This is a genomic window from Cupriavidus sp. 291-E7 (assembly GCF_057798835.1).
Genome location: NZ_JBYOJV010000002.1, coordinates 338,003 through 563,342, shown reverse-complemented (window position 1 = coordinate 563,342; position 225,340 = coordinate 338,003). Strand labels below are relative to the sequence as shown.

Genomic DNA, 225,340 nt, shown 5'->3' with positions numbered 1-225,340 from the left:
CGCGGCCGCGAGGGTCAACAAAGGAATAAGCGTCATGAAAACTGGCGATTCAAACCCATCAACGGCGGCTGGACATGACCTCGGGATTGATCACGGTCGGCGGATGGCCAGCCTGCGGCCCGACGTCGAGCGCGGCAATCAGATTGTCCGCAGCCAGATTGGCCATCGCCCGGCGCGTCTTCTCCGACGCGCTGGCGATGTGCGGGGTCAATACTACGTTCGGCACGGTCAGCAGGTCTGGATGCACGCTCGGCTCGCCTTCGAAGACATCGAGGCCCGCCGCGAAGATCTTGCGATCGCGCAGCGCCGCAGCCAACGCGCCGTCGTCGACAATACCGCCACGCGCGAGATTGATCAGTGTGGCCGTTGGCTTCATCAGCGCCAGTTCCGCCGCGCCAATCGCATGATGGCTTTCCGCGCTGTAGGGCAGCACCAGTATCAGGTGGTCAGATTGTTGCAGCAGCTCGGCCTTGCTGACGTAGCGCGCATTCAATGACTGCTCGGCATCGGCCGGCAGCTGGCTGCGATTGTGATAGAGCACCTGCATGCCGAACCCCGCCGCACGGCGCGCAAGGCCCTGCCCGATCCGCCCCATGCCAAGGATGCCCAGCGTGCTGCCATAGACGTCCATGCCAACGAGCATGTCATAGCTCCACCGCTCCCACTTGCCCGCGCGCAGGTAATGCTCTGACTCGGTCACGCGCCGCGCGGTGGCCATCAGGAGCGCCCAGCCGAAATCGGCCGTGGTCTCGGTCAGTACGTCGGGTGTATTTGTCGCAACAACGCCGGCCGCGGTCAGCGCGGGCACGTCGAGGTTGTTGTAGCCAACGGCCATGTTGCAGACCGCCCGCAGTTGCGGCAACGCGGCAACCAGGTCGCCATCGATCCTGTCGGCCGCATTCGCAAGCACTCCCGCCTTGCCCGTCAGGCGCGCACGCAGCGCAGCCGCGTCGAGCACTAAGTCCTCCTGATTGGCGTCGACTTCAAAATACTGCGCAAGGCGCTCGATTACATCCGGAAAGATGGCTCGCGTGACAAGAATGGGGGGCTTCATGGCAGTCATACGTGGAAAAAGAGGAACGTCATCACCAGGAACAGCGGCACCAGCACGGCGCAAGACCATGCCATATAACCGAAGAAGCTCGGCATACGTACGCCACGGCTCTCCGCAATCGCCTTCACCATCAGGTTGGGCGCATTACCGATATAGGTATTGGCGCCCATGAACACGGCGCCCGCGGAAATGGCAGCCAGCGTCGACGCGTCTCGCGTCATGAGCGTTGCCGCATCGCCACCGGCCGTATTGAAGAACACCAGATAGGTCGGCGCATTGTCCAGGAACGACGACAGTATGCCGGTAGCCCAGAAATACATGCTGTCGATCGGCTGCCCGTTGCTATCGCTTACCGCGTGGATCACGCCCGCGAACGCGCCCTCCGTACCGGCCTTGAGCATGGCGATCACGGGAATGATCGTCAGGAAGATGCCGGCAAACAGCTTGGCCACCTCGAGCATCGGCTCCCAATTGAATTCGTTGCCACTGCGCGCGGTACGCGGCGTTAGCAGCAGCGAGGCCAGGGTCACCACGACAAGCAGCACGTCGCGCGCCAGCGCGGGCAGCGGCACCTCGGTGCCCATCACGTCGTACACGATGCCAGGCTTCCACAGCCCGCTCATCAGGACGAGTCCGATTACGGCCAGCAGCAGAGCGAAGTTGACCTTGCCTTCAATCCGCAGGCCCCTGGAGTCTGGCGTCGGGTCCTGCGCCGCCGGCAGCTCCTCTTCACGATTGAGGTAATAGTGCCTGTCGACGAAATAAAAAAGCGCCAGCAGTACGACCCAGATGAAAAGCGTTTCAGGAAAGATGTTGCGCAGTGTCCAGGAGAACTCCACGCCTTTCAGGAAACCCAGGAACAGCGGCGGATCGCCCAGCGGCGTCAGCGCACCACCGGCATTGGCAACAAGGAAGATGAAGAAGACCACGACATGCGCCACGTGGCGACGGTTGTCGTTGGCCCGCAGCAGCGGACGAATCAGCAGCATGGCCGCACCCGTGGTGCCCATCAGGCTGGCCAGGACGGTGCCCAGCGCGAGGATGCCCGTGTTGAGTTTCGGCGTGCCATGCAGATTGCCGCGCACGCAGATGCCGCCCGCCACTACATAGAGCGCGGTCAGCAGGACGATGAACGGTACGTACTCGGCCAGAAGCGCGTGCACGGTGTTGGCCACGGCCGTGTGCACGCCGAACCGGGCAGCGAATGGCGCCAGGAACAGTACACCCCAGGCCGCCGCGATCTTGCCGTAATGGTGGTGCCAGAATTTCGGTGCGACGAGCGGAAACAAGGCAATCGAAAGCAGGATGCCGGCGAACGGCACACCCCACAAAGGCGAAAGCGTGGCGCCATCGAGGTCGGCTGCCCGCGCCCATGCGGGACACAGCAACATCGTGGCAAACAGCATTTGAGGTAGCAGCGTGACGACACGTCGCATCAGACGGGGATCTCCTAAATCGCAACACGCGCCGCCACGCAGCAGGGCGTGGAGCCGTGGGACCGACGACAAGGCGCGCGCGTCAGGGGCATAGCCCAGGGCTTCGGGACGTCGGCACGCGGCGAAGGACCCAGTTTAAAGCAAAGCCCTTTGAGAAAGGTCTGAAAGTGCGCCAATCCGGGCGCTACAGCTAACCCTGGCGGTCAGTCCTGATCGACCAGAATCACATGCACGCGATATGGGCCGTGCGCGCCGAGCACGATGGTCTGCTCGATGTCCCCGGTGCGCGAGGGACCGCTGATGATATTGGTGGCGCGTGGCAGTTGGCCGTGTTCTGCGCGCATGCGCGCGAACGCTTCCTCCAGGTTGGCGACAATGCGCGAAACCGGCACCACGGCAATATGGGTTTCTGGCAGCAGCGCGGCCGATGCGAAGGTGTCCGGCCCCGAAAGCAGCATCAACGAACCGGTCTCGGCAATGGCCACGAAGCAACCAGTAATGCCAACGAGATCGCCGTGCTCGCGGTCAGCCTGCGGATCTCGCACCGGCGGGCGGCACGCCACGTCCAGCCCCTGATCGGCCCACGGCAGATCGCGCAGACTCGTCCACGTGACTGCGCGCCGCTCCAGCTTGAGGCCGTCCAGATAGCGCGATACCGCGCCCGGCACCTCGGCCAGCGTCGCCACACGATCCACCGTCGAGGCCATCTTCCGCGCCTGCACGCTGAACGCTTCGGCACGGTCTTCCGGCACTTCGGGCTGCGGACCCTGCGGATGCCGCGTCAAATAGTCGGCCACCGCATCGCGCTCGCCCGGCGTTACCTCGGCACCCCTGCCTTGGGCGGCACGAATACGGGCAAAGATACGGTCACGGGCTGCGTTCGTTTCCATAGTGTCGGCGAGGAGAGTGGCGGGCTGGGCGATTATAAGAAATCTACGATGAGCAACACGTGAATCCTGTTAAGCGGGCTGCTGAACGTCGAACACCTGCCTCAGGTATGCGAGGTAACCGGGGTCGTCGCACATGGTCTTCTCCGGCGTGTCCGACAACTTGGCAACCGGCTGGTCATTGCAGCGAACCATCTTGATGACGATCTGCAACGGTGTGTAGCCCAGGTCGTTCGTCAGGTTGGTGCCCACGCCAAAGGCCAGCTTGCAGCGACCACGGAAACGCTCATAAAGCTCGATGACCTTCGGGATGTTCAGGGCATCGCTGAAGATCAGCGTCTTGCCGCGCGGATCGACGCGGTTGGCGGCGTAGTGGGCAATCATCCGTTCGCCCCATTCGAAAGGGTCACCGGAATCGTGCCGCACGCCATCGAAGAGCTTGCAGAAATACAGATCGAAGTCGCGCAGGAATGCGTCGAAGCCGTAGGTATCGGACAGTGCGATACCCAGGTCACCGCGATATTCGCGCGCCCAGTTCTCCAGCGCATAGACCTGCGAGTCGCGCAGCCGAGGCCCCAGCGCCTGGCAGGCCTGCAGGTATTCGTGCGCCATCGTGCCAAGCGGCGTCATGTTGTGCAGACGCGCGAAGTGGACGTTGCTGGTGCCGGCCAGCTGCGGCCCGAGTACGGTGCGCATCGACAGCAGCACCTCTTCCTGCCAGTCACCCGAGAAGCGGCGGCGAGTGCCATAGTCCGCAATCACGCAATCGCTGTATCGCGACGATTTCAGCAGGGCCAGCTTGGCCTCCAGCCGGCGGCGGCCCTCGTCCAGGTCGGGCTTGGGCTGCGTGCGGCGGAAGTACACCTCGTTGACGATTGCCAGCAGCGGGATCTCGAACAGGATCGTATGCAGCCACGGACCGCGGATCGTGATGTCGATTTCGCCGTTGCCCTGCGCGGACGGCTGCACCTCCACGTATTTCTCATTCAGGTGGAACAACGCGAGGAAATCGACGAAATCGCTCTTGATGAAGCGCATCCCGCGCAGGTACTCCAGTTCCTCGTCGGAAAAACGCAAGTCGCACAGCTGCCTGAGTTCGTCGCGGATCTCGTCGACATACGGCGTCAGGTCGACCCCGGCATTGCGGCACTTGAAGCGGTATTCGACCTGGGCCTGCGGAAAGTGGTGCAGCACCACCTGCATCATCGTGAACTTGTACAGGTCGGTGTCGAGCAGGGAACGGATGATCATAGCGAAGCCAATGCTGGGGCGCGGCGAAGTCAGGCCATCATGCTAACCGAAAGTCACGCGCCCCATGCGCGGACGGCCGGCGCATGGATTCAGCCACCGTCGAGACCGCGCAGTGCGGGTGTCGCCGGTCGCGCCGGCCGTTGCGACTGCAGGCACCAGAGCCGCTGGCCCCGGTCGTCGTCGCATGTCACCAGCGTCGCCTGCGTGCGCGGTACCGCCGCCGGCAACGGATCGGCGAAAATGCCGGATGCCACCATGATGCGTTCCTGGTAGACCGGCTGCCCCGCGCGATCGAAGCGCAGCACCTGGATCAGCGTGTCGGGCGCGGGCTGCAAGTCCTTGTCGCAAGGCAGAAAGCCATCGCGATTGCAGTTGGCCAAGGCCAGGCCCGCTGGCGTGCGGATGACACTGAAGCTGTCCCAATCGAAAGCGGTCAGCGTGGTCAGGGCAACGGGCTGGTCGGTCCGCGCGCGCCACGCCACCAGGCGCGACACCACGCTGTCGGCCATTTTGTCGGGCCGCGGCGGCGCGGGCTGGGCGAGCGCGCCGGTGCCCAGCAGGACACAAACCATCGCGGCGCTGGCCAATCGGCCCATTAAGCTGGCTGACATGAGGAAGTCCCTTGCAAGATTGCCCCCGATCAAAGAGTGGGAACCGCGCGAAAATGGCACGCAAAGCGCCTGGAGCGGCACTCATCGGCCCGAAAAGCCACGAATGACACAGGGGAATAGTAGTCCGACGGCACGCGGCGCGGATACCGATCCGCCCCAAAACCGGGGCTGCAGGCCGTTCCAGCGCCTGTTTTGCACCGAAAGTACATAAAGAAATAAGAAAACTATCTGACCCGGCTATATAGACTGGCTATCCTTGCGAGAAGGCTCAGCTACAATATCGGTCTTTGAAAGGCCTCGGCCCTCGCTCGCCCCAAGTTATCCCGATTGACACGCGCGATGTTTGACGCGTAGCGGGCAACTCGCAGAGCGGCTGGCAAGAATCCGGCCCTGGACAATATCCCCATCGAAGACCGATCCGTTTTTCTGGAACCGAAATGACTCACGTTGTCACCGAATCCTGCATCCGTTGCCGTTACACCGACTGCGTTGATGTGTGTCCGGTCGATTGTTTCCGCGAGGGCCCGAACTTCCTGGCCATCGATCCCGACGAGTGCATCGACTGCGCCGTGTGTGTGGCCGAGTGCCCGGTGAACGCGATTTACGCCGAGGAAGATGTTCCCGGCGACCAGCAGCAGTTCATCGAGCTGAACGCCGACCTGGCCCGTAACTGGCCGTCCATCACCAAGACCAAGGCCCCGCTGGCCGAGGCCGAGGAATGGAAGGACGCCACCGACAAGCTGCAATACCTGCAGCGCTAAGAAAAGACTGACGCCACAGGTGGCCACTCCCGGCAGCCGCTGCCGGGACGCGCCAGCCAGCGTCACAGAAAGCCGTCCCCACGCGCTTTCCCGTAATACCGGGCACGACCATGCCCACAACGTATCAGGACGAATATGGACTTGAGCATTCCAAATCCCGTGGCCGACGCGACTCAGCAGGCTGGCGGCAACAACGGCGGCCAGCCGCTGGAAATCGACGCGCTGATCGTTGGCGCGGGCCCCGTTGGCCTGTTCCAGGTGTTCGAACTCGGCCTGCTCGAAATCAAGGCGCACGTGATCGACTCGCTCAAGGTGGTTGGCGGCCAGTGCGTGGAGCTGTATCCGGACAAGCCGATCTACGACATCCCGGCCGTGCCCATCTGCACGGGTCAGGAACTGACCGACAACCTGCTCAAGCAGATCGAGCCGTTCTCGCCCACGTTCCACCTGGGCCAGGAAGTCAGCGTCGTGGAACGCCGTGAAGACGGCCGTTTCTTCGTGGAAACGTCGCTCGGAACCCGTTTCATCACCAAGACCATCTTCATCGCTGCCGGCGTGGGTTCGTTCCAGCCGCGTACGGTCAAGGTGGAAGGCATCGACAAGTTCGAAGGCAAGCAACTGTACTACCGCGTGAAGGATCCGAGCCGTTTCCACGGCCGCAACCTCGTGATCGTCGGCGGCGGCGATTCCGCGCTGGACTGGGCACTGGACCTGCACGGCAAGGCCGAGTCGATCGTGCTGATCCATCGTCGCGACGGCTTCCGCGCCGCACCGGCCTCGGTGGCCAAGATGCGCGACCTGTGCGAACAGATGGAAATGCAGTTCATGGTTGGCCAGATCGGCGGCTATGAAGAGAAGGACGGCGTGCTCACCGAGATCAAGGTGACCGGTGGCGATGGCGTGACCCGCCGCATGCCGCTGGACGACCTGCTGGTGTTCTTCGGCCTGTCGCCGAAGCTCGGCCCGATCGCCGAGTGGGGCCTCGAGCTCGAGCGCAAGCAGATCAAGGTGGATACCGAGAAGTTCGAAACGAACATCCCGGGCATCTTCGCCGTGGGTGACATCAACACCTACCCGGGCAAGAAGAAGCTGATCCTGTCGGGCTTCCACGAAGCTGCCCTGGCAGCATTCGGCGCCGCGCCTTACATCTTCCCAGACAAGAAGATCCACATGCAGTACACGACGACTTCGCCGAAGCTGCATAAGGTGCTGGGCGTCGAAACACCGGTATTCGACTAAATCGTCGACGCTCGAACAAAAAAGCCGCCTTTGAGGCGGTTTTTTTGTTTGCACAAACCAAAAAGCTGGCTATAATGCGGCCTCGCTGTTGAACACGGCAACGCGGCAAAAGGCGGAAACGCCCACTGCTGGCCGGTTTCAAGGCGAACCAGAGTTTTACCAACAGCTTCTGACGAAAATAAAACGTTAAAAAGTTGTTGACGAAACGAAGAGAAGCTGGTTATAATTTCTTTCTCAGCTGTTCCCCGATAGCTCAGTTGGTAGAGCGCCGGACTGTTAATCCGTAGGTCCCTGGTTCGAGCCCAGGTCGGGGAGCCAACCAATAAAAGATGAAGGCCGATGCGAAAGCATCGGCCTTTTTCTTTTTCCGCTCCGGTTTCGTCTCTCCCCTCCCCGCACAAACGTTCCAGAAAGTCCGCATCGATGTGGCTATGATGAACAGCCGCAGACACCGAACCAGGACACCGCAGTGAGCCCCCAGAGCTGGATCGACCTCAAGCAGGATGCCGAGACCGGCATCGAGACGATTCGCGCCCACTTCGAAGGCCACGCCTACGATCCGCACTGGCATGACAGTTACCTGATCGGCTACACCGAGCAGGGAATCCAGCAATTCCACTGCCGCCGCGAAATCCAGCGCAGCGTGCCCGGCAAAATCTTTACGCTTGAGCCGGGCGAGATTCACGACGGCTACGCCGTGGCGCCGGAAGGCTTTACCTATTCGATGCTGTATCTCGATGCCCAGTGGATGGAGCGCGAACTGCGCGCACTGTTCGAGAACACGCCCGCCCACTGCCGTCCATCCTTCGCGCAGACGCTAAGCGAAGACCCCCAACTGATTGACGCTATCGACCGCGCATTCACGGTACTGCAGCAGCCCGAACTGCGCATCGTGCGGCAGTCCGCGCTCGACAACCTGCTGGCGCGGCTGACGGAGAATCTGCGCTGGCGCACGCAGCACGCCATCGATCCGCGCCTGCCGCTGGTTGCCCAGCGCGCACGCGATTTTCTGCACGACCGTGTGGACGAAGACATCGGACTCGATGATCTGGCGGCCGCCAGCGGCGTGGACCGTTACCGGCTGACACGCGCCTTCAAGGCCGCCTTCGGGATTGCGCCACACGCTTATCTGGTCCAACTGCGCCTGGCCCGTGCCCGCCATATGCTGGCACATGGCGCCACGCCCGCTGACGTGGCCACGGCGCTCGGTTTTGCCGACCAAAGCCATCTCGGCCGCTGGTTCCGCCGCGCTTATGGCCTGACTCCAGCGCACTACCGCAGACGCTGCTCAAATCTTCCAGACGCATAGGCCCTGCGGCCGCAACAATGGCCGCATGCCCGATACCCTGCCCTTCCTCCCCTTTCTGATGTTTGCAGTCGTCGCGTCGATCACGCCAGGCCCGACAAACGTCATCGTGCTGAGCCACAGTGCACGCCGCGGCGTGACAGCCACGTTGCCGATCATCCTTGGTGGCTGCGGCGGCGCGGCGCTGCTGGTGCTGACGGTCGGCATCGGCGTTGGCGACGCACTATCGACACACCCCCTCCTGCAGCGCGTCATGGCCTGGACTGGCGTGCTCTGGTTGTCCTGGCTTGCGTGGCAGATCTGGCGCAGCCCCGCCGCCGGCATTGAGGCCGACAACGACGGAGATGCCGGCCGCCGCAAACCGCTTGGCCTGATCGGCGCCGCCAGCCTGCAGGTTGTGAATCCGAAGACCTGGATGATGGCGCTGGCCGTAGTCAGCGTCTTTGCCGGTCACGACACCGAACAGTCGCATCAGGTGATGTTGCTGTCACTGATCTTCTTTATCGTGTCGCTGCCCTGCATGGGAGCATGGGGCCGTACTCGGCGCAGGGGCCGCCCGTATCATCCGCTCGCCGGCACATATGAAGCGCTTCGAACGCCTCATGGCGCTGGTACTGCTGGCTTCCGCCTGGAGCAGCCTGTTGCCGTAAAGCAAAACCGGCGATTGCTGGTTCCCGCGCACATTTTCTGGTGTATAGTCTTGGATTGCCCTGAATAGCTTGACTCCCGTTCGGTATACCTGTAAAAGCTTACCGGCGTATTTCTTGCGCAATATCCACGGAAACAGGTAGTCGCCAAGTTTTTACCTAGCTAGGAAAATTTGGCCCGTCACCCCTGACACAGGCAGTATGGATTTCGGTCCGCAGCAGGTTCTAGGGGGCGCACCACGGCAACAGCCGCAGCGTGCGATACCACCGTCACCGAAGGCTCCGGAGCCCGACGTGGCAAGTTTCCCTCCTATGAACCCACCGCCTCTGGCGGTTATTCCTGAAGGACTGAATTGACTAAGATCGTTCTGAAACCGGGCGAGCCCGTTGAAGTTGCAATGCGTCGTTTCCGTCGCGCCATTCTGCAGACTGGCCTGATCGTGGAACTGAAGAGCCGCACCGCCTACGAAAAGCCGACGACCGAGCGCAAGCGCAAGAAGAAGGCTGCCGAGGCCCGCCTGCGCAAGCGTCTGCGCATGCAAATGCTGCCGAAGAAGCTCTACTGATTCGCGCATTGCCAAGAAAAACCGCCAGTTCACTGGCGGTTTTTTTTCGCCCCGGCTCCGGGCGTCCTCAGGCGCGTGTGGCGATCAGCGCCCCGGCCCCGATCAGCGTGATACCCCCGGCGCGCTGCGCATTGGCCTGCGCGCGCTGCGACGTCAGCCGCGTGGCCAGCGAGCGCGCGAGCAAGGCGTAGACCAGAGCGTTGGCCGTCGCCAGCACCACGAATGTCGGGATCAGCACCACGGCCTGCGGCCAGAAGGCCAGCTTGGCGTCGATGAACTGCGGCACGAAAGCCACGAAGAACACGATGCTCTTCGGATTCAACGCTGTGACGAGCCAGGCCTTGGCAAAGCGCTGGCCACCGCTGCCCGACTGCGACGCCACATCGAGCGATCGCGCGCGACTGGCCGTGCGCAGCGCCTGAACGCCCAGATACACGAGGTAGGCCGCCCCCGCCCACTTCAGGGCCGTGAACAGCGCGGCAGACGCTGCCAGGACGGCGCCCAAGCCCGCCATCGACAGCGTGAAGGCCGTCAGGTCACCTGCCGCCACGCCGGCCACCGTGGCGTAAGCGCTGCGGCCGCGATGCGCCAGTGCGTCGCCAATCACCAGCAGGATCGTGGGTCCCGGAATGATCAGCAGGACCACGCTGGTCAACACGAACGCGATCCAGTGCTCGAAGGACATGATGTCTCCTCTTCTTTATCGTTCTGAAACGGTGAGCGTACCCCTGTCCACCCCACTCCGCCACCCCGCCGATACCCCTTGCAATTGGAATGGTCTTGCTGCGATGCGCCAACAATGCGTCACGCGATGGCCTGCATAATGGCGGATATCGCTTGCAAGGACACCCGCCTTGACTGCCATCCTTCAGCTGCGCAACGTGCGCAAACTCTATGGCGACCAGGTTGTCGTCGACAACCTCGACCTGGAAGTCCAGCCCGGCCAGTGCTATGGCCTGCTCGGCCCCAACGGCGCTGGCAAGACCACCACGCTGCGGATGCTGCTGGGCCTGACCACCCCCGCGTCCGGCACGCTGACACTGTGTGGCGAACCGATTCCGCAGCGCGCCCCGCAGGCGCGTATGCGCGTGGGCGTGGTTCCGCAGTTCGACAACCTCGATCCGGATTTTTCCGTGATCGAAAACCTCCGTATCTTCGGCCGCTACTTCGGGCTGTCCTCTGGCGAGATCGCGGAGCGGGTGCCCAGGTTGCTGGAATTCGCACGACTGGAAAACAAGGCCAACGCCCAGGTGCGCGACCTCTCCGGCGGCATGCGCCGCCGGCTGACCGTGGCGCGCGCGCTGATCAACGACCCCGACCTGCTCGTGATGGACGAGCCGACGACCGGCCTCGACCCGCAGGCGCGCCATCTGATCTGGGAACGGCTCAAGTCGCTGCTTGCCGCAGGCAAGACCATCCTGCTGACCACGCACTTCATGGAAGAGGCAGAGCGGCTTTGCAACTACCTGTGCGTGATCGATGCTGGCCGCAAGATTGCCGAAGGCAAACCGCATGAATTGATCGACCGCGAGATTGGGTGCGATGTCGTGGAGGTTTATGGCGACGAACTGGAACCGCTGCGCGACACGCTGACGCCGCTGGCGGATCGCTGCGAAATGCGCGGCGAGACGCTGTTCTGCTACGTGCGCGATCCAGACCCGCTGCTGACCGCGCTGCATGGCAAGGGTGGCGTGCGCTATCTGCACCGGCCCGCCAATCTTGAGGACGTGTTCCTCAAGCTGACCGGCCGCGAAATGAGAGACTGAGACATCGACATGAGCGAACAGGACCCACGCAATCCCGACGTCGCAATGGCATCCAGACCCGCGGCGCCGGTCCCGCACCAGCACTATCCGCAACCGCTGCTGCCGCGCAACGCGCGCAACTGGATGATGGTCTGGTACCGCAACTACATGGTCTGGAAGAAGCTGGCCATCCCGTCGATGATCGGCAACCTTGCCGATCCCATGATCTACCTGTTCGGTCTGGGCCTTGGCCTGGGTCTGCTGGTGGGTCAGGTGCACGGCGTGTCGTACATCGCCTTCCTGGCGGCCGGTACCACGGCATCGAGTGTGATGATGTCCGCCAGCTTCGAATCGATGTATTCGGCCTTCTCGCGCATGCATGTGCAGCGCACGTGGGAGGCGATCATGCATGCGCCGCTGACGCTTGGCGATGTGGTACTGGGAGAAGTGCTCTGGGCAGCCAGCAAGGCAGTGCTGTCCGGCGTGGCCATCATGCTCGTGGCGGGCCTGCTTGGCTACGCGCAGTTTCCGGGAGCGCTTGCCGCCCTGCCCGTGATCGTGCTGGCCGGCATCGCATTCGCAAGTCTGGCGATGATCGTCACGGCCCTGGCACCGAGCTACGACTTCTTCATGTTCTATCAGACGCTGGTGATGACGCCGATGCTGCTGCTGTCAGGCGTGTTCTTCCCGCTGGAGCAATTGCCCGAAGGCGCGCAGAAGGCCACGATGGCACTGCCGCTGGCCCACGCCGTGGCATTGATTCGTCCGTTGATGCTGGGAAGGCCAGTGGAGAACGTCACGCTGCATGTGGCCGTGCTGGCCGTCTACGCGGTGGTGGCGCTGATGGTGGCGCTGGTGTTGCTGCGCAAGCGGATGCTGCGCTGAGGATAGATGCCTGCCGAGAGGCAGCCCCCTCTCCCACACCGTGGGCGAGGGGGACACAACAAAACTTACTGACCCAGGCCGCGTAGCAGATCGGCTTTCAGGTCTTCCACCGATTCCAGGCCCACGGCCAGGCGGATCAGCCCTTCCGAGATCCCTGCGGCGGCTTTCGCTTCCGGCACCACGCGACCATGCGTGGTCGTGTACGGATGCGTGATCGTCGTGCGCGTATCACCAAGATTGCCCGTGATCGAGCACAGCTTCGTGTTGTCGATCACGCGCCAGGCGTTGGCACGCATCTGCTCCGGCGTGCTGCCCTTCAGCTCGAACGACACGATCGCGCCACCACCGCTTTGCTGGCGCTTCGCCACTTCGTATTGCGGATGCGACTTCAACGCCGGATGGAACACGCGATTCACAGCCGGATGCGACTCCAGGAATTCGGCAAGCGCCAGCGCGCTTTGCGAATGGCGCTCCATGCGGATAGCCAGCGTTTCCATGCCCTTGAGCATCACCCATGCGTTGAAGGCCGACAGCGTCGGGCCAGCCGTGCGCACGAACGGAAACACCTTGCCCATGATGAAGTCATGCTTGCCCACCACGGCACCGCCCAGCACGCGGCCCTGCCCGTCGATATGCTTGGTGGCCGAATGCACCACCACGTCGGCACCGAACTTGATCGGCTGCTGCAGTGCCGGCGAGCAGAAGCAGTTGTCCACCACGAACAGCGCGCCCGCGTTGTGGGCAATCTCGCCGACGGCCGCGATGTCCGAAATCTCGGTCAGCGGGTTCGACGGCGTTTCCAGGAAAAACAGCTTCGTATTGGGCTTCACAGCCGCACGCCAGGCCGCCAGGTCGGTGCCGTCGACGTAGGTCGTCTCGACGCCGAACTTGGCCAGGATCGTGTTGAACAGCGTCATCGTCGACCCGAAGATCGAGCGCGAGCTGACCAGGTGATCACCAGCCTGCAGCGTCGCCAGCGCCACCGACAGGATCGCGCTCATGCCCGATGCCGTGGCCATGCAGGCCTCGGCACCCTCCAGCGCGGCCAGGCGCGACTGGAACATCGACACGGTCGGATTGGTGAAGCGCGAGTACGTGTAGCCCTCTTCCGAGTTGGCAAAGCGCTCGGCGGCCTCGGCGGCGCTGTTGAAGCAGAAGCTCGAGGTCAGGTACATCGCCTCGGAGTGCTCCATGAACTCGCCAGTACGCAGCGTGCCGGCGCGCACGCCGAGGGTGTCAATGCCGTAGGACTCGGGTTGGTTCGGATCGCTCATGCTGCTGTGCTGCCCAATGGGTGTAGTTGTTATTCGTTGCCGCCCGAGCGCTGCAGGTGCAGTTGCGAACGCTCGGTCTCGCCGCCGTTGTTGCCTTCGCGGTCAGCCTGGCTGCGCGCCGTTTCCAGGCGGTCCAGATAGGCTTCGTCGATATCGCCCGTGATGTACTTGCCATCGAAGCACGAGGCATCGAAGTCGCGCAGGTTCGGGTTGATGTCGCGCACGGCCTGCTTCATCGCTTCCACGTCCTGGTACACGAGCTGGTCCGCGCCGATCATGCGCGCGACTTCCTCGTCGGTGCGGCCGTGGGCCACCAGTTCGGCGCGCGTGGGCATGTCGATACCGTACACGTTCGGGAACTTCACGGGCGGCGCGGCCGAGGCGAAGATCACCTTCTTGGCACCGGCGTCGCGGGCCATCTGCACGATTTCGAACGACGTGGTGCCACGGACGATCGAGTCATCCACGATCAGCACGTTCTTGTCCTTGAATTCCACGCCCATCGCATTGAGCTTCTGGCGCACCGACTTCTTGCGCACCGCCTGGCCCGGCATGATGAACGTGCGGCCCACATAGCGGTTCTTGAAGAAGCCTTCGCGATAAGGCACGCCCAGTGCGTTGGCCACCTGCATGGCGGCGGGGCGGCTCGAATCGGGAATCGGCATGACCACGTCGATGTCGCCAGCCGGCACTTCGCGGCGGATCTTCTCGGCCAGGTAGTCACCCATGCGCAGCCGCGCATCGTAGACCGGCACGCCATCGATGCACGAGTCCGGACGGGCCAGGTACACAAATTCGAAGATGCAAGGCGTCAGTTGCGGATTGTCGGCGCACTGCTTGCTGTGGAACTTGCCGTCCAGGTCGATGAAGATTGCCTCGCCCGGTGCCACGTCGCGCTCCATCGTGTAGCCCATGCCTTCGAGCGCCACCGATTCCGAGGCAATCAGGTATTCCTTGCCGGTCGGCGTATCGACGCTACCGATGCACAGCGGGCGGATGCCGAACGGATCGCGCACGGCAAGCAGGCCGTAGCCCGAAATCTGCGCGGTGATGGCATAGGCACCCTTCACACGGCGATGCATGCCGCTGACGGCCGTGAAGATGGTTTCCGGTACCAGCGACTTGCCGTTGCTGGCACGTTGCAGTTCGTCAGCCAGCACGTTCAGCAGCACTTCGGAATCCGAATGCGTGTTGATGTGGCGACGATCGCGGCGGAACATCTCCTCGCGCAGCTGATCCGAGTTGGTCAGATTGCCGTTGTGGGCCAGCATGATGCCGTACGGCGCGTTCACATAGAACGGCTGGGCTTCTTCCTCGCTGGAGGCGGAGCCGGCGGTCGGGTAACGCACCTGGCCGATACCGGACGTGCCCGGCAGGCCGCGCATGTTGCGCGTGCGGAACACGTCGCGCACCAGGCCATTGGCCTTGTGCATGTGGAAGGTGCTGCCGTTCGCCGTGGCGATGCCGGCTGCATCTTGTCCGCGGTGTTGCAACAGCAGCAGGCTGTCATAGATCAGTTGGTTGACAGGGCTGGTGGAAACCACGCCGACGATACCGCACATGCCGAACTCCCAGGAAAGGCAAATTGATTCAGGGGCGCAATTCCGTCATGTACGCGACGGAATCTGCGTTGATACTGCGCCGCGCGCGTGGGTTCGTCCAGCGCTTGCGGATTCAATCCAGTCAGGCCCGAGACAAGGTCAGGCCTTCACATACTTCGCCAGGTCGGGCGGCAGCCAATGCCGCAGCTCGTCCATAGCCTGTATCACATACGGACGCGACACCGCGTCACGCCAGAAAGGCTCGTCGGGCAGCTTCGTGAGCCCCGCCAGCACGACGATCAGCATCACGATCAGCACACCACGCGCCAGCCCGAACACCATGCCCAGGCCCCGATCCGCGGGCTTCAGCCCCGTGGTTTCCAGCAACTGGCCCAGAATGGCACCGGCCAGCGCGGAAACGATCCATGTGCCAAAGAACACGGTCAGGAAACCAAGCGCGCTGCGGGTCAGTTCACCGCCTGGCAGCGTCTCCGGCATCCACTTCGCGGCAACGCCACCGAAGTGATAGGCCAGCACGAAAGCCACCACCCAGCCCACCAGCGCCAGCACCTCGCGCACCAGGCCACGCAACACGCCAATCAGCGCCGACGCCACCAAAATGAAGGCCACGCCGTAGTCAAAGAAAGTAAAAGCCATGCGTGCGACGCCGGTTCCTGTCAGATGGGGCCAAATTGCCGCCCTGCAATCGTCTTCGATCGATCCGTTACTGCTCGATGACCTTCGAGGTCAGTCCGATCGACTTCACCTTCTTGTCCGCTGCATCGGCCGCATCGCGGCTGCTGAACGGACCCGCGCGCAGCAGGATACGGTCACCATCGGCCAGCGTCTTCTTTTCCACAAACGCCGGTACCTTGCTCTCCTTGAGCTTGGCCAGCCAGTTCTTCGCGCGCTCTTCCGAGGAGAACGCGCCGATCAGGATCAGGTATTTGGTATTGGCAGCGGGCTTGTCAGCCGCTTTTGCTTCCGCGGGCTTGGCGTCGGCCACCTTGGTGTCGGCCTTGGCATCCGGCTGCTTGGCGTCGGCCTTTGGCTTGTCCTGAGCCGGCGTGTTGACGATTTCCTCGCCGGCGTCGAGTGCCGCGTCGTTACGGCCGGCGTTGGCCGACGGCGGCAGCGCCTGCGCCTTGCGCGCCTCGACCTTGGGCTTTTGCGCGCCCTGGCCGTTGGCCACGCTGACCGCCACGTCGTCGGAGACGGGACGCGGCTTATGCTCGAACACGATCGGCAGCACGATGACCGCGGCCGCAAGCAGCACCACGGCGCCAATCAGCCGGCGGCGTGCGCGTTGTTTCTGAGGGAAGTCGGGATCGAGGGTATCGTCCGCGTATTCCTCGGCAGGCCGGCGCGATGCGCCGATGCCGGCGCCCGGCTCCGCGCGGGTGCGGCGACCGCGTTCGGGTGCCGGATCAGTGCCCTTGCGGGACGAGAACAGCGAAAGCAGGCCCATAGATGCCCAAAGAGTGGTGTTCGGGGTGATGTCGTTCCGGCCCGGGAGTTCAGCCAGGAATTCAGTTGGCCTGCGTGGCACGATATGCCATCACGCCTGCAACGGTATAGAACGATCCGAAGACCAGGATTCTATCATTCTCGGTTGCACGCTCGACAGCATCGCGATACGCCAGTTCCGGACTTGAAAAGCACGCTGCAGTGTTGTCCGGCCCTTCGTGAAAGCCCGTTGCATCGAGTGCCTCGCGCAGTTGGCCAGCCGTGGCGGCGCGCTCCGTCGGCAAGTCGCACAGGCACCAGTGGTCGACCTTGTCGGCCACATGCTGCAGCACGCCGGCGATGTCCTTGTCCGCCATCGCGCCGAATACCGCGTAGGTGTAGCGGAAAAACCCCATATTTTCGAGGTTCTGACCCAGCGTGGCCGACGCATGCGGATTGTGCGCCACATCGAGGATCACGGCCGGACGCCCCGGAATCACCTGGAAGCGGCCCGGCAGCTCCACAAAGGCCAGCCCGTTGCGCACTTCCTGCGCGCTGACGGGCAGGCGCGGCCGCATGGCCTGCAGCGCGGCCAGCGCCGCCGAGGCGTTCAGCAACTGGTTGGCACCGCGCAGTGCCGGGTAGCCCAGGCCATTGAGTTTGCGGTCGCGGCCGGACCAGTCCCATTGCTGGCGTTCCTGCCCCGGCGCGGCCTGGTGGCGGAAATCGCGGCCCACCAGCCAGAGATCCGCGCCGATGGCTTCGGCATGGTCGATGACCGATTGCGGCGGCAGTGGGTCGCCGCAAATGGCCGGGACGTTCGGACGGAAGATACCGGCCTTTTCGTAGCCGATCTTCTCGCGCGTATCGCCCAGGTACTGGGTATGGTCGATGTCGACGCTGGTGATGACCGCGCAATCCGTGTCGATCACATTGACCGCGTCGAGCCGGCCGCCCAGGCCCACTTCCAGAATGATCGCGTCGAGCCCCGCCGACGCGAACATGTGAATGATGGCCAGCGTCGTGAATTCGAAGTACGTCAGGCTGACCGGATCGGCAAAGCTGGTGCGGGCGCGCTCCACGGCTTCGAAGTGCGGCAGCAGCTGCGCATCGGTGGCCTGCTCGCCATTCAGCCGGGCGCGCTCGTTAAACGTGATCAGGTGCGGCGAGGTATGCAGGCCAACCTTGTAGCCGGCCTCGAGCAGGATGCGCTCCAGGATCGCGCAGGTCGATCCCTTGCCGTTGGTGCCGCCGACGGTAAATACCACCGCGTCGATGCGCAACCCCAGCGCTTCCTTGACGCGCGTGATGCGTGTCAAACCCATGTCGATGCCCACGGGATGGGCGGTTTCCAGGTGTTGGAGCCAGTCGGGGAGATTATGGAAGATGGGCATGCTGGTTGACGACACTTCAAAAGCAAAAATGGCGCGGGTGTTTGCGCACCCGCGCCATTGTCCTGCAAATCACGCTACCGCGTCAGGCCACCGCATCGGCCGGCTGCTTCTGCAGCAGCGCCAGCAGCTGGGCCAGTTCCGCGCGCAGGCGGCGACGGTCGACGATCATGTCGATGGCGCCCTTCTGCAGCAGGAACTCGGCGCGCTGGAAGCCTTCCGGCAGCTTCTCGCGCACGGTCTGCTCGATCACGCGCGGGCCGGCAAAGCCGATCAGCGCCTTCGGCTCGGCGATCACGACATCGCCCAGGAACGCGAACGAAGCGGACACGCCGCCCATCGTCGGGTCGGTCAGCACGCTGATGAACGGCAGCTTGGCATTCGACAGCTGGTTCAGCATGGCCGTGGTCTTGGCCATCTGCATCAGCGACAGCAGGCTTTCCTGCATGCGCGCGCCACCGGTGGCGGTCACGCAGATAAACGGCACCTTCTGCTCCAGCGCGGCTTGCGCGCCGCGGGCGAAGCGCTCACCCACCACGGAGCCCATCGAACCGCCCATGAACTCGAACTCGAAGCAGGCCACGACCACCGGAATGGTATGGATCGCGCCACCCATGACCACCATCGCATCGGTTTCGCCGGTATCTTCCATAGCGACCTTGATGCGGTCCGGGTACTTCTTCGTGTCCTTGAACTTCAGTGCGTCCACCGGCACGATTTCCTGGCCGATCTCGAAGCGGCCTTCGGCGTCCAGCATCTTGTCCAGACGCTCGCGCGAGCGAATGCGCATGTGGTGGTCGCACTTCGGGCAGACGTGCAGATTGGCTTCCACGTCGGTGCGGTACAGGGTGGACTCGCACGACGGGCATTTGACCCACAGCCCTTCCGGAATGCCCTTGCGGGTGGAGGGGTCGGTCTGTTGAATCTTCGGAGGCAGGAGTTTATCCAACCAGCTCATGAAAGCTCCTTTCGGATAGCTGCCGCTCGCGCATCTACACCCACTTCTGAGAGGGCGGATACAGGAACGGCAGGGAATCAGGCCGCGAATTTACCACGCCGGGCAATGACTCGCCTAAGCAAAACGCGTAAATTGAGCCTTATGGATCACAATTTGCGCTGATTTTTTCAGCAAGCGTCACACGGCCGAAGCAACTCAGGCGTCCAGCGCCTGGCGAATTTCGGCAATGAACGCCCGCAAGGCCTCGACGGCGCGCTCGCGCGGCGCATCTTCCAGCAATTGCACCAGCCGGCTGCCGATCACCACGGCGTCCGCCACGCTGCCAATGGCGCGTGCGGTCTGCGCGTCACGGATGCCGAAACCGACGCCCACGGGCAGGTTGGCGTGCTGCTTGATCAGCGGCAGGCGGGCCGCCACGCTGTCCAGGTCGAGCGTGGCCGAGCCGGTCACACCCTTGAGCGACACGTAATAAAGATAGCCGCTCGCAACCTTCGCCACGGCAGCAATGCGGGCATCGGTGGAGGTAGGCGCCAGCAGGAAGATCGGATCCATCTGGTTGGCGCGCATCAGTGCGGCAAACGACTCGCACTCCTCGGGCGGGTAATCGACCACCAGCACGCCATCCACGCCGGCCTCGGCCGCGGCCTTGGCAAACTTTTCCTCGCCCATGCGCTCGATGGGGTTCGCATAGCCCATCAGCACCACGGGCGTGTTGGCGTCGGTCTTGCGGAACTCCGCCACCCAGCCCAGCACCTGCGCAAGCGTCACGCCTTGTGCCAGTGCACGCTCCGAGGCGCGCTGGATGACCGGACCATCGGCCATCGGGTCCGAGAACGGCACCCCTAGTTCGATGACATCGGCACCGCCCTCCACCAGCGCGTGCATCAGCGGCACGGTCAGGGCGGGCGCGGGATCGCCGGCGGTGATGAACGGAATCAGGCCCTTCTTGTTCTGCGCGGCAAGCGCCGCGAAAGTCTTCTGGATACGGGACATGTCGTTGGCCTTGCTGCTATCAGATCAGGCGCTGCACAGCCGATGCATCGTCATTGGCATCGTCGTTGGCAGCGGCCTGGGTCGTTTCGGGAGTATCGGGCTGGATCTGCGCGTACACCGGTTGCGCGGCGGTCACGCGGTCGCGCACCAACGCGGCGTACTGCGGATTCATCTCAAAGCCGACAAAGCGCCGGCCGTGGCGCACGCATGCCACCGCCGTGGTGCCGCTGCCCGTGAACGGGTCCAGCACGATGCCGCCCGGCGGGCAGCTCGACAGCACCATGCGCTCGACGATTTCCAGCGGCTTCTGCGTCGGATGATCGGCGCGCTCGGGGTCTTGCCGGTGGATACGCGGCACGCTCCACAAGTCCTTGGGGTTGTAACCCACCTCGAGCCACTTCTTGCCCTCGAATCGCGGCCGGCTACGCGCCTTCTTGGTCTCGGCGTCATACGGAATACGCACCGGGTCCAGGTCGAAGTAGTAGTCGCGCTGGCGAGCAAAGAAACCGATGTTGTCATGCACCGACGAGAACTTGCGCGTGGTGCCGCCCATGCTCGGCACACGGCGATCCCAGATGATCTCGTTGATCATCGTCAGCCGCTTCTTGAGCATGACAAACAGCTCGGGCGAGTACTGCCACGTGCAGAACAGGTACAGCGTACCCTTGGGCGCGAGCTTCGGGATGATGGCGTCCATCCAGCGCTCCGACCACTCCAGGTACGCATCGCCGGACAGCAGGTCCGAATCGTTGCCGTAATCCTTGCCAAGGCCATAGGGCGGATCGGCGACGATCAGGTCGATCGAACCATCGGGAATGCGCTTCACGCCTTCGAGCGCGTCTTCCTGGTACAGGCGGGCCACGTCGGTATCGAGGATGTCGAACGGCGCCGCGGCGCCGCCCTCTTCCACCTGCGACGACGAAGTTTCAGGGGGCAGCGCGCGCATTACAGCTTCAACCCCGCACGTTCGGCCACCGTGTGCATGTCCTTGTCGCCACGGCCGGACAGGTTCACGAGCAGCAGCTTGTCCTTGGGCAGCGTCGGCGCCAGCTTGCATGCGTAGGCGATGGCGTGGCTGGACTCCAGCGCCGGGATGATGCCCTCGATCCGGCAGCAGTCGTGGAATGCCTTCAGCGCTTCTTCATCGGTGATCGGCACATACTGCGCGCGGCCGATGTCCTTGAGCCATGCGTGCTCGGGCCCCACGCCGGGGTAGTCCAGGCCGGCCGACACCGAGTGAGTCTCGATGATCTGGCCGTTTTCGTCCTGCAGCAGATAGGTGCGATTGCCGTGGAGCACGCCCGGCGAGCCGCCGGTCAGCGACGCCGCGTGACGGCCAGTGTCCAGGCCGTCGCCGGCCGCTTCCACGCCAATCAGTTGCACGTCCTTATGCTCGATGTACGGGTAGAAAATCCCCATCGCGTTCGATCCGCCGCCCACGCAGGCGATCACGGCGTCCGGCTGACGCCCGGTCAGCTCGGGCATCTGCACCTTCGACTCCTCGCCGATCACGCACTGGAAGTCCCGCACCATCATCGGATACGGGTGCGGGCCAGCCACGGTGCCGATGATGTAGAACGTGTTTTCGACATTGGTCACCCAGTCGCGCATCGCCTCGTTGAGCGCGTCCTTGAGCGTCTTCGAGCCGCTTTCCACTGGCACCACGGTGGCACCCAGCAGCTTCATGCGATAGACGTTGGCCGCCTGGCGGCGCACGTCCTCGGAACCCATAAAGACCACGCATTCCATGCCGAAGCGCGCGGCAATCGTGGCCGTGGCCACGCCGTGCTGTCCGGCGCCCGTTTCGGCAATCACGCGCTTCTTGCCCATGCGCCGGGCCAACAGCGCCTGGCCGATCACGTTATTGATCTTGTGGGCGCCGGTGTGGTTCAGGTCTTCGCGCTTGAAGAAGATCTGCGCGCCGCCAAGCGTCTCGCTCCAGCGCTGCGCGTGGTAGATCGGCGACGGACGGCCGACGAAGTGTTTCAGCTCGCGCTGGAATTCGGCGTTGAAGTCCGGGTCCTGCTGGTAATGCGCATAGGCCTCGCGCAATTCGTCCAGCGCGTGGACCAGGGTTTCGGAAACGAAGCTACCGCCATAGGGGCCAAAATGGCCTCGGGAATCGGGCAAGTCGTACATGTCCAGGCTCTCAGGTGGCGCTCCGCGCGCGGCGCGGCGGAACGCATCAAATTCGGAATCGGGCAGCCGGCGGCGAGGGAGGCAGTGCCGGCCCCAGGTTAGTGGCCGGCCAATCCTGCATCCGCCATGCGCACGGCGCGCACGAAAGCGGCAATGCGGGCGTGGTCCTTCACACCCTTGGCAGCCTCCACGCCACTGCTCACATCCACGGCGTAGGGGCGCACGCGTTCAATCGCACCAGCGACGTTTTGCGCGTTCAACCCACCACTCAAAACGATGCGAGGAGCGTCGCTTGCGGGCGGGCTGGCAGGATTGGGCGGAAGCCATTGAGCAGGAATCAGGGTCCAGTCGAAGACGTGGCCGCCACCGCCATAGCCTTCCACGAAGGCGTCGAGCAACAGACCGGCGGCGTCACGGTATTGATCGGCGAATTCTACCAAATCAAGCCCCCCCTGGACACGGGCGGCGCGCACAAACGGCAGCCGGCAGCGGCGGGCGATCTCCGTGCACTGCTGGGGGGTTTCGTCGCCGTGGAACTGAAGCAACGTCAACGGCACACGCTCGGCCACGTGGGCCACCTCTTCGGCGTCCGCATTGACGAACAGCCCCGTCACGGTCACGAACGGCGGCACCTGTTCGGCCAGCGTCGCGGCCCGCGCCACATCGACAAAGCGCGGACTCTTGCCGTAAAACACCAGGCCAATGGCGTCGGCGCCGGCATCGACGGCTGCGCGGACGTCTTCCTCCCGTGTCAGGCCGCAAATCTTGATGCGCGTGCGCGGGGCTACGTGACCGGAATCAGACACCGTCATCGGCAAACACTCCGTGGAAGAAACTGGCGGAGGCGTCCGCCCTGGGTAGCTGGTACGGCTCAGGATACTTCACGTCGACCAGGTAGAGGCCGTCGGGCATGAACGTCGGCGCCGCCTTCTGCCGATTGCGCCCCTCCAGCACCTCGGTCATCCATTCCGCCGGGTAGCGACCCCGCCCCACCGCCACCAGGCAGCCCATCAGGTTGCGGACCATGTGGTGCAGGAAGGCGCTGGCGCGAAAACGCAGGAAGACCCAATTGCCGTCGTCCCGGATCGTCACGTCATACATGGTCTTGACCGGCGACTTGGCCTGGCACTCGGCGGCGCGGAACGCGGAGAAATCATGCTCGCCAAGCAGGCAGGCGGCGGCGGCGCGCATCGCGTCGACATCGAGCCGCTGGCCCGGTGGCAGCATCTGGTACCCGGCCCGGCTGTGGATCATCGGCACGCGGTGCGGCCCGGTATAGAGCGCGTAGTAATACATCCGCTCGTAAGCCAGAAAGCGTGCGTGGAAGCCATCGTCGACCGGTTCGGCCCATTGCAGCGCGATGGACGGCGGCAGAAAGGCATTTACGCCCCGCACCCATGAGAACTTGTCGCGATCGAGCTCGGTATCGAGGTGGATCACCTGACCCAGCGCGTGCACACCGGTATCGGTCCGCCCCGCCACCGTGGTCAGCAGGCGCGTCCCGGCAAAGCGCTCGATGGCGTCTTCCAGTTTGTCCTGCACGGTATTGCGATGGGGCTGCGACTGCCAGCCGGAAAAGGCCGAACCGTCGTAGTGGAGTCCGATGGCGATGCGATTCATGAATATGGCGATGCGCAAAAACAAAATGCGCCGGAAGGGACGCTTCCGGCGCATCGCTTCGGGCCTCGGCAGACCGTGTTACCGGCGTGCCGCAAACCCTGCATCATACCGGCCTTTGGGTCGAAACCCGCAGGCCATCCCGCATCAGGCCACGTCGCGCAGCAGCGTGCGGGCTTCGCTTTGCAGCGGATCTTCCGACTGCTCCACTACTTCCTGCAGCAGTTCGCGGGCACCTTCCTTGTCACCGATCTCGATGTAGGCACGCGCCAGATCGAGCTTGATCTGCATGTCGCGGCTGCCATCCATGCCGGTGGCCGACAGCGTGCTGGCCGAAACGCCATGCGTCGAATCGCCCAGGCCTTCCGACGTCACGCGGCTCAGGTCGATCGGCTCAACCAGCCGGCCGTTCTGGAGCATCGTCGGTGCCGGCAACGGCACGGTGGATTCCGCCAGCGACGGGGCGTCATACGCTGCCACCGGGGCCGGTTCCATCGCGGCTACCGCTTCGGACTTCGCGGGATTCAGGTCCAGCGACAGGCTGGACATGTCGAACTCCAGCGGACGCGAACGCGTCGGGGTGTCGAGCGCCGGCACCTCGGCCAGGTGGCGGTCAGAGCCATCCGCCGACAGATCCAGACCGGCATCGTGGCGCTCATCCAGGACGTCGTCGAGACGTGCCACCGGTTCCGCCTGGTTTTCGTTACCGAATACCAGCGAGGCCGACTCCGGTGCCACGATGGGCTCCCCCGGCGCGGGCGCCGGGAAAGCGTCGAGCGGCAGCGCCAGGTCCGGCATGGCCGATGCCTGGGGCTTCTGCTGCAACGTCTGAGCGGGGTCCTGCGTGCGCCATTGGTCGGCCGCCGGCGTGGTCGTGTCGGCTTCCGACAGCGCATCCGGCGCCACCGACAGGTACAGCGCATTACTCGGGTCCAGCTTGCGGCCCATTTCCGCGACCTGTTGCCAGTCCGCGCTTTGTCCGCCTACCTGGGCGAACATTTCTTCTGCAATCACCCGGAAACCTTCCACATCCTGACGAGTGTTGTAAATCTCCAGCAGCTTCAGGCGAATGGCCTGGCGCTCCGGATTCTGTTGCAACGCTTCGCGCAGGATTTCCTCGGCCTGCACGTCGCGTCCGTACGCGATATACACCTCGGCCTCGGCAATCGGGTCTACTTCCGTTGCTTCGGGCGAGTTGTTGCCGATGCGGAAGTCGGCGCCGAACACGCTGTGCTGCGACGTGTCGACGCTCTGGCCACCAGCGGTGCCGAACAATGAATGTCCGCCCGCCATGACCGTGCTTTCCTGCGACAGGATGCTGTCACCGAAACCGGTGTTTTCGCCTGCCTTCTGCTTCTGGCGGCGGCGATAGTACGCATATCCGCCAAGCAACGCAACCAGCACACCCGCGCCGGGCAGCAGCATCGGGTTGGCGAGCAGCTCGTCAAGGAACGAAGGCTCGGCAATCGGTTGGACCACCGGCGGTGCCTTCCTGGCGGTTGCCGGGGCCGAAGCCGGGGCTGCGACAGGTGCCGACGCGGCGGCTTGCGGTGCCGAAGCGGCCGCCGCTGCCGTGGCGGCTGCGGCCGTGGCCTCGGGCGCCGATGCAGCAGCGGTGGCGGCCGGTGCCGGTTCCGGCGTGGCAGTGCTCGGTGCATCCGCGGGCTTGGCCGGCTCGGCCTGCACCACGGTCGGGGCAGGCGCAGCGGCCTCGGCGGCCTTGGTGGCTGCCGGCGCGGCAGCTGCCGTCGCGGCGGCTGCCTTGGCTGCCTGGTTGCCCTGATTCAGCTTGGCGATCTCCGAATTCTTCAGCTCCATCAGGCGCTGCATGTCGGAGATATTCTTTTCGAGATCGGCAACGCGCGACTCGGCATCCTTCAGCTTTCGCTGGCTTGCCACGTCGGCTTCGGCCTTGGCCTGCGCGCCCTTCTCGGCTTTCGACAGTTTGAGTTCGTCACGCGGACCCGCGCTCGGCACCGTAGTGTCCTGCACGCGCGCCGTCACGTTACCCGACTGCTCGCGGCCCGAGCCGGCTTCCACCGACTTCGCAGCCGCTGCCGCGGCCAGGCGGCTGCGGTAGCTGTCAAAGCCCTGCGTACGCGCCACCACTTCGCGGCGCGCCTCGCGTGGGCTTACGGACTGGGCTTGCTGGGTGCTCGGCACCTTCAGCACGGCGCCGGACTTGATCCGGTTGATATTGCCGCCGATAAACGCGTTGGGATTATTTCGATAGAGCGCGAGCAGCATCTGCTCGAGCGACACCGAGTCCTGACCTTGCGCGGCGTCGCCGGCGATGCCATAGAGCGTGTCGCCACGCTGGACGGTGTAGTTGCCGTTGGCGGAAGCGCCATCGCTGACGGCGGCCGGCGCGGGCGCGGCGGCGCGGCGCGGCTGGCGGGCCGGGGCGGGCGTCGGCGCCGGTGCGGCGGCGGCGGCAGGCGCGGCAGCCACCGGTGCCGGAGTCGGCGCCACGGCCGGCGATGCGTCGGGCGTGGCTGCCTGCACCACGGTGGTCGGCGCGAACGTCTGGTTCGACGGCCGGGCACCCGCGGGGTCCAGCAGGAACGTATACGCACGAGTGATCTTGCCGCTCGACCAGCTCATGTCGATCAGGATGTCGACAAACGGTTCGCTGAGCGGCTGATTGGACCGGACGGTCGCCACATAGCTGCCGTTCGGACGCTTCTGTACGTCAAGCTTCACACCCGCAATGGCCGACTGATAGGTCAGTCCGGCACGGGCATAGGCCGACGGCGGTGCCAGCTTGACAGCCAGGCTGTCCGCTTCCTCAGCCGTCACGCCGGTGATATCGATTTCAGCCTGGAGCGGCTGCCCCAGGTTGGACTGTACCCTTAGTTGTCCAAACCCCGCGGCATACGCGGCCGGCTGCGCAAGCAGCAGACCGAAAGCCGTGACGGCCAGCGTTGACCAGCGCTGACGGACAGTAGGCGCATCTTTCCGGCGATGTAGGCTCACACTCACCTCGTGCTCCGTTTATGGTTTTAGTAGCAAAAGTTAACCCGATCCCAACAAAATGGCTGGCTGGCGAGCGCTGAACCGGGTGGCTTATTGCCGACCCTGGTCGCGCCCATGTCGCTGCTGTCCGTCACAGACGTACGGCGGCGATGACCCCGTGGCCATGCGCATGCCGGCTGTATTGTGACCCAAGCCTGCGAAAAATAGGGTTCCGGATGCGACAACGCCGCGCTAAGGCGCGGCGTTGCTGATAAAGCGGCAGATTCTGTTGCCTCCCTGCAACGAAAGCAGCGAGGCTAACCGAGGGTCAACCCTCGATCAGAATGCGCAGCATACGCCGCAGAGGTTCGGCGGCGCCCCACAGCAGCTGGTCACCCACCGTAAAGGCCGACAGGTACTCGCCGCCCATCTGCATCTTGCGCAGACGGCCAACCGGAATCGTCAGCGTGCCCGTCACGGCGGCCGGCGTCAGGTCCTTCATGCTGGCTTCACGCGTGTTTGGCACAACCTTGGCCCACTGGTTGTTGGCCGCCAGCATGCCTTCGATTTCGTCGAGCGGCACATCCTTGCGCAGCTTGATCGTGAGCGCTTGCGAATGGCAGCGCATCGCGCCAATCCGCACGCACAGGCCATCCACCGCGATCGGGCTGGCACCGGTGGCGCCGACAAAACCTTCGCCACGACCCAGGATCTTGTTGGTTTCGGCGCCGCCCTTCCACTCTTCCTTGGAAACGCCGTTGCCCAGGTCCTTGTCGATCCAGGGAATCAGGTTGCCGGCCAGGGGCACGCCAAACTGCTTGGTTTCGTCAGCGGACAGACCGTGCTGGGTCGACAGGATCTGGCGGTCGATTTCAAGAATCGCCGATGCCGGATTGTCCAGCAGCGGCTTGACCGCGGCGTTCAGCGTGCCGAACTGCGTCAGCAGCTCGCGCATGTGCTGGGCACCGCCACCAGACGCAGCCTGGTAGGTCATCGAGGTCATCCACTCGATCAGGTCGTGCTGGAACAGGCCACCCAGGCCCATCATCATGCAGCTGACCGTGCAGTTGCCGCCGATGAAGTTCTTGACGCCCTTGGACAGCGCGTCCTTGATCACACCGAGGTTGACCGGGTCCAGGACGATGATCGCGTCGTCCTTCATGCGCAGCGACGAGGCGGCGTCGATCCAGTAGCCATTCCAGCCGGCGGCGCGCAGGCGCGGGAACACATCGTTCGTGTAGTCACCGCCCTGGGCGGTGAGCACCACGTCGCACTTCTTCAGTGCTTCGATGTCGTTCGCATCTTTCAGCGTGGTTTCGTTCTTGGCCACAGCCGGGGCCTTGCCACCAGCGTTGGACGTGCTGAAGAAAACGGGCTCGATATGGTCGAAATCACCCTCTTCCTGCATGCGCTGCATCAGGACGCTGCCGACCATTCCTCGCCAACCGACGAGACCTACAATCATGACTTACCTCGGATGTGATGTGAACTTCCCCGCCATTTTCCTCGCCCGGCGTGGCTGCGCGGGGAAGACGGGCAGGCACGACGAACGATCTAGGGGATCGTTTTGGTAATGGTTTTAATCGTCGTTGCGGTCAGGCCGAGCGAATCCACACCGATCGTGCCGCGGATAGCGGTGCGAGCAGCGGAGGCAGTCAGGAAGGACTGGTGGAATCGGGCCATAGCGGAAGAGTCTACACGAATTTGCGGCAGTGCCGCAGGGGAAATAATAGGCGTTTTGTAGCTTGCCGAGCGTTTTCTCCGCTCGCTCCCAAGCAGGCGCGGGGTCGGGGGAGAGGTCGGGAGGCAAAAAATTGCGATTTCGCACCTTTAGCCGGCCGCCCCACTTCCCCGCCCCTCTCGCGCAATGCGGGAGAGGGGTCCCACGCACCCTCGGCGCCTGAATTACAGTGCCGCCAGCACCGCCTCGCCCATTTCCTTCGTGCCGACCTGCTTGCAGCCCGGCGTCAGGATGTCGCCAGTGCGATAGCCCTGGGCCAGCACCTTCTTCACGGCGCTTTCGATGCGGTCGGCCTGTTCGGCGCGATTCAGCGAGTAACGCAGCATCATCGCGGCGGAGAGGATCGTAGCCAGCGGATTGGCCACGCCCTTGCCGGCGATGTCCGGAGCCGAGCCGTGCGACGGTTCGTACAGGCCCTTGTTATTGGCATCGAGCGAAGCCGACGGCAGCATGCCGATCGAACCGGTCAGCATCGCGGCCTCATCCGACAGGATGTCGCCGAACATGTTGCCGGTGACGATCACGTCGAAGCTCTTCGGTGCCTTCACCAGTTGCATTGCGGCGTTGTCCACGTACATGTGCGACAGCTCCACGTCCGGATATTCCTTGCTGACATCGATCATGATGTCCTTCCAGAACTGGAACGTTTCCAGCACGTTGGCCTTGTCCACGCTGCACAGCTTCTTGCCGCGCTTGGCGGCGGCCTGGAAGGCCACATGAGCGATGCGGCGGATTTCCGGCTCGCTGTAACGCATCGTGTCGAAGCCTTCGCGGGCGCCCTTGAACAGGCCGTCCGGCGCATCGCGCACGCCACGCGGCTGGCCGAAGTAGATGTCGCCGTTCAGCTCGCGCACGATCAGGATATCCAGACCGGCCACGAGTTCGGGCTTCAGGCTCGACGCGCCGGTCAGCTCCGGATAGCAGATCGCCGGGCGGAAGTTCGCGAACAGCTGCAGATGCTTGCGCAGGCCCAGGATGGCCTGCTCGGGGCGCAGCGGACGCTCCAGGCTGTCGTACTTCCAGTCGCCCACGGCGCCGAACAGGATGGCATCAGCCTCCTTGGCCAGCTTCAGCGTGTTTTCCGGCAGCGGATGGCCCTCGGCCTCGTAGCCGGCACCGCCCACCGGGGCGGTTTCCATTTCGAATTTTTCGCCCAGTGCGTTGAGCACCTTCACGGCTTCGGCAATGATCTCGGGACCGATACCGTCGCCCGGCAGGACTGCAATCTTCATGTGTCTTCCTAAGAGTTTGTGACCCGACCCGGCTTAGCCAACCAGGCGGTTGCCCAGCCACGGCATCTTCGTCAGGCGCTCGGCCTCGTAGGCCTTGATCTTGTCCTTCTGGCGCAGCGTCAGGCCGATGTCGTCAAAGCCGTTCAGCATGCAGTACTTGCGGAACGGGGCGATGTCGAACGGATAGCTGTCGCCACCCGGCGTGACCACGACCTGGCGATCCAGGTCGATCGTCAGCTTGTAGCCCGGGAACGCGACGGTCTCGTTGAACAGGTGGTCGACCTGCAGGTCGGTCAGCACCACCGGCAGCAGGCCGTTCTTGTAGCAGTTGTTGAAGAAGATGTCGGCAAAGCTCGGCGCGATCACCGCGCGGAAGCCGTATTGCGTGAGTGCCCACGGGGCATGTTCGCGCGAGCTGCCGCAGCCGAAATTGTTGCGTGCCAGCAGGATCGACGCGCCCTGGTAGCGCGACTGGTTTAGCACGAAGTCCGGATTCAGCGGACGCTTGCTGTTGTCCTGGCCCGGCTGGCCAACATCCTTGTAACGCCATTCGTCGAACAGGTTCGGGCCAAAGCCCGTGCGCTTGATCGACTTCAGGAACTGCTTCGGAATGATCGCGTCGGTGTCGACGTTTTCGCGGTCGAGCGGCGCCACGAGGCCGCTGTGTACGGTGAACTTGTCCATGATGATGTCCTTACTTCCGGGCGGCGTTCTCGAGCGCCTGCCCGGCAGCCTGCGTGTCCTTGCCCAAACCGGCCACCGTGTTGCAGCCAGCCAGTTGCAGCATGCCCAGGCATGCCAGCAGTGTGATCACGATCTTTTTCATGTTCTCTCTATTCGAAAGTCGTGGTTGACCAGTTGACCTGGTTGCGCTTGTGCCGGCGTTCAGCCGAGCCTGCGGACGTCGACGAAATGCCCTTCGATAGCGGCGGCGGCTGCCATTGCCGGGCTGACCAGGTGCGTACGGCCACCGGCGCCCTGACGGCCTTCGAAGTTACGGTTCGACGTGGACGCGCAGCGCTCACCCGGCTCCAGGCGGTCGGCATTCATCGCCAGGCACATCGAGCAACCCGGTTCGCGCCATTCAAAGCCGGCGGCCTTGAAAACCTTGTCCAGCCCTTCGCGCTCGGCCTGTTCCTTGACCAGACCCGAACCCGGCACCACCATCGCCAGCTTCACGTTGGACGCCACCTTGCGGCCCAGCTTCTGCACTACCCAGGCAGCGGCGCGCATGTCCTCGATACGGCTGTTGGTGCATGAACCGATGAACACCTTGTCGACGTTGATCGACTCCATCGGCGTGTTCGGCTGCAGGTTCATGTACTCCAGCGCGCGCTCCATTGCGTTGCGCTTGTTCGAGTCCTTTTCCTTCTCGGGGTCCGGCACGCGGTCCTCGATGCTCACGACCATCTCGGGCGACGTGCCCCAGGTGACCTGCGGACGGATGTCCTCGGCACGCAGTTCCACCACCTTGTCGAAGTGCGCGCCAGCGTCCGAGTGCAGCGTGCGCCAGTAGGCCACGGCCTGATCCCATTCCACGCCCTGCGGCGCATACGGACGGCCCTTCACGTATTCGAGCGTGACATCGTCGACGGCTACCAGGCCGGCACGCGCGCCTGCCTCGATGGCCATGTTGCAGACGGTCATGCGGCCTTCCATCGTCAGGTCGCGGATGGCGGAGCCGGCGAATTCCATCGTGTAGCCGGTACCGCCGGCCGTGCCGATCTTGCCGATGATGGCCAGCACGATGTCCTTGGCGGTGCAGCCGCGCGGCAGCTTGCCTTCCACCTTGATCAGCATGTTCTTGGCCTTCTTGCCCAGCAGCGTCTGGGTGGCCAGCACGTGCTCCACTTCCGACGTGCCAATGCCGTGCGCCAGCGCGCCGAACGCGCCGTGCGTGCTGGTGTGCGAGTCGCCGCAGACCACGGTCATGCCAGGCAGCGTGGCGCCCTGCTCCGGCCCGATCACATGGACGATGCCCTGGCGGTGATCGTTCATCTTGAACTGGGTGATGCCGAAGGCGTCGCAGTTGATGTCCAGCGTGTCGACCTGCAGCTTCGAGATCGGATCGGCGATGCCTTGCGTGCGGTCGGTGGTCGGCACGTTGTGGTCCGACACGGCCAGGTTCGCGCTGATGCGCCATACCGGACGCTCCGCCAGCTTCAGGCCTTCGAATGCCTGAGGGCTGGTCACTTCATGCAGCAGATGACGGTCGATGTAGAGCAGCGTGGTGCCGTCTTCCTCGACGTGGACGGTGTGGTCATCCCAGAGTTTGTCGTAGAGCGTCTTTGCCATGATGCGGGGGGGCAGACCGTCCGTTCACGCCCTTTGGCGCGACCGGCGCGAATCCGCGCGTTGGTTTGCAGGGGAATTTGTTTTCCGGATGCCTTCGCGGGCAAGCAGGTTATTTTGCTGCTTTTCCGGCAAAGCCGGTGATTGCTTGACATCGCAAGCGATTATGCCATGTGGCTCCGCCGCCGAAGGGCAGGCCGGACCGCCCGGGCGGCGGTCATTGGCGAAAGGGGGATTTCGTGGATGGCGAAGGCGTTGGACCGCGCCTTCGGCTTGCTCCCCCCACGCTCGCGCAAGAGGGAAGCAAGCAACAGCACCTTAGCCGCCCAGATAGGCCGCGCGGATGCGGTCGTTGGCCAGCAGGTTGGCGCCGGTGTCGGCCAGCACCACCTTGCCGGTTTCCAGCACGTAACCGCGGTCGGCCACCTGCAGCGCCTTGTTGGCGTTCTGTTCCACCAGGAACACCGTGACGCCTTCCTCACGAATCGTGCGGATGATGTCGAAGATCTGCGCGATGATCAGCGGCGCCAGGCCGAGCGTGGGCTCGTCCAGCAGCAGCAGGCGCGGGCGGCTCATCAGCGCGCGGCCGATGGCCAGCATCTGCTGCTCGCCGCCGGACATCGTGCCCGCGCGTTGGCTGGCCCGCTGGTTCAGACGCGGGAACAGCTTGAACACGTGCTCGATGCCGGCCTCGATCTCATGACGGCTGGCAAAGAAGCCACCCATCTTGAGATTTTCGAGCACGGTCAGGCTTGGGAACACGCGCCGGCCTTCGGGCGAAATTGCCATGCCCATGCGCATGATCTCGTGCGTGTTGCGGCGGGTGATCTCCTGCCCTTCGAACAGCACGCGGCCGCTCGATGCACGCGGCGTGCCGCATACCGTCATCATCAGCGTCGTCTTGCCGGCGCCGTTGCTGCCGATCAGGGTGACGATCTCCCCCTTGTTCACTTCGATCGATACGCCAGACAGCGCCTCGACAGCACCGTAGTGGGTATGGACGTTTTCCAGCTTCAGCATCAGTCCTCTCCCAGATAGGCCTTGATCACGCGCGGGTCGTTGCGCACCTCATCAGGCTTGCCGATCATGATCGGCTTGCCGTGCTCCATCACCAGGATGCGGTCCGACACGCCCATCACCAGGCTCATGTCGTGCTCGATCAGCAGCACCGAGATGTTGAACTCGCGGCGCAGGCGGTCGATCAGTTGCTGCAGCTCGATCTTTTCCTGCGGATTCAGGCCGGCCGCCGGCTCGTCCAGCATCAGCAGGCGCGGCTTGGTAATCATGCAGCGCGCGATTTCCAGCCGGCGCTGGTGACCATAGGACAGCGTGCCCGCCTCGCGGTTAGCCACGCTGGTCAGGCCCATGCGTTCCAGCCATTCGGCCGCGCGGCTCAACGCCTCGCGCTCCGAGCGGCGGTACGCCGGCGTAGCCAGCAGCCCGCGCAACAGCCCTGCCTTCACCTGCAGATGCTGCGCAACCATCAGGTTTTCGACGACGGTCAGTTGCTTGAACAGGCGGATGTTCTGGAACGTACGCACCAGGCCGTGACGCGCCACCACATGGCTAGGCTTGCGCGCGATCGAATGGCCGTCCAGCAGCACCTCGCCCGCGGTAGGTTTGTAGAAACCGCCCACGCAGTTGAACACCGTGGTCTTGCCGGCGCCATTCGGGCCGATGATGGCAAAGACCTCGTCCCGACGCACATCGAACTCGATGCCGTCCACGGCCAGCAGACCACCGAAGCGCATCTGCAGGCCCGATACTTTCAGCATTTCAGTGCTCATCGCGGCAGCTCCACGTGGGGACGGCTAGCGGGCAGCAGGCCCTGCGGACGCCACATCATCATCAACACCATCACCAGGCCGAAAATCAGCATCCGGTATTCGGCAAAGTCGCGTGCCACCTCGGGCAGGATCGTCAGCAGGATTGCCGCCAGGATCACGCCCAGTTGCGAGCCCATGCCGCCGAGCACCACCACGGCCAGGATCAGCGCCGATTCGATGAACGTGAACGATTCCGGATTGACCAGCCCTTGGCGCGCGGCAAAGAACGCACCGGCCAGGCCGGCGAACGACGCGCCCAGCGTGAACGCCGACAGCTTGATGCGCGTCGGGTTCAGACCCAGCGAACGGCAAGCGATTTCGTCTTCGCGCAACGCTTCCCACGCACGGCCCATCGGCATGCGAATCAGTCGACTCGTGACGAACAGCGTGAAACCCACCAGCACCAGCGCCAGCAGGTACAGGAAGATCACCATGTGCTGACCGGCATACGGCAGGCCGATCAGGTCATGGAACGTCTTCGCGCCTTCCACGCTGGCGCTACGCGCCATTTCGATGCCGAACACGGTCGGCTTCGGAATTCCCGACACGCCGTCCGGACCACCGGTCAGGCTGGTCAGGTTGTTCAGCAGCAGGCGGATGATTTCACCGAAGCCCAGCGTCACGATGGCCAGGTAGTCGCCACGCAGGCGCAGCACCGGAAAGCCGAGGACGAAGCCGAACGTGGCAGCCAGGCCGGCAGACAGCGGCAAGCATTCCCAGAACGTCAGGCCGAAGTACTGGTTCAGCAGCGCATAGGTGTAGCCACCCACGGCGTAGAAACCCACATAGCCCAGATCGAGCAGGCCCGCATAGCCAACCACGATGTTCAGGCCAAGGCCCAGGATCACGTAGATCAGAGCGAGCGTGGCCACGTCCACCGCGCCGCGCGAGCCGAAGAACGGGAATACGAGGCCCACGGCCAGCAACACCCAGATGGCCGACCGCTGTTGCTTCGCACCCATCGCCGGTACCGACGGCAGCTTCACGGCGCTGCGCGCGCGCAGGAGCATCGGCTTGCATAGCTGGAACAGGAACACCAGCGCCACGGCAATCCACACCGGACGCCAGTGCGGTTCCAGCACCACCTTGTAGCCATCGAGCTTGAGCTGCAGGCCCAGCACCGGGATGGTCAGGATGGCAGTCAGCACGGCGGCCGTGACGGCATTCTTGAGCGTGTCGGAGACCGACGTTTGCGGGACCGATGCCCGCGAAATCGAAGTCGCTTGAGTCATGTCGCCCTCCCCTTACACCTTTTCCACATCGGGCTTGCCGAGCAGGCCCGTGGGACGGAACAGCAGCACCAGCACCAGCAGGCCGAACGCCACCACATCCTTGTATTCAGCCGGCATGTACCCGGAGGCAAACGTTTCGGCCAGGCCCAGCAGCACACCGCCGAGCATCGCGCCCGGAATGCTGCCGATGCCGCCCAGCACCGCCGCCGTGAAGGCCTTGATGCCGGCGATGAAGCCGATGAACGGATTGAGCTTGCCGATCGTGAGGCCGATCAGCACGCCGCCAACGGCGGCCAGCATCGCGCCGAGCACGAACGTGAACGAGATCACGCGGTTCGTATCGATGCCCAGCAGGTTGGCCATGCGCATGTCTTCGGCGCAGGCGCGGCAGGCACGGCCCATGCGCGAATGGCCGATGAACAGCGTCAGCGCGATCATCAGCACCAGCGTCACGCCGACGATCAGCAGGCGCGAATACGGCATGGTCACCGTAAAGTCGCCGCCCATCTGGAATTCAATGGCGCCCGAAATCAGGATCGGCACCGACACGTCGCGCGCGCCCTGCCCGATCTGGACATAGTTCTGCAAGAAGATGGACATGCCGATGGCCGAGATCAGCGGCACCAGCCGCGGCCCGCCACGCAAGGGGCGATAGGCCACGCGCTCCACGGCAAAGCCGTAGCAGCCGGTCACGACAACAGCAACGATCAGTGCCGCGCCCAGCACCAGCGGCAACGGATAGCCGGCCTGCGCGCCAATGGCGGTCAACGTGACCAGACCCACGTAGGCGCCGATCATGTAGATCTCGCCGTGGGCGAAGTTGATCATGCCGATGATGCCGTAGACCATCGTGTAGCCGATGGCGATCAACGCATAGATCGCACCCAGCGTCAGGCCGTTGATCAGCTGCTGGGTGAACTGTGGAAGAAATTCGTTCATGCGGGGGACCTTGTGGATCGGATGAGTCCGATGCGCGATGTCGGCGCCTTTATGTGGCGGCTAATCGACATCGAACCGATACCAAAACGCCCCGCTCGCCGGATCGGCAGCGGGGCGTTTCGCCAGAGTGGCGCCGGGTTTAGTTGGCGGCGGTCTTCGTGGCGTCCTTGTGCCACGTGTAGACGACGAACTTGAACGACTTCAGGTCGCCCTTGGCGTCGTACTCAACCTTGCCGATCGGCGTGGTGAACGCGTTCTTGTGCATGTAAGCAGCCACCTTCGTCGGGTCCGTGCTCTTGGCACCTGCGATGGCGTCGCCGATGATCTTCACGGCGGCGTAGGCGGGCATCTGGAACGGACCGTTGGCGTCACGCTTCTTGTCGGCAAACGCCTTCACCAGGCCGGCATTGGCCGGGTCGGCCGAGAAGTCGGCCGGCAGCGTCACGAGCATGCCTTCCGAAGCCGGACCAGCGATGGCCGTCACGTCCTTGTTGCCCACGCCTTCGGGACCCATGAACGTAGCCTTCACGCCCTGCTCGCGCGCCTGGCGCAGCAGCAGACCCATTTCCGGGTGGTAGCCGCCGAAATAGACGAAGTCCACGCCTTGCGACTTCAGCTTGGTGATGACGGCCGAGTAGTCGGAATCGCCGGCGTTGATGCCTTCGAACACCGCCACGGGAATCTTGGCCGCTTCCAGATCCTTCTTCACCGAGCTGGCGATGCCCTGGCCATACGACTGCTTGTCGTGCAGCACCGCAACCTTCTTGGGCTTGACCTTGCCGATGATGTACTGGGCGGCAGCCGGGCCTTGCTGGTCGTCACGGCCGATCGTGCGGAAGATGAAGTTGCGCTTCTTCGTTTCGGTCAGCTGCGGCGCGGTGGCCGACGGCGTGACCATCACGATGCCTTCGTTTTCGTAGATGTCCGAAGCCGGGATCGTCGAACCCGAGCACACGTGACCGATCACGTAGTGGATGCCCTGGCTGACGATCTTGTTGGCCACGGCCACGGCCTGCTTCGGCTCGCAGGCATCGTCCATCAGAACGGCTTCGAACTTGTTGCCGTTGGCGCCGCCAGCTGCATTGATCTGCTCGATCGCGGTCAGGGCACCGGCCTTGACCATGTCGCCGTACTGGGCAACCGAACCGCTCATCGGGCCGGCAATGGCGATCTTGATGGTTTCGGCGTTGGCCGAGGTGAAGGCAGCGAGACCGGCAGTGGCAAGCACGGCGGCCAGGGCAGTGGACGTGAGACGGGACAGCGTCATCAGGAGCTCCTCGATTATGTATTGGGTCATTCCGGGCAGAGTCGGCATGACCGGCGCAATCGAACAACACCCGCGAGGAAGAAGCGCCGCCTGACGTGGCGAACGGTACGGCCCAAAGCGGAAGTCGGGCCTGCGGTGAAGACAGTGAAGCGAATGCGGGGCCCGGCATGTGTCGGCGCACGCTCATCGCAAGGATGCGGCGGTCGCCGTAAGTTCGGAAAGACAACGTTGATGCGTTCTCTATTGCGCAAGCGCTTCGCCTGCCCCGCTTCTCCAACGCGGCTGGCCGGAAGGGTGGCCCGGCTGCCGGTCGGCAAAGCAGCCCGCATTATAGGGGGAAAGTTGCACCCTGATGAAGTGAACTTGGTCTGGTTTGGGGAAAATCCGACAACTAATGAAGCCCGTTGCAACCTCGTCAAGGCATGAATCGCCGCCAAAATGACGTTTCCCAACAGTTGTGCATAGCCGCATTTGTGATGCGCGGGTTGCTTTGCGCTACCTTGCGCAACCTCGCCTCCACCTGGCACAAGCTCCTGGCGCAAGCCCCGGATGGCTGCGGGCAAAAAAAACGCCCCGGCAAGCCGGGGCGTTCTTCATGCTTCGGTCTGACTGGCAGCTTAGCGCTTGGCCATGTCCGGCACGTCGCGAGCGGCCGAGCCGTTGAACAGTTGGCGCGGACGGCCGATCTTGTATTCCGGATCGGTGATCATCTCTTCCCACTGCGAGATCCAGCCCGGCGTACGTGCCAGGGCGAAGATGCAGGTGAACAGCGAGGTCGGGATACCCAGCGCGCGCTGCACGATACCCGAGTAGAAGTCCACGTTCGGGTACAGCTTGCGGCTCACGAAGTATTCGTCTTCCAGCGCGATCTTTTCCAGTTCCATTGCCAGCTTGAACAGCGGGTCGTTGTGCAGGCCCAGTTCGTTCAGCACTTCGTGGCAGGTTTCGCGCATCAGCTTGGCACGCGGGTCGTAGTTCTTGTACACGCGGTGGCCAAAGCCCATCAGGCGCACGCCCGAGTTCTTGTCCTTGACCTGCTTGATGAACTCGTTGATGTGGTCGACGCTGCCGATTTCTTCCAGCATCTTCAGCGCGGCTTCGTTCGCGCCGCCGTGGGCCGGACCCCACAGGCAGGCCACGCCAGCGGCGATGGCGGCGAACGGGTTCGTGCCCGACGAACCGGCCAGGCGCACGGTCGACGTCGACGCGTTCTGCTCGTGATCGGCGTGCAGGATGAAGATGCGGTCCAGCGCGCGCTCGAGCACCGGGTTCACGGTGTACGGTGCGCACGGCGTGCCAAACATCATGCGCATGAAGTTGCCCGAGTAGGACAGGTCGTTCTGCGGGTAGACGTACGGTTGGCCGATGTTGTACTTGTACGCCATTGCGACCAGCGTCGGCATCTTGGCGATCAGGCGGATGGCCGAGATCTCACGCTGGTGTGGATCATCGATGTCCATCGCATCGTGGTAGAACGCGCTCATCGCACCCACCAGGCCCGTCAGCACGGCCATCGGGTGAGCGTCACGGCGGAAGCCACGCAGGAAGAACTGCAGTTGCTCGTGAACCATCGTGTGGTTCATCACCGAGTTCACGAACTCTTCCTTCTGCTTGGCGTTGGGCAGTTCGCCCTTCAGCAGCAGGTAGCAGGTTTCGAGGTGGTCGCACTTCTGCGCGAGTTGCTCGATCGGGAAGCCGCGATACAGCAGTTCGCCCTTGTCACCATCGATGTAGGTGATCTTGGAGTTGCACGAAGCAGTCGACATGAACCCCGGGTCATAGGTGAACTTGCCGGTTTGACCGTACAGCTTGCGAATGTCGATCACATCCGGGCCAACGGTGCCCTTGTAGATCGGCAGCTCAACGCTGGGGGAACCATCGGAAAACGATAGCGTGGCTTTCACATCGGACGGCGTCATGTCGGTTCCTTCAAATACTGTGAATAATAGTGTTGACCAAACTCAGACCGAACGCAGCAGGCTGAGTACCCGTTGCATCGGGGGCGTGTCGAGCTCACCGTCCAGCTCCTTGCGGGCAAGCAGCAGGTCCATCAACTCGTTGTCGCTGAGTTCGAACAAGTCGCCCAGCGATGCCACGTCCTCATCGGACAGGCTCTCCTCGTAACGGTTGAAGAAACGTTCGACGATGATGTCGTTCTCCAGGAGGCCGCGGCGGGCGCGCCAGCGAAGGCGGGCACGCTTGTGCGGGTCGGCCTGATGGGAGAATGTGGTGGAAAGACTCATGGTCAGCCTTCTTTGACCGGTGCTCCAGCCCGACTTGATACCGCATCGGGCTGACGCACCGCTTACATCAATTGCTTCAACTGCAGACTGCCTGTCTGCGCAGATCCTGCGGGGGCGCAGAAGGCAGTTTATACCGGCAGATTAAACAGCGCGGCGAACCATCAGTTCCTTGATCTTGCCAATCGCCTTCGTCGGATTGAGGCCCTTCGGGCACACGTCGACGCAGTTCATGATGCTGTGGCAACGGAACAGACGGTACGGGTCGTTCAGGTTATCCAGACGCTCGCCAGTGGCCTGGTCGCGGCTGTCCGCGATGAAGCGGTAGGCTTGCAGCAGGCCGGCCGGGCCGACGAACTTGTCCGGGTTCCACCAGAACGACGGGCACGACGTCGAGCAGCTGGCGCACAGAATGCACTCGTACAGGCCGTCGAGCTCGTCACGTTCCTGCGGCGACTGCAGACGCTCTTTCTCGGGCGGCGGCTCGTCGTTGATCAGGAACGGCTTGATCGAGTGGTACTGCTTGAAGAAGTTCGTCATGTCGACGATCAGGTCGCGCACCACCGGCAGGCCGGGCAGCGGACGCAGCACGATGCGATCGGGCAGCTCACGCATGTTCGTGAGGCAGGCCAGACCGTTCTTGCCGTTGATGTTCATCGCGTCCGAGCCGCACACGCCTTCACGGCACGAACGGCGGAACGAGATGGTCTCGTCCAGCTTCTTCAGCTTGACCAGTGCGTCCAGCAGCATGCGCTCGTGACCGTCGAGCTCGACCTCATAGGTCTGCATGCGGGGGGCTGCGTCCTTATCCGGATCGTAGCGGTAGACTTCAAAAATACGCTTCATTTCTGTGGGTCCTGTTTTCTCTGGCGCCGCTTAGAACGTACGGGCCTTCGGCGGAACCGATTCCACCGTCAGCGGTTGCATCTTCACCGGCTTGTAGTCGAGGCGGTTGCCTTCGCTGTAGAACAGCGTGTGCTTGAGCCAGTTCTCGTCGTCGCGGTTCGGGAAGTCGCTGTGCGCGTGCGCACCGCGCGATTCCTTGCGGGCCGCGGCCGAGATCATCGTGGCCTTGGCTACTTCCACCAGGTTCGACACTTCCAGGGCTTCCACCAGTGCGGTGTTGAAGACCTTGGACTTGTCCTTCAGGTGGATGTTGTCAGCGCGCTCCGCAACTTCCAGGATGCGCTCGACGCCTTCGTCCATCAGCTTCTGCGTACGGAACACGCCGGCATGCGACTGCATGTTGCGACGGATGTCGTTGGCCACGTCCTGGGTGTATTCGCCCGAAGTCGTCGCCTGCAGCTTGGCCAAGCGGGCCATCGCGCGGTCAGCGGCATCGGCCGGCAGCGGCTTGTGTTCCTTCTGCTTGCTGGCGTTGGCAGCGATGTGGTTGCCGGCGGCGCGGCCGAACACCACGAGATCCAGCAGCGAGTTCGTGCCCAGGCGGTTGGCGCCGTGCACCGACACGCACGAGCATTCGCCGATCGCGTAGAAACCGTTGACCACTTCGTTCGGGTTGCCGTTCTTCGGCACCACGACCTGACCGTGGAAGTTCGTCGGAATGCCACCCATCTGGTAGTGGATGGTCGGCACGACGGGGATCGGTTCCTTGATCGCGTCGACGTTGGCGAACTTCATGCCGATTTCGCGGATCGACGGCAGACGCTTCATGATGGTCTCGGCACCGACGTGAGTCAGGTCGAGCAGCACGTAGTCGCCGTTCGGGCCGCAACCACGGCCTTCCTTGATTTCCTGGTCCATCGAGCGCGACACGAAGTCACGCGGCGCCAGATCCTTCAGCGTCGGGGCGTAGCGCTCCATGAAGCGCTCGCCATCCTTGTTACGCAGGATGCCGCCCTCGCCACGCACGCCTTCCGTGATCAGCACGCCCGCGCCGGCCACGCCGGTCGGGTGGAACTGCCAGAATTCCATGTCTTCCAGCGGAATGCCGGCACGTGCCGCCATGCCCAGGCCGTCACCGGTATTGATGAAGGCGTTGGTGGAAGCCGCGTAGATCCGGCCGGCACCGCCGGTCGCGAACAACGTGGTCTTGGCTTCGAGGATATAGACTTCGCCGGTTTCCATTTCCAGCGCGGTCACGCCCAGCACATCGCCTTCTTCGTCACGAATCAGGTCCAGTGCCATCCACTCCACGAAGAAGTGGGTCTTGGCGCGCACGTTGCGCTGGTACAGCGTGTGCAGCAGCGCGTGACCGGTACGGTCAGCCGCGGCGCAGGCGCGTTGCACCGGCTTTTCACCGTAGTTGGCGGTGTGGCCGCCGAACGGGCGCTGGTAGATCGTGCCGTCGGCGTTACGGTCGAACGGCATGCCGAAGTGTTCGAGTTCGTACACGACCTTCGGTGCTTCACGGCACATGAACTCGATGGCGTCCTGGTCGCCCAGCCAGTCGGAGCCCTTGATGGTGTCGTAGAAGTGATAGTGCCAGTTGTCTTCGCTCATGTTGCCGAGCGAAGCACCGATACCGCCCTGTGCCGCAACCGTGTGCGAACGGGTCGGGAATACCTTCGACAGCACGGCCACACTCAGGCCGGCTTCCGCGAGCTGGAGGGATGCGCGCATCCCAGCGCCGCCCGCCCCGACGATGACCACGTCAAATTTGCGACGCGGCAATCCAGTCTTGACTGCGACCATTTATTACACCCTCCAGAGAATCTGAGCAGCGTAGCCCGCACAACCGACGAGCCACAGAATCGTAAGAACTTGCAGCAGGAGGCGCACGGCCATCGGCTTCACGTAGTCCATCCAGATGTCACGAATGCCGATCCAGGCATGGAACAGCAGCGACAGGATGGTCAGGAACGTCAGGAGCTTCATCCATTGATTGGCGAAGAGACCCGACCAGCCTTCGTACGAAGGATTGCCGAAGGCGAGATACACCACGGCCAGCACCACGGTGAACACCACCATGACGACTGCAGTAACGCGTTGCGCGAGCCAGTCTTTCAGACCGTAGTGCGCACCGACGACAAGACGCTTGGGACCGATATTATTGTTTGCCACTTGACTCTCCTCAGAACAGGCCGAATAGCTTCAGCCCGAAAATCAGGGTGAGCAGCAGGCTGACCACCAGCACGAGCTTGGCCGAGGTGGCCGAGGCAGGCTTCGAGACGCCGACGTGCACGTCCAGCAGCAGGAAGCGGATACCAGCGCAGAAGTGATGCAGATAACCCCAGATCAGAGCCAGGATCACCAGCTTGACGAAGCCGTTGGACAGCAGGGCCGAGAACTTGGCGAAACTCAGTTCGGAGGTGACGCTCTGTTCGAACAGATACAGAACGAAGGGAAGGAGGAGAAACATCATCCCACCGCTTACGCGATGCAGGATGGATACCTTGCCGGCCCAGGGCAACCGGTAGCGCGAGATTTGCGCGATACCGATGTTCCGGAACTCCGGCCTGGCTTGTTTGGCGGCTTCAGCCATGCGAGACCCCATTTGCGATGAAAAGAAAACAGCAAAAGAACGACACTGCAATTACTCCCGATTGCATTGGCGCGGCACAGCGGTTACCGTGCATGCACCGGATTGCATCAAGTGTGTGGGTCCACTGAATGCAAATGGATGCAGGGGAGCAAATCGACGTGATTTTAGCGCCTTTGTTGCGCGGCGCACCAATAATTTTCGCCTATCGCGCACCAACGTGAGGTGCCCGACAATCGCACGCGACAATGCGCGCACCATTCCAGACACGAAACATCCGACGATTCCATTCATGATCGACAATGGTCGGCGCACGTCCCATATACGCACGACAATAGTCAGCGTACTGGACAGACTTTCCATCGTCATGACGTTTCAGCTCAGGTCGTTCTGATAATAGTGTCGCGTCGTGACATACAAACCACGACGGACTTCCACCGGGCGGTCGCCGTAAGTAAACGACACACGCTCCACCGACAGAAGCGGCGAACCGGTTTCCACGGATAACAGCTCGGCAGCCGTGTTATCGGCAGCCACTGCCCTGATCTTTTCCGTGGCGCGAATCATCCGCGTGCCGAACTCGGCTTCGAAGAGCGCATACATCGGGCCCTTCCACTCATTGAGCTTCTCGGCCGTTAGACCCTTGAAGTTGGCGCCGAGCAGCCAGATTTCGTCCAACACCGTGGCTTCATTGGAAAACGTGAGCACCCGGCGGATCTGCACGACGCTGTCGCCCGTGCGAATATCGAGCAACCGGGCAATCTCGGCCGGCGCGCGCAGCCGCTTGCATTCGAGCACGCGGCTGGCGCCATAATGGGGTTCACCCTCGTCGGGTACCAGGCGAAGGAAGCGGAACTTGACCACATCCTCGTGATGGGTCGTCACAAACGTGCCCTTGCCCTGCCGGCGCGCCACCAGATTATCGGCGGCCAGCTCGTCGATGGCCTTGCGCACGGTGCCCTGGCTGACTTTGTAGCGCGCGGCCAGGTCCATCTCGCTCGGGATCATTTCGCCCGGCTTCCATTCGCCGGTCTGCAGGCTCTGCATGATAAGAGCCTTGATCTGCTGATAAAGCGGGCTGAACGTCGGCGATGGCGCGGCAGCGGCGGCGGGTGAATTCGCGGGCGGCTGCGTCCCGGCGCCGCTCTGGGAGGCGCCAGACTCCGGCGAGCCATTGGCGGCAGCGGCGGGTGGGGACGTAGGCAGGGATGACATAGGCCGGATTCAACCACAAAAGCGAGAATCGCGTCCAGCGCACTATGAAATGTCATATGTCTTATATAAGACATATGAATTGACATCAATCAGTGCTCACCCTACACTCGCGCAAGTCCGCGCCGCCGCCCCCGCCAGGTCTCTCCCTGGGCTTCCCTGCCGCGAGTTGAACCTTCCGGATGCGACGCACCACTCAGCAGTAGTAGACTTACGCCTTGTCGCCCTCGACGCCTGCCACGGCCCGCGCGCTCCTCGTCGCCGGCCGGATGCAAGCTGCGCGGGCTCCCGGCGGATGCCCGCCTGCCCCGTGGCGACACGCGAACCAGCACCCGGTGGCGCTCCGGCCCGCTCCATACCCTGGATGGCCAGTAGCCACCGACCGGTTACCCCCTCTTTTCGTTTGGAGACTTACTCATGGCTAAAGCCCCAATGCGCGTCGCAGTCACCGGCGCCGCTGGCCAGATCGGCTATTCCCTGCTGTTCCGCATCGCCAACGGCGACATGCTCGGCAAAGATCAGCCGGTCATCCTCCAACTGCTCGACCTCCCGCAAGCCCAGGCCGCCGTCAAGGGCGTGGTGATGGAACTGGAAGACTGCGCGTTCCCGCTGCTGGCTGGCGTGGTCATCACCGACGACCCCAAGGTTGCCTTCAAGGACGCCGACGTTGCCCTGCTGGTGGGCGCCCGTCCGCGTAGCAAGGGCATGGAACGCAAGGACCTGCTCGAAGCCAACGCCCAGATCTTCACGGTGCAGGGCAAGGCGCTGGACGAAGTGGCCAGCCGCGACGTGAAGGTGCTGGTGGTGGGCAACCCGGCCAACACCAATGCCTACATCGCCATGAAGTCGGCGCCGAACCTGAAGCGCGAGAACTTCACCGCCATGCTGCGCCTGGACCACAACCGTGCCCTGTCGCAGATCGCCGCCAAGACCGGCAAGCCGGTGGCATCGATCGAGAAGATGTTCGTGTGGGGCAACCACAGCCCGACGATGTACGCCGACTACCGCTACGCAACCGTCGACGGCAAGAGCGTCAAGGACATGATCAACGATCCGGTCTGGAACAACGACGTGTTCCTGCCGACCGTCGGCAAGCGCGGCGCCGCCATCATCGAGGCTCGTGGCCTGTCGTCGGCCGCCTCGGCTGCCAACGCCGCCATCGACCACGTGCACGACTGGGTGCTGGGTTCGAACGGCAAGGTCGTCACGATGGGTATCCCGTCGAACGGCGAATACGGCATTCCGAAGGATGTCATGTTCGGCTACCCGGTGACCACGGCCAACGGCAAGTACGAAATCGTGCAAGGCCTGGAAATCGACGCCTACAGCCAGGAAAAGATCAACATCACGCTCAAGGAACTGGAAGAAGAGCGTGCCGGCGTGCAACACCTGCTGGGCTGATCTTTAGAGCCTTCCGCTCATGAAACCGGGGTCCGCATCGATCGAAAATCGGCGCGGACCCCGGTTTTTCATTGGGCCGCCGCGTTGTCTTCACAATAACCCCCTGCTCCATACGTAAATCAACGTGCATCCATCCGAGGTCTTGTTCCAGGGCGAAGCCATTCCGGTACAACTGCCGGTCTGTGACCACTATGCCGGCAGCGAAAAGCTCATGCGCAAGTCGCTTGCCCTGCAGCAAGCGCTTGGGCCCGTGTTCGACATTACTTTCGACTGCGAGGACGGCGCTGCCGTCGGCCTCGAGCGCGAGCATGCCGCACTTTGCGCACAACTGATCAACAGCACCGACAACGCGCACAACCGCGTGGGCGTCCGCATCCACGATCCCGCGCATGTCAGCTGGCGCGACGATGTGGATATCCTGGTGTCCTCCGCCGGAACCCGGCTGGCCTACGTTGTGGTGCCCAAGGTCACCGACGTGGTCGAAGTGGCGCGCGTGACCGATCACGTGAACCAGGTGGCGCGGGCGGCCGGCATCGCCCGGCATATCCCGATTCATGTGCTGATTGAGACGCATTCGGCCCTCGAGCAAGTTTTCGACATCGCGTCGCTGGTCCAGGTGGAATGCCTGAGCTTCGGGCTGATGGACTTTGTCTCGGCACACCACGGCGCCATTCCCGGCGATGCGATGCGCTCGCCGGAGCAGTTCGAGCATCCGCTCGTCCGCCGCGCCATGCTGGAGATTTCGGCGGCCTGCCACCGCCACGGCAAGGTGCCTTCACACAATGTGAGTACCGACGTGCAGCACCCGGACCGGGCCGGCAACGATGCCCTGCGCGCCCGCGCCGAATTCGGCTACCTGCGCAAGTGGAGCATCCATCCGGGCCAGGTCGAGCCGATCGTGGCCGCATTTCGGCCGAGTGACGCCGAAATCGGCGCCGCCAGCCAGATCCTGCTCGCGGCCCACGAGAACAACTGGGCGCCGATCCGCCACGACGGTCAGCTGCATGACCGCGCCAGCTACCGCTATTACTGGTCTTTGCTGCAGCGCGCAAATGCCACGGGCACCCGCTTACCCACGCCGGTGGCCGATCTCTTTTTTGACTGAACGCAACAGAATGTCATCGCGCACATGGGCGGCTCATTTTTTCCACCAAGTGGCCGATGACAAACCAGCCGTGCGGGATTGTGTAACCAATATCTGACGTGCTTCGCCCGCTTCGGCAAATCGTAGAGAATAGCGGCGGAAAGTTGCCGGGACGTCCCGTGACACGTGCACGGAACGGTTTCCCGGACTGTTCACCACAACAAGCCCCCTTTGACTACCCAAGCAATCCGGAAGGAAACCACATGAAACAACTCGTGCTGGCTGCCTGCTTTGGCGCCCTGACCCTGACCACCGCCGGTGCCGTGCAGGCCCAGGAACCCGCTACGAAGCCGGCCGCCACCAAGAAGGCGCCTGCCAAGAAGTCCACCAAGAAGACCGCCGCCGCCGCGCCCGCTCCCGTGGAGCCGTCGGGTGTGAAGTGGCAGTGTGAACTGGGCCACGCCATCTGGATCAACGGCAACATGCTGCGCGATGAAGTGATTACCGTGCATTGGGATGGCAGGAACTACCGCCTGCCGCGCCAGAGCACCGTTACCGGCGCCGATCGCTACTTCGACCAGAGCTCCGGCCTGGACCTGGTTGTGATCCCGAGCAAGGCAATGCTGTTCAACAAGAACCTGGGTCAGCGCCTGGCCGACGAATGCCAGAACGCCGACATGCAAGCTGGCGGTTCGGCTCCGACGCAGGCCGGCGCGCTGCGCGCACCGGTGGCCACGCCGCTGCTGATGGCACCGTCGCAACCGGCCGATGCCGCCCAGCCTGCTGCACAAGCCGCGCCGAAGCAGTAAAGTTTCACCTTGCCTAAACATCCGCGCGGCATGATGGTCGCTCGCCGCGCGGATACTGGCTGCACCGAATCGTTGTAACGGTGCGCGTCCGGGGTCTGCCGGCCGCGCCGCGAAGCATTGCGGCGGAACCCTTTCGCGCACCGGGGTCTGAAAAACAAACTTCCAGAAGCAGAGTCCCGCGTCATCCCTCGATTGGAGTCAGGCAATGCCCCACAATCTCAATAACACCCTTAAAGAATTCAAGCTCGCCACAGGCGGCAGCGGCCAGTACTACTCCCTGCCCCAACTGGGGAAAGCGCTCGGCGTGAAAATCGAACGCCTGCCGGTATCGATCCGGCTGGTTCTGGAATCGGTGCTGCGCAACTGCGACGGCAAGAAAGTCACCGAAGAACACGTCCGGCAACTTGCCAACTGGAAACCCACGGCTGACCGCGTCGACGAAATTCCGTTCGTGGTGGCACGCGTGGTGCTGCAGGACTTCACGGGCGTGCCACTGCTGGCCGACCTGGCCGCCATGCGCAACGTGGCCGAGAAGATGGGCAAGAACCCGAAGAAGATCGAGCCGCTGGTCCCGGTGGATCTGGTGGTCGACCACTCGGTGCAGATCGACCATTTCCGCGAGAAGAAGGCGCTCGACCTGAACATGCAACTGGAATTCCAGCGCAATAACGAGCGCTACCAGTTCATGAAGTGGGGCATGCAGGCGTTCGACACGTTCGGCGTGGTGCAACCGGGCTTCGGCATCGTGCACCAGGTGAACCTCGAATACCTGGCGCGCGGCGTGCACAAGAAGGACGGCGTCTACTATCCGGACACGCTCGTCGGCACCGATTCGCACACGACGATGATCAACGGCATCGGCGTGGTGGGCTGGGGTGTGGGCGGCATCGAGGCCGAGGCCGGCATGCTGGGCCAGCCCGTGTACTTCCTGACCCCTGACGTGGTCGGCGTGGAACTGAAGGGCCGCCTGCGCGAAGGCGTGACCGCCACCGACCTGGTCCTGACGATCACCGAAATGCTGCGCCGCGAAAAAGTGGTGGGCAAGTTCGTCGAGTTCTTCGGCGAAGGCACCGCTAGCCTGACCACACCGGACCGCGCCACCATCGGCAACATGGCCCCGGAATACGGCGCCACGATGGGCTTTTTCCCGGTCGACGAGAAGACCATCGACTACTTCCGCGGCACCGCCCGGACGGAAGAGGAAATCGCCGCATTCGAAGGCTACTTCCGCGCGCAGGGCATGTTCGGCGTGCCGCAGGCGGGCGACATCGACTACACCAAGACGCTGACGCTGGATCTGGGCACGGTTGCCCCGTCCCTGGCCGGCCCGAAGCGCCCGCAGGACCGTATCGAGATCGGCCATGTGAAGAGCACGTTCGCGTCGCTGTTCTCCAAGCCGGTGGCCGAAAACGGATTCAACAAGGATGCGGCCGACCTGGACAAGGAATTCGTCAACGCCGACGGCGTCAAGGTCAAGAGCGGCGACGTGCTGATCGCGGCCATCACGTCGTGCACCAACACGTCAAACCCGAGCGTGCTGCTGGCCGCCGGCCTGCTGGCCAAGAAGGCCGTGGAAGCGGGCCTGAACGTGGCGCCGCATATCAAGACGTCGCTGGCCCCCGGCAGCCGCGTGGTAACCGAGTACCTGACCGCCACCGGCCTCCTGCCCTACCTGGAAAAGCTGGGCTTTGGCGTAACCGCCTATGGCTGCACGACCTGCATCGGCAACGCCGGTGACCTGACCCCGGCGCTGAACGACACCATCGTGCAAAACGACGTCGTGGCCGCCGCGGTGCTGTCGGGCAACCGCAACTTCGAAGCGCGTATCCATCCGAACATCCGCGCCAACTTCCTGGCCTCGCCGCCGCTGGTGGTGGCCTATGCCATCGCCGGCACCGTCACGCGCGACCTGATGACCGAGCCGGTTGGCAAGGGCAAGGGTGGCCGCGACATCTGGCTGGGCGACATCTGGCCGACCTCGGAAGAAATCCATGCGCTGCTGAAGTTCGCAATGGACGCCAAGACGTTCAAGGGCAACTACGAGCAGGTGAAGAAGCCAAGCAAGCTCTGGGCGAACATCAAGGGCACCAAGGGCCAGGTGTACGACTGGCCGACGTCGACCTACATCGCCGAGCCGCCGTTCTTCCAGGACTTCACGATCGAGCCGAGCACCGAGGCCGTGACGGTCCGTGGCGCCCGCGCGCTGGGTGTGTTTGGCGACTCCGTGACGACCGACCACATCTCGCCGGCCGGTTCGATCAAGGACACGTCGCCGGCGGGCAAGTACCTGCTGTCGCACGGCGTGCTCAAGGCCGACTTCAACAGCTATGGCTCGCGCCGCGGCAACCATGAGGTGATGATGCGCGGCACGTTCGCCAACGTGCGCATCAAGAACCTGATGATTCCTCCGAAGGCCGACGGCTCCCGCGTGGAAGGCGGCATCACGCTGCACCAGCCGACCGGCGACGAGATGTCGATCTACGACGCCGCCATGAAGTACATCGCCGAAGGCACGCCCACCGTGGTGTTTGGCGGCGAAGAGTACGGCACCGGCTCGTCGCGCGACTGGGCAGCCAAGGGCACCCAGCTGCTGGGCGTGAAGGCCGTGATCGCGCGCAGCTTTGAGCGCATTCACCGTTCGAACCTGGTTGGCATGGGTGTGTTGCCGCTGCAGTTCAAGGGCAGCGACAGCGTGCAGTCGCTGGGCATCATCGGCAACGAAACCTTCGACGTGGAAGGCATCGAAGGCGATCTGAAGCCCCAGCAGGACGTGGTGCTGGTGATCCACCGCGCCAACGGCGACACGCAGCGCGTGCCCGTGCTGCTGCGCATCGATACGCCGATCGAGGTGGACTACTACAACCACGGCGGCATTCTGCCGTTCGTGCTGCGTCAGCTGCTGGTGGCGTAAGCTGCCCCGCCGGTGACACGAACCGCCGCTCCCGCTCACGCGGGGCGGCGGTTTTTTTCTGGTCACCCGGGTCGCCACGTTCCGGGTAATCCCCACCCCGGCACGTAAGTTTTGCGCAAGCCTGCGCTGCCAGACTGGTTTCCACGCCTTGCAGCGTTACCTATACCTACAGACTTGGAGACAACAGATGGTCAAGATCCTGATCGCATTCGTCGTCATCGCCGGCGCGGCGCTGTACCTGCTGACCAAGGGCGGCGGTGACGTGTCGATGGGCGGTGAATCACACAGCACCGAATCCCACGCCCCGGCCACGCAGAAGTAACGCGCCAAACAAGGGTGACAAACAAGGGTTCTAGAGAACTGCACCTGTCAACGCAGCGGGTAGAATACCGTTTTACGTAAAAACGGACGCTTGATATCTATGGCAGGTTTTCGCCCCAAGTCTTCTACCCGACTCTCGCCCGACGCAGAGCGACTCGTGGCCGACGCGCTGGCCCTTGACGCTTCTGGCAGCCGCATGGAGGACGGATACTGGGAGCGGCGGCTGTCCCAGCGGCTTTATCGCCTGCTGAAGAACGGCAGCCAGACCGCCCTCGACGCGGCGCTCGAACACCTGTTCAAGCACAACGCCGATGCGTCCGACGTGCTGGCCGAGCAGGCCGAGACGCTGGCCGAATCGGCCACGATCGAGATCGACGGCGTCAAGCATGACGCCCTGCTGATCGCCGCGCCCATCCTGGCCCACACGCGCTATGCGATCCCGTCCGGTGCGCTGAAGCCCGAGCTGGCCCAGACGCTGGCCGTGCATCTGCAAGCCCACGTCCTGGCCACCAATACCAAGGTGGCCCTGTCGCCCTACCTCTACAGCATCGACCAGTTGCCGCGCAGCCACAGCGACACGTTCGCGCTGACGCACAAGCTGGCCGCCGCCGCGATGGCCGGTGCGATGCCGAAGGTGGACCTGCGCGACCTGCCCGAGACCGCCCCGATCCTGGCCGATCCGCGCTATCTGCTGGCCGTGGTGGTTGCCCCGCACGAAGGCGCGCTGTTCCGCTGGCAGGAAGACGCCAAGGAACACCACGCCGAGCGTTCGGTGTGCCTGGAGCAATGGCGTAATCAGGTGCAGCCGACCGTCGCCGTGCTGCTGCCGGGCTGCGAGTTCGAACTGCTGCTGCCCGATGCGTTCTTCCTGTCGTGCCGGGAATCGGACAAGAGCATCCGTCCGCTGACCGTGCGTGCGGCCGTGAACTACCTGTGCGGCACGCTCGATATCCCGGCTGGCCAGCTGGCTGCCGTGGTGGCGGGCTTTGGCGAGGAAGTCGTCGAGGAATATCGCGTCGGCTTTACGATGCGCGGCGAGAAGGAAGTGATCTACGGCATCGTCTGGCCCGTGTACGGGCGCGAGTCCGGCGAGATCGACGCCGAGGAGAAAGGCAACCCGGTGGAGCAGATCTGCGAGGAACTTCGCAACGCCGGTGTCGAGGACATCTTCCGCCATGCCGCGCTGTTCGATCCCGAATACTGCGAGGACTGCGGCACGCCTCTCTATGCCGACCGCTCCGGCGAGATCGTCCACGCCGAACTGCCCGAGGATGCCCCGACGCAGCAGCCGCTGTTCCATTGAGGCATCGACGCTCCAATAAAAAACCCGCCGCAACCGGCGGGTTTTTTTCATGCCCAGCGCGTGCTCACGCAACGCCAGAGGCCATGCCCCGATGCCGCGTACTTGCGTTCGAACGGCGTCATCGGCGCCTCGGGCAGCCAGGCTTCGGCCTGTGCCGGCCGCCCGACCATCGTCAACGCCGCCGCGAATTCGTCGATATAGATCTTCCAGTTGCTGCGGCATTCTAGGTAGTCGCCACACGCGGCCAGCGCGGGAAATACCGCGTGCCCCTGCCAGCGCCGGCCCAGGTGGCCGATCTTGGGCCACGGATTGGGATACAGCACGTAATGGCGCACCACATGCACGTTGCCCTGCTGCAGCAATCGCCAGAAGTCGACCAGATCCGCACGCGCCCAGTGATAATTCACCGGCATCTCGGCATCCCACCAATCCTTGCCGGCGGTCAGGCGCTTCTCCGACTGGTCGATGCCAATCACGTAGTGATCCGGGAATTGCGTCGCCAGCCGCAACGTACTCTCGCCAATCCCGCATCCCGCGTCGATGATCAGCGGCTTGCCGCCGGCCCGCTGCCAAGCCTCGATGGCGTGGTCGAACGCCTGTTGGCTCGGTGCGCCGACGGGCTTGCGGAACGGCTCGGCCAGATGGCGCTGTACGCGCGCGGCCAGGTGCTCATGGATATCGGTCTGCGCCGACGAGATGGTGCGTGAATTGGCAAACATGGGCGCGATTGTACCGGCCCCGGATCGCCCGCTGACATGGTGCAACCATGCCTCGGACATGGATGTACATTTGACGGCACAATACGCCCCATGCCTTCCAAACAGACCGCGCAAGGAGCCCACCCATGATCCGCCGCACACTGCTGCAAGCTTCCCTGTCGATCGCCCTGAGCGCGTCCGCGCTTACCCTGCTGCCCGCTCAGGCTGCCCACGCGGAGGACCTGCGCATCGGCCTGGCGGCCGACGTGACCTCGATGGACCCGCACTGGAACAATGCCGGCCCGAACAATGCCATCGCGCTCCACGTTTTCGAGTCGCTGGTGTTCATGGACAAGAACGCCCGCTACATTCCGGGCCTGGCGCTGTCGTGGAAACCGGTCAACGCCATCACCTGGGAAATCAAGCTGCGCCCGAACGTGAAATGGCATGACGGCTCGCCGTTCACGAGCGAGGACGTCAAGGCATCGTTGGAGCGGCCTGAAAAACTGACCAACGCACCGGGATCTTTCACGAGCTACACCAAGCCGATCGCCCGCATCGACACGCCGGACGCACTGACCGTCCGCCTGACGATGAGCGTGCCGAACTACGCCAACCTGGCCAACGACCTGAACAGCGTGCCGATCATGCCGAAGAAGATCGCCGCGGACCTGAACCAGGCCGACTTCGATTCCGGCAAGTCCATGATCGGCACCGGCCCCTACAAGTTCGTCAGGTTCGCGCGCGGCCAGGAAATCGTCATGCAGCGCAATCCCGACTACTGGGGGCCGAAGCCGGAATTCGACCGCGCCATCTTCCGCATCCTGACCGACAACGGCGCGCGCACCGCCGCCTTGCTGGCCGGCGATGTCGATGTCATCGAAAGCATTCCGGCCGCCGATGTGGCCAAGCTCAAGCAGAACCCGAAGTTCAGGATCGAGCAGACCACGTCCTGGCGCACGATCTTCTGGCAGATGGATCAGTCGCGCGACAACCCGCCCTTCGTCACCGACAAGGCCGGCAAGCCGCTGGGCAAGAATCCGTTCAAGGATGCGCGCGTGCGGGCGGCGATCAGCAAGGCGCTGAATCGCGACGCCATCGTCAGCCGCATCATGGAGGGTCTGGCCGTGCCGGCATCGTCGATCGTCTCGCCGCAGATCTTCGGCCATCCCGGCACCAAGCCCGAAGCCTACGACGTCGAAGGCGCGAAGAAGCTGCTGGCGCAGGCCGGATATCCCGATGGTTTTGCGCTGACGCTGCACGCCACGAACAACCGGTACCTGAACGACGCGCAGGTGGCCCAGGCAACGGCGGGCATGCTGACGCGCATCGGTATCCAGACCAAGGTGGAGACGATGCCGGTTGCCGCCTACTTCACGCGGGCGCGTCAGGGTGAATTCGCCTTCGAGATGCTGGGCTGGGGTTCGGCCGCCGCCGACGTGGCGCTACGCTCGATCACCGGCACGCCAAACCCGAAGACGGGCTACGGCACGTGGAACTGGGGCAAGTACAGCAACCCGAAGCTGGATCAACTGATCGAGAAATCGCTGACGACCGTATCGAGCGACAAGGACCGGGAAGCCAATGCCCGCACGGCCGCGAAGGTCGCGCTCGACGATCACGCGATCATTCCGTCGCACAGCCAGCTGGCGATGTGGGCAATGCGCAAGGGATTGAAGTACGAGGCGCGCACCGACGAATGGTCACTGGCGCAGTTCTTTCACAAGGAATAACACGGCCGAAATTGCCGCTTGTTGGCATCCCTCTCCCACAACGCGGGAGGCGGATGCCGGTTCCACGCAAACTCAGATCACCAGCCGCTCTTCCTGCCGCGCATTCGCCGCGCGCAGTTTCTTGACCCAGTCCTTGGCCGGCAGCTTGGTCGATTCCTCGATCACCGCGGCCCGCGCTTCCAGCGTCTCCCATGACACGTCAATCGCCGGGCCATTGAATGCCAGCGCGATGACGTTGCCATCGTGCACCTCCGGGAACACCAGCACGCGATTATCGAAGGCATCGCAGATCCGCACGATGTTCTTCGGAAAACTCTCGTGGTCACCGAACAGGTTGATCGTCATCACGCCGGGCGCCTTCAGCACACGGCGGCAGGCACGGTAGAACGCCGTGGTGTCCAGCACCGGGCCACGCGCCGTGGCGTCGTACAGGTCAACCTGCAGCGCATCGATCGCAGCGGTGCTGGCGCCATCCATCACGTAGTCCCAGGCATCCTGCTCGCGCACGGTCAGTCGGGCATCGTCCTCGCGCAGGCCGAACATGCTGCGGCCTGCCACGATCACGGCCGGGTTCAGCTCCACCGCGGTGACCTTCGCCTTTGCGAAATGACGATGGCAGAACTTGGTCAGTGCCGCCGCGCCCAGCCCAAGCTGCGCCACGTGGAAATCGGCGGACGACGGCGACAGGAACAGCAGCCAGGCCATCATCTGCTGCGCGTATTCGAGTTCGATGGCCTCGGGCTTGCGCAGGCGCATGGCGCCCTGCACCCACTCGGTACCGAAATGCAGATAGCGCACGCCATCCATTTCGGAGAACGTGACCGGCGCGAAACGCGGGGTCATGCGCTTTTCATCGGCGTCTTTGGAAAGGTTCTTGCGCGAGGACTCACGGTTGCCGCGCGGGGGGCGGCGCGAGGCTACGGCCTCGATCGATTTACGTTTCAGAAGCGTCATGGAAGAAAGAAGTGCGCCCAGGGCGCGGATCATTGGCCCAGCGCGGTTTGCGCGCGCTGCAGCCATTCGCGATTGTGCTCGCGGGCATGACGCGGCCAATGGCGCGCGTCATGAACGATTTCGGAATACAAGGACTTGGCACGCTCACGGTCAGCCGTATCGGACTGCTTGGCCAGCCAGTCGGCATACAGACAGCGCGCGGCCACGTCGCTGGCATTGGTCAGCGCGCGCTCGAAGGCATCGCGCGCACCCGGCGCGCCCAGCGCCGCCAATGTCCGCGCATACAGCAGCGACGGCTCGGACTGATCGCGCGCACGCGGGTTGGCGGCGAACAGCTTTTCGAGCGTGGCCTGGGCTTCCGCATGGCGGCCCGTTGCCAGTTGCGCGCGGGCCAACCCCTCCAGCAACGCCGGATCGGAGGCAAATGGGCCATTGGCGGCGGCCTCGTAGTGTTCGAGCGCCTCGCCCGGGTTGCCAGCATCGAGCAAGGCCGCACCCAGGCGCATGCGGTGCTCGACGGTCGGCGCGCGGTCGAACGCCTGCCGCGCCTCGCGCACGGCGCGACCCGGGTCGACGATCTGGTTGATCGCGCGCTTTGCCACCTGCGCGCCGCGCGTCTGACGCAGGCCGGGCAGATAAATGGCGAAGAAGTAGACGACGCTGCCGAGTCCCGGGAAGAGGAACAGCAACAACAGCCAGTACATGTTCTGGTGAGTACGAACGGCATGCACAGCGAAGAAGATCGCGACGATGACGTGCAGGCCAATGCCGCCGATACCGCCGATACCGAGGGAGGACAACATGGAATCCGATCCTGTGAGGGGCGTCCGAAAGCCGGACAGCCGCGATTGTGACAGAAGCCAGTATGACTTCGCCCGTCGCGCTAAAGTTTTCAGGACCTCCGGCCGAAGAAGGATGTGGGCTCTCTCTTCGATCGGACTCCAACAATGACATCCATCAGCAGCGTTACGCCACAAGTCATGGTGGCCAGTGACGCGACGGTCACCAACAACCGCCGCTTCACCCAGGGCACTGACGACGCCACGGCACAGACCGCCGACGGCCAGGCATCCGGCTCCACCGGCTTGGCATCGGCATCTTCCTCGTCGGCCACCGGCGCGGGCGGCAAGATTACGGCACCCGCCGGCACCGGCAAGGCAGGCGGCGCGGGCGGTGCGGCCGGCGCCGACAGCAGCAGCCAAGACAGCGAATCCGCGGTCATCAAGGCCCTGAAGCAGCAGATTGAAGCGCTGCAGAAACAGTTGGCCGCCCAGATGGCCCAACTGCAGTCCGCGCAAGCCGCGCCGACGGACGACCAGACCAAGGCCAGCACGGTCGCCACGCTGCAGGCTGGCGTGACCGCCACCCAGGCGGCGCTGTCCGCGGCAATGGCCAAGCTGTCGGAGGCGTACCAAGAAGCCACGGGCAGCAGCACCGGCAACATCGTCAATACGACGGCCTGAACGGCCGCTTCCCTTCTCTTTCGAGACGCCCAACGCCCGGCCGGACTCGCTCCGGCCGGGCACTTCCCTCCTCCCCTTTCACCGCCCGGCACTTGTAACAACCCTTGATCTTCATTTAACCAATGAGTTAAATGAGCGCATGCCCAATACCGCCGATCCGCTTTCGACTGTCTTCGCCGCCCTGGCCGATCCCACGCGGCGCGCCATCCTGGCGCGTCTGTCCGAGGGGGAGGCGCCGGTCAGCGAACTGGCACGCCCGTTCGACATGTCCGCCCCCGCCATCTCCAAGCACCTCCGGGTGCTGGCCGACGCCGGCCTGATCGAGCGCGAGATCAACGCCCGTTGGCGCATCTGCCATCTGCGGCCGGGTGCGTTGCGCGATGCGCACGGCTGGCTGGAGACCTATCGGCAGTATTGGGAAAGCAATCTCGACAGGCTCGTGGCCTTTGTCGAGCAGGCGCAATCAGACACCGATGTCACATCAGACAAGGGGATCAAGTCATGAGCGAAGCGGCTACCTTTCAACTGGAATTGACCCGCCAGATCCGCGCGCCGCGCGAGCGGGTATTCGATGCCTTTACGGACCAGTCGGCATTGGCCGCCTGGCACTGCCCGCGTGGCATGAAGGTACTGGAAGCGCGTGCCGACGCGCGCGTGGGTGGCAAGTACCGGATCGCTGTCGGGGCGCGCGATGGCGAGCAGCATATCGTCGGTGGCGAATACCAGCGCATCGACCGTGCCGACTTCCTGGCTTACACCTGGCAATGGGAAGGCGGCGCGGAATTGCCCGCCGGCCTGCGCACGCTGATCGAAGTTACGCTGACCGACAAGGACGGCGGCACCCATCTTCATATGCGGCACAGCGGATTTCCGGACGCCGCGATGCGCGACTCCCATGTCAGCGGCTGGCAATCGGTCTTCAACAATCTGAGCGATTACCTGGACCCGGAAGGCAGCGCGGGCACGCTGACCGTCTATGGCGATGGCCGCAGCACCTATGTCCGCACGGTACGTCTGGCGCTGGAGGAAAAAGGCCTCCGCTACACACTCAAGCCGCTGACACCACGCGATGACGAACTGCTGGCGCACAACCCGTTCGGACGCATTCCAGCATTCGCCGACGGCCCGATCGAGTTCTACGAAACGCGCGCCATCCTTAGCTACGTCAATGACGTCTTCGACGGCATCAACCTGATCCCGCAGACCGGCCCCACCGCGCGTGCGCGGAACGAGCAGTGGATCAGCCTGATCAACTGCCACGCCTATGACGCAATGGTGCGCCGCTACGTGCTGCAGTACGTGTTCCCCAAGGGAGAGAACGGCCAGCCCGACCGCCAGATCATCGAAGCAGCCGTGCCTGAGATGGCAAAACAGCTCGATGCGTTGGAGCAGGCGTACGACGGCCGGGACTTCCTGGTTGGCAATGCGCTATCGATGGCGGATCTGTTCTTCGCACCGATCGTCGAGTACCTGGGAATGTTCCCCGAGAGCCAGGCGCTGCTGGAGACGCGCCCTAACATCCGCCGCGGTCATGCCGTGATGCGTGCGCGGCCCAGCTATGCGGCAACGCAGCCGAAATTCGATTGACCGATTAACCGATTGATCGATTGACTGGGCGCCGCGTTAATCCAGCCACTCGCGCAGCGCCTGCCACGCGATCAGTTTTTCCGCATACGCGAGGGTGTAGGCCGGACTGCTCGAAGGCAGTTTGACGATGGCATGCTGGTCGCCATGATCGCCCAGCGCTTTTTCACCAATCTTGGCCGCCTTGCCGCCGTTGAAAGCAATCGCTCTCAGCTTCGGTTGGTTTTGGTCAATTTGACACCCTGACCGCGAGCCGGGCACCTACTACGTCGAGAGCCCAGAGACCAGTTGGAGGATCACGCCCATCAGCATCTCGCGCTTTTCATCCGACAAGCGCCCAAGCGGCTCCAGAATTTTTCGAACCTGGCAGCTAGACCCCATTGCCGGGACATGCACTCGCATCAGGCGCCGACGCGCCCGACGGAATCTTGAAGCGGTTGTAACCTCACAGATACTGCAGTGGAAACCGTCGGATCATCTCTTCCATCTCGGCGTTGATCCATGCCGCCTGCGCTTCAACGGTCGATGGGAGTGGCCCATCCAGACGCTTCACATGCATGCGCCAGCCACGCCCTCCGGGCAAGCGCTCGCCAGCAGCAATAATGAGAGGCGCGCCGGTTTGTGCCGCGAGCTTGCCCGGTAGCGTCATGGTGTACGCCATGCGGCCAAAGAATGGCACCCATACCCCATCGCCCTTGGGCGCGTGATCCGGCAACAGCCCGACCGCCCCGCCCTGTCGCAGCGCGCGCACGAAACAGCGTACACCGTGGGAAGTTGCAGGGACTGCCTTCAGGCTCGAAGTATCACGTACCGCTTGAAGCAGATTTTGCAACTGCGGCTTGCGATGCGGGCGAAACATGATGGTCAGCGGGATACGCTCTGCGGCATAACGAGCTGCCAGTTCAAAGCATCCAAGATGCGGCGTCAGCATGATGAGCCCACGACCTTCCGCCAGCGCGCGCTCAATCACATCCCAGTCATCGCACACGACCTGGTCCAGACTGACCCGGCTGCGATACCACACGCGTGCCAGTTCGATCATCATGGCACCGGTCTCGCCTGCGGCCTGGCGGGCGAAATCCGGCTCGGCAAAGCCGGCTTGGGCCGCATTCTGCCGTAGATGGTGCCGGTACCGTCCCGGAAAGGCATAGACCATTCGCCCCAGAATGCGTCCCGCCGAGTGTGCGACAGGCAATGGCAGCGCAGCAAGCAGCCGTACCACCTTGGACAGAAGACTGCTCAGGAGAATTGGATGCGGATGCATAGTCAAGGATGGAAGCTTGCCGATTCAATCGCCAACGGAGCGCAACACTACACGCCGGGCGTCTTGCGCTGAGTGGCAAATCTAGCATATTCCGCTGACGGAACCGATCTCTTCGCACACCTCTTTAGAACCCAAGGCAGCGGATTCAAGTCGCAGCAAGAAGGCAAAAAGGGGCCGGCAGCCACCAGGATCGAGCCGATCTGAGCCTTGAGTCAGTCAAAAAAGCTCCGCAAATGCGGGGCTTTTTTCGTCGGCTGCGCGGTCACACTGCCTTGGCGAGCCATACCTCCAACTCGCACCAAGCCTGCAGCTTTTCCCGATACGACATGGTATGGGCCGGACTGCTCGATGGAAGCCTGAGAATATGATGATGACCGCCATGTCGCCCGAGAGCCTTCAGGCCCATGCGCTCGGCCGTGCCGCCATTGAATGCAATCGCACGAAGCATCGGCAGCGATTCGACCAAACCCACCAGATCATTTCCGGCATGATCGCGGATGTTGCTGTCCAAGCTACCTTCACGCTTCGCTTCCGCCACCACATCCCATAAACCGATGTTGTGATCCAGCAGCGTTTGCAGGCGTGCCGGATATTCCATCCCGACGAGATCCTCGCCGACGACATCGCCAACCAACCGCCAGAACTGATTCTGCTTGTGCGCGTAATACTGCGATTGTGCGAGGGAAACTTCGCCCGGCAGGCTGCCGAGCACGAGCACGCGGGTGTGCTCGTCGACGACCGGAGGGAAACAACGTTTGGTGGTCATCGGATTGGCGTGGTGAGACATGGAACGGATTGCCCTCCCCCCCGCCCCTCTCCCGCTCGCGGGAGAGGGGAGAAAACCACGGGCATCGCCAAGGTCTGCGGGTTGCTCCCCTCTCCCGCCTGCGGGAGAGGGGCCGGGGGAAAGGGCAGACGCATCAAACTGCGACAACGAGGATCAGGCCAACAGCCGGTTCACTCGCTGCACATACGCAGCCGCATCGTCGAGCATGCCGCCTTCGGCCAGCAGGGCCTGATCGAACAGCACGCGCACGCGGTCGCTGAAACCGTCGCCCTCGGGCAGGTCGCGCAGCTTCTTCACCAGCGCGTGCTCGGGGTTCAGTTCCAGAATCGGTTGCGCGTCGGGCGCCTTCTGGCCGGCCTGCTTCAGCAGGCGTTGCAGATACCCGCTCATGTCGCCGTCGTCGGACACCAGGCACGATGCCGAATCGGTCAGGCGCAGCGTCACGCGCACGTCCTTGGCCTTGCCTTCGAGCACGGTCTTGGCGCGTTCCACCACGTCCTTCCATTCGGTCGCGGCCTTCTCCTGCTCGGCCTTCTCGGCTTCGTCAGCCAGCGCACCGAGGTCCAGGTCGCCGCGCGCGACGGATACCAGCTCCTTGCCGTCGAATTCGCGCAGGTAAGACAGCATCCATTCGTCGACGCGCTCCGTCAGCAGCACCACTTCGATACCCTTCTTGCGGAACACTTCCAGATGCGGGCTCGACTTCGCGGCGGTCCACGTATCAGCCGTGACGTAGTACACCTTGTCCTGCCCTTCCTTCATACGGCTTGCATAATCCGCCAGCGACACCGACTGTTCGGCCGTGTCGCCGTGCGTGGTCGCAAAGCGCAGCAGCTTGGCGATGCGCTCGGCATTGGCGTGGTCCTCGCCCATGCCTTCCTTGAGCACCTGGCCGAACTGTTCCCAGAAGGTCTTGTACTTGGCGCGCTCGGCTTCATCCTCGCTGTCCGCCAGCGTCTCCAGCATCGACAGCACGCGCTTGGTGCAGCCCTCGCGGATGGCCTTCACGTCGCGGCTTTCCTGCAGCAGCTCACGCGAAACGTTCAGCGGCAGGTCGGCCGAATCCACCACGCCCTTGACCCAGCGCAGGTACGCCGGCAGCAGTTGGTCCGCGTCGTCCATGATGAACACGCGCTTCACGTACAGCTTCAGGCCGGCCTTGTGGTTGCGGTCCCACAGGTCGAACGGCGCGCGCGCCGGGATGTACAGCAGCTGCGTATATTCGCTGCGGCCTTCCACGCGGTTGTGCGTCCAGGCCAGCGGCGCCTCGTGGTCGTGCGCGATGTGCTGATAGAACGCCTGGTATTGCTCGTCGGAGATATCGGACTTGTTGCGGGTCCAGAGCGCGCTGGCCTGGTTCACGCTTTCCCACTCGCCAGTCAGCTTCTGCTGCTGCGCCTCGGCATCCCACTCTTCCTTGGGCATGCGGATCGGCAGCGAGATATGGTCCGAGTACTTGCGGACGATGTGTTGCAGGCGGTACGACGACAGGAAATCGTCCTCGCCGTCGCGCAGGTGCAACGTGATTGTGGTGCCACGCTCGGTGCGGTCGATCGCATCGATCGTAAATTCGCCGTCGCCGGCGCTTTCCCAACGCACCGCTTCGCTGGCGCTCAGGCCCGCACGGCGCGTTTCGACGGTGACCTTGTCCGCGACGATGAAGGCCGAGTAGAAGCCCACGCCGAACTGGCCGATCAGCGCGGCGTCCTTCTGCTGGTCGGCGGACAACTGCTGGAAGAATTCCTTGGTACCCGAACGGGCGATGGTGCCCAGATTGCGGATCGCCTCGTCACGGCTCATGCCGATGCCGTTGTCGGTGATCTTCAGCGTGCGTGCGGCCGGGTCGGCTTCGATCCGGATCGCCAGATCGGCATCGTTCTCAAGCAAGGCCGGATTCGCAATCGCCTCGAAGCGCAGCTTGTCGGTGGCGTCCGAAGCGTTCGATACCAGCTCGCGCAGGAAAATTTCCTTGTTGCTGTACAGCGAGTGGATCATCAGGTGCAGCAACTGCTTCACTTCCGCCTGGAAGCTCATCGTCTCGTGCGGTGCGGTCATGGTTCTCCTCTTGAAAACGAATCCGTGAAACTGGGGTGCCCTGCTCCGTCTGTTCCGAAGCAGGATCGATGGGGCTGGAAATAGGGTCGGAGGGGTGGGATTTCAAGCCCCTATCCAGACCCGAGGCGCGTCTCAGGTGGCCGATGCCGCCGGCTGGCCCGACAGGCGCTCCATCTGACCGGCCAGAAAGCGCAGCATGCCCGGATCGCTGCTGCTGGCCACGTTGAAGCGCGTCCACGTGGATGGCATCTGCGATGGCGAAAACAGGCTGCCCGGTGCGAACAGATAGCCTTCCTCGTGCCCGGCCGTGGCAATGACGTTGGTATCCACGCCCGTATCGGCCCACAGGTACATGCCGGCCACCTGGCCCGGGAAGATGCGGATGCCCAGCCGCTCCAGCTGCTCGCGTGTTTCGTCACGGGCGCGGTCGAGCCGCACCCGCACACGCTCGGTGTGCTTGCGGTAGTGCCCTTCCGTCAGCACCTTGTAGACCACGCGCTCGTTGATCTCCGGCGTGGCCATGCCCGTCACCAGCTTGCTGTCGGTCAGACTCTCCGCAAGATCCGGGCTGGCGGCAATAAAGCCCACACGCAGGTTCGCGGCCAGCGTCTTCGAAAAACTGCCAAGGTAGATCACCCGCTTGAGCTGGTCCAGGCTGGCCAGTCGCGTGGCGGCATGGCCGGGCGGGCAGAGGTCGCAATAGATATCGTCCTCGACGATCGTGAAGCCGTACTGCTCGGCCAGTTGCAGCAGGCGGAACGCCCGGGCGGCGGAAAGCGAGGTGCCCGTGGGGTTGTGCAGCACCGAATTGACCACCAGCAGCTTGGGCTTGTGCGCCTGCGCAATACGCTCCAGCGCCTCCAGATCTGGGCCGTCGGCGGTATAAGGCACGCCAATCACATTGGCACCCTGCGTGGCAAAGCGGGCAAACATCACGAACCAGGCGGGATCGCCTACCACCACGGTGTCTCCCGGATGCAGGAACTGCCGCGCGATCAGGTCGAAAGCCTGGGTAATGCCCGACGTCATCACGATCTGATCGGGCGTGACGCCAATCTCCAGTTCCTCCAGCCGGGTACGCAACTGCTGCCGCAGCGGCAGAAAGCCCAGCGGCGTGCCGCTGGACAGGAAATGCCCGCCCGGCTGCCGGCCCAGGCTGCGCATGGCCCCCGACAGCAACTCGCCATCGAGCCATTCGTTGGGCAGGAATCCCCAGCCCGGCGCCTTGTGGCTCTCGGCCGAGTGGAACATGCTGCGCAGCAGCCAGGTGACATCGACATTGCGGATGGCGGGCGAGGCCACGGGCGCCACCACGGACGGATGCGGCAGCCGGTCTCGCACATAGAAGCCCGAACCGCGCCGCGACTCCAGGTAGCCCAACGCCACCAGCCGCTCATAGGCTTCCACCACGGTAAAGCGCGAGATGCCTTTTTCCGAGGCCAGCTGGCGGATCGACGGCATGCGCATGCCGGCCCGGAAGACGCGCTCGTCGATGCGTAGCCGCGCCCATTCGGTCAGCTGCTCGACCAGCGTCATCTGCGCGGACGGGATGGGATCGGGTAGCTGGGGATGGCCGGCCGGCGGCATCACCAGCCGCAGCGGCCGAGTGCCTCCTGGCGTGGCGCCCGCGGCCCCGTCATTTCCGTCCCGATTGTTCTTCTGGCTGCCTTCCATGTGGCGCTCCCGCAACTGTACTGAAGACGACTTGCTCAACTGTATCGGTACTGTACCGACTACCTTGACTACCATCAACCCACAATGAAACTTGCCATCGATCATCTCGTGATTGCCGCGCCTGACCTGGAGTCGGGTACCCGGCATGTCGCCGCCCTGCTCGGCATTGCCCCGCAGGGCGGCGGCGCCCACCCGCGCATGGGCACGCACAATCGCGTGCTGGGCATGTTCGGCGGGATGTACCTTGAGGTGATCGCCATCGATCCGGCCGCCCCAGCGCCAGAGCGCCCGCGCTGGTTTGGGCTGGACAGCGACCTGACGCAGCAGCGTCTGCGCGACGGGCCGTTCCTGGCGCACTGGGCCGCCCGCGTCGAGCGTCCGGCCGATCTTTCGCGCTGGCAGTCGCAATATCCCGACAAGATCGCCCCCGCCATTCCGATGGACCGCGGCACTCTGCACTGGCGGCTGACCGTGCCTGATGACGGCAGCCTGCCCACGTGGCACGGCGATGCGGCCAGCGCGGGCGACGGCCTGTTCCCGACGCTGATCCAGTGGGACGTGCCCAACCATCCCGGCAACAGCCTGCCGCGCCAGGATCTGGCCCTGCGCAAGCTGCGCGGCCAGCATCCGCATGCCGAACTGCTGCGGCAGGGCCTGGCATGGATCGGCGCCACGTACCTGATCGAAATCGAACAGACCGACGGCCCGCCATTGCTGACGGCCGAGATCGAAACCCCAGCGGGCATCAAGACCCTGCGCTGAACGACAAAAACCAGACACACCCAAGGAGCCCCCGATGCCAGCTGCCACGCAAAAGCGTTTCGACGACGACGCTTACCTCGATCACTGTCAGGCCACGGTACTGGCGGTCAGCGATGCGGGCATCGAGCTGGATCAGACCGTCTGCTACGCGCGCAGCGGCGGGCAGGCCGGAGACACCGGCACGCTGACCACGGCCGATGGCCGAGCGATCACGCTGGCCGATACGGTCTATGCCGACGATCGCACGCGCATCCTGCACGTTCCCGCACCCGACATGCCCGCGCTGAAGGCCGGCGACCGCGTCGAGGTGAAGATCGACTGGGCGCGGCGCCATCGGCTGATGCGCCTGCACACCTGCCTGCATCTGCTTGGTTCGCTGATCCCGGTGCCGGTCACGGGCTGCGGCATCTCGCCAGACTCCGCGCGCATCGACTTTGACCTGCCCGAATCGACGCTCGACAAGACCGTGCTGACCGAACAACTGAACGCGCTGATCGATGCAAAGACGCCGGTCAGCATCGATCGCATCACGCCCGAAGAACTGGCCGCGCAGCCGGACCTGGTACGCACCGTGGGCGCGGCGCCGCCGGCCGGCACCTCCACCATCCGCATCGTCGAGATTCCCGGCGTCGACCGCCAGCCGTGCGGCGGCACGCACGTGGCCAATACGGGCGAGATCGGCGCGATGGTCGTGACCAAGATCGAGAAGAAGAGCCGCACCAACCGGCGCGTGGTCGTCAACTTCGCATGACCGGCATGGAAACCTGGCTGACGGGCCTGTCGATGGCCCAGTTTCTGGCATTGGTCACGCTGCTCGCGGTGGGCGCGTTCACGCCCGGACCGAACACGACTGTCGCGGCCGTCACCGGCGCCAATTTCGGCCTGCGCGCCACCCTGCCCCATTGCATCGGCGTGTCGGTAGGCTTTGCCAGCATCATCGCGCTCTGCGCCACGGGCATCGGTGCGCTGATCCTGGCCAGTCCGATGCTGGCCACGCTGATCCGCGTGGCGGGCGTGCTGTACCTGCTCTGGCTGGCCTTGCGCATTGCGCGCAGCACATCGCTGGCCGAAAAGAACGTGCTCAAGCCGATGAACGTCTGGCAATCGATCGCCATGCAGTACGCGAACATCAAGGCGTGGATGCTGGCGCTGGCCGTGGCCGCCTCGTATATGGAAGGCGCGCCGTCGCTGGGCCAGCGCGTGTTGCTGGTGAGCGTGCTGTTCGCGTCGTTCGGGTTCTGCAGCAATGGCGCCTATGGCGTGCTGGGTGCGTCGCTGCGGCAGTGGCTGATGCATGGCAGCCGCGTGCGCTGGTTCAATGGTGCGATGGGGCTGGCGCTCGCGCTGACGGCCGTGTGGATCGCCATCGCCGGACAACCTCACTGAAAGTCATGAGTCAGAACTCCCACCCTCACTCCGGCGGTATGCTGCTGGGCTTTATCGGCGTGGCGATCTTCAGCCAGACGCTGCCGTTCACGCGCATGGCCGTGGCCGAGCTTGATGCGACGTTCGTGGCGCTGGCCCGCGCCGTGATCGCCGCCGCGCTTGCGCTTGCACTGCTGGCCGCGCGCGGCGCCCTGGTGCCGTCGAAACGCCCGCGCGGACGCCAATGGCCGAGACTCGCGGTGACCGCGATTGGCGTGGTCGTCGGATTCCCTGTGTTTTCGTCGCTCGCCATGCGCGAGGTGCCGGCCGCGCACGGCGCCATCGTGATCGGCCTGCTGCCGCTGGCGACGGCGGTGTTCGCCGCATGGTTCGGCAACGAGCGGCCATCGCTCGGATTCTGGCTCTCCGCGCTGGCGGGCAGCGCCCTGGTGGTGGGCTTTGCACTGTGGCAGGGTGCGGGCGGCCTGCAGCATGCCGACTGGTTCCTGTTCCTGGCCGTGGTGCTCGGGGCACTCGGCTATGCCGAAGGTGGCAAGCTGTCGCGCGAGCTGGGCGGGCTGGAAACGATTAGCTGGGCGCTGGTGGTGTCTCTGCCGGTGCTGGTGCCGGTGGTGGCGTGGCTGGTACTGCGGCACGCACCGGAAATTGCCGCCGCATCGCCGCGTGCATGGATCGGCATGGCCTATGTTTCGGTGTTTTCGATGTTCATCGGCTTTCTGTTCTGGTACGCCGGCCTGGCAAAAGGCGGCGTGGCCCGCGTAGGCCAGATACAATTGCTGCAGCCGTTCCTCACGCTGGCGGGCGGCGCCGTGATTCTGGCCGAGCCTCTCGATGCCGCCACCGTCGCTTTCGCAGTGGCGGTGATCGCCGTAGTGGCCCTCGGCCGGCGCGCCGCCGTGCGCAACACCGCACCCGCCACGCCATCCGCCCCCGCGGCTGGAGAAACGCCCCCCATCCTCCCAGGACGCATTCACTGACAGGAGTCACCGCATGTCCGTCTACGACACCCTTGCCAAACTCGGCGTGGAACTGCCCACCGCCGGCGCCCCCGCAGCCGCCTATGTGATGGCAGCGACCACTGGCAACACCGTATTCCTGTCGGGCCATATCGCCCGCCGCGACGGCAAGCCGTGGGCCGGCAAGCTCGGCAAGGACATCGACACCGAATCCGGCAAACAGGCCGCGCGCAGCATCGCCATCGACCTGCTGGCCACGCTGCACGGCCATATCGGCGACCTGAACCGCGTCAAGCGCATCGTCAAGGTGATGAGCCTGGTGAATTCCACGCCGGAGTTCACCGAGCAGCACCTGGTGACCAATGGCTGCTCCGAATTCCTGGCCGAAGTGTTCGGCGAGAAAGGCAAGCATGCCCGCAGCGCCTTTGGCGTGGCGCAGATCCCGCTGGGCGCCTGCGTCGAGATCGAAATGATCGTCGAGATCTGATCGTCGGAATCCGACCGCCCGATACCAATAGAGACATTGCCAGGCCCACGGGCCTGGCACACGAACTTACCCCCACCACGAGACCAATCATGAAATGGGCCATCTCCCGCCGAGCACAGCAACTGACCAGCTCGGCCATCCGCGAAATCCTGAAAGTCACCGAGCGTCCGGAAGTCATTTCGTTCGCCGGCGGCCTGCCCTCTCCGGCGTCGTTCCCGGTAGCGGCAATGGAAGCGGCGGTGGCCCGTGTATTCGCCGATAACCCGCAAAGCGCGCTGCAGTACGCCGCCACCGAAGGCTTCCTGCCGCTGCGCGAGTTCGTGGCCAAGCGGTACAACGTCGGCGTCGAGCGCGTGCTGATCACCACGGGTTCGCAGCAGGCGCTGGACCTGATCGCCAAGGTCATGATCGATCCGGGCAGCCCGGTGCTGGTGGAAACGCCTAGCTATCTGGGCGCGCTGCAGGCGTTCTCGCTGTTCGAACCGGAATTCGTGTCGATCCCGTCCGACGAAAAGGGCCTGATCCCCGAAGCGCTGACCGCGGAGCTGACCGCCGGCGCGCGCTTTCTGTACGCGCTGCCGAACTTCCAGAACCCCACGGGCCGCCGCCTGCCGCTGGAGCGTCGCCAGGCGCTGGTCAAGCGTGCGCAGGAACTGGGCATCCTGCTGGTGGAAGACGATCCGTATGGCGAACTGAGCTACACCGGCAACACGCTGCCGACGCTGCTGTCGATGAACACGGACGGCGTGATCTACATGGGTTCGTTCTCGAAGATCCTGGCACCGGGCATGCGCCTGGGCTTCGTGATCGCTCCGCCCGAACTGCATTTCAAGCTGTGCCAGGCCAAGCAGGCATCGGACCTGCACACGCCGACCTTCACGCAGCGCATTGCCTACGAGACGGTCAAGGACGGGCTGCTGGAAACCCACATCCCCACCATCCGCGAGCTGTATGGCAAGCAATGCGCGTACATGCTGGACGCGCTCAAGCGCCACATGCCGGCCGGCGTCACCTGGAACGCGCCCGAAGGCGGCATGTTCATCTGGGTGGAGCTGCCGGAAGGCCTGAACAGCATGACGATCCTGGAAGAAGCCGTGCGCCGTAACGTGGCCTACGTGCCGGGCGCGCCGTTCTACGCCGGCAACCCGCGCATGAACACGCTGCGCCTGGCCTTCGTGACGGTACCGCAGGAGCGCATCGAACAGGGTGTGTCGATCCTGGGCGAGCTGTTCCGTGAAGCCATCGCCAAGGGCGCCCCGCAGCCGCGCGCGGCCTGATGGCCATCCACGACATGGAAGCCGGAGAGCCACACACCATGCTGCGCATCTGGGGCCGCCTGTCGTCGATCAACGTGCAAAAAGTGGTCTGGTGCGCGCGCGAGCTGCACCTGGACCATGAACGCATCGACATCGGCAACCAGAAGGGCGAACTCGACGCCGAAGCGTATGTGCGCCTGAACCCGAACCGGATGATTCCGGTGATCGAGGATTTCCGCGACACCGACGTGGCCGGCGAACCGTTCGTGCTGTGGGAGTCGAACGCGATCGTGCGCTACCTGTGCGCGCGCTATGGCGAAGACACGCTGTGGCCGTCCGACGTCAAGCAGCGTGCCTCGGCCGACCGCTGGATGGACTGGCAGACCACGACGTTCAGCCCGGCGATGGTGCAGGCCTTCCTGCAGATGGTCCGCACGCCGGAGGACCAGCGCGACCAGGCCATCATCGACAAATCGTGCGAGCGCACTGAGCCGCTGGCGAAGATGCTCGACGATGCGCTGACGAACCGCGAGTTCATCGGCGGCGACCGCTTCACGATGGCCGACATCTCGCTGGCCTGCGCCGCGCACCGCTGGATGGGCACGCCAGTGCCACATGCGCCGCGGCCAAACCTGGAGCGCTGGCTCGCCGCCATGCGCGCCCGCCCGGCGGCCACCAGCATCCTGGTGCTGCCGTTGAAGTAGTAATCGCGGAAGCTGCTTGTTTGCGCCCCCAGTTGCTTTCGGGGGCGCATGCTTGCATACCTCTACACCAGCCCCAGCAGCCCTGCGCCCGCGCCCAGGGCCACCAGCAGCAGCGGGTGGATCTTGGTCTTCAGCATCAGCCCCACCGTCACAAGCGTCACCGCCGCGGCCGTCCAGCTATGGTCGACGCTGGTGGCCAGCACCCATCCCGTGGACATCAGCAGGCCGATGGTCAGCGCCGACAGGCCCCGCTTGATCAGCACCGGCCAGACCGCATGCGGCGAGCGTCCGGCGAAATATTCGAACCCGAGCGCGATCACGCTGGATGGCCCGCAGATGCCGAGCATCGATGCGAACGCGCCGGCCGCGCCGGCCACCTGCCATCCGAACAGCGCCACGAACAGGATGTTCGGCCCCGGCGACGCCTGCGAGATGGCGTACAGCGCGGCAAACTGCTCGTCGGTCATCCAGTGATTGGCTTCCACCAGGTAGCGGTGCATGTCGGGAATCACCGTGCCGCCCCCGCCCACCGCAAGCAGCGACAGCATGCCGAAGTGGCTCAGCAGATCGCGCAGGATTTCCGGTGGCGCCATCATGCCCCCTTGCGCATGGCGCGGTATTCCAGCACCAGCGCGACTGGCACCAGCACGGCCATGACCGGCAACAACGGCCAACGCAACCAGCCGATGGCCACGAACGCCACCACGCCGATGACGAGGGCGCGCACCGAGCGCGGCTGGCTCTGCGCCAGCTTCACGCCCGTCGACAACACCAGGCCGGCAGCCACGGCGGTCATCCCCGCCAGCATCTGCCGCACCTGCGGCACGTCCTGGTAGCGCAGGTACAGGCCCATCACGCACAGCACCACCACCATCGGCACGAACACCAGCCCGCTGAACGCCGCAACCGCACCGCGCAGGCCAGCAAAGCGCAGGCCCAGCATCAGCGCCAGGTTGATGACGTTCGGACCCGGCAGCACCTGTCCGAGACTCAGGATCTCGACGAAATCCCGATCGTTGAGCCAGCGGTTGCGCTCCACCACCGAGCGCCGCACGAACGGCAGCACGCCGCCAAAGCCTGACAAGCCCATGCGGGCGAACTCAAGGAACAGCGTGCGGGCGTTGGGAGGCGGCGCGAGCGATGGCTCGACAAGCAGGGGCGTGGAGGACATGACGTGACGATGATCGCCTGCCAAGCGGAATGGGCAGGGTGCCGACATGGTACGGCAGATACTCGCCGTCAGGCTGGCGAGGGATATCACGAAATGGCAAGAGGGGGTCGCGGTTGGCGATGGGGGGAGGCCGTGCGGACCGATGAGACGCCCCTCTTCCACAGCGTGGGAGGGGTTGGGGGAAAGGGCCAGCGGCTCGGGATGCGATGACCGCAATTTGAACTGCCTTGCCCTCTCCCCCCGCCCCTCTCCCGCCATGCGGGAGAGGGGAGCAAACCACTCGGCGTTGAACGCGGAGCGAGGGAAACACCGAGCGGTGTTCCCTCCGATATCGGATTACTCCGGTACCTTCACCGGTTCCAGCTTCACTTCCTTGAGACGCGGCTCGATCGCCTTGCCCTTGCGGGCGCGCTTGCCCACATAAGGCATCAGCGTCTTGCCAGCCAGCTTCTGCGGCGGCACCTTGCCGCCACGGACGCCGGTGCCCGAAATCAGCAGACCCGGCGCGCCAACCGGCACGGCTTGTTCCAGTGTTTCCTTTGGCTCCAGTTCCATCAGGATCACGCCGCGTCCGCCGGCCGAGAGGACCTTCACCTCGTCCAGCCCCACCAGCAGCAGACGGCCATTCGCCGAGAAGCACGCCACATGGGTCGCTTCATCGCTGACCGGTGCCGGTTGCAGCATCGTGTCGCCATCGTCGAGCGTGATGAACGCCTTGCCGGCCTTCTGGCGGCTGATCATGTCGCCAACCTTCGTGAGGAAGCCATTGCCGCCGGCCGTGGCGATCAGCATGCGCTGCTCGGCGCCGCCCGCGAACGTATGGGCAATCTGCGAGCCCGTGGCCAGGTCGATCAGCGTGGTCACCGGCACCCCGTCGCCACGCCCGCCCGGCAGGCCGGAAACGGCCACCGAGTAGACCCGGCCATTGCTGCCAAACGCCAGCATCGTATCGACGGTGCGGCATTCGAACGTGGCATAGAGGCTGTCGCCGGCCTTGAACGTGAACTGCGACGGATCGTGGCCGTGTCCCTGGCGCGTGCGCACCCAGCCCTTGCCCGACATGATCACGGTCACCGGCTCGTCGATCACCTTCACCTCGGCGGCGGCGCGGCTGGCCTCCTGGATCAGCGTGCGGCGCGGGTCCTTGTCTTCCGGGCTGTACTGCTTGGCGTCCTGCTCGATCTCCTTGATGATCTTGCGACGCATCATGGTCTCGGACTTCAGCAGCACGTCCAGCTCGGCCTGCTCGTCGCGCAGCTTCGCCAGTTCCTGTTCGATCTTGATCGCTTCCAGGCGCGCCAGCTGGCGCAGCCGGATTTCAAGGATGTCCTCGGCCTGACGGTCGCTGAGGCGGAACGCCTCGATCAGCGCGGGCTTGGGATCATCGCTCTCGCGGATGATGCGGATCACCTCGTCGATGTTCAGCAGCACCAGCATCCGGCCTTCGAGGATATGGATGCGGTCCTCCACCTTGTTCAGCTGGAAGCGCGTGCGGCGCGTGACCGTGGCAAAGCGGAATTCGATCCATTCGCGCAGGATTTCCTGCAGGCCCTTCTGGCGCGGACGGCCATCGGTGCCGATCATCACCAGGTTGATCGGCGCACCGGACTCCAGGCTGGTATGCGCCAGCAGGGTCTGGATGAAGTCCTGCTGTTCGGTGTTCTTGCTCTTTGGCTCGAACACCAGCCGCACCGGGGCGTCCTTGCCCGATTCGTCGCGCACGGCGTCCAGCACGGCCAGCATCGTGGTCTTGAGCTGAGCCTGCTCGGGCGTCAGCGCCTTCTTGCCGGTGCGGATCTTCGGGTTGGTGATTTCCTCGATTTCCTCGAGCACCTTCTGCGCCGACGTGTTCGGCGGCAGCTCGGTCACCACCATCTGCCACTGGCCGCGCGCCATTTCCTCGATGGTCCAGCGCGCGCGCACCTTCAGGCTGCCGCGGCCGTTCTCATAGATCTGGGCGATTTCCGACGCCGGCGAGATGATCTGACCGCCGCCCGGGTAGTCCGGCCCCGGCATGATCGCCAGCAGCTCGGCCAGCGAAATGTTCGGGTTGCGGATCATCGCCACCGCGGCGCCAGCCACCTCGCGCAGGTTGTGCGGCGGGATTTCGGTGGCCATGCCCACGGCAATGCCGGACGCGCCGTTCAGCAGCACGAACGGCAGCCGCGCGGGCAGCAGCTTCGGTTCTTCCTCCGAACCGTCGTAGTTCGGCAGGAAATCGACCGTGCCCAAGTCTATCTCGTCGAGCAGCAGGCGCGAGATCGGGGTCAGGCGGGCTTCGGTGTAGCGCATCGCCGCGGCGCCGTCGCCGTCGCGCGAGCCAAAGTTGCCCTGGCCGTCGATCAGCGGGTAGCGCAGCGAGAAATCCTGCGCCAGGCGCACCAGCGCGTCATAGGCGGACTGGTCGCCGTGCGGGTGGAATTTACCGAGCACCTCGCCGACCACACGGGCGGACTTCACCGGCTTGGCATCGGCGCGCAAGCCCATCGCCTGCATCGCGTAGAGGATGCGGCGCTGCACGGGCTTCTGGCCGTCCGCCACTTCGGGCAGGGCACGGCCCTTGACCACGCTCACGGCGTAATCGAGGTAGGCGCGCTCGGCGTACCGCGCGAGGGTCAGCGAATCCGCCGGCTCTTCGGGCTGAAACGTAGTATCTGCTTGATCCATGTTAGGCAAGGGTTCGGCATGCCCGGCGCGGACGCGCCAGGCTTCCGGCAATTGCAGTCAGCGTGGGATTCTAAAGGAAGTGGGTGACAAGACCGCCGGAAATAGCGCCCGATATTGTGCGAACGTCGCGTCAGGGCATCGGCCGGCGGCCGCCGCCAATCACCATGCGCACCCTGTCCGCCGCCACCCCGGTGCGGATCACGCCACCGGCCGAGGGCTGGTACAGCCGATAGAACTCCAGCACGGTGCTCACATACTGGCGCGTTTCCGGGAACGGCGGAATCTGGTTGTTGTAGCGTTGCACCGCGCCCTCTCCGGCGTTGTAGGCCGCCAGCACCAGTTCCAGATTGTTCGGGAACAGCTCCATCAGAAAGCGAAGGTAACGCACGCCGGCCGAAATGTTCAGCTTCGGATCGACCAGCTTCTCTTCGACGGTACGGCGCTTGTCCGCCGCGATGCCAAAGCGCGCGCCGGTATCCGGAATCACCTGCATCAGGCCGATGGCACCCTTCGGCGACACGGCCGACGCATTGAAACCGCTTTCCACCGCCATCACCGCCTTCACGAGGGCCGGGTCCACATTCTGTGCCCCGGCCACCTGCTCGATGATCGGTTCGACGGTGCGGATATTCGGATGGTTGAGCAGGTAGCGGAACAGCTTGTCCTTACCCGGACTGGCCTTTTCGCCCAGCGTGATCACACCGCTATGGCCAAGATTGCCCGAATCGAACTGGCCGCCGTCCTTCATGAACAGCTTGTAGCGGCCGTCGAGCTTCGTATCGGCAAAGTGCGCCACGCCGTCGCTGTCGATGTAGCCCCACAACTCCGCGTGGGCCGGAGCGGCGATGCCGAACGCGCCGAGCGCGGCCAGCGTGCAAGCCAGGCGCTTCGCCTGTGCCTTGATCCGCCTGATCCGCTGTTGCCCCACTCGTTCCTGCATCATCGCTCCTTCAGGTCTGGCCGTCAGATGTCGGCTTCGACCTCGTTGCCCTTCTCTTCCAGCCAGCTCCGGCGTTGCGAGGCTTCGCCCTTGCCCATCAGCATGTTCATCATGGTGACGGTCTGCGGCAGGTCGAATTCGCCCAGCGCCACCGGCAGCAGCCGGCGGGTGTCCGGGTTCATCGTCGTTTCCCAGAGCTGCTCGGCGCTCATTTCGCCCAGACCCTTGAAGCGCGAGATCTGCCACGCGCCGTCCTTGACGCCATCCTTGAGCAGCTTGTCCTGGATGGCTTCGAGTTCGCCTTCGTCCAGTGCATAGAGCTTCTGGGCGGGCTTCTTGCCGCGCGCGGGCGCGTCGACGCGGAACAGCGGCGGGCGTGCCACGCAGACGTGGCCGAGATCGATCAGCTTCGGGAAATGGCGGAAAAACAGCGTCAGCAGCAGCACCTGGATGTGCGCGCCGTCGACGTCCGCATCGGAAAGGATGCAGATCTTGCCGTAGCGCAGGTTCGACAGGTCAGGCTCGTCGTCCGCGCCGTGGGGGTCGACGCCGATTGCCACCGCAATGTCGTGCACTTCGTTGTTCGCGAACAGGCGGTCGCGCTCGGTCTCCCAGGTGTTCAGCACCTTGCCGCGCAGCGGCAGGATGGCCTGGAATTCCTTGTCGCGGCCCATCTTGGCCGAACCGCCGGCGGAGTCGCCCTCCACCAGGAAGATCTCGTTGCGCGTGACATCCGTCGATTCGCAGTCGGTCAGCTTGCCGGGCAGCACGGCCACGCCGGAGCCCTTCTTCTTTTCCACCTTCTGCGCGGCGCGCGTGCGGGCCTGGGCCTGGCGAATCACCAGTTCGGCCAGCTTCTTGCCGAAGTCGACATGGTGGTTCAGCCACAGTTCGAGCGCCGGACGGCTGAACGTGGACACCAGGCGCACGGCATCGCGGCTGTTCAGGCGTTCCTTGATCTGCCCCTGGAACTGCGGGTCCAGCACCTTGGCCGACAGCACGAACGAGGCACGCGCGAACACGTCTTCGCTCATCAGCTTCACGCCCTTGGGCTGCAGCGAGTGCATCTCGATAAAACTCTTCACGGCCAGGAACAGACCTTCGCGCAGACCGGATTCGTGCGTGCCGCCGGCCGGCGTGGGAATCAGGTTCACGTACGACTCGCGTACCGGTGCGCCGTCCTCGGTCCAGGCCACCACCCACGATGCGCCCTCGCCTTCGGCAAACCCTTCCTCGCCGGCATTCTTGTCGGGGTCGGCAAAGTGCTCGCCCTCGAACATCGGGATCACCAGTTCGGCGCCGCTGCCCTGGGCCAGCGCTTCCACGAGATAGCCTTTCAGGCCCTGCTCGTACTGCCATACGGTCTGTTCGCCGGTCTTCTCAAGAACCAGCGTTACCTTGACGCCCGGCAGCAGCACGGCCTTGGAGCGCAGCAGACGCTGCAGCTCGGCCATCGGAATGGCGGCCGAATCGAAATACTTGGGGTCGGGCCACACCTGCACCCGCGTGCCGTTCTTCTTCTCGCCGCGTTCGAGCTTGCGCGATTCCAGCGGGCGGGTCACTTCGCCGCCGTGCTCGAACGTCAGCGTCGACTGCGAGCCGTCGCGCCAGACGGTCACGTCCAGCCGCGTGGCAAGCGCGTTGGTCACGGACACGCCCACGCCGTGCAGGCCGCCCGAGAATGCGTAGGCGCCGCCCTTACCCTTATCGAACTTGCCGCCCGCGTGCAGGCGCGTAAAGACGATTTCCACCACGGGCACGCCCTCTTCCGGGTGCATGCCGACTGGAATGCCGCGACCGTCGTCTTCCACGCTGATGCTGCCGTCCTTGTGCAGCGTGAGGAGAATCTCGGTGCCGTAGCCGCCCAGCGCTTCGTCCGAGGCGTTATCGATCACCTCCTGCACGATATGCAGGGGGTTGTCGGTACGGGTGTACATGCCCGGCCGTTGCTTGACCGGCTCCAGGCCCTTCAGGACCCGGATGGAAGATTCGCTGTACTGACTGGTTTTGCTCGCCATGAAGTCGATACGGATATTGGTCTTTGCCGGCCGTCCACGGCCGGGATGCGCTGCATTGTAATGGATGGCCGTGACAGCCATCCCTTTTGAAAAGCCGGGGAAATTCATAGTCCGGCACGAATCCGGTGCACGGCTTAAACTAAGCGCCGACTGTAAAGACGCCCCCCAGCGCTACAAGATCGCCAGAGAGAACAATAGAGACAATACCGAGCCCGACATGACCGATCGCAAACTATCCCTGACCACCGTGCTTGTGTGCGGCGGCCTGCTCGTCACTCTTTCAATGGGCATCCGGCATGGCTTTGGCCTGTTCAACCTGCCGATCACCCAAACCCACGGCTGGAATCGAGAAACCTTTGCCTTTGCACTGGCGCTGCAGAACCTGATGTGGGGCGCCAGCCAGCCGATTGCCGGCGCGCTGGCCGACAAGTTCGGCGCCCTGCGCATCATGATCGTCGGCGTGGCGCTCTATGTGGCGGGCCTGATCGTGATGGCGCTGGCCACCAGCGGCACTGCCTTTGCCACGGGCGCCGGCGTGCTGATCGGCATCGCCCAGTCCGGCACCACCTACAGCGTGGTCTACGGCGTGATCGGCCGCGTGGCCAGCGCGGAAAAGCGTGTCTGGGCGATGGGCATCGCGGCGGCGGCCGGGTCGTTCGGCCAGTTCCTGATGATCCCGGTCGAGCAGACCCTGATTTCCACCACGGGCTGGCAGAACGCGCTGTTCATCATGGCCTTCCTGGCCTGCTTCATGCTGCCCCTGGCGCTGACGCTGCGCGAACCAAAAATGGAAGCCACGACCAGCGGTCATCATCAGAGCATCGGTGAAGCCACGCGCGAGGCGTTTGGCAACCGCAACTTCCAGTTGCTGACGCTCGGTTACTTCGTCTGTGGCTTCCAGGTGGTGTTTATCGGCGTGCACCTGACGCCTTATCTCAAGGATCGCGGCCTGGTCGACGTGAAGATCGCAACCGTGGCGCTGGCACTGATCGGCCTGTTCAACGTATTCGGCACCTACACCGCCGGCTCGCTGGGGCAGCGGATGCCCAAGCGCTACCTGCTGTCGTCGATCTATATCGCCCGCTCGATCGTTATCGCCGGCTACCTGATGCTGCCGCTGACCGCCTGGAGCACGTGGGTGTTTGCGGCGCTGATGGGCTTTCTGTGGCTTTCCACGGTGCCGCTGACCAACGGCATCATCGCCCAGGTGTTCGGCGTGAAATATCTGTCGATGCTGTCGGGCGTGGTGTTTTTCTCGCACCAGATCGGCAGCTTCCTGGGCGCGTGGCTGGGCGGCTACCTGTACGACAGGACCGGCAGCTACAACACGGTGTGGATGCTGGCGATCGCGCTGGGCGTGTTGGCGGCGCTGGTCAATCTGCCAATCCGGGAGCAGGCGCTGGTGCGCCCGCAGCCGGTGGGAGTCTGACATGAGCTGGGCGAAGGGTTTTGGCTACCTGGCGCTGGCGGCGGCACTGACGCTGGGCTTCCTGGCCTACCTGCGCCCGGCGTTCATGGTCGACCTGACCAATATGGTTCTGGCGTGGTGCGGATAACCTCAAGCCGCCGCCGCGCGCTCCCATCTCCCGCATGCGGTCAGATGGGAGCAGACACAGGCGGATAGCGGATTTACACCGCTTCGCCCTTCGTCTTCTCCTCCAGCACTTCCCAGCGCTCCAGCGCTTCCAGCAGTTCCATCTCGATTTCGTCGTGGCGCTTGGCCAGTTCGGCCGCACGCGCGGGGTCGGTTGCGTAGAGCGAGCCGTCTTCAAGCTGATCGCCAAGCGTCTTCTGCTCGGCCTCCATCGCCGCAATCCGTTCCGGCAGTCCGTCCAGTTCGCGCTGTTCCTTGTACGACAGCTTGACCGTCCGGTTGGCGCCTCGCGCCTCGCGGGTGCTGGCCTTCGGCGCTTCGGCGGCCTTCGGCTCGGCCTTGGCGGCCTGCAGCGCCTGAGCGCGCGCGGACTGCTGCTCCCAGTCCGAATAGCCGCCCACCGACTCTCGCCATTGGCCGTCACCTTCGGCGGCAATCGTCGAGGTCACCACGTTGTCCAGGAATGCGCGGTCGTGCGATACCAGGAATACCGTGCCGCTGTAGTCCTGCAACAGTTCTTCCAGCAGTTCGAGCGTGTCGATGTCGAGGTCGTTGGTCGGCTCGTCCAGCACCAGCACATTGGCCGGCCGGGCGAACAGGCGCGCCAGCAGCAGCCGGTTGCGCTCACCGCCGGAGAGCGACTTCACTGGCGAGCGCGCACGCTCGGGCGCGAACAGAAAGTCGCCCAGGTAGCTCATCACGTGTTTGCGCTGCCCGTTGACCTCCACCCAGTCGCTGCCGGGGCTGATCGTATCGGCGAGCGATTTTTCGAGGTCCAGTGCCGTGCGCATCTGGTCGAAGTACGCCACCTGCAGGTTGCTGCCATTGCGCACCGCGCCGGAATCGGGCTGCAGATCGCCCAGGATCAGTCGCAGCAATGTGGTCTTGCCGGCGCCGTTCGGACCGATCAGGCCAACCTTGTCGCCGCGCATGATCGTCGCCGTGAAGTCGCGCACCACGACCTTGTCCCCATAGGACTTCGACACATTGGTCAGTTCCGCCACGATCTTGCCCGAGCGATCGGCCTGCGACACTTCCAGCTTGACGTTGCCTTGCACCTCGCGGCGCTGGGCGCGTTCGTCGCGCATGGCATGCAGGCGCTGCACCCGCGCCACGCTGCGCGTGCGGCGTGCTTCCACGCCCTTGCGGATCCAGACTTCCTCCTGCGCCAGCAGCTTGTCGAACTTGGCCTGCTCCACGGCCTCGTTGGCCAGCAGTTCGGCCTTGCGGGCCTGGTAGGCCGCGAAATTGCCCGGGAACGACAGCAGCTTGCCGCGATCGAGTTCGACGATGCGCGTGGCCACGCGGTCCAGGAAGGCGCGATCGTGGGTGATCAGCAGCACGTTGCCGCGGAATCCCAGCAGCAGGTCTTCCAGCCAGCGGATGGCTTCCACGTCCAGGTGGTTGGTCGGTTCGTCGAGCAGCAGGATGTCCGGCTCGGCCACCAGACCCTGAGCCAGCGCCACGCGCTTCTGCAGACCGCCCGACAACGCATCCACGCGCACGTGCGGATCGAGATCCAGCCTGGCCAGCGTGGCTTCCACGCGGTTGCGCAGCTGCCAGGCGTCCGCGGCGTCGAGTTCGGCCTGCACGCGGTGCAGGTCCGCCAGCGTGGCTTCGTCGTGATGGGTCTCCAGCCTGGCCAGCGCGGCGTCGTAGCGCAGCAGCAGGTCGTGCGCCGCGCCCATGCCCTGGCTGACGGCATCGAATACGGTCAGGCCCGGCGCGAACTGTGGCTCCTGCGCAACATAGGCCGAGGTCACGCCGCTCTGGCGTGCAATCAGGCCATCGTCGGGGGCGGACATGCCGGCGACGATCCGCAGCAGCGACGATTTACCCGTGCCGTTGCGGCCGATCAGGCCAACGCGTTCGCCCGCTTCGAGCGAAAAATCGGTGTGGTCGAGCAATGCCACGTGGCCAAAGGCCAGTTGGGCATCGGTAATGGAAAACAGGGCCATGTTGGTAGGCGAGGAGGAATAAGCGGCGCCAGGCGCTGGAACGCGCACGGGCGCAAAGGGCAGGCCCGAATTGTAGACGACGCGGGCTGGCCGCAAGCTGCCGCGTGCCCGGCGCCCCAAGGACAAGACGCAAAAAAAGAAAAGGCCCGTTCGCCTGAACGGGCCCCAAGAGTCTCTCCTCGGTGCCCTGCTCGCAAGGCACGACTGAAGGATAGCCAGCGGCGCGGCGCGCCAGAAGTCGGACAAATCCGTAAGGGAAAGTCCCCGTCAACGCGCACCACGCCCAAGCGTTGCGTGCCGGGAACGTTGAACACGGACACTAGCCCGCATAGTTGTGCCTTGCTGGTCGCCCGTGGAACAATCCGGCATCGGAATTCTCCGAAAGCACAACGACAGCAGCACCGGGGTATCCAGCAGTCATAGAGCCGGAATCATCCGGCCACCGGCGGACGGCCAACACGCCGCCCGGGCTATTTCCTGAAGTACTTTTGACGGGTGTCATTCATGACCTATTCGGGCCTGCCGCGCCTTGCCTCGCTTCGAGGCATGGCGCCTGTCGTATTCTCCCTAGCCACCCTGCTTTGCGTGCCGGCCACACCGGCGGCACAGGCGGCCACGCCAAACTCGGTGGTCCTGCGCATTCAGCAGACCGGTGCCATCCGCATCGCGCACCGTGAAAGCTCGGTGCCGTTCTCGTTCGTGGCCGATGGCAAGCCAATGGGCTACGCCGTGGATCTCTGCCTGAAGGTGGCCGAGGCCGTGCGCACACAACTCAAGATGCCGCAGCTGCGCGTGGAATGGGTGCCGGTAACGCCGGCCTCGCGTATTCCGGCCATCGTCGACGGCAAGGCCGACCTGGAGTGTGGCTCGACCACCAACAACCGCGAGCGCCGCGATCAGGTGGCATTCACGATTCCGCACTACATTGCCGGCAGCCGCATGCTGGTGAAGTCGGACTCGGGCATCCGCAAATGGGGCGACCTGCGTGGCAAGACCGTGGTGTCCACCACCAAGACCACGCCGCTGGAGATGATCCGCAAGATGGATGAAGCCGGCGCGATGGGCTGGAAAGTGGTGGAAGCCAAGGACCATGCCGAGGCTTTCTCGATGGTCGAATCGGGCAAGGCGGATGCCTTCGTGATGGACGACGTGCTGCTGTTCGGCCTGCGCGCCAATGCGAAGAATCCGGCGTCGCTGGCCGTGACCGGCGACCTGCTTACGATCGAGTCGTACGCCGTCATGCTGTCGAAGCACGACGTCGAGTTCAAGAAGATCGTCGACAAGGCAATGATCGCGTCGATCTACGACCAGGACACGCAGAAGCTTTACCGTAAGTGGTTCCAGCAGCCGATTCCGCCAAACGGCATCACGCTCGATATTCCGATGAGCTACCTGCTGCGTGACTCGTTCAAGTTCCCGAGCGACAAGGTGGCGGACTGACCGGACTGGGTTGACTTGCTGCCCCCCGATCCCTCTCCCACGCTGCATGGAGAGGGATTGAGGACAGGGCATGGAAGTTCTGCCTGCCGGCCGCCTCGATTTGAAGCGTCCGGCCCTCTCCCCGGCTCCTCTCCCGCCTTGCGGAGGGGAGCGAAACCATCCCCCAGCCCGCGCTCCCGTGCGAAGATACCGGCCCCATCCGTATTTCGCACGCAAAGCCATGTCTCCCGCCGACGCCCCGAAGCTTTCCGACCTGTCCGTTTCCACGATCGTGGCCGGGCTGATCGCCATGCTGACCGGCTACACCAGCTCCCTGGTGCTGATGATCCAGGCCGGACAGGCGGCACATCTGAACGACGCGCAGATTTCGTCCTGGATCTGGGCGTTGTCGATGGGCATGGGCGTCACCACGCTGGGATTGTCGCTGGCCATGCGCGTGCCCGTCGTGGTGGCATGGTCCACACCCGGTGCGGCGCTATTGATCGCCAGCCTGCCGGGCGTACCGTACTCCGAAGCAATCGGCGCCTTCCTGATGGCCGCACTGCTGATGACCGCGGCTGGCCTGACCGGCTGGTTCGACAAACTCATGAAGGCGCTGCCAGCCAGCATCGCCTCGGCATTGCTCGCTGGCATCCTGTTCCGGATCAGCGTCGACGTTTTCGTCCAGGCCCAGTACCAGACGCTGTTGCTGCTGGTGATGTTCGCCGCCTACCTGCTGGGCCGCCGCTGGTGGCCGCGCTACGCGGTGCCCGGTGTGCTGGCCGTCGGCGTGGCACTGGCCGGCTGGCTTGGGCAGCTTCACTTCGAGCAGTTTCACTTTGCGGTCGCGATGCCGGTCTGGACCACGCCGTCGTTCTCGATGTCGGCGTTCGTCAGCATTGCCGTGCCATTGTTCATCGTGGCGCTGGCCTCGCAGAACATCCCCGGTCTGGCCGTGCTGCGTGCCGACGGCTACCGCGTGCCGGCCAGCCCGCTGATCACGGTGACAGGCGTGGCGTCGGCCATCCTGGCGCCGTTCGGCTCGCACGGTATCAACCTGGCCGCCATCACGGCAGCCATCTGCACCGGCCCGCAGGCCGACGCCGATCCGCGCCGCCGCTACATGGCCGCCGTGGTTTGCGGTATCGGATACCTGGTGATGGGTGTAATGGCCGCCAGCATCGCGGCACTGTTCGCCGCATTCCCGAAGGCGCTGGTGGTGGCCGTGGCGGCGTTTGCGTTGCTGGGATCGATCGCCAGCGGACTGACCGTGGCCATGCAAACGCCGGCCGAACGGGAATCGGCCTTGCTGACGTTCATGATCACGGCGTCCGGCATGACGCTGGCCGGTGTGGGCTCGGCGTTCTGGGGCGTGGCCGGCGGCATGCTCGCGCTGCTGGTACTCCGGCCGCGCGAGCCAAAGGCTGCCTGAACCCGGCCCGGATCAGAGCAGCAGGAAGGCGATTTCCGCCGCGCTGATCTCGGTGACCGGCACACCCTTGCGCCGCTGGAACAGCACGTGTTCCAGCACGCGATCGCGGTGCTCGGCAAACACCGCCGGCTCGAACCGAAGCGCCGCCATGCTGTAGTGCTCCGACAGCAGCTTGTAGACGCGATGCCGCACCAGCAGCATCTCGTTGTCAGCGTGCAGGCGCGTCATTTCCGCGGTGTGATCGTCTTCGAGCTGGCGCATGCTGACCACCACGCGCGCGTGCATGCCACGGTAGCGGTCGATCTCGGTGTGCGCCCGGCGCAAATCCTCGCGCAAGGCTCGCACTTCCTGCATCAGCTTGAGATTCTGCTGGACGCCGCGCTGAATGCGCGACGCTTCTTCCAGCGCGTGGTCGGCGGCGGCGATGGTGTTCTGCCAGACGCCTTCGCCACATTCGGCGGCGGCTGGTGCGGCGTGCTGGCTTGACGCGCCGTCCAGGTCAGCCGATCGCGCGATGACGGGCCATGCAGTGGCCGAATCCACATCGGTCTTCATACAGCTCCCCTTATCCCGTCTACCCGCGTCCTGCCACCGGCGTATTTGTTATGCATACCGGCATGGTCAGGCCACTGGTTTAAGTCGCCGCGACTGTTATTGTTGGCCACCTCGATTTAAAACCCCGGGTGACTTTGGCGTACTGACTGCATTCAAGCCCGGTATCGCCTTAAGCACAACCACCGCAAGGGAGGGTAATCCAACTGCCTGAAACCCGCGTGGCGTCTGGATTCTCGGCATTCCAGTCAGCGTTTTGCAAAACCGTCCGGGAGACTGCTTGCATAATGGCGCCCCGGGGGCGCCTTAATCATCGCTTTTGCCCCATTTCCACCCTATTTCCCTGCCCGCCATGAACGGATACCTGCTTCTAGCCCTGGCCATCGTTGCCGAAGTCATCGCCACCAGCAGCCTCAAGGCCGCCGAGAATTTCACCCGGCTTTGGCCCAGCGTGCTCGTCGTTGCCGGCTACGTCGCCGCGTTCTGGCTCTTGATGCAGGTGATGAAAACCGTGCCGGTGGGCGTGGCCTACGCCATCTGGTCCGGTGCCGGCATCGTGCTGGTGACGCTGATCGCGGTCGTGCTGTACCGCCAGGTACCAGACCTGGCCGCGGTGGTGGGCATCGCCCTGATCATCGCCGGCGTGGCGGTGATCCAGCTTTTTTCGAGGATGAGCCACTGAGCCGGCCGGCTCAGGCTCAGGTCTTGGGAGGCAGCGTGCGCAGCAGCCGGTTGACCTGCACCAGCGTCTCGCACTCGTCAGCGTTGCGCTTGCGGCGCTGGTCTACGATGTCCAGCAGCGCCCGGATCTGGGCATTCTTGGCCTCGCAGGCGTCCTTCACATCCTTCGGACACACCACATCGATCTCCCCGCGCAGGCTTTCCTGAACGATATCGATCAGCGCCGTGCAGCCGGACGTATCGTTCAATGCCGGGTCGGACGCAGGCTGCGTCGCCAGCACGGAGGCTGCGGCAAACATGGCTAGCGCTGGAAGCCAGCGAACGGGCGTCCGGAAAAGTGGCATTGATTGACAGGTGATGGGCAAGACATCGCCACCGCGGTTGCGGCGTGCGGGCTACATCATAGCGGTTTGTTGAAATGGGGCTTTGGAATGTGGGGTGGAGGGTGCGGTGGCGAGCAAGAAAAAGCCGCCCTGGGGGCGGCTGTTGCCTGGTGTCGCTACTCGTCAACCTGCTGCGATTGAGATGTCGTGCGTCGGACCGGCAGTCAATCCAGTATCGGTTGCCACGGATACGCAGCAAATCCGATCAACGATTTGGTTGCGGCCCTTTGTCCTTGGGCGGCGCGCCTGCACTGTCCCCGTAGCGGGAGAGATACTCCGGCGAAAACGGCGCTCCCCATCCGGTGTGCAAGCGCGCGATGGCTTCGAACTGGCAAACCCCTGTACTGACAAGCCGACGCACTTCGGCTTCGACACGCTCCTCAGCGAAAATGCGGATCGTCACTTGATTGTCAGCATCGTGGCAATGCGGCGGTACACGGAGGGCCATCAACGCACTCGGCATGACATTACAGAACCACGAACGGTCCCCGCATGTCCGCCCGTCGTTGTTCGTGAGGAACACAACGACGCCCAATACCATGATGCCCGCGACAACTAGTGCCGCGCGCTTGGCGCCCGTAAACCAAAACCAGGCAACCGCGCCAAACATTGCGATTCCGCCCATGAGTCAGCCCTCTCCGCGGTGGATGTGTATCGTGATGTTGCTCATGGTGTGCTTCTCCTTTGCAATGTCGGCCTGACGTCGCTTGTCTGTGATGATCAGCACAGACTATTCAGCGGCGATCGGCTTCGGTACTTTTTGTGGCCGCTTTGCGTCCAGCAGGTTCTTCAGCTCCGCAACGAGTACGCGTGAGCGTTCCAAACGGTGATCCCACCACCGGCTTTCCATAATGGCCGCGATGGTCTCGTCGTCAAAGCGCTTGCCGACCACACGTGCCGGCGATCCAGCCACGATTGTGAATGGTTCAACGTCGGCATTCACAAACGAGTTAGCGCCGACGATAGCCCCGATCCCAATGGACACGCCACGGCGGATGATGCAGCCCTCGGCAATCCATGCATCGTGACCGATTGAACAGGACTTCGCGGTCAACTTTTCGCGAGCGTTCTCATAAAAGATACTGCTCGTTGAAATATCGTCGATGGCATGTTCACCAGGGCCGACCGACACGTTGTTCGCGATCGACACATAGTTGCCGATGGTCGTCTTCGTAACCATCGTGTTGAAGCCGATGTAGGTGTAGGCCCCGATCTCGCTATCCTGAGAAATAAACGAGCTCGACATCACTTCGGCGCCCGGCCCTTTGAAGAATGACGCAATAACGTCGTCCGACTTGATCGCTTGCTTGAGCGGCATCGGAATAGGATGCAGCCTGCAATGCTGCTGCCGGAAAATCTGGCGATGCGCGGCAGACCATTCCGCCTCTGATCGGGCATCGCTTGTGTCATAGATGCGGACCTGACGCGAGATTCGCGGTGACTCCCTGACCCAACGCTCCTGAATCTCTTGCACGCTGAGGCCTGCCGGCAGCGTTGCAGCGAAACGCGCCCGCGTAAAGTTCTCGACTTCCGTCTCAGTCATATTCGCTCCCCCATGCCAATCGGGGCGGGCATGTGCCAAAGGCGGCAATTATACGCGCGCTCCACCCTGGAAGCCGCCTATGCCGGGGGCGTTTCCCCTCTGGGTAGTCGACGCGCTCTGCCCGATTAATGCGCTGACCGAACAGCCTATTCATCGAAAATCGTGGCATTACCGATGCCACGAATGATGCCTCGAAATAAATGCAGGATGCCAACGATTCGCTGCAAACTGTGGGGTAGCGCTTAGTTTGGCACAACAGAGAAACAACAAAAAAACGCCGCAAAGCCAGCAAACTCAAGGCTTCCAGCCAGTTTCCCCGTTCTGCGCCATTTGGCACAAAACAGTCAAAAAACGAGCGATTCGTGAACAGGTTTTGCACGATGATTGGCACAGAACGGGCGCCCATGACTACTTCCTGTCCATGACGGCTCGGTAGAGCTTGTCGATCTCGTCGTTCGACAGATCGATCATCGACACCTTCCCGAATACCTTGCGCATGTAGTTCAGCCGCCAGCGGTCGCACTGCAGCTCCTTGCAGCGGGCGTGGATGGCCTGGACGCGCCTGTCGCGCCAGCCAGGCGACTTGGTGGCACCAGGCATACCCTCCAGCCGCGCGCGCCAGCGAACGAGATAGTTCTCCGCTCGATCGAAAAGATCGGCCTGGATTTCCGCGTAGGAATTGACGTTCATGTGAGCATTTAACCTTCGCATGACCGCTGCGGGTGTGACCTGCTGCCCCTCTAGAACCCTTGATACGCCTACGATTTGGTCTCGCAGATCGAGAATTCGACGTTTCTGTGCGGCATCGAGCGTGCCGCAGCCTGTCTGGACAATGGTGACCTTAGGACGGACGTTAAAAACGTTGTGTACGTTCCCGTTCCCCACAAAGACCGTGCCACCGCTCACAGTGACATTGGGCACGACGTGCCCTGGCGCGCTAGCAGGCGCCAACCCTTCATCTTCCCCGACCAGTTTGGCCCAGGCGTCGGCGAAACGACGCCCTTTTTCTTCTACTACCACCTGCATTACCTCCTGAGCGGCCGAGACCAGGAGATTGGCGTCTTCCACCGGCCGCACCACGGAAGGGCCAGTAAATGTCTGATACTAAGTATCGGCACACATGGTACGGCCTTAACCCGAAAGATGCAGGGCCAGGCGCTTTCAATGCGGACCTGCATCTTCCCGGAAACCCAGCTTCAGCAAGGCATTCCGGTGCAAGGGTGAGCGGGAAGCTGCAGCGAGCCTAGGCCACTAACCGGAGGATTCGCTCGACGCTTGGCCCTTCCGATTTGCCTGTCTCGACAATGTAGTCGTAGAGCAGCGCGGCCAACTCCGCCTTCTTCGCAGCGCTGACACTTTTTCCGGTAGCAGCAATTTTCCCCTCCAGTTTGTCCAGGACGAGCTGCAGCAGCTCGACATCCAAAGGACTGGAAGGCGCTTGCGCTCCTGCCTCAAGCTCTGTCAGGAGCATCGGCCCCTTGCCAGTTAGGAGCCAGTTCGCGTTTAAGCCCAGTTCAACTAGGCCGGCCAGCACTCGTGCCTGAGGCGCGCTGCGCCCGCCCTCGTTTTCCTGGATTCCCCGCTTTGTGCCGCCTGCCATCTCCCCCAGGCGGTCCTGTGACACACCTAGTTGTGTTCGAAAGGCCCTCAGTCTTTCGCCAATCTCGTCTTGGAGACGGTTCGCGCTTTCCATCATTTCCCATCCCCGAAGTGCGCCCATTCGTTCGCACTTTCTGCCCCATGTTCGCACTTCATGGAAGCTCCTTATAAATCAAAGAGATACAACTATTTGTGGACAAAACCACGAGAACGCGAAGTGCGAACACAAGTTTCCGCTTGTTAAGCCACAATTTCTTGTGCTATGTTTGCGCTCATGGACAAGTTAAACACCTCAAAAAAACCAGCCCTCGCTGCGAACGAGGACTGGCATCGAGTCGACATCAAGGCGGCTCTGGAGAGGGCTGGCTACTCCCTCCGTCAGCTCAGTCTCCAGCACGGCTACGCCCCTGGTTCGCTCAAGGCAGCCCTGGACACCCCGTGGCCTGGTGCTGAGCAAATCATCGCCCGCGCCATTGGCGTCGCCCCTAAGGTCATTTGGCCCAGCCGATACGACGCAGACGGCAATCCCAAAAGTGGGCGCAATCAGCGCGGCATCGGCCGCTGGTCTACCCGTAAGTCTATCAGCGCACTTAACCATCGCAATGTTGAAAGCGCGGTGGCTGCTTAACCCCAACCCGTCCCAAGGATTTGACATATGAAACGGCGAGCAAATCAGGCGAAGGCGGCAAACCAGCTTGAACTGTCCTTTTTCGAAGTGCCCCCAAAGCCCAAGAACGAAGCCGGCAGCCTGGATATCGCAATGGCTGTCCGCGAAGCACTGGCAAACACCCTCGCCGCAGCAGCAGCGGGCGGCCAGGATCGCCACGATGTCGCCGCGCAGGTTTCGCGTCTGTCTAACCACGACCTGACCAAGAACATGCTCGATCGGTTCTGCGCGCCGAGCGCCGAAGGCTGGCGCTTCCCCGCAGAAGCTATCCCGGCCCTGGTGGTGGCAACGGGCGACTTTCGCCTCCTGGAGATCCTGGCCGCTGCCTGCGGCTGCAAGGTCTACCGGGGCGAGGACGCCAAGCTGGCCGAGATCGGCATGCTGACGATGCAGCAGCGCATCTTGGCAGACCGCCTGACGGAAGCGCGTCGCTCACTGCCCAAGTCGGTCATTGACCGACTGGCCGACGAAGAGGTTAAGCGCACGGGAGGCCGTCAGTGAGGGTCGGACTCGAACAAATCGCCGCTGCGCTGAACGTCACGAAGCGTGCCGTCGAGAAACAAGCGCAGCGCAATGCCTGGCGGTTCGACCTGGAGCCGGTGCGTGGCGGTCACAGAAAGGTGTTCGCGGTCGCGGATCTCCCTCGTGATGTCGGGCGTGAGGTGGAGCGGCGTGCCGGCCTAACACGCAACGCCATCGAGGCAGCGAACGTCGACGCCGCTATCGCCCGCGTCCGCCTGTCAGCAGCAGAGCGTGCTGCTCAGCGCGCCGCCAAGGGCGAGACCAACCTCAAGAAGCTGCTGGAAAGCATGCCCGAGAGCGTTAAGTCCCGCCTCGATGGCCGCTTTGCCATCGTCCGCAGCTGGGAGCAGTGGTTCGCCGCCGCGCAACCCATGAGCCGGTCTATTAGTTGGGAGGCATACGCCCAGGCGTACAACGGCCGCGCGCTGCAGCTGTCGCATGAGGTCGTTGTCGTTTTTCCGAAGGTGTCCGCCCGCTCGGTCCAGCGCTGGGTGCTGGACTACGAGCGCGACGGCATGGCCGGTCTCATTGATGAGAACGACGGGCGCCTCCGCAAGGACGTCAACGTGTTCACCACCCAGCCCATGCTGGAAAAGGTCACGATCGCCCTGCTGATCGCCCGCCCGCACCTGGCCGTGCAGAGCCTACTCGACTTGATCGAGGCTTCAGCCATTGACCAGAAGACCGGCGAGCGCCTGTTTAACCTGCCCAGCTACCACCAAGCATATCGATTCCTGAGCGCCTGGAAGACCAAGAACGCCGAGCTGCTCGTCGCGTCCACCAACCCAGACCAGTGGAAGAACGGGTATATGTCGGCATTCGGCGATGCGTCGGCCGACGTGATCCGTCTTAATCAGCGTTGGGAAATGGACGCCACGCCGGCAGACTGGATGCTGACCGACGAAGACGGCAAACAGCGCCGCTTCACCGCCTCGGTTGTCATCGACGTGTTTAGCCGCCGCATGATCGTCGTGCTTGCGCCGACACCGAAGACCGAAACGCACAAGTTCGCGCTGCGCCTGGCGCTGCTGGCCTGGGGCAAGCCCGAGGAAATCGTCACCGACAACGGTAAGGACTACCAGAGCCGCGAGTTCGTTGAAACGCTCAAGCAGCTGGAAATCCACCACCACACGACCGGCCCGTTCTCCCCCTGGGAAAAACCGCACGTCGAGCGCGGCATCCAGACTCTGCTGCATTCCAACCTGGAGGCGCTGTCCTCATTTGTCGGTCACAGCGTGGCAGAGCGGTCAGCGATAGAGGCACGTCGCAGCTTCGCTGAGCGCCTGTTCAAGAAAGACCAGGTGGTCGAGTTGGCCATGCCGGCCGACGAGCTGCAGAGCCTGATCAACAACTGGCTCAAAGGCACCTACGAACAGAACGAACACGGTGGCTTGAACGAAGAAACACCGTTCGCACGTGCCGCCTCCTATCGCGGCCAGATTCATCGCATCGCCGACGAGCGCGCAATGGACATTCTGCTCGCCCCGCCGGCTGGTAAGGGCACCTATGTGGTCACCAAGAAGGGGCTGACCATCGAAGGCACCAACTTTATTGCGCCAGAACTCGCCTTGTATGTGGGCCGCGACGTGGCTGTTCGCCAGGGCGAGGATCTCGGCGAGATCGTTGTGTACCACGAGGGCGACTTCGTGTGCATTGCGGTGTGTCCCGAGCGTAAGGGCGTGTCCCGCAAGGAAATCGCCGCTCACGCGCGCCAGATGCAGCGCGCAAACATTCAGGAGCAGCGCAAGGCTGCGAAGTCGACCAAGGTCGACCCCGACGGAGCCATCCAGTCGCTGCTGCGTAGCCGCGCAGAGGCGGCAGGCAAGCTGACAACGCTGCCGAATCCGACGGTGGCGCATGAAACCGCTGCGCTGGCCGCAGCGGGTGCCGCCTACCGCGCACTGAATGGCCGCACTGCCAACACACCGGTGCCGGCTGACTTGCAACAGATCCTCGACAAGCGCAAGCAAGTCGAATCCACCCCGGCGGAAGCCTCGCCGGCCACCAATGTCCACGCCATCCCGGAAACGCCGCAGTTGCGCTTCCGCAAGTGGCTGGAACTCGACCAGATCGTCGCCAATGGAGGGGCAATTGACGATACGCGCCTGCTGCGTTTCTACGCCACGTATCCGCAGTCGGCCGAGCACGCAGCAATGAAAAAACGCCACCTGGAAGCAACCCAGGCGGCGTCGTCCAACGGCACCGGCATGGTTGCAGCCATCCGGCACGCCTCTCTGTAACCCAAAAAGGCAGATTCATTATGGTCAAAAACACCAACGCAGGCAAACCTGTGACTCCCCGTGCCGCCGGCGGCGTGGCCAACATCGGCACGCTCGACCTGGTCTCCGCGACGTTGGAGCGCTTGGACACACGCCGCTCGGGCCTGCCCGGTATGGCCGTGCTGTATGGGCCGGCTGGCTGGGGCAAGACGTTTGCCACCAACGTCCTGGCGATCGAGAGCCGCGCCTACTACGTCCAGATGCGCAGCGCTTGGCGCTCGAAAAGCCTGCTCGAAAAGATCCTGTTCGAGATGGGCGTTAAGCATGGCAAGGCGACCGTTCCCGCTCTCCTGGACATGGTCTGCGAGCAGCTGAGCACTTCGCGCCGCACCCTGATCCTGGACGAATTCGACTACGCCACGAAGTCGGACTCCCTCATCGAGCTGGCACGCGATATCTACGAAGGCTCGCAGGGGTCCCTGTTGCTGGTCGGCGAGGAACTGCTGCCCAAGAAGCTGGAGCAATGGGAGCGTTTCCACTCCCGCGTGCTGACGTGGGCGCCGGCCCAACCCGTAACGGTCGACGACGCCGTGCAGCTGGCTGCGATCTACGCGCCCAACGTGGAGCTGACCCGCGATGTGCTTGCCCACTTGGTCCAGGCTTCGAAAGGCTCAGTACGCCGCGTGTCGGTCAACCTCACGCAGCTGCACGAGCATTGCCTGACCTACGGCATCGACGTGTGCACGGTCGCTGACATGGACAAGGTCGCCATCTACACCGGCCGCGCGCCGGAACGGAGGCTGTGATGAACGCCGGCACCCTGACGTTTTCCAGCTTCGAGCACTGCCATTACCAGATCGGCCGCTCCGACGCACCGGAGATCAAGGCTCGCGGCGTGATCCAGACCACCCTGTCGACGGATCAGTGCGGCGCGTCGCTGGACGTGACTCTGAACGGTTCCCGTCGCCATCAGCGCGTTGTGGTCACCATTCCTCTTTCGGCGGCCGACATCGATGGGCTGATTCACCAACTGCAAGCGATGCGCGACATGCTCCGCTCCCACAAGGGAGGCAACCATGCCGCGTAGGCCCGTGACTCTCGAAATGAAGGGCGGAAAGTCGCCGCGCCAGCGCGTGTGGGAAGCCATCCGTGCCCAGCGTCGCAGCTTCACGCAGGAGTCTCTGGCGGAAGCGGTGTGCGGCATGGAAAGCATTATCCAAGACTACATCCGCGCCTTGCTCAAGGCCGACATCGTCGGCGTTATCGCGGAGGAGAAGGTAAGCCGGGGCGCCAATATCGTCCGACGGACCTACCGTCTCGTCCAGGATAACGGCGTCGAGGCTCCCCGTATTCGACGGAACGGCGAGCTGGTCGTCCAGGGCGCAGGCAACGAGGCGATGTGGGGAACGATGCGCCGAATGTTTGAGCGCAAGGACTTTAACTTCCGCGAACTCGCTGCCTTCGCCAGCACGCCGGACAACCGCATCAGCGAGGAGACCGCGAAGACCTACGTGCTCGCGCTCGCTGCCGCCGGCTACCTCCAATGCACGAAGGCCACGGTGAAGGGACGCAATGCAGCACCGGCTCGCTATGTGCTCATCCAGCGCATGTACACCGGCCCGCGCGCCCCGATGGTCCAGCGTACCAAGGTCGTGTTCGATCCGAATGAAAACCGCGTGATGTGGACCGATCCGAAGGAGTTCGAAGATGCCCTCTGAATTGAAGGCTCGGCCCGCCTACATGGATGCGGACTGGTTCGTATCCCTGCAGCGAGAGGTTAAGGCGAGCACGCAGAAGAAGGTTGCCGAGCGCCTCGGTGTGTCGCGCTCGACCCTGACTGTGCTGATGAACGGCCTGGGCGAGTACGGCAATGGCGGCGCGAAGACGGATCGCTTCGAGATCCGCTTCCGCCAGGCGTTCGAGCAGATCGAATGTCCGTTCAACGGCGAGACGGTCGGCGCGCAGCACTGCCGCGAGAAGGCGCTGCGCAGCGCCCCTACGCACAACCCCCTGCAGCTTAATCACTGGAAGGCGTGCCAAGACTGTCGTTACAAGCCCGCACCCGCCAAGGACCTGCCTATGGCAGCCATCGACACGAAGACGCTGCCGCTGCCCATAGTCGGAGCGCCGCAGATTGATCTCACTCAGGAGCCAGCATGAACAGCACGCAACGCAACGCACCGACCACGCGCCAGGGTCGCACCATGTCGCTGCCCGAAGCCCTGCGCCGTGACGGCCCCGCCGCAACAGAGCTGCGAGAGTGCTTCCGCACCATGCGCGCGGAGTTGCGCCGGTGCCTCGCGCGCTTGCGCATCTATCGCCAGCTGGAGGCGATCGACCGCGAGGCCGATCGCGCTCAGCGCGAACTGGCCTGGCTGCGCGACGAACTCGACAACCAGGAGAACAACTGGATTCGCCTGCAGTTCGCACACAAGTGCGACCGTGAAGCCCTGACCGCACGTCTGCAGCAGCTCTCCGGAGGCGCGAAGTGAAAAAGCCTTTCTCCTTCCGCGCATTCCTGCACACCCGCCTGGGCGCAGTCATCTGGACGCTCCTGGTGGCCATCCTGGCCTACCAAGCGGGCCAGATTTCCAGCGTGAAGCACGCCGACACGGCTGCCCGCGCAGCACGAATCACCACCTGAGGAGCGAACATGAGCACGCCATCCAACAAGCAAATCCTGATTGCCGCCATCAAGGCCAATCCTGGCATTCGTACCCCCGAGCTGGTCGAAATGACTTCGATCGACAACCCGGCTGCCTATATCACCGGTGAGATCGACCGCAAAGAGATCCTGGTCGAGAAGATCACCTCCGAGCACGGCGGCCGCCCGCTGAACACCTACCGCATCAACGCTGAGAACCCGCCCGACGAAACGCTCACGCCCCGTCAGCGCATGGTAAAGGCCGATGTCAGCGCGAAGACTATCGCCTCGGATGTCAGCTTCGCGCTGTCGTCGCGTGGCGAACTCACGATTACCGATGGTCGTAAGACTGTTTCGCTGCCGCCTGACGGTACCCGTCAGCTCGTCGCCTATCTCGACCGCATCAACGTCGACCAGGTGATGCGCTCGGCAGGGGTCGCCTGATGCCGATGCCGTCCTTCCGCTGCCCTTGCTGCCGAAATGAGCTGACGGTGGAGGTCGTGTTCGCGCACGAGGGCGTGCGCGAATCCGTCCAACACCTGATCAATGCTCATCCGGCGGCCAGCAAGCTGCTGCGACCGTTGCTGGCCTATGTTGGCCTGTTCGCCCCGGAAAAGACGGACATGCGCTACGAGCGTGTGGCGTCGATCCTGGGCGAGCTGGTGCCGATGATCAAGTCCGGCATCGTGCGCGACGCGAACGGGACGGAGTGGCCCGCGCCGATGGATTACTGGTGCCAGGGATTTGAGGAGATGCTCGCCCGCCGCGACGCTGGCGTGGCCGGTGGCCTGCGGCTGCCCCTCAAGTCGCATGGATACCTGTGCGCCATCGTCGCAGGCCACTCCAACAAGTCCGCCGCCAGCACCGAGCGCAACAACGAAGCCCAACGGGCAGGCCACGCGGGTTTTGGCACCCCAGCCAACCGCGTGCAGTCCGTTACCCACCATACCCCGGAACCGCGCAACGCGATCGATCCTGCCATCCGCCAGGAAATGCTGCGCGCAGCCAATAGCCGCAAGGCTGACACCACTATCCAACAGGAAACGCAATGAGCGAAGCAACTATCCCGGCCGGCTACCTGAAAGACGCGCGCGGCCGTCTGGTTCATGAAAGCATGGTTAAGCCCATCGACCGCGCCCGCGACCAGATTGTCACCGAGCTGGTGGGCCTGGCCAAGACACAGCACGCTGCCCTGGCCAACTTCAAGAAGCGCGTTTTCGGTGATACCGAGGCATTCATCTCGATGTCGGCCGAGGAGTATGGGACCAAGGTGGGCGGCGCCAAGGGCAACGTCACGCTGCACAGCTTCGATGGCCAGTACAAGATCCAGATCCAACGCGCCGACAACATTACGTTCGACGAGCGCCTGCAGGCTGCTAAGGCCATGATCGACGAGCTGCTCGCTGAGTGGACCGAAGGCTCTCGACCGGAGATCCAGTCGCTGATCCAGGGCGCCTTCGATACTGACAAGGAAGGCAATCTGAACACCGGCCGCATTCTTTCCCTGCGCCGCCTGGATATTCAGGACACCCGATGGAAACAAGCGATGTTTGCCATCTCCGATTCCATCCAGGTCGTCGGCACGAAAACCTATGTCCGCGTGTATGAGCGCATCGGCGATACCGAGAAGTACCGTCCGATCTCGCTCGACATCGCGGCAATCTAAGGGGTGGTCATGGGAGCGCTGACGAAAGAACAGATCACCGCGATCGAATATGAGCTTGCCTCTCCTTTTGGGCGCGTAGTGCTGGCCTGCGACAGCTACAAGATCACCGTCGCGGTCGAGCAGAAGTCGCCGCGCAAGTACGAGCTAATGGTGTACGTGAACGATGTTTTCAAGGGTGTTTGGACGAAGGGAGGCTGCGAAGAGGCAACACGTTTCCTGCGGCCCGTGACCATCGAACTTTTCAAACCGGCACAGAAGGCCAAGATCCTTAAGGACATGGGAAAGCGCCACGGGTCGAAGTTCCTTGCCCAATACAACAAGACTTCGACGATCTATCTGCCCATGTGGCAATCGGTGCGCTCGATGATCCGGCACTTCTGCAAACACAGCGAGTCGGTTTCGGTGACGTCGACCGGCTACACGACGGCAAAAGAAGGCGCCACATCGAACGTGCTCGTGAAAGAGCTGGATTTCGAGATTTAACCCAATATCAACGAAGGACCACATCATGAACAAGCAAGAACTGGTAGCTCACGTCGCCGACGAAGTCGGCCTCAGCAAAGCAGAAGCCGAGCGCGCGCTCAATGCCGTGATCAATGGCGTGACGCAAACGTTAGCCAAGGGCGGCACTGTTGCCATCACGGGCTTCGGCGCCTTCGCAGTCGTCACGCGAGCAGCACGCGGCGCGCGCAATCCGAAGACCGGCGAAGAGATTCGGATTCCGGCAGCCCGCGTGCCGAAGTTCAAGCCAGGCAGCAACCTCAAGGCTGCAGTGGCCTGATGCGAAACACCCGCTAGCGCGGGTGTCTGCCTGGCGTGGTGGCCTGGCACTGATGAGCAGCCAAACCGAGGACTGATATGACGGAACAAAGCATAGAGCGGGCCGCAATTGCGCTCTGCCGGGTCATGTACCCCGAAGCCTGGAACGCCGGGAAGAACTGGGAAGGGTTTCCCGAGACGACGCGCGCAGCAATGCGACATGCAGCCCACGCTGCCTGGGTCGTGCTGAGCGAGGAGGTGCGCGCCGTGATCGACAACGACGCCTATGCGATCACGTTTCAGACGATGGGCCAGTATCGCGCCGCGTTGAAGATCGCGTTCGTCCCGGAGCGCGCGCAATGACCGACACGGCATGGACCTCGCTGGTCATGATCGTTCTTATCGTCGGTGTCATCGCCTACATGGCTTGGTCGGATTACCTCGACCGCAAGTACCCAACGGAGTGAGCCACATGGTCGCCGCAACAACCCTCGCCAAGATCCATATCGCCAAGAAGCAGTTGGCGATGGAAGACGACGCATATCGCGCCATGCTAGAGAGCGTGGGCGGTGTTACGTCGGCCAAGGACCTGACGCCGTTCGGCGCGGCGAAGGTTCTGGCTCACCTCGAAAAATGCGGATTCAAGCCCGCACAGAAGTTCGGTCGCCGGCCAACGCCGAACCGCCGTGATCGCAAGAAGCTCATCGGCAAGATTGAGGCACTCCTCGCCGAGGCGAAGCGCCCGTGGTCGTATGCCGATGCAATGGCCGCACATATGTTCAAAGTCGACCAGGTTACCTGGTGCGATGCCGACCAGCTGTGGCGCATCACTGCCGCGCTGCAGAAAGATGCCAACCGCCACGGGAGGTAACATGGATCTGTCAGAAGTCACCAACCTGCTGCCGGCCGTTGCACGTGCGATCGTGCGGACCATCGGCATTCAACAAACGATCCGCCTGGTCGACCGCTTGGGCGGATCGACGTTTCCCGTGCCGCTGCGCAAGAACGCGGCCGGCGAGATCCGGTACCAGATTCTGGTGGAGACTGTCGGTGAAGAGGCTGCCACGCAGCTCGTCGGTGTGTTGGGTGGCCAGGAGGTCTACATTCCGCTATGCGCCGCCGCGTTGCGTGAGCTGCGTGACCGCGAGATGCGTACCGAATTCGATAGCATGACCGGCAAGGAACTGCAGTACAGTGCGCTGCATGCTGTTGCGCAGCTGGCCATCCGGTACCGTATTTCCGATCGGCAGGTATGGCGCATCCTGAATCAAACGAATCGGGATGGACCGCCGAAGACGTCTCAAGCTACACTGTTTTGATGGCACCGAAGCCCCGCACCTCGCGGGGCTTTTGCTTTCCCACCCCCTGACACTCACCACCATTCGCGGGTGCTGTGCCTGATACGAGACTGTGTGCTGTATCCACAGTCATCTGCAGGGGGCAGCGTGCAACCGCGCGGCATTCGAAACAACAATCCCGGAAACATCCGTTGGGGCGATAGCTGGCAGGGGCTGATCGCCTCGCACATGCGCACCGACAAGAGCTTCTGCCAATTCACCGAACCGGTCTACGGATTGCGCGCCATCTGCGTGATCCTGGTGAACTACGGCAGCAGGAATGGACAACCAAATATCGGCGCTCCCGGCATCGACACGGTGCGCGAGGTCATCGGTCGCTGGGCGCCGCCCAACGAAAACGATACTGAATCGTACATCGCCAGCGTGGCCAAGGCCGTGGGAGTTGATCCCAACCGGCACATCGACCTCTCGTCGCCCGACATCCTGCGCAAGCTGGTGCCGGCCATTGTCCAGCACGAGAACGGCACGCAGCCGTACTCGGCCGAGCAGATCGACAAGGCCATTCGCATGGCCGGCATCGTATGAGCTGGAAGTTCTCTGATCTCTTCACCGACGAGCGCACCGGCCGCCTGTCGCACACGAAGCTGTGGCCAAACGTGGCGAATGCCGTGGCCACCGCCGTCTTCGTGCGCGCTGGCTGGCAGGGCCAGCTCACGGCAGATATCTGGTGGGCATACCTGGCATGCGTGGGCGGATACACGGCCGTCATGCGTCTGGCTCAGGTGATCCGCGAAAGGAAGGCCAATGAACGGACTTAACCGCGCCGAAGCGATCGTCCTTGCCGCGCTGTCGCTTCTAGCAGGCGCGGCGTTGTGCACGCCTGCTGCACTTTGGTATGGAGCGAGCCATGCCAGCGCCGTCGGCAACACCAAGTTGGCCGAGTTGCGCGAGCAGACCACCAACGCCAATGCCAAGGCCCTGCGGGACGCTGGCGAAGTGCTGGCCCAAGAAACTGCGCGCGGCAATCGATTGAGTGCCCAACTCGACCAAGCGCAGGACCGGATCGATACGCTTTCCCGTCAACTTCAATCCAAGGTGGACCATGTCTCGACCGTCTATCGTCCGACGCCTGACGCTGCAGTGCAGCCTTTGCCTCGCTGTGTCTTCACTCGTGGCTGGCTGCGCAGCTACAACACCGCCATCGGCGCTGGTGTGCCCGAGGCCGGCGAAGGCCCCGGCGCATCTGCTCAAGCGGCCGACGCCGGTGGAGCCGCTGCGGGAGAAGACGATCTCCTCCCCGCCAATATCGACCAGCGCGACATCCTGACGCACCACATCGACTACGCCGCGCGTGCCCGCAAGCTGGAGGAAGCGCTGAATCGGCTGATCGACTACGAGGAAGGCAAGGATGTTCAGTAACCGCGCTCTCGACCACGCCTCCCAGATCGAACAGGCTGAACGCCAGCATGCCATCGAGCGCGTTCGTGCTCGTAAGCCTGCAGGCCAGTCCGCCGAGTTCTGCCAGGACGAAGCATGCGGCGAACCGATCCCTGAGGCGCGGCGCCAGGCAGTGCCAGGTTGCCGCTTCTGCATCGACTGCCAGGCACGGCGGGAGAAAGCACGATGACGATCAGCCTCGGCCAGATCTGGGAAGTCCTGAAAGTCCTTGTCTCCATTGCCGTGGCGATCGGTGGCCCGGCTCTGACTTGGTGGCTTGCGCGGGAGCGCGCTGAGCGCCAAGAGGTCAAGGCGACGACTAAGGCATTGGGCGGGGAACTCACCAACCTCAAGCTGGAGTTGGCAAAGAACTACGTCCTCAAGGAAGACGTAAAGGACAGCCGACAGGAGGTGCTCGACGCCGTCGACCGCCTGGCTGCGAAGGTTGATCGTATCTACGACAAGCTGGACAACAAAGCAGACAAAACCTGATGACCACCTCCAACGAAAGTGAAGAGCTGCGCCTGCTGCGCCAGATTGGCGGCCAGGTAAGCGGCATGGATGCCAAGCTCGATGCAATGGACGCGAAGATCGATCGCATCGAAGGTCGCGCCATTCGTCTCGGTGCGACCGCTGGTGCTGCCGCTGGCGGCATTACCGGTGGCATCGTAGCCGTGGGCGTGATGCTGGCCAAGATCAAGCTGGGAGCCTGAGTTCATGCCAGGCGTCAAGATCAAGTTCAAGGACGGCACGATCCGTGACTTTCCATATCCGGCCCATGTGCTCGGATACGAAGGCGCCTTCGTGATCATCCAAGGCGAAGACGGGCCGACGCACGCCTTCCCGGCCGCGGACGTGCTCGAAGTCATCGAAACGCCACGGCCGCGCTGGTAAGACACCTATGGCTCATCCAAAAGAAGTACGGGACATCGTCCGCCGCGCCTTTGTTTTTGACCGCCTCACGCTCGAAGTCGCGGCGATGAAGGCTGGCGTCTCCTATGCCACCGCCCGCCGTTGGAAGACGGATGCCGCCGAGATTGGCGACGATTGGGATCGTGCCCAGGGCGCGCATCTCATTGCCGGCGGGACGCTGGAGGAAATTGCGCGGGGCGTGCTGGCCGGCCTGGTCACGCAATACCAGGCGACGATGGAGGAGCTGGCCAAGTCCGAGAACGTGGCGCCGGTCGAAAAGACCAAGTTGCTGGCCAGCCTGGCGGATAGCTTCCAGAAGACGGTCTCGGCCAGCAAGAAGATCCTGCCCGAGACGAACGAACTCGCTGTGGCGATGGACGTGCTGCAACGCCTGGCATCCTGGGTGAAAGATAATCGGCCGGACCTTGTCCTAGGATTCGTCGAGATCCTAGAACCCTTCGGCAGCGAACTGAGCCGCGCTTATGGCTGAAAAGTTCTCTGTCCGCGACTTCCGCGACGATCTCGAAGAGCTGGCGGCCAAGCTGCGCAAGGACATCGAGTCGCACCAGTCTGGCCTCGACAGCAGCCCCGCCGCGATCGCTGAGCGTCGCCGGCGGGTGCTGATGGGTGACTTCCAGTTTTTCGCCTACACCTATTTTCCACACCACATCCGTGGCACGCCGTCGAGCTTCCAGGGTCATTTCTGCCAACGCTTCCCCCGTGTCCTGGAACTGAGCGGTGGCGCGCGGGAATGGTGGGTAGCGCCTCGCGGCGAAGCGAAATCGTCACTGGCCACCAAGATCGGCCCCGCGTACTGCGTGGTGCGCGGCCTGCTGCAGCGCCCTGAGGTGCAGAAGGAGTTGCGCTGGGAAGGCGCGCTGCCTTCGTTCATCGACTACGTGATCCTGCTGGGCGCAGAGACCAAGCTACCCGCCAAGCTGATCGAGGTAGTTAAGACCGAGCTGACGGCGAACGCCATGCTGGAGCTGGACTTCCCGGACGCCTGCGGCAGTACATCGCTCTGGCGTATTGGCGAGGCGGTGTTTAACACCAACGTCAAGCTGGAGAGCTTCGGCGCCGACCAGGCTATCCGTGGCACGTTCCACGGCGCCAGTCGTCCCAAGCTGCTGATGGGCGATGACCTGATCACCGATGCGGAAGCCAAGAGTCCAACCGAGCGTACGAACCGCTGGAACTGGCTGACCAAGGCGATCGACTATCTCGGTCCACCGGACGGTAGCGTTAAATATGTGGGCGTCGGTACCGTCCTGGACAAGGACGATCCGATCTCCAAGGCCAAGAAGACCATCGGCCATGTCGTGCATCACTTCCGCGCGATCGAGCAGATGCCGGCCAATATGGATCTGTGGGAACAGTGCGAAGAGATGATGCTAAACGTCGACCGCGAAGCTATCGACGAAGCATCGCAGCGCGGCGTCACACTGGGCGACGATGACCTGCCGTCATATCGCTTCTATCTGGACAACAAGGATGCGATGGACGAAGGCGCGCGGATCTCGTGGCCATCGGTGCGCACGTTGTTCTGGCTCATGCGTCAAAAGGCCAAGGCGCCGAAGGCATTTAACACCGAGCTGCAGGGTGATCCGCGCAGCGAAGAAGACAAGACGTTTGGCCACATCACGTTCTGGGTCCAGCGCCTGCAGCACTGGATTATGTTCGGCGCTTGCGACCCGTCAATGGGCCTCAGTGAGCGGTCCGACCCGTCTGCGCTTGTGGCCGGCGGGTTCGACACCTGGAACGGCAAGCTGCACGTCATCTACGCCGAGATCAAGCGTCGCGTGCCCTCCAAGTTGGAATCGGACCTGATTGGCATGCAGCGTGAGTTCAAGTGCCGCGCAATCGGGTTCGAGAACAACAACGCTTACGAGCACTCGCGGCAGACATTCATCCAGGCAGGCATGCTCGCCGGCGTGCCGCTGCCGCTGGTCGGGGTCACTGCTTCCGTTCCCGCCGACGTGCGGATCGAGGGCATGGAGCCATTCATTACCGATCGGCTGGCACCCACCATCCTTTTCCACTCGGCGTTGCGCGCGCTGCTGGATGAACTCGATACATGGCCAGAAAAGCAGGCCCATCACCACTACGACGGCCTGACTGCTCTGCAGATCCTGTTTATGGTTGCCAGCACGCGAGGCCGTGGCCTCAACGAATACACGCCGGTGCCCAAGCGCGCACCGGAGCGCAGCAACAGCGACTACGACGACCACCCGCATGCAGGTGCCTCGGGCGCCTGGTAGGAACCATCATGGGAAAAATCCTTGACCAGTTTGGGCGGCCCTTTGAACGGGTCGCCTTGACCGAATCCCAATCGGCACGCCTCCAGGCGCTGCAGCACGACTTTGCTGGGCATCCATCCAGGGGGCTGACCCCGGCCAAGCTGGCCAGCATCCTGGAGCTGGCGGAGCAAGGCGACCTGATGGCTCAGTCTGATCTCTTTCAGGACATGGAAGAAAAGGACGGCCATATCTTCGCCGAGATGAGCAAGCGCAAGCGCGCGCTGCTCACCTTGGACTGGAACGTCGTCCCGCCGAAGAACGCCACGGCCGAGGAGAAGAGCCACGCGGAGCTGATCGACGAATGGTTCCGTGACCTGCCGGATCTCGACGACGTCCTCCTCGATTTGCTGGATGGCATCGGGCATGGCTTCTCGGCACTGGAGATCACCTGGGAACGTGTCGACGGCACATGGCTGCCTGCTCGCTTCGAGCATCGGCCGCAACGCTGGTTCATGACGCCGTATGGCCAGCCGAACGAACTGCGTCTGCGCGGCAATGCGGTGGCCGGCATCGAGCTGTGGCCATTCGGATGGACGGTCCATCGGCACAAAGCCAAGTCGGGCTTCATCGGCCGCAGTGGCCTGCATCGCGTTCTCGCCTGGCCGTTTATCTTCAAGAATTTCTCGGTGCGCGACCTCGCCGAGTTTCTGGAGATCTATGGGTTGCCGCTGCGTGTGGGCACCTATGGTGCCGGCGCCGGCGCGGACGAGAAGTCCGCGCTGCTGCGTGCTGTCACCGAGATCGGCCACAACGCCGCCGGCATCATTCCCGAAGGCATGAAAATCGACTTCCAGTCGGCAGCCGAAGGGTCCGAGAAGCCTTACGAGGCGATGATCGGCTGGTGCGAACGGACGCAGTCAAAGGTAATCCTGGGCGGCACGCTCACCAGCCAGGCCGACGGCAAGTCGTCGACCAATGCCCTGGGCAACGTGCACAATGAAGTCCGTCACGACCTGATGGTGTCGGATGCCAGGCAACTGGCTGGCACGATCAAGCGCGACATCATCTTTGCCATCTGCGCCCTTAACTTCGGGATCACCGATCGTCGCCGGATTCCCGACTTCGTCTTCGACACTCGGGAGCCGGAAGATCTGAAGCTGTACGCCGAGGCGCTGCCCGAACTGGTGGGCATTGGCATGAAGGTGCCTGTCAACTGGGCGCATGAGAAGCTGGCCATCCCAATGCCGGCCGAAGGGGAGGAAGTCCTCCGGGTGGCGCGCCCTGAGATGGCCGTCCCGCCCGAGATGCGACCGAAGGAAGTCTCGCCCGCGACTGGAAAGGCCGCCTTGACCTACCGGGCCGTCCTGACAAACGCCCAGGGTGAGATCGTCTATCCCGATCAGCACGCGATCGACACGACCGTGACTGGCCTTCCGGCCGAAACGCTCAATGCGGAGATGGCTCGGATGCTCGCCCCGGCCATCGAGGCCATTCGTGCCGGGGAAGAGCCTGACCAGGCCATCGCTGCCCTGGTAGCAGCGTACCCAAATCTCGATGACAAGGCCGTGACCGATCTGCTGGCTCGGGCGATCTTTGTCGCGGATGTCTGGGGGCGGCTGAATGGCGACGCCTGATCTGGCGTACGCGCTGGGCCTGCCGCCCGAAGAAGCGATCCGCTTCTTTGAGAGCAAGGGCTACACCATCGGGTTCAAGTGGCAGGACGTCTGGCAGGAAGCCCATTCGCGGGCCTTTACCGTGGCGGGTGTCATGAAGATGGACGTCCTCCAGGACATCCGCTCGGCGATGGACAAGGCCATTCGGGAAGGCGGCACGCTTGCGGACTTCCGCAAGACGATGCTGCCCACTCTGGAAACCAAGGGCTGGCTGGGCAAAGGTCTGGTCGTCGACCAGGAGAGCGGCGAGATTCAGGGCAAACGCCTCACGCCACGGCGCCTGCAGACGATCTTCGAGACCAATATGCAGTCGGCTTACTCGGCGGGCCGGTACCAGGCCCAGTTGGAGAATGCCGACGAGCGGCCGTTTTGGGAATACGTCGCAATCCTGGACAGCCGGACCCGGCCATCGCACCGCGCCCAGCACGGCCGTATCTTCCCAGCCACCGATCCGTATTGGCGCTACTTCTATCCGCCCAATGGCTGGCGCTGCCGGTGCCGCGTGCGAGCGCGCAGCCGCGCCGATATGGAACGTCTTAACCTTGCGGCGGCCAGCAGTGAGGGACGCCTGGAGGAAGTCGACCAGGTCATCGATCGAGACGGGAACACCAGGCCGGCGATGGCGTACCGAGATCCCGTCTCGGGAAAGACCTTCATGGCGGATGCCGGCTTCGGGTACAACGCCGGCCGCGCCGGCTTCCAGCCCGAGCTGGACCGATACCCGGCCGACGTGGCAAGGCAGTACGTTAAGGGCAGCCTGACTGGGCCAGCGTTTCAGCGTTGGTACGAGAAGACCGAAACCCTGGTTAAGGCGGCACAGGAGGCCATGCCTGGCGCAACAAAAGAGGCCGTTCGTGCAACGGTAGGCGGTCAGCTCGACAACGGTCAACGGTTTCCCGTGGGCATCCTGGGTGCGGGCGATCGTGCAGCGCTGGGCGTCGATTCACAGACGGTATGGCTGTCCGAGGAAACGCTGGCCAAGCAACTGGTGAACCGAGGCGGCCAGGCGATCGACATGGCCGACTATTGGCGCGTCCAGGCGGTCATCGAGGAGGCACAGCTCGTGGTGCGTGACGGGGATACGAGCTTGGTATTCGTGCGCCAGGAGGAGCGGCTTTATCACGCCGTCATCAAGGCCACCAGGAGCGGCAAGGCGCTCTTTCTGACGTCGTTCCGGGAAACCAATATGGCTGAGGCCAGACGGGCATTGCGGCGGGGTGAAGTCGTGCGCAATGAGCTGGAAGAGAAATGAGCCTCAGGAGGGTACTCCCTATTTCCCTCACGCGATCCGCCCTGGGACTGGGTCCAAAGCGTCCTACGGCCGGGAGATTCACCGTGTTTCCGAGGCTCAAGGAGGAGTATAGAGCATGATCGAACTGAAGATCGACACCACGACCGTCAAACGGGCACTCGGCCGCCTGGAGGGCTTCCAGCGCAGCAAGCGGCCGCTGATGCGCAAGCTGGCGGCCATCATGGCCGATGCTGTCGAGGAGAACTTCGCCCAGGAAGGCCGCCCCAAGTGGCTCGGCCTGGCCAAGTCCACTCGCAAACGCCGGCCGGACGGCAAGATCCTCCAGGCGAGCGGGAGGCTGGCTGCTTCTATACAGAGCCAGGCCGACAGCGATTCGGCTGCCGTGGGGACCAGCGTCAAATATGCCGCTATCCACCAGCTCGGCGGTGAGATCACCCGCGCCGCTCATTCTGGCTGGGTCCGGTTGCGCACGGACGCTAAGGGCAGCCTGTTGCGCCAAGGTGAGAAAGGCCGTGCTGCCCACCTGGCTGTCTTTGCCAAGGATTCCCACAAGCGGGTACGGAAGGTCCGTTATACGACCGGGGAAAGCAAGGTCACCATGCCGGCACGCCCGTTCCTCGCTCTGACGCCGGCTGACGAGGACGAGATCGAATCAACGGTCTCAAGTTATCTGGCCGACCTGCTGGGCTAGTTGGCTGGTCGCACTCTCCCGACCAAATGTCATTATTCCGCTATGCTTCGGGTCTACGGATTATCGGGGGACCAAAGAATGAAAAGCCCATATGGCATAAATCGCTGCCCGCACTGCAGCGTTGCCGATCCCAACCTCGAAGAAGTTGCAACGATCAAGGCAGAGAGACACGGCCATGACTTTCTCTCGCGCGCTTACAAATGCGCATCGTGCGACAACGTGACGGTTGTGAAATGCACCTTGTTTGGTCAACCGATTGCTGTGTGGCCGGGGCCGAAATCCTACTCAAACGACATACCGACCCCGGCGAGAAAAGCTCTTGAGGAGGCCCGATCAGCCGCCGCCGTGGCACCTTCGCTTAGTATTGTTGGCTCCGCCAGGGCTGTTGATTTCATGTTGACGCAACGGGGCTTCCCTGGTGGAAAGGGAACCAATCTAGCAGGGCGTATCAAGGCCGCAGAAGAGCAGCATGTCATAACTGCTGACATGAGAGAGTGGGCCGATGACGTGCGCCTAGATGCGAACGCCGAACGCCACGCCGACACTGATACATTTGAGACGACCCCAGCCGACGCCCAGCGCAACCTGCATTTTGCGGAAGCGCTTGCAGAAATTCTATTTGAGTTGCCTGCCCGAGTGACGCGGGGACGCGGTGAGGGTAAGGCAAACTAGCAATTTGAAAATTCGGCCCGTGGCGCGATTTGCCCCCCATCCCGCTACGCTGGCCTATCCCACCCGCCCAAAACATGGTTAAGGGCAGGTTAAAAACGGTCCTAGCCCGGTTTTCCCCTCCCGCTCTCCCTCGCACCCGCGCCTATCCAGCCGGGTGACACCCTTCCACCTCTGTTGATAGCCATGCCGCCGCCAAGATGGCGACATGGCTACTCCCCGCACCACCCATCCCCTTATTGCCTGTTTGTCCGTCGAGATCTCGACGATCTCAAGCGCCGTCCAGCTGATGCCGGCGGGCGCATTCCGCGCACTGGATGGTCGGCCCAAGGAATGCGACGCCTGGCACATCGATGCCACCATTGCTGCCGCCGTGGTCGCCGCCGTTGATGCCCGCAAGACGCCTCACGTCGTCGACTACGAGCACCAGACGCTCGCCGCCGCCAAGAACGGCCTGCCCGCGCCGGCTTCGGGCTGGTTCAGCCAGGTGGAATGGCGCGAAGGCGAAGGACTCTTCGCCACTGACATGGAATGGACTGCCAGGGCGCAGGCCATGATCGACGCCAAGGAATACCGCTTCATCTCGCCGGTGTTCACCTATGACGCCAAGACCGGCGCCGTGGGCCAACTGCTCCACGTAGCCCTCACCAACAATCCCGCGCTCGACGGCATGGACGAAGTCACCGTCGCCGCTGCCTCGCGCCTGATCGCCGATTTAACCGCCCAGACGGGGGCACTGCCCGTCGATCCCACTCAGGAGCCAGAAATGGATGAACTGCTGGAGCAGCTGCGTTGGCTGCTCAACCTGCCTGTCGGCGCCACGGCCGAGGATGTCAAGGCGCAGCTGCAAAAGCTGATTGCCCAGTTGTCGGAAGGAAAAGGCACGGCTGCCGCCTCGGTGAACGTGATCGATCTGGTCACCAACCAGGGCCAGCAAATCGTTGCTTTGTCCGCCAATCAGATCGACCCGGCCAAGTTCGTGCCGCTGTCAGTCGTCGACGGGCTGCGCACCGAAATCGCAGCACTCACGGCGCAGGTCGCCAACTCGGCGGCCCAGGCCAGTGCCGTCACGGTCGACGGCCTGGTGACGGTCGCACTGTCCGATGGGCGGCTGCATCCGACGATGGAAGCCTGGGCGCGCGCCCTAGGCGAGAAGGACATCGCCGCCCTGAAGGAATACGTCGACAAGAGCAAGCCGATCGCGGCGTTGACCTCCATGCAGACATCCGTCGTGGCGCCTGCCATTGCCAGTGGCCAAGGTCCGGCAGGCCAACCCGACGCCACGCAACTGGCCATCTGCTCGGCGCTCGGCGTCGACGCCGCCGCCTTCGCCAGCGCGGGCAAGTAGCCGCTCTGGCTCCCAGCTCACTTAACTACTGGAGATCAGCATGACTGCGCTCACAGGTGACCGCAACACCACCAACCGCGCCGGGACGGATTTCGAGTATCCGGTCGCGGCCAACGCCCGCATCTTCGCCGGTGCCATTGTGGCTATCGACACGGCCACGGCACTGGCGAACAAGGGCGCTACCAGCACCACGCTCAAATGCGTGGGCATTGCCCAGGCCGCTGCCGACAACACCGGTGGCGCTGCAGCTGCCATTCGCGTCCGCGTCCGCCGAGGTCTGTGGTGCCTGGCCAATTCGGGTGCAGCCGACCAGCTCACCCTGGCAGACGTGGGTGCGGACTGCTACCTGGTCGACGACCAGACGGTGGCCAAAACCAACGGCAGCAATACACGCTCGATCGCCGGCAAGGTGCGCGACATCGACGCTACCGGCGTCTGGGTCGAGTTCTAACGCAACCCCTCTCGCTTAACTATCGGAGAAATAGATGAAAGTCAGTCGAATGAATGTACTGGCGGTTGGTGCCGGATTGGCCGTCGTCGCCATCGTGGCCACGCTGGCCAGCTTGGCCGGCGCCGCCAACCCCGCCACGGCCGCCACGCTGGTGAGCTTCAATGTGGACCAGGTCGACCCGCGCCTCCTGGGCATTTGCGGCGCCGGCCTGGTGATCAACCGCAGCAACCTCAACTCCCTGTTCCAGGGATATAAGGTGCTGTTCCAGAAAGCCTTCGATGGTGTGCCGGCGGACTGGGACAAGGTGGCGATGCGCGTCCCGTCGACTTCGTCCAAGGAAGTCTACCCCTGGCTGGGTCAGACCACTCGTTTCCGTGAGTGGATCGGTGATCGCGTGCTGCAGAACTTGATGCTGCATGACTTCACCATCAAGAACAGGCCCTGGGAAAACACGATCACGATCGACCGCGACGAGATCGATGACGACTCGTATGGCGTGTATGCGCCGATGGTCTCGCAACTCGGCCAGGACGCCAAGCAGCATCCCGACGAGCTGGTCTTCAGTTTGCTTGCGTCCGGGTTCGGTGCAGCGTGCTACGACGGTCAGTATTTCTTCGACACGGACCACCCCGTGCTGCAGGCGGATGGCTCCATCGGCTCGGTGTCCAACTTCCAGGGTGGCGCCGGTACCGCCTGGTACCTGCTCGACACCAGCAAGATGGTCAAGCCGCTCATCTACCAGGTGCGCAAGGACTACAAGTTCGTGGCAATGGACCAGGAGACCGACGAGCAGGTCTTCACCAGCAAGAAGTTCCGCTACGGCGTCGACGCGCGCTCGAATGTCGGCTTCGGTCTGTGGCAGCTCGGCTATGCGTCCAAGCAGGACCTGACGCCGGAGAACTACGCCGCTGCCCGCGCCGCAATGATGTCCATGAAGGGCGACAACGGCAAGCCGCTCGGCGTGCGCCCGTCGCTCCTAGTGGTGCCGCCCAGCCTCGAAGGCAAGGGCTTGCAGATCCTGCAGGCCGAGAAGAACGCCAACGGCGCCGACAACATCTACCGCAACACCGCCCAGCTGCTGAACACCCCTTGGCTGAGCTGACGGGATAACACCCCGCCGAAGACTGCCGCGTGACGCCGTGAGCGCGGAGGAAGGCAGACCGGAACTCACGGTGCAGCTGCAGGGTTCCGGCTGGTTAAAACATCAATGATGGAGAGCCAAGATGGCCACCAAAGTGAAGGTTCTGCGCGTTATCAGCCGCCTGGACAAGTTTCGCCGCGCTGGACACGAGTTCGGCGCCAACGCGAAAAATATCCCGCTGGCATCGCTTTCTCAAGACCAGCTCACCGCGCTCAAGAGCGAGTCGAATCTGGTCTGCGTCGAGGCAGAGATGGTAGCCGACGAGCACGGCAACCTGGTCGAAGTCTCGGCAGAGCTGATCGACAGCGCTGCCCAGGATCTCCGCACCTGGGCGGACGAGCTGAATCGCCAGGCGAACGACCTGACCGAGCGCGAAGGCAACCTCGCCGATCGGGAAAAGGAACTCGGCAAGGCCCAGGCGGCGCTGACCGACCGTGAAACCGCCGTGGCCACCGCCGAAACGGCACTGGCCGAGCGCGAGACGGCCATTGTGAAGCGTGAAGCCGCTGCCACGGAAGCTGCGGCGAAAGCCACCGCCACCGGAAAAAGCAAGTAATGGCCTACGCAACGCGGGACGCGATGACGGCGCGCTTCGGTGAGGATGAGCTTATCGAGCTGACCGATCGTGACCAGGTCGGCGAGGTGAATGCCGAGCTGGTGGCTACGGCCCTGGAGGACGCCAGTGCCGAGATCGACAGCTACCTTGCCGGTCGGTACAGCGTCCCGCTTGCACAGGCACCGCGCTTCCTCGCCGGTCTCTGCCAGGACATCGCTCGTTATCGTCTGTGCGGTAGCGGCACTCGCAGCACTGACGAAATCAACGACCGCTACAAGAACGCCATCCGGTTCCTGGAGAAAGTCGCCAACGGCTCTGTCTCCATCGGCCCCGTCGCCCAGGCTTCGGTGCCGGCGGCCAGTAACCAGGTGATCTTCAACAGCGGCGCTAAGGCATTTGGCCGTGGGCGAGGTGCGCTGTGATCGAGATGGCGGGCATGCCGATTATCACGGCCGTCGAGCTAGCCATTGTTGCCAGGCTGCGCCTCGGCCTGGGCAATATGGTTAAGTCCGTCGAAACCTATGGCGGTGAGCTGGACGACGAGACGGATGAGGTGATCCGTCGCTTTCCGGCAGCCTGGGTGACGTTCGGTGGCGTGCGCGAATCCTCGCCCGTGGCGACGAGCCGTGAGAAGTGGAAGAAGGAAGCGTTGTTCGCTGTCATGGTCGGCGCACGCAGTATCCGAAACGAGCAGGCAGCCAGGCACGGCGGTGCTGGTCGCCACGAGGTTGGCACCAACCAGCTGATCTATGCGGTGAACCGACTGCTGACTCAGCAGGACCTCGGTTTGCCCATTCGAGAGCTGGCACCTGGTCGAGTTCGCACGCTGCGGCACGTTCTGCTGCAGCGTGAAGCGTTTTCCTGCTTCGCCATCGAGTTTCACACGGCTTGGATCGACGAAGCCCTGCCGCGCGATCGCTTCCCGGCGCCCCACGGGCCGAACGACCCGGACGCCATCTTCGCGGAGCACGACGGCGAACTCGGCGAACCTGATCCCGACTGGCTCCGCACCGGCCTGAACTACTACCTGGCGCCCGACGACGGCAAGCCGGACGCCACCGATCTCATTGGCCCCGATAAGGAGTAAGCCATGAAAGTCAAAGCTGCACCCGGACTGCGGGTGCCGACCGAACATAACGCGCGCCGCTACATCACTGACGAAGCGGTGGACGTGCCACGCAGCGCGTACTACCTGCGCGCAGTCGCTGATGGCGATCTGGTCGAAATCGCCGAGGAAGAATCGACCGCCGACAGCGCCCCAGCCGGGATTGCCGAGGCGGCGGGTACACCCACCAAGAAGACCCGCTGATGTCACGTTAAGGCACCGCCAAAGGAACCGCCCATGTCCAGCCCGAATATCAGTTTCGACGACATCCCAGGCAGCATCCGCAAGCCTGGTAAGTATTTCGAGTTCAACACCAAGCTGGCAGTCCGCACTCTGCCGGGCAATCAGCAAAAGATGCTGATCGTCGGACAGCGCCTGGCCGCTGGCACGCAGCCCGCACTTGTGTCCGCCAATGTCTTCAGTGACGAAGAGGCCGCGCAGTTGTTCGGTCGCGGGTCACTCGCTCACCTGATGGTCAGCTCGGCTATCAAGTCCAACCCGTACCTGCAGCTCACGGTGATCGCCGTCGACGATGCCCAGGCGGGCATTGCGGCTGCCGCCGAAATCTCGCTCACGGGTCCAGCTACCTCCGCCGGCGTCGTCAGTGTGGTGGTTGGCGACGTGCGCACAGATGTCGCAGTCTCCGCCGCAGATACGGCTACCGTGGTCGCCGCTGCGCTGGCGGCTGCTCTGGGCAAGCAGGTGAATCTGCCAGTCACGGCTGCGGCCAATACCGGGAAAGTCACGCTGACGGCACGCAACAAGGGGGCGGCTGGTAACGGCATCAAACTCGGCGCCATTAGCACGGCTGCAGGCGTGACCATCACCGCACCGGCAATGTCCGGTGGGCAGATCGATCCGGATGTGACGCCAGCACTGGCCGTGGTGGTCAATGGTGGCCATGACATCGTGGTCGATCCCTTTGCTACCCAGGCGAGCCTGACGGCATTGCGCTCGCACCTGAACTTCGTGTCCGGCCCGCGCGAGCAACGCGGTTCCATCGGTGTCTGGGGCTGGCCAAGCTCTCTCGCCACCGGCACGACGCTGACCAGCCAGACCAACAACGGCCGGATCACAGGCGGCTGGCATCGCGGCTCCGTGAAGCTGCCGTGCGAGATTGCTGCCGGCTATGCGGCCGTGATTGCCAGCGAAGAAGATCCGGCGCGCCCGCTTAACACCCTGGCGATCGCCAGCCTGGACGTCACCAGCATCGATCAGCGCCCGAGTGTTACCGAGCAGGAGAACGCGCTCTACAACGGCCTCACGCCGCTCGAAGTTGGCCCAGGTGATGTCGTGCAGATCGTTCGCGCGATCACGACCTACACCAAGGACCCGCAGGGCATCGACGACGTTTCGCTGCTGGATTTGACCACGATCCGCACCCTCGATTACGTGCGCAAGGCTTGCCGCGAGCGTGTGGCCCTGCGATTCCCGCGCGAGAAGCTGTCCGATCGCACGCCCCCGAAGGTGCGGTCGGAGTTGCTCGATGTTCTGCTCAAGCTGGAGGAACTGGAGATTGTCGAGGCGGTCGACGACAACGCCGACGGGCTGCTCCTGGAGCGTGACAGCCAGGATGTGAATCGCCTGAATGCAAAGATCCCTTGCGACGTCGTGAACGGTCTGCACGTGTTTGCTGGCCGCATCGACCTGTTGCTGTAACCGAGAGCGCAAGCTCGCATCCCGAGGAGAGCCAATATGGCACTGCAGGAATACGCCGGCGCTGTCGTGCTGGAAGTCGACGGCAAGGAAGTCGAGGTCATCGACGTCAGTATCTCGGCGCGAACCGGCCGCAAGCTGGTCAAGACCATGAATCGAACCGGTCGCGCCAAGGGCTTCGCCAGAGGCATCGCCGAGTACGAGCTGTCGGCCACGGTCGCCGTGCCGCTGACCGGCGATATCGATTGGGAAAAGATCGAAGGCTCCAAGCTCACGATCTATCCGCTCAGTCCGGGCGGCAAGCGCGAAAGCTACGTCGACTGCTTCACGACGGACGTCGGCGACAAGTACACGGTGGACAGCGAAGCCCGTCGTGACATCAAGCTCCAGGCTCTGCGCAAGGTGATCGAATGATGATCGAAAAAGGAAGCCTCGACTACGGTGTGGAATTCCCAGCCGATTCCGGCGAGTTCCACTTCGATTTCGAGATGCGACTGCCGACGATCGAGGACAACGTCAGCGCGATTGAGGAGGTCGGTACGGGATCGTCTCTGCGCATGAATGTCGCCATGCTGGCCCGCTGCCTGGTGAGCCTGGGTGACATTCCCACGGAAGCGATCACCACCGATCTGCTCAACACGATGGTCGACGACGACTACGACGTGCTGTCGGCAGCGAGGGATGCGCTTAAAAAAAAGCGGAAGCGGTCGAACGCTGCCTCGGCGACTATCGCCTCGCCGTCGTCCTCCTCGGAAAGCACGGCATCCCCGAGTCCCGCGTCCGTCAGTTGACCGCACCCGAACTGGAGGGTTACTTCACCGCGATCGGCCGCATGTATAGCGGCGGTCGCGGTAAGGGTGACGGTAGCGGCGATACGACGACCCGGAAGATCACCAGCAACCGCAAGAAGAAACGGAAATAGCCAATGGGTACCGATCTCCAGGTTGCCTTGCAACTCAAGGCGCGCGACGAAGGCTCGCGCGTTGTCGCACGTGGCCTGTCCGATGTCGTCAAACAAACCGAGGCAGCCGAGCGATCGACCAGCGGACTTAACCGCGAGAACCGGCGCCTCGCCGACGCCCGCCAGATCCTGGGCGTGCGGTCGGAACAGGCCGTACAGCGGGAGATCCGGCAGACGCAGGCGGCCTATTCGCGCCTGGCAACATCCGGCTTCAATTCCGCACGGGAGCAATCGCGCGCTTATGAGGCCATGACGCAGCGCGTCCGGGAGCTGCGGCGTGAGATGGCCGGCGTCAGCACAGCACAGCGTGCGATATCGGGAGCCGCCAGGGGGCTAGTGGCCGGAGGCGCAGCAGCAATGGCGGCCGGCTATGTCGTGGCACAGCCAATGCGGCGCGTCGCTAGCTACGACATGCGTCTGGCGCAGATGGCCAATACGGCATTTTCTGAAACCGAGGACAAAAACGGTCGCAAGTATTCTGAAGCGGAGCAGCTTGAACGCCGCCGGCGTGGCAAGGCCCAGCTCGAAGGCTACATCAGCACGGCGACTGGCGAGGGTGGCACGCGTGATGACACCGCCGCTGCCCTGGACAAACTCATCGCCCGTGGCATCTTCTCGCCCGAGAAGGCCGGTGACCTGTTGCCCACCATCAACAAGGCTGCCACCGCTGCTGGCTCGACCTCGGAAGAAATGACCGACGTGGTCATGGCCGCAGTTCAAAACGCGAAGATCCCCGTCGAACAGATCCCGAAGGCGTTGGGCATGGCGCTGCGTGCTGGCCAGATGGGTGGATTCGAACTCAAGGACATGGCGCGCTGGCTGCCGAAGATGCTGGCGATGGGCGGTCTCTCTGGCCTGCGCGGCCAGGATGGACTCGCATCGATTCTGGCGGCAAGCCAGCTGGCCGTGACGGCCGCCGGCGGCAGCGACGATGCGGGTAACAACGTGGTCAATCTGCTGCAGAAGATCACGTCGGCCGACACCGCAGCAGACTTCAAGAAGCTGTCCTCGAAGACGCTCGGGACCAAGGGCAAGGGCGAGGCCGGTATTGATCTGTACGGTACCCTTGCCCAAGCTCGCCAGGAAGGCGTCGACCCGGTCGAAGCCTTCACGCGCCTGGTGCGACGTGTTGCTGCGTCCGACAAGGACTTTGCAACCATGCAGAAGCGCGCCCAAGACAGCAAGGATGACAAGGACAAGTCTGCGATGTACGGCGGGATGGCAGACATCCTGATGTCACGCGGCGTTGGCAAGACGATCCAAGATCGCCAGGCAATGCTCGGCCTGTTACCGATGCTGTTTAACCCTGCGGCCTACCAGAACATGAAGCGCGGTATCCTCCAGGGCGACGAGACCGCACTGAACGTCAACCAAGCGTTTATCAAAGAGCAAGCGGCATTCAAGTTTCAGCAAGGGCAAAACACCATCGAGAAAGGCGAGTACGACGCTTTTGGCGGTCTCACCAATGTTGCGGGCGACGTGGCGCTAAAGCTCTCGGAATATGGTTCCAAGTATCCAGCGCTGACCGCCTCCCTGGTTGGGGCCACAGTGGCCGTCAAGGCGATGGCGGCCGCCGCACTGGCGGGCGGTGCTGCAAACCTGCTCGCCGGCCGTGCCGGCGCCGCAGCTGGCGCCGGAGCGTTGGCGTCCGCCGGCGGAGCTGGAGGTCTCGCCGGGATGGCCGGCAGTGCCGCACGCTTCGCCAAGTTTGCCGCGCCGGTTGCAATGCTAGGCGGCGCCTTTGAAGCGTACAACGTCAGCCAGAACAGCATGCTGACGGATGCCCAGCGCAAGAGCGAATACACCCGCGTGACTGGCGGCGTGGGCGGCGCACTGGCTGGCGCCGCGATGGGCGCCGCCGCTGGCTCAGTGGTTCCTGTGGTCGGCACCGCCATCGGTGGCATCGCTGGCGGCATCCTGGGAAGCCTCGGGGGCGAGAGCCTGGGCAAGATGCTTGGTGACGCACTGTTCCGCGCAGAGACGGCCAAGCAGCCCCAGCCAATCTCGATCCAATCGACACTTAACGTCGATGGTCAGCAGATCGCGCAGGCGGTCAACAACGTCAACGCCACGACGGCACGGAGACAATAATGGGCTGGGAAGAAGCTCTGCTCGATGCGTCGTTCCGGGGCGCGAAGTTTGACTGCGTGCGCACCCGCGACGCAGCACAGCATGACGTGGCTCGTTTCAAGTACCCATATCTAGACGGGGAAGACACCGACGACCTGGGCCGGGGAGCGCGCGACATCTCGATCACGGCGGTGTTCTTTGGCGACGACTACGAACTGCGGATGCGGGTGTTCGTCAAGGTTCTCGATGCGCGCGGGCCGGGCGAGCTCATTCACCCCGTGTTCGGCAGCATCAAAGTCCAGGTCCTCGACTACGATGTAGAACATGACGCCGAATCGCCGGATGCGGCAACGGTCACGGTCCGAATGATCGAGACGGCGACGTCCAATCCGTTCTTCGTGAAAGAGCTACCGGTGCAGAAGGCTGCTGCGGCCAGTCAGCTCTCCGGCATCGCGTCACTCAAAGGTATTGATCTGTTCTCCACCGCGATGGCGGGCATCAAGGCCGTCAAAGGCGGTTTGAGATCGCTCACCTCGCTACGCAGTGTCATGATGGGCACGCTGGGTGGCTTGCGCAACATGGTTACAGGCTTCATTGGCACAACGCTGGATCTGATTGACTTCCCCAGGGCATTCTCGGCTGACCTGACGGGCATGCTGACGAACATGGTGGACCTCCGCTCTTTCGACGTGGGCGTCATATCGAGCGACTGGAAGAGCGTCGTCAACCAGCTCGACTACGTTGTACGCCTTCCCGCAGACGTGGCCAGCGGTACCGTAACGCCCTATGGCGACAGCGGTGTGGGTTCGGGATCTAGTCTTGCCGCTACCAAGCCGATTCCCGCCGACCCCGTGCACGTGGCCACCGTCGATGCTGTGGTCAAGCTGGCCGTCGCAACGACATTGGCGGACGTTGCAGCTACGGTCCTGCAGGCTGAAGCCGACGAACCGACGTTGTCCCCGCTGGATATCGAGGCAATCAACAATGACGTCCGCGATCACATTGAGCTGGCGATTGATGCGACACGGGATCTGTACCCCGTCGACCAGGCGCGACCGGTCATCCAGGCGCTGCGCGATACTGCCGCAGCGGTGCAAGACGCTGCCATTGCTGTGGTTGACGCGCGGCCGCCTCTCGGCCAGCGCGTTGTAGAAGTTCCCGGAAACCTGCATCTTGTCGCGTACCGCTGGTATGGAGACTACACGCGGGCAACTGAATTGCTGCGCCTGAACCCTAAGCTTCCCAACCCGAACAACATCCAGGCGGGCGACGTCCTGTTTGCCTATGCAAGATAGTGATCCGCAGAACGACGTGAGTCTCCTGATCGGGGGGAAGGTTCATAGCACCTGGACACGCTATGAGATCGACTCGGATCTACAAATCCCAGCCGACGCCTGGCAGGTGAGCCTTGGGCTGCCTGAGGGCGCTATTCCGCCGATCGTGGAGGAAGGCGCGCCGGTCGAGGTCCGCATCGGCTCGGATACCGTACTCACTGGTCGCATCGACGATATCGCGCACGAGGTCTCTAAGGATGCCAACGATCTTTCGATCAGCGGCCGCGACGGTGCTGCTGTCCTGGTCGACTGCTCGTCGCCCATCTTTACCGCCAAGATGGCGACTCTGGCGGAGGTTGTCGCAAACGTGGTTAAACCGCTCGGGATCACTAAGATCCGGATTGATGCGGACAGAACGGTCACGACGGAAAAGGTCAACGTGGAGCCAGGCGATGCAGCCTGGGACACACTTGTGCATGCGGCCGAGGCCAATGGCCTATGGCCCTGGTTCGAGCCGGACGGAACGCTAGTCGTTGGGGGACCGGACTACACCAAGCCGCCGGTGGCCAGTCTGGTGATGAAGCGCAGTGGCCGTGGGAACAACCTGCTCAAGCTCGGGCACACGAGATCGATGGCTGACCGGTACTCGGAGGTGACGGTGCTAGGCCAGGCGCATGGCACGCACGTCGAAGCAGGCCAGAACGCTATCCGTGCGACCGTGCGCGATCAGGGCGTCAGTTTGTATCGGCCCAAGATCATCATTGACCACGATGCAGATAAGCGTCAGACCGCGATCTCGCGCGCCCGCAAGATCATTTCGGACTCGCGCCTGAAGGGCCGGACATTGAGTGCAAAGGTCAAGGGCCATCGAACAAGCGACGGCATCTTATGGGCACCTGGTCAGCGCATCCACATCCTCAGCGAGCCGCACGATATCAATGCAGTGTACTTCGTGATGGCGCGCAAATTTATCGGCGGCCGCGGCGAAGGCAAGATCACCATGCTGACGCTCAAGGAAGACGGCGTGTGGGTCTTGGATGCTCATCCGCACAAGCGGGCGAAGAAGCGAGCGAAGGGGCGTACTTCGAAGGGCGAGATTTTGGAGATCGTCGATGTGGGGTGAGGTTGATAAGCGCATTCGCCGTGCGATGTCCGGTGTGCGTAGCGCCTTTCGCGGCGTGCTGGCTATGGTCAGCAGTGATAGCACGGTCCAATTCGCCCAGGGCGAAGGTTTGGCTGGCGAAACCATGCAGGACGTCGAGCTGTTCCAGCACTATGGCTACACGTCCAACCCGCCACAGGGCAGTATGGCAGTTGTGTTGCCCATCGGTGGACGTACTAGCCACGGCATCGTGATCGCAACTGAGCACGGTACTTACCGCCTCAAGGCTCTTAAGCCTGGCGAGGTGGCGCTCTATACCGATGAAGGCGCCAAGGTGGTCCTCAAGCGCGGCCGCATCATCGAGACCGACTGCGACATCTACCGCGTCAACTGCAATGTCTACGAAGTCAACGCGGCCGAGAAGTCGGATTTCAATACGCCGATGCTGACGGCCAGCGAGCAGCTGACCGCTCAGGAAAAGATCAACGGCAATGGCGGCATGGCCATCAAAGGCGGCGACGGCGCAACGTTCCAGGGGAACGTTCAACAAACCGGCGGAAACTACGTGACAGATGGTGACGTCAAGGCATCAAACAAGAGCTTTGTCGGCCACCGTCACCCCGAAACTGGTGCCACCACTGGCACACCAATCTAGCAATCCGTCTGATCAGGGAGTCCGCCCCAGGCATTGAGCTTTAGGCGATACTCCTGTTCGCCTCGCAATCGCTGAGCCAGCAGAAACCGCTCCAAGTCGTTCGGCCGAGACACCCTCCTAGCAGCGATAGGTTCTGTCAGCATACGAATCTCTTCGCCATCGCCGTCTTCTTCGCCGGTGTAGATGGCGACCTTGAAGACGTTATCGAAGTCATGAAACTCAGGGACACACCGATAAGGCTTGAATGCCTGTTTGGTAAAGGCGATGATTTCTTCGTTAGAAAGACGGGTCATAATAGAGTCTCCAGGGAATAGGCTGCACTCGCATTGTAGCAATGCGCTAAAGGTGATTACGGCAGCTGGTGGTGACATCCACCACCATACGTCCACCACCGTCGCATGGGGAAAATCGCCTCATGGACGCGCTTCTCGATCCGCAAACCGGTAGCTACACCGGCAAACGGACAACCACCCTCGCCAATGCTGTCTACCTGCGGCTGCAAACGCCGCTGGGTAGCTGGTGGGCCGACAAGACGCTCGGCTCCCGTCTGCACGAACTCAAGCGCGAAAAGGACAAGGCGCGGGTGGCCACACTCGCCCGACAGTACGCCGAACAAGCCCTGCAACCGTTGCTCGATGATGGACGGGCAGACGCCATCACTGTCACCACCTCACGTCCTCTACCCGGATGGTTGGTTTTGCTCATCGAGGTCGAGCAGACCGGCGGGGAGATCCAACACTTCCAGCACCCCGTGCGAGTCGTCTAATGTCGTTTCCCGTCCCATCTTTCGTCTCGATCCGCAACGACTTGCTGCGCGACCTTAAGTCTTTGCTGCTGGACGCTGACGTCGGCCCGGACAGCGATTTCTTCGTCCGTGCAACGTCGGTGGCCAGCGCGATCGAGGGGCTGTACGAACATCAGGCGTGGCTGGTTAAACAGATTTTCCCGGACACGGCAGACTCGGAATACCTAGCATTACATGCCCAGGTGCGGGGGCTGCGATACAAGCCCGCAAAAGTGGCCGCTGGCAAGGTGGCGATGCGAGGCGTTGCCGGCAGCCCGATTGCCAGCGGGTTGGTCTTCAAGTTGGGCGATGCTGCGTACACCACGACCGAAGCGGGCGCACTAGATGGGACAGGCAACGCAGTGATTGCGGCCGTGGCCAATGTTGCAGGGATAGCAGGCAATGTTGCTTCCGGCGTCGTCGGAACCCTCTCCGCGCCACCAATTGGCGTCGTGAGCGCAATCACGGTCGTGGAGATGCTCGGTGGCGTCGATCAGGAAACAGATGCAGAACTCCTGACCCGTCTGTTGGACCTGATTCGCCGCCCGCCTGCCGGCGGCAATCGCTATGACTATCGCCGATGGGCAATGGAAGTGCCAGGCGTCTCGGCCGCGTACGTCTATCCCCTGCGACGTGGGCTAGGCACCGTTGATGTCGTGATCACGTCCGCAGGGGCTTTACCGTCGCAGGGCACAATCGACGCCGTGCAGGCGCACATCAACGACATGCGGCCAGTCACTGCCAAAGATAGTCTCGTCTTGGCGCCAACGCCTCGGCTCGTTGATCTGAGCACCGCCGTTTCTCTAAGCGGCCTCGCGTTGGAGGCGGCACGAGACCAGATCACCAGCGCAGAGGCGGCCTACTTTAACCAGATGGAACCCGGCGAGGTGGGCTATCGCAGCAGGATCGAGGCCATCATTTCTGGCATCGCTGGGATCGTTGATAGGCAGGTAACCCTTCCCGTTGCAAACGTGATTCCGGTGGTCGATGCCACCAAGGTTGAATGGTTGCGCCTAGGCAATGTCAACGTGTCTCTACTGGCATGAATCACAGAGATCTTCTCACTCGCCTTCTGCCCCCGGAAAGCTACTCGCCGCTTGCAACGTCACTGGCCGAAGAACTTGCATCCGAGGGGAATGCACTGGACGCATCAGCGGCGTCCGCTAAGCAGGCGGCTGGCGGAATTACCCCGTTCTTCGCCTCGCAACTGTTGCCCGACTGGGAGCGTGTTTGTGGCATTACACCTGTAGTTGGCGCGCCATACCAAGTGAGGCTGCAGGCCGTTCTGGCCAAGCTATCCGAGACCGGCGGGCTGTCTATTTCGTACTTCACGCGCCTGGCTGCGGGGCTTGGCTACACCGTCACGATCGACGAACCGCGCCCGTTTCGCGCTGGCAACTCCAGAGCGGGTCAAAGGATCGCTGCGTTTGATGTCATTTGGGTCTGGCGCGTCAATGTAGCCGGCAGCGCGACACGTGCCTACCGCTTTCGTGCGGGGATGAGCCGCGCCGGTGAGCGCCTAACCTATTCAGCCGATCCCGTGATTGAGAGCATGTTCAATGCGTTAAAGCCAGCACATACGCAGGCGGTCTATACCTATTTGGGGTAATCGATGGAACGAATTAACACGGCAGACAAGCGCTTTAGCGATGGAACCGCAGCGGCCGGCTATCTCGACGGCACGGTGGTCATTGCGAAGTGGCTCAATGACATGCAGGAAGAGGTGTCGTCGGTCATTGAGGCGACTGACGTAACCCTAGATGGAACGAAGCAAGACCAGTTGTTGACAGCTATCAAAATGCTGTTGAAGAAGCAGGCGCTTCATGGCCAGTGTCGGCTGGCGAAGTCGGGGGCCAACGTCGTGCTGCTTCCCTGTAATGGAAACAGCCTGAATATTGGCGGGGTCGTATGCAAGATCCCTGCGCCCGGCGTCAGTTTGCCTCCGACCGGCCTCACCCCTGGCACGGAATACTACGTCTATGCCTACATGAACGCTGGCGCGATGACACTGGAGGCCAGCACGACAGGGCATTCGACGGACGCGGACACCGGTGTTGAGATCAAGACGGGGGATGCGACGCGGACGCTGGTCGGCTATGTTCGGCCGATCGCTGGCCCGGCCTTTCAAGACACCTCGAAACAGCGACTAGTGCGGACCTGGTTCAATGACTTTGGTATTGCCGGGCTGGGGTCATTTACTGCGAATCGCCAGACCAACAGCACATCGTACGTCGAGCTTCACAGCGAAATCCGCTGCGAGTTCCTGTTGTGGGCGGGGGAAATCGTCATCGTAGGAGGGTCTGGCATCTCGTCCCAAAGTTCGAACGGCCTGAACTCGGTTGCCGTAGGCTTCGATGGCATTGCAAATCTCGAACTGGGATCGTACTCAGCAGGATACGTTGCTGCAGCTGGCGGCTTCGCCTGTCCATACACAATCAATCTCCCCAAGCCAGGATTGAGTGAGGGCTATCACTTTGTCACTCTTGCTGGGAAGGTTCAGAACGGACTTGGAACGTGGTCCGGTGGCACTACGCTTCCGACTACGCCGGATCAATGCACCCTCACCACATACATCAGGAAGTGAATCGCGCATGAAATACTTCGCCTTTGGGGACTCTATTACCGCCAATGCGGGAGCCAGCTCAAATCAAAAGAGCTACATCGGCCTTCTGAATGTCGATCTCGGCGTGGTCGTTGACAATGGTGCCGTTTCCACGAGCATGGCAATGGATCAAGCCGACGCAGTCTATTCGCGGCAGCCTGCTCAAGGCGACAGTAGCATTGTGGCGTTGGGCACGAACGATCAAGCCAAGTACGACGTGGACCCCGCGAAGCGTGGCTATTTCATTGATGCGCTGCGAGCATTCGCCGTATGGCTCGGCGCGGAGGTAAAGATCGCCAATCCAGCCAACGGCGTCATGTTCGGCGGAAATTGGACGAATGCTGGTTTGGCGTGGGGAACCTACGGAGCTGTGGGGGCTGGCGCTACCGCTCGCTTCAATGTTGATGGCGACTCTGTCAGCATCGGATCGATCCGCCAATACTCGAATCCCGGCCAGTTCATGGTGCGGATCGATGGCGTGGACAAGGGCCTATTCAGTATCGGTGGCGACGTTCGCACGATCTTGGGCAAGCCCTTCGGCCCCATGTGCTTAACGTTTTCCGGATTGGGAGTCGGATCGCATGTGGTGGAACTCTCCGCAATCTCGGCTAGCCCCAGCAATCCGGTGTACTTTCACTGGTTTTCCGCGAACCTGCCAAAGGCCAAAGTTGTTCTTGGCAATGTTCCTCACGCCCTGGCGTACACCTATGGTGGATCTGTGCAGAATGTCGATGCCTACAACGCCGCAATCTCATCGCTGGTGTTGGAGTTGCAAGGGTACGGCATCGATGCTGCCCTGGTTGACGAATGCGCAGCGCTTTCGCCCATCGATATGGCCGACAATGTGCATCCCAACGACTATGGGCACATGAAGCTACGCAACGAGTACTTCACAGCGCTCACAGACTCCGTGCCCCCTTTGGCATTGGTCGACGCAAAGATATTCTTGGGCAGCGATGGAAGGCTGTACGCAGGGCAGCCCGGTGCTCAAATACTGGTGGAGTCTGCCGCTTAGGCCGCATCTTGCCGCGTCTTTGCTGAAGCTAAGACCTTGTCAGGCGCTTTGCCGGCCAAGAGAAAGACTTCTCTTGGCGAGCGGGCGCCGGCGAACTCAATGTAGCGATAGGTGAAGGCGCTGAGAGCGAGTACAACAAGCCCAAATTCGGCTAGGAGAAGGGGGTTAAAGGGGTCTCTCAGCAGGTCCGGTCGGATCAGCAAGCCGTGCCAGCAGTAGATCGAAAAACACATTGCGCCTAGCACACGGAGCCACCAGGCAGACAGCGCGCGCGAAACCAGCGTTTTGGACTGAAGAGCGACGCAAAGCAGGCTTGCAAAGCCAAGCTGAGTTAGGTTGTTGAGGCCAGCTGCAATAACGACCGGGATACGTCCTTGGAGTCGCAAATCCCATAGGAGAGCTGCAACGATGAGCGACGTGACTGAGGCCACCATGAACGGAGTGGTTACCTTGGGAATTCGGCCATCGACATAGACCTTCGCAATGGCCATGCCGACCAGGAAATCGTCCATGCGCGAAAGGAAAGAATCCTTAATCGGATTTTGGTGGATGGCGTCAAAGGGAAAGTAAGCACCCGGTATGCGGATGAGCAGGGACGTCGCAAGAACGGCGAAGGTGACTCGCCAGAATCCGTATCGACTGAAGAGCCACAAGACCAGAGGCAGCGCTACGCTGAACCAGATCTCAATTGCCAAGGACCAGAACGGGCCATTGATAGTCGGAAAAAACTCGCTTTTGGTCAGCATGCTGCCGGTCGTCACGGCAAGCAACAATGATCGGTAGTTGTGTTGGCCATTGGCCATGCCGAAGGCGTAACTGACAACTGCCATGAACATGAATAGCGGAAGCAAGCGCAGCGATCGATGCTTGTAGAAGCTGATGGCGTCGGACTGGCTTCGCATCTGTCGCTCGCCATGTAGATAGGGAAGAGCGAGGACGAAGCCGGACAGTATGAAGAAAAGGCTTACGCCCATCCACGCATTGCCGGTGAGATACGGGAACTTCAAGCCCAACTTTTCCATTGAGAGCTTCCCGACAGCTGTTGCGATGGAGTGCTGGTAGATCACGAGCAGGATCGCAACGCCTCGGAGGCCATCGACGGCCGGGATGCGGCCGATATTCTTATTCATTCTTTCCCTCAGTGGCTGCCTTTCAGGTGCGGAGCGAGTAGGCCCACCCATGTTTGGTAGCCGAGGCCATTCAGGTGGATGCCGTCCGTTGTGTACTTCTCATTGAGTCGGCCATTTTCATCAGTCAGGTGTGGCCAAACATTGATGAATGTGACGCGATGCTCGGCCGCCAACAGTTCAATACGCTTGTTCAGTGCCTCTGCATTTACGTTGTCGAGATAGCCGTAGTCACCCTTTGGCAGTCGGTGGTACGGAAAGACGCTCTGGACGTAGATTCTCGCTTTGGGATTGGTCGAGATAAGCCTGGTTAAGATCTGCCGGTAGCGATCAATGGTGTCTTCCACCGATGCTCCCCAGAAGAGATCGTTTGTTCCGACCAAAAGAAAGACGGCCCGTGGTTTTAGTGCGGATACCTGATCAAGACGGTGCAGGATGCCGAATGTGTTGTCACCGCTGATACCCCTATTGATGATCTTGGCTGATGGGAAGAACTCATTCCAGGCGCCGAGATCGGTGAGGCTATCGCCGAGCATTACGGTAGCGCCCGAGCTGGCTGGGCGATGCGCAAACGAGTCCACCTTGTATCGGTAAGTGAAGTCCTCAGTCTCGGTGAAAATGTGCTCTATGGCCTTCTTTTTTGGGTCGACCTGCTCAGTCTGGGCAGGCGTCGGCGCTGCCGCATCGATTGGGCGGAAGGCGTAACCCAAAATACAGATGATCAATACAAGGGCGACGTTTAGAAGGATCGAGAGTCGATATCGCATCTTCGAGCGGCAGGTCAGGGAGGCGCTAATTGTATACACAACCTACCCCAGCCAGTGAGCATTCAGCGATGGCTCTTCGAGTGCCGGCGGAACGGCAAGGCTGAATTCCAAACTACGCGCAAATTAGTGCCAGACCGCGCGCGACGTTACACAAACGTCGATGAACGTCGAGAAGCTGGAGCCATTGATGAATGGCGAAGAAGAGAACTTCGGTGAACCGATGCAGATGTGTTTATGGTCCCGCCGACAGGAATCGAACCTGTATCTAGCGCTTAGGAGGCGCTCGTTCTATCCATTGAACTACGGCGAGCGGACCGTCTGCACCGTATCCGCGCCGCGCTTGCGCGGGCGGACCGGAAGACGGGGCGGAGTATAGCAAACTCCGCCAGCGCCGGATCACGGCGGACCCGCCCTCTGCTGGATACGCTCCCGTTGCGCATGCTGGCCCGCCCTTGGTGGCATCCGCGGTGGCAGGCACGGCCGGTGCGGGTGTCGCAGCTTTCCCAGTCGATCAGTCCGGACATGGCAGGCTCCCTTGATGATGATGGTGTGTCGAAGGATCAGGCGGCGGCGTGCAGGCTGGCGACGTGGACGCTCGACAGCATGGCCAGGGCCAGGTGCAACACCGTGACCATCGCGGCACCGGGGTTGCGCAGGCAGGTTTCCACTTGTTCGCTGCGGGCCTTGCCCAGCAGGCACCACGTGCAGAAGTGTTCGCAGTTGTTCGTCAGCAGGTGATAGCGGCTTTCGCCCAGACGGCTGCGGGCGCGGGCCACGGCCTCTGCGCCGAGGTAACGGGCGCATGGCTGGGACCGCACCGTCACGCCGTGGCCCTGGGCGAACTGTTCGAGCGTGGCTTCCTCGACCGGGCCGGCGTGCAGGGCGTGGCAGAAGCCGGCGTAATGAATCACCCGGCCTTGGCCAGCGTAGATGCCGTGGTGGGCGTAGCCATTGCGTTCCGTCACGAGATGGGCCCCTGGCAGATAGGCATCGTCCTGGCAGCTGGTTTGTTGTTGGTCTTGGGCGTTCATGGCGGATCTCGGTTCGGTGTCGGTGGCTGGCAGCCAGGGCTGCGTTATGCCTACCCAACCGCATCAAGCGTGCCAGATGACCGAATCCACGGTGCCACAACGGTTTGCGGGGGAATGGGACGAGATCGGCGGATATGGTTTGTCGGTACCGCACCAACAGAAATCCGGAAGTTGTGTTGGCGAATGACAGTCAGCGGCGCACTATCCGCCAGTCATCGGGGAGGCTCGGCGGGCGGACCCGCCATGACGGCACCAAACCACCACATCGCCGGCCAGTGTTGGCCGCATACCAACCAAGCAAGCGGCGTATTCGCCATAAGACGCCGGAAACACGTATCGGACACCACACCCTGACCGATGGCACACGGCTTGCTCCATCAAGGCACGCACCCATCGATGCCAGCCTCAGGAGACGAACATGGCGACCCTCACCATCCGCGATCTGAATACCCACCGCGAACTCGATTTCCGCGCCATGTCGGCCGTCCGGGGCGGTGGCGCGCCCTGGGTATTCGGCTGGATCCAGCCGTACATTGCATCCCGGCCCAGTGCGTTGCCTGTCGTGAACTTTTACGAGATCAATTACAGCTTCTATGCTGATCAGATGAACAACCAGTTCCAGAACGTGAACGTCCAGAACACGGCGCCAAATTCGAACATCACGGTCGACGCCAGCATGGACGCCCGCAACAAGGGGCGGCTGATCTGAGTCCTGCCACGTCTTTCGGCAGGGTTTTCGCGGTGACTTCCAACATCCGGTGCCCCGGGGGCGCCTAACGCGCGGAGCGGCATCGGTCCGCGCCGGAGCATGCCGTGACCTGCGTATCGCAATTCCGCTGGACCTCCGCCGCCTGCACAGACGTCGGACGGGTGCGTGAGCGCAACGAGGACGCCTGCCTGGCGATCCCCAACCGGGGCATCTGGGCGGTGGCCGATGGCATGGGCGGCCATGCCGTCGGAGACTTCGCCAGCCGGGCCATCATCCAGGCCCTGTCGGCGCTGCCCGAATCGGACAGCCTCGACACCGCCGTGGAAAACGCCCGCATTGCCATGCAGACCGTGAACCAGTTGCTGATCGAAGAAGCGCTGCGAATGAAAGTGCGCGTGATCGGCAGCACCGTGGTCATGCTGTTGGCCTGCGAACGCCAGTGCTGTTGCCTGTGGGCCGGCGACAGCCGGCTTTATCTTTTTCGGGATGGCCATCTGAAGCAGCTCTCGCGCGATCACAGCCAGGTGGAACGGCTCAAGGCACGCGGCCTGATCACGGCCGACGAAGCCAGACATCATCCCGCCCACAACACAATCACGCGCGCGGTGGGCGCGGCGGCCACGCTTGAACTCGAACGGCTGACGCTGGAGATCGGCGATGGCGACCTGTTCCTGCTGTGCAGCGATGGGCTGAGCAACGAAGTCGAGGACGACCAGATCGCGACGTTGATCGGCGACGGGCGCGATCCCGTCGCGGCCGCCGATGCCCTGCTCAAGCGGGCGCTCGATAACGGCGGCCGCGACAACGTTTCAGTAGTGGTGATCCGCGCCGAGGACATCGGCGGTGGATCGGATATGACGCTGCTGAATCCGGAGGTTTGACGCCGCGCAAGCGCGCCAACTTTGCGGACGTTTCGCACAACGATTGCAGAATCGTCTGCTTGTTTCCTTTCACTGGCTAAGCAAAATGATCGACAGGCGCCGCGGCGTGTGTCGACCATAACCATCGCGGCTTCTTGTCCTTTCAACGCCAGGAAGATTCCGCAATGCACCTGCCGGGCAATCAGCCCTGAGAGGAAAATCAGACAGTGGGAAAAATCTATGAAATATGGCGGGCAATCGCTCCAGACGGCGTTGCCCAAATCGTATTACTCGAAGCCGGGCAAATAGATACAGAGCGCCAGCTCCTGGATGGCACGCCGGTACTTCTCACCAGTTTCGAAGCGGATAGCTACGTCGAGGCCGCGCAGAAGAGGAACGACTTCTTCGGCTGGGGAAAATACCAACCGATGAACGAGGACATCGAGGGCCGCAATGGCAATGATTCGGAATGAGATTGACGTATTCACCGACCTACCAGATAGGAACATCTACGGCCCAACGGGAGGAAAAGAATTAGAGTGACCGCGACCTCTACTTCCCCTCCGCCTGCCGATTGTTCCTGAAGTCCTTCGAATGAATCCCGTGCTTCTTGAGCAGCATCTGGATATGGGACCGGTTCATGTCGAAGCGCCGTGCCAGCTCCGCCACCGTGCCGCCCACTTCCTGCAGCCCGCGCTCCAGGAATGCCCGCTCCGCTTCATCGCTGGCCGCGCGCTTGGCTTCGCTCAGTGACGTGGCGGTGCTCAGATCGGTGACCGTCGCCTTGCCGCCGCTTGTCGCGGCCACCGATTGCAAGCCAGTCGGCTTGGGCCGGATGTCCTGCGGCAGGTGAACAAAATCGGCCGTATCGCCAGCCAGGCATGACAGCCGGTACATCAGGTTGCGCAGCTCACGGATGTTGCCGGGGTATTCGTAGTGCAGCAGGAAGTCGCGCAGCCGGGGCGTCAGCTTGATCGGCCGCCGCTTGAGCTGCCCGGCGGCTTCATCGCCGAAGTAGGCGACCAGCAGCGGGATCTCGTCGCGCCGTTCGCGCAGCGCGGGCAGCGTGACGTGGATGACGCTGAGCCGATAGAACAGATCCTCACGAAACGTGCCCTCCAGGCTCATCTTGCGCAGGTCCTTGTTGGTGGCGGCGACGATGCGCGTGTCCACGGCGATTGCCTCGTCGGAGCCGACGCGCTGGATTTCATGGGCTTCCAGCACGCGCAGCAACTTTACCTGGCCGGTCAGCGGCAGCTCCCCGATTTCGTCGAGAAAGATGGTGCCCGTATGCGCGCTCTCGAACTTGCCGCGCCGGTCGTTGGCCGCGCCCGTGAACGATCCCTTCTTGTGGCCGAACAGTTCCGATTCGAGCAGGCTGTCCGGTATCGCGCCGCAGTTGACCGAGATGAACGGCTTGTCGTTGCGCAGGCCGTTGGCGTGAATCACCTTGGCCATCAGTTCCTTGCCGGTGCCGCTTTCGCCGTCGATCAGTACGGGCAGGTCGGTTGGCGCGGCCTTCTCGGCGATTTCCAGCGCTTCGAGCAGCTTGGGGTTGTCGCCAAACGTGCCCTCGAAGATAAAGCTGCGCTCCATCAGCGCCTGGCGCCGTTCGCGCGCGGACATCTCCACGGGTTCGACAACCTCTTCCAGCGGCTCGCCCGAGGCCGTCGCCGCAGCCACGAAGCGCTCCTTGTGCGACAGTCCCATCACGTCGTCGCGCAACGTGGTGGCCTGCTTGAGCAGCTTCTCGATATCGGGCCGCTCCAGCCGCGACGACCAGCGCAGTGTGGAACGCAGGATCTCGATCCGTTCGATCAGGCCCGCGAACGACACCGCGGAGGTGGCAGGGGTGGGGTTGTATAGCTTCATGCCGCGCTCAACTGCTTCTGGACCAACTGGTAGTACATGCCGCGGCGTTCGAGCAACTCCTCGTGCCGCCCCTGCTCCACGATGCCGCCTTCGTACAGCACCAGGATCTTGTCCGCCTGCATGATCGTACTGAGCCGGTGCGCGATGATCACGGCCGTACGGCCACGCAGGATTTCCTGCATGTTCGCCAGGATGTTGCTTTCCGATTGCGTGTCCAGCGCCGACGTCGCCTCGTCGAACACAAGCAGGCGCGGGTCGTGGTACAGCGCGCGGGCAATGCACAGCCGCTGGATCTGCCCGCCGGACAGTCCGATGCCCCGCTCGCCCACCACCTGTTCATAGCCGAGCGGCAGCTTCGAAATGAAGGCGTGGGCATCGGCCATCTTGGCCACTTCCTCGATGCGCCGGCGGTCGGGGCTATCCTCGCCGCAGGCGATGTTCTCGGCCACCGTTCCCGAGAACAGCAAATTGGTCTGCATCACGTAGCCCACCTGCGCGCGGAAGAACTCGGTGTCGATCACGTTCATGTCGTAGCCGTCCACCTTCATCGCGCCATCCGTCGGCTTGTAGAAGCCCACCAGCAACTTGGCGAGCGTGGTCTTGCCAGACCCGCTGCGGCCCACGATGGCCACCATCTCGCCCGGCCGCATATGGAAGCTGATGTTCTCCAGCACGTAGGGCGTATCCTCGCCGCCATAGCGAAAATACACACCGTCGAACTGGACCTCGCCCTGCAGATCGGGCAACGAAACGCGCGACATCACGTCTTCCGGTTTCTGCTCGGGTTCCAGATCCAGCACATCGCCCAGCCGCTCCATCGCCACGCCGGCATCGTTGAGCTGCCCCCAGAGCGCCACCAGGCCCATCAGCGGCGCCAGCACGCTACCCATGAATGCGTTGAAAGCGATCAACTGCCCGATCGTCAGTTCGCGCTCCAGCACCAGCGTGGCCCCCACCCAAAGGATGGTGATCGTCGTGGCCGCATTCAGCACCTGACTGACCAGTCCCACGAGGATATGAAACGACTGCGCCTGGTACTGCTTGTCCAGCGCCTTGGCGTACTTGCGTTCCCAGCGCAGCCGCACCGGCCGCTCGATGCCCATGCCCTTGACGGTTTCGGCACCGCCGAGCGTTTCCATCAGGTACGCCTTGGCATCGGTCGACGCGGCAAACACTTCGCGCGCATAGGTCTTGACCTTGGGCGTGACGACCACGGTCAGCGCCGCAATCGGTATCACAAAGGCGATCAGCAGCAGCGTCAGCTTCACGTTGTAGAGGAACATGATGCTGAAGTAGATGAACACCATCAGCAGATTCAGCGCCGTGGTAACCGTGGACTCGGTCAGGAACGCCCGGATGGTCTGGTTTTCCTGGAAGCGCGCAAAGATATCGCCCGTCTTGCGCTTGGCGAAGAACGACAGCGGCAACGACAACGTGTGCTTGAAGAAGTGCGACATCATCGCGAAATCCATGTTCCGGACCATGAAATTCGCCAGGTAGGCGCGAATCGTCACCATGAGCTGGGTGAAGACATTCGAGATCACCAGCCCCAGTATCAGCAGATGCAGCAGGCCGATGTTCTGATGTACCACCACTCCGTCGAGGATGTTCTGGATGATCAGCGGCGGCACCACACCCAATACCTGGATCACGAACGTCGCCAGGAACAGGTGCGCAAGAATCTGCTTGTAGGGCGACAGGTAGCTGATGAAACGCAGCCACGGCGAGCGCGACACCGCCAGCTCGTTCATCTGCGCGCCCGGCGAGAACAGCAAGCAGGTGCCGCTCCAGCCGCGCTCGAATTCCTCGGTACTCATCTTGCGGAAGCCGATGGCCGGGTCGGCCACCCAGACGTAGCGCGACGACACGCCGTAGACCACCACGTAGTGGTAGCCCTCCCAGTGGATGATGAATGGCAGCTCGAATCCCATCAGCGCATCGCGTGTGCACTGCACCCCGCGCCCGGTGAACCCGAGCGATTCACCGGCGCGCGCCAGGCTGTCCAGCGTCGCGCCCGCCGTAGTCACGTTGGCCAGTTCGCGCAGCTTTCCCAGGGTCATGGGAATGCCGTAGTGCCGGCAGATCATCGCCAGGCAGGCAGCGCCGCAATCCATTTCCTCGGCCTGCTCCACCAGCGCAAAACGGCGGATCAGCCGTTCACCAAGCTCGGGCTTGGAATGCAGATCCAGCAGTACCGGCCGCTTGCGCCGCTCCGCCAGCTTCTGTTGCCGATGCAGTTCCCGATCCACGGTGCGGATGCGTTCCTCCAGCACCTCGCGCAGCCTGGCGTTGCGCTCCAGAATGAGCTGGACCGTCTTCTCCGGTATCACCAGCAGCCGCACGTCGGTCTCGGCGATGGCCGACGCCACCTGTTCCTGCCGCATGACGCAGGCGCGTTCGCCAAATAGCTCACCCTGGCCCAGCATGGCAAGCTGGAACGTATCGCCATCCTCCTCGCGCACGATGCGCACCGTACCCTGACGCACCACATAGAGGCGGCGATCCTCGCGGCCGTCCTGCTGAAGAATGGCCTTGCCCGCCGCCACGCGCTTGACGCCGACGCTGCGTACCGCGTCTTCCAGCTCCAGCTTGTCCAGCTTGCCGCGCAGGTCGAACAGCCGCGCCACAAAGCCACCGGCCGAACTGATCGCCACGTAGCTCGTGATAAAGGCAAGCGCGGACGGGTTGCCGCCCACCACCGGCTCCGACACCGTGCGCGGGATCATCAGCAATTCGGTCTTGCCCGATGCCCGCACCGACGATTCATGCCGATACTCGCGCAGCAAGGCGATATCGGCGAACACCTCGCCGGCCTTGCGCACGCCCATGCTGATTTCCTTGCCGTGTTCCTCGTTGAACACGCGCACGGAACCGCTACGCACGATGAAGATGCCTTCCGCGGCCTCCCCCGCGTTGCAGACCGTATCGCCAAAGCCAAACGTCAGCGTGCGCGCGCTGGCGGCCAGGCGTTCGATTTCTTCGTGTGTCAGCGGCGACAGTATCTCCACCGTCGCAAGAAAGTCGGCCAGCGACTGCCCGACGGGCGGCTGCTGCCCGACCGGTGCGGCGGCAGCGGCCTCGCTAGCGGGCTTCGATGACATGTTCCTGCGCCCTCGCCATCAGCCATTCCTCGCGCAACAGCCTGCGGATTTCCACGGTCACGTCCGGATCTAGCCGGGCCGGGTGCTTGGCACGCACCAGGAATACCTCGAAGAACGATTTGTCCGGCGCCGGGAATGGCCCGAGCAGATCGCCCGCTTCCGCATTGAAGACCCTGGCCTCGATGTCCCCTTTCAACGAGCCACGCAGCACCTTGCCGATATCGCCGCCCTGCTCCCGCGTATCGGCGATGGAATGCTCGCGCGCCATATCGGCAAAACTGTCGGGGTCGTCCTGCAGGTAAGACACCAGCTCCCTGGCCTTGCCCTCGGTATCCACCACGATATGGCTGACCTCGATGCTGTCGAACTTCGGGGAATTGAGCTGGAAGTAGGCTTCCACGGCGTCGTCCGTGCCCACCTGCTCCATCATCTTCTCCTGATACAGGCTGTCGGTGATGAAGGTCTCGAACTCGTCGAGCGTGATGTTCAGCGCGTCCAGGTAGTGGTTCATGTCCGCCGCGCGATGCAGCCCGTGCACGCGGCGGAACTGATCGGCGCGCTCCTGCACCTCGTCCTGCGTCAGCTTGATGCCATGACGGCGCGCCGCATGCGCTGTCAGCTTGTCTCGCACCAGTTGCTCCACCAGGCCCTCGAACTGGCCGGTAAGCTTCAGGACCCTCACGAATTCGTCGACGCCGATCACTTCGTCGTCGATGCGCACGATGGCTGTCATCGCCCTCTCCTCCTGGTTACCGTTCAGCCCGCGACCTGCCGGAAGGGGTCCAGCCCCAGGTCGATCAGGCGTCTTTCCCGCACCACGATCTCGGCCGTCGCGGTCATGCCATAACGCAGCGGATACTTGTTGTTGGCCACGCTGTAGTAGTCCTGCGCCAGGCGCACCCGCCCCTCGTAGACCGGTTGCTTGTCCGGGCCGGACGGCTTGGTGGCCGGCGATATGTATTCGAGCGTGCCCGCGACCAGTCCGTAGCGCTGGTACGGAAACGCGCTGAACTTGAGCTTGACGGGCAACCCCTCGCGCAGGAACGCGCGGTCGCGCTCGGCAATCTCGATGCGCAGCATCGGGCGTGCATCCTTCGGCGCGATACCGCCGAGCGGCGTGTTGGCCTGCACCTTGTCACCGCGCTGGGTCGACGTAACGTCGGTGACCACGCCCGCGACCGGCGCCAGTATCAGCAGGAAGTTGTCCTTGTCGATGTTCTCGAACTTGATGCGCGCGGCCGCGTCGGCCACCAGCCGGGCGGTCTGTACCTGCAGCCGCAGCTTGTCTTCGGTGCTGGTGATTTCGCGCACGGCTGCGTCGTACTGCACGCGCAGGCTCGCCAGTTCCTGGCCGCTGCCTTCCAGTTGCGCGCTGGCCTGGGTGTACTCCTGCGCCAGCCTGGCATCGAGCTCCGCCAGCCGAGACTGCGCCACGCGCAGCGTGTTCTCGGCGTCCTGCGTGGCGGCGCGCTTGGTTTCGACCTGCGATTGCGAAACGCCGCCGCCCGCTGGCAGCGCGAACAGGCGCGCATAGCGATCCTGTTCCTGCCGCGCGAAATCGCGCGCACGACGGGCGTTCTCCAGATTGCTGCGCGCCTCGGTCAGTTGCGCGCGCTGCTGCTCTGCCAGCCGCGTCGTACCCTCGGCCAGGCGGTTCTCATGCTGGCGCGTATTGAGTTCGATCTGCTGCTTCAGCGCCAGCGCCCTGCGCTCCAGCAGCGCCTTGCGTTCCGGAAACTGCTTCCATTCACGCTCGGCATCCTCCAGCTTCAACTGGGCCTGCAGTGCGTTGGCCGCGGCCTCGATTGCACCGCGCGCATTGAGCCGCGCCACGACGTCGTCTTTCGATACCGGCTGGCCTTCGGCCACGTAGAGATCGACCAGTTCGCCATCGACCGGCGCATAGAAGCGCCGCACCTCGGACTCCGGCGCGAGCGTGCCTTGCGCGGTAACGATAACGTCGGCGTGACCGAAGAACGACCAGAGCAACGCGCAGAGCACGAGCACACCGGTAGTGACCACGGTCAGCAGCGTCAGCCTGCGCGGCTCGGCGCTGAGCAGCGCAATGCCTTCGGCGCTATGGTCTTCCAGCGCTTCCGTCAGCGGCCGCAGCTTGTTGTCGCGGCTTTCGTCCTTCATGGCGTACTCCCCGCTCCGGGTTTCGCGGCGGCCGTGGTGCCACTGCCATCCTTGTCGCCCTGCTTTTCGCCCTGCTTGTCCGCCGGCTTGTCGCCTGCCTTGCTGCCCTCGCCCACCAGCGCCAGCTTGGCCTTGAACACCGTTGGGTCCAGCACCATGCGCAGGTCACCGAGCGAGCGGCGCTGCGAATCGATCTCGGCCTCGATGTCGTCACGGACCTTGTTCCATTGCGCCGTGTCCTCGATCTTCAGTTGCGCATAAATGCGCAACCCCTGCCTGGCATCGTCCTGCGCATCGGCCAGCAATTTCGCCTGAGAGCGGAACTTGGCCGAGATACCGGATTCGAGCCGCTGCTCGCCGGCGATCATGCCGTTGTTGCGGTACTGACGCCATCCCGTGGCCGCACGGTTCAGCAGCATGTTCGCGCGGCGCAGCGCCGCATCGCGGATGCTGTTCACGTCGGCATCGACGCCCTTGGCGAAGAATGCATCGGCCTTGGGGTCCAGCGAGGCATAGAAGGACAGCAGTTGGTCGTCATACCCGGGAGATCCGCGCCCGGCCTTGATGGCGGCATATTGCGCCAGCACCTGTTCCTTGTGAGCGGCATCCTTGGCGACGTCGGCACTCCACGGACCCGCCGTCACGGTCTTCAGCACGGCCAGAGCCGCGGCGCCATCGCCCTGCTCCCATGCCTTGCTGGCCGCGGCGTACTGCTTCTGCACGTCGTCGCCGGGCAGGCGCGTGGCCTTGAGCTTCTGGTAGGCCGCCTGGAACGGCGGCGTGGAAAAGCTGGCCTTCTGCATCAGCGTCACCAGCGGGCCTGGCGCGCGGTCGCGCAACGACTCGATCATCGCCGTGTACTGCCGCAGATCGTTCTCCACCACGTTGAGCCCGGCCAGACGTGGGTACTTGTCCTTGTATTCGGCCAGCATGGACTCCAGCGCCTCGGGCTGGTCGCGTCCGACTTCCGTGGCGATGGCTGCGTTGAGCCTGTCGATGGCGGCCAGGTACACCGACTCGTCGTTCTGCAGGCGGCGCAGGTCGCTCAACGCGCGCGCATAGGTGTCGCGGAATGGCGGCACGTCGTTGGCGATGCGGCCAAGCAGCCGCTGGTGCGACGCCGTGTCGTCATTCCAGCGCCGCAGCAGGTCGCGTATTTTCGATTCATCGGCATAGATGCGCACCGGCCCTTCGATGCCGCCGCGCCCGGCCACGTACTGTTCGAGATCGCCGACCCACGCAAGCTGCGCAATCAGCGCCTGGCCGTCCGGGTTGTGCTGGCTGCGCGTGCGCATTTCGCCAAGCACCGCCGTGGCGCCGGCAAAGTCGGCGGCCTGCAGCCGTGCGGCCCACTGCGGCACGTATCCGCGCATCAGCGCCTCGGCGCCCAGCGCCTGGTAGCGCGCCTCGTCGGGATGGCGCGACAGTACCTTGTCCGCCACCTCCGCCGCGCGCACGTACTTGCCTTCGTCGACCAGCGCCTGCAGAGACCGGTCAGACGCGCCGCGCCACCAGAGGTAGCCGCCGCCAATGACCAGCACGGCGATCACCAGAACGGCCACCCGCCCCGCACGCTCCAGCTGGTGCCGGTCGCGGATGCCGAAACTGCGCATGCCTTCCACCAGCATCATCGTCATCCGGCTGCGCTGGGGCGGCGCATGCGCGGCATCGCCCGTATCGGGCATGGCTTCGGGATTGACTTCATCCTCCTGCGCGGCCGGATAGTCCATGCAGAAGATATCGAGAAAGGAATCCGCGGCACCCACGAATGTGGTTTTGTCCGGATCGCCATCGACGGGCATGGCCGCCTCGCGGCTGATCTGTGGCTCGGCCGCCGGCACCGCCAGCGACGTACGGGTGGCCGTGGCATCCGCATCGCTTTCCCGGTCGATATCGACGCGATAGACGAAGTGGCTGCCGCCAAACGCCACCACATCCTCCGGCTCCAGCCGGATCGACTGGTCGCGCAGGCGTACGCCGTTGACGAACGTGCCATTGGTGCTGCCCAGGTCTTCGATCCACGGCACGCCATGCTTCAGATACACATGCGCGTGGCGACGCGACAGGTAGTTCACCTGATGCGGATATCCGTCGCGATAGCGCGCGAACGTGTCGTCCGCCTTGCTGACCATGAACGGAAATCCGGTGATGACAACCGGCTGCAGCCCCAGCTCGTCTCGCATGGGCGACAGCGTGACCGCCACGCGGGGCGGCTCGGGGTCGGGAGGGCGCGGATAGAGCCTGACGCGGTACGCAAGCCCCGCGCCGAAGCTGACTTCGTCGCCATCGCGCAGGCGCGCGGGCTGCTGCGCCACGGTATCGCCATTCACGCGCGTGCCGTTCTTGCTGCCCAGGTCGGCTACGTAGACCGCGCCGTCCTCGGAAAAAATGCGCGCATGGCGGCGCGACAGCACCGAGACGGCTTCGGATGGATAGGCGGCAAACGGCGCTTCGCCGCGTCCGATCGCGAACAGGTCCTCGTCGATGCGGATCTCGCCAAGCTCCGGGCGTGACACCGGCATCAGCAGGACGTCGAACACCTGCCCCGCCTGGGGCGCCATGACCGGCACATCCATGAAGGGAGCTTCGTCGCGCGTCATGTTTCAACTGAGCCAACAGTAGAGCCTGTGGCGCGCAACCGCGAGCCAACGCAGCGACACACACTGCAGGCATCGGCAAAGGGGCGGCAAGTCACGGGTAAGAACATAGTAGGCCACGCTTGAGGGGAGTCAATGCGCTGCGGCGCAGCGTTGTGCAAACGCACGTACGGCGCGGGTTTCAAGGTTGAAACGCTTTGTGCGTTGCTGCGGCTAACGCGCCGCCTTGGGCACCGCCGCGTCGGCCGGCTTCGAAGCATCGGCGGCCGTATCCACACGGCCGTTGCGTATGTCCACATCGGGCCAGCCGCCACCGAGTGCCTTGTACAGCGTGACGGTATCGGCCAGGATTTGTTGGTGCACGGCCAACAACGATTGCTCGGCGGACAGCAGCGAACGCTCGGATTCGAATACATCGAGCTGCGAGGCGATGCCTTCACGCGCCTGTGCCTCGATCTGCGCACCCACCACGCGCAGCTGGCTCACCTGCTGCTGCAACTCGATGCGTTGCTTCTTGTGGGCGTCGACATTGACCAGCGCGCTCTCCACTTCTTCGAAAGCGGTCATCACGGTACGGCCGTATTCGTTTTCGACCACGCCGACGTTGGCTTCGGTGGTTTTCACGCGGGCGCGCACGTTGGGGTCGAGCATCGGCAGGTTGATGCTGGGCATGAAGCCGAACGTGAACGATTTCATCAGGTCGGACAGCGCAAAGCTGGCCGTGCCGCCGCGCGCCGTCAGGCTGATGCTGGGCAACTGGGCCAGCCGTGCTTGCCCCACGAGGTTGTAGGCCGCCAGCACGCGATACTCGGCGGCGACGATGTCGGGCCGCCGCGCCAGCAACTGCGACGGCAATCCGGCCGGCACCGTAGGCAGCTTCACGCGATCCTGAAGCTTGCCCGGCGGCACCTTGAGTTCGCCGGCGGGCACACCGACCAGCGTGGCCAGGGCATTCTCGGCCACGTCGCGCGAGCGGCGCAGTTCGAGCAGATCCTTGGTCAGGCGATTGATTTCCGCCTGCTGCTGCATGACGCGGATCTGCGGCAGCAGGCCATTGGCCAGCATCGCCTTGTAGGTGGTCAGGATGTCGTTGTTGCGCCCAAGCGTATGGCGCTGCTGCGCAACCTGCTCGTCAAGCAGCAGGATCGTGAAATACGTGATCGATACATCGGAAGCCAGCGACAGGTATCCGGCACGCCAGTCGGCCTCGGTCGCGCGGAATTCCGCGGTCTGCGCCTGCACACCCTTTTCCACCTTGCCCCAGACGTCGATGTCCCAGTTCACCGTGCCGCCGAGGTTATAGGTCCGGGACACCGGCTGGCCCGTGGTCTTCGATATATCCAGGCCGGCGCCGATATCGAATACCGGCAGCGCGCCGGCACGCGCTTCCGCGATCTGTGCGTTGGCCACGCGAATCCGCGCGGCCAGTACCTTGATGTCGTAGTTGCCGGACAGCGCCTTGGCGACAAGCTGGTCCAGGTAGGGATCGCCAAACCCCTGCCACCAGTTCGGCAGGATGGTCTCCGCGGGCGACACGCTGACCGATTCGTTCTGGCTCCAGGAGGCCTTGGCCGGCGTTTCGGGCCGGTGATACTCGGGTGGGCGGAAATCGGCACAACCGGCCAGCATGGCCACGAACACGGCGATACCCGAGAGCTGGGACATGCGGCGCGGCGCAAAAGCGAAGGCGTTCACGATGGCTTCCTGCTTGGAGCGCCAGCGGACCGTGGCAGTGCGTCCTGGCGTTCGATCTGTATTGTGGGCCGGCCTCCGGCGGACGCCAACCTCGGCATGCATGCCCGGCAGGTGCCAGGCAGAAAATACGGGCAAAAAAAGCGCCGGGGCGGAGGTGTCCCCGGCGCAAGCTCCCCGAGCGGCTGGGGCGTCGATGCCTATTGGATGGCCTGCGACGCCGCTGCCGCCTGAACCGTACGGATCATCAGGCGTTGTTCTGTGCGTACTGGTTCGTCGTCACGTTGTTGTGCATATGCTCCTGGAAGGCGGAGCCGTTGCCGAAGTAGTTGGCAACGTCCTGCAGTTGCTGGTTCGACTGCGTGATCGTCTTGTGCGAATCGAACGACAGGCTTACCGGCGTGAAGATCGACGTGCGCGGGGCAAACACGGCGATACCGCCGCGTACCGATTGCAGCTTCTTGGCGTCGAGGGTTTCGGTCGAGGACAGGTCCTTGATGGTCAGCTTGGTCATGATGGTCTCCTTGAGAGGAAGGTGGTACTTCGGGTCAGGTGATGAGCATCGGGTTGGTGTCGCGCTCGGACCAGATATCGCAGCAAGCGTGCCAGCGTGGGCCAGACTCTCGAAAAAAGTCCGCAAACCGTTGTGGGACAAGGGATGGCGGATGGCCGGCGAAAATCTGCCGGACCATCGGCGCGGCGCGAGTGTTGGCTATGGAGCGACAGTCGGCGTCATCACTGTTGGCGCTCTCCCGTCTTTCTCACGCCGCGGCCTCCCGCAAGGCACCATGCCGCACTTCGTCTCAACAAACTCACAAAAAAAAAGCGGCGCACATTGCTGTGCGCCGTGTCGGAGACAGGCGGACCGCCCCGCCTTCTCGCTCCGAGTCTGCTGCCGGTCATTTCACATAGATCGTGATCTTCTTCGAGTAGATCGGCGGGTTGGTGGGTATGTGCTTTTCGTCGCCCATCAGCAACTGCAGCGTGTGCTTGCCTGGCGGAAGCTCGATCGTGGTTTCCGTTTCGCCCGCGCCGAAGTGCAGGTGGTTCCGGTCGTTCGGAATCTCCTTGTCCATCGGTGGCAGGTCGACATCGATCAGCAGATGGTGGTGGCCCGTGTTCGGATATTTGACGTCCTTGGGCGCGACGCCCATGTTGCGCAGCCCGAACCAGACCTTGATCGGCTTGCCGGCCGGCATCGTCTGGTTGTTGTTGGGATAGCCGATGTAGAGGTAGGCATTCTTTGGTGCCGGCGTGGGTCCGTCCCTGGTGCCGGCCGCCGGCGCCGAAGCGTGATCCGCATGCGCCGCGGGCGCCGAGGCATCCGCCCCCATCAGCGCGCGCGGTTGCAGCAGGGCGATGGACAGCAACGCCATCCCCGTGAGAAGCATTGGTCTGAAATGGGTCATGGCTCCCCCGTTCGCGCCTGTGTGCGCTAGCGCACGGTGATCGTGATCTTCTTCGAATAAATCGGCGGATCGAACGGTATGTGCTTGCTGTCGCCCAGCAGCAGTTGCAGCGTGTGCTTGCCTGGCGGCAGTTCGATGCGCGCATCGGTCTCACCCGCGCCAAAGTGCAGGTGATTGCGATCGTTCGGGATTTCCTTGTCCATCGGCGGCAGGTCGGCGTCGATCAGAAGATGGTGATGTCCGCAGTTCGGCCGCTCGATGCCTTTGGGGCAGACGCCCATGCCCTTCAGTCCCATGCGTACCCAGAGCTTGCCGCCTTCGATGACCGCGCCGTCGCCGGGCCAGATGATGTAGGTCTCCGCGCCTTTGGGTGCCGGTGTCAGCGGTATGGCCAGCGTGGCCCAGCTGGCCAGGAATGCAGCCGCGAGCGCGCGCTGCAGGGATCGTCTGGACATGGCGGCTCCTCCCGGAGAACTGTCCGCTGCACACGGTACCCCGCGCGGGAGCGGATTCTTGGTGGATATTCTTGATGCGCTCGGCGATGTGTCCTACAGCGTAGGTCGGAAGGCACCAAAAAGCGAACTTTCACGCCACAAACGCTGTGCTATCTTGAAACGGCCGGTACCGCGTCACGGCAACTCCACACCGCGTCTTGCGGCGATCCTGAAGGGGGTGAATATGTGGCGGAAAGCATTAATCGTCTCGCTGCTGGCATTGATTGCGGGAATGGCCGGCGAGATACACGGACCGCCATCCAGCCACAACTGGATCGCCCGTTCGGGCCAGTTCCTCGTCCCCCTGGCCGCCGCGGGCATCCTGCCCAAGAACAGCGACGAACAGTACGAGCTTTCGTTCTGGGACTCGATCAAAAACAGCACGTACGCCGCCGACTACGAGGCCTACCTGAAGCAGTATCCGAATGGCCGCTTTGCGGCACTGGCCAAGACGCGCCTGGAACGTATCCGCGCGACCGCGCCCGCACAGGCCGCTTCGGCACCGGCAGCGAAACCCGAGCCGAAGGCCGAAGCCAAGGCTGAACCCCCGAAACCCGCCCCCGCTCCTGCCGCAAAGCCAGCGCCCACGCCACCTTCGGCCGGCGCGCAACCGCGCACGCGCGCCGGTGGCGCGATTTCACAGGGCACCATCACCTATCCCGCCGAAGGCAAGGAAGCCCCGGCGCCCAGCACCGCCAAGCCTGCCGAGGCCAAAGGTGGCGAGTCGCGCGACTGCCCGCAGTGCCCGGTGATGATCAGCCTGAATCCGGGCGCATTCACGATGGGCAGCAGTACCAGCGACCCCGCCGAACGGCCCCCGCATCATGTGAACGTGGGCCAGGCGTTTGCCATCGGCAAGTACGAAGTCACGGTCGAACAATGGAATGCGTGCGCCGATGCCAACGCATGCCCGCGCATCGCCACGAATCCGGCCGATGCAAAGACCGCTCCGGCACGCGACATCAGTTGGGATGACGCGCAGCAGTACGTGGGCTGGTTGTCCAAGACCACCGGCAAGACCTATCGGCTACCCACCGAAGCCGAATGGGAGTACGCCGCGCGCGGCGGCACCAGCACGGCGTTCTGGTGGGGTGACAGGATGAGCAAGGGCAACGCCAATTGCAAGGACTGCGGCGACCCGTGGAGCGATGCCGCGCCGGCGAACGTCGGGTCATTCGCGGCCAATCCGTTCGGGCTTCACGACATGAACGGCAGCGTCTGGGAATGGGTGGCCGACTGCTGGCACAGCTCGTACAAGAACGCACCCACCGATGGCCGCGCGTGGGAAGAACCGGCGTGCACGGCACGGGTGATACGCGGAGGGTCCTGGCGTGAGGGTGCCAGCTACATGGTGTCTTCCACCCGCTTCAAGTACAGCACGAGCGTGCGTCAGTCGCAGAACGGCTTCCGCGTGGTGCGCGAGGCCCGGTGACGGCGTGGTTTGTTCGCTAGCGGGCGCGCGTTGATATCTGCACGATATCGGCGCTGATCTTTTCTTGCCCAAGCTTGCTGGCCATCTGGGCCAGCGGCTTTTCCAGCGCGCGCAGGTATTCCTGCCGCGTTTCAACCTCGGGACGGCGCGTCGTGAACAATGGCGCCGGCGTGGTCAGCAGGACTACCAGTTCGGTACCGAACGGCTTCGAGATAACCCAGTCGCCGCTGTCTCCCACCGTCGCGCTGTAGTTCGGCGGGGCCTGGTTGCCCTGGATGCGCCCGCTCGGCACCAGATGCGCCACCTTGCCGTCCGCGGCGAAGTAGTCGACGTAGACGTACGAATCGTGCGGTGGCGTGTTGACGTCCAGCACCAGCGGCGTGCCTTCGGTCAATTGCGTGCCGCCGCGTGTGCGCAGCAGGGCGCCCGCTTTCTCGCCCGTCTTCCTGCCACCCGACCAGTACGGCGCCACCAGGCGCACCACATCGCACTTGTCACTGGTCAGCGGCTGGGCATCGAGCTTCAGCGTCTTGACGCCCGCCAGCTTGCCAAGCTTGTCGCGCAGCGCGCCCAGCGCCGTATCGGCGACATAGCCGCTCACCTGCAGCGTATTGCCTTCGATGGTCGCGTTCAGCAGCGCGCAGGGCGTGGCCGCGATCACCTGCGCCACCGCTTCCGGCTTGACCGGCACCGCCGCTTCCGGTGTTGGTGTGGGCGTTGGTGTTGGCGTTGGCTCCGGAGCGGTAGCCTGCGTGGACGACGATGCGGGGGGCGTCGTGCTGTCCGTGGACGGCATGTGGCCGCGCCAGAGATAGACGAGCACGCCCGTGGCAAGCGCCACGCCGGCGATCACGCTGCCCGCGATCCACGGCAGATGAGACCCGCCGCTCTGCGGTTCGGCACCCAGACCGGCAAGAAACTGCTTGACCGTCGGCGTGCGCGTGGCGCGGTCGAGTGAGAGCGCCTGGCGCAGCACCTTCCACTGCCCGCGTGACAACGTCTTGGGCTGCTCGGGCTTTACGCCCTTGGCGCGCGCCTCGGTGGCGGACACCCGGTTGAATGGATGCTTGCCAGTCAGCAGCTCATAGCTCACGCAGGCCAGCGCGTAGATATCGTCACGCGGATCGGGTTCACGGTGCTCGAACATTTCCGGGCTGGCATAGGCGGGCGTCATGCCGCCGAGCGAGCCTGGATCGAACACGGTCTGGTCCGCATCGTCCGCGGGCTGCTGGAAGCCTCGGGCAATGCCAAAGTCGATGACCTTGACCTCGCCGCGATCGGTCAGGAACACATTGGCCGGCTTGAAATCGCAATGCACGAAGCCGCGTTCGTGCGCATAGGCCAGCGCGCTGCCCATGCCGACGATGATCGGCATCGCCTTGACGTAGGGCAGCCCCTGGAATTCCGGCGAGCGCAGCACGCGATTGAGCGATTTGCCCTGCAGGTATTCCATCGTCAGAAAGACCGTCGGCCCATCGCGGTCGAAGTCATACACCGTGACGATATTTCGGTGCGCCAGCTGCTGTGCCTTGCGCGCTTCACGCTGGAGCGCGATCAGCGATTTCGGATGGCCGCTGAACTGCATGTTCAGGACCTTGATGGCGATGTACGGCTTGCGGTCGGACGCTTCGAGCTTGCGCAGGTCGAGCGCTTTGTAGACCGTGCCCATGCCGCCCACGCCCAGGCATTCCTCAAGGACGAAGCGGCCGTTCAGGGTATCGCCGACGCCCTTGGTCGGCCCCGAAGGAATGTAGCCGCCGGTGAAATGCCCACTCTGGCCGCCCGTGCTGCCGCCGGTGTTGGCCGTGATGCCTCCGGTTCCCGTATTGCCGGTTGCCATGCCGCCGGTATAGGCCCCGGTGCCGCCAGGCGGCGCGGGTTGGCTTCCGGTGTCGGGGTCGATCCGGGTTTCCTCCCCTGACACGTCGTGCCGTACGTCTTGCCGCACTTCGCCAACGGGGTCGAACTGCGTGGCCATGTGCGAATCGATGCGATGCATGACTTCGGCATACACGGCGGGCGGCAATGGAAAGCGTGTGTGTTCCTCGGTGAGAACGCGCGCAAATTGCGTGGAGTCGGTCTGATCGTCCTTGAGGGCCAGATCCACCGATGCAAGAAATTCGTCGCGACTCAGGCTGCCGCGCTGAAAATTCCGTATGAGTTCGGTCAGGCTGGACATCCGGTGCATCCCGACGAGTGGTTGCCGATAGTGGCGCTTTTTGAGGCGCAACCGTTGCATCGCGGCACATTGCCTTCGATGGATACTAGTGCGCACTCCGGCCATCCGCAATGCCGCACTGCTGCCCGGCGCGCGCAGACGTTGCCCGCGCCCCGACACCCGACACCTTTCTGTTGGTCCCGCCCCACCATCCGCAGCGCCGCCGGTGAGCATCGGCATGCCGCGATGCCAACCCTCATTCCCCGCAAACCCTTGCGCAGCCTGGATCTTCGATTTTTTTTCGTGACCCTGGCCCGCGCTGGCACGCTTGCTGCGATATCTGGTCCGAGCGCGACACCAACCCGATGCTCGATAACCTGACCCAAAGCACCACCTTCCTCTCTAGGAGACCATCATGACCACGCTGACCATCAAGGACCTGTCCTCGACCGAAACCCTCGACGCCAAGAAGCTGCAATCGGTACGCGGCGGCATCGCCATCATGCCGATCACCACCGTCTACAGCCCGTTCAAGCTGTCGGTCGACAAGGTGTTCACGGTCAACCAGTCGAACCAGCAGATGCAACAGGTAGCCAACTACTTCGGCAACGGCTCGGCCTTCCAGGAAAACATGCACAACAACGTGACGACGAACCAGTACGCGCAAAACAACGTGTACCACCCCGCCTGAGCATCGCACGCAATCCGCTTCGCACACACCATCACGCCCCATTAGGAGACTGCCATGAGCACCCTGACCATCCTCGACCTGTCCAGCACCACCACCCTCGAAGCCACCCGCATGAAGTCCGTACGCGGCGGCCTGGGCCTGATCGCCCCGTGGACCAGCGTCTACGCCCCGGTGAAGCTGTCGTTCGACTCGCACGTCAAGATCGACCAGCAGAACCAGCAGATGCAGCAGGTCGCCAACTACTTCGGCAACGGCTCCGCGTTCCAGGATCACATGACGAACAACGTCACGACGAACCAGTACGCGCAGAACAACGCCTGAGTCGTGGCTACCGGCGGGCGCCGCCCTCGGCGCCCGCCCCGCACCGAACACGCTGAATCCACCAGATACGCATCAGGAGTCCACCATGTCATCGATCATCGTCCGCGACCTTGCCGTCAGCAAGGACCTCGACCAACAATCGCTGTGCGCCATTCGTGGCGGCGCAGACTGGTTCGGCAAGATTGCCGCAGCCGGCCCGCTGGTCAACATCAATATCAACCAGAGCGTGCAGCAGCTGCAGCAGGTGAACGTTGCCGCCTTCAACAACAACAAGATCGTCGGCGTCGACCTGGGCAACCTTGCGCTCAACGTCAAGCCGACGCAATGGGGCGGCAACCTGGCGGTGGCTTGAGCGCCACGCGCCCGGGAGTGGTCCTGTCACGTGCGCGACGCACGCGGCAGGACCACTCGCCTATACTGAATCGGGCCCGCGCCTGCCCCGGCGCTGCCCGACCGGCGCCATTCCGGCCGGCCGCGGCAAGGCCCGCTCGCTGGAGAACGTCATGGCAGTCATCGTCATCAAGGATTTGTCGGAAAACATGGACCTCGACCGCGAGGCCATGACCGCCATCATCGGCGGCGCAAGGCTGGCAGGAAGCTATCGCTGGCAGTCGCACCGACGCCCCTCGCTTACACGACTGATCCAGTACCCGGAAGGATTTCCCGGAACATCGCAGGTTGCAGGGCAGGAACGGGAGACCACGCGCGCGCGCAAGTGAGGCAACCCTCATTGCGCGCGACGCTGCTGGTCGCATAACAAAGAAAAAGCCCGCCAAGTAATTGGCGGGCTTTGGTTGCGGACGGGCCCGGACCTCCTGGGTCTGCGTCACCGGCTGCTTCCGGTCATTCCTTCACCAAGCATGTTTCCCTTGGATTCCGCCCATGAAGCGGACGCCCATCCGGACCACCCGGACAGTCGGAGGAAACCTGGCAGTGGCATCAATGACCGCAATGCCGGCGCCGAGCGGCAAGTGAACCTTGCCAAAGGCAGAATCAGCGGGACTGTTTTGTCCGCCCCATACGGGCAGCTATGCCCGCGCACTGGAGTATAGGCACCGCGCCTGCACATGCAAGCGACGCCCCCGGCGCATCCATTTACTTTTGATTACGTTTTCCTGCGATATTCGCTTGCGCAGTGCAACAAAAATATCGACGTTCTGCTATACTCCGCGCCGTGAGTTTCGCACTGTGAGTTCCGCATCGCGCCTGAGGCACAACGCCGTGGCGTATCCGCTACCTCCCAAGATCTGCTCCCTGCCTCTGTCATCACACGAAGTATCAGACAGGTGCCTGGCCAGAACGCACCGCTCACCTGACGCTGCCTCGTCTCCGATCCTGATAACAGCCCGAATTGCTGTTTGCCTGCCAGGGATAATCGGCCGGTTTGTTTGAATCGCCTGCCGCCCCTGCCTGCCGCCGTCTTGCCAGCTGAGTCTGTCGAACGGCCTACCGATTGGCGCCGAAGCCTTTTTTAAGACTTTGCACTTGCGCCCACCCCTTTGCGCACACTGCCCTGGGGTGCCATGCATTTTTTATACGTACGACATGACCCAGCACGAAGACTTCCGTGCGGAGCAGCCTTTTGCTTCCGCCGCTGACACCACTGCCACGCCCGCCGCTGCCGTGAGCCCGCTCGACAAGCTCGACGCCATGCTCAACGCCGATGCAGCGCCGGCCGCGCAAGCGTCGGACGCTCCGGAAAGTGGTTTCGCAAACCTCGGCCTGGACGCCGCCATCCTGCGCGCCCTGGCCGAAGCCAACTACAACAACCCCACCCCGGTTCAGGCCCAGGCCATCCCCGCCTTCCTGGCTGGCCGCGACCTGCTGGTCTCGAGCCAGACCGGTTCGGGCAAGACCGCCGCGTTCATGCTGCCGGCAATCCAGCGCATCAGCGAAAAGCCGGCGCCGAATCGTCCGACCGAGCCGGCCAAGCGCATGAAGGGCAAGCGCCCTCGGCCGGCTGCTGCCCAGCCGTCGCTGCTGGTGCTGACGCCGACGCGCGAACTGGCCCTGCAGGTGACCGAGGCCGCCGCCAAGTACGGCCGCCATCTGCGCCGCATCGTGTGCGCCAGCATCCTGGGCGGCATGCCCTATCCGAAGCAGCTGGCCATGCTGTCGCGCATGCCGGACATCCTCGTGGCCACGCCGGGCCGCCTGCTCGACCATATCGAAGCCGGCCGTATCGACCTGTCCGCGCTGGACATGCTGGTGTTCGACGAAGCCGACCGTATGCTCGACATGGGCTTTGCCGATGACATCGACGCCATCGTCGCCGCCACGCCGGCATCGCGCCAGACGCTGATGTTCTCGGCCACGCTGGACGCACGCATTGGCCAACTGGCCTCGCGCCAGCTGCGCGATCCGCAACGCATCGAGATCGCCGCCGCGCGCGCCGATCACAGCAATATCGAACAGCGCCTGCACTTTACCGACGACATGTCGCACAAGGAACGCCTGCTCGACCACCTGCTGCGCGATTCGTCGCTGAAGCAAGCGATCGTGTTCACGGCTACCAAGCGCGATGCCGATTCGCTGGCCGAGCGCCTGTCGGACACGGGCTTTGCCGCTGGCGCCCTGCATGGCGACATGACGCAAGGCGCGCGTAACCGCACGCTGACGGCCCTGCGCCGTGGCAACCTGCGCGTTCTGGTGGCCACCGACGTGGCCGCGCGCGGTATCGACGTGCCCGATATCACCCACGTGGTGAACTTCGACCTGCCCAAGCAGGCGGAAGACTACGTGCACCGTATCGGCCGTACTGGTCGTGCCGGCCGCTCGGGCATCGCCATCAACCTGGTGAACCACGGTGACATGTTCCAATGGCGCCGCATCGAGCGCTTTACGAACAACCGTATCGACGCATCGGTGATCGAAGGCCTGGAGCCGCGCCGCACGCCGAAGCCGCGTTCGAACTTCGGCGGCAAGCCGGGCGGCCGTGATGGCTTCCGCGGCAATGGCGGCGGCTATCGTGGTGGCAACGGTGGTGGCAACGGCGGCGGCTACCGTGGCAACAATGGCGGCAACCGCGAAGGCGGCGAGCGCAGCTTTGGCGATCGCAGCTTCGGCGAGCGCAAGTTCAGCGCCGACGGCAATGGCAATCGTGGTTTCGGTGATCGCGGCGGCCGTAGCTTTGGCGACGACAACCGTGGCTTCGGTGATCGCGGCAATGGCGGCAACGGTGGCTACCGTGGCCAGAGCCAAGGCCAGGGTCAGGGCCAAGGTCAGCAACGCAGCTTTGGCGACCGCAACGTTGGCGGCGAGCAGCGCTCGTTCGGCAACCGTGACTTCGCCCAGCGCGACGGCAACCGTGGTTTCGGCAACCGTGACGGTCAGCAACGCGACGGCAACCGTGGCTTTGGCGGCGAGCGCAGCTTTGGTGACCGCAGCTTTGGCGACCGTAAGTTCGGCGACCGTGGTAGCGACCGTGGCGGCTTCGGCGGCCAGCGCAACGGCAACAGCCGCTCGCGTTTCGAGCGTTGATCGCCAGGCGCCCAGCGCCTAGCGCTTAGCCGCTGAAAGAAAAAAGGCACCTTCGGGTGCCTTTTTTTATTGCTACGCGATGCGACGTCGCCGTTGCGGCCGTCGGTCGGACATTAGACGATCAAGCCATCAAACCATCAAACCGCGCACGTCCTGAATCCGATGAACGACACATCGTCCTCGGGCAGCAGTGCCGTGCGTGCTCGCACATGGCGCAGCCGCGGCGGACTGGCGAACGACACGCCCCGCACGGCCTGATGCGTGCCGAAGCGGCCGATGATTTCGCCGTCGGTGGGTTCGGCGGCAAAGCCAATGTACGGCTCGTACGGAGTGGCCGTCCATTCGCGCAGCGCGCCCCATTGCAGCCCACGATTCTGCGTGGCTGCCAGCTCCCACTCCACTTCCTGCGGCAGGCGGCGCCCGGCCCAGACGCACCACGCCTGCGCCTCGAACAGCGTGATATGGCGCACTGGTTCATCGGGGTTGAGCGTGCGCTCGGTACCAAAACGCGATGCCACCCAGCTGCGGCTGACCAGGTGGCGCGCCCAGTAGCGTGGCGCCGAGCGCTCCTGCGTCATCAGCCATTGGCGCCCGGCCGAGGACCAGTACGACGGATGCTCATAACCGCGGTCTTCGACAAACTCCAGGAACTGGGCGTTGGTGACCAGCGCTGCATCCATTTCGAAGGCCGGCACGTAGATTTTCTGCGCCGGCAATTCATCGGGCCACGCAAAGCCGTCCGGATCCGGCCATCCCTGCGTGAAGTTGCCGCCGGGGAAATGCAGCGTACCGGCGGACGACGTCAACGCCGCCGGCACGATCGCGGCGGGCTCCACGGGCGCCAGCTCCAGCGCCTGCAGCAGCGTGGCCACCGTTTCGCCCTGCACGTCTTCGTAATAGAGCGCGCGACGGAACGAATACAGCGTGGTGTCATCGTCGTCGGGCAGCAGCGCAATGCGGCGTAGCAGGCCGTCCAGCACCTGCGTGGCGTACTGCTTGACGACCGTGACGTCGGGCAGCGCAATCTCCCAGCGCTCGTCGGGACCGATTCGCTCCGGATCGAACCACTCGTCGGCGCCATCGAGCAGCGACGGCTCGCTGGCAACGGGCAGGCGGATGCCGCCCTGCTCCAGGTGACGCACGCCGCGCAGGCACCACCATTCGGCGTGCCAGGCAATATTGCCGAGCGTCCACAACGGCGGGTTGCAATCGTACTGGCGCGGCACGGTCCAGCCCTTGCGGGTCTGGCCAAAGGCACCGAGCCAGGCCAGCGTGCGATTGCGCGATTCCACCAGTGCCTGTGCCAATCCCTCGCGCGGCAGCCGGCGTGCGTCGGGCCACGCCGCGGAGCCGCCGGTGAAGTGGAGATCGGGAAGCATGGAGAAGCCGCTCATCGAGGAATCCGTGTCTGAGGGGTGAAAGATGATGCCGGCCAGGGCCGGCTGCGCGCATTATGACACCGCGCGCCGTCCCGTTCCGGCCGGCGCCAATTCACCCTGCCGGCGGCGCGGCTTCCCCCCGCCGGCGTCGTCCGTCCTGCCCGCGCTACCCGCGCGCGTGGAAGACCGCAAACCAGCCGCGCGGGTCCGTCCAGCTGACCGGATCCGTGAAGCCTGCCGCTTCGAGCAGGATCGCAAAGTCCTCCTGCCGGTACTTGTGCGAGTCTTCGGTATGAATACGGTCGCCCGCCATGAATTGCCGCGTACCGCCGGGCCAGCGCACGGTCACGTCGCGCTCGGCCTGCAAATGCATCTGGATGCGCGATGCCTGTGTGTCGAACGTGGCCGCGTGGCGCCAGTCGTCCAGCACGAAGTCGCTGCCTACGATGCGATTCACGTTACGCAGCACGTTGCGGTTGAATGCGGCCGTCACGCCCAGCGCATCGTCATAGGCCGCCACCAGCGTATCGGCGTCCTTGTATAGGTCCACGCCAATCAGCACGCCATCGCCGGGGCCAGCCGCGGCACGCAGCCGCTGCAACAGCGCCAGGGCATCGATCGGCGTGAAGTTGCCGATGCTGGACCCTGGATAGAAGAACAGTCTCCGGCCGCGCCTGACGCTGGTGGGCAGGTCGAGCGGCCCGCAGAGATCGGCGCCCAGCCCGAGCATCGGGATCTGGGGGTTCTGCTGCTGCAGGCCCGTCAACGTGCCGCGCAAGAAATCGACGGAGATATCCACGGCCACGTACTGCGCCGGATGCAGGCTCGGAAACAGGCGCGCCGCCTTCTGGCAATTGCCGGCGCCCAGATCGATCAGCACGCAGCCGTTGCCGGCGCGCGCGGCAATGGCCGGCGCGGCCGTGGCAAAGATCGATGCCTCGGTACGTGTGGGGTAGTACTCGGGCAGGTCCGTGATGGCTTCGAACAGCCTGGAACCCAGCACGTCGTAAAAGAACTTTGGACTGATACGCGCCTGCCTGCCGCGCAATCCCTCCACGATCTCGGCCCGCAGCGCACCACTGTCTTCGCGGTACTGCTGCACGAATTCAGGTTGCGGCGCGGCGCCAACGCGGGCGTGACCGTTGCCGACGACGATGCGCGACTCGGGCGCGATCTCCGGCGTGGCGTGGCCATTCTGCTGGTGGGAGGTGTTGTTGCGGGGCTTGGGGCGGGTCGAGTGATTGTCGGGCGTCTGAAGCGTAGTGGGGGCCGGCATGACGTTTCCTTGTTGTCGATGGGCACTACGGTGAATCCCTCTCAAAACATCCGCAATGACACATAGGGTGAATGCGGTGGGCACGGGATGCACGCCTGTCCAGTCTGGTGCACATCGTCCGAACCAATTTTCATAGCATAGGTGCATATGCTTATGCGTGCGTGACAGGTTGCATCACTTTACAAACTGGTCCGCACGGCATTTATGTCTCAACCTTAATACATACAAACCCCACCTAAGTGGCGCAACATTTTTCCTCGGAGTTCCCTTATAATCGCCTCCAGCGTGATCGCCGGTGTTTCCGACGATCACGATTCCCTTCCAAAGAGGGAAGTTAAAGGGGAGTAGCTTGGGGGCATCTATGCCCTTAGCACAATCGTCATTCCGAGACGCTCGCACGTCTCCGGTTGTGCTGACCCTGGTGCGCATTCCGCGCCAGTCAGTCGAGCAAGACCTTTGCACACCTGGTTTTTACGGTTTGCAAAGGCGGCCCCATTCAGTTCCGGCGCTCGCTGTAAATCCCAGGTGCAACAAAAAACCCTTGCTGGCCCGTTGGCCCGCAGATTTTTCGTACCTGAGGAGCGTACATGGAGTGGTTTACCGATCTGTTCACGATGCAGTTCCTGACAGCGCTGCTGTCGATCGTCGTCATTGACCTGGTTCTGGCTGGCGACAACGCCATCGTGATCGCCCTGGCGGCACGTAACCTGCCGCCTCACCTGCAGAAGAAAGCCATCGTCTGGGGCACCGTCGGTGCCGTGGTCGTCCGTTCGGCGATGACCATCGGCGTGGTCTGGCTGCTCAAGATCCCCGGCCTGCTGCTGGTTGGTGGCCTGGCGCTGGTCTGGATTGCGTACAAGTTGCTGGCCGCCGACGAAGACGGCGACGAGCACGGTGCCGGTGCCGCCACGCTGGTGGGCGCCATGAAGACCATCATCATCGCTGACGCGGTGATGGGCGTGGACAACGTGCTGGCCGTGGCCGGCGCAGCCCACGGCAGCTTCCTGCTGGTGGTGCTGGGTCTGCTGATCAGTATCCCGATCGTGGTCTGGGGCTCCAGCCTGGTGCTCAAGCTGATGTCGCGCTATCCGGCCATCATCTACATCGGCGCTGGCGTGCTGGCCTTCACCGCCGTCAAGATGATCCTGGGCGAGCCGATCACCAAGGCGTTCTTCGAGGCACAACCCGTGATCAAGTGGGGCCTGTACCTCGTCATCGTCGGCGGCGTGCTGGGCGCGGGCTACCTGACGCAGAAGCGCCGGGAAACTCGCGGAACCAACGAAAAGCCGGTGGAAAGCCACTGACCTGGCTGATGTGACATGAAACTGGCCGCCCTCGGGCGGCCAGTCTCGTTATCAGGCTAAAATCCTCGCTTCCGGCCGAAAAGCCGACATCACATTTCCCATCCGCGCCGATGAAACAGTACCTCGACTTCATGCGCCATGTTTTCGAGCATGGCACCGAAAAGTCTGACCGCACCGGCACCGGCACGCGCTCGGTGTTTGGCTACCAGATGCGCTTCGACCTGAACGAAGGCTTTCCGGTGGTCACCACCAAAAAGCTGCATTTGAAGTCGATCATCCATGAACTGCTGTGGTTCCTGCAGGGTTCGACCAACATCAAGTACCTGAAGGACAACGGCGTCACGATCTGGGATGAATGGGCCGATGCCAACGGCGAGCTGGGTCCGGTCTACGGTTACCAGTGGCGCGCATGGCCGACGCCGGACGGCCGCCATATCGACCAGATCAGCGAGGTGGTGCAGCAAATCCGCAACAACCCCGATTCGCGCCGCCTGATCGTATCGGCCTGGAACGTGGGAGAGATTCCGCAGATGAAGCTGCCGCCGTGCCATGCGTTCTTCCAGTTCTATGTGGCCGATGGCAAGCTGAGCTGCCAGCTTTACCAGCGCAGCGCCGACATCTTCCTGGGCGTGCCCTTCAACATCGCCAGCTATGCGCTGTTGACCCACATGATTGCCCAGCAATGCGACCTGGGCGTCGGTGATTTCGTCTGGACCGGCGGCGACTGCCACATCTACAGCAATCACTTCGAGCAGGTGCAGACACAGTTGGCGCGCGCCCCGATGAAGCTGCCGACCCTGCAGATCAAGCGCAAGCCCGACAGCATCTTCGACTATCGCTACGAGGACTTCGAGCTGGTGGGCTACGAATCGCATCCCGCCATCAAGGCGCCGGTGGCCGTATGACGCTGTTGACGCTGATCGTCGCGCGCGCCCGCAATGGCGTGATTGGCCGCGACAACACGCTGCCGTGGCGCCTGCCGGAAGACCTGCAGCACTTCAAGCGCACCACGCTGGGCGCGCCGATCATCATGGGCCGCAAGACCTGGGATTCGATTGGCCGTCCGCTGCCGGGGCGCCGCAATATCGTCGTGAGCCGCAACCGCGACCTGACGCTCGAAGGTGCCGAAGTGGTTGGCTCGCTCGAAGACGCGCAGCGCCTGTGCGTGGGCGTGGAGCAGGTGTTCCTGATCGGCGGCGCCCAGCTCTATGCGGAAGCGCTGCCGAGCGCGGACCGGCTGGTCGTCACCGAGATCGACGCCGACGTGGAAGGCGATGCGTTCTTCCCGGCCGTGGACCGTTCGAAGTGGATCGAGGTCTCGCGCGAGACGCATCACTCGGAGGCGAATCGGTTTGACTATGCGTTCGTCACGTACGAACGGCCGCCTTCGGGCGAGGAGTAAATAAAAAAGGCGCCCGAGGGCGCCTTTTTTACTGCGGCACGATACGTTCGCTACGTTCAGTTCCCGGCAATCGTCATTTGTTCGATCAGGATCGAGCCGGTTTCCTTGGTGCCACGCACCAGCGCGTCGGAGCCGATGCCGACGATATTCTTGAACATCTCGACCATATTGCCGGCGATCGTAATTTCTTCCACCGGATACTGGATCACGCCGTTCTCGACCCAGTAGCCCGACGCGCCGCGCGAATAGTCGCCCGTCACGTAGTTCACGCCCTGCCCCATCAGCTCGGTCACCAGCAGGCCCGTGCCCAGCTTCTTCAGCATGCCGGCGAAGTCGTCGCCCGGCTGCGTCAGCGAGCTGGTCAGCGTCAGGTTGTGCGAGCCACCCGCGTTGCCGGTGGTCTGCATGCCGAGCTTGCGCGCCGAATAGGTCGACAGGAAATAGCCTTCCACCACGCCATCGCGCACCACGTCGCGGGCGTGCGTGCGCACGCCTTCCTCGTCGAACGGTGCACTGCCCATCGCACCGGGTACGTGCGGCTGCTCATGGATCTGGATATGCGGTCCAAACACGGCCTTGCCCAGCGTGTCGTACAGGAAGGTCGACTTGCGATACAGCGCCCCGCCCGACACCGCCTGCACGAACGCCCCCAGCAGTCCGGCGGCCAGCGGCGCCTCGAACAGCACCGGGCACTTGCGCGTGGACAGCTTGCGCGCGTTCAGGCGGGCCAGCGCGCGTTCCGCCGCGTAGCGGCCGATCGCCTCCGGCTCGGCCAGCGCCAGCGGCGAGCGCTTCGACGAATACCAGTCATCGCGCTGCATGCCGCCGCCAGAGCCGGCAATCGGTGCGGCGGAAATAAAGTGGCGCGAGTACGGGTAGCCGCCCACGAAACCGCGCGAGGTGGCCAGCACGAATTGCGAATGCTGGGCCGACACGCTGGCACCATCGCTATTCTTGATCTTCGGCGACACGGCGAACGACGCCGCTTCGGCCCGGCGCGCGATATCGATGGCGCCCTCGGTATCGATGGTCCACGGGTGGAACAGGTCCAGATCCCGAGGATTACGTTCGAGTAGGTCTTCCTCGGCCAGGCCGGCGCAGTCATCCTCCGCCGTGAAGCGGGCGATGTTGTAGGCGGCCTCGGCGGTGGCACGCAGCGCGGCCGGCGAGAAATCGGACGTGCTGGCGTTGCCGCGGCGCTGACCAATCATGACCGTCACGCCCACTACCTTGTCGCGGTTCTGCTCGATGGTTTCGACCTGCCCCTTGCGCACCGTCACCGACAGGCCACTGCCCTCGGAGATCTCGGTGGCGGCATCCGTCGCGCCAAGTTCGCGTGCCACGCGCAGCACATCGGCCGCCATAGCCTTGAGCTGATCCTGGGTGTAGGTGAAATGCGCGGTCTTTTCGGCGGTCTGGCTCATATGGGCGGGCGTGATCAAAAGTCCAAACGGGAATCATAGCAAGATAAAATGCCGCCCATGACGCGAAATACCCGTAACAACCCCAACGGCCGTTTTCCGGGCGCCTTTGCCCCGGAAGACGACAACGACCTGCCCAAGAGCAAGTCGCAGCGCAAGCGCGACATGACGGAGCTGCAGGACCTGGGCGCCGAACTCGAGGCGCTGCCCAAAGACCGCCTGGCGCGCGTGCCAATGCCCGAGGCGCTGTCCGACGCCATCCTGGCCGCCCGCAAGATCACCAGCCACGAAGGCAAACGCCGCCAGATGCAGTTCGTCGGCAAGGTCATGCGCGCCCTGGACGACGACGAGGTGGCAGCCATCCGCGCCGCCCTGGAAGGCTTCAAGGGCACCAGCAAGGCCGAGACGGCCAAGCTGCACCTGATCGAGCGCTGGCGCGACCTGCTCCTGGCCGACGACGCCAACCTGACCAAATTCCTGGGCGAGCACCCGGACGTGGACGTGCAGTCGGTACGCAACATCATCCGCAACGCCCGCAAGGAAAAGGAACTGACCAAACCGCCGAAGTACTACCGCGAGCTGTTCCAGGCCATCAAGGCGGCGCTCGACGGTGGCAATGACGGCGACGAGGCAGCCGAACCCACCGAGGAACCCCAAGCATGAATCCGCCGCTGACCGCCCCCGTCTCCCGCAACCACCCCGACGAGCTGGTGGTCGGCTTTGTCTCCATTTCGGACCGCGCCTCTTCCGGCACGTACCAGGACGAAGGCATCCCTGCCCTGCGCGACTGGTTCGGCAAGACGCTGACCTCGCCGTGGCAGGCCGTGGAACGGCTGATTCCCGATGAGGCACCGCTGATTTCGCGCACGCTGATCGAACTGGTCGATGTGGCCGGCTGCGACCTCGTGCTGACGACGGGGGGCACCGGCCCGGCCCGGCGCGATGTCACGCCCGAAGCCACGCTGGCCGTGGGCACCAAGGAAATGCCCGGATTCGGCGAGCAGATGCGGCAAGTAAGCCTGCACTTCGTGCCGACGGCCATCCTGTCGCGGCAGGTGGCGGTCATCCGGGAAACGCCAAGCCGCGCCGCGCTGATCGTCAACCTGCCGGGACAGCCGAAGGCAATTCGTGAAACGCTGGAAGGCTTGCGCGATGTGGAAGGCCGCGTGATCGTCCAGGGCGTGTTTGCCGCCATGCCGTATTGCATCGACCTGATCGGCGGCCCGTATGTCGAAACGAACGAAGCCATCGTGAAGGCATTCCGGCCGAAGAGCGCGCTGCGGCAGAAGCCGAACCCGACCGTGTGATTTGCCCGCATCCTGTTCCCGTCCCCCGCATTGCCGGAGGCGGGAACAAACCTGGCCTTTACTTCCTACTTAAGCCCCAGGTACAGCCCGATCGGCACGAATACCACGGCGGCGATATTGCCAAGCAGCACGATCGACGCCACCTGGTCGGGTTCCTGCCGGTAGTGGTCGGCCACCAGGAAGTTCAGCACGGCCGGCGGCAATGCCGCGAACACGAACAGCAGCCCGCGCTGCAGCTCGGTCATCGGCACCCACCGCACCAGCAGCAGCGCCACGGCGATACCCGCCAGCGGGCAGACGATGGCGCCCAGCACACCCATCCCCCAGTTTCTCAGGCTCACGTCCTTCATGCGCACGCCCAGCGCGAACAGCATCAGCGGCACGGTGGAATCGCCAAGCAGCTTGATCGACTCGTAGACCGGCTCGGGCAGCGAAAACACCGGCTTTGCCAGCGACAGGCCCACGCCGGCCACGGTAGCCAGCACCATCGGATTGCGGGCAATCTGCGCCATCGAGGCATGACGGTTGACGATCTTCATGCCGATCGTGAAGTGCATCAGGTTCGACGCCGCAAACAGCGCCACGGCTGGCGCCAGGCCGACTTGCCCGAACGCAAAGACCGATAGCGGCAGACCCATGTTGCCGCAGTTGTTGAACATCATCGGCGGCACGAAAGTGCGCGGGTTGGCGTTGCTCATCCTCGCCACGATCCAGGCCAGAATGCCGGAGCCGATCACGACGGCCACGGCGCAAGCCAACAGCACCAGATGGTCGGCCAGCACGAAGTCCTTGCTGATGAAGGCCGACACCACCAGTAGTGGCGCGATCACTTCGAGCATCGCCTTGTTGATGCCGGCCATGTCCGGATGGGCACGCCGCCCGTATATCCACCCGATCAGGATGATCAGGATGACCGGCGTGATGATCGAAACGATGCGCGTGAACATGGCGGGAAGCGACTTGGACGGACCGGCGTGGCCAGTCCGTCATCGAACCGCCCGCCGGTTTGTTGTTTTTTGGCTTTTACGCAGCGGGGGTGCTGGGCGCGCTTGGCGCAGCAGTGGCGGCGGCGGGGAACGAGGCCGCCGCCTCGGCCTGCGTCTTGATGAAGTGCTGGCGGTAGTAGCGCAGTTCTTCCACCGATTCCAGGATATCGGCCAGCGCGGTGTGCAGCTGGCGCTTCTGGAAACCCTTATGGATGGCCGGTTCCCAACGCTTGCAGAGTTCCTTGAGCGTGGACACGTCCAGATTGCGGTAGTGGAAGAACGCTTCCAGCTTCGGCATGTAGCGCGCCATGAAGCGGCGGTCCTGGCAGATCGAGTTGCCGCACATCGGCGACTTGCTGGCCGGCACCCAGCGCTTCAGGAAGGCAATCAGCTCGGTTTCGGCCTGGGCTTCGGTCAGCGTGGACGCCTTGACCTTGTCGATCAGGCCCGAGCGGCCGTGCGTGCCCTTGTTCCAGTTGTCCATGCCGTCGAGCACCGCGTCCGACTGGTGGATCACCAGCACCGGGCCTTCGGCCAGGATGTTCAATTCGGAATCCGTGACCACCACCGCCACCTCGATGATCCGGTCGGTGTCCGGCTGCAGGCCGGTCATTTCCATGTCCAGCCAGACGAGGTTGTTTTCACTTTTGACGGAGGATGCGGTGGGACTTGTCATCTGGCGGTACGGCTCGATATGGAATTCGGAAAGGAAAAGCCCCTGGACGCGGGTGGCCGGGGGCGAACAATTTATAATTCTCGCATATCTGCCCCAGATGGCCCGCCACGCACCTCCGGTTTTACCGATGCTGCGCCGCACCATCGCCAACAAGGCCCTCGATGTTCACGCTGATCTTTCTTGCTGCCCTGGTCATCATGGTGTTGACCAAACTCTGGCTCGCCTCGCGCCAGATTCGCCATGTGGCACGCCACCGCGGTGCCGTGCCTGAGCGGTTTGCCGACACCATCACGCTCGCCGCCCACCAGAAGGCGGCGGACTACACGATTGCCCGCACGCGGCTTTCCATGCTCGAAGTCATGACCGGCGCCGCGGTGCTGATCGGATTCACGATGCTGGGCGGCCTGCACGCGCTGAACCAGCTCTGGCTCCACGTCTTCGACGGCGGCGGCTATTTCTACGGCGTGGCGCTGATCGCCAGCGTGGCAGTCATCGGCGGCCTGTTCGACCTGCCCTTCTCGCTCTACGGCCAGTTCGTGATCGAGCAGCGCTTCGGCTTCAACAAGATGACGCTCGGCCTGTGGCTGGCCGACCTGGCCAAAATGGCCCTGGTGGCCTGCGTGCTGGGGCTGCCGCTGCTGCTGGCCGTGCTGTGGCTGATGGATCGCGCCGGCACCTACTGGTGGCTCTATACATGGCTGCTCTGGGTGGGCTTCAGCCTGCTGCTGCAGGTGATTGTGCCGACGTACATCGCACCGCTATTCAACAAGTTCGAACCGCTGACCGATGAAGGGCTGCGCACGCGCATCGAAGCGCTGCTGCGCAAGTGCGGCTTTGCCAGCAAGGGACTCTTCGTGATGGATGGCAGCAAGCGCAGCGCGCATGGCAATGCCTACTTCACGGGCTTCGGCGCGGCCAAACGCATCGTGTTCTTCGACACGCTGCTCGACCGCCTGGACGGCGAGGAAGTGGAGGCCGTGCTGGCGCACGAGCTGGGCCATTTCAAGCGCCGCCACGTCGCCAAGATGATTGCCGTCACGTTCGCACTGTCACTGGTGTTCCTGGCCCTGCTGGGCTGGCTGGCCACACGCGAATGGTTCTTCACGGGCCTTGGCGTGCTGCCCAACTTCGGTACCAGCAACCATGCGCTGGCACTGGTGCTGTTCTTTCTGGCGCTGCCGGTGTTCACGTTCATCCTGGGGCCGCTGGCCAGCCAGTCGTCGCGCAAGCATGAGTTCGAAGCCGACGAGTTCGCCGCGCATCAGACCAACGCGAGCCATCTGGTCTCCGCGCTGGTGAAGCTGTACAAGGACAACGCGTCGACGCTGACGCCGGATCCGATCTATAGCGCGTTCTATTATTCGCATCCGCCCGCTGCTCAGCGGATCGACCGCCTGCTGTCGTACGCATGACCCGCAGCGCACGCCACCACAACGCCGGCAAAGGGGCCGGCCGCGGCAATGGAGCCGATACCGAATCCGCACTGATCGTCGCCGCGCATGGCCGCCACTACGTGGTGGAACGCGCTGACGGTTCGCACCTGCACGCCTTCCCGCGCGGCAAGAAGAGCGATGCCGCCGTGGGCGACCATGTCCGCATCGAAATGGCCGCGGTCGACCAGGGCGTGATTACCGGTATCGATCCACGCAAGAACCTGCTCTACCGGTCCGACCAGTTCAAATCGAAACTGCTGGCCGCCAATATCGACCAGGTCGTGATCGTGCTGGCCACGGAGCCGAGCTTTTCGGAAGACCTGCTTGGCCGCGCGCTGGTATCGGCGGAAGCGCTCGAAATCCGCCCGCTGGTGATCCTGAACAAGACCGACCTGACCGGGCGCCTGGACGACGCGCGCCGCCGGCTGAAGCTGTACCAGGACCTGGGCTACGACACGCTCGAATTGTCCGTACACGGCCGCCCCGAAGAAGCGCTGGCCGCGCTGCAGCCGCGCACGGCGGGCGTATCGAGCATCCTGATTGGCCAGTCCGGCATGGGCAAGTCATCGCTGCTGAACCTGCTGATTCCAGGCGTGGAGGCACAGACCCGCGAGATTTCATCGAAGCTCGACTCCGGCAAGCACACCACCACGTTCACACGGCTCTATCACCTGCCCGAGGCATGGGCGGTGGTCGACGGCAAACCTGGTTACCTGATCGATTCGCCGGGCTTCCAGGAATTCGGCCTCCATCATCTGAGCGAAGGCATGCTGGAACGGGCCTTCCCAGAGTTCCGGCCACTCCTGACCGAATGCCGCTTCTACAACTGCCACCACATCAACGAGCCCGGTTGCGGGGTGCTGACGGCCATCGACGGCGGCTCGATTTCGCCGCGTCGGCACCAGCTCTACACGCAACTGCTGCACGAATCGCGGCAGCAAAAGCCGTGGTAAGCCCGGCTGGCAATCCGCAATGACCGTGGTAAGGTAAAAGCACCTGCCTGCCACGGCTTCATCATGAAACTGCTGCTGAGGACGCCTTCGCTGGTCCACGCCGCGCATTGCCGGAACGTGCTGCGCGCCGCGGGTATCCGTGCCGAAGTCCGCAATACCTGGCTCGCGGGCGCGGCGGGCGACATTCCGCTCAATGAAAGCGCGCCGCAGGTGTGGATCGTCAATGACGGGGACGAACCCGACGCATGGGCCGCGCTGAATGCCGCGGCCAACCCTTCACCGGGGCCGCGCTGGCAATGTCGTCATTGCGGAGAATGGCACGAGGCGCAGTTCGCGGCGTGCTGGCAATGCGGCAGGCATCAGGAATAAAAAAGGCGCCACGGCAAGTGGCGCCTTTGCATTGGGGCGGGTGAAACCGGTCAACCCACCCACAGCGCCAGCGAGATCATCGCCAGCAGCAGCATCCAGAGAATCACCGCACGCCACACCAGGCCCACCGCCGATTGCAGTGTGCGGACGCCAGGGTCGGCGCCGAATTCAGGCGGCACCGGTTCCGCTTCGCCCATCCCCGGTGCGTAATCCACGCCGGCCAGGCTGGTACGCAGCATCACGCTGGAATCCTCTTCGGCCAGCGGCTGACCCAGCCGCACGCCAAGCGCCCCGCCGCCACTGGCAAGCAGGATGCCGTTGACCGCGTCGTTCCACTTGCGCGCGTGATTGCGCCACGCGTACACGGCATCCTCGAAATTGCCGACGATGGCAAACCCGATGGCCGTCAGACGCGAAGGCACCCAGTCCAGCACGTAGAACGCCCGGGCGGCAAAGCGTCCCAGCGCGGGGCTGCGCTCGTTCGAAGGCGTATTCCACTGGCGGTTCAGGAATTCGGCCGTCCGGTAAAGCACGACGCCACCGGGGCCGATTGGCACCAGGAACCAGAAAAACACCCCGAACACATGCCGGTGCACGGCCACGATGGCGGCTTCCAGCGTGTGGCGCACGATCTCGCTGACCGGCATTTCCAGGGTGTCGAGTCCGGTCCATTCGTGCAGCAGCGTGCGCGCGGTATGGAGGTCGTCGCGGTTCAGCGCCTCGTGGATATCGGTGAAGTAGTGGCTGAACTGGCGGAAGCCCAGCGTCAGGTAGAGCAGCAGGACATTCCAGACCAGCGTCAGCGCAACGCTGATCGACGCCAGCAGATAGTGGACGATCACGGCGGCCAGCGTCAGCGGCAGCACCACGGTGAGCCAGGCCAGCGCGGCATCGCGCGGACGTCCGGTGTCGAATGCGTGCTCGGCCCGGTCACCCAGCGCACGCACGATGTCGTGGATGGGGTTGTTCCGGCCGAGGGCGCGGAACTGCTCGGCAATCAGCGCCAGGAGAATGGATACGAAGGTCATCGCGTGACGATAAATCGGCGCGCGGCGAAGTGCCGCGGCGGTCGCATGGCGGATAGCCAGACGATAGCATAGCGGCAAGAGGTCTTAGTACCTGTAAGCACTGGTTACGGGTTAACCAATGATAAAAAAAGCGCCTGCCGCAGAGGCAGGCGCCGATTCCCGGCGGCATGCGCCATCACGCCGGCAGATCGAACACCAGTACTTCAGCGTCGCTGCCCTTGTCCAGGCTCACCGCTTCCACGCCGTCGAGCTTGGCGGCGTCACCGGTTTCCAGCGGCTGGCCGTTGACCGACACCCTGCCGCGCGCCACGTGCACATAGGCCTGGCGGCCCGGCTGCAGTGCCACCGAGGCGGCTTCTTCGCCATCGAACAGCCCGGCAAACAGGCGCACGTCCTGATGGATCACGATCGACCCTTCAGCGCCGTCGGAGCTGCCCACCAGACGCAGGCGGCCACGCTTGTCGGCGGCATCGAAGCGTTTTTCCTCGTAGCCCGGCTCGATGCCCTGCTGGTTCGGCATGATCCAGATCTGCAGGAAGTGCGTGGTGTCATGCGCCGCATGGTTGTACTCCGAGTGGCGCACACCGGTGCCCGCGCTCATGCGCTGCACGTCGCCGGGGCGGATCACGCTGCCGTTGCCCATGCTGTCCTTGTGCGCCAGCTCGCCTTCCAGCACGTAGCTGATGATTTCCATGTCGCGGTGGCCATGCGTGCCAAAGCCCATGCCGGGCGCCACACGGTCTTCATTGATCACTCGCAGCGGGCCAAACTGGATGTGGCGCGGGTCGTAATAATCGGCAAACGAAAAGCTGTGATACGACTTGAGCCAACCGTGGTCCGCATAACCGCGCTCTTCAGACTTACGGATTTCAATCATTTTGATGGCCCTCCTTGTGGCCTGGAATTCGAACCCATCAGCTACTGGCTGCGGGCCCTGCGGCGTTTCGATGCTAGGCAGTTTAGGGGAGCGGGAGTATATTGGCGGGCACCGCGTTAGAAGCAGTTGTTCAGAAATTCTGAATATGCCCCTGTCACTCGAATCTCTCGAAGTCCTTGACGCCATCGAGCGCAAAGGCAGTTTCGCCGCCGCAGCCCATGAAATGGGCAAGGTGCCCTCGGCCCTGACCTATGTGGTCCGCAAGCTCGAGGAAGACCTCGACGTGCTGTTGTTCGACCGCCGGCGCCACCGCGCCGAGCTGACGCCGGCTGGCCGTGCCCTGCTGGACGAAGGCCGCCACCTGCTGCACGCGGCCGACGACCTGGCACGGCGCGTCAAGCGCCTGGCCACGGGCTGGGAAGCCAACCTCAATATCGCCGTGGACGACCTGATCAACTTCCGCGCGCTGATGCCGGTGATCCAGGACTTCTATGCCGAGAACACGGCCACCCGGCTGCGTTTCTCGAAGGAAGTGCTGGGCGGCACCTGGGACGCGCTGGTCAGCAACCGCGCCGACCTGATCATCGGCGGCGCCTACGAGTTGCCGAGCACCCAGGGCTTCCAGGTGCGGCCGCTCGGCACGATCCCGTTCGTCTTCGCGGTCGCGGCCCATCATCCGCTGGCCAGCGAGGAAGGTCCGCTGACCACGATCCAGATCGCCAAGCACCGCATCGTGGCCGTGGGCGACACCTCGCGCAACCTGCCCGCCCGGACGCACGGCGTGCTGGCCGGACAGGACGTGCTGGTGGTGCCCACCATGCGCGACAAGCTCGAAGCGCAGATCCGTGGCCTCGGATGCGGCTGGCTGCCCGCGCCGATGGCGCAGCCGCATATCGAAAACGGCGTGCTGCAGGTGCGCGAAACGGTGGAAGTGCGGGCGCCCGGCACGTTCAAGGCGGCGTGGCGCACGAACACGCGCGGCAAGGCGCTGCAATGGTGGTCCAGCAAGCTGGAAGACCCGCGCCTCGCACAGGCGTTGATGCAGCAGGCGCCGCAGCTACCGGAGTCGTTCGAGTAATCGCGCAGCACCATGCCGCAACGTTATCGGGGGCGTTTTGCCCCCTCCCCGACCGGCCCGCTGCATCTCGGTTCGCTGGTCACCGCGCTGGCCAGCTGGCTCGACGCTCGCGCCCATGACGGCGACTGGCTCGTGCGGATCGAGGACATCGATTATCCGCGCTGTGTGAAGGGCGCCGACACCGACATCCTGCGCACGCTCGAAGCACTCGGCCTGCATCCCGATGAACCGCCCGTCTGGCAAAGCCGCCGCGAGTCGCGCTACGCCGATGCGCTGCGCCAGCTCGAAACCGCCGGGCAGCTCTACCCCTGCGGCTGCTCGCGCAAGGAGATAGCCGATTCGCTCGTGCATGTGCGCGAGCGGCATCAGACCCTGGGATATCCCGGCACCTGCCGCAACGGCCTGCACGGCAAACTGCCGCGCGCCTGGCGCGTGCGCGTGCCGGACGGCCTGGCCGCCACCATCTGCTTCGACGATCGCTGGCAGGGGCGGCAGTGCCAGAACCTGGAAACGGAACTCGGGGATTTCGTGCTGCGCCGCGCCGACGGGCTATGGGCCTATCAACTGGCCGTGGTGGTCGACGATGCGGAACAAGGCATCACGCATATCGTGCGGGGAGCCGACCTGCTGGATTCCACGCCGCGCCAGATCCATCTGCAGCATCTGCTCGGCATGCCAACGCCCTCTTACCTGCACGTGCCGGTCGTGGTCAATTCGATTGGCGAAAAGCTGAGCAAGCAGAGTGGCGCGCTGGCGCTGGACACAACGGCACCGCTTAGCGCGCTACGGGAGGCCGGCGCGCATCTGGGCATCGTGAATGGGGAAGCGTCCGTCGCCGCGTGGCTGGCAGCGGCAACGGAGCAGTGGGCAAATCAGTGGCGAATCAGCGACTGACGCTGATCCACCCAAAGCACGGGGCTTACGATTTGCGCGGTACGCCGCCCAGCAGCGCCGCCACGGGGCGCTTGGGCGTCTGACGGCCACGCGAAAGCGCGGCGGCCAGCTGGTCTTCAGGCTTCGGGGCCGGCGTGTAGTTGCCCGACGGCTCGTACGGACGCGAGAAGAACGGATCGTCCGACGGACGGAACGCGGGGCGGCCATTCGGCTCGGTACGACGGCGGCGCGTCGCGCCGGCTTCGGCCTCACCTTCACCGTTTTCGCGCGTGCGGCGCACATCGGCGCGCTGGCGGCGGCGGTCCGATTCTTCCTGGCGAGCACGCTCGCCGGTCGGATCGAAACCTTCGAGCGTGCCACGCGGCACGCTGCGCTTGATCAGCTTTTCGATATCGGCCAGCAGACGGTCGTCGCTGCCCGGAACGTAGATCGACAACGCATCGCCGCTCGCGCCGGCGCGGCCAGTACGGCCAATGCGGTGCACGTAGTCTTCGGCGCTGAACGGCAGGTCGAAGTTGATCACGCAGGGCATGGCCGGAATATCCAGACCACGCGCAGCCACGTCGGTGGCCACCAGCGCGTCAATCGTACCGCTCTTGAAGCCATCCAGCGTCTGCATGCGCTCGGTCTGCGTCTTGTCGCCGTGAATGGCAGCGGCATTGATGCCCTCGCGCTCCAGATGTCGCGCCAGGCGCGAACAGCCGATCTTGCTGTTCACGAAGACGATGCACTGCTTCGATTGCTGCTCGGTCGCGCGCTGCTTGAGCAGATGAACCACCGCGGCCTGCTTGTGGCCGTCCGGCACCGGGAAGACCAGTTGGCGCACGTTCTCGTTGGTCGAGTTGCTGCGTGCCACTTCGATCGTCACCGGCTGCTTGAGGTAGCTCGATGCCAGCTTCTTGATCTCGGGCGAGAACGTCGCCGAGAACAGCAACGTCTGGCGTTGCGCGGGCAGCAGGTTGATGATGCGCTGCAGGTCCGGCAGGAAGCCCATGTCGAGCATGCGGTCGGCTTCGTCCAGCACCAGCATCTGCACCTGCGACAGGTTCACCGATTTCTGCTGCACGTGGTCGAGCAGCCGGCCCGGCGTGGCCACCAGGATTTCCACGCCACGACGCAGTGCGTCGGTCTGCGGATTCATGTCGACGCCGCCAAACACCACGGTGCTGCGCAGGTCGGTGTGCTGGGCGTAGCGCGCCACGTTGTCATAGACCTGGTCGGCCAGTTCGCGCGTCGGCGTCAGCATCAGTGCGCGCACCGGATGGCGCGCCGGTGATGCGCTTGCGTTGGCCATCGGCAGCAGGCGCTGAATGATCGGCAGCGCAAAGCCTGCGGTCTTGCCTGTGCCGGTCTGTGCCGCGCCCATGACATCCTTGCCCAGCAGCACCACGGGGATGGCCTGCGCCTGGATTGGCGTGGGCTTGGTATAGCCCTGGTCGGACAAGGCGCGCAGAATGCGCGCATCCAGCCCGAAGCTCTCGAACGTCTGCTCTACGGCTGGGGTCTGGTCTGGGGTGTTCGTCATCGTCATCAATGGGGTGCCTTTGCAACGGCGTGGCGCCGGGGCAAACGGACACGCGTCTGGAACGGTTCTACGGGCCGATCGCGGCATGAAAACTCGCGAAAAGATGAATTGCCCGGAAAATCAAAGACTTGGATTCTACCATCAGAGTCCGGGAGCGGACACCGGGCCTATAGGCCAGTATCTGCGCTTGACATGTCAATGACGTGTCAACAACACGTCACAATAGCTGGCGAGCATAGCGCCCCGGCACGTGCTCCCATCACCATACGACAAACCCGCCATGACCTCCGACCTGCGCGCACAACCCACCGATGCCGCCCGCCGCGGCTTTCTGCGCACTTCCAGCCGCTTTCTGGGCCTGGGCGCCGGACTTGCCGCCGGTTTGACCTCGCTTGGGTCCTCCGCGCTGGCCGCGCCGGCCGTCGTGGCGTCCGGGCGCCCCGCCATGCCCGACGGCATTCAACTGGGCGACCCTTCGGACGACGGACTCGTGGTCTGGGCCCGCGCGGGAAGCCCGTCGCGCATGATCGTCGAATACGCGACAGAGTCGAATTTCCGAGATGCGATGCGCATTTCGGGGCCACTGGCCAGCAGCGAGACCGATTTCACGGCCCGTACCCAGTTGACCGGCCTGCTTCCCGGCCAGCCGTACCACGTGCGGGTAGCGTTTGAGACCCCCGGACAGCGCCGTGGCCAGGGCGCGTGGATGGAAGGCAGCTTCCGCACCCGGCCGATGGCGGCTGACAAGCCTGTCCGCTTCGTATGGTCGGGCGATACCGTGGGCCAGGGCTGGGGCATCAACCCCGACCTGGGCGGCATGCGCATCTACGAGGCCATGCGCCAGCGCAACCCCGACTTCTTCATCCACAGCGGTGACACGATCTACGCCGACAGCCCGATCGCGGCCGAGCAAAAGGCCGAGGAAGGCCGCATCTGGCGCAACATCGTGACCGAGGAAGTCAGCAAGGTGGCGGAGACGCTCAAGGAATTCCGTGGGCGCCATCGCTACAACATGATGGACGCCAATGTGCGCCGCTTTGCCAGCCAGGTGCCGCAGATCTGGCAGTGGGACGACCACGAGGTAACCAACAACTGGTCCGATTCCAAGGACCTGACCGCCGACGCGCGCTACACCGAGAAGGACGTACGCCTGCTGGTAGCGCGCGGCAGCCGCGCATTCCTGGAGAACGCGCCGATGCGCTGGCATCGCCAGGGCCTGGCCGAGCGCGTGCATCGCAAGATCGCCTACGGTCCGCTGCTCGACGTGTTCGTGCTCGACATGCGCACCTATCGCGGTCCGAACGGCTACAACCGCGAAACCACGGAAGGCCCCGGCACGCCGTTCCTGGGCAATGCGCAGCTGGACTGGCTGATGGCCGAAATGACGGCATCGCAGGCCACGTGGAAAGTGATTGCCGCCGATATGCCGATCGGCCTCGGCGTGCCCGACGGAAAGGACGCCCAGGGCCGCGCGAAATGGGAAGCCATCGCCAATGGCGATGGTCCCGCACTGGGCCGTGAGCTGGAGATGGCGCGCCTGCTCACGCGCATCCGGCAGGCCGGCCTCAGGAACGTGGTGTGGATCACCGCCGACGTTCACTACTGCGCCGCGCACCACTATTCGCCCGAGCGCGCCCAGTACAAGGACTTCGATCCGTTCTGGGAATTCGTGGCCGGTCCGCTCAACGCGGGCAGCTTCGGACCGAATCCGCTCGACAACACGTTCGGCCCGCGCGTCGTCTACCAGAAAGCGCCCACTGCCCAGAACATGTCGCCGTTTGCCGGCTTCCAGTTCTTTGGCGAGGTCAACATCGATCCCGCATCGCGCGCGCTGACCGTGGACCTTCGTGATCTGAATGGCGTGTCGCAGTTCCAGCAGGTATTGCAGGTGCAGGCCTGATCCACGCACCCCGCGGCGGGACCAGGCGCACCGTTCAATTCAACGCATCGGGATCAGTCGCTCTTGATCCCGTTGTCCTTGATCACCTTGCCCCACTTCGCATAGTCGTTCTGCATGCGCGTGGCCAACTGCTCCGGCGTCTGGTACGAGGCCACCGTGCCCGCGCCAAGCATCTTCTGCTGAACGGTCGCGTCGGCCAGCGCGCCCTTGAGCGCGTCGGACAGCTTGGCCACCACATCCTTCGGCGTGCCGGCCGGCACCAGCAGGCCACCCCACGACGAGGCATCGAAGCCGGGGAAGCCCTGCTCGGCCACAGTCTTTACTTCGGGCGCGAACGACACGCGCTTGCTCGATCCCACCGCGATCGGACGCAGCTTGCCCGCCTTGATGTGCGGCAGCGCGGCGATCATGTCCGAGAACATCATCGGCACCTGGCCGGCCAGCAGATCGGAAATCGCCGGTGCGCTGCCTTTGTAAGGCACGTGCTGCACGTCGAAGTGGCCCAGGTTCTTCAGCAGCTCGGTGGACAGATGGCCGAAGCTGCCATTGCCCGCGCTCGTGTAATTCATCTTGCCCGGCGCTGCCTTGGCGCGTGCAATGTACGACTGCAGGTCGGTCACATCCGGCAGCGAGGTCGGGTTCACGACCATCACGATCGGCAGTTCGTAGGCGTTACCGACTGGCGTGAAGTCCTTGAAGATGTCGTAGCCCTTGCGCGGCAACAGGTGCGGCGCCAGCAGCGTGGGGGTGGCCAGCATCACGAGCGTGTAGCCATCGGGCGCGGCCTTGGCCACGGTCTCGGTGCCGATGGTGCCCGAGGCGCCGGGGCGGTTGTCGACGACGATGGTCTGTTTCAGCGTCTCGCCCATCTTCTGGCCGATGATGCGCGCGGCGGTATCGGTCGGACCGCCCGCGGGGAACGGCACCACCAGGCGAATCGGCTTGTCCGGGTAGTTCTGCTGCGCCATCGCGGGTACGGATGCGCATGACAGCGCGGCTGCCACGGCCAGCGCCGAAAGCGCCAGACGACGATGTTGACGGTGTTGCACGGTGCTTCCTCCAATATTGGGCCGGGCATTTGCCGGCCACTTTCTAATCGTTGACAAGTAGCGCTCAGAGCTTCATCACGCCTGGCTGAAACAAGCGCGCATCCATCGTGCGCAGCTCGGCCGCCACGGCCACGGGCGTGGCGCACTGGTCCAGCACATCGCGCTGCAGATCGATGCCCGGAGCGATTTCCACCAGCGTCAGACGCGCTTCACCGTTGGCATCGGCGCGCATCTCGAACACGGCGCGCTCGGTCACGTACAGCACCGGGATGCCGAGCGAGGCGACGTATGGCCCGTTGAAGCTCAGGTGCGACACCTCGGGCACGATCTTCTTCACGCGCCCTTCCTTGACGATCTCCAGCTGACCGTTCACGGCGCGCACTTCCAGGCCACCAGCGGTCAGCGTGCCCATGAACACCACGGCGCGTGCGCTTTGCGTGATGTTGATGAAGCCACCCACGCCAGCGATCAGCGCCCCCTCGCCTTCACCGAACTTGCTCACGTTGACGTTGCCGTGGCCATCCAGCTCGGCCAGCCCCAGGATGGCCAGGTCGATGCCACCACCCTCGTAGAAATCGAACTGGGCGGGCTGGTCCACCACGGCCTCGGGATAGGCCGAGGCGCCAAAGCTCAGGCCATCGGCCGGCGTGCCGCCGATCGGGCCGGCCTCGACGGTCAGCGTGAAACCGGCCAGCCCCGCCTGATGCGCCAGCGCGCCCACGGCCGCCGGCATGCCCACGCCCAGGTTCACCACGCGCGGCCGGCGCGCGGCAAGCTCCATCACGGCGCGGCGCTGGACGATCGTGCGCGCATCGAGCGGCGCCGAGGCGGGCGGCAATGCCTCGGCCTCTTCCGCTTTCTCCGCGGCATCGGCCTTCTCGCCGCGCCACGGACGCACATACGCTTCGTTGTACGCCTCGGCGAACGTCATCTGATGGTGCGCCGGCTGTTCGCTGACCACGACGTAATCGACGAGGATGCCGGGCACATGAATCGCCTGCAGGTTCTCGTGATAGTCGACGATCGACTCCACTTGCGCGATTACGATGCCGCCGGAATTGTGCGCGGCCTGGGCCATCGCCAGCAGCTCATGGTGGAACGCCTCGCGGTGCGTGCTGAGGTTGCCGCGCGTATCGGCGGCCGTGCAGCGGATCAGTGCGCAATCGATGCGGAAGCTGGGATAGAACAGGTATTCGTCGCCACGAAAGTCCACTGCCTCCACCCAGTTGGCCGTGCCGGCGGCAATCGCATCGCGTGCCCGCTGGTTGACGGCGCCGCCGTGGTAGCGCGGATCGTGCGCGGTGCGTGGATCCACGAACGTATGCAGGCCGATCTTCGTCAGCACGCCGGGCTTGCCGCCCGCGATGGCGCGGTACAGGTGCGTCAGCACGCCCTGCGGCAGGTTGAATCCCTCGCAATCCTCGTTCATGGCCAGCGTCGCCAGGCGCGTGGCTGAGCGCCAGTGCCCGCCCACGATCGCGCGGGTCATGCCGGCGTTGCCGAAGTGGTTCACCCCGCGCGCGCCACGGTCGCCCTGCCCGGCCGAATAGACCAGCGTCAGGTCGCGCGGCAGGCCGCCCTGCAGAAAGCGTTGCTCAAGCGCCTCGGTCACGCCCTCGGCATGTCCCGCGCCCACAAATCCCGCGCTGGCCACGGTCCAGCCGCTCTGGACGAGTTCCGCCGCCTGCGCGGTGGTAATCACCTTCATTGCCGTCTCCTGAATCTTGTTCTGTCGTGGTTTCTACCGACTCACGTTTTGCGAACATTTGTTCGCAAAACACCTATCATACGGATCGGGCCGCCGGACGCAAGTCCGGTCTGACCCGCAGCCACCCCTTATTTCAATCCACCATGCCGCGCCGCGCCGCCAATCCCGCTGAAGACGCCTCCGACATCCCCAAAAAGGAAGAACTGCTCGACTCCCTGACCAAGGGGCTGGCGCTGCTGCGCCTGTACGCAAGCGGCGTGGAGCACCTGACCATGCAGGAAGTGGCCGAGCAGCTCGACGTCACACGCGCCGCGGCGCGACGGCTGCTGCTGACGCTGACGCACAACGGCTACCTCGCGCAGCAAGGCCGCCAGTTCGCGCTCACGCCCAAGGTCATGGACCTCGGTTACGCGTACTTTGCCTCGATGAATCTGCCGCAGCTGGCGCGTCCTTTCCTGCAGGCGCTGTGCGCCGAGGTGGGTGAAAGCTGCTCGATCGGGATGCTGGACCGCGAATCGGTCGTGCTGGTAGCGCGAGAGGAGCCGAGCCAACTGCTGCGCGTTGATATGGCCATCGGCCGGCGCATGCCCGCCTATGCCCACTCGCTCGGTCGCGTGTTGCTCGCGGGGCTCGATGACGACGCGCTGGCAACCTATCTCGATGGCGCGGAACTACGCAAGCTGACGCCATTCACAATCAGCTCCCGCCCAGCCCTGGCACGTAAGCTGGCCCAAGTGCGCGCCGATGGCTACTGCACGCTGGTCAGCGAACTGGCCGACGGTTTCGCGGGCATCTCGGTGCCGCTGCGCGACCAGACCGGCAAGGCCGTGGCGGGCCTGGGATTGAGCATGGTGCTGGGCAGCCGGGACCAGGCTTATCTGGAAAAGCACTACCTGCCACCGCTGCAACGCACCGCCGCGCAGATCGAGGCCATTCTGAAAGCGCGCTGATCCGGCTCGCGCGCCCCAATGAAAGAGCCCCGCAGGCCGGGGAGGTCGCGGGGCTGAAGTGGTAGCGGGGCAAGGATCCTTTTGCCCCGTCAAGTATCGTGATGCAAGGTGGCTGTTGCCACATCACCCGATTGTGGGGGGCGTGGTGGGGTATCGCACATAGTTGTTCGATCAACCGATCACCCGCCCGCGTCCTTACCCATCCTATTCGTGCGGCAGGGCCTGGAACGCCGCAAACTGCTCCACCGCAGCCGTGAACGCATCCAGCGCCGGATGCAGCCGTGGCTCGACCTGTCCGGGCAGCATCGCCTGGGTGAACGTCCACACCACGGCCGCCGTCAGCCCCGCCTGATCGAGTTCCTGCTCGGTGCGCGGTATCGGCGCCGACCGCATCTCCGCTTCCAGCATCGCAAACGCGCTGGTGCGCTGGCCATCCACACGCTCCACCCACGGCTGGTGCACTTTCTCGGTAGGGCGCAGATTGTGCTCGTAGACGTTCTGCACGGCCTTCTCGCAGCCGGCCAGCGCCAGGCCGACGATACGCAACGCGCGCTGACGCGCGGCCAGGTCCGATGGCATCAGGCTGCGCCGCGCCAGCGCTTCGGCGTAGTCGATGATCAGCGTCGAATCCATCAACACCGTGCCGTCGTCGCACACCAGCGTCGGGGCCTTGACCACCGGGTTGATCGCGCGAAACTGGTCGAAGGTGCGAAACACCGACACCTGCTCCAGCGCGTATGGCAATCCCAATATCCGCAGCGTGATCGCCGCGCGGCGCACATAGGGGGAATCGAGCATGCCGATCAGTCTCATTCTTGGCTCCAGTCGGTGGGTGGGCAGCAGGAGCCATACGATAGCGCAGGTCGTCGCGCACGGGCGAATGTATGGAATTGTGATTAATTCGATCATTTTTGTGATCGATCTAGTCAAAATCGAATGCTTGACCTACACTTCGCCCCACGTTTGATCGATTCGATCAAGCGACTGCTCAAAACACACAGTTGCCGCACCCCACGCGGCAGGAGACCACGATGCAGATTCATATCAAGCGCGCCATCGAGCGCGTGCCGGGCGGCATGATGATCGTGCCGTTGCTGATCGGTTCACTGGTTGCAACGTTTGCCCCGGAAGGTCCGAAGTTCTTTGGGTCGTTCACCAACGCGCTGTTCACCGGCGCCCTGCCGATCCTTGCGGTGTTCTACGTCTGCATGGGCGCGAGCATCAACATCAAGGCCACCCCGTATATCGTCAAGAAAGGCGGCGTGCTGTTTGCCACCAAGGTTGGCACGGCCATTGTGCTGGGTGTGGTCCTGGGTCACTTCCTTGGTGAATCGCCGGTCAGCGCGGGCATGTTCGCCGGCTTGTCGACACTGGCCGTCGTGGCCGCCATGAACGACACCAACGGCGGCCTGTACATGGCGCTGATGGGCCAGTACGGCAAGCCCGAGGACGTGGGCGCCTACTCGATCATGTCGCTCGAATCGGGTCCGTTCCTGACGATGGTCACGCTGGGCGTGGCCGGCCTGTCGGCCTTTCCGTGGCCCACGCTGGTCGCAGCATCCTGCCGCTGATGCTGGGCATGCTCCTGGGCAACCTGGACCGCGAAATGCGCGATTTCCTGAGCAAGGCCGTACCGGTGATGATTCCGTTCTTCGCTCTGGCGCTGGGCGCCGGCCTGGACCTGCACAAGGTGTGGCAGGCCGGCATGCTGGGCCTGGGCCTGGGCGTCGCGGTCGTCGTGGTCACTGGCTTCACGCTCTACATTGCCGACCGCCTGAGCGGTGGCACGGGCGTGGCAGGCGTGGCCGCCGCAAGTACCGCGGGTAACGCCGCGGCGGTACCCACTCTCGTCGCGGCCGCCAATCCCGTCTATACGGAAGCCGCCAAGCACGCCACGATCCTGGTGGCTGCGTGCGTGGTCGTCACCGCCGTGCTGACCCCGCTGCTGACGGCCTTCGTGGCCCGCCGCGTGGCGATGAAGTCTGACGCCGTCGCGGCCAGGACCGCCGCATGAGCTGGCTGATCATCGCCGACGACCTGTCCGGCGCGGCCGATTGTGCAATCGGCTTTGCCGTGCACGGTGCGCGCACGGTGGTCACGTTCGACGCGGCAGCGGCGGCGCAAGTCGTCGATGCCGACGTCACGGCCACCGATGTCGACAGCCGCCGCATGGCACCCGCCGACGCGGCGGCCTGCAATCTCGAAGCGTGGCGCTGCGGCCACGCCGAGGGCCGCCGCCTCTACAAGAAGATCGATTCCACGCTGCGTGGCAACTGGGCCGCGGAGACCGCTGCCCTGCAGCCGGTGGCCGGACTGGCGATTGTTGCCCCGGCCTTTCCCGCAACGGGCCGCACCACGCGCGATGGCCGCATGTTCGTCAAGGGCGAACCGCTCGAAGCCACCGACATCTGGCGCGTCGAGGGACTGACCGGCATCGCCGACATGGTGGCACTGCTGGAAGCCCAGGGCTTGCGCACCGCGCGCATTTCGCTGTTCACGCTCCACGCCGGCAAGGCCGCCGTGCAATCGCAACTGGCAACGTGGCAGACCGAGGGCTACCACGCCGTGGTCTGCGACGCCGAAGACGAGCAAGACCTGGAGACACTGGCCCAGGCATCGATCACGCTCGACAAGCCCGCATTCTGGGTCGGCTCGGGCGGCCTGGCCCGCGCACTTTCCACGGTGGCACCGGTGCGAGGCGCGCAGGCGCCCGCCGTGCCAACGTATCACCAGGGTCCGATACTGACGCTGGTCGGCAGCATGTCTGGTATCTCCGGAAAGCAGGCCACTTATCTTTGCGAGCGCGCCGGCATCGACTCGCTCCTCGTGCAGCCACAGACGCTGCGCGATGGCGCGGGTCATGCCGGGTGGCGCGACACACAGCAAGAGATTGCCGAATGCCTGACGGCCGGCCGCGACCTGCTTGTCAGCATCGGCCGCGATGACGCCTTCGACCCCGCGGAAGGACCGAAGCTGTCCAACGCGCTCGCACAACTGATCCTGCCCCATTTCACGCACGTTGGCGGCCTGATCGCCACCGGCGGCGAAACAGCGCGCGCGATGCTGGCAGCCGCCGGCATCGGCGCCCTGACACTGAAACGCGAAGTGGAACCCGGCGTACCACTATCCGAAACCACGGCGGCCCCCGCGCGCCGTATTGCCACCAAGGCTGGCGCCTTCGGCACCGAATCCGCGCTATGGCTTGCCTGGCAGGCCATGCGCCAAGCATGATTTCCCCACTGAACGGGACAGACAAATGAGCGACTACATTCCGGTTATCGGCATCACGATGGGTGATGCCACGGGCATTGGGCCCGAAGTTATCGTCAAGAGCCTGGCGCACGAGAGCGTCTACGCGCAATGCCGTCCGCTGGTGATCGGCGACGCGCGCCGGCTGGAACAGGCCGCCAAACTCGTCAATTCGACGCTGAAGGTGCGCGCGATTGCGTCGCCCGACGAAGCCCGCTTCGAGCTGGGCACGATCGATTGCATCGACCTTGGCCTGATCCCGGAAGACCTGCCGTTCGGCAAGCTGTCGGCCGTGGCCGGCGACGCCGCGTTCCGCTACATCGAACGTGCCGTGCAACTGACGCAGCAAGACAAGATCGATGCAATCTGCACGGCACCGCTGAACAAGGAAGCGCTGCATGCCGGCGGCCACAAGTTCCCCGGCCACACCGAAATGCTGGCGCACCTGACCGGCACGCCGGAAGTGTCGATGATGCTCGTGGCGCCCAAGCTGCGCGTGATCCACGTGACCACGCACATCGGCCTGATGGATGCCATCCGCAAGATCGAACCGGGCCTGGTGCAACGCACGATCGACCGTGGCAACTCCACGCTCAAGCGCGCCGGCATTGCCGCCCCGCGTATCGGCGTCTGCGGTATCAATCCGCACGCGGGTGAAAACGGCCTGTTCGGCCAGGGCGAGGAAGAGCAGAAGATCATTCCGGCCGTGGAAGCGCTGCGCGCACAGGGCGTGGACGTGGAAGGCCCGCTGCCGGCCGATACGCTGTTCTATCGCGCTGGCCGTGGCGACTTCGACCTCGTCGTTGCGATGTACCACGACCAGGGCCACGGCCCGGTCAAGGTGCTGGGGCTGGAAGCCGGCGTGAACATCACGGTCGGCCTGCCGGTCATCCGCACGTCGGTGGACCACGGTACCGCCTTCGACATCGCCGGCAAGGGCATCGCCGACGAGCGCAGCCTGCTGGAGGCACTGCGCCAGGGCGCGGAACTCGCAACCCGCCGCGCATAACCGGCCGCGTGCTGCTGTAAGATCGGGGATCGTTTTCGATCCCCTTTTTCATTTCTATCCGCTCATGAAAGCCGCCGACCGCCGCCGCGCCATCCTGGAACTCGTCCTTGCGGGCGAAGAGGCCAACGTCGAACGCCTGACCGCAAGCCTTGGCGTGTCCGAGGCCACCGTGCGCCGGGACCTGACCGCACTGGCGCGCGAAGGCCGCATCGTGCGCACCTATGGCGGCGCCGCTGCGCTGATGCAGGTGGGCGGCCACGAACCCGAAGCGCCGCTCGAAGAACGCAAGGCGCTGCAGCGCGAACAGAAGGAAGCGATTGCCCGCCTGGCGGCAAGCTTCGTGCAGGACGGTGACGCCGTGCTGCTCGACAGCGGCACCACCGCTGCCGCGCTGGCCCGGCTGCTGGCCGCGCGCGAAGACCTGCACGTCTACACGACCAACCTGCTGGCGGTGACGGCATTGGCTGGCCTGCCGAAGATTCGCGTGACGCTGATCGGCGGCGACGTGCGCCCCTCCAGCATGGGTACGTTCGGGCCGCTGGCCCAGGTGGCGCTATCGCGCATCAGCGTCGACAAGGCGTTTCTGGGTGCCGACGGCGTGGTGGCTGGCGTGGGACTATGCGAGGCCAGCGCGGAACAGGCCTATCTCAAGGAATGCATCATCCGCCAGGCCGCGGACATCTTCGTGCTGGTCGACTCCACCAAACTCGGCCGCGCACGCCAGCAGCACTGGACGCCACTGGAGCGCGCCTGGACGCTGGTGACCGACGGCGAGGCAACGACAGCGCAGCTCGAACCGTTTCATGCGCTGAAGCAGGTAAAGGTGGTCGTGGCGGAATAGCCGTCGAGTCGCCCTTCGCACCTACGCGCCAAGACGCGTGCGCATGCCGGCGGACATCCAGCGCTGGCCGGACGCATCGACCATCAACGCCTCCACGCCAGGCATGCCGCCGAGCCAGCGACGACCGGACGTCTGCCCCGCCACCATCATCGCCGGCCCCATGCCATTGACGGCGTCGACATCGCGTGCCACCAGCACCACGCCGCGCGTGCGCTGCTCCGGCATGCCGGTATCGGGATCGAGGATGTGGTGATAGCGCCGGCCTGCCACGGTGAACATACGTTCGTAGTCGCCTGACGCGGCCACCACGGCATCGCGCACGCGCAGCACGCCGAGCAAGCGCGCCGGCGCCATCGGATCGCGCACGCCAACACGCCAGTCCTGCCCGCGCAGTTGACCGCTGACCAGCACATCGCCGCCACCATTGATCATGGCCGACGACACGCCGTTGGCCTTCAACACCGTCATCCCGGCCTGCAAAATTGGCAGCTTGGCAATGCCGCCAAGATCGACGCGCATGCCCCGACGACGCAGGAATGCCGTCCGCCGTTCGGCATCGAGCAAAAGGTCGTGATGATTCACCAGCGGTAGCTCGCGCGCGATCTCTTCCGCAGCGGGCAACACCGGCTGGGCCGCGTCGAAACGCCAGCCGGTGAGCGCGCCCACCGTCATGTCGAACGCACCCTCGCTACGCAACGACACGGCCTGCCCTGCCGTCAGCACCCGCATCATCTCGGGCGGCACCGGTACCGGCTGCAATCCAGCCGCCAGTTGCATTGCATGCACCGGATTGCCAACGCGGTAGCGGCTCATCATGTCCGCCAGGCGGGTCATCTCCGCCCACGCCGCCTGCATCGCCGTGTCAGCGGTACGGGCGTCCACACCATCCACGGTCAGATCGACGCGCGTTCCCATGAGCGTGCGCGATGACCGCGCGGTGCCGCCGTCCGCCAGCGCCGGACGCAGCCACAGCCCGGTGGCCAGCAATGGCACGGCCTTGATCCACTTGCGGCGTGTAGCACCGCGCGCCGACATCCCCATGTTGGCTTGTTGCATGTTCGTGATCCCTCATGACCCAAACCAGCATTCTAGGAACACTGCAAGCGGCCTGCGATGGAGAAAATCAAACTGTTGTAAGGAATAGCAATTTCCTTGAATCGTTGACCGCCATCAATCCCCTGATTCGAAAGTGCCGGGAATATCTCGCCAATTGCTGAGTGGTTTCATTTCCGGCCGGGTGTAACGGCCACAACTATCCCGAGGTCTCGATGAGCAAGCAGAACGAGAACAATAACGCTGCAGGCGGATTTGGTCGCCGCCAGTTCCTGGGCACGGCCGCAATGGCCAGCCTGGCAGGCATTGCAGCATGTTCCGACAAGAGCGTGGCCGGCGCGAACGCCAGCGCCGAAGGCAAGGCAGCACCGGCGGCACCGCACGGCGGCAGCGCGGCCAACGTGCACCTGAAACCGGGCGAACTCGATACCTACTACGGCCTTTGGAGCGGCGGCCACACTGGCGACATGCGCGTGCTGGGCCTGCCATCGGGCCGCGAGCTGCTGCGCATTCCGTGCTTCGTGCCCGATGCGCTGGTGGGCTGGGGCATTACCAACGAGTCGAAGAAGGTCATGGGCACCAAGCCCGACGGCTCGCTGCGCTACACCGTTGGCGACACGCACCACACGCATGCGTCGTACAAGGACGGCAACTACGATGGCCGCTATGCGTGGATCAACGACAAGATCAATTCGCGCATCGCCCGTATCCGGCTCGACTACTTCATCTGCGACAAGATCACCGAACTGCCCAATGTGCAGGGCTTCCACGGCATCTTCCCGGACAAGCGCGACCCCGTCGATCAGGCCATCAACTACACCACTCGCGTGTTCTGCGGCGCCGAATTCGCAATTCCGCTGCCTAACGTCGGCACGGACGATGACAAGAAGTATCGCAGCCTCTTTTCGTGCGTGGACGCCGAGACGATGGCGGTGCGCTGGCAGGTGCTGATCGACGGCAACTGCGACCTCGTGGCCACGTCCTATGACGGCAAGCTGGCCGCCACCAACCAGTACAACACCGAGAACGGCGCGCACTTCGAAGACATGATGTCCGCCGAGCGCGACGCCTGCCTGTTCTTCAACATTGCCCGGATCGAAGCCGCGGTCAAGGCCGGCAAGTTCAAGACCTATGGCGACTCGAAGGTACCCGTGGTGGATGGCACTCACGCCGCCAACCAGGACCCGAAGACCGCGCTGACCTGCTACGTGTCGGTGCCGAAGAACCCGCACGGCGTGAACGCCAGCCCGGACCAGAAGTACTTCATCTGCGCCGGCAAGCTGTCGCCCACCTGCACGGTCATCGAACTGTCGAAGGTGCTCGACTGGTTCGATGGCAAGGCCGAAAAGGCGGACGATGCCATCGTCGCCGAGGTGGAACTGGGCCTTGGGCCGCTGCATACGGCGTTCGATGGTCGCGGCAATGCCTATACGACCCTGTTCCTGGACAGTCAGCTCGTGAAGTGGAATGTCGACGCCGCCATTCGCTTCCATCAGGGCGACAAGAACGCCAAGTACGTGGTGGACCGGCTCGACGTGCAATACCAGCCGGGCCACGTCAACGCATCGCAATCGGAAACGATTGCCGCCGATGGCAAGTACCTGGCCGTGGGTTGCAAATTCTCGAAGGACCGCTTCCTGCCGGTTGGGCCGCTGCACGCCGAGAACGAGCAACTGGTGGATATCTCCGGGGACAAGATGGTGCTGCTGGCCGACCATCCGGTGCGCGGCGAGCCGCATGACTTCATCATTTTCAAGCGCGATCTGGTGAAGCCGAAGCAGGTCTATGCGATGGAAGACTTCCCGCTGGCCGTCAGCCCCGACAAGTCTGGCGTGACGCGCGAGGGCAAGAAGGTCACGGTGCGCATGACGTCGCAGGCTCCGGTGTTCAGCCTGCGCGAGTTCAAGCTCAAGAAGGGCGACGAGGTCACGCTGATTCTCACCAACCTCGACAAGGTCGAGGATCTGACGCACGGCTTTGCGATCCCGAAGTACAACGTCAACTTCATCGTGAACCCACAGGAAACGGCGTCGGTGTCGTTCATCGCGGACAAGCCCGGTGTGTTCTGGTGCTACTGCACGCACTTCTGCCACGCGCTGCATCTGGAAATGCGTACCCGCATGATCGTCGAAGCCTGACCCTGGCCCCTCGTCCGCGACGCGTACACGCGCGCGGACGGGCGGCGCCCCCACGCCATGTCACTCCTCTCCGTTATTCGCGCGGTCTTGGTGGCCGCGCTTTTTTTGGCCGTCCCTGCGTGGCAGCCAGCGCTGGCCGACACGGCCTACGAAGCGCACCTGCCCGCCGACCTGGCCACCGCGCCGGACCTCTGCGCGCGCGTACCGTGCAACGAGGTATTTCCCGGCGCGGCATCGTTTTCGCAGCGCATGGGCCAACCGCCCTACGTCGAAGCCTACGGTCCGGCCGCCGCTGACGGCAAGCGGACGCGGCTGGGCTACGTCATGCTGTCGACCGATATCACGGACACGCCTGCCTATTCCGGCAAGCCCGTTGTCACGCTGATCGGGATGGACAACAGCGGCCGCTTCGTCGGCATCAAGGTGCTCAAGCATTCCGAGCCGATCCTGCTGCTGGGCATTCCGGAAACCGCGCTGCCGCGCTTCAATGCGCAGTACATCGGCAAGTCCGTCACCGACAAGATCGAGATTGGCAGTGCACGGCCCGACGAGGGCGTGCTCGGTGTCGATGCGATCTCCGGGGCGACGGTCACCGTGATCGCGCAAAACCAGGTGCTGATGACTTCGGGCGCGGCAGTGGCGCGCCAGGTGGGTATCCTGGCGCCCGTGCAACGCGCGCCAGCTCGCTACGCGGCAGGGGATCCAAAGCTCGCGTGGAAGCAACTGGTGGATCAGGGGCTGGTGAAACGGCTGCGTATCGAGCCCGAACAGGTCGGCCTGGCAAAGTCGGGCGAACCGTTCATCGACCTGTGGTTCGGCGACCTGAATCATCCCGATGTCGCGCGCAGCGTGCTGGGCGACCGTGGCTGGCAGAACCTGCATCAAAGCCTGCGTCCGAACGAGCATGCCATCTTCGTGATTCGCACGGCCGGCAAGGAGTCGTTCAAAGGCTCGGGTTTCGTGCGCGGCGGCCTCTACGACCGCGTGCAGATCAGGCAGGGAGACGACACCTTCACGTTCCGCGATCTCGACTACCAGAACCTCTACGGCCTGGCGCCTGACGATGCCCCACCCTTTACGGAATCGGCAATCTTTATCGTGCGGTCGGGCGCGTTCTCCGCGGCGTGGCCGTGGAAGCTGGTGTTCCTGGGCAATCGCGTCGACCGCGCCACCGGCGCGCGCACGTTTGCGAGCTTCGATGCCGAGTACTGGCTGCCCGCCACATTGCTCGAAGGCGGACGCCCGAAAGTCGATACCCCGCCCCCGGCATGGCTGAAGGTATGGAAGTCGCGCGCCACCGGCATCATCCTGTTCGCGGTCTTCCTGGTCGCCGTGGCCGTCGTGCATGCGTTCCGCAACAAGCTCACCCGCCGTGCCACGCAGCGGAACAAGTGGCCTGTCAACGCCTTCAAGTACAGCGCGTGGGCCATCAGCATCGTGTTTGTCGGCTTTGGCGCGATGGCGCAGCCGTCGGTCACGCAGGTGCTGACGTGGGTGCATTCGCTGCTGTTCCAGTGGCGCTGGTCGCTGTTTCTGTCCGACCCGTTCCTATTCCTGTTCTGGATCTTCATCGCCGCGACCGTGCTGATCTGGGGACGCGGACTGTTCTGTGGATGGCTCTGCCCGTTCGGTTCGCTGTCCGAGGCCATGTTCCGCATCGGCCGGCTGATCGGCCTCAAGCGTTGGCAGTTCCAGCTTCCACGCAAGGTGCATGACAAGCTCAAGTGGCTCAAGTACGCGGTATTTGCGGGACTGCTTGGCGTTTCGCTTCTATCGATGGGACTGGCCGAAACGCTGGCCGAGGTCGAACCGTTCAAGACTACCTTCCTGGTTGGCATCCAGAACCGTGCGTGGCCATTCGGGCTGTTCGTTTGCACGATTCTCGGGATCTCGCTATTCATCGAACGGCCCTACTGCAAGTATCTGTGCCCGCTCGGCGCATCGCTGGCGATCCCGAGCATGCTGCGTGTGTTCGGCATCCGCCGCAAACCCGATTGCACGCGCTGCAAGGCCTGCGCGGTAGGCTGCGGTGCGCAAGCCATCGACGCGAAAGGCCGTATCGATCCGCGCGAGTGCCTGCTGTGCCTCGATTGCATGGTGCTCTACACCGATGCCCATGCCTGTCCGCCACTGGCCAAGGAACGCAAGCGGCGTGAACGCGATGGCCTGCCGATCACGCCGATCGGCCGCGACGGGTACTACATCCCGATCGTGCCCGTCTCCGACGCCGCAACCGGCAGGCAGGATTCGGCATGATCGATGGCATCAGACTCTGGCTGCTCGGGCTCGCGCTTGGCACAGGCGCGGCCTGCGCAGCCGTGGTCGACGTGCACCCCGGGCAATCGATACAGCAAGCCATCGACGCCGCGCGCGATGGCGACGAGATCCGTATCGCACAAGGCAGCTACGAAGGGAATCTGCGAATCGGCAAGCCGTTGACCTTGCGCGGCATCGGCCGCCCCACCATCGCCGGTGAATTGCGCGGCAATACGATCACGGTCGCCGCGCCCGACGTCACGATCGATGGTCTGATCGTGCGCGATTCCGGCGACAGCCTGAAGAACCAGGACGCCGGCATCTACCTGATGCCTGGCGCGCATCGCGCCGCGATCACGGGCTGCGAGCTTACCTACAACCTGTTCGGGTTGTGGATCGAGAAGGCCAACGACGTGCGCGTGGAGCGCAACGTGATCACCGGCAAGCGCGATTACCAGTCGTCGCAACGTGGCAATGGCATCCAGCTCTACAACACGAAGGGTGCGCGCATCCTCGACAACCAGATCAGCTTCGTGCGCGACGCGCTGTATGTGGACGTGTCGCACCATGCGGTCTTTCGCGGCAACCGGCTGCATCACAGCCGCTATGGCAGCCACTACATGAATTCCTATTACAACCTATGGGAAGGCAACGACAGCTATCGGAACCGGGGCGGACTGGCTCTGATGGAAGTGCGTGACCAGACCGTGCGCAACAACCGCACCTGGGGCAATGCCGATCACGGCATCATGCTGCGCACGGTGCAGGACGCCGTGGTCGAACACAATATCGTGGCGGACAACGCGCGTGGCTTTTTCATCTACGACGCCGAGTACGTGACGCTACGTGGCAATCTCGTCATCGATAACCGCGTTGGCGTGCATCTGTCCGCCGGTTCCACGCGCAACGTCGTGCAGCGCAACGATTTCATCGGCAACCGGGAGCAGGTGCGCTATGTCGGCGCGCGCGATGAACCGTGGGGCGATGCCGCCGGCAAGCCGGGCGGCAATCACTGGAGCAACTACCTGGGCTGGGATCGTAATGGCGACGGCATCGGCGATGTTCCGTACGAAGCCAACGATGTCGTCGACCGCCTGACCTGGCGGCATCCGGCCGTCAAGCTGCTGTTCGCCAGCCCCGCCGTGCAAGCCATGCGTGTGGTGTCCAGACAGTTTCCGGTCATGCGCGTGCCCGGCGTGGTGGACGCCGCGCCGCGCATGACGCCCGATCATCCGCAATGGAGCCAATGGCGTGAGCGACCCTGAAGAATCCGGTGCAACCGTCGTGTTGCGCGATGTGGCCCGGCACTACGGCGCCGTGCGTGCCGTGGACGGTGTCAGCCTGCGGATGCACGCAGGCGAGATGTTCGGCCTGATCGGCCATAACGGCGCTGGCAAGAGCACGCTGTTCAAGATGATGCTTGGCCTTGTGCCCGCCTCGCGCGGCACCATCGAGATCGACGGTGCCGCCGTCGGCACCGCGGCATTCCGCGCGGCACGCCGGCGCATCGGCTATCTGCCCGAGAACCTGGTGCTTTACGACAACCTCAGCGGTCTGGAAACGCTGCGCTTCTTCGCTCGCCTGAAGGGCGTGGAGGCGCGCGACTGCCCCGCCCTGCTGGAGCGATTCGGGCTGACGCATGCGGCCGATCGCCCGGTACGCGAATACTCGAAGGGTATGCGGCAGCGGCTCGGCTTTGCGCAGGCGTTGCTCGGCTCGCCACGTGTGCTGTTTCTCGATGAACCGAGCAACGGCCTGGACCCACTGGCACTGCGCGACGTTCACGCAATCCTGCGCGAGCAGAAGCAGGCGGGCGTGACCATCGTCATCACCTCGCACATCCTCAGCGAACTGCAGGAACGTGTGGATCGGCTCGCACTGCTGGCGAATGGCAAGGTACAGGCGCTCGGCTCGGTCAGCGCCCTGCGTGCGCGTCACCGATTGCCGCTGCGTATCCGCGTGCGCATCGTTCCCGGCACGCTGCCCGTAATCCGGCGCCGGCTGGAGGCGCTGCCCGAGGTGCAATTGCATGGCGCCGAGCTGGACTTCCAGCTCACGTGCCCGCGCGAGACCAAGATGACGTTGGTCGGGCTGCTGGCCGATTGCGTGGATGACCTACGCATCGACGAGCCGACGCTCGAGGATGTGTTCTTTGGTGCGGAGGCCAGCCATGCCGTGCATTGAATGGCGCCAGATCGCCGCGGTGGCGAACAAGGAGTTCCGAGACCGCCTGCGCAACCGTTGGGTCGTGGCCATCGCGCTGGTGTTCGCGGCATTCTCGCTGGTCATCGGCTATTTTGGCGGCGCCCAGCAGGGTGAGATCGGCATGCGCTCGGCGGCATTCGTGATCGCCAGCCTGGTCAGCCTGGCGATCTATCTGATTCCGATGATTGCGCTGCTGCTCGGCTTCGACGCCATCGTCGGCGAGCGGGAGCGCGGATCGCTGGACTTGCTGCTGGCCTACCCCCTGACGCGTCTGGAATTGCTGCTGGGCAAGTACCTTGGCCTGGCGGCGGCGCTGACGCTGTCGACACTTGCAGGTTTTGCCACGGTTGGGATGCTGCTGTTTGCAAGTTTTGGGGCCGGCATGGTCGAACAGTTTCTGCGCTTTGTTGGCAGCGCGGTGCTGCTGGGGCTGGCCTTCCTGAGCATTGCCGTGCTGCTGTCGGTGGTCGCGCGCGACCGTGCGCGTGCCTCCGGCCTGGCGGTCGCGCTCTGGCTGTTCTTCGTGCTGGTGTTCGACCTGTTGCTGCTGGGCATGCTGGTTGCCACGGGCGGCCAGTTCGGTGACGCCGCCATGACGACGGTGCTGCTGCTGAATCCTGCCGACCTGTTCCGCATCCTCAACGTGTTTTCGCTGGATGCCGTACGCGATCTGTACGGCCTGTCCAGCGTCGTTCCGCCCGTCCTGGCAAACCCGTGGGCGCTGGGCAGCGCCATGCTGGCGTGGATTGCCGCGCCGCTGATACTTGCCATCTGGAGATTCCGGACATGAATCCGACTCGTCTGACTCGCCGCCACGTTCTGATCGGCATCGGCCTGCTCTCTGCGCAAGGCATATTGGCCGCGTGCTCGCGCACTGCGTCCGTCGCCATCACACCGGCCGACTTCGATCCAGCCACGACCTGCGATCTGGACGGCATGCTGCTGGGCGACTATCCGGGCCCGAAGGCGCAGATTTTCTTCGGCGATCAAACGCGGCCAGTCTGGTACTGCGACACCGTGGAGATGTTCAGCACGTTGCTGCGGCCGGAACAGGTTCGCAAGGTCACGGCCGTGTTCACGCAGGACATGGAACTGGCCGAATGGGACAAGCCGCGCGGACACTGGTTCGATGCCCGCAAGGGCTTCTACGTGATCGGCAGCAGACGCCGTGGGTCGATGGGGCCAACGATCGCCGGCTTCGAAAAGGAAGACGCGGCGCGGAAGTTTGCCTCCACTTACGGCGGAAAGGTGCTGCGCTTTGCCGATGTGACGCCGGACATGGTCGATCTGAGCGGCGGCGCCATGCACGACCACCGGATGTAATCCATCCCGCAACCGCATCTGCAACAGGGCTAATACGCCATTGCCTGGCGCGTGCTAACTTGCGGCCTTTCCGCACGTGCGTCCAAGCGGACGCCAGCATGCAATAGGAGGCCGTCATGCAAATCGCTTTTCTCGGACTCGGCACGATGGGACTGCCGATGGCCGCAAACCTGATCAAGGCCGGCCATCCGGTACGTGCCTGGAACCGGTCGCCGTCGCCAGTCGCTCGACTGGTCGAACTCGGCGCCCACGGCGCCGCGACTCCCAGCGAAGCCGCGCAAGGCGCCGACGTGCTGATCACGATGCTGGCTGATGACACCGCCACGCGCGACACCGTCATCGGCGGCCAGGTACTCGATGCGCTCGCCGCCGGCGCGATTCACATCAACATGGGCACCGTTTCGGTCGCGCTGGCCCGCGAACTGGCCGCCGTGCACGAGGCACGCGGCATCGCCTACATCGCGGCACCGGTACTGGGGCGCGTCAACGTGGCAGAGGCCGGCCAGCTGAACATCCTCGCCGCTGGCGATGCAAAAGCATTGGTTACGGTCCAGCCGCTGTTCGACGTATTGGGCCAGAAGACCTGGATCTTTGGCGCGAAGCCGGAACAGGCCAACGCGGTGAAGCTCGGCGTGAACTTCATGATCGGCGCGGCAATCGGCGCGATGAGCGAGGGCGCGGCGCTGGCGCAAGGCTACGACGTCGATCCCGCCACATTCCTGGATCTGGTGACCTCCACCGTGTTCGCCGCGCCGGTCTACAAGATCTACGGCGGTGCCATCGCGGAAAATCGCTTCGAGCCAGCCGGCTTCAAGCTGGCGCTGGGCGGCAAGGATGTGCGCCTGGCATTGGAGGCGGGAGAACAGGCAAATGTGCCAATGACACTGGCCAGCACCCTGCGCGACGCGCATATCGAAGCGATTGCGCACGGGGACGGGCAGAAGGACTGGGCCGCGCTGGCAGTAACGGCGCGGCGGCGGGCCGGGCGAAGCTGACGAAAAAGCGGGCGGCGCGGATGAGGCTGGTTTCGTGTTCGCCGTTCCCGCGGGTCTTAGTTGCCCGCCGCTCATCCATGTATCTGCCAGTCGATCCATGCACCCACTAGGACGTAGCACACCAGCCAGCCAAGGAGGCCTGCCGCACAGAGGCCCAACGAACGCCATCGGCGAGTGTCCCCCTCGATGAAAGCCCATAGAACCAGCATCAAGGCCGCGCCAAGCAGAAGGAGTGCCACACCAGCAGCCAAGGCCAGATAGACGACCGGCGAGCCAGTATAGAGGTCGTCGGCCTTGACGGGTGTAGCGATGGTCACGAGCAGGTAGAGCAGGCCGTCGATCGCCAGCAGCCAACTCAGCCAGCGCACGATACCGGCCAAAGTGGGGCGCGGTTTCCATTTCATCGCAACCCTTCCGTCGCCAGTCTGTCGGCCAGCGCTGCCCAACGCCGCGGGCTATCAGGTACTACGTGCGCGTAGTAGAAGTGGCCCTCCCCTTTTCCAGCCAACATCTGTTTGCCCAGCAGCGCTGCATTTGCGGCCAATTCCACCCACGGCATTCCCGCATAGATCGGATCGTGGTGTTCCGCCAGGTCAATCACAACAAGTTTGCGGATATTCCCGTGTGTGCGCAGCTCAGAAAGGAACGTGTCCGAGATGGGCGACCCGATCAGCACGAGGTGGTCAATAACATGACCCATCTGTGCGTAGTACCAGGCCGTCTGAGCCGCAAGCAGTGAGCCGTAGCTGTAGCCCACCAGATTGAATTGCGGTGCCTCCCCTGTCATGCCACTGGTAATGGTCCATTCGTCATTGTCTCGATACCGAAGGACTAGGCCAGACCGGATAGCGTCAATGATCGTTCCTGCGGGTTTTAGCTTGTCCGATAGTGAGGCAGCGGCCGAATTGGTCAGGCCCGCAAAGCTGTGCTGTATTCCTGCGCGTTTGAATGCGGCCAATTGCGGCTGCACATAGCCTCCGTCCAAACCCGCCCCGCCCCAATACAGCGTGCCGCGCGGCCTCAGCAGATACACCTTGACCGGGGCCCGGTCCTCGACCGGAGTGAGCCGAACCTTTACCGTCTTGATCGGCTGCATCAGACGCCCTCCCCAAAGATTTCAAGTGTCATTGTGCCCGGGCTATCGCTCGCCACCCGATCGGTCATGCCGTTATTGTCCGTGCGGCCGTCGAATGTCCCAGCGTCGCCGGTGAGCCGATACCGTGTGCGAGCCAATGGCTTGCCGGTGGCCTCGTCGACGAGTTGTACCTGTTGGTCATACCTTTGCGCTGCAGCCAAGGTATGGGGCGCTTGTTCCGGTGTCGCGCTGCTTGCCGTGGAAGTGCCGCTGCTGGATTGCAGGAATATCCCCGGATTGCTGCCCCGGAGGACGCGGTTCTTCTGGCACGGGCACATCACCAGGTCACCTTCGACGACCACCTTACGGCCCAGCTCTGACATACCCTCACCGCTGCCGTAAATCTGATAGGAGCCTTTGCAGTTACCGCACGTCGCGTAGTCACCGTGCAAAGCAACGCGCCTGTTCTCATCGAATATCGTTGAGGAATGGGCGATGATGACCCCGCGCGTGGTGGTCGGATCGCCGTTGCAGACCGCAGCCTTAGGCATCGCTACCTTCCTTCCTCTTTTCCACGACTTCGCGGTGCAACCTCCAGGCGGAATCAAACAGCCCCGGCACGGACTCGCCTTTCCGTACCTTGACGCCGTAGTCGTGCTGCCGGGTCGATATGATTAAGTCGCCGTTGTCCAGGTGACGTCTGACCCGCGCCCCTGGTTTATCGCGCCACGTCATACCGAATCCCGCGCCATAGATAATGCGCGCGTCGCTGCCATCGTCATAGCTCACCGTATCGCCGACCAGGGCGATGCGTTTGCCGTCGATCTCGGTGCTTGGCACGTGGGAAACACGTCCGCCCCGCTCGGTTCGCGCGTCGATAGTGGCAAAGAGGTATTCGCTGATGCCTTGCTCTTGTTCCAGCATTCCTGTCTCTCCAGATTGATTGACTCTGCTTCCAGTGCGCCGCTCATTTCAGCAGCACAGCACCGCGTTCAATAGGTGCGTCAGGGCGGGCGGAATGGAAAGCCTTCCAGAGAAACCAAGCGACAGATATAGGAAACGTTTGGTTATGACTGAATGTTTTTGTTATCAGATGTGCGCAATATTTTAGCCATCGCCGTTTTGACTCTCGACAAAACAGGACGCGCGACGGCGTGCTCAGAACCCATCGCCCCACCTCTGGGGGAAAAGTGTCAACCTCATTCAGGACGGGGCACAGTGACGAAAAAAGGGGTTACGGCAAAACCGTAACCCCTTTCATTTCAATGGTGGGCCTCCCGTGAGTCGAACACGGCACCAACGGATTATGAGTCCGCTGCTCTAACCAGGCATGAGCTAGAGGCCCTTAGAAGGCGTGATGCTTAGCTGCCTTCCAGGAAGCTCTTCAGCTTATCGGAGCGGCTCGGGTGGCGCAGCTTGCGCAGTGCCTTGGCCTCGATCTGACGGATACGCTCGCGCGTGACGTCGAACTGCTTGCCCACTTCTTCCAGCGTGTGGTCCGTGCTCATTTCGATACCGAAACGCATGCGCAGCACCTTGGCTTCGCGCGGCGTCAGGCTGTCGAGCACGTCCTTCACCACGTCGCGCATGGAACCATGCAGCGCCGCTTCGGCCGGGGCCAGCGTGTTCGTGTCCTCGATGAAGTCGCCCAGATGCGAATCGTCGTCGTCACCGATCGGCGTTTCCATGGAGATCGGTTCCTTCGCGATCTTCATGATCTTGCGGATCTTGTCCTCGGGCATTTCCATCTTCTCGGCCAGCGTTGCCGGATCCGGCTCATTGCCGGTTTCCTGCAGGATCTGGCGCGAGATCCGGTTCATCTTGTTGATCGTTTCGATCATGTGGACCGGAATACGGATCGTGCGAGCCTGGTCGGCGATCGAACGCGTAATGGCCTGACGAATCCACCACGTGGCGTACGTGGAGAACTTGTAGCCGCGACGGTATTCGAACTTGTCCACCGCCTTCATCAGGCCGATGTTGCCTTCCTGGATCAGGTCCAGGAACTGCAGGCCACGGTTCGTGTACTTCTTCGCGATCGAGATCACCAGACGCAGGTTGGCCTCGGTCATTTCACGCTTGGCTTCGCGGGCGCGCTTCTCACCTTCGGACATCTTGCGATTGACGTCCTTCAGCTCCTTCAGCGGCAGCACCACGCGGGCCTGCAGGTCGATCAGCTTCTGCTGCAGCTCGTGCACGGCCGGTACGTTACGCTCGACGATCGTGCTGTACGGCTTGTTGTCGGCCACGATGGTCTGGATCCAGTCCAGATTCGTTTCGTTGCCCGGGAAGCGAGCCACGAAGTCGGCGCGCGGCATGCCGCACTTGTCGACCACGATGTTCAGGATGGCGCGTTCGAGCTTGCGCACTTCGTCCACCTGGCCACGCAGCGTGTCGCACAGGCGCTCGACGTTACGCGCGGTGAAGCGAATGCCCATCAGCTCGGCCTGGATCGCTTCCTGGGCCTTCACGTACGGCTTCGACTTGTAGCCTTCCTTCTCGAAGGCACGGCGCATCTTGTCGAACTGCTCGGCGATGATGCGGAATTTCTCCAGCGCGGCAACCTTCAGCTCTTCGAGCTGGCGAGCCGATGCACCGGCGCCACCGCCGTTTTCATCGTCATCTTCCTCGTCGCCTTCCTCGTCGCCGTCTTCGTCCGACTCTTCGTCTTCGTCATCGGCGGATGCGGCCTGGGCCGGCGAGTTGTCCTGGACTTCCTCGGCGTTCGGATCGATCAGGCCGTCGACGAATTCGTCGATCTTGATCTCTTCGTTGGCCACGCGCTCGGCGCTGGCCAGGATTTCCGAAATCGTGACCGGGCAGGCCGAAATGGCCATGACCATGTCCTTCAGACCGGCCTCGATACGCTTGGCGATTTCGATTTCGCCTTCGCGCGTCAGCAGTTCCACTGTACCCATTTCGCGCATGTACATGCGGACCGGGTCGGTGGTGCGGCCGAATTCGGAATCGACGGTGGACAGCGCGGCTTCGGCTTCTTCTTCAGCCTCTTCCTCGCTGGTGGCCGACGGAGCGTTGTCGTTGAGCAGCAGCGTCTCGGCGTCCGGCGCCTGCTCGTAGACGGCAATACCGATGTCGTTCAGCGTGGCGACCAGCGTGTCGATCGTTTCCGAATCGACCATGTCGTCCGGCAGGTGATCGTTGATTTCCGCATAGGTCAGGTAGCCACGCGACTTACCCAGCTTGATCAGCGCCTTGAGCTTCTGGCGGCGAATCTCGAGTTCTTCCTCGCTACCGGCCTGGTTGGACGAGGCGAACTCCTTGAGCAGCGCCTTTTCCTTGGCCTTGCGATCCTTGGCCTTCTGCTTCTCGGTCTTGGGTGCCGCAGCCGGGGTTGCGGGCGCGTCGTTTTCGTACTCTTCAGTCACGTGTTCGATGGTGCTGTCTTCTTGCTGCATCTCAGCCTTGGGCTTGCGGCCACGCTTTTTCGGCTCCGGCTTGACGGCCGGAGCGGCGGACCGCTCGGATGCAACGGATGCGGGAGTCGCGGCACGGGCCTTCGGCGCGGCTGCAGTAGCGTCTGCTCGGGCGCTGCTGCTCCGGGTGCCGGCTGTAGTTGCCGCACGCTTGCTCTCGACTTCGGTATTCTGCTGTTTCGCCACGGTGATACTCTTGCCTTTCACTGGTGCAGCGGCATTACTGCCGCTTGTATTGGCGCTGCTGCCGCTCTCGCGTGCCGAAGTCGAGGGCTTGGTATTTTCGGATGTGCGATTCCTGGCGGAAGTGGATCCGGCGGGCGCTGACGCGCTTCGCACGGACTTTGCTGGCGCAGACCGGGCTGATGTCGTCCTGACTGACGCGGTCGATGTCTTCGCCGCCGTTGTTTTCACGGACGCCTTGCCGCTCCCTGATTGGGGAGCTTTGGAGGGAGCCTTCTCGGCTACCCTTTCGGTTGCTTTGGCCTTTGCCATTGGCACGCTCACTTTCGCCAGTACTGGAGAGAGATTTCGCAATCCAAACCGGGAATTGTAGCACGTCACCAATCCCCGGCTTCCTGTCAGGTGTGGTTTTCACCTGAAAAATCAAGGCTTAAGCGATTAGACCCCGAATTCTTCCATCAGTTGGGATCACATGTGCAACGGCTCAAGCCGAAAATCTTGTCTGCTGCGCTTGTTGTAATGTTCCGCGTGGCGCTTACTCGTCTTCCGCCGTGACGGGCCGCCAGCCCATCTGGCGCCGGCGCTGAACCTCAGGCATCAGCCAGCGGTAACGCGCCTTGTCGTCCTCATTGGCGGTGCCAGCCGCGATGGCCGCCAATAACATTTCCAGTTCACGCTGTAGCGGGTCAGCCAGCAGTTTGTGTATGGCGCCGTCGAATTCAAGTGTCGCAAGCGCCTCTTCCATATCTTCCTTCAGCACCGCGGCCCGCGCACTGGCATAGACATCGGCATAGGGCGTCTGCGCCAGCTGCTCATTGAAGGCCGCAAAATTCGTCGTTCCCTGAATACCGTCGCAGGCCGCCACAAGGTGCGCCAGAACCTCGGTCTCGGGGCGCTGGGGATCGAGCAGCAACGCGCGCGCGTCGTCGTCCAGCCGGGCCGCCAGCGTCGGGTAGCTCATCAGGAGCTGGATCACCTGCTGCTCCAGCCCCGTGGGTGCCTGGCGCCTGGCGCGCGGACGCGGTTGCGAAAAACGGCCAACACGCGACGAATCACTGCCCAGACCGCAAACCGCCTCGATCTCGGCCGGCGTCGTACCGGTAGCATCGGCAAGTTCGCGCACAATCTGTAGCCGCAGACCGCCGGCCGGCATGGCCTGGAGCAGCGGCTTGGCTTCGAACTGGGCGCGGGCGCGGCCTTCCGGCTGGCGCATGTCCTGTTCTTCCGTGACGATCTGAAGCAGGAAGCGCGACAGCGGCATGGCGTTCTGCACCTGGCGCGCAAAGGCGTCGGTGCCCTCTTCCCGCACGTAGCTGTCCGGGTCGTGCTCGGCAGGCAGGAACAGGAAACGGATGGTCTTGTTGTCGGCCACGTGGGGCAGGCAGGCTTCCAACGCCCGTCGGGCCGCGCGGCGGCCGGCGGCATCGCCATCGAACGAGAAGACCACGGCGTCGGTCTGGCGCAACAGCTTCTGGACGTGAATCGCCGTGCAGGCCGTTCCGAGCGTGGCCACCGCGTTGGCAAAGCCCAGCTGGGCCAGCGCCACGACGTCCATATAGCCTTCCACCACCAGCACGTAGCCATTCTCGCGGATGGCGTGGCGTGCTTCGAACAGACCGTAAAGCTCCGTTCCCTTGCTGAAGAGCGGCGTTTCGGGGGAGTTCAGGTATTTTGGCTCGCCCTGGCCCATCACGCGGCCGCCGAAACCGATCACGTTGCCCTTGGTATTGCGGATCGGGAACATGATCCGGTCACGGAATCGGTCATACCGGCGCGGCTTGCCATCGGCGTCGCGCTTGTCCTGCGATTCGATCAACAGCCCGTTCTCGACCAGCGGCCCGGCAATCGCATCGTCGCGGTAGTTGCCGAACACGGTCTCCAGGCCCTGCCAGTCGTCAGGCGCGTAGCCAAGTCCGAACTGGGCGGCAATCTCGCCGGTCAGGCCACGCCCCTTCAGGTACTGGATGGCCTGGGGCGCCCCGCGCAGCTGCTTCTTGTAGAAATCGGTGGCGCGCGTCATGGCGTCACTGAGCGCCACGGACCTCGCCTGTTGCTCCGCGCGCTGGGCAGGCGGCAGGCTGTTGCGTTCCTCGGGGACGGAAAGACCGACCGATTGCGCGAGTTCACGCACGGCATCGGGGTAGGACTGGCCCGAGTACTCCATCAGGAAGCCGATGGCCGACCCATGCGCCCCGCAACCGAAGCAGTGGTAGAACTGCTTGGTCGGCGACACCGTGAACGACGGCGACTTCTCGTTATGGAACGGGCAAAGCCCCATGAAGTTGGCGCCGCCCTTCTTCAGCTGCACGTACTTACCCACCACGTCGACAATGTCCACGCGGTTAAGCAGGTCCTGAATGAAGGATTGCGGAATCACCCGACTGACCGTCCTGATGCCAAGGCCTGCCGGACAGGCCGGCGGCCACTTTTCTGGAATGTGTGACCGGAACGTCGCCCGGCAGCTATCGAATCATTGTAGTGCAGCCGCAACGCGCTGCCGGACTTTGCCGACATCCACTGCCAAGTCCCGTCAACCGGGCAGCAATTTCACGCATCACGACTGCTAATCGTGCTTATATCTGATGCAACTGTCAATTATTTCGGTGCCAGCGCGGCCTTGACCAGACCGGACACGGCGGTCATGTCGGCACGGCCAGCCAGGCGCGCCTTGACCAGGCCCATGACCTTGCCCATGTCCTGCGGGCCGGTGGCGCCGGCTTCCGCCACGGCCTTCTGCACCTCGGCAGCCACTTCGGCGTCGGAAAGCTGCGCGGGCATGTAAGCCACCAGCACATCGACTTCCGCCTTTTCCTTGGCCACCAGGTCGTCGCGGCCGGCCTGTTCGAACTGGCTGATCGAGTCCTTGCGCTGCTTGATCATCTTGTCGATCACGGCGGTCACAGCGGCATCGTCCAGTTCCACGCGTTCGTCCACTTCGCGCTGCTTGATGGCGGCCAGCAGCAGGCGGATCGTGCCGAGACGGTCGGTTTCGCGGGCGCGCATGGCGGCCTTCATGTCGTCGTTGACGCGGGCTTTGAGGGACATGGCTATCTTCCAAAAAATGAGGCTACTGGGACCATAACGCAAAAACCCGCCGGAGCCTTTGCCCGTAGCGGGTTTCTTGCTGATGCGAAGCGATGTTCAGTACAGCTTCTTCGGCAGCAGCTGGCTGCGCAGGCGCTTGTGGTTGCGCTTGACGGCGGCGTCGCGCTTGCGCTTGCGTTCCGTGGTCGGCTTCTCGTAAAACTCGCGTGCGCGCAGTTCGGTGATCAGGCCATTCTTCTCGATCGTGCGCCTGAAGCGGCGCATGGCGACCTCAAACGGTTCATTTTCTTTCAGGCGAATCGCGGTCATTTGGCCAAAAAGGAAAGGAAGAAGAGCAAGATCGCGGGCCGGCGCTTAGCAGCCGTTTGCGAGAGCGCCGATTGTAGCGCAAGGCCTGTGACACTGCACATGGCGCGGCCCCGGCCCTGGCGGGCGTGCCGCCTACGCAACAACGCCGCGCGCAGCCTCCGCAACCGCCTCACCGGCGGCCACCGCGGACGCCCAGGCCCACTGGAAGTTGTACCCGCCCAGCCAGCCGGTCACGTCCACCACTTCGCCAATGAAGTACAGGCCGGGCACATCGCGGGCCATCATCGTGGCGGACGACAGCGCACGGGTATCCACCCCGCCAAGCGTGACCTCGGCCTTCTTGTACCCCTCGGTGCCGGACGGCACCAGGCGCCAGCGGCTAAGCGATTCGCCCAGCTGGCGCAGCGCCTTGTCCGGCATGTCCGCCACCGATTGCCCGCCCTGCAGCCCCGCGGCGGCACACCAGGCATCGGCCAGGCGCGACGGCAGCCGTTCGGCCAGCAGGTTGTTCAGGTGCTTGCGACTGCCTTTCTTGTGGCCGATCAACCAGGCTGCCGCATCCTCGCCATCGAACAGGTCGATCTCGATCGGCGTGCCCGGATGCCAGTAGCTGGAAATCTGCAGGACGGCCGGACCGGACAGGCCACGGTGGGTCCAGAGCAGGTCTTCCTTGAATCCGCCGGCCGTTTTGCCGTTGCCCGTGGCGATATCGACCTCCATCGACACCCCGGCCAGCGGCACAAACGGCTGCCAGGACTGGCCATCAAAGGTCAGCGGCACCAGGGCCGGCCGCGTCTCCGTGACCTTGAGCCCGAACTGGCGCGCAATGCGGTAGCCAAAATCCGTGGCGCCGATCTTCGGGATCGACAACCCACCTGTAGCCACCACCACGGCACCCGCGCGCACCGTGCCCTGGTTGGTCAGCAGCAGATAATCGTCGCCTTCCTTGCGGATCTCTTCGATCGTGCATCCGGTTTGCCAGTGCACGCTCCCGGCGTCACATTCGGCGCGCAACAGGTTGATGATGTCTTCCGCGCTGTCATTGCAGAACAGTTGGCCGCGATGTTTCTCATGCCAGCCGATGTCATAGCGGCGCAGCAGGCCGAGGAAATCCTGCGGCGTATAGCGGGCCAGCGCCGAGCGGCAGAAATGCGGGTTCGACGACAGATAGTTGGCCGGACCGGCCTGCAGGTTCGTGAAATTGCAGCGGCCGCCGCCAGAGATGCGGATCTTTTCCGCCAGCCGCGTGGCATGGTCGATCAACACCACGCGCGCGCCGCGCTGGCCGGCCACGGCGGCACACATCATGCCGGCCGCTCCCGCGCCCAGCACCGCCACGTCGAACCGGTCTTTCCTGCCTTGTGTCATGTCACCCTTTCAAGAAGCCGCGATTGTAGCGAATGGCGGGCGCCTGAGCGCGCCGGGTCAGGGTGTGCTACCCTGCTGGCCTTCCGTTTTTGCCGGCAAGATCACTGCAGTTGCAGTCCGAACCCGACCGGCCGCACCAGAATTCCCATGCTTGTCCTCGGTATCGAATCCTCCTGCGACGAAACCGGGCTGGCCCTTTATGACACCGGGGCCGGTCTGCTTGCGCATGCGCTGCATTCCCAGATCGCCATGCACCGCGAATATGGCGGCGTGGTGCCCGAGCTGGCCTCGCGCGACCACATCCGCCGCGTGCTGCCGCTGCTGCAGCAGGTGCTGACGGAAGCCGGACGCACGCGCGACGACATCGACGCCATCGCCTACACGCAAGGCCCCGGCCTGGCCGGCGCGCTGCTGGTGGGCGCATCGGTGGCCAACGCCCTGGGATTCGCGCTGAACGTGCCGATGGTAGGCGTGCACCACCTGGAAGGCCACTTGCTCTCGCCGCTGTTGACCGATGCCCCGCCGCCGTTCCCATTCGTGGCGCTGCTTGTGTCGGGCGGCCACACCCAGCTGATGGAAGTCAAAGGCATTGGCGACTACACGCTGCTGGGTGAGACGCTGGACGACGCCGCCGGCGAGGCGTTCGACAAGACCGCCAAGCTGCTGGGCCTGGGTTATCCGGGCGGCCCCGAGGTGTCGCGGCTGGCCGAATTCGGCAATCCCGGCGCATTCGATCTGCCGCGCCCGATGCTCCATTCGGGCAATCTAGATTTCTCGTTCGCAGGACTCAAGACGGCCGTGCTGACGCAGACGCGCAAACTCGGCAACGCCTGCGAACAGGACCGTGCCAACCTGGCGCGATCATTTGTCGATGCCATCGTCGACGTGCTGGCTGCCAAGTCGTTCAACGCCCTGAAGCAGACCGGCCACAAACGCCTGGTGGTGGCCGGCGGCGTTGGCGCCAACCGGCAGTTGCGCGAACGGCTCAACGAGATGGGCAAGCGGCGCAAGGTGGACGTGTTCTACCCCGATCTGGCGTTTTGTACCGACAACGGCGCGATGATCGCCTTTGCCGGGGCCATGCGATTGCAGGCCGCTCCCCAACTGGCGCGCCACGGCTACGACTACGGTGTCACGCCGCGCTGGGACCTTTCCGACATCCGCCTGCCCGACGCGGCGGATGCTCGGGCTTCGTAGGAAAGCTCTAATCGGGGCGGCATCCCGACACAAGGCGGTCACACGGTCGCCGAACAATTTGCGTTCTCCACATCACATCTCACAAAGAGAGGGAACGCCAGATGGATCGCCGCCAGTTTCTGAAATGGGGAAGTTTCGTCACCGTGACGGTGGCCACCACCGGCCTGGCCGGCTGCGGTGGCGATGACAACCCATCCACCACCCCCACCACGCCCGCCACCGACCCCGGCAACACATTCACGTTTCAGCAGGGCGTAGCCTCCGGCGATCCGAAACCCGACAGCGTCATGCTCTGGACGCGCGTCACCGGCAACAACGGCGGCAAGCCCGCCAACGTGCAGTTGCAGGTGTCGACGCAAGCGGACTTCAGCACGCTGATCGTCAACAGCACGCTGTCCGCGTTGCCGGACTGGGATTACACGCTGCGCAACAAGGTGACCGGCCTCGCCGCCAGCACCACCTACTACTACCGCTTCATCGTCGGCGGCCAGACCAGCCCGGTGGGCCGCACCAAGACCGCGCCGGCCGTTGGCACACCGCTATCGCAACTGAAGTTCGCGTTCATCACCTGCCAGGACTGGAGCGTCAATCACTGGGCCGGCATGGAAGAACTCGTCAAAGAGGATCTCGACTTCGTGGTCCATATGGGCGACTACATCTATGAGACCGTGGGCGCCGCGTTCCAGACCGGCAAGGTGGAGAGCCGCCACGCAAAGCTGACGTTACCCAACGGCACGGCCACCGCCGACGGTACGTATGCGACCACGATCGACGACTATCGCTACCTCTACAAGTCGTACCGCAGTGACCCGCGCCTGCAGGCATTGCACGCGCGCTTTCCGGTGATCGGCATCTGGGACGACCACGAATTCTCGGACGACTGCTGGCAGGACCATCAGACCTATACGGCCACCGACGATGCCAGTCCACGCACCGCACGCCGCCGCGCCGCAAATCAGGCATGGTTCGAATTCATGCCGGCCGATGTCAGCTTCGATCAGGCCGATGCGTCGTTCCAGAACATTCAGATCTATCGCTCGTTCACGTTTGGCAACCTGGCCACGCTCGTCATGACCGATGAGCGGCTGTACCGTGCCGACCACGTGATTCCGGAACAGGCTGCCGGAGGTGAGATCGGCAGCCGCTACTTCGTGCCGAAGGCCACGCTCGCCAACACCGAGGCGCTGAAGATGACCGGCGCGGCCGGTGCGCTGACGCCGGTGTCGATCCTCGGCGATAAACAGCGCGGCTGGTGGCAGCAGCAGATGCTCGGCGCCACGACCACGTGGAAGCTCTGGGGTAACGAAGTGTCGCTGCTGCGCATGCAGATCGATGGCGCGGCAGCGGTGGCATCGCTGCGGGCCGACGGTGTCATCGCGGCAGTCCCGGCGCTTGCCGCGCTCAAGCCCGATCTCGTGCTCGCCATCGCCTCGGACCTGACCGTCGCGAAGACCACCGGCACCTACAACGCGCCGGCCTTCACCTCGCTGCGCAACTACCTGGGCGGGCTGTCCGTGCCGGGCGCGCAGATCGACGGCATCGTAGCCGCCCTGACCGCCGCGCTGCCGCCCGAAATGCTGATCGACAAGTTCATTCTCAACGCCGACCAGTGGGATGGCTACAACGCCGAGCGCAAGGCGATGATGAGCTACCTGAAGGCGCAGAACATCGGCAACGTGGTGGCACTGACGGGAGATATCCACGCCTTCTTCGCCGGCCCGGTGATGGACGACTACGATGCAACGACGCCCGTGCCGGTGATGGTTGACCTGGTCACCGCCGGCCTGTCGAGCAATTCGTTCCAGAGCTATTTCAAGAGCGTGGTGGACAGCGATCCGGCATTTGCCGATGCGAAGGCGCTGGTCTATACGACCGACGGCAGCGGTGCGATGGTGAACACGTTCAACAGCACGCTGACGGCCTTCAATCCGTGGCTCAAGTATGTGAATACCGACGCGCAGGGTTACGCGGTGGTGACGCTGACGGCGTCAAAGCTGAGCTGCAGTTTCCACAGGCTCAAGCCTCTGGTGGACGGCGTGGCACCGGCGCAGCCGGCGACGGCGAGTGTCCAGGTGGTGGAGGTGGCGGCAGGTGTGCCGGCCGTGACGCTGGTTTGATGCGGCTACCTCGTGGCTGCCCCCTCTTCCGCACAACGGCAGAGGGGGCAAGAACCGCCCGTTACTGAACGCGCTTGTCGTGCTCGATCACCGCATACGCGCTGTGATTGTGGATCGATTCGAAGTTCTCGGCTTCCAGTGTGTACGCCACGATCCGCTCGTCCGCATTGAGTCGCATCGCGATGTCGCGCACCAAGTCTTCCACGAACTTCGGATTCTCGTAGGCGCGCTCGGTCACGAACTTCTCGTCGGGACGCTTGAGCAAACCCCACAGTTCGCACGACGCCTCTTCCTCGGCCATGCGCACCAGCGTTTCCACGTCCAGGTCGCCAGCCAGTTCCACCTGCATCGTGATGTGCGATCGCTGGTTGTGCGCGCCGTACTGCGAAATCTTCTTCGAGCACGGGCACAGGCTGGTCACCGGTACCAGCGCCGTCAGGAACAGCCGCGTGTGGCCGTCGCGCTTTTCGCCGGTCAGCGTCACTTCGTAGTCGAGCAGCGACTGCACGCCGGACACCGGCGCGGTCTTGTTGACGAAGTACGGGAATGTGACCTCGATGCGGCCGGCATCGGCCTCCAGGCGCACGAGCATGTCGTCCAGCAACGCGCGGAATCCGGCCAGGTCCAGCGGCGCGCGATGGTCTTCGAGCAGTGCCACGAAGCGCGACATGTGCGTGCCCTTCTGGTCGGCCGGCAAGCGTACGTCCATGTTGAACGTGCCGACGGTACCGACATCGCCCGACGGCGTCTTCAGTGTCAGCGGATATCGCACGCCTTTCACACCTACGCGCTGGATCACGATCTGGCGGGTATCGACGCTCGATTGCACGTCGGGCATGACAAAGGCGGGATTGATGTCATTCATCTACGGTTTCCTCCAGGACGCCATCAGAGGATGACAGCCGTCCTTACGGTCGCGGCGTTTTCGCAGGATTTCTCCACGCCGCGCAACGAGTGTGAAACGACGGGTCCAGGCAGAAAGCTATTGGGGGGCGCCGGCCCGCAGCTGCGAACACGAAAATGGGAATGGCGATTCTACGCAATATTGGAAAGAGCTGCCGTAGCTCCGCATAAATCCGCGCATTTTGTGCGGGCAATGCGTGAGCGATGCAGGTTCCTGCCATTTGCTGACAGTCAAAACAAAACCGGCGCGGAAATTCCGCGCCGGTTTTGCGATACAGCTTGCAGGCGTCAGGGCGTCAAGCCACGCGCGTTGCCACCTTGACCGGTTGATCGGCCAGATTGAAGCGGTCGCGCACCGAGCGTTCGATGCCCGCCGCATCCAGGCCGCACAGCGACAGCAGGTACGCCGGATCGCCATGATCGATGAACTTGTCGGGCAGGCCCAGCACAAGCGCCGGGGTCTCGATGCCAGCCTCGGCCAGTGCTTCGAGCACGGCGCTGCCAGCACCGCCCATCGTCGCGCCTTCTTCCACGGTCACCAGGTAGTCGTGGTTTGCGGCCAGCTGCTTGACCAGTTCCACGTCGAGCGGCTTCACGAAGCGCATGTTGGCCACGGTGGCGTCGAGCGATTCCGCAGCCGTCAGCGCCGGATGCAGCATCGAACCGAAGGCCAGGATCGCCACGCGCTGGCCAGCACGGGCCTGGCCTTCGCGGCGAATCTCGCCCTTGCCCACCGGCAGCGCGGTCAGCGTCGCCTCGGTCGCCACGCCAACGCCCGCGCCGCGCGGATAGCGCACGGCGGTCGGGCAATCCTGCTGGTGCGCGGTGGTCAGCAACTGGCGGCATTCCTGCTCGTCCGACGGCGTCATCACCATCATGTTCGGGATGCAGCGCAGGAACGGAATGTCATACGCACCGGCGTGCGTGGCACCGTCCGCGCCCACCAGACCAGCGCGGTCGAGTGCGAACACGACCGGCAGGTTCTGCAGCGCCACGTCGTGAATCAGTTGGTCGTAGCCGCGTTGCAGGAACGTCGAGTAGATCGCCACTACCGGCTTCAGGCCTTCGCAGGCCAGCCCGCCGGCAAACGTCACCGCGTGCTGCTCCGCAATGCCCACGTCGTAGTAGCGGTCCGGGTAGCGCTTCTCGAACTCCACCATGCCCGAGCCTTCGCGCATGGCCGGCGTCACGGCGACCAGGCGCTTGTCGGCGGCGGCCATATCGCACAGCCATTCGCCAAACACCTGCGTGTACGTCTTGCGCGACGGCTTGGCCGACGGACGGATGCCTTCGGCCGGATTGAACTTGCCCGGGCCGTGGTACAGGATCGGGTCGGCCTCGGCCAGCTTGTAGCCCTGGCCCTTCTTGGTCACGACGTGCAGGAACTGCGGGCCGTGGCCTTCCAGTGCGCGCTGGCGGATGTTCTGCAGCGTCGGTACCAGCGACTCCAGATCATGACCGTCGATCGGGCCGATGTAGTCGAAGCCGAATTCCTCGAACAGCGTGGCCGGTACGACCATGCCCTTGGCATGTTCTTCCAGCCGCTTGGCGAACTCCAGCACCGGCGGCGCCACCGACAGCACCTTTTCGATGCCCTTCTTCGTGGCCGCGTAGAACTGGCCGGACATCAGGCGCGCCAGATGCTTGTTCAGCATGCCCACCGGCGGGGAGATCGACATGTCGTTGTCGTTCAGCACCACCAGCAGCGGCAGATCCTTGTAGACACCGGCGTTGTTCATGGCTTCGAAGGCCATGCCGGCCGTCATCGCGCCATCGCCGATCACGGCGATACCCACGCGCTTGTGCCCCATCGTGCGAGCGCCGAGGGCCATGCCCAATGCCGCGGAGATCGAGGTCGACGAGTGGGCGGTGCCGAAGGTGTCGTATTCGCTTTCCGAGCGCCGTGGGAAGCCGGAGATACCACCGAACTGGCGCAGCGTCGACATGCGGTCGCGGCGGCCGGTCAGAATCTTGTGGGGGTAGCTCTGGTGACCCACGTCCCAGACCACGCGGTCGTTGGGCGTGTCGAACACGTAGTGCAGCGCAATGGTCAGCTCCACCGTGCCAAGGTTGGACGACAGGTGACCGCCGGTCTGCGAGACCGATTCCAGCACATAGGAGCGAAGTTCGTCGGCAAGCGTGCCGAGCTGGCGACGGTCCAGTTTGCGCAGGTCCGCAGGGTCGTCGATATTGTTGAGCAGAGTGTAGGTGGTCATGTTGTCCGTTCGGCCGCCGGATTCTTTGTGTCCGGCTTGTCAGTTCAGTTTGAGCGCAGCACGATCAGGTCGGCCAGTTCGGCCAGCCGGCCAGCGCGTGCGCCAAATCCCGCCAGCGCCTCGTGGGCGTCGGTGCGCAGCTGGGCAGCCAGCTCGCGTGCGGCATCCAGACCAAGCAGCGACACATAGGTCGGCTTGTCGTTGGCGGCATCTTTCCCGGCGGTCTTGCCGAGGGTTGCCGTGTCGGCAGTGACGTCGAGAATATCGTCGACGACCTGGAATGCCAATCCCACGGCCGCCGCATATTGATCAAGCGCCGCCAGACCGGCCGCGTCGATGCTTCCGCACAACGCTCCCATACGCACGCTGGCACGCAGCAGCGCGCCGGTCTTCATGCGATGCATGCCTTCCAGCGCGTCGCGGGTCATGGCCTGACCCACGTTCTGCAGGTCGATCGCCTGCCCGCCGCACATGCCCACCGACCCCGACGCCAGGGCCAGCTCGGCCACCAGCTTCAGGCGCGCTTCGGCGCCCAGGGCCGGCGTCTGCGCCAGCACGATGAACGCCTGCGTCTGCAGCGCATCGCCCACCAGCAGCGCCGTGGCCTCGTCGTAGGCCTTGTGGACCGTCGGCCGGCCGCGGCGCAGGTCGTCGTCGTCCATGCAAGGCATGTCGTCGTGGACCAGCGAATAGGCGTGAATCATCTCGACAGCGCACGCCGCGGCGTCGCAAGCCTCGGGTGTCGCACCCGCCACTTCGCCCGCGGCGTGAACCAGCAGCGGGCGCACCCGCTTGCCACCGCCGAGGACAGCATAGCGCATGGCTTCATGCAAGGTGTGTGGAATTGTGTCCGTGGACGGTAGTGCCGCGTCCAGGGCAGCCTCGGTCCGGGCGCCTTGCGCCCGCATCCAGGTAGCGAAATCACTCATTCGAATTCTGCGCCGTTGCTGTTGTTATCGGAACGTGATTCGCCGGCCAGCGGCTTCAGTGCATCACCTTCCAGTACCTTGACCTGCTGTGCCACCCGCTCCAGGCTTTGCTGGCAGTAGCGGACGAGTTCCGCGCCGCGACGGTATGCAGCCAGCGACGCTTCCAGCGGCAGTTCGCCGCTTTCCATGCTCGCCACCAGCGTCTCCAGCTCGGCCATTGCGGCCTCATAGGAAGCCGGCGGCGCGCTGGCGGCCGGCGTTTCTTCTGGCTGGACCGGGGCGGTCGTCGTTCTTGGCATGTCAGGCCTTGTTCAGGGGAATTCGCGATTTTACGCCAATCCGGGGCCAAGACGCAGAACAGTGTATTCATTTGCCGGATAACAGCCGCGCGACTGGTGCATATACACGCACTCCGTAACAGGGAAGTGACGTGTGCGCCCGGGTCGTCTTTCGGAATGCGCCCGAAGGGGCACCTCCGTGACGACCCGGGTCGACTTTTTCGCTAAAAACCCAAAAAAATCAGTCCCTTAATTTTTCGGCTCGGGTACAATCCCCGGCTCGTCAGCGAGTTCCGATCCGTTGCGTCCAGGACGCATTTCCCCGCCTTCCAGACTGGGGAACCGGTACCGGTTTCGCTCGTCTGACACGGTTTCCCAAATCGATTCCTATTTCGATGGTTGGGTTGTTCACTGCTTTCGCCTGTTCATAGGGAGTGGGGATAATGTCCAATCTCAGCACCGCGCTCAAACTTGCGCCGGCTGAATCGCAGTTGCCCGTCGATGTCTACTTTGACGAGGCGCTGCATCAACAAGAACTCGAACTGCTGTTCAAGAAGGGCCCCGGCTACGTCGGCCATTCGCTGATGGTGCCGGAGTCTGGTGACTTCCAGACGCTGGCCGCCGAGGACGAAGGCCGCGTGCTGGTGCGCAATCCGGACGGTATCGAGCTGCTTTCCAATGTCTGCCGCCATCGCCAGGCCATCATGATGAATGGCCGGGGCAACGCCACGAACATCGTCTGCCCGCTGCACCGCTGGACCTACAACCTGCAGGGCGAACTGCTCGGTGCGCCGCATTTTGCGGAGCAACCGTGCGTGCGCCTGAACCGGTCGCCGCTGCAGAACTGGAACGGCATGCTGTTCGAAGGCGAGCGCGACGTCCGCGCCGACCTGGCGCGCATGGGCGTGGCCGACGACCTGAACTTCGACGGCTACATGCTCGACCATGTGGAAGTCCACGAGTGCGACTACAACTGGAAGACCTTTATCGAGGTCTATCTGGAGGACTACCACGTCGTGCCCTTCCACCCCGGCCTGGGCAGCTTCGTATCGTGCGACGACCTCAAATGGGAGTTCGGCGAACAATACAGCGTGCAGACCGTCGGCCTGCACAAGGGCCTGCAGCGCCCGGGCAGCCAGACGTACCAGAAGTGGCATGACGAAGTGTTGCGCTTCAACAACGGTAAGCTGCCGAAGCATGGCGCGATCTGGCTGACCTACTACCCCAACATCATGGTGGAGTGGTATCCGAACGTGCTCTGCATCTCGACGCTGCACCCGATTGGGCCGCGCAAGACCCGCAATGTCGTGGAGTTCTACTATCCCGAGGAAATCGTGCTGTTCGAGCGCGAATTCGTCGAGGCCGAGCGCGCCGCCTACATGGAAACGTGCATCGAGGACGACGAGATTGCGGAGCGCATGGATGCCGGCCGCCTGGCGCTGATGAAGCGCGGCATCAGTGAAACCGGCCCGTACCAGTCGCCGATGGAAGACGGCATGCAGCACTTCCACGAGTGGTACCGGCAGGCGATGGGCTACAACAAGCGCTGAACGTTCGCAATACCGGGGCCGCCCCGTGCGGTGATCGCCCGCCATCTGTGGACAAGACGAAACGGACCGTGAAAACGGTCCGTTTTGCATTGGAGCGACGCCCGGTGCACTGATAGAATCACCGACTTAATCGTTGCATCATCAACGGTTTTTCTTCAGTCCCGCCTCTCTTTCACCCGCCCTCACCCGCTTTCGCCATGCAATCGCTCTGGATGTTGTTTGCCGCCTTCGCATTTTCATTGATGGGGGTGGGAGTCAAACTGGCGTCCGAGCTGTACACCACGGGCGAAATCGTCTTCTACCGCAGCCTGATCGGCGTGACGATCATGTGGATTCTGCTGCGGTCGCACGGGGTTTCGGTGCGCACGCCGCACATGGTCACCCATATCAAGCGCAGCATCTTCGGCGTGACCGCGCTGCTGCTCTGGTTCACGTCGATCACGCTGCTGCCGCTGGCCACGGCCATGACGCTCAACTACATGTCGCCGGTCTGGATCGCGCTGATTCTGGGAGCCGGCGCGGCGCTGGCGGGCACCGCGGGCGCGGCTGACAAGAAACTCATCGGCGCGATTCTGCTGTCGTTCGCGGGCGTGATCTGCCTGCTGCAACCGTCGGTGGGCAAGGACCAGCTCGCAGGCGGCATGATCGGCCTGGTCTCCGGCGTGTTCACGGCGCTGGCCTATGTGGAAGTGCGCCAGCTCGGCCAGCTTGGCGAACCGGAAGGCCGCATCGTGTTCTATTTCTCGGGTGTGGGCCTGGTCTGCGGCCTGGTCTGGATGCTCATTACCGGTGTCAGCACACACACCTGGTACGGCGCGGGGCTGCTGCTGGCAATCGGCATCCTGGCCACCTTGGGGCAGACGTCGATGACGCGCGCCTACAAGCGTGGCAATACGCTGCTGACCGCCAACCTGCAGTACGCGGGGATCGTGTTTTCCAGCCTGTGGGGCATCCTGGTATGGAATGACAAGCTCAACTGGATCTCATGGCTGGGCATGGGGCTGATCGTGGCCAGCGGCATCGCCACCACGCTGACGCGCGCCCGCGATACCGACAAGCACCCGACGCCGGCCACGCCGGTGAAATCGCCCGAAGCGGAAGTGCATCCCGAAGTCTGAAGCAAAGCCCGCTTCCGTTGCGGTGTAGCATTGGTGACCGACTCCCACTCACCCGAGACAGGTTCTTCATGCCATCACCGCTGATCACCGCCACCGAACTCAATGCGTTGCGCAACCAGGGCAAGCAGGTCATCGTCATCGACTGCTCGTTCGATCTGACCAACCCAGCCGCTGGCCGGGAGATGTACCAGCAGGGCCATATTCCTGGCGCCAGCTACCTGCATCTGGACAACGAGCTGTCGGGGCCGAAGACCGGCGTCAACGGCCGGCACCCGCTGCCCGACCCCGACCTGTTCGTGACACGGTTGCGCGCGCTCGGCACCAACGACGATGCCTTTGTAGTCGCGTACGACGCCCAGGGCAGCATGTACGCTGCCCGTCTCTGGTGGCTGATGCGTTGGGTCGGCCACGGCGCGGTGGCCGTGCTCGATGGTGGCAAAGCTGCGTGGGTGGCAGCCGGCCTGCAGCTGGAACCAGGCACGACGCCCGATCCGGAATCCGGCGGCAACCTGACGCGCCGCGCATCGCTGGTCCGCACCGTCGACGCGGCCGCGCTGGTGGATAACCTCGATCAGCGCTCGCTGCTGGTGGTCGATGCCCGCGCGGCTGACCGCTTCCGCGGCGAGAACGAAACGCTCGACCCGGTCGGCGGCCACATCCCCGGCGCGGCCAATCGCTTCTTCAAGGACAACCTGACCGCGGACGGCCGCTTCAAGCCTGCCGATCAGCTACGCGCCGAGTTTGCCCAGGTGTTCAACGGCAAGGCCCCGGCCGATACGGTCATGCAATGCGGCTCGGGCGTGACGGCCTGCCACAATCTTCTGGCGCTGGAAGTTGCCGGTCTGACCGACGCGGCACTGTATCCGGGATCGTGGAGCGAATGGTGCGCCGACCCGAAGCGCCCGGTGGCAACCGGTAGCGGCACGTAACGATAAAACCGTGGGAAGAAAAAAAGCGGCGTCAGTTTGACGCCGCTTCCGTATTCGCCTTCGAGTGGCGATGCGCGTGCTGCTCGTGCACACCATTGGTGATGAAGACGATCGCCGCAATGCCCGCCGCCACCAGCACCACCTGCACCGCGGACTCCTTGAGCCGTGGCTTGCGCTGCATCTGCGGCATCAGGTCGCTCACGGCGATATAGACGAAGCTGCTCGACGCGATCACCAGCACATACGGAATCCAGCCAGTCAGTTGATCCAGCAGGAAGTAGCCGACGATGCCGCCCAGAATGGCGGCCAGGCTCGACAGCAGGTTGAACGCGAACGCTCGCGCCTTCGAGAAACCCGCATTCAGCAGCACGATGAAATCGCCCACTTCCTGCGGAATCTCGTGCGCCGCGATGGCCAGCGCGGTAACCAGGCCGATATGCGGATCGGCCAGGAATGCGGCGGCAATCACGATGCCATCGGCAAAGTTGTGGAACGTGTCGCCCACCAGGATCGTCAGGCCGCTACGACCGGCTTCTTCGCGGTCGTGACCGTGATGATGGTGATGCCCATCGCCCTCATGGTGATGCGAATGGCGCAGCAGCGAGATTTTTTCGAGCAAGAAGAAGCCCAGCAGACCCGCCAGCAGCGTGCCGAACAGCGCGCGCGGATCGGCGCCCGATTCAAACGCCTCGGGCAACGAATGCAGCAGCGCGGTAGCCAGCAGCACGCCAACCGAGAAGCTCACCATGCGCTCCACCACGCGCGAGGCAACGGTCAGCGAAAGCACCGCCGCGCCAAGAATGCTGCCGACGCCTGAAATCGTCGCCGCCAGCAGAATGTACAAAAGCGTGGAATGGATGATGAACTCCCGGACCGGCCCCTGCCCGACAGCCGGGCAGTCGTCGCCGACTGACTACGCTATACGCCAGCGCAGTAACGCAACATGGTTGCAAAAACGCGAAAGTCCGCATTGTACGTACGTCCGCGCCCTCTTTGCAATCACCCGCGCGGACATAGGGGCTAATCCAGCGGTGAATCCAGGGGCCGATCAGGCAACGTGATGCTGCTTCAACCACGCCAGGCAGCGTTGCCAACCGTCCTTGGCCGCCGCTTCCACATAGCTGGGCCGGTAGTCGGCGTGGAAGGCATGGCCGGCCTCGGGATAGACCACGAAGGTCGACGCCTTGGCGTTCGGGTTCGCCGATTCGGCCAGTGCCGCCTTCATCTGCGCCACGTGCTCTTGCGTAATGCCGGTGTCCTTGCCGCCATAGAGGCCCAGCACCGGCGCGTGCAGGTCGCCGACGATATCCACCGGATTCTTCGGCTTCAGCGCATTCGGCTGGCCGACGAGTTGGCCGTACCACGCCACGCCCGCCTTCACGCGCTTGTTGTGAGCCGAGTACAGCCACGTGATGCGTCCACCCCAGCAGAAGCCCGTAATGGCAAGCCGGTCCACGTCTCCGCCATTGGCCGCCGCCCACGCCACGGCGGCGTCGAGGTCGCCCATCACCTGGGCGTCAGGCACCTTCTGGATGATATTGGCCTGCAGTTCCTGAATCGTGCCGTAGCTTGCGGGGTCCCCCTGTCGTGCAAACAGTTCCGGGGCAATGGCCAGGTAACCGAGCTTGGCAAAGCGGCGGCAGACATCGGCAATATGCTCATGCACACCGAAGATCTCGCTGATCACCAGCACAACCGGCAGGTTCTTCTTGCCTTCGGGCTGGGCGCGATACACGGGCATGTTGAAGCCGTTCGACGGCACCGTCACTTCACCGGCGGTCAGGCCCTTGAAATCTGTCTTGATGGTTTGCGCCGTCACAGGCAGCACCGCCGCCGCAAAGGCGGAACCCAGCGCGGTCTTGACGAAACTGCGGCGGTCGAACGATTGACCGGGAACGAGGCTTTCGACTTCTGGCTTCAGCATGCGGGTCTCCTTGGCATCGAGGGGCGCCGCGTTAGCCAAGTGACGTGAGCGCGGCGCCGTCGATTCTAAGCAAACATGGCCGGCAACGCACGCATCGCCAGCCATCGCCCGCATGCGGGCCTTTTCAGTGCAGCTTCACGCGCGGGCTGGTCTTGCTGCGCAGCCAGTGCGTCACCGTATCCAGCCCCATGCCGATGGCACCATGCAGGGCCAGCACGTGCATCCGGTACAGCGACGTGTACATGAAGCGCGCCATCAGCCCCTCGATGAACATCGAGCCGCCGATCAGGCCACCCATCAGGCTACCCACCGCGCTGAAGTGCCCCAGCGACACCAGCGAGCCAAAGTCCTTGAAGCCGAACTTCGGCAGCGGCTTGCCGTCGAGTCTCGCCCGCAGCGCGTCGTACAGGAACGTGGCCTGCTGGTGCGCGGCCTGGGCACGCGGCGGCACTGTGGTCTGCTTCTCGGGCCACGGGGCGGCGGCGCAATCGCCGAAGGCAAAAATGTCGGGATCGGTCTCCGTCTGCAACGTCGGCCCTACAACGAGCTGCCCCATCTTGCTGACCGGCAGGCCCAGCGTGCGCAACACGCCCGGCGCCGTGATGCCCGCGGCCCACACGGTCAGGTCGGCATCGATGTGCTTGCCGCTGGCCGTCAGCACCGCGTCGTTCCGGACCTCGGTCACACGCTCCGATGTGAACACATCGACGTCGAGCTTGCGCAGCAGCTTGGTGGTCTCGGCCGAGACGCGCTCGGACAGCGCCGGCAGGATGCGTGGACCGGCCTCGATCACATGGATACGCACATCGCGGCGTGGATCGAGCTGATGCAGGCCATATGCGTTAAGCACATGCGCGGTGTTACGCAGCTCGGCGGACAGCTCCACGCCCGTGGCACCGGCACCGATGATCGCCACATCCACCTGCGGGCGGCCATCCGCACCGATACGACCCTTGCCATTCTGCGCGCGCACGCAGGCCGCAATCAGCTTGCGGCGGAAGCGTTCGGCCTGGTCGACCGTATCCAGCGCAATCGCATGTTCGGCCGCGCCCGGTACGTTGAAAAAGTGTGTGATACAGCCGATGGCAAGCACCAGTGTGTCGTACGGCAGTTCGCGTGCCGGCAGCAGTTCAGTGCCGTCCTGATCCAGGCAAGCGGACACGTCGATGATCTTGCGTGCGCGATCGATACCGGTCAGCTCACCCTGCTGGAAGTCGAAATGGTGCCAGCGCGCCTGCGCGGCATATTCGAGCTGGTGGGTATTCGGATCCATGCTGCCGGCCGCCACCTCGTGCAGCAGCGGCTTCCAGATGTGCGTGGGCATGCGGTCGACCAGCGTCACCTGCGCCCTGCGCGACTTGCCTAGCTTGTCGCCGAGGCGCGTGACGAGTTCAAGCCCGCCGGCTCCGCCACCGACCACGATGATCCGGTGAGGTTGATTTACCGACTGCGGTGCCGCGCTGATACGCGTATCGCCTGGAGTGGTCTCGATAGGAGTGGGGGCGCTTTCCTCTCTGCCTTGTGCGTTGCTCATGGTCTACCCGATGTTTTCAATTTGAAAACCGGAGCAGGCCCCTGCGGCGTCTTTCTATTGTGGTCTCGCACCGCGAGGCCGATGTTCTGTGTACTGCTCGTACTGCAAAAAACGGCTGGTTCGCTGCCAGTGTGCTGCAGAGCAGCACGGCTGGCAAGCCTTCCACGGTCGATTCAGACAGTACTTCTTTGCATACATCGGCATCACGCGGGAGACAGCGGCAACGCGGTGATCTGTGCTCTGCCCGATCACCGCCGTTTGTGCTGGCAAAGGCGACCTAGTGCGCTTCTTCCCAGTTCGCGCCGCTGCCCACTTCAGCCACCAGCGGCACATTCAGTTGCGCTACCGCGCACATCAGCTCGGGCAGCTTGACCTTCACGACATCGAACTCGGCCTGTGGCACTTCCAGCACCAGTTCATCGTGCACCTGCATGATCTGGCGCGACCCGAGCTTGTCCGTCTCCAGCCAGTCCTGCACGGCGATCATCGACAGCTTGATCAGGTCCGCGGCCGTGCCCTGCATCGGCGCGTTGATGGCGGCACGCTCGGCGGCCTGGCGGCGCGGGCCATTGCCGCCGCGGATATCGGGCAGCCAGAGCCGGCGGCCGAACACGGTTTCCACATAGCCCTGATCGCGCGCCTTCTGGCGCGTTTCTTCCATGTAGTTGGCCACGCCCGGATAACGCATGAAGTAGCGGTCGATATAGTGCTTGGCCGCGTCGCGCTCGATGCCGAGGTTGCTGGCCAGGCCGAACGCGCTCATGCCGTAGATCAGGCCGAAGTTGATCACCTTGGCGTAGCGGCGCTGCTCGCTCGTCACCGCTTCACGCTCGACGGCAAAGATCTCGCTGGCCGTGGCGCGGTGGATATCCTCGCCATTGGCAAATGCGCGCAGCAGATTATCGTCGCCCGAAATATGGGCCATGATGCGCAACTCGATCTGCGAATAGTCGGCCGACACGATCACATTGCCCGGCCCCGCGATAAACGCTTCGCGGATACGACGACCCTCTTCGGTGCGCACCGGAATGTTCTGCAGGTTCGGATCGGTGGATGCCAGCCGGCCCGTCACCGCCGTGGCCTGGCCGTAGCTCGTGTGCACGCGCCCGGTCCGCGGATTGACCATCTTCGGCAACTTGTCGGTGTAGGTCGACTTGAGCTTCGAAAGACCCCGGTAGTCGAGCAGCAGCTTCGGCAACGGATAATCTTCCGCCAGCTTCTGAAGCACTTCCTCGTCGGTGGATGGCGCGCCGCTGGCCGTCTTCTTCACCACCGGCAGCTGCATCTGATTGAACAGGATCTCGCCAATCTGCTTCGGCGACCCAAGATTGAACGGCTGGCCGGCGGCCTCATGCGCGGCCCGCTCGGCTTCCATCATGCGCTGACCCAGATCGGCGCTTTGCGCGGCCAGCTTGTCGGCATCGATCAACACGCCATTGCGCTCGATCTTCTGCAGCACCACCGACACCGGAATCTCGATCTGTTCATAGACGTACCTCAGGCCCTCGGTGCGTTCCAGTTGGGGCAGCATCTTGCGATGCAGGCGCAGGGTCACATCGGCGTCTTCGGCGGCGTACTCCGTGGCGCGCTGCAGATCGATCTGATCGAAGCCAATCTGGCTGGCACCCTTGCCGCAGACCTCTTCGTACGTGATCGTCTTCAGGTTCAGCAGGCGCTCGGCCATGCTGTCCATACCGTGATTGCGGTACGACGCCAGCACATAGCTCTCCAGCATCGTGTCATGCGCGATGCCGCGCAGCGTGATGCCGTGATTCATGAACACGTGCGAGTCGTACTTCAGATGCTGGCCGAGCTTCAGGCGCGACGGGTCCTCCAGCCATGCACGCAACTTGCCGAGCACGAGTTCGCGCGAGAGCTGGCCGTGGTTCTCCAGGCCCGCCACATCGGGGCCGCGATGCGCCACCGGAATGTAGGCCGCCTCGCCGGCTTCCACCGACACCGAAATCCCGACCAGCTCGGCGAGCATCGGATCGAGCGAGGTAGTTTCCGTGTCGACGGCGACGATCGGCGCATCCACGAGCTTCTGCAGCCATGCGTCCAGCGCGGCTTCAGTGGTCACCGTTTCATAGCGGATCTCGGCCGGCGGCGGATCCTCGGCCGGCTGGTCCTGGCCCGACGCCGGTTCGGCATCGAACAGTCCGCCCTGCGCGGGCAGGGGCGCGGCGCGGGTTGCGGCGGCGCGCGCATTCGGCAGCGCTTCGCCGGTGGCTTCTCGCAGCCACGTCTTGAAGCCATAGCGCTGGAAGAACGCGATCAGCTTGTCCTTGTCCTCGCCCAGGTCGTGCAGCGCGTGGAAGTCGGCCACGGCATTGCTGAGGTCGCAGTCGGTCTTGACCGTGACCAGTTCGCGCGCACGCGGCAGCCAGTCCAGCGTGTTGCGCAGGTTCTCGCCGACCACGCCCTTGATGCCGTCGGCGCCCGCCATGATGTTGTCGAGCGTGCCGTATTCGGTCAGCCACTTGACCGCGGTCTTCGGCCCAACCTTCGGCACGCCGGGCACGTTATCCACGGCGTCGCCGATCAGAGAGAGATAGTCGACGATGCGCTCGGGCGGCACGCCGAACTTGGCCTGCACGCCCGGCGGGTCCAGAATTTCGCCGCTCATCGTGTTGACCAGCGTGACGCTGCCATTGACCAGTTGCGCGAGGTCCTTGTCGCCCGTGGACACCACGGTACGCACGCCCTGCTGCGTGGCCTGGCAGGCCAGCGTGCCGATCACGTCATCGGCTTCCACGCCCTCGATCACCACGATCGGCCAGCCCAGCGCGCGCACCGCTTCATGGATCGGCTCGATCTGCCTTGCCAGATCTTCCGGCATCGACGGGCGGTGTTCCTTATATGCGGGGTATAGCTCATCCCGGAACGTCTTGCCCTTGGCGTCGAATACGCAGGCGATATACTGTGCCGGGTAATCGTTGCGCAGCTTGCGCAACATGTTGATCATGCCGTAGATTGCCCCTGTGGGCAGACCTTCGCCATTCCTCAGGTCCGGCAGCGCGTGATACGCGCGATACAGATAGCTCGATCCATCGACGAGCAAGAGTGTTTTTGGACTATCCGACATTCCCATGGACTCTAAATTGACTGGTGCCCCCGTTGGCGGCGCAGACGCCGCGCCTCTCGCCGACACGGACGTTTCCGACATTTCCGGTAACGCGGTAAATCCCCCGCCCGAACAGGCGTCGGCTCACGCCGCCGCCATTGCCGCAAAGGCCGATGCCGCAGCAGCCGGCAAAAGCCCCGAAGAACAGGAAGCTGCCGCCCGTGCGGCGGCAGCACGCGCGAATCCGCGCAAGATGATTCCAAGCCTGCGTGCGCTGGCCGATGAAGACCGTGCCACGGCCAAGAAGGCGCGCGCGTCGTGGCAAATGTTCACGATTATGGCAGAGTTCATCGAGGCGACCGAGTACCTCTCCGAGATCCGCCCGGCCGTTTCGATCTATGGCAGCGCGCGGCTGCGCGAAGACTCGCCGTACTACCAGAAGACCATCGAAATCGCGCGGCTGTTCTCGGACGCCGGCTTTGCGGTGATCTCCGGCGGCGGCCCCGGCATCATGGAAGCCGCCAACAAGGGCGCGCACGCGGGCAAGTCCGCCAGCGTCGGCCTGAACATCGAACTGCCGCACGAACAGCAGGGCAATCCGTACCAGGACATTGCCATGCGCTTCCGCCATTTCTTCACGCGCAAGGTCACGTTCGTGAAGAACTCCGACGCGTTCATCGTCATGCCTGGCGGCTTTGGCACGCTCGACGAACTGGCCGAGGTGCTGACCCTGGTGCAGACGGGCAAGTCGCGCTCGGTGCCGGTGGTGATGTATGGCAGCCGGTTCTGGAAGGGCCTGCTCGACTGGTTCCGCTTCACGCTGCTGCCAATGGGCCTGATCGCGGAACACGACCTGGACCTGATGAAGATCGTCGACGAGCCGCAGGAAGTGCTCGAGGCCGTCTACGAGTACTACGAAAAGCGCGGCGGCGACCACCCGATTCCGCCGAAGGAAGAAATGTTCTATCTGTAAGGCATGAGTTGCGTGCGCTCCACCCGGGCCGCAGTTGCGCCGGGTGGACGCAAGGCCACGAGAGCGGCCCGGAAACGACAGGAATTGCTAGAATGGAAGCCTGTCCGCCTGCTACATCCGGCGCCGCCGGCTGCACAGGCAAAATCCGCGTCGCGGGGCCATCTGCCCGCGCGCACAGGAGCCTCAGATGATTTCCCCTTCGCAACCGGGTGCCAGGCTGGCTGATCTGTCCGCCAGGATCGGCCGCCCCGGCTATCTGCTCGCGCTTGTCGCCGCCGTGGTGACCTTGTCGGCCGCCAACACGGCGCTGGCACAGGAAACCAGCAACGCGCTGACGCAGCAGGAACTCAATAAAATCAACAACCAGCCGATCGCTCCCGCTGCCAAGAGTCAGCTGAACCAACCGCGCGAGCCGAGCTTCCAGCTGCGCGAGCGGGACGGCACCCAGGTGACCGAGTACCGCGACAAGGGCCGCGCCACTGAAATCCAGGTGCAGTCCGGTTTCGGGACGAAGTACGAAATGAGCAAACCCGAAGACAGCTCGCCCCGGATTCGGGACCATGACGTGAATCGCGTGCCGTCGGTGAACCTGAAGTTCTGACCGGTACCGACGTCTGACCTGTTAGTCTTACGCCTTTCTGACCCACGACCCTCGCCAGGCACATGTTCTGACGAGGATCGCGCCGGCCCTCCGGCAGCAATGCCACGGCGGCGAAGCCGGGTGACCTCATGGTTGCCGGCCCGCCGTCCCCCGATTCGCACCAATTAAACAGTATGGCCGTTTTTACCACGGTCTCGCAGGACGAGATCGCCCGCTGGCTGCTTGAATACGACCTTGGCGAAGTGCGCGCGCTACGCGGCATTGCCTCGGGCATCGAGAACAGCAATTTCTTTCTGACCACGGAGCAGGACGGCGTCACGCACGAGTATGTGTTGACGATCTTCGAGCGGCTGCGCTTTGACCAGCTGCCGTACTACCTGCACCTGATGGATCATCTGGCCCGCCACGGCATCAGCGTGCCCGCGCCGATGCCGGCGCGCGACGGCGAGATCCTGCGCGACCTGAAGGGCAAGCCCGCCACCATCGTCACGCGCCTGCCGGGCGCGTCGCAGCTGGCTCCGGCCGCCGACCACTGCGCCGAAGTTGGTGCGATGCTGGCGCGCATGCACCTGGCCGGCCAGGACTATCCGCGCCAGCAGCCAAACCTGCGCAGCCTGGCCTGGTGGCAGCAAACCACGCCCGAAATCACGCCGTTCCTGGACGCGGATCAGCGCAAGCTGCTAACCGACGAGATCGCACACCAGACCGCCTTCTTTGGCAGCGCCGACTACGCGGCACTGCAAGGCGGCCCGTGCCATTGCGACCTCTTCCGGGACAACGTCTTGTTCGAAACGATCGATGGCCAGCACCGGTTGGGCGGCTTCTTCGATTTCTACTTTGCCGGTAACGACAAGTGGCTGTTCGACCTGGCCGTGACCGTCAACGACTGGTGCATCGACCTGCCGACCGGCGTGCTGGACCAGAGCCGCGCCCAGGCCATGCTGCGCGCCTATCATGCGGTGAGACCCCTGACCGGCGTGGAAGCCGCGCACTGGCGGGACATGCTGCGTGCGGGCGCGCTGCGCTTCTGGGTGTCGCGGCTGTGGGATTTCTACCTGCCGCGTGAGGCCGACATGCTCCAGCCGCACGATCCGACCCATTTCGAACGCATCCTGCGCCGCCGCATCGACGATGGAGCGGCGCTCCCCTGGATCTGATTCGCCATGCAACTACTGGAAGTTTCCGCCAAGGAAGGCTACGTCTGGCTACGCCAGGGCATCTGGCTGTTCCGCAAGAACCCTCTTGCATTCCTGATGCTGCTATTCATCTACCTGATTGCCGCGCAGTTGGCGATCTTCGTGCCGCTGTTCGGCATCATCGCGTTACTGGTGTTCACGCCGGGACTGTATGTGGGCGTCATGACCGCATGCCGGGAGGTCATCCAGAACAAGCGCGTGCTGCCAACCATTTTGCTGGCCGGGTTCCGCACCAACGGCAAGCTGGCCACGAAGCACCTGCTGATCCTGGGCAGCATCTATGCGGTACTGGTATTCACATTGAGTCTGATTGCGACCGCCGTGGTCGATATCGGCGCCGTGGCACCGATCGTGCTGCGCGGCGAGGAACCCACGGCAGAGGCGGTACGGCAGCTCTATTTCGCGTTGCTGATCGGCGCGGTGCTGTACACGCCGGTGGCGATGATGTTCTGGTTCGCGCCGCTGTTGTCCGCCTGGCACCAGGTGCCGCCCGTCAAAGCGCTGTTCTTCAGCTGGACGGCCTGCTGGCGCAACCGCGGTGCGTTCTTCACGTATGCGGTGCTGTTCGCGGTGCTGCTGGTGGCGGTGCCGCTGTTCCTGGAAACGGTCTTTGCGGCAATCGGGGCGCAGGCCGTGCTGTCGTTCCTGGTCACGCCGTATTCGCTGCTGATGCTGGCGATCCTGTACTGCTCGTTCTATGCCACGTATCGCGGCTGCTTCAATATCGTGCCGCCCGGTGAGGCGGCGGACAGCAGCGTAGCCCAGTCCTGATCGTTCCCGCTCCCCTCTCCCATGCATGGGAGAAGGGAGCCAAAACACCGCTCAATCGATCGGATCGAGCTTCGCCACGGCCAGCGCCAGCCACTTGACGCCGTGGCGCTTGAAGTCGATGTTGGCTCGCGCATCGGCGCCCTCGCCTTCCAGCGCCTTGATCTTTCCCTCGCCAAACTTCGTGTGGAACACGTTCTGTCCCACGCGGAAGCCCGTGGCCGCGGCACGTTTTTCCTCCGCGTAGTTCTTCCCCGTATCCATGCCGCCGGTCGCCTTGCTGCCCGTGTACGGCACGTCTTCCGCACGCTTGAACCAGTCCCGGCCCCAGGCGCTGTCGCGCTCCTGGCGGCTGACGCCATAGTTGCCATAGGATGCCTGGCCCTGCGGCGTGATCCACTTCAGCGCTTCTTCCGGCAACTCCTCGAAAAAGCGAGAGCGCACGTGGTAGCGCATCTGGCCATGCAGCACGCGGCTTTGCGCGAATGACAGGTACAGCCGCTCGCGCGCACGGGTGATCGCCACGTACATCAGGCGGCGTTCTTCCTCCAGGCCGTCGGCTTCCATTGCGCTGTTCTCGTGCGGAAACAGCCCTTCCTCCAGCCCGGTGATGAATACCGCGTTGAATTCAAGACCCTTGGCCGCGTGCACGGTCATCATCTGCACCGCGTCCTGGCCGGCCTGCGCCTGATTGTCGCCAGCCTCCAGCGATGCATGGGTCAGGAAGGCCACCAGCGGCGTCATCACGACGGGCAGCTGCTCGGGGTCGAGCACCTGCTGGTCCTGATCGCCCAGCGCCAGCGCGGGCGGCACATCGCGCCCGACCGGCAGCATCCGGGCGAGCGCATCGAGTCCGTAGCCCTCTTCCACCACGAAGGCCTGGGCGGCGGTCACCAATTCCTGCAAGTTCTCGATACGGTCCTGGCCTTCCTTCTCGGTCTGATAGTGCGTAATCAGCCCGCTCGTATTGGTCACGTATTCGACGGTCTGCGCCAGCGTCATGCGGCTGGTCTCGCCACGCATCTGCTCGATCAGGCGCAGGAAGGCAGCCAGCGACGTGCCGCCCTTGCCCGGCACGTAGGCCACCGCTTCGGCCAGAGAGCAGTTGTACTGGCGCGCGGCGTCCTGCAGGTTTTCCAGCGTCTTGGCGCCGATGCCGCGCGTCGGGAAGTTCACAACGCGGCCAAAGGCGGCGTCATTGCGCGGATTTTCGATCAGTTGCAGGTACGCCAGCGCGTGCTTGACTTCCGCCCGTTCGAAGAAGCGCAGGCCGCCGTAAACGCGGTACGCGATGCCCGACGAGAACAACGCATGCTCGATCACGCGCGACTGGGCATTGCTGCGGTAAAGGATCGCGATCTCCGAACGCGTCATGCCCTGCGCGATCTGGTCGCGGATTTCCTCGACGATCCACGACGCTTCCTGCCCGTCCGAGCCGGCCTGGAACACGCGCACCGGCTCGCCATGCCCGGCGTCGGTACGCAGATTCTTGCCCAGCCGGCGCGCGTTATGCGAGATCAGGTGATTGGCGCTATCGAGGATGTGACCATGCGAGCGATAGTTCTGTTCGAGCTTGATCAGGTGCCGCACGCGGAATTCCTGCTCGAAATCGCGCATGTTGCCGACGTTGGCACCCCGGAACGCGTAGATGCTCTGGTCATCGTCGCCTACCGCGAACACCGCCGCCGCGTTGCCCGCGCCATAGCCGGCCAGCAGCTTGAGCCAGCGGTACTGCAGCACGTTCGTATCCTGGAACTCGTCCACCAGCACGTGGCGGAAGCGGTGCTGGTAGTGCTGGCGGATGGGTTCGTTGTAGCGCAGCAGTTCATAGCAGCGCAGCAGCAGCTCGGCAAAATCGACCACGCCCTCGCGCTGGCACTGCTCGTCGTAGGCGGCGTACAGGTCGACAAAGCGGCGGTTGAAGTCGTCGTTGGCCTCGACATCGGCCGGACGCAACCCCTGCTCCTTGGCGTTGTTGATGAAGTACTGGAGGTTCTTGGCCGGGTACTTCTCGTCGTCGACGTTGAGCTGCTTGAGCAGCCGCTTGAGCGCCGAAAGCTGGTCCTGGGAATCCAGGATCGCAAAGGTCTGGGGCAGCCCGGCGTCGCGGAAGTGCGCGCGAAGCATGCGGTTGCACAGGCCGTGGAAGGTGCCGATCCACATGCCGCGCGTATTGATCGGCAGCATCGACGACAGCCGCGTCTGCATTTCCTTGGCGGCCTTGTTCGTGAACGTCACGGCCAGGATGCCGGCCGGCGAAACCCGCCCGTTCTGGATCAGCCAGGCGATGCGCGTGGTCAGCACGCGGGTCTTGCCGCTGCCCGCGCCGGCCAGGATCAGGGCCGGTTCGTCCGGCAAAGTGACGGCGGCGAGTTGTTCGGCGTTGAGATTGGCAAGCAGGCTGGACATCGGATCGGGGCCGGTAAAGTAGGCGGCAATTATACCGGCGGGCACCGCCCAAACCTGTCGGCACCCCGGCGCCGGAGCATCCGAGTGCCCGCTCCAGGGGCGGAAATGCGCACCGGCACGCCGGCTCCCCTATAATTTGACGTTTTCCCGGCCGAATATCGTGGCACGCCATGCCGCCTGCCGGGCCCGAGCCCCGACCCGCATTCCAAGCATCCCAAGACATCCGAGCATGACCGCAGAAGACCAGTCCCTCGCCAAGAGCTTCGAACCCGCCGCCATCGAGGCGAAATGGGGCCCAGAATGGGAGCGCCGCGGCATTGCCCAGCCCACGTTCGACCCCGCCCGCCCGGACTTTGCCATCCAGCTGCCGCCGCCCAATGTGACCGGCACGCTGCACATGGGCCATGCGTTCAACCAGACGATCATGGACGGCCTGGCCCGCCACGCGCGCATGCGCGGCGCCAACACGCTGTGGGTGCCGGGTACCGACCACGCCGGTATCGCCACGCAGATCGTGGTGGAGCGCCAGCTGGAGGCGCAAGGCGTATCGCGCCACGACCTGGGCCGCGAAAAGTTCACCGAGAAGGTCTGGGCCTGGAAGGAAGAGTCGGGCTCCACCATCACGCGCCAGGTGCGCCGCATGGGTGCGTCGATCGACTGGACGCGCGAATACTTCACGATGTCGCCGGAGATGTCGCAGGCCGTGACCGAGGTCTTCGTGCGCCTGTTCGAACAGGGCCTGATCTACCGTGGCAAGCGCCTGGTCAACTGGGACCCGGTGCTGGGCACGGCCGTGTCCGACCTGGAAGTGGATAGCGTCGAGGAAGACGGCTCGCTGTGGCACATCCACTACCCCCTGGCCGAGCCGGACACCGTGCGCGGCCTGACCCACCTGACGGTAGCCACCACGCGTCCCGAAACCATGCTTGGCGACACCGCCGTGATGGTGCACCCCGAGGACGAGCGCTACGCGCACCTGATCGGCAAGTTCGTGCATCTGCCGCTGACCGATCGCAAGATTCCGGTGATTGCCGACGAATACGTCGACCGTGAATTCGGCACCGGCGTGGTCAAGGTGACCCCGGGCCACGACTTCAACGACTATGCCGTCGGCCAGCGCCACAACCTGCCGCAGCTGTCGATCCTGACGCTGGACGCGAAGATCGTTGCCGAGGCCCCGGCTGCCTATGCCGGCATGGACCGCTTCGACGCCCGCAAGAAAATGGTTGCGGACCTGGAAGCCCAGGGTCTGCTGGGCGAGGTCAAGAAGCACAAGCTGATGGTGCCGCGCAGCGAGCGCACCAGCAGCGTGATTGAGCCGATGCTGACTGATCAGTGGTTCGTCGCGATGAGCAAGCCGGCGCCGGAAGGCACGTTCAACCCGGGCCGCTCGATCGCCGAGGTCGCGCTGGACGCCGTGCAGAGCGGCGAGATCAAGCTCGTGCCCGAGAACTGGAACAGCACCTACAACCAGTGGCTGGCCAATATCCAGGACTGGTGTATCAGCCGCCAGCTCTGGTGGGGTCATCAGATCCCGGCCTGGTACGACGATGCCGGCAACTGCTTCGTCGCCCGCACCGAGGAAGACGCCCGTGCCAAGGCACAGGCCGCCGGCAGCACCGGCCCGCTGCGCCGCGAGGAAGACGTGCTCGACACGTGGTTCTCCTCCGCGCTGGTTCCGTTCTCGTCGCTGGGCTGGCCCGCCGAAACGCCGGAGCTGAAGCACTTCCTGCCGTCGTCGGTGCTCGTGACCGGCTATGACATCATCTTCTTCTGGGTGGCGCGCATGGTCATGATGACCAAGCATTTCACCGGCCAGGTGCCGTTCCACACCGTGTACGTGCACGGCCTGGTGCGTGACTCCGAGGGCAAGAAGATGAGCAAGTCCGAGGGCAACACGCTTGACCCGGTGGACCTGATCGACGGCATCGAGCTCGATCCGCTGCTGAAGAAGCGCACCACGGGCCTGCGTCGCCCGAAGGATGCGCCGAAGATCGAAGCCAAGACGAAGAAGGAATTCCCGGAAGGCATTCCCGCCTTCGGCGCCGACGCGCTGCGTTTCACGTTCGCGTCGCTGGCCACGCTGGGCCGCAACATCAATTTCGACACGGGCCGCTGCGAAGGCTATCGCAACTTCTGCAACAAGCTCTGGAACGCCACGCGCTTCGTGCTGATGAACACCGAGGGCCACGACTGCGGCATGGGCCCGTGCGAAAAGGATTGTGGTCCGGACGGCTACCTGCACTTCTCGCAGGCGGACCGGTGGATCGTGTCGTTGTTGCAGCGCGTGGAAGCCGACGTCGAGAAGGGCTTCGACGAATACCGCTTCGACAATATCGCCAGCGCCATCTACAAGTTTGTCTGGGACGAGTACTGCGACTGGTACCTGGAACTGGCCAAAGTGCAGATTCAGACCGGTACGGCAGCGCAACAGCGCGCCACGCGCCGCACACTGCTGCGCGTGCTGGAGACCGTGCTGCGCCTGGCGCACCCGATCATTCCGTTCATCACCGAGGAACTGTGGCAAAAGGTGGCCCCGCTGGCCGACCGCGCCAAGGGCGACGGCAGCGAGACCGTCGCCACGCAGCCGTACCCGCTGCCTGCCGCAGCGAAGATCGACGAAGCCGCTGAAGCATGGGTCACCCAGCTCAAGGCCCTGGTGGATGCCTGCCGCAATCTGCGTGGCGAGATGAACATCTCGCCGGCGCAGCGTATTCCTCTCTATACGCATGGCGACAGCGCCTTCCTGAAGGAAGCCGCGGCGCAGGTGCAGGCACTGGCGAAACTTTCCGAGGTCAAGGTGTTCGAAGATGAAACCGAACTCCAGCGGGAGGGGGCAGGCGCACCTGTGGCCATCGTCGGCAACAATCACCTGCTGCTCAAGATCGAGATTGATGTTGTGGCCGAACGCGCGCGTTTGTCGAAGGAGATTGAGCGGATCGCGGGCGAGATCGGTAAGTGCCGTGGCAAACTTTCCAACGAGAGCTTTGTCGCGAAGGCGCCTCCGGCCGTAGTGGCGCAGGAAAACCAGCGTTTGTCGGATTTCGAACAAACACTGGTCAAGCTTCGGGATCAACTACAGCGTCTGCCGTCGTGATGTGACGACTTCGGGGCCGTCCGAGTGCCAAGCGTCGGACGGAGCCCGACAGACGGCACCCCTCCTCGTACGGCACGGTATTACACCAGATTGAAAAGGAAGCTGAAATGGAAAACCGCGTCACCAAGGCCGTCTTTCCCGTTGCAGGGCTAGGCACCCGCTTCTTGCCCGCCACCAAGGCGAGTCCCAAGGAAATGCTGCCGGTGGTGGACAAGCCGCTGATCCAGTACGCCGTGGAAGAAGCCATCGCCGCAGGCATCAACGAAATGATCTTCGTCACGGGCCGCTCCAAGCGCGCCATCGAGGACCATTTCGACAAGGCCTACGAACTGGAAATGGAGCTTGAAGCCAAGAACAAGCAGGCACTGCTTGACGTCGTTCGCTCAATCAAGCCCAAGAACGTGGAATGCTTCTACGTGCGCCAGCCCGAGGCACTGGGCCTGGGCCACGCGGTGCTGTGCGCCGCGCGACTGGTTGGCGACGCACCGTTCGCCGTGATGCTGGCCGATGACTTGCTGGACGGCGAAGACGACGAACCGGTGATGAAGCAGATGGTGGACATCTATAACCACTACAATTGCTCGGTGCTCGGTGTCGAGGAAATCTCGCCCGAACAGAGCCGGTCGTACGGCGTGGTCGATGGCCGCGAATGGGATGAGCGCGTGATCAAGATGTCCGGCATCATCGAGAAGCCGGCGCCTGAAAACGCACCGTCGAACCTGGGCGTGGTAGGCCGTTACATCCTGACGCCGCGCATCTTCGAACACATTCGCCAGCTCAAGCCGGGCGCGGGCGGTGAGTTCCAACTCACCGATGCAATCCAGGCGATGCTGGATCAGGAACAGGTGCTGGCGTACCGCTACAAGGGCGTGCGCTACGACTGCGGCAGCAAGCTCGGTTATCTGAAGGCCACCGTGGAATTCGCACTCAAGCACCCGGAAGTGCGCGACGAATTCAGCTCGTATCTCGCTCAGCGCGGCTGATTCGCGCGCTGTCACGACTGGAAACAAAAAACCGCCTCTTCGGAGGCGGTTTTTTTATGCTCACGGCGCAATCAGCGGCGCTTCATGTAAAACACGAAGACCTTGTCCACTTCCGCATGCGACAGCAGTTCGTTGCCGGTCTGCTTGGCGAAAGCCTGGAAGTCGCGCGTGGCGCCGGGGTCGGTGGCCAGCACCTTCAGCACTTCGCCGCTGGCCATGTCGGCGAGCGCCTTCTTGGTCCGCAGGATCGGCAGCGGGCAGTTCAGGCCGCGCGCGTCCACTTCTTTCTGGAAATCCATCCTCTCACCTTCTATTTCTGATTGATGCCGTATTGTAGCGAAGCAGCGACCAGGCTGAAGTCAGTCGGCCGGCGCGGGTCGGGGATGTCGTCCCCGGTAGCGCGATCGAAAAACCGAACCGGCAGGCCCCTGCGTTCCAGGAAATCGGCCACGGCAAACCCGGTGCCGGCATTCCAGATCCGCATCTTTTCCGGCGCCACGAGCTTGTACTCGACAAGCTCCTCGGACAGCCGGATATCCCCTTCGGCCCGCACGTGATACGCAATGATCAGCTCGTTCTTGCGCATGAACTCGTAGACACCGATCAGCGACGCCGACACGGCGTCCAGGTTGGTCT

The 225,340-nt window shown here is 63.6% G+C and carries 221 protein-coding genes, 3 tRNA genes, 1 other RNA gene and 3 pseudogenes (2 of these 228 cut by a window edge); 124 read left to right on the top strand and 104 right to left on the bottom strand.

Annotated features, from left to right (window positions below; all coding sequences use genetic code 11):
- The 6 genes from rmuC to AC3FLX_RS05605 all read right to left on the bottom strand — a co-directional run.
- A protein-coding gene (gene rmuC, locus AC3FLX_RS05630; protein ID WP_488694595.1) for a DNA recombination protein RmuC crosses the window boundary here: on the bottom strand, positions 1-36 show its start. 1,335 nt of this gene lie to the left of the window's left edge; the window shows 36 of its 1,371 coding nt (coding positions 1-36); it begins with the start codon at positions 34-36; the stop codon falls past the left edge of the window.
- A gap of 22 nt (positions 37-58) precedes the next feature.
- Positions 59-1,054 carry a 2-hydroxyacid dehydrogenase gene (locus AC3FLX_RS05625; RefSeq protein WP_488694593.1) on the bottom strand — a complete coding sequence of 332 codons (996 nt, stop codon included), beginning with the start codon at positions 1,052-1,054 and terminating at the stop codon, positions 59-61.
- A 5-nt stretch (positions 1,055-1,059) separates the two neighbouring features.
- Positions 1,060-2,490 carry a sodium:proton antiporter gene (locus AC3FLX_RS05620; protein ID WP_488694592.1) on the bottom strand — a complete coding sequence of 477 codons (1,431 nt, stop codon included), beginning with the start codon at positions 2,488-2,490 and terminating at the stop codon, positions 1,060-1,062.
- A gap of 203 nt (positions 2,491-2,693) precedes the next feature.
- Positions 2,694-3,380, bottom strand: a complete 687-nt coding sequence (locus AC3FLX_RS05615; RefSeq protein ID WP_488694591.1) for a LutC/YkgG family protein — start codon at positions 3,378-3,380, stop codon at positions 2,694-2,696.
- A 69-nt stretch (positions 3,381-3,449) separates the two neighbouring features.
- Complete coding sequence (gene pncB, locus AC3FLX_RS05610) at positions 3,450-4,628, bottom strand: nicotinate phosphoribosyltransferase (RefSeq protein WP_488694589.1); 1,179 nt, start codon at positions 4,626-4,628, stop codon at positions 3,450-3,452.
- Positions 4,629-4,717: 89 nt separating this feature from the next.
- On the bottom strand, positions 4,718-5,239 hold the full coding sequence (locus AC3FLX_RS05605) for a hypothetical protein (protein ID WP_488694587.1): 522 nt from the start codon (positions 5,237-5,239) through the stop codon (positions 4,718-4,720).
- 437 nt (positions 5,240-5,676) lie between these two features.
- On the opposite strand from AC3FLX_RS05605, the gene fdxA reads away from it, so the two are divergent.
- The 6 genes from fdxA (at position 5,677) to rpsU (AC3FLX_RS05575) (ending at position 9,758) form a co-directional block, all read left to right on the top strand.
- Positions 5,677-6,000 (top strand): ferredoxin FdxA, encoded by a 324-nt coding sequence (fdxA, locus tag AC3FLX_RS05600; protein WP_488694585.1) that lies wholly within the window; start codon positions 5,677-5,679, stop codon positions 5,998-6,000.
- Positions 6,001-6,135: 135 nt separating this feature from the next.
- Positions 6,136-7,239 (top strand): NAD(P)/FAD-dependent oxidoreductase, encoded by a 1,104-nt coding sequence (locus tag AC3FLX_RS05595; protein WP_488694583.1) that lies wholly within the window; start codon positions 6,136-6,138, stop codon positions 7,237-7,239.
- Between the two features lie 242 nt (positions 7,240-7,481).
- Positions 7,482-7,557 (top strand) — tRNA-Asn (locus AC3FLX_RS05590).
- A 151-nt stretch (positions 7,558-7,708) separates the two neighbouring features.
- On the top strand, positions 7,709-8,548 hold the full coding sequence (locus tag AC3FLX_RS05585) for an AraC family ligand binding domain-containing protein (protein WP_488694581.1): 840 nt from the start codon (positions 7,709-7,711) through the stop codon (positions 8,546-8,548).
- Positions 8,549-8,573: 25 nt separating this feature from the next.
- Entirely contained in the window at positions 8,574-9,263 is a 690-nt protein-coding gene (locus AC3FLX_RS05580) for a LysE family translocator (protein WP_488694579.1), read from the top strand.
- Positions 9,264-9,545: 282 nt separating this feature from the next.
- The gene (gene rpsU / locus AC3FLX_RS05575; protein WP_008648415.1) at positions 9,546-9,758 is read left to right on the top strand and encodes a 30S ribosomal protein S21; all 213 of its coding nucleotides are present in this window, start codon (positions 9,546-9,548) and stop codon (positions 9,756-9,758) included.
- A gap of 67 nt (positions 9,759-9,825) precedes the next feature.
- On the opposite strand, the gene AC3FLX_RS05570 is transcribed toward rpsU (AC3FLX_RS05575), so the two are convergent.
- Positions 9,826-10,443 (bottom strand): LysE family translocator, encoded by a 618-nt coding sequence (locus tag AC3FLX_RS05570; protein ID WP_488694577.1) that lies wholly within the window; start codon positions 10,441-10,443, stop codon positions 9,826-9,828.
- Positions 10,444-10,612: 169 nt separating this feature from the next.
- On the opposite strand from AC3FLX_RS05570, the gene nodI reads away from it, so the two are divergent.
- Both nodI and AC3FLX_RS05560 read left to right on the top strand, forming a co-directional pair.
- On the top strand, positions 10,613-11,524 hold the full coding sequence (nodI, locus tag AC3FLX_RS05565) for a nodulation factor ABC transporter ATP-binding protein NodI (protein ID WP_488694576.1): 912 nt from the start codon (positions 10,613-10,615) through the stop codon (positions 11,522-11,524).
- Positions 11,525-11,533: 9 nt separating this feature from the next.
- A complete protein-coding gene (locus tag AC3FLX_RS05560; RefSeq protein ID WP_488694574.1) occupies positions 11,534-12,388 on the top strand; it encodes an ABC transporter permease in 855 nt (284 codons plus the stop codon).
- A gap of 65 nt (positions 12,389-12,453) precedes the next feature.
- Here AC3FLX_RS05560 and AC3FLX_RS05555 read toward each other — a convergent pair whose 3' ends face one another.
- The 29 genes from AC3FLX_RS05555 to AC3FLX_RS05415 all read right to left on the bottom strand — a co-directional run bounded on the left by AC3FLX_RS05555 (position 12,454) and on the right by AC3FLX_RS05415 (position 44,128).
- A complete protein-coding gene (locus AC3FLX_RS05555) occupies positions 12,454-13,662 on the bottom strand; it encodes an O-succinylhomoserine sulfhydrylase (protein ID WP_488694572.1) in 1,209 nt (402 codons plus the stop codon).
- Between the two features lie 29 nt (positions 13,663-13,691).
- The gene (gene purF / locus AC3FLX_RS05550) at positions 13,692-15,224 is read right to left on the bottom strand and encodes an amidophosphoribosyltransferase (RefSeq protein WP_488694570.1); all 1,533 of its coding nucleotides are present in this window, start codon (positions 15,222-15,224) and stop codon (positions 13,692-13,694) included.
- A gap of 138 nt (positions 15,225-15,362) precedes the next feature.
- On the bottom strand, positions 15,363-15,860 hold the full coding sequence (locus AC3FLX_RS05545; protein ID WP_488694568.1) for a CvpA family protein: 498 nt from the start codon (positions 15,858-15,860) through the stop codon (positions 15,363-15,365).
- A gap of 67 nt (positions 15,861-15,927) precedes the next feature.
- The gene (locus AC3FLX_RS05540; RefSeq protein ID WP_488694728.1) at positions 15,928-16,671 is read right to left on the bottom strand and encodes an SPOR domain-containing protein; all 744 of its coding nucleotides are present in this window, start codon (positions 16,669-16,671) and stop codon (positions 15,928-15,930) included.
- A 61-nt stretch (positions 16,672-16,732) separates the two neighbouring features.
- A complete protein-coding gene (gene folC, locus AC3FLX_RS05535) occupies positions 16,733-18,043 on the bottom strand; it encodes a bifunctional tetrahydrofolate synthase/dihydrofolate synthase (protein ID WP_488694566.1) in 1,311 nt (436 codons plus the stop codon).
- Between the two features lie 82 nt (positions 18,044-18,125).
- Positions 18,126-18,998, bottom strand: a complete 873-nt coding sequence (gene accD / locus AC3FLX_RS05530; protein WP_488694564.1) for an acetyl-CoA carboxylase, carboxyltransferase subunit beta — start codon at positions 18,996-18,998, stop codon at positions 18,126-18,128.
- A gap of 195 nt (positions 18,999-19,193) precedes the next feature.
- Positions 19,194-19,991: a tryptophan synthase subunit alpha gene (gene trpA, locus AC3FLX_RS05525; RefSeq protein ID WP_488694562.1), complete on the bottom strand. Its 798-nt coding sequence runs from the start codon at positions 19,989-19,991 to the stop codon at positions 19,194-19,196.
- Between the two features lie 19 nt (positions 19,992-20,010).
- Positions 20,011-20,937 carry a DNA-methyltransferase gene (locus tag AC3FLX_RS05520; RefSeq protein WP_488694560.1) on the bottom strand — a complete coding sequence of 309 codons (927 nt, stop codon included), beginning with the start codon at positions 20,935-20,937 and terminating at the stop codon, positions 20,011-20,013.
- Complete coding sequence (gene trpB, locus AC3FLX_RS05515) at positions 20,937-22,130, bottom strand: tryptophan synthase subunit beta (RefSeq protein ID WP_488694558.1); 1,194 nt, start codon at positions 22,128-22,130, stop codon at positions 20,937-20,939. Before trpB ends, AC3FLX_RS05520 begins: the two co-directional genes overlap by 1 nt.
- A gap of 98 nt (positions 22,131-22,228) precedes the next feature.
- Positions 22,229-22,942, bottom strand: a complete 714-nt coding sequence (locus AC3FLX_RS05510) for a phosphoribosylanthranilate isomerase (protein ID WP_488694556.1) — start codon at positions 22,940-22,942, stop codon at positions 22,229-22,231.
- A complete protein-coding gene (truA, locus tag AC3FLX_RS05505; RefSeq protein WP_488694554.1) occupies positions 22,929-23,750 on the bottom strand; it encodes a tRNA pseudouridine(38-40) synthase TruA in 822 nt (273 codons plus the stop codon). The genes AC3FLX_RS05510 and truA overlap by 14 nt, the downstream gene beginning before the upstream one ends.
- A gap of 144 nt (positions 23,751-23,894) precedes the next feature.
- On the bottom strand, positions 23,895-26,729 hold the full coding sequence (locus AC3FLX_RS05500; RefSeq protein WP_488694552.1) for a motility hub landmark protein FimV: 2,835 nt from the start codon (positions 26,727-26,729) through the stop codon (positions 23,895-23,897).
- 301 nt (positions 26,730-27,030) lie between these two features.
- Positions 27,031-28,167, bottom strand: coding sequence for an aspartate-semialdehyde dehydrogenase (gene asd / locus AC3FLX_RS05495; RefSeq protein WP_488694550.1), 1,137 nt, complete (start codon positions 28,165-28,167; stop codon positions 27,031-27,033).
- A 440-nt stretch (positions 28,168-28,607) separates the two neighbouring features.
- On the bottom strand, positions 28,608-29,675 hold the full coding sequence (gene leuB, locus AC3FLX_RS05490) for a 3-isopropylmalate dehydrogenase (protein WP_488694548.1): 1,068 nt from the start codon (positions 29,673-29,675) through the stop codon (positions 28,608-28,610).
- A gap of 33 nt (positions 29,676-29,708) precedes the next feature.
- On the bottom strand, positions 29,709-30,359 hold the full coding sequence (gene leuD, locus AC3FLX_RS05485; RefSeq protein WP_488694547.1) for a 3-isopropylmalate dehydratase small subunit: 651 nt from the start codon (positions 30,357-30,359) through the stop codon (positions 29,709-29,711).
- 10 nt (positions 30,360-30,369) lie between these two features.
- Entirely contained in the window at positions 30,370-30,501 is a 132-nt protein-coding gene (locus tag AC3FLX_RS05480; RefSeq protein ID WP_130389614.1) for an entericidin A/B family lipoprotein, read from the bottom strand.
- Positions 30,502-30,560: 59 nt separating this feature from the next.
- Complete coding sequence (gene leuC, locus AC3FLX_RS05475) at positions 30,561-31,970, bottom strand: 3-isopropylmalate dehydratase large subunit (protein WP_488694544.1); 1,410 nt, start codon at positions 31,968-31,970, stop codon at positions 30,561-30,563.
- 315 nt (positions 31,971-32,285) lie between these two features.
- Positions 32,286-32,987: an ABC transporter ATP-binding protein gene (locus tag AC3FLX_RS05470; protein ID WP_488694542.1), complete on the bottom strand. Its 702-nt coding sequence runs from the start codon at positions 32,985-32,987 to the stop codon at positions 32,286-32,288.
- Complete coding sequence (gene livG / locus AC3FLX_RS05465; protein WP_488694540.1) at positions 32,987-33,754, bottom strand: high-affinity branched-chain amino acid ABC transporter ATP-binding protein LivG; 768 nt, start codon at positions 33,752-33,754, stop codon at positions 32,987-32,989. The genes AC3FLX_RS05470 and livG overlap by 1 nt, the downstream gene beginning before the upstream one ends.
- Positions 33,751-35,025, bottom strand: coding sequence for a high-affinity branched-chain amino acid ABC transporter permease LivM (locus tag AC3FLX_RS05460; protein ID WP_488694538.1), 1,275 nt, complete (start codon positions 35,023-35,025; stop codon positions 33,751-33,753). The genes livG and AC3FLX_RS05460 overlap by 4 nt, the downstream gene beginning before the upstream one ends.
- Positions 35,026-35,037: 12 nt before the next feature.
- The gene (gene livH / locus AC3FLX_RS05455) at positions 35,038-35,964 is read right to left on the bottom strand and encodes a high-affinity branched-chain amino acid ABC transporter permease LivH (protein ID WP_488694536.1); all 927 of its coding nucleotides are present in this window, start codon (positions 35,962-35,964) and stop codon (positions 35,038-35,040) included.
- A gap of 139 nt (positions 35,965-36,103) precedes the next feature.
- Positions 36,104-37,231, bottom strand: a complete 1,128-nt coding sequence (locus AC3FLX_RS05450; protein WP_488694534.1) for a branched-chain amino acid ABC transporter substrate-binding protein — start codon at positions 37,229-37,231, stop codon at positions 36,104-36,106.
- Positions 37,232-37,848: 617 nt separating this feature from the next.
- A complete protein-coding gene (gltA, locus tag AC3FLX_RS05445; RefSeq protein ID WP_488694532.1) occupies positions 37,849-39,150 on the bottom strand; it encodes a citrate synthase in 1,302 nt (433 codons plus the stop codon).
- A 42-nt stretch (positions 39,151-39,192) separates the two neighbouring features.
- Entirely contained in the window at positions 39,193-39,474 is a 282-nt protein-coding gene (locus tag AC3FLX_RS05440) for an FAD assembly factor SdhE (protein WP_488694530.1), read from the bottom strand.
- A gap of 141 nt (positions 39,475-39,615) precedes the next feature.
- Complete coding sequence (locus tag AC3FLX_RS05435) at positions 39,616-40,317, bottom strand: succinate dehydrogenase iron-sulfur subunit (RefSeq protein ID WP_019449065.1); 702 nt, start codon at positions 40,315-40,317, stop codon at positions 39,616-39,618.
- Between the two features lie 30 nt (positions 40,318-40,347).
- Positions 40,348-42,126: a succinate dehydrogenase flavoprotein subunit gene (gene sdhA / locus AC3FLX_RS05430; protein ID WP_488694527.1), complete on the bottom strand. Its 1,779-nt coding sequence runs from the start codon at positions 42,124-42,126 to the stop codon at positions 40,348-40,350.
- A gap of 3 nt (positions 42,127-42,129) precedes the next feature.
- Positions 42,130-42,495 (bottom strand): succinate dehydrogenase, hydrophobic membrane anchor protein, encoded by a 366-nt coding sequence (sdhD, locus tag AC3FLX_RS05425; RefSeq protein WP_488694526.1) that lies wholly within the window; start codon positions 42,493-42,495, stop codon positions 42,130-42,132.
- A 10-nt stretch (positions 42,496-42,505) separates the two neighbouring features.
- Positions 42,506-42,916 carry a succinate dehydrogenase, cytochrome b556 subunit gene (gene sdhC, locus AC3FLX_RS05420; protein ID WP_488694524.1) on the bottom strand — a complete coding sequence of 137 codons (411 nt, stop codon included), beginning with the start codon at positions 42,914-42,916 and terminating at the stop codon, positions 42,506-42,508.
- A gap of 372 nt (positions 42,917-43,288) precedes the next feature.
- On the bottom strand, positions 43,289-44,128 hold the full coding sequence (locus AC3FLX_RS05415) for a GntR family transcriptional regulator (RefSeq protein ID WP_488694522.1): 840 nt from the start codon (positions 44,126-44,128) through the stop codon (positions 43,289-43,291).
- A gap of 414 nt (positions 44,129-44,542) precedes the next feature.
- Between AC3FLX_RS05415 and AC3FLX_RS05410 the strand changes: the two genes are divergently transcribed.
- From AC3FLX_RS05410 to AC3FLX_RS05385, 6 genes are all read left to right on the top strand, one after another.
- The gene (locus AC3FLX_RS05410) at positions 44,543-45,526 is read left to right on the top strand and encodes a malate dehydrogenase (RefSeq protein ID WP_488694520.1); all 984 of its coding nucleotides are present in this window, start codon (positions 44,543-44,545) and stop codon (positions 45,524-45,526) included.
- Positions 45,527-45,650: 124 nt separating this feature from the next.
- On the top strand, positions 45,651-46,631 hold the full coding sequence (locus AC3FLX_RS05405; protein ID WP_488694518.1) for an HpcH/HpaI aldolase/citrate lyase family protein: 981 nt from the start codon (positions 45,651-45,653) through the stop codon (positions 46,629-46,631).
- A gap of 242 nt (positions 46,632-46,873) precedes the next feature.
- Positions 46,874-47,419: a hypothetical protein gene (locus AC3FLX_RS05400; RefSeq protein WP_488694516.1), complete on the top strand. Its 546-nt coding sequence runs from the start codon at positions 46,874-46,876 to the stop codon at positions 47,417-47,419.
- 205 nt (positions 47,420-47,624) lie between these two features.
- Positions 47,625-50,330 carry an aconitate hydratase AcnA gene (gene acnA / locus AC3FLX_RS05395; protein WP_488694515.1) on the top strand — a complete coding sequence of 902 codons (2,706 nt, stop codon included), beginning with the start codon at positions 47,625-47,627 and terminating at the stop codon, positions 50,328-50,330.
- A 187-nt stretch (positions 50,331-50,517) separates the two neighbouring features.
- Positions 50,518-50,652, top strand: a complete 135-nt coding sequence (locus AC3FLX_RS05390) for a hypothetical protein (RefSeq protein WP_302847619.1) — start codon at positions 50,518-50,520, stop codon at positions 50,650-50,652.
- A gap of 99 nt (positions 50,653-50,751) precedes the next feature.
- The gene (locus AC3FLX_RS05385) at positions 50,752-51,954 is read left to right on the top strand and encodes a DUF2863 family protein (RefSeq protein ID WP_488694513.1); all 1,203 of its coding nucleotides are present in this window, start codon (positions 50,752-50,754) and stop codon (positions 51,952-51,954) included.
- Positions 51,955-52,001: 47 nt separating this feature from the next.
- On the opposite strand, the gene trmB is transcribed toward AC3FLX_RS05385, so the two are convergent.
- On the bottom strand, positions 52,002-52,673 hold the full coding sequence (gene trmB, locus AC3FLX_RS05380) for a tRNA (guanine(46)-N(7))-methyltransferase TrmB (protein WP_488694511.1): 672 nt from the start codon (positions 52,671-52,673) through the stop codon (positions 52,002-52,004).
- 125 nt (positions 52,674-52,798) lie between these two features.
- Here trmB and AC3FLX_RS05375 point away from each other — a divergent pair, with 125 nt between their 5' ends.
- Positions 52,799-54,385: an ABC transporter substrate-binding protein gene (locus tag AC3FLX_RS05375; protein ID WP_488694509.1), complete on the top strand. Its 1,587-nt coding sequence runs from the start codon at positions 52,799-52,801 to the stop codon at positions 54,383-54,385.
- Positions 54,386-54,457: 72 nt separating this feature from the next.
- Here AC3FLX_RS05375 and AC3FLX_RS05370 read toward each other — a convergent pair whose 3' ends face one another.
- Entirely contained in the window at positions 54,458-55,339 is an 882-nt protein-coding gene (locus AC3FLX_RS05370) for a class I SAM-dependent methyltransferase (RefSeq protein ID WP_488694507.1), read from the bottom strand.
- Positions 55,340-55,368: 29 nt separating this feature from the next.
- Positions 55,369-56,142 carry a tetratricopeptide repeat protein gene (locus AC3FLX_RS05365; RefSeq protein WP_488694506.1) on the bottom strand — a complete coding sequence of 258 codons (774 nt, stop codon included), beginning with the start codon at positions 56,140-56,142 and terminating at the stop codon, positions 55,369-55,371.
- Between the two features lie 144 nt (positions 56,143-56,286).
- Between AC3FLX_RS05365 and AC3FLX_RS05360 the strand changes: the two genes are divergently transcribed.
- The 3 genes from AC3FLX_RS05360 to AC3FLX_RS05350 all read left to right on the top strand — a co-directional run bounded on the left by AC3FLX_RS05360 (position 56,287) and on the right by AC3FLX_RS05350 (position 58,389).
- The gene (locus AC3FLX_RS05360; RefSeq protein WP_488694504.1) at positions 56,287-56,802 is read left to right on the top strand and encodes a hypothetical protein; all 516 of its coding nucleotides are present in this window, start codon (positions 56,287-56,289) and stop codon (positions 56,800-56,802) included.
- A gap of 139 nt (positions 56,803-56,941) precedes the next feature.
- Entirely contained in the window at positions 56,942-57,307 is a 366-nt protein-coding gene (locus tag AC3FLX_RS05355; RefSeq protein ID WP_488694502.1) for an ArsR/SmtB family transcription factor, read from the top strand.
- Positions 57,304-58,389: an SRPBCC domain-containing protein gene (locus tag AC3FLX_RS05350; protein ID WP_488694500.1), complete on the top strand. Its 1,086-nt coding sequence runs from the start codon at positions 57,304-57,306 to the stop codon at positions 58,387-58,389. The genes AC3FLX_RS05355 and AC3FLX_RS05350 overlap by 4 nt, the downstream gene beginning before the upstream one ends.
- Positions 58,390-58,425: 36 nt before the next feature.
- Here the strand turns inward: AC3FLX_RS05350 and AC3FLX_RS05345 are convergent.
- The 5 genes and pseudogenes from AC3FLX_RS05345 to AC3FLX_RS05325 all read right to left on the bottom strand — a co-directional run.
- Positions 58,426-58,605, bottom strand: a pseudogene (locus AC3FLX_RS05345) (DNA-deoxyinosine glycosylase); the annotation flags it as partial.
- A gap of 229 nt (positions 58,606-58,834) precedes the next feature.
- A pseudogene (locus AC3FLX_RS05340) lies at positions 58,835-59,650 on the bottom strand (lysophospholipid acyltransferase family protein); the annotation flags it as partial.
- A gap of 262 nt (positions 59,651-59,912) precedes the next feature.
- Positions 59,913-60,416 (bottom strand): DNA-deoxyinosine glycosylase, encoded by a 504-nt coding sequence (locus AC3FLX_RS05335; protein WP_488694726.1) that lies wholly within the window; start codon positions 60,414-60,416, stop codon positions 59,913-59,915.
- Positions 60,417-60,590: 174 nt separating this feature from the next.
- Positions 60,591-62,492 (bottom strand): molecular chaperone HtpG, encoded by a 1,902-nt coding sequence (gene htpG, locus AC3FLX_RS05330; RefSeq protein ID WP_488694498.1) that lies wholly within the window; start codon positions 62,490-62,492, stop codon positions 60,591-60,593.
- A gap of 132 nt (positions 62,493-62,624) precedes the next feature.
- Positions 62,625-64,166: an aminotransferase-like domain-containing protein gene (locus AC3FLX_RS05325; RefSeq protein WP_488694497.1), complete on the bottom strand. Its 1,542-nt coding sequence runs from the start codon at positions 64,164-64,166 to the stop codon at positions 62,625-62,627.
- Between the two features lie 84 nt (positions 64,167-64,250).
- Here AC3FLX_RS05325 and AC3FLX_RS05320 point away from each other — a divergent pair, with 84 nt between their 5' ends.
- The 7 genes from AC3FLX_RS05320 to AC3FLX_RS05290 all read left to right on the top strand — a co-directional run bounded on the left by AC3FLX_RS05320 (position 64,251) and on the right by AC3FLX_RS05290 (position 69,717).
- Positions 64,251-64,928, top strand: a complete 678-nt coding sequence (locus AC3FLX_RS05320; protein WP_488694495.1) for a VOC family protein — start codon at positions 64,251-64,253, stop codon at positions 64,926-64,928.
- 34 nt (positions 64,929-64,962) lie between these two features.
- Positions 64,963-65,679 carry an alanyl-tRNA editing protein gene (locus AC3FLX_RS05315; RefSeq protein ID WP_488694494.1) on the top strand — a complete coding sequence of 239 codons (717 nt, stop codon included), beginning with the start codon at positions 64,963-64,965 and terminating at the stop codon, positions 65,677-65,679.
- Positions 65,680-65,684: 5 nt separating this feature from the next.
- Positions 65,685-66,314 (top strand): LysE family translocator, encoded by a 630-nt coding sequence (locus AC3FLX_RS05310; RefSeq protein ID WP_488694493.1) that lies wholly within the window; start codon positions 65,685-65,687, stop codon positions 66,312-66,314.
- Between the two features lie 5 nt (positions 66,315-66,319).
- Entirely contained in the window at positions 66,320-67,291 is a 972-nt protein-coding gene (locus AC3FLX_RS05305; protein WP_488694491.1) for a DMT family transporter, read from the top strand.
- 13 nt (positions 67,292-67,304) lie between these two features.
- Positions 67,305-67,757, top strand: coding sequence for a RidA family protein (locus AC3FLX_RS05300; protein WP_488694489.1), 453 nt, complete (start codon positions 67,305-67,307; stop codon positions 67,755-67,757).
- An 89-nt stretch (positions 67,758-67,846) separates the two neighbouring features.
- Positions 67,847-69,034 (top strand): aminotransferase-like domain-containing protein, encoded by a 1,188-nt coding sequence (locus AC3FLX_RS05295; protein ID WP_488694487.1) that lies wholly within the window; start codon positions 67,847-67,849, stop codon positions 69,032-69,034.
- A gap of 38 nt (positions 69,035-69,072) precedes the next feature.
- On the top strand, positions 69,073-69,717 hold the full coding sequence (locus AC3FLX_RS05290) for a glutathione S-transferase family protein (protein WP_488694723.1): 645 nt from the start codon (positions 69,073-69,075) through the stop codon (positions 69,715-69,717).
- Between the two features lie 62 nt (positions 69,718-69,779).
- On the opposite strand, the gene AC3FLX_RS05285 is transcribed toward AC3FLX_RS05290, so the two are convergent.
- From AC3FLX_RS05285 to AC3FLX_RS05265, 5 genes are all read right to left on the bottom strand, one after another.
- Positions 69,780-70,310, bottom strand: a complete 531-nt coding sequence (locus tag AC3FLX_RS05285; protein ID WP_488694721.1) for a chromate transporter — start codon at positions 70,308-70,310, stop codon at positions 69,780-69,782.
- Complete coding sequence (locus tag AC3FLX_RS05280; protein ID WP_488694485.1) at positions 70,310-70,888, bottom strand: chromate transporter; 579 nt, start codon at positions 70,886-70,888, stop codon at positions 70,310-70,312. Before AC3FLX_RS05280 ends, AC3FLX_RS05285 begins: the two co-directional genes overlap by 1 nt.
- Before the next feature lie 336 nt (positions 70,889-71,224).
- The gene (gene parC / locus AC3FLX_RS05275; RefSeq protein WP_488694483.1) at positions 71,225-73,555 is read right to left on the bottom strand and encodes a DNA topoisomerase IV subunit A; all 2,331 of its coding nucleotides are present in this window, start codon (positions 73,553-73,555) and stop codon (positions 71,225-71,227) included.
- Positions 73,556-73,685: 130 nt separating this feature from the next.
- Positions 73,686-74,498: a lytic transglycosylase domain-containing protein gene (locus AC3FLX_RS05270; protein ID WP_488694481.1), complete on the bottom strand. Its 813-nt coding sequence runs from the start codon at positions 74,496-74,498 to the stop codon at positions 73,686-73,688.
- A gap of 20 nt (positions 74,499-74,518) precedes the next feature.
- Complete coding sequence (locus tag AC3FLX_RS05265; RefSeq protein ID WP_488694479.1) at positions 74,519-76,513, bottom strand: DNA topoisomerase IV subunit B; 1,995 nt, start codon at positions 76,511-76,513, stop codon at positions 74,519-74,521.
- Between the two features lie 217 nt (positions 76,514-76,730).
- Between AC3FLX_RS05265 and AC3FLX_RS05260 the strand changes: the two genes are divergently transcribed.
- Both AC3FLX_RS05260 and AC3FLX_RS05255 read left to right on the top strand, forming a co-directional pair.
- On the top strand, positions 76,731-77,942 hold the full coding sequence (locus tag AC3FLX_RS05260; protein WP_488694478.1) for an MFS transporter: 1,212 nt from the start codon (positions 76,731-76,733) through the stop codon (positions 77,940-77,942).
- Between the two features lies 1 nt (position 77,943).
- Positions 77,944-78,069 carry a hypothetical protein gene (locus tag AC3FLX_RS05255; protein ID WP_488694476.1) on the top strand — a complete coding sequence of 42 codons (126 nt, stop codon included), beginning with the start codon at positions 77,944-77,946 and terminating at the stop codon, positions 78,067-78,069.
- Positions 78,070-78,142: 73 nt separating this feature from the next.
- On the opposite strand, the gene AC3FLX_RS05250 is transcribed toward AC3FLX_RS05255, so the two are convergent.
- Positions 78,143-80,065 (bottom strand): ATP-binding cassette domain-containing protein, encoded by a 1,923-nt coding sequence (locus AC3FLX_RS05250; protein ID WP_488694474.1) that lies wholly within the window; start codon positions 80,063-80,065, stop codon positions 78,143-78,145.
- A 504-nt stretch (positions 80,066-80,569) separates the two neighbouring features.
- Between AC3FLX_RS05250 and AC3FLX_RS05245 the strand changes: the two genes are divergently transcribed.
- Both AC3FLX_RS05245 and AC3FLX_RS05240 read left to right on the top strand, forming a co-directional pair.
- Positions 80,570-81,505 (top strand): amino acid ABC transporter substrate-binding protein, encoded by a 936-nt coding sequence (locus AC3FLX_RS05245; protein ID WP_488694472.1) that lies wholly within the window; start codon positions 80,570-80,572, stop codon positions 81,503-81,505.
- 220 nt (positions 81,506-81,725) lie between these two features.
- A complete protein-coding gene (locus AC3FLX_RS05240) occupies positions 81,726-82,916 on the top strand; it encodes a benzoate/H(+) symporter BenE family transporter (protein WP_488694470.1) in 1,191 nt (396 codons plus the stop codon).
- Between the two features lie 12 nt (positions 82,917-82,928).
- On the opposite strand, the gene AC3FLX_RS05235 is transcribed toward AC3FLX_RS05240, so the two are convergent.
- A complete protein-coding gene (locus AC3FLX_RS05235) occupies positions 82,929-83,471 on the bottom strand; it encodes a hypothetical protein (protein ID WP_488694468.1) in 543 nt (180 codons plus the stop codon).
- A 349-nt stretch (positions 83,472-83,820) separates the two neighbouring features.
- On the opposite strand from AC3FLX_RS05235, the gene AC3FLX_RS05230 reads away from it, so the two are divergent.
- Positions 83,821-84,150 (top strand): DMT family transporter, encoded by a 330-nt coding sequence (locus AC3FLX_RS05230; protein WP_488694467.1) that lies wholly within the window; start codon positions 83,821-83,823, stop codon positions 84,148-84,150.
- A 16-nt stretch (positions 84,151-84,166) separates the two neighbouring features.
- On the opposite strand, the gene AC3FLX_RS05225 is transcribed toward AC3FLX_RS05230, so the two are convergent.
- From AC3FLX_RS05225 to AC3FLX_RS05205, 5 genes are all read right to left on the bottom strand, one after another.
- Positions 84,167-84,448 carry a hypothetical protein gene (locus AC3FLX_RS05225; protein ID WP_488694465.1) on the bottom strand — a complete coding sequence of 94 codons (282 nt, stop codon included), beginning with the start codon at positions 84,446-84,448 and terminating at the stop codon, positions 84,167-84,169.
- A 289-nt stretch (positions 84,449-84,737) separates the two neighbouring features.
- Positions 84,738-85,157 (bottom strand): hypothetical protein, encoded by a 420-nt coding sequence (locus AC3FLX_RS05220; protein ID WP_488694464.1) that lies wholly within the window; start codon positions 85,155-85,157, stop codon positions 84,738-84,740.
- A 105-nt stretch (positions 85,158-85,262) separates the two neighbouring features.
- Positions 85,263-86,075 (bottom strand): CatB-related O-acetyltransferase, encoded by an 813-nt coding sequence (locus tag AC3FLX_RS05215; protein ID WP_488694463.1) that lies wholly within the window; start codon positions 86,073-86,075, stop codon positions 85,263-85,265.
- Positions 86,076-86,483: 408 nt separating this feature from the next.
- Positions 86,484-87,143, bottom strand: a complete 660-nt coding sequence (locus AC3FLX_RS05210) for a hypothetical protein (protein WP_488694462.1) — start codon at positions 87,141-87,143, stop codon at positions 86,484-86,486.
- Between the two features lie 175 nt (positions 87,144-87,318).
- On the bottom strand, positions 87,319-87,771 hold the full coding sequence (locus AC3FLX_RS05205) for a helix-turn-helix domain-containing protein (protein WP_488694461.1): 453 nt from the start codon (positions 87,769-87,771) through the stop codon (positions 87,319-87,321).
- A 177-nt stretch (positions 87,772-87,948) separates the two neighbouring features.
- On the opposite strand from AC3FLX_RS05205, the gene AC3FLX_RS05200 reads away from it, so the two are divergent.
- The 45 genes from AC3FLX_RS05200 to AC3FLX_RS04980 all read left to right on the top strand — a co-directional run bounded on the left by AC3FLX_RS05200 (position 87,949) and on the right by AC3FLX_RS04980 (position 118,639).
- Positions 87,949-88,302 (top strand): helix-turn-helix domain-containing protein, encoded by a 354-nt coding sequence (locus AC3FLX_RS05200; protein WP_488694460.1) that lies wholly within the window; start codon positions 87,949-87,951, stop codon positions 88,300-88,302.
- Positions 88,303-88,329: 27 nt separating this feature from the next.
- Positions 88,330-88,842 (top strand): hypothetical protein, encoded by a 513-nt coding sequence (locus AC3FLX_RS05195; RefSeq protein WP_488694459.1) that lies wholly within the window; start codon positions 88,330-88,332, stop codon positions 88,840-88,842.
- Complete coding sequence (locus tag AC3FLX_RS05190) at positions 88,839-91,103, top strand: DDE-type integrase/transposase/recombinase (RefSeq protein ID WP_488694458.1); 2,265 nt, start codon at positions 88,839-88,841, stop codon at positions 91,101-91,103. The genes AC3FLX_RS05195 and AC3FLX_RS05190 overlap by 4 nt, the downstream gene beginning before the upstream one ends.
- Before the next feature lie 50 nt (positions 91,104-91,153).
- Positions 91,154-91,888: an AAA family ATPase gene (locus tag AC3FLX_RS05185; protein WP_488694457.1), complete on the top strand. Its 735-nt coding sequence runs from the start codon at positions 91,154-91,156 to the stop codon at positions 91,886-91,888.
- Positions 91,888-92,169, top strand: a complete 282-nt coding sequence (locus AC3FLX_RS05180) for a hypothetical protein (RefSeq protein WP_488694456.1) — start codon at positions 91,888-91,890, stop codon at positions 92,167-92,169. The genes AC3FLX_RS05185 and AC3FLX_RS05180 overlap by 1 nt, the downstream gene beginning before the upstream one ends.
- 4 nt (positions 92,170-92,173) lie before the next feature.
- The gene (locus tag AC3FLX_RS05175; RefSeq protein WP_488694455.1) at positions 92,174-92,800 is read left to right on the top strand and encodes a hypothetical protein; all 627 of its coding nucleotides are present in this window, start codon (positions 92,174-92,176) and stop codon (positions 92,798-92,800) included.
- The gene (locus tag AC3FLX_RS05170; protein ID WP_488694454.1) at positions 92,790-93,242 is read left to right on the top strand and encodes a helix-turn-helix domain-containing protein; all 453 of its coding nucleotides are present in this window, start codon (positions 92,790-92,792) and stop codon (positions 93,240-93,242) included. The genes AC3FLX_RS05175 and AC3FLX_RS05170 overlap by 11 nt, the downstream gene beginning before the upstream one ends.
- On the top strand, positions 93,239-93,574 hold the full coding sequence (locus AC3FLX_RS05165) for a hypothetical protein (protein WP_488694453.1): 336 nt from the start codon (positions 93,239-93,241) through the stop codon (positions 93,572-93,574). Before AC3FLX_RS05170 ends, AC3FLX_RS05165 begins: the two co-directional genes overlap by 4 nt.
- Positions 93,571-93,726, top strand: coding sequence for a hypothetical protein (locus AC3FLX_RS05160; RefSeq protein WP_488694452.1), 156 nt, complete (start codon positions 93,571-93,573; stop codon positions 93,724-93,726). Before AC3FLX_RS05165 ends, AC3FLX_RS05160 begins: the two co-directional genes overlap by 4 nt.
- A 9-nt stretch (positions 93,727-93,735) precedes the next feature.
- Entirely contained in the window at positions 93,736-94,170 is a 435-nt protein-coding gene (locus AC3FLX_RS05155) for a hypothetical protein (protein WP_488694451.1), read from the top strand.
- Positions 94,170-94,778 (top strand): hypothetical protein, encoded by a 609-nt coding sequence (locus tag AC3FLX_RS05150; protein ID WP_488694450.1) that lies wholly within the window; start codon positions 94,170-94,172, stop codon positions 94,776-94,778. The genes AC3FLX_RS05155 and AC3FLX_RS05150 overlap by 1 nt, the downstream gene beginning before the upstream one ends.
- A complete protein-coding gene (locus AC3FLX_RS05145; RefSeq protein ID WP_488694449.1) occupies positions 94,775-95,392 on the top strand; it encodes a DUF3164 family protein in 618 nt (205 codons plus the stop codon). Before AC3FLX_RS05150 ends, AC3FLX_RS05145 begins: the two co-directional genes overlap by 4 nt.
- A gap of 9 nt (positions 95,393-95,401) precedes the next feature.
- Positions 95,402-95,875: a hypothetical protein gene (locus AC3FLX_RS05140; RefSeq protein WP_488694448.1), complete on the top strand. Its 474-nt coding sequence runs from the start codon at positions 95,402-95,404 to the stop codon at positions 95,873-95,875.
- A gap of 25 nt (positions 95,876-95,900) precedes the next feature.
- The gene (locus AC3FLX_RS05135) at positions 95,901-96,173 is read left to right on the top strand and encodes an HU family DNA-binding protein (protein WP_488694446.1); all 273 of its coding nucleotides are present in this window, start codon (positions 95,901-95,903) and stop codon (positions 96,171-96,173) included.
- Positions 96,173-96,239, top strand: an RNA gene (locus AC3FLX_RS05130) — hammerhead ribozyme type II. The genes AC3FLX_RS05135 and AC3FLX_RS05130 overlap by 1 nt, the downstream gene beginning before the upstream one ends.
- Positions 96,240-96,250: 11 nt before the next feature.
- Positions 96,251-96,514 (top strand): hypothetical protein, encoded by a 264-nt coding sequence (locus AC3FLX_RS05125; protein WP_488694445.1) that lies wholly within the window; start codon positions 96,251-96,253, stop codon positions 96,512-96,514.
- A 109-nt stretch (positions 96,515-96,623) separates the two neighbouring features.
- On the top strand, positions 96,624-97,022 hold the full coding sequence (locus tag AC3FLX_RS05120) for a gp16 family protein (protein WP_488694443.1): 399 nt from the start codon (positions 96,624-96,626) through the stop codon (positions 97,020-97,022).
- A gap of 1 nt (position 97,023) precedes the next feature.
- Positions 97,024-97,470 carry a Mor transcription activator family protein gene (locus AC3FLX_RS05115; protein ID WP_488694442.1) on the top strand — a complete coding sequence of 149 codons (447 nt, stop codon included), beginning with the start codon at positions 97,024-97,026 and terminating at the stop codon, positions 97,468-97,470.
- A 93-nt stretch (positions 97,471-97,563) separates the two neighbouring features.
- Positions 97,564-98,034, top strand: coding sequence for a structural protein P5 (locus AC3FLX_RS05110; protein ID WP_488694440.1), 471 nt, complete (start codon positions 97,564-97,566; stop codon positions 98,032-98,034).
- Positions 98,031-98,267 (top strand): DUF2644 domain-containing protein, encoded by a 237-nt coding sequence (locus tag AC3FLX_RS05105; RefSeq protein ID WP_488694438.1) that lies wholly within the window; start codon positions 98,031-98,033, stop codon positions 98,265-98,267. Before AC3FLX_RS05110 ends, AC3FLX_RS05105 begins: the two co-directional genes overlap by 4 nt.
- Positions 98,254-98,868, top strand: coding sequence for a hypothetical protein (locus tag AC3FLX_RS05100; RefSeq protein ID WP_488694436.1), 615 nt, complete (start codon positions 98,254-98,256; stop codon positions 98,866-98,868). The genes AC3FLX_RS05105 and AC3FLX_RS05100 overlap by 14 nt, the downstream gene beginning before the upstream one ends.
- Entirely contained in the window at positions 98,858-99,076 is a 219-nt protein-coding gene (locus tag AC3FLX_RS05095; protein WP_488694434.1) for a TraR/DksA C4-type zinc finger protein, read from the top strand. Before AC3FLX_RS05100 ends, AC3FLX_RS05095 begins: the two co-directional genes overlap by 11 nt.
- Positions 99,073-99,378 (top strand): hypothetical protein, encoded by a 306-nt coding sequence (locus AC3FLX_RS05090; RefSeq protein ID WP_488694432.1) that lies wholly within the window; start codon positions 99,073-99,075, stop codon positions 99,376-99,378. The genes AC3FLX_RS05095 and AC3FLX_RS05090 overlap by 4 nt, the downstream gene beginning before the upstream one ends.
- Positions 99,378-99,599: a hypothetical protein gene (locus AC3FLX_RS05085; protein ID WP_488694430.1), complete on the top strand. Its 222-nt coding sequence runs from the start codon at positions 99,378-99,380 to the stop codon at positions 99,597-99,599. The genes AC3FLX_RS05090 and AC3FLX_RS05085 overlap by 1 nt, the downstream gene beginning before the upstream one ends.
- Positions 99,600-99,603: 4 nt before the next feature.
- Positions 99,604-99,780 carry a hypothetical protein gene (locus AC3FLX_RS05080; protein WP_488694429.1) on the top strand — a complete coding sequence of 59 codons (177 nt, stop codon included), beginning with the start codon at positions 99,604-99,606 and terminating at the stop codon, positions 99,778-99,780.
- Positions 99,781-99,787: 7 nt separating this feature from the next.
- Positions 99,788-100,288 carry a DUF1804 family protein gene (locus AC3FLX_RS05075; protein WP_488694428.1) on the top strand — a complete coding sequence of 167 codons (501 nt, stop codon included), beginning with the start codon at positions 99,788-99,790 and terminating at the stop codon, positions 100,286-100,288.
- Entirely contained in the window at positions 100,281-102,056 is a 1,776-nt protein-coding gene (locus AC3FLX_RS05070) for a hypothetical protein (protein WP_488694426.1), read from the top strand. Before AC3FLX_RS05075 ends, AC3FLX_RS05070 begins: the two co-directional genes overlap by 8 nt.
- Before the next feature lie 56 nt (positions 102,057-102,112).
- The gene (locus AC3FLX_RS05065; RefSeq protein WP_488694424.1) at positions 102,113-103,669 is read left to right on the top strand and encodes a DUF935 domain-containing protein; all 1,557 of its coding nucleotides are present in this window, start codon (positions 102,113-102,115) and stop codon (positions 103,667-103,669) included.
- A complete protein-coding gene (locus tag AC3FLX_RS05060; protein ID WP_488694422.1) occupies positions 103,656-104,960 on the top strand; it encodes a phage head morphogenesis protein in 1,305 nt (434 codons plus the stop codon). The genes AC3FLX_RS05065 and AC3FLX_RS05060 overlap by 14 nt, the downstream gene beginning before the upstream one ends.
- Positions 104,961-105,075: 115 nt before the next feature.
- On the top strand, positions 105,076-105,651 hold the full coding sequence (locus AC3FLX_RS05055; RefSeq protein ID WP_488694421.1) for a phage virion morphogenesis protein: 576 nt from the start codon (positions 105,076-105,078) through the stop codon (positions 105,649-105,651).
- Between the two features lie 78 nt (positions 105,652-105,729).
- Positions 105,730-106,323 (top strand): DUF4145 domain-containing protein, encoded by a 594-nt coding sequence (locus AC3FLX_RS05050; RefSeq protein WP_488694419.1) that lies wholly within the window; start codon positions 105,730-105,732, stop codon positions 106,321-106,323.
- A 205-nt stretch (positions 106,324-106,528) separates the two neighbouring features.
- Positions 106,529-107,668, top strand: a complete 1,140-nt coding sequence (locus tag AC3FLX_RS05045) for a phage protease (RefSeq protein ID WP_488694417.1) — start codon at positions 106,529-106,531, stop codon at positions 107,666-107,668.
- Between the two features lie 40 nt (positions 107,669-107,708).
- Positions 107,709-108,119 (top strand): hypothetical protein, encoded by a 411-nt coding sequence (locus tag AC3FLX_RS05040; protein WP_488694415.1) that lies wholly within the window; start codon positions 107,709-107,711, stop codon positions 108,117-108,119.
- 34 nt (positions 108,120-108,153) lie between these two features.
- Positions 108,154-109,221 (top strand): Mu-like prophage major head subunit gpT family protein, encoded by a 1,068-nt coding sequence (locus AC3FLX_RS05035; RefSeq protein ID WP_488694413.1) that lies wholly within the window; start codon positions 108,154-108,156, stop codon positions 109,219-109,221.
- 121 nt (positions 109,222-109,342) lie between these two features.
- Positions 109,343-109,816, top strand: a complete 474-nt coding sequence (locus tag AC3FLX_RS05030; RefSeq protein ID WP_488694412.1) for an HI1506-related protein — start codon at positions 109,343-109,345, stop codon at positions 109,814-109,816.
- Positions 109,816-110,238, top strand: a complete 423-nt coding sequence (locus tag AC3FLX_RS05025; RefSeq protein WP_488694410.1) for a gp436 family protein — start codon at positions 109,816-109,818, stop codon at positions 110,236-110,238. Before AC3FLX_RS05030 ends, AC3FLX_RS05025 begins: the two co-directional genes overlap by 1 nt.
- 14 nt (positions 110,239-110,252) lie before the next feature.
- Positions 110,253-110,903, top strand: a complete 651-nt coding sequence (locus AC3FLX_RS05020; protein WP_488694408.1) for a DUF1834 family protein — start codon at positions 110,253-110,255, stop codon at positions 110,901-110,903.
- 3 nt (positions 110,904-110,906) lie between these two features.
- Complete coding sequence (locus tag AC3FLX_RS05015) at positions 110,907-111,125, top strand: DUF2635 domain-containing protein (protein ID WP_488694406.1); 219 nt, start codon at positions 110,907-110,909, stop codon at positions 111,123-111,125.
- A gap of 33 nt (positions 111,126-111,158) precedes the next feature.
- A complete protein-coding gene (locus AC3FLX_RS05010; RefSeq protein ID WP_488694403.1) occupies positions 111,159-112,580 on the top strand; it encodes a phage tail sheath C-terminal domain-containing protein in 1,422 nt (473 codons plus the stop codon).
- Positions 112,581-112,616: 36 nt separating this feature from the next.
- Positions 112,617-112,991 carry a phage tail protein gene (locus tag AC3FLX_RS05005; RefSeq protein ID WP_488694401.1) on the top strand — a complete coding sequence of 125 codons (375 nt, stop codon included), beginning with the start codon at positions 112,617-112,619 and terminating at the stop codon, positions 112,989-112,991.
- A complete protein-coding gene (locus AC3FLX_RS05000) occupies positions 112,988-113,368 on the top strand; it encodes a hypothetical protein (protein ID WP_488694400.1) in 381 nt (126 codons plus the stop codon). Before AC3FLX_RS05005 ends, AC3FLX_RS05000 begins: the two co-directional genes overlap by 4 nt.
- A 527-nt stretch (positions 113,369-113,895) precedes the next feature.
- The gene (locus AC3FLX_RS04995) at positions 113,896-115,629 is read left to right on the top strand and encodes a phage tail tape measure protein (RefSeq protein ID WP_488694398.1); all 1,734 of its coding nucleotides are present in this window, start codon (positions 113,896-113,898) and stop codon (positions 115,627-115,629) included.
- Positions 115,629-116,903, top strand: coding sequence for a DNA circularization protein (locus tag AC3FLX_RS04990; RefSeq protein ID WP_488694396.1), 1,275 nt, complete (start codon positions 115,629-115,631; stop codon positions 116,901-116,903). The genes AC3FLX_RS04995 and AC3FLX_RS04990 overlap by 1 nt, the downstream gene beginning before the upstream one ends.
- Before the next feature lie 16 nt (positions 116,904-116,919).
- The gene (locus AC3FLX_RS04985; RefSeq protein WP_488694393.1) at positions 116,920-118,005 is read left to right on the top strand and encodes a phage baseplate assembly protein; all 1,086 of its coding nucleotides are present in this window, start codon (positions 116,920-116,922) and stop codon (positions 118,003-118,005) included.
- On the top strand, positions 117,995-118,639 hold the full coding sequence (locus AC3FLX_RS04980; protein ID WP_488694392.1) for a phage baseplate assembly protein V: 645 nt from the start codon (positions 117,995-117,997) through the stop codon (positions 118,637-118,639). Before AC3FLX_RS04985 ends, AC3FLX_RS04980 begins: the two co-directional genes overlap by 11 nt.
- On the opposite strand, the gene AC3FLX_RS04975 is transcribed toward AC3FLX_RS04980, so the two are convergent.
- On the bottom strand, positions 118,636-118,932 hold the full coding sequence (locus AC3FLX_RS04975; RefSeq protein WP_488694391.1) for a hypothetical protein: 297 nt from the start codon (positions 118,930-118,932) through the stop codon (positions 118,636-118,638). The genes AC3FLX_RS04980 and AC3FLX_RS04975 overlap by 4 nt on opposite strands.
- 122 nt (positions 118,933-119,054) lie before the next feature.
- Between AC3FLX_RS04975 and AC3FLX_RS04970 the strand changes: the two genes are divergently transcribed.
- Genes AC3FLX_RS04970 through AC3FLX_RS04950 form a run of 5 tightly spaced genes read left to right on the top strand, consistent with a single transcriptional unit; the run spans position 119,055 to position 123,040 of the window.
- The gene (locus AC3FLX_RS04970; RefSeq protein WP_488694390.1) at positions 119,055-119,405 is read left to right on the top strand and encodes a phage GP46 family protein; all 351 of its coding nucleotides are present in this window, start codon (positions 119,055-119,057) and stop codon (positions 119,403-119,405) included.
- Complete coding sequence (locus tag AC3FLX_RS04965) at positions 119,405-120,469, top strand: baseplate J/gp47 family protein (RefSeq protein ID WP_488694388.1); 1,065 nt, start codon at positions 119,405-119,407, stop codon at positions 120,467-120,469. Before AC3FLX_RS04970 ends, AC3FLX_RS04965 begins: the two co-directional genes overlap by 1 nt.
- The gene (locus AC3FLX_RS04960; protein ID WP_488694386.1) at positions 120,466-121,032 is read left to right on the top strand and encodes a YmfQ family protein; all 567 of its coding nucleotides are present in this window, start codon (positions 120,466-120,468) and stop codon (positions 121,030-121,032) included. Before AC3FLX_RS04965 ends, AC3FLX_RS04960 begins: the two co-directional genes overlap by 4 nt.
- A 3-nt stretch (positions 121,033-121,035) precedes the next feature.
- Positions 121,036-122,007 (top strand): hypothetical protein, encoded by a 972-nt coding sequence (locus AC3FLX_RS04955; RefSeq protein WP_488694385.1) that lies wholly within the window; start codon positions 121,036-121,038, stop codon positions 122,005-122,007.
- Positions 122,008-122,014: 7 nt separating this feature from the next.
- Positions 122,015-123,040 (top strand): hypothetical protein, encoded by a 1,026-nt coding sequence (locus AC3FLX_RS04950; RefSeq protein WP_488694383.1) that lies wholly within the window; start codon positions 122,015-122,017, stop codon positions 123,038-123,040.
- On the opposite strand, the gene AC3FLX_RS04945 is transcribed toward AC3FLX_RS04950, so the two are convergent.
- From AC3FLX_RS04945 to AC3FLX_RS04930, 4 genes are all read right to left on the bottom strand, one after another.
- Positions 123,037-124,170, bottom strand: coding sequence for an acyltransferase family protein (locus AC3FLX_RS04945; RefSeq protein WP_488694381.1), 1,134 nt, complete (start codon positions 124,168-124,170; stop codon positions 123,037-123,039). The genes AC3FLX_RS04950 and AC3FLX_RS04945 overlap by 4 nt on opposite strands.
- 8 nt (positions 124,171-124,178) lie before the next feature.
- Entirely contained in the window at positions 124,179-124,934 is a 756-nt protein-coding gene (locus tag AC3FLX_RS04940; protein ID WP_488694379.1) for an SGNH/GDSL hydrolase family protein, read from the bottom strand.
- Positions 124,935-125,169: 235 nt separating this feature from the next.
- Positions 125,170-125,244: transfer RNA gene (locus AC3FLX_RS04935), tRNA-Arg, on the bottom strand.
- A 250-nt stretch (positions 125,245-125,494) separates the two neighbouring features.
- Entirely contained in the window at positions 125,495-125,965 is a 471-nt protein-coding gene (locus AC3FLX_RS04930; protein WP_488694377.1) for a lecithin retinol acyltransferase family protein, read from the bottom strand.
- Positions 125,966-126,383: 418 nt separating this feature from the next.
- Here AC3FLX_RS04930 and AC3FLX_RS04925 point away from each other — a divergent pair, with 418 nt between their 5' ends.
- From AC3FLX_RS04925 to AC3FLX_RS04915, 3 genes are all read left to right on the top strand, one after another.
- Positions 126,384-126,674 carry a hypothetical protein gene (locus AC3FLX_RS04925; RefSeq protein ID WP_488694375.1) on the top strand — a complete coding sequence of 97 codons (291 nt, stop codon included), beginning with the start codon at positions 126,384-126,386 and terminating at the stop codon, positions 126,672-126,674.
- Positions 126,675-126,778: 104 nt separating this feature from the next.
- Positions 126,779-127,555, top strand: coding sequence for a PP2C family protein-serine/threonine phosphatase (locus AC3FLX_RS04920; RefSeq protein ID WP_488694373.1), 777 nt, complete (start codon positions 126,779-126,781; stop codon positions 127,553-127,555).
- A gap of 206 nt (positions 127,556-127,761) precedes the next feature.
- Positions 127,762-128,007 carry a hypothetical protein gene (locus tag AC3FLX_RS04915; protein ID WP_488694371.1) on the top strand — a complete coding sequence of 82 codons (246 nt, stop codon included), beginning with the start codon at positions 127,762-127,764 and terminating at the stop codon, positions 128,005-128,007.
- 79 nt (positions 128,008-128,086) lie between these two features.
- Here AC3FLX_RS04915 and AC3FLX_RS04910 read toward each other — a convergent pair whose 3' ends face one another.
- The 9 genes from AC3FLX_RS04910 to AC3FLX_RS04870 all read right to left on the bottom strand — a co-directional run bounded on the left by AC3FLX_RS04910 (position 128,087) and on the right by AC3FLX_RS04870 (position 140,799).
- Entirely contained in the window at positions 128,087-129,406 is a 1,320-nt protein-coding gene (locus AC3FLX_RS04910) for a sigma-54 interaction domain-containing protein (protein WP_488694370.1), read from the bottom strand.
- Entirely contained in the window at positions 129,403-132,507 is a 3,105-nt protein-coding gene (locus tag AC3FLX_RS04905; protein WP_488694368.1) for a peptidase domain-containing ABC transporter, read from the bottom strand. Before AC3FLX_RS04905 ends, AC3FLX_RS04910 begins: the two co-directional genes overlap by 4 nt.
- Entirely contained in the window at positions 132,488-133,240 is a 753-nt protein-coding gene (locus AC3FLX_RS04900; protein WP_488694366.1) for a peptidylprolyl isomerase, read from the bottom strand. Before AC3FLX_RS04900 ends, AC3FLX_RS04905 begins: the two co-directional genes overlap by 20 nt.
- Before the next feature lie 23 nt (positions 133,241-133,263).
- Positions 133,264-134,646, bottom strand: a complete 1,383-nt coding sequence (locus AC3FLX_RS04895; protein ID WP_488694364.1) for a beta-barrel domain-containing protein — start codon at positions 134,644-134,646, stop codon at positions 133,264-133,266.
- The gene (locus tag AC3FLX_RS04890; RefSeq protein ID WP_488694363.1) at positions 134,643-137,246 is read right to left on the bottom strand and encodes an FHA domain-containing protein; all 2,604 of its coding nucleotides are present in this window, start codon (positions 137,244-137,246) and stop codon (positions 134,643-134,645) included. Before AC3FLX_RS04890 ends, AC3FLX_RS04895 begins: the two co-directional genes overlap by 4 nt.
- A 210-nt stretch (positions 137,247-137,456) precedes the next feature.
- Positions 137,457-138,908 carry an efflux transporter outer membrane subunit gene (locus AC3FLX_RS04885; protein WP_488694719.1) on the bottom strand — a complete coding sequence of 484 codons (1,452 nt, stop codon included), beginning with the start codon at positions 138,906-138,908 and terminating at the stop codon, positions 137,457-137,459.
- Positions 138,909-139,182: 274 nt separating this feature from the next.
- Entirely contained in the window at positions 139,183-139,449 is a 267-nt protein-coding gene (locus AC3FLX_RS04880) for a hypothetical protein (RefSeq protein WP_488694361.1), read from the bottom strand.
- Between the two features lie 385 nt (positions 139,450-139,834).
- The gene (locus AC3FLX_RS04875; RefSeq protein ID WP_488694717.1) at positions 139,835-140,311 is read right to left on the bottom strand and encodes a DUF4399 domain-containing protein; all 477 of its coding nucleotides are present in this window, start codon (positions 140,309-140,311) and stop codon (positions 139,835-139,837) included.
- Between the two features lie 59 nt (positions 140,312-140,370).
- Positions 140,371-140,799 (bottom strand): DUF4399 domain-containing protein, encoded by a 429-nt coding sequence (locus tag AC3FLX_RS04870; RefSeq protein WP_488694359.1) that lies wholly within the window; start codon positions 140,797-140,799, stop codon positions 140,371-140,373.
- A 223-nt stretch (positions 140,800-141,022) separates the two neighbouring features.
- On the opposite strand from AC3FLX_RS04870, the gene AC3FLX_RS04865 reads away from it, so the two are divergent.
- Positions 141,023-142,270 carry a formylglycine-generating enzyme family protein gene (locus AC3FLX_RS04865; RefSeq protein WP_488694357.1) on the top strand — a complete coding sequence of 416 codons (1,248 nt, stop codon included), beginning with the start codon at positions 141,023-141,025 and terminating at the stop codon, positions 142,268-142,270.
- Between the two features lie 16 nt (positions 142,271-142,286).
- On the opposite strand, the gene AC3FLX_RS04860 is transcribed toward AC3FLX_RS04865, so the two are convergent.
- A complete protein-coding gene (locus AC3FLX_RS04860) occupies positions 142,287-144,449 on the bottom strand; it encodes a serine/threonine-protein kinase (protein WP_488694355.1) in 2,163 nt (720 codons plus the stop codon).
- Positions 144,450-144,843: 394 nt separating this feature from the next.
- Here AC3FLX_RS04860 and AC3FLX_RS04855 point away from each other — a divergent pair, with 394 nt between their 5' ends.
- From AC3FLX_RS04855 to AC3FLX_RS04835, 5 genes are all read left to right on the top strand, one after another.
- Positions 144,844-145,119 carry a hypothetical protein gene (locus AC3FLX_RS04855; RefSeq protein ID WP_488694353.1) on the top strand — a complete coding sequence of 92 codons (276 nt, stop codon included), beginning with the start codon at positions 144,844-144,846 and terminating at the stop codon, positions 145,117-145,119.
- Positions 145,120-145,173: 54 nt separating this feature from the next.
- Complete coding sequence (locus AC3FLX_RS04850) at positions 145,174-145,440, top strand: hypothetical protein (protein ID WP_488694351.1); 267 nt, start codon at positions 145,174-145,176, stop codon at positions 145,438-145,440.
- A gap of 85 nt (positions 145,441-145,525) precedes the next feature.
- The gene (locus tag AC3FLX_RS04845) at positions 145,526-145,792 is read left to right on the top strand and encodes a hypothetical protein (protein WP_124683662.1); all 267 of its coding nucleotides are present in this window, start codon (positions 145,526-145,528) and stop codon (positions 145,790-145,792) included.
- A 151-nt stretch (positions 145,793-145,943) separates the two neighbouring features.
- On the top strand, positions 145,944-146,159 hold the full coding sequence (locus AC3FLX_RS04840) for a hypothetical protein (protein WP_488694350.1): 216 nt from the start codon (positions 145,944-145,946) through the stop codon (positions 146,157-146,159).
- Positions 146,160-146,985: 826 nt separating this feature from the next.
- Positions 146,986-148,920: a DEAD/DEAH box helicase gene (locus AC3FLX_RS04835; RefSeq protein WP_488694348.1), complete on the top strand. Its 1,935-nt coding sequence runs from the start codon at positions 146,986-146,988 to the stop codon at positions 148,918-148,920.
- A gap of 137 nt (positions 148,921-149,057) precedes the next feature.
- Here AC3FLX_RS04835 and AC3FLX_RS04830 read toward each other — a convergent pair whose 3' ends face one another.
- The gene (locus tag AC3FLX_RS04830; protein ID WP_488694346.1) at positions 149,058-150,314 is read right to left on the bottom strand and encodes an SUMF1/EgtB/PvdO family nonheme iron enzyme; all 1,257 of its coding nucleotides are present in this window, start codon (positions 150,312-150,314) and stop codon (positions 149,058-149,060) included.
- Between the two features lie 151 nt (positions 150,315-150,465).
- Positions 150,466-151,575 carry an L-histidine N(alpha)-methyltransferase gene (gene egtD, locus AC3FLX_RS04825; RefSeq protein ID WP_488694344.1) on the bottom strand — a complete coding sequence of 370 codons (1,110 nt, stop codon included), beginning with the start codon at positions 151,573-151,575 and terminating at the stop codon, positions 150,466-150,468.
- Positions 151,576-152,162: 587 nt separating this feature from the next.
- Between egtD and AC3FLX_RS04820 the strand changes: the two genes are divergently transcribed.
- The 3 genes from AC3FLX_RS04820 (at position 152,163) to AC3FLX_RS04810 (ending at position 154,281) form a co-directional block, all read left to right on the top strand.
- Positions 152,163-152,879 (top strand): TerC family protein, encoded by a 717-nt coding sequence (locus AC3FLX_RS04820; protein ID WP_488694342.1) that lies wholly within the window; start codon positions 152,163-152,165, stop codon positions 152,877-152,879.
- 110 nt (positions 152,880-152,989) lie between these two features.
- On the top strand, positions 152,990-153,784 hold the full coding sequence (locus AC3FLX_RS04815) for a thymidylate synthase (protein ID WP_488694341.1): 795 nt from the start codon (positions 152,990-152,992) through the stop codon (positions 153,782-153,784).
- A complete protein-coding gene (locus AC3FLX_RS04810; RefSeq protein ID WP_488694339.1) occupies positions 153,781-154,281 on the top strand; it encodes a dihydrofolate reductase in 501 nt (166 codons plus the stop codon). Before AC3FLX_RS04815 ends, AC3FLX_RS04810 begins: the two co-directional genes overlap by 4 nt.
- A gap of 56 nt (positions 154,282-154,337) precedes the next feature.
- Here the strand turns inward: AC3FLX_RS04810 and pmbA are convergent, their stop codons facing one another.
- On the bottom strand, positions 154,338-155,705 hold the full coding sequence (gene pmbA / locus AC3FLX_RS04805) for a metalloprotease PmbA (protein ID WP_488694337.1): 1,368 nt from the start codon (positions 155,703-155,705) through the stop codon (positions 154,338-154,340).
- A 57-nt stretch (positions 155,706-155,762) separates the two neighbouring features.
- On the opposite strand from pmbA, the gene yjgA reads away from it, so the two are divergent.
- Both yjgA and mog read left to right on the top strand, forming a co-directional pair.
- The gene (yjgA, locus tag AC3FLX_RS04800; RefSeq protein WP_488694335.1) at positions 155,763-156,365 is read left to right on the top strand and encodes a ribosome biogenesis factor YjgA; all 603 of its coding nucleotides are present in this window, start codon (positions 155,763-155,765) and stop codon (positions 156,363-156,365) included.
- Positions 156,362-157,009, top strand: coding sequence for a molybdopterin adenylyltransferase (gene mog, locus AC3FLX_RS04795; protein WP_488694333.1), 648 nt, complete (start codon positions 156,362-156,364; stop codon positions 157,007-157,009). The genes yjgA and mog overlap by 4 nt, the downstream gene beginning before the upstream one ends.
- A 65-nt stretch (positions 157,010-157,074) precedes the next feature.
- Here the strand turns inward: mog and AC3FLX_RS04790 are convergent, their stop codons facing one another.
- On the bottom strand, positions 157,075-157,956 hold the full coding sequence (locus tag AC3FLX_RS04790; protein ID WP_488694331.1) for an AEC family transporter: 882 nt from the start codon (positions 157,954-157,956) through the stop codon (positions 157,075-157,077).
- Between the two features lie 76 nt (positions 157,957-158,032).
- Positions 158,033-158,671: an oligoribonuclease gene (gene orn / locus AC3FLX_RS04785; RefSeq protein WP_488694330.1), complete on the bottom strand. Its 639-nt coding sequence runs from the start codon at positions 158,669-158,671 to the stop codon at positions 158,033-158,035.
- Positions 158,672-158,832: 161 nt separating this feature from the next.
- Here orn and AC3FLX_RS04780 point away from each other — a divergent pair, with 161 nt between their 5' ends.
- The 3 genes from AC3FLX_RS04780 (at position 158,833) to AC3FLX_RS04770 (ending at position 161,426) form a co-directional block, all read left to right on the top strand.
- Entirely contained in the window at positions 158,833-160,083 is a 1,251-nt protein-coding gene (locus AC3FLX_RS04780; protein ID WP_488694329.1) for a M48 family metallopeptidase, read from the top strand.
- Positions 160,080-161,057: a ribosome small subunit-dependent GTPase A gene (gene rsgA / locus AC3FLX_RS04775; protein WP_488694328.1), complete on the top strand. Its 978-nt coding sequence runs from the start codon at positions 160,080-160,082 to the stop codon at positions 161,055-161,057. Before AC3FLX_RS04780 ends, rsgA begins: the two co-directional genes overlap by 4 nt.
- Before the next feature lie 63 nt (positions 161,058-161,120).
- Positions 161,121-161,426: a putative signal transducing protein gene (locus AC3FLX_RS04770; protein ID WP_488694327.1), complete on the top strand. Its 306-nt coding sequence runs from the start codon at positions 161,121-161,123 to the stop codon at positions 161,424-161,426.
- 50 nt (positions 161,427-161,476) lie between these two features.
- Here AC3FLX_RS04770 and AC3FLX_RS04765 read toward each other — a convergent pair whose 3' ends face one another.
- Both AC3FLX_RS04765 and AC3FLX_RS04760 read right to left on the bottom strand, forming a co-directional pair.
- Positions 161,477-162,454 carry a CobD/CbiB family protein gene (locus AC3FLX_RS04765; RefSeq protein WP_488694326.1) on the bottom strand — a complete coding sequence of 326 codons (978 nt, stop codon included), beginning with the start codon at positions 162,452-162,454 and terminating at the stop codon, positions 161,477-161,479.
- A 175-nt stretch (positions 162,455-162,629) separates the two neighbouring features.
- Positions 162,630-163,331, bottom strand: a complete 702-nt coding sequence (locus AC3FLX_RS04760) for a pirin family protein (RefSeq protein ID WP_488694325.1) — start codon at positions 163,329-163,331, stop codon at positions 162,630-162,632.
- A gap of 145 nt (positions 163,332-163,476) precedes the next feature.
- Here AC3FLX_RS04760 and AC3FLX_RS04755 point away from each other — a divergent pair, with 145 nt between their 5' ends.
- Together AC3FLX_RS04755 and gluQRS are read left to right on the top strand one after the other, a co-directional pair.
- A complete protein-coding gene (locus AC3FLX_RS04755; protein WP_488694323.1) occupies positions 163,477-164,409 on the top strand; it encodes a LysR family transcriptional regulator in 933 nt (310 codons plus the stop codon).
- Between the two features lie 12 nt (positions 164,410-164,421).
- Positions 164,422-165,303, top strand: coding sequence for a tRNA glutamyl-Q(34) synthetase GluQRS (gene gluQRS / locus AC3FLX_RS04750; RefSeq protein ID WP_488694321.1), 882 nt, complete (start codon positions 164,422-164,424; stop codon positions 165,301-165,303).
- A 25-nt stretch (positions 165,304-165,328) separates the two neighbouring features.
- Here the strand turns inward: gluQRS and AC3FLX_RS04745 are convergent, their stop codons facing one another.
- Positions 165,329-166,834, bottom strand: coding sequence for a DEAD/DEAH box helicase (locus AC3FLX_RS04745; protein WP_488694319.1), 1,506 nt, complete (start codon positions 166,832-166,834; stop codon positions 165,329-165,331).
- Positions 166,835-167,108: 274 nt separating this feature from the next.
- On the opposite strand from AC3FLX_RS04745, the gene AC3FLX_RS04740 reads away from it, so the two are divergent.
- Positions 167,109-168,728 carry an alkaline phosphatase D family protein gene (locus AC3FLX_RS04740; RefSeq protein WP_488694318.1) on the top strand — a complete coding sequence of 540 codons (1,620 nt, stop codon included), beginning with the start codon at positions 167,109-167,111 and terminating at the stop codon, positions 168,726-168,728.
- A 53-nt stretch (positions 168,729-168,781) separates the two neighbouring features.
- Here the strand turns inward: AC3FLX_RS04740 and AC3FLX_RS04735 are convergent, their stop codons facing one another.
- Both AC3FLX_RS04735 and AC3FLX_RS04730 read right to left on the bottom strand, forming a co-directional pair.
- On the bottom strand, positions 168,782-169,753 hold the full coding sequence (locus AC3FLX_RS04735; protein ID WP_488694715.1) for a Bug family tripartite tricarboxylate transporter substrate binding protein: 972 nt from the start codon (positions 169,751-169,753) through the stop codon (positions 168,782-168,784).
- An 88-nt stretch (positions 169,754-169,841) separates the two neighbouring features.
- Complete coding sequence (locus AC3FLX_RS04730) at positions 169,842-171,485, bottom strand: acyl CoA:acetate/3-ketoacid CoA transferase (RefSeq protein WP_488694316.1); 1,644 nt, start codon at positions 171,483-171,485, stop codon at positions 169,842-169,844.
- A 143-nt stretch (positions 171,486-171,628) separates the two neighbouring features.
- Here AC3FLX_RS04730 and AC3FLX_RS04725 point away from each other — a divergent pair, with 143 nt between their 5' ends.
- On the top strand, positions 171,629-172,435 hold the full coding sequence (locus tag AC3FLX_RS04725; protein WP_488694315.1) for an IclR family transcriptional regulator domain-containing protein: 807 nt from the start codon (positions 171,629-171,631) through the stop codon (positions 172,433-172,435).
- A 204-nt stretch (positions 172,436-172,639) separates the two neighbouring features.
- Here AC3FLX_RS04725 and AC3FLX_RS04720 read toward each other — a convergent pair whose 3' ends face one another.
- Positions 172,640-173,248 (bottom strand): glutathione S-transferase family protein, encoded by a 609-nt coding sequence (locus AC3FLX_RS04720; protein WP_488694313.1) that lies wholly within the window; start codon positions 173,246-173,248, stop codon positions 172,640-172,642.
- Between the two features lie 218 nt (positions 173,249-173,466).
- Between AC3FLX_RS04720 and AC3FLX_RS04715 the strand changes: the two are divergent.
- From AC3FLX_RS04715 to AC3FLX_RS04700, 4 genes and pseudogenes are all read left to right on the top strand, one after another.
- Positions 173,467-174,449: pseudogene (locus AC3FLX_RS04715) on the top strand (2-keto-3-deoxygluconate permease).
- The gene (locus AC3FLX_RS04710) at positions 174,446-175,666 is read left to right on the top strand and encodes a four-carbon acid sugar kinase family protein (RefSeq protein ID WP_488694311.1); all 1,221 of its coding nucleotides are present in this window, start codon (positions 174,446-174,448) and stop codon (positions 175,664-175,666) included. The pseudogene AC3FLX_RS04715 and the gene AC3FLX_RS04710 overlap by 4 nt, the downstream one beginning before the upstream one ends.
- 25 nt (positions 175,667-175,691) lie before the next feature.
- On the top strand, positions 175,692-176,693 hold the full coding sequence (gene pdxA, locus AC3FLX_RS04705) for a 4-hydroxythreonine-4-phosphate dehydrogenase PdxA (protein ID WP_488694309.1): 1,002 nt from the start codon (positions 175,692-175,694) through the stop codon (positions 176,691-176,693).
- 64 nt (positions 176,694-176,757) lie between these two features.
- Positions 176,758-177,534 carry a DeoR/GlpR family DNA-binding transcription regulator gene (locus AC3FLX_RS04700; protein WP_488694307.1) on the top strand — a complete coding sequence of 259 codons (777 nt, stop codon included), beginning with the start codon at positions 176,758-176,760 and terminating at the stop codon, positions 177,532-177,534.
- 21 nt (positions 177,535-177,555) lie between these two features.
- On the opposite strand, the gene AC3FLX_RS04695 is transcribed toward AC3FLX_RS04700, so the two are convergent.
- Positions 177,556-178,590: an FAD:protein FMN transferase gene (locus AC3FLX_RS04695; protein WP_488694306.1), complete on the bottom strand. Its 1,035-nt coding sequence runs from the start codon at positions 178,588-178,590 to the stop codon at positions 177,556-177,558.
- A 212-nt stretch (positions 178,591-178,802) separates the two neighbouring features.
- Between AC3FLX_RS04695 and nosZ the strand changes: the two genes are divergently transcribed.
- The 7 genes from nosZ to AC3FLX_RS04660 all read left to right on the top strand — a co-directional run bounded on the left by nosZ (position 178,803) and on the right by AC3FLX_RS04660 (position 187,504).
- Positions 178,803-180,725: a TAT-dependent nitrous-oxide reductase gene (gene nosZ / locus AC3FLX_RS04690; protein WP_488694304.1), complete on the top strand. Its 1,923-nt coding sequence runs from the start codon at positions 178,803-178,805 to the stop codon at positions 180,723-180,725.
- Between the two features lie 57 nt (positions 180,726-180,782).
- Positions 180,783-182,981, top strand: coding sequence for a 4Fe-4S binding protein (locus AC3FLX_RS04685; protein WP_488694302.1), 2,199 nt, complete (start codon positions 180,783-180,785; stop codon positions 182,979-182,981).
- Positions 182,978-184,246, top strand: coding sequence for a nitrous oxide reductase family maturation protein NosD (locus tag AC3FLX_RS04680; RefSeq protein ID WP_488694301.1), 1,269 nt, complete (start codon positions 182,978-182,980; stop codon positions 184,244-184,246). Before AC3FLX_RS04685 ends, AC3FLX_RS04680 begins: the two co-directional genes overlap by 4 nt.
- Positions 184,233-185,165 (top strand): ABC transporter ATP-binding protein, encoded by a 933-nt coding sequence (locus AC3FLX_RS04675; RefSeq protein WP_488694299.1) that lies wholly within the window; start codon positions 184,233-184,235, stop codon positions 185,163-185,165. Before AC3FLX_RS04680 ends, AC3FLX_RS04675 begins: the two co-directional genes overlap by 14 nt.
- Positions 185,152-185,976, top strand: a complete 825-nt coding sequence (locus AC3FLX_RS04670) for an ABC transporter permease (protein WP_488694297.1) — start codon at positions 185,152-185,154, stop codon at positions 185,974-185,976. Before AC3FLX_RS04675 ends, AC3FLX_RS04670 begins: the two co-directional genes overlap by 14 nt.
- Positions 185,973-186,509, top strand: coding sequence for a nitrous oxide reductase accessory protein NosL (locus tag AC3FLX_RS04665; RefSeq protein WP_488694295.1), 537 nt, complete (start codon positions 185,973-185,975; stop codon positions 186,507-186,509). The genes AC3FLX_RS04670 and AC3FLX_RS04665 overlap by 4 nt, the downstream gene beginning before the upstream one ends.
- Positions 186,510-186,625: 116 nt before the next feature.
- Complete coding sequence (locus AC3FLX_RS04660; protein ID WP_488694294.1) at positions 186,626-187,504, top strand: NAD(P)-dependent oxidoreductase; 879 nt, start codon at positions 186,626-186,628, stop codon at positions 187,502-187,504.
- Positions 187,505-187,575: 71 nt separating this feature from the next.
- Here AC3FLX_RS04660 and AC3FLX_RS04655 read toward each other — a convergent pair whose 3' ends face one another.
- The 6 genes from AC3FLX_RS04655 to rpoD form a co-directional block, all read right to left on the bottom strand.
- A complete protein-coding gene (locus AC3FLX_RS04655; RefSeq protein ID WP_488694292.1) occupies positions 187,576-187,908 on the bottom strand; it encodes a hypothetical protein in 333 nt (110 codons plus the stop codon).
- Positions 187,905-188,600, bottom strand: a complete 696-nt coding sequence (locus AC3FLX_RS04650; protein ID WP_488694290.1) for a hypothetical protein — start codon at positions 188,598-188,600, stop codon at positions 187,905-187,907. Before AC3FLX_RS04650 ends, AC3FLX_RS04655 begins: the two co-directional genes overlap by 4 nt.
- A complete protein-coding gene (locus tag AC3FLX_RS04645) occupies positions 188,600-189,130 on the bottom strand; it encodes a PAAR domain-containing protein (protein WP_488694288.1) in 531 nt (176 codons plus the stop codon). The genes AC3FLX_RS04650 and AC3FLX_RS04645 overlap by 1 nt, the downstream gene beginning before the upstream one ends.
- A complete protein-coding gene (locus tag AC3FLX_RS04640) occupies positions 189,123-189,503 on the bottom strand; it encodes a PAAR domain-containing protein (RefSeq protein ID WP_488694286.1) in 381 nt (126 codons plus the stop codon). Before AC3FLX_RS04640 ends, AC3FLX_RS04645 begins: the two co-directional genes overlap by 8 nt.
- A gap of 342 nt (positions 189,504-189,845) precedes the next feature.
- Positions 189,846-189,924 (bottom strand) — tRNA-Ile (locus AC3FLX_RS04635).
- A gap of 16 nt (positions 189,925-189,940) precedes the next feature.
- Entirely contained in the window at positions 189,941-192,220 is a 2,280-nt protein-coding gene (gene rpoD / locus AC3FLX_RS04630; RefSeq protein ID WP_488694284.1) for an RNA polymerase sigma factor RpoD, read from the bottom strand.
- On the opposite strand from rpoD, the gene AC3FLX_RS04625 reads away from it, so the two are divergent.
- Positions 192,210-192,569 carry a hypothetical protein gene (locus tag AC3FLX_RS04625; RefSeq protein ID WP_488694282.1) on the top strand — a complete coding sequence of 120 codons (360 nt, stop codon included), beginning with the start codon at positions 192,210-192,212 and terminating at the stop codon, positions 192,567-192,569. The genes rpoD and AC3FLX_RS04625 overlap by 11 nt on opposite strands.
- A gap of 162 nt (positions 192,570-192,731) precedes the next feature.
- Here AC3FLX_RS04625 and dnaG read toward each other — a convergent pair whose 3' ends face one another.
- The 4 genes from dnaG to AC3FLX_RS04605 form a co-directional block, all read right to left on the bottom strand.
- Complete coding sequence (dnaG, locus tag AC3FLX_RS04620) at positions 192,732-194,573, bottom strand: DNA primase (RefSeq protein WP_488694280.1); 1,842 nt, start codon at positions 194,571-194,573, stop codon at positions 192,732-192,734.
- Positions 194,574-194,791: 218 nt separating this feature from the next.
- Positions 194,792-195,241: a GatB/YqeY domain-containing protein gene (locus AC3FLX_RS04615; protein ID WP_488694278.1), complete on the bottom strand. Its 450-nt coding sequence runs from the start codon at positions 195,239-195,241 to the stop codon at positions 194,792-194,794.
- Between the two features lie 96 nt (positions 195,242-195,337).
- Entirely contained in the window at positions 195,338-195,550 is a 213-nt protein-coding gene (gene rpsU / locus AC3FLX_RS04610) for a 30S ribosomal protein S21 (protein WP_488694276.1), read from the bottom strand.
- Positions 195,551-195,682: 132 nt separating this feature from the next.
- Positions 195,683-196,918 (bottom strand): BaiN/RdsA family NAD(P)/FAD-dependent oxidoreductase, encoded by a 1,236-nt coding sequence (locus AC3FLX_RS04605; protein ID WP_488694274.1) that lies wholly within the window; start codon positions 196,916-196,918, stop codon positions 195,683-195,685.
- Between the two features lie 147 nt (positions 196,919-197,065).
- Between AC3FLX_RS04605 and tsaD the strand changes: the two genes are divergently transcribed.
- Positions 197,066-198,115, top strand: a complete 1,050-nt coding sequence (gene tsaD, locus AC3FLX_RS04600) for a tRNA (adenosine(37)-N6)-threonylcarbamoyltransferase complex transferase subunit TsaD (RefSeq protein WP_488694273.1) — start codon at positions 197,066-197,068, stop codon at positions 198,113-198,115.
- A 101-nt stretch (positions 198,116-198,216) separates the two neighbouring features.
- Positions 198,217-200,232: an alkaline phosphatase D family protein gene (locus tag AC3FLX_RS04595; RefSeq protein WP_488694271.1), complete on the top strand. Its 2,016-nt coding sequence runs from the start codon at positions 198,217-198,219 to the stop codon at positions 200,230-200,232.
- Between the two features lie 61 nt (positions 200,233-200,293).
- On the opposite strand, the gene folE2 is transcribed toward AC3FLX_RS04595, so the two are convergent.
- The 4 genes from folE2 to AC3FLX_RS04575 form a co-directional block, all read right to left on the bottom strand.
- Positions 200,294-201,097: a GTP cyclohydrolase FolE2 gene (gene folE2 / locus AC3FLX_RS04590; RefSeq protein WP_488694269.1), complete on the bottom strand. Its 804-nt coding sequence runs from the start codon at positions 201,095-201,097 to the stop codon at positions 200,294-200,296.
- A 334-nt stretch (positions 201,098-201,431) separates the two neighbouring features.
- Entirely contained in the window at positions 201,432-203,351 is a 1,920-nt protein-coding gene (gene dxs, locus AC3FLX_RS04585; RefSeq protein ID WP_488694267.1) for a 1-deoxy-D-xylulose-5-phosphate synthase, read from the bottom strand.
- A gap of 44 nt (positions 203,352-203,395) precedes the next feature.
- Positions 203,396-204,280, bottom strand: a complete 885-nt coding sequence (locus tag AC3FLX_RS04580) for a polyprenyl synthetase family protein (protein ID WP_488694265.1) — start codon at positions 204,278-204,280, stop codon at positions 203,396-203,398.
- The gene (locus AC3FLX_RS04575) at positions 204,277-204,579 is read right to left on the bottom strand and encodes an exodeoxyribonuclease VII small subunit (RefSeq protein ID WP_488694263.1); all 303 of its coding nucleotides are present in this window, start codon (positions 204,577-204,579) and stop codon (positions 204,277-204,279) included. The genes AC3FLX_RS04580 and AC3FLX_RS04575 overlap by 4 nt, the downstream gene beginning before the upstream one ends.
- A 422-nt stretch (positions 204,580-205,001) precedes the next feature.
- On the opposite strand from AC3FLX_RS04575, the gene AC3FLX_RS04570 reads away from it, so the two are divergent.
- The 3 genes from AC3FLX_RS04570 (at position 205,002) to AC3FLX_RS04560 (ending at position 208,155) form a co-directional block, all read left to right on the top strand.
- Positions 205,002-206,108 carry an aromatic ring-hydroxylating oxygenase subunit alpha gene (locus AC3FLX_RS04570; RefSeq protein ID WP_488694261.1) on the top strand — a complete coding sequence of 369 codons (1,107 nt, stop codon included), beginning with the start codon at positions 205,002-205,004 and terminating at the stop codon, positions 206,106-206,108.
- 197 nt (positions 206,109-206,305) lie between these two features.
- Positions 206,306-207,226: a DMT family transporter gene (locus AC3FLX_RS04565; protein ID WP_488694260.1), complete on the top strand. Its 921-nt coding sequence runs from the start codon at positions 206,306-206,308 to the stop codon at positions 207,224-207,226.
- Positions 207,227-207,294: 68 nt separating this feature from the next.
- Positions 207,295-208,155: a sulfurtransferase gene (locus tag AC3FLX_RS04560; protein ID WP_488694258.1), complete on the top strand. Its 861-nt coding sequence runs from the start codon at positions 207,295-207,297 to the stop codon at positions 208,153-208,155.
- Between the two features lie 31 nt (positions 208,156-208,186).
- Here AC3FLX_RS04560 and AC3FLX_RS04555 read toward each other — a convergent pair whose 3' ends face one another.
- The 4 genes from AC3FLX_RS04555 to polA all read right to left on the bottom strand — a co-directional run bounded on the left by AC3FLX_RS04555 (position 208,187) and on the right by polA (position 214,698).
- Complete coding sequence (locus AC3FLX_RS04555; protein ID WP_488694256.1) at positions 208,187-208,999, bottom strand: ZIP family metal transporter; 813 nt, start codon at positions 208,997-208,999, stop codon at positions 208,187-208,189.
- A gap of 204 nt (positions 209,000-209,203) precedes the next feature.
- On the bottom strand, positions 209,204-210,079 hold the full coding sequence (locus tag AC3FLX_RS04550; protein WP_488694254.1) for a dienelactone hydrolase family protein: 876 nt from the start codon (positions 210,077-210,079) through the stop codon (positions 209,204-209,206).
- Positions 210,080-210,203: 124 nt separating this feature from the next.
- Positions 210,204-211,613 (bottom strand): NAD(P)/FAD-dependent oxidoreductase, encoded by a 1,410-nt coding sequence (locus AC3FLX_RS04545; RefSeq protein WP_488694252.1) that lies wholly within the window; start codon positions 211,611-211,613, stop codon positions 210,204-210,206.
- A 277-nt stretch (positions 211,614-211,890) separates the two neighbouring features.
- The gene (gene polA, locus AC3FLX_RS04540; protein ID WP_488694250.1) at positions 211,891-214,698 is read right to left on the bottom strand and encodes a DNA polymerase I; all 2,808 of its coding nucleotides are present in this window, start codon (positions 214,696-214,698) and stop codon (positions 211,891-211,893) included.
- A gap of 4 nt (positions 214,699-214,702) precedes the next feature.
- Here polA and AC3FLX_RS04535 point away from each other — a divergent pair, with 4 nt between their 5' ends.
- The 4 genes from AC3FLX_RS04535 (at position 214,703) to AC3FLX_RS04520 (ending at position 218,218) form a co-directional block, all read left to right on the top strand.
- Entirely contained in the window at positions 214,703-215,650 is a 948-nt protein-coding gene (locus AC3FLX_RS04535) for an LOG family protein (RefSeq protein WP_488694248.1), read from the top strand.
- A 187-nt stretch (positions 215,651-215,837) separates the two neighbouring features.
- Positions 215,838-216,251, top strand: a complete 414-nt coding sequence (locus AC3FLX_RS04530) for a DUF2782 domain-containing protein (protein ID WP_488694246.1) — start codon at positions 215,838-215,840, stop codon at positions 216,249-216,251.
- Positions 216,252-216,424: 173 nt separating this feature from the next.
- On the top strand, positions 216,425-217,408 hold the full coding sequence (locus tag AC3FLX_RS04525; RefSeq protein ID WP_488694244.1) for a homoserine kinase: 984 nt from the start codon (positions 216,425-216,427) through the stop codon (positions 217,406-217,408).
- Between the two features lie 6 nt (positions 217,409-217,414).
- Positions 217,415-218,218 (top strand): BPSS1780 family membrane protein, encoded by an 804-nt coding sequence (locus tag AC3FLX_RS04520; RefSeq protein ID WP_488694242.1) that lies wholly within the window; start codon positions 217,415-217,417, stop codon positions 218,216-218,218.
- A gap of 51 nt (positions 218,219-218,269) precedes the next feature.
- Here AC3FLX_RS04520 and AC3FLX_RS04515 read toward each other — a convergent pair whose 3' ends face one another.
- Complete coding sequence (locus AC3FLX_RS04515) at positions 218,270-220,624, bottom strand: UvrD-helicase domain-containing protein (RefSeq protein WP_488694713.1); 2,355 nt, start codon at positions 220,622-220,624, stop codon at positions 218,270-218,272.
- A gap of 229 nt (positions 220,625-220,853) precedes the next feature.
- On the opposite strand from AC3FLX_RS04515, the gene AC3FLX_RS04510 reads away from it, so the two are divergent.
- Together AC3FLX_RS04510 and galU are read left to right on the top strand one after the other, a co-directional pair.
- Positions 220,854-223,721 (top strand): valine--tRNA ligase, encoded by a 2,868-nt coding sequence (locus tag AC3FLX_RS04510; protein ID WP_488694240.1) that lies wholly within the window; start codon positions 220,854-220,856, stop codon positions 223,719-223,721.
- 107 nt (positions 223,722-223,828) lie between these two features.
- Positions 223,829-224,704: a UTP--glucose-1-phosphate uridylyltransferase GalU gene (gene galU, locus AC3FLX_RS04505; protein ID WP_488694238.1), complete on the top strand. Its 876-nt coding sequence runs from the start codon at positions 223,829-223,831 to the stop codon at positions 224,702-224,704.
- Between the two features lie 71 nt (positions 224,705-224,775).
- On the opposite strand, the gene AC3FLX_RS04500 is transcribed toward galU, so the two are convergent.
- Complete coding sequence (locus tag AC3FLX_RS04500) at positions 224,776-225,003, bottom strand: sulfurtransferase TusA family protein (protein WP_008645216.1); 228 nt, start codon at positions 225,001-225,003, stop codon at positions 224,776-224,778.
- Positions 225,004-225,014: 11 nt separating this feature from the next.
- Positions 225,015-225,340: the 3' portion of an NUDIX domain-containing protein gene (locus AC3FLX_RS04495; RefSeq protein ID WP_488694235.1), read on the bottom strand. Its footprint extends 271 nt past the window's final position; 326 of the gene's 597 nt are visible here — the last part of the coding sequence; its start codon lies beyond the right edge, outside the window; its stop codon occupies positions 225,015-225,017.

Bases quoted from the DNA above. Each gene is read 5' to 3' on its own strand.
- AC3FLX_RS05625 (WP_488694593.1), bottom strand. From the start codon at position 1,054: ATGAAGCCCCCCATTCTTGTCACGCGAGCCATCTTTCCGGATGTAATC.
- AC3FLX_RS05620 (WP_488694592.1), bottom strand. From the start codon at position 2,490: ATGCGACGTGTCGTCACGCTGCTACCTCAAATGCTGTTTGCCACGATG.
- AC3FLX_RS05615 (WP_488694591.1), bottom strand. From the start codon at position 3,380: ATGGAAACGAACGCAGCCCGTGACCGTATCTTTGCCCGTATTCGTGCC.
- pncB (WP_488694589.1), bottom strand. From the start codon at position 4,628: ATGATCATCCGTTCCCTGCTCGACACCGACCTGTACAAGTTCACGATG.
- AC3FLX_RS05605 (WP_488694587.1), bottom strand. From the start codon at position 5,239: ATGTCAGCCAGCTTAATGGGCCGATTGGCCAGCGCCGCGATGGTTTGT.
- fdxA (WP_488694585.1), top strand. From the start codon at position 5,677: ATGACTCACGTTGTCACCGAATCCTGCATCCGTTGCCGTTACACCGAC.
- AC3FLX_RS05595 (WP_488694583.1), top strand. From the start codon at position 6,136: ATGGACTTGAGCATTCCAAATCCCGTGGCCGACGCGACTCAGCAGGCT.
- AC3FLX_RS05580 (WP_488694579.1), top strand. From the start codon at position 8,574: ATGCCCGATACCCTGCCCTTCCTCCCCTTTCTGATGTTTGCAGTCGTC.
- AC3FLX_RS05570 (WP_488694577.1), bottom strand. From the start codon at position 10,443: ATGTCCTTCGAGCACTGGATCGCGTTCGTGTTGACCAGCGTGGTCCTG.
- AC3FLX_RS05560 (WP_488694574.1), top strand. From the start codon at position 11,534: ATGAGCGAACAGGACCCACGCAATCCCGACGTCGCAATGGCATCCAGA.
- AC3FLX_RS05555 (WP_488694572.1), bottom strand. From the start codon at position 13,662: ATGAGCGATCCGAACCAACCCGAGTCCTACGGCATTGACACCCTCGGC.
- purF (WP_488694570.1), bottom strand. From the start codon at position 15,224: ATGTGCGGTATCGTCGGCGTGGTTTCCACCAGCCCTGTCAACCAACTG.
- AC3FLX_RS05545 (WP_488694568.1), bottom strand. From the start codon at position 15,860: ATGGCTTTTACTTTCTTTGACTACGGCGTGGCCTTCATTTTGGTGGCG.
- AC3FLX_RS05540 (WP_488694728.1), bottom strand. From the start codon at position 16,671: ATGGGCCTGCTTTCGCTGTTCTCGTCCCGCAAGGGCACTGATCCGGCA.
- folC (WP_488694566.1), bottom strand. From the start codon at position 18,043: ATGCCCATCTTCCATAATCTCCCCGACTGGCTCCAACACCTGGAAACC.
- accD (WP_488694564.1), bottom strand. From the start codon at position 18,998: ATGAGCTGGTTGGATAAACTCCTGCCTCCGAAGATTCAACAGACCGAC.
- trpA (WP_488694562.1), bottom strand. From the start codon at position 19,991: ATGTCCCGTATCCAGAAGACTTTCGCGGCGCTTGCCGCGCAGAACAAG.
- AC3FLX_RS05520 (WP_488694560.1), bottom strand. From the start codon at position 20,937: ATGCGCGCGCTGCCCCCTGAAACTTCGTCGTCGCAGGTGGAAGAGGGC.
- trpB (WP_488694558.1), bottom strand. From the start codon at position 22,130: ATGTACGACTTGCCCGATTCCCGAGGCCATTTTGGCCCCTATGGCGGT.
- AC3FLX_RS05510 (WP_488694556.1), bottom strand. From the start codon at position 22,942: ATGACGGTGTCTGATTCCGGTCACGTAGCCCCGCGCACGCGCATCAAG.
- truA (WP_488694554.1), bottom strand. From the start codon at position 23,750: ATGAATCGCATCGCCATCGGACTCCACTACGACGGTTCGGCCTTTTCC.
- asd (WP_488694550.1), bottom strand. From the start codon at position 28,167: ATGATTGTAGGTCTCGTCGGTTGGCGAGGAATGGTCGGCAGCGTCCTG.
- leuB (WP_488694548.1), bottom strand. From the start codon at position 29,675: ATGAAGATTGCAGTCCTGCCGGGCGACGGTATCGGTCCCGAGATCATT.
- leuD (WP_488694547.1), bottom strand. From the start codon at position 30,359: ATGGACAAGTTCACCGTACACAGCGGCCTCGTGGCGCCGCTCGACCGC.
- AC3FLX_RS05480 (WP_130389614.1), bottom strand. From the start codon at position 30,501: ATGAAAAAGATCGTGATCACACTGCTGGCATGCCTGGGCATGCTGCAA.
- leuC (WP_488694544.1), bottom strand. From the start codon at position 31,970: ATGGCAAAGACGCTCTACGACAAACTCTGGGATGACCACACCGTCCAC.
- AC3FLX_RS05470 (WP_488694542.1), bottom strand. From the start codon at position 32,987: ATGCTGAAGCTGGAAAACGTCCATACCCACTACGGTGCTGTCGAGGCG.
- livG (WP_488694540.1), bottom strand. From the start codon at position 33,754: ATGAGCACTGAAATGCTGAAAGTATCGGGCCTGCAGATGCGCTTCGGT.
- AC3FLX_RS05460 (WP_488694538.1), bottom strand. From the start codon at position 35,025: ATGACTCAAGCGACTTCGATTTCGCGGGCATCGGTCCCGCAAACGTCG.
- livH (WP_488694536.1), bottom strand. From the start codon at position 35,964: ATGAACGAATTTCTTCCACAGTTCACCCAGCAGCTGATCAACGGCCTG.
- AC3FLX_RS05450 (WP_488694534.1), bottom strand. From the start codon at position 37,231: ATGACGCTGTCCCGTCTCACGTCCACTGCCCTGGCCGCCGTGCTTGCC.
- gltA (WP_488694532.1), bottom strand. From the start codon at position 39,150: ATGACGCCGTCCGATGTGAAAGCCACGCTATCGTTTTCCGATGGTTCC.
- AC3FLX_RS05440 (WP_488694530.1), bottom strand. From the start codon at position 39,474: ATGAGTCTTTCCACCACATTCTCCCATCAGGCCGACCCGCACAAGCGT.
- AC3FLX_RS05435 (WP_019449065.1), bottom strand. From the start codon at position 40,317: ATGAAGCGTATTTTTGAAGTCTACCGCTACGATCCGGATAAGGACGCA.
- sdhA (WP_488694527.1), bottom strand. From the start codon at position 42,126: ATGGTCGCAGTCAAGACTGGATTGCCGCGTCGCAAATTTGACGTGGTC.
- sdhC (WP_488694524.1), bottom strand. From the start codon at position 42,916: ATGGCTGAAGCCGCCAAACAAGCCAGGCCGGAGTTCCGGAACATCGGT.
- AC3FLX_RS05415 (WP_488694522.1), bottom strand. From the start codon at position 44,128: ATGTCATCCCTGCCTACGTCCCCACCCGCCGCTGCCGCCAATGGCTCG.
- AC3FLX_RS05410 (WP_488694520.1), top strand. From the start codon at position 44,543: ATGGCTAAAGCCCCAATGCGCGTCGCAGTCACCGGCGCCGCTGGCCAG.
- AC3FLX_RS05400 (WP_488694516.1), top strand. From the start codon at position 46,874: ATGAAACAACTCGTGCTGGCTGCCTGCTTTGGCGCCCTGACCCTGACC.
- acnA (WP_488694515.1), top strand. From the start codon at position 47,625: ATGCCCCACAATCTCAATAACACCCTTAAAGAATTCAAGCTCGCCACA.
- AC3FLX_RS05390 (WP_302847619.1), top strand. From the start codon at position 50,518: ATGGTCAAGATCCTGATCGCATTCGTCGTCATCGCCGGCGCGGCGCTG.
- AC3FLX_RS05385 (WP_488694513.1), top strand. From the start codon at position 50,752: ATGGCAGGTTTTCGCCCCAAGTCTTCTACCCGACTCTCGCCCGACGCA.
- trmB (WP_488694511.1), bottom strand. From the start codon at position 52,673: ATGTTTGCCAATTCACGCACCATCTCGTCGGCGCAGACCGATATCCAT.
- AC3FLX_RS05375 (WP_488694509.1), top strand. From the start codon at position 52,799: ATGATCCGCCGCACACTGCTGCAAGCTTCCCTGTCGATCGCCCTGAGC.
- AC3FLX_RS05370 (WP_488694507.1), bottom strand. From the start codon at position 55,339: ATGACGCTTCTGAAACGTAAATCGATCGAGGCCGTAGCCTCGCGCCGC.
- AC3FLX_RS05365 (WP_488694506.1), bottom strand. From the start codon at position 56,142: ATGTTGTCCTCCCTCGGTATCGGCGGTATCGGCGGCATTGGCCTGCAC.
- AC3FLX_RS05360 (WP_488694504.1), top strand. From the start codon at position 56,287: ATGACATCCATCAGCAGCGTTACGCCACAAGTCATGGTGGCCAGTGAC.
- AC3FLX_RS05355 (WP_488694502.1), top strand. From the start codon at position 56,942: ATGCCCAATACCGCCGATCCGCTTTCGACTGTCTTCGCCGCCCTGGCC.
- AC3FLX_RS05350 (WP_488694500.1), top strand. From the start codon at position 57,304: ATGAGCGAAGCGGCTACCTTTCAACTGGAATTGACCCGCCAGATCCGC.
- AC3FLX_RS05335 (WP_488694726.1), bottom strand. From the start codon at position 60,416: ATGACCACCAAACGTTGTTTCCCTCCGGTCGTCGACGAGCACACCCGC.
- htpG (WP_488694498.1), bottom strand. From the start codon at position 62,492: ATGACCGCACCGCACGAGACGATGAGCTTCCAGGCGGAAGTGAAGCAG.
- AC3FLX_RS05325 (WP_488694497.1), bottom strand. From the start codon at position 64,166: ATGGAAGGCAGCCAGAAGAACAATCGGGACGGAAATGACGGGGCCGCG.
- AC3FLX_RS05320 (WP_488694495.1), top strand. From the start codon at position 64,251: ATGAAACTTGCCATCGATCATCTCGTGATTGCCGCGCCTGACCTGGAG.
- AC3FLX_RS05315 (WP_488694494.1), top strand. From the start codon at position 64,963: ATGCCAGCTGCCACGCAAAAGCGTTTCGACGACGACGCTTACCTCGAT.
- AC3FLX_RS05310 (WP_488694493.1), top strand. From the start codon at position 65,685: ATGGAAACCTGGCTGACGGGCCTGTCGATGGCCCAGTTTCTGGCATTG.
- AC3FLX_RS05305 (WP_488694491.1), top strand. From the start codon at position 66,320: ATGAGTCAGAACTCCCACCCTCACTCCGGCGGTATGCTGCTGGGCTTT.
- AC3FLX_RS05300 (WP_488694489.1), top strand. From the start codon at position 67,305: ATGTCCGTCTACGACACCCTTGCCAAACTCGGCGTGGAACTGCCCACC.
- AC3FLX_RS05295 (WP_488694487.1), top strand. From the start codon at position 67,847: ATGAAATGGGCCATCTCCCGCCGAGCACAGCAACTGACCAGCTCGGCC.
- AC3FLX_RS05290 (WP_488694723.1), top strand. From the start codon at position 69,073: ATGCTGCGCATCTGGGGCCGCCTGTCGTCGATCAACGTGCAAAAAGTG.
- AC3FLX_RS05285 (WP_488694721.1), bottom strand. From the start codon at position 70,310: ATGGCGCCACCGGAAATCCTGCGCGATCTGCTGAGCCACTTCGGCATG.
- AC3FLX_RS05280 (WP_488694485.1), bottom strand. From the start codon at position 70,888: ATGTCCTCCACGCCCCTGCTTGTCGAGCCATCGCTCGCGCCGCCTCCC.
- parC (WP_488694483.1), bottom strand. From the start codon at position 73,555: ATGGATCAAGCAGATACTACGTTTCAGCCCGAAGAGCCGGCGGATTCG.
- AC3FLX_RS05270 (WP_488694481.1), bottom strand. From the start codon at position 74,498: ATGATGCAGGAACGAGTGGGGCAACAGCGGATCAGGCGGATCAAGGCA.
- AC3FLX_RS05265 (WP_488694479.1), bottom strand. From the start codon at position 76,513: ATGGCGAGCAAAACCAGTCAGTACAGCGAATCTTCCATCCGGGTCCTG.
- AC3FLX_RS05260 (WP_488694478.1), top strand. From the start codon at position 76,731: ATGACCGATCGCAAACTATCCCTGACCACCGTGCTTGTGTGCGGCGGC.
- AC3FLX_RS05255 (WP_488694476.1), top strand. From the start codon at position 77,944: ATGAGCTGGGCGAAGGGTTTTGGCTACCTGGCGCTGGCGGCGGCACTG.
- AC3FLX_RS05250 (WP_488694474.1), bottom strand. From the start codon at position 80,065: ATGGCCCTGTTTTCCATTACCGATGCCCAACTGGCCTTTGGCCACGTG.
- AC3FLX_RS05245 (WP_488694472.1), top strand. From the start codon at position 80,570: ATGACCTATTCGGGCCTGCCGCGCCTTGCCTCGCTTCGAGGCATGGCG.
- AC3FLX_RS05240 (WP_488694470.1), top strand. From the start codon at position 81,726: ATGTCTCCCGCCGACGCCCCGAAGCTTTCCGACCTGTCCGTTTCCACG.
- AC3FLX_RS05235 (WP_488694468.1), bottom strand. From the start codon at position 83,471: ATGAAGACCGATGTGGATTCGGCCACTGCATGGCCCGTCATCGCGCGA.
- AC3FLX_RS05230 (WP_488694467.1), top strand. From the start codon at position 83,821: ATGAACGGATACCTGCTTCTAGCCCTGGCCATCGTTGCCGAAGTCATC.
- AC3FLX_RS05225 (WP_488694465.1), bottom strand. From the start codon at position 84,448: ATGTTTGCCGCAGCCTCCGTGCTGGCGACGCAGCCTGCGTCCGACCCG.
- AC3FLX_RS05220 (WP_488694464.1), bottom strand. From the start codon at position 85,157: ATGGGCGGAATCGCAATGTTTGGCGCGGTTGCCTGGTTTTGGTTTACG.
- AC3FLX_RS05215 (WP_488694463.1), bottom strand. From the start codon at position 86,075: ATGACTGAGACGGAAGTCGAGAACTTTACGCGGGCGCGTTTCGCTGCA.
- AC3FLX_RS05205 (WP_488694461.1), bottom strand. From the start codon at position 87,771: ATGATGGAAAGCGCGAACCGTCTCCAAGACGAGATTGGCGAAAGACTG.
- AC3FLX_RS05200 (WP_488694460.1), top strand. From the start codon at position 87,949: ATGGACAAGTTAAACACCTCAAAAAAACCAGCCCTCGCTGCGAACGAG.
- AC3FLX_RS05195 (WP_488694459.1), top strand. From the start codon at position 88,330: ATGAAACGGCGAGCAAATCAGGCGAAGGCGGCAAACCAGCTTGAACTG.
- AC3FLX_RS05180 (WP_488694456.1), top strand. From the start codon at position 91,888: ATGAACGCCGGCACCCTGACGTTTTCCAGCTTCGAGCACTGCCATTAC.
- AC3FLX_RS05170 (WP_488694454.1), top strand. From the start codon at position 92,790: ATGCCCTCTGAATTGAAGGCTCGGCCCGCCTACATGGATGCGGACTGG.
- AC3FLX_RS05165 (WP_488694453.1), top strand. From the start codon at position 93,239: ATGAACAGCACGCAACGCAACGCACCGACCACGCGCCAGGGTCGCACC.
- AC3FLX_RS05155 (WP_488694451.1), top strand. From the start codon at position 93,736: ATGAGCACGCCATCCAACAAGCAAATCCTGATTGCCGCCATCAAGGCC.
- AC3FLX_RS05150 (WP_488694450.1), top strand. From the start codon at position 94,170: ATGCCGATGCCGTCCTTCCGCTGCCCTTGCTGCCGAAATGAGCTGACG.
- AC3FLX_RS05145 (WP_488694449.1), top strand. From the start codon at position 94,775: ATGAGCGAAGCAACTATCCCGGCCGGCTACCTGAAAGACGCGCGCGGC.
- AC3FLX_RS05140 (WP_488694448.1), top strand. From the start codon at position 95,402: ATGGGAGCGCTGACGAAAGAACAGATCACCGCGATCGAATATGAGCTT.
- AC3FLX_RS05135 (WP_488694446.1), top strand. From the start codon at position 95,901: ATGAACAAGCAAGAACTGGTAGCTCACGTCGCCGACGAAGTCGGCCTC.
- AC3FLX_RS05125 (WP_488694445.1), top strand. From the start codon at position 96,251: ATGACGGAACAAAGCATAGAGCGGGCCGCAATTGCGCTCTGCCGGGTC.
- AC3FLX_RS05120 (WP_488694443.1), top strand. From the start codon at position 96,624: ATGGTCGCCGCAACAACCCTCGCCAAGATCCATATCGCCAAGAAGCAG.
- AC3FLX_RS05115 (WP_488694442.1), top strand. From the start codon at position 97,024: ATGGATCTGTCAGAAGTCACCAACCTGCTGCCGGCCGTTGCACGTGCG.
- AC3FLX_RS05105 (WP_488694438.1), top strand. From the start codon at position 98,031: ATGAGCTGGAAGTTCTCTGATCTCTTCACCGACGAGCGCACCGGCCGC.
- AC3FLX_RS05100 (WP_488694436.1), top strand. From the start codon at position 98,254: ATGAACGGACTTAACCGCGCCGAAGCGATCGTCCTTGCCGCGCTGTCG.
- AC3FLX_RS05095 (WP_488694434.1), top strand. From the start codon at position 98,858: ATGTTCAGTAACCGCGCTCTCGACCACGCCTCCCAGATCGAACAGGCT.
- AC3FLX_RS05090 (WP_488694432.1), top strand. From the start codon at position 99,073: ATGACGATCAGCCTCGGCCAGATCTGGGAAGTCCTGAAAGTCCTTGTC.
- AC3FLX_RS05085 (WP_488694430.1), top strand. From the start codon at position 99,378: ATGACCACCTCCAACGAAAGTGAAGAGCTGCGCCTGCTGCGCCAGATT.
- AC3FLX_RS05080 (WP_488694429.1), top strand. From the start codon at position 99,604: ATGCCAGGCGTCAAGATCAAGTTCAAGGACGGCACGATCCGTGACTTT.
- AC3FLX_RS05075 (WP_488694428.1), top strand. From the start codon at position 99,788: ATGGCTCATCCAAAAGAAGTACGGGACATCGTCCGCCGCGCCTTTGTT.
- AC3FLX_RS05070 (WP_488694426.1), top strand. From the start codon at position 100,281: ATGGCTGAAAAGTTCTCTGTCCGCGACTTCCGCGACGATCTCGAAGAG.
- AC3FLX_RS05060 (WP_488694422.1), top strand. From the start codon at position 103,656: ATGGCGACGCCTGATCTGGCGTACGCGCTGGGCCTGCCGCCCGAAGAA.
- AC3FLX_RS05055 (WP_488694421.1), top strand. From the start codon at position 105,076: ATGATCGAACTGAAGATCGACACCACGACCGTCAAACGGGCACTCGGC.
- AC3FLX_RS05050 (WP_488694419.1), top strand. From the start codon at position 105,730: ATGAAAAGCCCATATGGCATAAATCGCTGCCCGCACTGCAGCGTTGCC.
- AC3FLX_RS05045 (WP_488694417.1), top strand. From the start codon at position 106,529: ATGGCTACTCCCCGCACCACCCATCCCCTTATTGCCTGTTTGTCCGTC.
- AC3FLX_RS05040 (WP_488694415.1), top strand. From the start codon at position 107,709: ATGACTGCGCTCACAGGTGACCGCAACACCACCAACCGCGCCGGGACG.
- AC3FLX_RS05035 (WP_488694413.1), top strand. From the start codon at position 108,154: ATGAAAGTCAGTCGAATGAATGTACTGGCGGTTGGTGCCGGATTGGCC.
- AC3FLX_RS05030 (WP_488694412.1), top strand. From the start codon at position 109,343: ATGGCCACCAAAGTGAAGGTTCTGCGCGTTATCAGCCGCCTGGACAAG.
- AC3FLX_RS05025 (WP_488694410.1), top strand. From the start codon at position 109,816: ATGGCCTACGCAACGCGGGACGCGATGACGGCGCGCTTCGGTGAGGAT.
- AC3FLX_RS05020 (WP_488694408.1), top strand. From the start codon at position 110,253: ATGCCGATTATCACGGCCGTCGAGCTAGCCATTGTTGCCAGGCTGCGC.
- AC3FLX_RS05015 (WP_488694406.1), top strand. From the start codon at position 110,907: ATGAAAGTCAAAGCTGCACCCGGACTGCGGGTGCCGACCGAACATAAC.
- AC3FLX_RS05010 (WP_488694403.1), top strand. From the start codon at position 111,159: ATGTCCAGCCCGAATATCAGTTTCGACGACATCCCAGGCAGCATCCGC.
- AC3FLX_RS05005 (WP_488694401.1), top strand. From the start codon at position 112,617: ATGGCACTGCAGGAATACGCCGGCGCTGTCGTGCTGGAAGTCGACGGC.
- AC3FLX_RS05000 (WP_488694400.1), top strand. From the start codon at position 112,988: ATGATGATCGAAAAAGGAAGCCTCGACTACGGTGTGGAATTCCCAGCC.
- AC3FLX_RS04995 (WP_488694398.1), top strand. From the start codon at position 113,896: ATGGCGGCCGGCTATGTCGTGGCACAGCCAATGCGGCGCGTCGCTAGC.
- AC3FLX_RS04990 (WP_488694396.1), top strand. From the start codon at position 115,629: ATGGGCTGGGAAGAAGCTCTGCTCGATGCGTCGTTCCGGGGCGCGAAG.
- AC3FLX_RS04980 (WP_488694392.1), top strand. From the start codon at position 117,995: ATGTGGGGTGAGGTTGATAAGCGCATTCGCCGTGCGATGTCCGGTGTG.
- AC3FLX_RS04975 (WP_488694391.1), bottom strand. From the start codon at position 118,932: ATGACCCGTCTTTCTAACGAAGAAATCATCGCCTTTACCAAACAGGCA.
- AC3FLX_RS04970 (WP_488694390.1), top strand. From the start codon at position 119,055: ATGGACGCGCTTCTCGATCCGCAAACCGGTAGCTACACCGGCAAACGG.
- AC3FLX_RS04965 (WP_488694388.1), top strand. From the start codon at position 119,405: ATGTCGTTTCCCGTCCCATCTTTCGTCTCGATCCGCAACGACTTGCTG.
- AC3FLX_RS04960 (WP_488694386.1), top strand. From the start codon at position 120,466: ATGAATCACAGAGATCTTCTCACTCGCCTTCTGCCCCCGGAAAGCTAC.
- AC3FLX_RS04955 (WP_488694385.1), top strand. From the start codon at position 121,036: ATGGAACGAATTAACACGGCAGACAAGCGCTTTAGCGATGGAACCGCA.
- AC3FLX_RS04950 (WP_488694383.1), top strand. From the start codon at position 122,015: ATGAAATACTTCGCCTTTGGGGACTCTATTACCGCCAATGCGGGAGCC.
- AC3FLX_RS04945 (WP_488694381.1), bottom strand. From the start codon at position 124,170: ATGAATAAGAATATCGGCCGCATCCCGGCCGTCGATGGCCTCCGAGGC.
- AC3FLX_RS04940 (WP_488694379.1), bottom strand. From the start codon at position 124,934: ATGCGATATCGACTCTCGATCCTTCTAAACGTCGCCCTTGTATTGATC.
- AC3FLX_RS04930 (WP_488694377.1), bottom strand. From the start codon at position 125,965: ATGAACGCCCAAGACCAACAACAAACCAGCTGCCAGGACGATGCCTAT.
- AC3FLX_RS04925 (WP_488694375.1), top strand. From the start codon at position 126,384: ATGGCGACCCTCACCATCCGCGATCTGAATACCCACCGCGAACTCGAT.
- AC3FLX_RS04910 (WP_488694370.1), bottom strand. From the start codon at position 129,406: ATGAAGCTATACAACCCCACCCCTGCCACCTCCGCGGTGTCGTTCGCG.
- AC3FLX_RS04905 (WP_488694368.1), bottom strand. From the start codon at position 132,507: ATGTCATCGAAGCCCGCTAGCGAGGCCGCTGCCGCCGCACCGGTCGGG.
- AC3FLX_RS04900 (WP_488694366.1), bottom strand. From the start codon at position 133,240: ATGACAGCCATCGTGCGCATCGACGACGAAGTGATCGGCGTCGACGAA.
- AC3FLX_RS04895 (WP_488694364.1), bottom strand. From the start codon at position 134,646: ATGAAGGACGAAAGCCGCGACAACAAGCTGCGGCCGCTGACGGAAGCG.
- AC3FLX_RS04890 (WP_488694363.1), bottom strand. From the start codon at position 137,246: ATGACGCGCGACGAAGCTCCCTTCATGGATGTGCCGGTCATGGCGCCC.
- AC3FLX_RS04885 (WP_488694719.1), bottom strand. From the start codon at position 138,908: ATGTCCCAGCTCTCGGGTATCGCCGTGTTCGTGGCCATGCTGGCCGGT.
- AC3FLX_RS04880 (WP_488694361.1), bottom strand. From the start codon at position 139,449: ATGACCAAGCTGACCATCAAGGACCTGTCCTCGACCGAAACCCTCGAC.
- AC3FLX_RS04875 (WP_488694717.1), bottom strand. From the start codon at position 140,311: ATGGCGTTGCTGTCCATCGCCCTGCTGCAACCGCGCGCGCTGATGGGG.
- AC3FLX_RS04870 (WP_488694359.1), bottom strand. From the start codon at position 140,799: ATGTCCAGACGATCCCTGCAGCGCGCGCTCGCGGCTGCATTCCTGGCC.
- AC3FLX_RS04865 (WP_488694357.1), top strand. From the start codon at position 141,023: ATGTGGCGGAAAGCATTAATCGTCTCGCTGCTGGCATTGATTGCGGGA.
- AC3FLX_RS04860 (WP_488694355.1), bottom strand. From the start codon at position 144,449: ATGTCCAGCCTGACCGAACTCATACGGAATTTTCAGCGCGGCAGCCTG.
- AC3FLX_RS04855 (WP_488694353.1), top strand. From the start codon at position 144,844: ATGACCACGCTGACCATCAAGGACCTGTCCTCGACCGAAACCCTCGAC.
- AC3FLX_RS04850 (WP_488694351.1), top strand. From the start codon at position 145,174: ATGAGCACCCTGACCATCCTCGACCTGTCCAGCACCACCACCCTCGAA.
- AC3FLX_RS04845 (WP_124683662.1), top strand. From the start codon at position 145,526: ATGTCATCGATCATCGTCCGCGACCTTGCCGTCAGCAAGGACCTCGAC.
- AC3FLX_RS04840 (WP_488694350.1), top strand. From the start codon at position 145,944: ATGGCAGTCATCGTCATCAAGGATTTGTCGGAAAACATGGACCTCGAC.
- AC3FLX_RS04835 (WP_488694348.1), top strand. From the start codon at position 146,986: ATGACCCAGCACGAAGACTTCCGTGCGGAGCAGCCTTTTGCTTCCGCC.
- AC3FLX_RS04830 (WP_488694346.1), bottom strand. From the start codon at position 150,314: ATGAGCGGCTTCTCCATGCTTCCCGATCTCCACTTCACCGGCGGCTCC.
- egtD (WP_488694344.1), bottom strand. From the start codon at position 151,575: ATGCCGGCCCCCACTACGCTTCAGACGCCCGACAATCACTCGACCCGC.
- AC3FLX_RS04820 (WP_488694342.1), top strand. From the start codon at position 152,163: ATGGAGTGGTTTACCGATCTGTTCACGATGCAGTTCCTGACAGCGCTG.
- AC3FLX_RS04815 (WP_488694341.1), top strand. From the start codon at position 152,990: ATGAAACAGTACCTCGACTTCATGCGCCATGTTTTCGAGCATGGCACC.
- AC3FLX_RS04810 (WP_488694339.1), top strand. From the start codon at position 153,781: ATGACGCTGTTGACGCTGATCGTCGCGCGCGCCCGCAATGGCGTGATT.
- pmbA (WP_488694337.1), bottom strand. From the start codon at position 155,705: ATGAGCCAGACCGCCGAAAAGACCGCGCATTTCACCTACACCCAGGAT.
- yjgA (WP_488694335.1), top strand. From the start codon at position 155,763: ATGACGCGAAATACCCGTAACAACCCCAACGGCCGTTTTCCGGGCGCC.
- mog (WP_488694333.1), top strand. From the start codon at position 156,362: ATGAATCCGCCGCTGACCGCCCCCGTCTCCCGCAACCACCCCGACGAG.
- AC3FLX_RS04790 (WP_488694331.1), bottom strand. From the start codon at position 157,956: ATGTTCACGCGCATCGTTTCGATCATCACGCCGGTCATCCTGATCATC.
- orn (WP_488694330.1), bottom strand. From the start codon at position 158,671: ATGACAAGTCCCACCGCATCCTCCGTCAAAAGTGAAAACAACCTCGTC.
- AC3FLX_RS04780 (WP_488694329.1), top strand. From the start codon at position 158,833: ATGTTCACGCTGATCTTTCTTGCTGCCCTGGTCATCATGGTGTTGACC.
- rsgA (WP_488694328.1), top strand. From the start codon at position 160,080: ATGACCCGCAGCGCACGCCACCACAACGCCGGCAAAGGGGCCGGCCGC.
- AC3FLX_RS04770 (WP_488694327.1), top strand. From the start codon at position 161,121: ATGAAACTGCTGCTGAGGACGCCTTCGCTGGTCCACGCCGCGCATTGC.
- AC3FLX_RS04765 (WP_488694326.1), bottom strand. From the start codon at position 162,454: ATGACCTTCGTATCCATTCTCCTGGCGCTGATTGCCGAGCAGTTCCGC.
- AC3FLX_RS04760 (WP_488694325.1), bottom strand. From the start codon at position 163,331: ATGATTGAAATCCGTAAGTCTGAAGAGCGCGGTTATGCGGACCACGGT.
- AC3FLX_RS04755 (WP_488694323.1), top strand. From the start codon at position 163,477: ATGCCCCTGTCACTCGAATCTCTCGAAGTCCTTGACGCCATCGAGCGC.
- gluQRS (WP_488694321.1), top strand. From the start codon at position 164,422: ATGCCGCAACGTTATCGGGGGCGTTTTGCCCCCTCCCCGACCGGCCCG.
- AC3FLX_RS04745 (WP_488694319.1), bottom strand. From the start codon at position 166,834: ATGACGATGACGAACACCCCAGACCAGACCCCAGCCGTAGAGCAGACG.
- AC3FLX_RS04740 (WP_488694318.1), top strand. From the start codon at position 167,109: ATGACCTCCGACCTGCGCGCACAACCCACCGATGCCGCCCGCCGCGGC.
- AC3FLX_RS04730 (WP_488694316.1), bottom strand. From the start codon at position 171,485: ATGAAGGTGATTACCACCGCGCAGGCGGCGGAACTCGTCCAGAGCGGC.
- AC3FLX_RS04725 (WP_488694315.1), top strand. From the start codon at position 171,629: ATGCCGCGCCGCGCCGCCAATCCCGCTGAAGACGCCTCCGACATCCCC.
- AC3FLX_RS04720 (WP_488694313.1), bottom strand. From the start codon at position 173,248: ATGAGACTGATCGGCATGCTCGATTCCCCCTATGTGCGCCGCGCGGCG.
- AC3FLX_RS04710 (WP_488694311.1), top strand. From the start codon at position 174,446: ATGAGCTGGCTGATCATCGCCGACGACCTGTCCGGCGCGGCCGATTGT.
- pdxA (WP_488694309.1), top strand. From the start codon at position 175,692: ATGAGCGACTACATTCCGGTTATCGGCATCACGATGGGTGATGCCACG.
- AC3FLX_RS04700 (WP_488694307.1), top strand. From the start codon at position 176,758: ATGAAAGCCGCCGACCGCCGCCGCGCCATCCTGGAACTCGTCCTTGCG.
- AC3FLX_RS04695 (WP_488694306.1), bottom strand. From the start codon at position 178,590: ATGCAACAAGCCAACATGGGGATGTCGGCGCGCGGTGCTACACGCCGC.
- nosZ (WP_488694304.1), top strand. From the start codon at position 178,803: ATGAGCAAGCAGAACGAGAACAATAACGCTGCAGGCGGATTTGGTCGC.
- AC3FLX_RS04685 (WP_488694302.1), top strand. From the start codon at position 180,783: ATGTCACTCCTCTCCGTTATTCGCGCGGTCTTGGTGGCCGCGCTTTTT.
- AC3FLX_RS04680 (WP_488694301.1), top strand. From the start codon at position 182,978: ATGATCGATGGCATCAGACTCTGGCTGCTCGGGCTCGCGCTTGGCACA.
- AC3FLX_RS04670 (WP_488694297.1), top strand. From the start codon at position 185,152: ATGCCGTGCATTGAATGGCGCCAGATCGCCGCGGTGGCGAACAAGGAG.
- AC3FLX_RS04665 (WP_488694295.1), top strand. From the start codon at position 185,973: ATGAATCCGACTCGTCTGACTCGCCGCCACGTTCTGATCGGCATCGGC.
- AC3FLX_RS04660 (WP_488694294.1), top strand. From the start codon at position 186,626: ATGCAAATCGCTTTTCTCGGACTCGGCACGATGGGACTGCCGATGGCC.
- AC3FLX_RS04655 (WP_488694292.1), bottom strand. From the start codon at position 187,908: ATGAAATGGAAACCGCGCCCCACTTTGGCCGGTATCGTGCGCTGGCTG.
- AC3FLX_RS04650 (WP_488694290.1), bottom strand. From the start codon at position 188,600: ATGCAGCCGATCAAGACGGTAAAGGTTCGGCTCACTCCGGTCGAGGAC.
- AC3FLX_RS04645 (WP_488694288.1), bottom strand. From the start codon at position 189,130: ATGCCTAAGGCTGCGGTCTGCAACGGCGATCCGACCACCACGCGCGGG.
- AC3FLX_RS04640 (WP_488694286.1), bottom strand. From the start codon at position 189,503: ATGCTGGAACAAGAGCAAGGCATCAGCGAATACCTCTTTGCCACTATC.
- AC3FLX_RS04615 (WP_488694278.1), bottom strand. From the start codon at position 195,241: ATGTCCCTCAAAGCCCGCGTCAACGACGACATGAAGGCCGCCATGCGC.
- rpsU (WP_488694276.1), bottom strand. From the start codon at position 195,550: ATGACCGCGATTCGCCTGAAAGAAAATGAACCGTTTGAGGTCGCCATG.
- AC3FLX_RS04605 (WP_488694274.1), bottom strand. From the start codon at position 196,918: ATGACACAAGGCAGGAAAGACCGGTTCGACGTGGCGGTGCTGGGCGCG.
- tsaD (WP_488694273.1), top strand. From the start codon at position 197,066: ATGCTTGTCCTCGGTATCGAATCCTCCTGCGACGAAACCGGGCTGGCC.
- AC3FLX_RS04595 (WP_488694271.1), top strand. From the start codon at position 198,217: ATGGATCGCCGCCAGTTTCTGAAATGGGGAAGTTTCGTCACCGTGACG.
- folE2 (WP_488694269.1), bottom strand. From the start codon at position 201,097: ATGAATGACATCAATCCCGCCTTTGTCATGCCCGACGTGCAATCGAGC.
- dxs (WP_488694267.1), bottom strand. From the start codon at position 203,351: ATGACCACCTACACTCTGCTCAACAATATCGACGACCCTGCGGACCTG.
- AC3FLX_RS04580 (WP_488694265.1), bottom strand. From the start codon at position 204,280: ATGAGTGATTTCGCTACCTGGATGCGGGCGCAAGGCGCCCGGACCGAG.
- AC3FLX_RS04575 (WP_488694263.1), bottom strand. From the start codon at position 204,579: ATGCCAAGAACGACGACCGCCCCGGTCCAGCCAGAAGAAACGCCGGCC.
- AC3FLX_RS04570 (WP_488694261.1), top strand. From the start codon at position 205,002: ATGTCCAATCTCAGCACCGCGCTCAAACTTGCGCCGGCTGAATCGCAG.
- AC3FLX_RS04565 (WP_488694260.1), top strand. From the start codon at position 206,306: ATGCAATCGCTCTGGATGTTGTTTGCCGCCTTCGCATTTTCATTGATG.
- AC3FLX_RS04560 (WP_488694258.1), top strand. From the start codon at position 207,295: ATGCCATCACCGCTGATCACCGCCACCGAACTCAATGCGTTGCGCAAC.
- AC3FLX_RS04550 (WP_488694254.1), bottom strand. From the start codon at position 210,079: ATGCTGAAGCCAGAAGTCGAAAGCCTCGTTCCCGGTCAATCGTTCGAC.
- AC3FLX_RS04545 (WP_488694252.1), bottom strand. From the start codon at position 211,613: ATGAGCAACGCACAAGGCAGAGAGGAAAGCGCCCCCACTCCTATCGAG.
- polA (WP_488694250.1), bottom strand. From the start codon at position 214,698: ATGTCGGATAGTCCAAAAACACTCTTGCTCGTCGATGGATCGAGCTAT.
- AC3FLX_RS04535 (WP_488694248.1), top strand. From the start codon at position 214,703: ATGGACTCTAAATTGACTGGTGCCCCCGTTGGCGGCGCAGACGCCGCG.
- AC3FLX_RS04530 (WP_488694246.1), top strand. From the start codon at position 215,838: ATGATTTCCCCTTCGCAACCGGGTGCCAGGCTGGCTGATCTGTCCGCC.
- AC3FLX_RS04525 (WP_488694244.1), top strand. From the start codon at position 216,425: ATGGCCGTTTTTACCACGGTCTCGCAGGACGAGATCGCCCGCTGGCTG.
- AC3FLX_RS04520 (WP_488694242.1), top strand. From the start codon at position 217,415: ATGCAACTACTGGAAGTTTCCGCCAAGGAAGGCTACGTCTGGCTACGC.
- AC3FLX_RS04515 (WP_488694713.1), bottom strand. From the start codon at position 220,624: ATGTCCAGCCTGCTTGCCAATCTCAACGCCGAACAACTCGCCGCCGTC.
- AC3FLX_RS04510 (WP_488694240.1), top strand. From the start codon at position 220,854: ATGACCGCAGAAGACCAGTCCCTCGCCAAGAGCTTCGAACCCGCCGCC.
- galU (WP_488694238.1), top strand. From the start codon at position 223,829: ATGGAAAACCGCGTCACCAAGGCCGTCTTTCCCGTTGCAGGGCTAGGC.
- AC3FLX_RS04500 (WP_008645216.1), bottom strand. From the start codon at position 225,003: ATGGATTTCCAGAAAGAAGTGGACGCGCGCGGCCTGAACTGCCCGCTG.